Annotated in this window: 194 protein-coding genes and 7 pseudogenes (1 of these 201 running past the window's edge); 119 read left to right on the top strand and 82 right to left on the bottom strand. The window is 64.2% G+C overall.

The window, feature by feature from the left end; all coding sequences use genetic code 11:
* The 4 genes from DES41_RS30875 to DES41_RS30890 form a co-directional block, all read right to left on the bottom strand.
* Nucleotides 1-889: the 5' portion of an efflux RND transporter permease subunit gene (locus tag DES41_RS30875; RefSeq protein WP_114471469.1), read on the bottom strand. 2,312 nt of this gene lie to the left of the window's left edge; 889 of the gene's 3,201 nt are visible here — the first part of the coding sequence; its start codon is at nucleotides 887-889; its stop codon lies off the left edge, out of view.
* Nucleotides 890-901: 12 nt separating this feature from the next.
* Nucleotides 902-2,248 (bottom strand): efflux RND transporter periplasmic adaptor subunit, encoded by a 1,347-nt coding sequence (locus DES41_RS30880; RefSeq protein ID WP_114471642.1) that lies wholly within the window; start codon nucleotides 2,246-2,248, stop codon nucleotides 902-904.
* Between the two features lie 8 nt (nucleotides 2,249-2,256).
* Nucleotides 2,257-3,549 (bottom strand): TolC family protein, encoded by a 1,293-nt coding sequence (locus DES41_RS30885; RefSeq protein WP_114471470.1) that lies wholly within the window; start codon nucleotides 3,547-3,549, stop codon nucleotides 2,257-2,259.
* Nucleotides 3,550-3,641: 92 nt separating this feature from the next.
* Nucleotides 3,642-3,995 carry a heavy metal resistance regulator gene (locus DES41_RS30890; RefSeq protein ID WP_114471471.1) on the bottom strand — a complete coding sequence of 118 codons (354 nt, stop codon included), beginning with the start codon at nucleotides 3,993-3,995 and terminating at the stop codon, nucleotides 3,642-3,644.
* A 218-nt stretch (nucleotides 3,996-4,213) separates the two neighbouring features.
* Between DES41_RS30890 and DES41_RS30895 the strand changes: the two genes are divergently transcribed.
* The 4 genes from DES41_RS30895 to DES41_RS30910 all read left to right on the top strand — a co-directional run bounded on the left by DES41_RS30895 (nucleotide 4,214) and on the right by DES41_RS30910 (nucleotide 8,094).
* A complete protein-coding gene (locus DES41_RS30895) occupies nucleotides 4,214-4,891 on the top strand; it encodes a heavy metal response regulator transcription factor (RefSeq protein WP_114471472.1) in 678 nt (225 codons plus the stop codon).
* Entirely contained in the window at nucleotides 4,888-6,225 is a 1,338-nt protein-coding gene (locus tag DES41_RS30900; RefSeq protein WP_114471473.1) for a heavy metal sensor histidine kinase, read from the top strand. Before DES41_RS30895 ends, DES41_RS30900 begins: the two co-directional genes overlap by 4 nt.
* Before the next feature lie 98 nt (nucleotides 6,226-6,323).
* Nucleotides 6,324-6,692 carry a DUF4148 domain-containing protein gene (locus DES41_RS30905; RefSeq protein WP_114471474.1) on the top strand — a complete coding sequence of 123 codons (369 nt, stop codon included), beginning with the start codon at nucleotides 6,324-6,326 and terminating at the stop codon, nucleotides 6,690-6,692.
* Nucleotides 6,693-7,302: 610 nt separating this feature from the next.
* Nucleotides 7,303-8,094 carry a transporter gene (locus tag DES41_RS30910; RefSeq protein WP_114471475.1) on the top strand — a complete coding sequence of 264 codons (792 nt, stop codon included), beginning with the start codon at nucleotides 7,303-7,305 and terminating at the stop codon, nucleotides 8,092-8,094.
* Nucleotides 8,095-8,190: 96 nt separating this feature from the next.
* On the opposite strand, the gene DES41_RS30915 is transcribed toward DES41_RS30910, so the two are convergent.
* From DES41_RS30915 to DES41_RS30935, 5 genes are all read right to left on the bottom strand, one after another.
* Nucleotides 8,191-8,793 (bottom strand): cation efflux transmembrane domain-containing protein, encoded by a 603-nt coding sequence (locus DES41_RS30915; RefSeq protein ID WP_114471476.1) that lies wholly within the window; start codon nucleotides 8,791-8,793, stop codon nucleotides 8,191-8,193.
* A 27-nt stretch (nucleotides 8,794-8,820) separates the two neighbouring features.
* Nucleotides 8,821-9,282, bottom strand: coding sequence for a flagellar basal body rod protein FlgB (flgB, locus tag DES41_RS30920; protein WP_114471477.1), 462 nt, complete (start codon nucleotides 9,280-9,282; stop codon nucleotides 8,821-8,823).
* Between the two features lie 205 nt (nucleotides 9,283-9,487).
* Complete coding sequence (locus DES41_RS30925) at nucleotides 9,488-10,258, bottom strand: outer envelope protein (protein ID WP_114471643.1); 771 nt, start codon at nucleotides 10,256-10,258, stop codon at nucleotides 9,488-9,490.
* A gap of 100 nt (nucleotides 10,259-10,358) precedes the next feature.
* A complete protein-coding gene (locus DES41_RS30930) occupies nucleotides 10,359-11,033 on the bottom strand; it encodes a winged helix-turn-helix domain-containing protein (protein ID WP_114471478.1) in 675 nt (224 codons plus the stop codon).
* A 48-nt stretch (nucleotides 11,034-11,081) separates the two neighbouring features.
* Nucleotides 11,082-12,611 (bottom strand): SEL1-like repeat protein, encoded by a 1,530-nt coding sequence (locus tag DES41_RS30935; RefSeq protein WP_114471479.1) that lies wholly within the window; start codon nucleotides 12,609-12,611, stop codon nucleotides 11,082-11,084.
* A 355-nt stretch (nucleotides 12,612-12,966) separates the two neighbouring features.
* Between DES41_RS30935 and DES41_RS30940 the strand changes: the two genes are divergently transcribed.
* The 5 genes from DES41_RS30940 (at nucleotide 12,967) to DES41_RS30960 (ending at nucleotide 19,404) form a co-directional block, all read left to right on the top strand.
* Complete coding sequence (locus DES41_RS30940; protein ID WP_114471480.1) at nucleotides 12,967-14,043, top strand: porin; 1,077 nt, start codon at nucleotides 12,967-12,969, stop codon at nucleotides 14,041-14,043.
* A 331-nt stretch (nucleotides 14,044-14,374) separates the two neighbouring features.
* The gene (locus DES41_RS30945) at nucleotides 14,375-16,102 is read left to right on the top strand and encodes a phosphoethanolamine transferase (protein WP_114471481.1); all 1,728 of its coding nucleotides are present in this window, start codon (nucleotides 14,375-14,377) and stop codon (nucleotides 16,100-16,102) included.
* The gene (locus tag DES41_RS38070; protein WP_147282992.1) at nucleotides 16,099-16,695 is read left to right on the top strand and encodes a hypothetical protein; all 597 of its coding nucleotides are present in this window, start codon (nucleotides 16,099-16,101) and stop codon (nucleotides 16,693-16,695) included. Before DES41_RS30945 ends, DES41_RS38070 begins: the two co-directional genes overlap by 4 nt.
* Before the next feature lie 70 nt (nucleotides 16,696-16,765).
* Nucleotides 16,766-18,142, top strand: coding sequence for a sensor histidine kinase (locus DES41_RS30955; protein WP_170168336.1), 1,377 nt, complete (start codon nucleotides 16,766-16,768; stop codon nucleotides 18,140-18,142).
* Nucleotides 18,143-18,471: 329 nt separating this feature from the next.
* Complete coding sequence (locus DES41_RS30960; RefSeq protein ID WP_114471484.1) at nucleotides 18,472-19,404, top strand: lysylphosphatidylglycerol synthase transmembrane domain-containing protein; 933 nt, start codon at nucleotides 18,472-18,474, stop codon at nucleotides 19,402-19,404.
* 222 nt (nucleotides 19,405-19,626) lie between these two features.
* Here DES41_RS30960 and DES41_RS30965 read toward each other — a convergent pair whose 3' ends face one another.
* The gene (locus DES41_RS30965) at nucleotides 19,627-20,448 is read right to left on the bottom strand and encodes a hypothetical protein (protein ID WP_114471485.1); all 822 of its coding nucleotides are present in this window, start codon (nucleotides 20,446-20,448) and stop codon (nucleotides 19,627-19,629) included.
* 60 nt (nucleotides 20,449-20,508) lie between these two features.
* Nucleotides 20,509-21,366 (bottom strand): IclR family transcriptional regulator, encoded by an 858-nt coding sequence (locus DES41_RS30970; RefSeq protein ID WP_114471486.1) that lies wholly within the window; start codon nucleotides 21,364-21,366, stop codon nucleotides 20,509-20,511.
* Between the two features lie 112 nt (nucleotides 21,367-21,478).
* Here DES41_RS30970 and DES41_RS30975 point away from each other — a divergent pair, with 112 nt between their 5' ends.
* From DES41_RS30975 to DES41_RS30990, 4 genes are all read left to right on the top strand, one after another.
* On the top strand, nucleotides 21,479-22,777 hold the full coding sequence (locus DES41_RS30975) for a 3-isopropylmalate dehydratase large subunit (protein WP_114471644.1): 1,299 nt from the start codon (nucleotides 21,479-21,481) through the stop codon (nucleotides 22,775-22,777).
* Nucleotides 22,774-23,313 carry a LeuD/DmdB family oxidoreductase small subunit gene (locus DES41_RS30980; protein WP_114471487.1) on the top strand — a complete coding sequence of 180 codons (540 nt, stop codon included), beginning with the start codon at nucleotides 22,774-22,776 and terminating at the stop codon, nucleotides 23,311-23,313. The genes DES41_RS30975 and DES41_RS30980 overlap by 4 nt, the downstream gene beginning before the upstream one ends.
* A 62-nt stretch (nucleotides 23,314-23,375) precedes the next feature.
* Nucleotides 23,376-24,257, top strand: coding sequence for an isocitrate lyase/PEP mutase family protein (locus tag DES41_RS30985; RefSeq protein WP_114471488.1), 882 nt, complete (start codon nucleotides 23,376-23,378; stop codon nucleotides 24,255-24,257).
* Between the two features lie 64 nt (nucleotides 24,258-24,321).
* On the top strand, nucleotides 24,322-25,314 hold the full coding sequence (locus DES41_RS30990; RefSeq protein WP_170168337.1) for a Bug family tripartite tricarboxylate transporter substrate binding protein: 993 nt from the start codon (nucleotides 24,322-24,324) through the stop codon (nucleotides 25,312-25,314).
* A 139-nt stretch (nucleotides 25,315-25,453) separates the two neighbouring features.
* On the opposite strand, the gene DES41_RS30995 is transcribed toward DES41_RS30990, so the two are convergent.
* The 16 genes from DES41_RS30995 to DES41_RS31065 are packed head-to-tail and all read right to left on the bottom strand — an operon-like array spanning nucleotide 25,454 to nucleotide 40,127.
* The gene (locus DES41_RS30995) at nucleotides 25,454-26,605 is read right to left on the bottom strand and encodes an aminotransferase class V-fold PLP-dependent enzyme (RefSeq protein ID WP_114471490.1); all 1,152 of its coding nucleotides are present in this window, start codon (nucleotides 26,603-26,605) and stop codon (nucleotides 25,454-25,456) included.
* Nucleotides 26,606-26,645: 40 nt separating this feature from the next.
* Nucleotides 26,646-27,977 carry an NAD(P)/FAD-dependent oxidoreductase gene (locus DES41_RS31000; protein WP_114471491.1) on the bottom strand — a complete coding sequence of 444 codons (1,332 nt, stop codon included), beginning with the start codon at nucleotides 27,975-27,977 and terminating at the stop codon, nucleotides 26,646-26,648.
* Nucleotides 27,978-27,998: 21 nt separating this feature from the next.
* The gene (locus DES41_RS38075) at nucleotides 27,999-28,199 is read right to left on the bottom strand and encodes a hypothetical protein (protein WP_147282994.1); all 201 of its coding nucleotides are present in this window, start codon (nucleotides 28,197-28,199) and stop codon (nucleotides 27,999-28,001) included.
* Nucleotides 28,200-28,204: 5 nt separating this feature from the next.
* The gene (locus DES41_RS31005) at nucleotides 28,205-28,867 is read right to left on the bottom strand and encodes an amino acid ABC transporter permease (RefSeq protein ID WP_114471492.1); all 663 of its coding nucleotides are present in this window, start codon (nucleotides 28,865-28,867) and stop codon (nucleotides 28,205-28,207) included.
* Nucleotides 28,864-29,526 (bottom strand): amino acid ABC transporter permease, encoded by a 663-nt coding sequence (locus tag DES41_RS31010; protein ID WP_114471493.1) that lies wholly within the window; start codon nucleotides 29,524-29,526, stop codon nucleotides 28,864-28,866. Before DES41_RS31010 ends, DES41_RS31005 begins: the two co-directional genes overlap by 4 nt.
* 56 nt (nucleotides 29,527-29,582) lie before the next feature.
* Complete coding sequence (locus DES41_RS31015; protein WP_114471494.1) at nucleotides 29,583-30,455, bottom strand: transporter substrate-binding domain-containing protein; 873 nt, start codon at nucleotides 30,453-30,455, stop codon at nucleotides 29,583-29,585.
* A 41-nt stretch (nucleotides 30,456-30,496) separates the two neighbouring features.
* On the bottom strand, nucleotides 30,497-31,288 hold the full coding sequence (locus DES41_RS31020) for an amino acid ABC transporter ATP-binding protein (RefSeq protein ID WP_425466409.1): 792 nt from the start codon (nucleotides 31,286-31,288) through the stop codon (nucleotides 30,497-30,499).
* Nucleotides 31,289-31,296: 8 nt separating this feature from the next.
* On the bottom strand, nucleotides 31,297-32,073 hold the full coding sequence (locus tag DES41_RS31025; protein WP_114471495.1) for an amino acid ABC transporter ATP-binding protein: 777 nt from the start codon (nucleotides 32,071-32,073) through the stop codon (nucleotides 31,297-31,299).
* A 45-nt stretch (nucleotides 32,074-32,118) separates the two neighbouring features.
* On the bottom strand, nucleotides 32,119-32,760 hold the full coding sequence (locus tag DES41_RS31030; protein ID WP_114471496.1) for an amino acid ABC transporter permease: 642 nt from the start codon (nucleotides 32,758-32,760) through the stop codon (nucleotides 32,119-32,121).
* 7 nt (nucleotides 32,761-32,767) lie between these two features.
* Nucleotides 32,768-33,421 (bottom strand): amino acid ABC transporter permease, encoded by a 654-nt coding sequence (locus DES41_RS31035; protein WP_114471497.1) that lies wholly within the window; start codon nucleotides 33,419-33,421, stop codon nucleotides 32,768-32,770.
* A gap of 27 nt (nucleotides 33,422-33,448) precedes the next feature.
* Nucleotides 33,449-34,282 (bottom strand): transporter substrate-binding domain-containing protein, encoded by an 834-nt coding sequence (locus DES41_RS31040; RefSeq protein ID WP_114471498.1) that lies wholly within the window; start codon nucleotides 34,280-34,282, stop codon nucleotides 33,449-33,451.
* Between the two features lie 41 nt (nucleotides 34,283-34,323).
* Entirely contained in the window at nucleotides 34,324-35,328 is a 1,005-nt protein-coding gene (locus DES41_RS31045) for a glutamate cyclase domain-containing protein (protein ID WP_245965943.1), read from the bottom strand.
* Nucleotides 35,325-36,608, bottom strand: a complete 1,284-nt coding sequence (locus tag DES41_RS31050; RefSeq protein ID WP_114471499.1) for a PLP-dependent aminotransferase family protein — start codon at nucleotides 36,606-36,608, stop codon at nucleotides 35,325-35,327. Before DES41_RS31050 ends, DES41_RS31045 begins: the two co-directional genes overlap by 4 nt.
* 11 nt (nucleotides 36,609-36,619) lie before the next feature.
* The gene (locus DES41_RS31055) at nucleotides 36,620-37,699 is read right to left on the bottom strand and encodes a glutamate cyclase domain-containing protein (RefSeq protein ID WP_114471500.1); all 1,080 of its coding nucleotides are present in this window, start codon (nucleotides 37,697-37,699) and stop codon (nucleotides 36,620-36,622) included.
* Nucleotides 37,700-37,712: 13 nt separating this feature from the next.
* A complete protein-coding gene (locus DES41_RS31060) occupies nucleotides 37,713-39,209 on the bottom strand; it encodes an aldehyde dehydrogenase family protein (RefSeq protein WP_114471501.1) in 1,497 nt (498 codons plus the stop codon).
* A gap of 30 nt (nucleotides 39,210-39,239) precedes the next feature.
* Nucleotides 39,240-40,127, bottom strand: a complete 888-nt coding sequence (locus tag DES41_RS31065) for an NAD(P)-dependent oxidoreductase (protein ID WP_114471502.1) — start codon at nucleotides 40,125-40,127, stop codon at nucleotides 39,240-39,242.
* A 195-nt stretch (nucleotides 40,128-40,322) separates the two neighbouring features.
* Here DES41_RS31065 and DES41_RS31070 point away from each other — a divergent pair, with 195 nt between their 5' ends.
* Nucleotides 40,323-41,333, top strand: coding sequence for a LysR family transcriptional regulator (locus DES41_RS31070; protein WP_211333119.1), 1,011 nt, complete (start codon nucleotides 40,323-40,325; stop codon nucleotides 41,331-41,333).
* A 27-nt stretch (nucleotides 41,334-41,360) separates the two neighbouring features.
* On the opposite strand, the gene DES41_RS31075 is transcribed toward DES41_RS31070, so the two are convergent.
* Nucleotides 41,361-42,302: a LysR family transcriptional regulator gene (locus DES41_RS31075; RefSeq protein ID WP_114471503.1), complete on the bottom strand. Its 942-nt coding sequence runs from the start codon at nucleotides 42,300-42,302 to the stop codon at nucleotides 41,361-41,363.
* Between the two features lie 141 nt (nucleotides 42,303-42,443).
* Between DES41_RS31075 and DES41_RS31080 the strand changes: the two genes are divergently transcribed.
* The 5 genes from DES41_RS31080 (at nucleotide 42,444) to DES41_RS31100 (ending at nucleotide 50,208) form a co-directional block, all read left to right on the top strand.
* On the top strand, nucleotides 42,444-43,736 hold the full coding sequence (locus DES41_RS31080) for an aminotransferase class I/II-fold pyridoxal phosphate-dependent enzyme (protein ID WP_114471504.1): 1,293 nt from the start codon (nucleotides 42,444-42,446) through the stop codon (nucleotides 43,734-43,736).
* Nucleotides 43,733-44,734, top strand: a complete 1,002-nt coding sequence (locus tag DES41_RS31085; protein WP_114471505.1) for a glutamate cyclase domain-containing protein — start codon at nucleotides 43,733-43,735, stop codon at nucleotides 44,732-44,734. The genes DES41_RS31080 and DES41_RS31085 overlap by 4 nt, the downstream gene beginning before the upstream one ends.
* A 68-nt stretch (nucleotides 44,735-44,802) precedes the next feature.
* Nucleotides 44,803-45,717 carry a Bug family tripartite tricarboxylate transporter substrate binding protein gene (locus DES41_RS31090; RefSeq protein WP_245965944.1) on the top strand — a complete coding sequence of 305 codons (915 nt, stop codon included), beginning with the start codon at nucleotides 44,803-44,805 and terminating at the stop codon, nucleotides 45,715-45,717.
* Nucleotides 45,718-46,301: 584 nt separating this feature from the next.
* On the top strand, nucleotides 46,302-49,484 hold the full coding sequence (locus DES41_RS31095) for a TrlF family AAA-like ATPase (RefSeq protein ID WP_245965945.1): 3,183 nt from the start codon (nucleotides 46,302-46,304) through the stop codon (nucleotides 49,482-49,484).
* A 265-nt stretch (nucleotides 49,485-49,749) separates the two neighbouring features.
* A complete protein-coding gene (locus DES41_RS31100) occupies nucleotides 49,750-50,208 on the top strand; it encodes a hypothetical protein (RefSeq protein WP_147282995.1) in 459 nt (152 codons plus the stop codon).
* A gap of 540 nt (nucleotides 50,209-50,748) precedes the next feature.
* Here the strand turns inward: DES41_RS31100 and DES41_RS31105 are convergent.
* The 3 genes from DES41_RS31105 to DES41_RS39655 form a co-directional block, all read right to left on the bottom strand.
* The gene (locus DES41_RS31105; protein ID WP_114471509.1) at nucleotides 50,749-53,265 is read right to left on the bottom strand and encodes a heavy metal translocating P-type ATPase; all 2,517 of its coding nucleotides are present in this window, start codon (nucleotides 53,263-53,265) and stop codon (nucleotides 50,749-50,751) included.
* A 60-nt stretch (nucleotides 53,266-53,325) separates the two neighbouring features.
* On the bottom strand, nucleotides 53,326-53,889 hold the full coding sequence (locus tag DES41_RS31110; protein ID WP_114471510.1) for a mechanosensitive ion channel family protein: 564 nt from the start codon (nucleotides 53,887-53,889) through the stop codon (nucleotides 53,326-53,328).
* 106 nt (nucleotides 53,890-53,995) lie between these two features.
* Entirely contained in the window at nucleotides 53,996-54,271 is a 276-nt protein-coding gene (locus DES41_RS39655; protein WP_114471511.1) for a double zinc ribbon domain-containing protein, read from the bottom strand.
* Nucleotides 54,272-54,681: 410 nt separating this feature from the next.
* Between DES41_RS39655 and DES41_RS31120 the strand changes: the two genes are divergently transcribed.
* Nucleotides 54,682-54,981, top strand: coding sequence for a hypothetical protein (locus DES41_RS31120; RefSeq protein WP_114471512.1), 300 nt, complete (start codon nucleotides 54,682-54,684; stop codon nucleotides 54,979-54,981).
* A gap of 32 nt (nucleotides 54,982-55,013) precedes the next feature.
* Here DES41_RS31120 and DES41_RS31125 read toward each other — a convergent pair whose 3' ends face one another.
* From DES41_RS31125 to DES41_RS31140, 4 genes are all read right to left on the bottom strand, one after another.
* Complete coding sequence (locus tag DES41_RS31125) at nucleotides 55,014-55,733, bottom strand: hypothetical protein (RefSeq protein ID WP_245965946.1); 720 nt, start codon at nucleotides 55,731-55,733, stop codon at nucleotides 55,014-55,016.
* Nucleotides 55,733-57,250, bottom strand: a complete 1,518-nt coding sequence (locus DES41_RS31130; RefSeq protein WP_114471513.1) for an alkaline phosphatase — start codon at nucleotides 57,248-57,250, stop codon at nucleotides 55,733-55,735. The genes DES41_RS31125 and DES41_RS31130 overlap by 1 nt, the downstream gene beginning before the upstream one ends.
* A gap of 50 nt (nucleotides 57,251-57,300) precedes the next feature.
* Nucleotides 57,301-58,734 (bottom strand): alkaline phosphatase, encoded by a 1,434-nt coding sequence (locus DES41_RS31135; RefSeq protein ID WP_114471514.1) that lies wholly within the window; start codon nucleotides 58,732-58,734, stop codon nucleotides 57,301-57,303.
* Nucleotides 58,735-58,856: 122 nt separating this feature from the next.
* Nucleotides 58,857-59,912, bottom strand: coding sequence for a porin (locus DES41_RS31140; RefSeq protein ID WP_114471515.1), 1,056 nt, complete (start codon nucleotides 59,910-59,912; stop codon nucleotides 58,857-58,859).
* 422 nt (nucleotides 59,913-60,334) lie between these two features.
* Here DES41_RS31140 and DES41_RS31145 point away from each other — a divergent pair, with 422 nt between their 5' ends.
* The 5 genes from DES41_RS31145 (at nucleotide 60,335) to DES41_RS38565 (ending at nucleotide 63,727) form a co-directional block, all read left to right on the top strand.
* On the top strand, nucleotides 60,335-60,961 hold the full coding sequence (locus tag DES41_RS31145; protein WP_114471516.1) for a DsbA family protein: 627 nt from the start codon (nucleotides 60,335-60,337) through the stop codon (nucleotides 60,959-60,961).
* Between the two features lie 127 nt (nucleotides 60,962-61,088).
* On the top strand, nucleotides 61,089-61,418 hold the full coding sequence (locus tag DES41_RS38560; protein WP_170168338.1) for a CzcE family metal-binding protein: 330 nt from the start codon (nucleotides 61,089-61,091) through the stop codon (nucleotides 61,416-61,418).
* A 131-nt stretch (nucleotides 61,419-61,549) separates the two neighbouring features.
* Nucleotides 61,550-61,861 (top strand): hypothetical protein, encoded by a 312-nt coding sequence (locus tag DES41_RS31155; RefSeq protein WP_170168339.1) that lies wholly within the window; start codon nucleotides 61,550-61,552, stop codon nucleotides 61,859-61,861.
* Between the two features lie 923 nt (nucleotides 61,862-62,784).
* Nucleotides 62,785-63,165 carry an aldolase/citrate lyase family protein gene (locus tag DES41_RS31165; RefSeq protein ID WP_245965947.1) on the top strand — a complete coding sequence of 127 codons (381 nt, stop codon included), beginning with the start codon at nucleotides 62,785-62,787 and terminating at the stop codon, nucleotides 63,163-63,165.
* A 340-nt stretch (nucleotides 63,166-63,505) separates the two neighbouring features.
* Nucleotides 63,506-63,727 (top strand): hypothetical protein, encoded by a 222-nt coding sequence (locus DES41_RS38565; protein WP_170168340.1) that lies wholly within the window; start codon nucleotides 63,506-63,508, stop codon nucleotides 63,725-63,727.
* A 127-nt stretch (nucleotides 63,728-63,854) separates the two neighbouring features.
* Here DES41_RS38565 and DES41_RS31170 read toward each other — a convergent pair whose 3' ends face one another.
* Complete coding sequence (locus tag DES41_RS31170; RefSeq protein ID WP_114471521.1) at nucleotides 63,855-64,634, bottom strand: TerC family protein; 780 nt, start codon at nucleotides 64,632-64,634, stop codon at nucleotides 63,855-63,857.
* Nucleotides 64,635-64,826: 192 nt separating this feature from the next.
* Here DES41_RS31170 and DES41_RS31175 point away from each other — a divergent pair, with 192 nt between their 5' ends.
* The 9 genes and pseudogenes from DES41_RS31175 to DES41_RS31215 all read left to right on the top strand — a co-directional run bounded on the left by DES41_RS31175 (nucleotide 64,827) and on the right by DES41_RS31215 (nucleotide 70,350).
* Nucleotides 64,827-65,549, top strand: coding sequence for a hypothetical protein (locus tag DES41_RS31175; RefSeq protein ID WP_147282998.1), 723 nt, complete (start codon nucleotides 64,827-64,829; stop codon nucleotides 65,547-65,549).
* An 89-nt stretch (nucleotides 65,550-65,638) separates the two neighbouring features.
* Nucleotides 65,639-66,070 (top strand): HU family DNA-binding protein, encoded by a 432-nt coding sequence (locus DES41_RS31180; RefSeq protein ID WP_114471523.1) that lies wholly within the window; start codon nucleotides 65,639-65,641, stop codon nucleotides 66,068-66,070.
* 284 nt (nucleotides 66,071-66,354) lie between these two features.
* Nucleotides 66,355-66,624, top strand: coding sequence for a flagellar biosynthesis protein FliQ (gene fliQ, locus DES41_RS31185; RefSeq protein ID WP_114471524.1), 270 nt, complete (start codon nucleotides 66,355-66,357; stop codon nucleotides 66,622-66,624).
* Nucleotides 66,625-66,763: 139 nt separating this feature from the next.
* Nucleotides 66,764-67,132: a DUF4148 domain-containing protein gene (locus DES41_RS31190; protein ID WP_170168341.1), complete on the top strand. Its 369-nt coding sequence runs from the start codon at nucleotides 66,764-66,766 to the stop codon at nucleotides 67,130-67,132.
* Between the two features lie 177 nt (nucleotides 67,133-67,309).
* Nucleotides 67,310-67,834, top strand: a complete 525-nt coding sequence (locus DES41_RS31195) for an MgtC/SapB family protein (protein ID WP_114471526.1) — start codon at nucleotides 67,310-67,312, stop codon at nucleotides 67,832-67,834.
* Between the two features lie 133 nt (nucleotides 67,835-67,967).
* Nucleotides 67,968-68,087, top strand: a pseudogene (locus DES41_RS31200) (aldehyde dehydrogenase family protein); the annotation flags it as partial.
* Nucleotides 68,088-68,096: 9 nt separating this feature from the next.
* Complete coding sequence (locus DES41_RS31205; RefSeq protein WP_114471527.1) at nucleotides 68,097-68,330, top strand: aldehyde dehydrogenase family protein; 234 nt, start codon at nucleotides 68,097-68,099, stop codon at nucleotides 68,328-68,330.
* Nucleotides 68,331-68,545: 215 nt separating this feature from the next.
* Nucleotides 68,546-68,725, top strand: coding sequence for a TonB-dependent receptor (locus DES41_RS31210; protein WP_114471528.1), 180 nt, complete (start codon nucleotides 68,546-68,548; stop codon nucleotides 68,723-68,725).
* 503 nt (nucleotides 68,726-69,228) lie between these two features.
* The gene (locus DES41_RS31215) at nucleotides 69,229-70,350 is read left to right on the top strand and encodes a Gfo/Idh/MocA family protein (RefSeq protein WP_114471529.1); all 1,122 of its coding nucleotides are present in this window, start codon (nucleotides 69,229-69,231) and stop codon (nucleotides 70,348-70,350) included.
* Between the two features lie 33 nt (nucleotides 70,351-70,383).
* Here DES41_RS31215 and DES41_RS31220 read toward each other — a convergent pair whose 3' ends face one another.
* Nucleotides 70,384-71,379 carry a transposase gene (locus DES41_RS31220; RefSeq protein ID WP_114471530.1) on the bottom strand — a complete coding sequence of 332 codons (996 nt, stop codon included), beginning with the start codon at nucleotides 71,377-71,379 and terminating at the stop codon, nucleotides 70,384-70,386.
* Between the two features lie 330 nt (nucleotides 71,380-71,709).
* Here DES41_RS31220 and DES41_RS31225 point away from each other — a divergent pair, with 330 nt between their 5' ends.
* From DES41_RS31225 to DES41_RS31295, 15 genes are all read left to right on the top strand, one after another.
* The gene (locus tag DES41_RS31225; RefSeq protein WP_114471531.1) at nucleotides 71,710-72,621 is read left to right on the top strand and encodes a sugar phosphate isomerase/epimerase family protein; all 912 of its coding nucleotides are present in this window, start codon (nucleotides 71,710-71,712) and stop codon (nucleotides 72,619-72,621) included.
* Nucleotides 72,618-73,790 carry an aldose 1-epimerase family protein gene (locus tag DES41_RS31230; protein ID WP_114471532.1) on the top strand — a complete coding sequence of 391 codons (1,173 nt, stop codon included), beginning with the start codon at nucleotides 72,618-72,620 and terminating at the stop codon, nucleotides 73,788-73,790. Before DES41_RS31225 ends, DES41_RS31230 begins: the two co-directional genes overlap by 4 nt.
* Before the next feature lie 26 nt (nucleotides 73,791-73,816).
* Entirely contained in the window at nucleotides 73,817-74,866 is a 1,050-nt protein-coding gene (locus DES41_RS31235; protein ID WP_114471649.1) for a LacI family DNA-binding transcriptional regulator, read from the top strand.
* An 8-nt stretch (nucleotides 74,867-74,874) separates the two neighbouring features.
* Complete coding sequence (locus tag DES41_RS31240; protein ID WP_211333120.1) at nucleotides 74,875-75,636, top strand: SDR family NAD(P)-dependent oxidoreductase; 762 nt, start codon at nucleotides 74,875-74,877, stop codon at nucleotides 75,634-75,636.
* A 146-nt stretch (nucleotides 75,637-75,782) separates the two neighbouring features.
* Entirely contained in the window at nucleotides 75,783-77,030 is a 1,248-nt protein-coding gene (locus tag DES41_RS31245) for an ABC transporter substrate-binding protein (RefSeq protein ID WP_114471533.1), read from the top strand.
* Nucleotides 77,031-77,037: 7 nt separating this feature from the next.
* Nucleotides 77,038-77,994, top strand: a complete 957-nt coding sequence (locus DES41_RS31250) for a carbohydrate ABC transporter permease (protein WP_245965948.1) — start codon at nucleotides 77,038-77,040, stop codon at nucleotides 77,992-77,994.
* Nucleotides 77,994-78,824, top strand: coding sequence for a carbohydrate ABC transporter permease (locus tag DES41_RS31255; RefSeq protein WP_245965962.1), 831 nt, complete (start codon nucleotides 77,994-77,996; stop codon nucleotides 78,822-78,824). The genes DES41_RS31250 and DES41_RS31255 overlap by 1 nt, the downstream gene beginning before the upstream one ends.
* 24 nt (nucleotides 78,825-78,848) lie before the next feature.
* The gene (locus DES41_RS31260; protein WP_114471534.1) at nucleotides 78,849-80,027 is read left to right on the top strand and encodes an ABC transporter ATP-binding protein; all 1,179 of its coding nucleotides are present in this window, start codon (nucleotides 78,849-78,851) and stop codon (nucleotides 80,025-80,027) included.
* Between the two features lie 266 nt (nucleotides 80,028-80,293).
* Nucleotides 80,294-81,499: a CaiB/BaiF CoA transferase family protein gene (locus DES41_RS31265; RefSeq protein WP_114471535.1), complete on the top strand. Its 1,206-nt coding sequence runs from the start codon at nucleotides 80,294-80,296 to the stop codon at nucleotides 81,497-81,499.
* Nucleotides 81,496-82,647 (top strand): extracellular solute-binding protein, encoded by a 1,152-nt coding sequence (locus tag DES41_RS31270; protein WP_114471536.1) that lies wholly within the window; start codon nucleotides 81,496-81,498, stop codon nucleotides 82,645-82,647. The genes DES41_RS31265 and DES41_RS31270 overlap by 4 nt, the downstream gene beginning before the upstream one ends.
* A gap of 25 nt (nucleotides 82,648-82,672) precedes the next feature.
* The gene (locus tag DES41_RS31275) at nucleotides 82,673-83,440 is read left to right on the top strand and encodes an enoyl-CoA hydratase/isomerase family protein (RefSeq protein ID WP_114471537.1); all 768 of its coding nucleotides are present in this window, start codon (nucleotides 82,673-82,675) and stop codon (nucleotides 83,438-83,440) included.
* Nucleotide 83,441: 1 nt separating this feature from the next.
* The gene (locus DES41_RS31280; protein ID WP_114471538.1) at nucleotides 83,442-84,632 is read left to right on the top strand and encodes a fumarylacetoacetate hydrolase family protein; all 1,191 of its coding nucleotides are present in this window, start codon (nucleotides 83,442-83,444) and stop codon (nucleotides 84,630-84,632) included.
* A 32-nt stretch (nucleotides 84,633-84,664) separates the two neighbouring features.
* On the top strand, nucleotides 84,665-85,711 hold the full coding sequence (locus DES41_RS31285; RefSeq protein WP_114471539.1) for a LacI family DNA-binding transcriptional regulator: 1,047 nt from the start codon (nucleotides 84,665-84,667) through the stop codon (nucleotides 85,709-85,711).
* Between the two features lie 425 nt (nucleotides 85,712-86,136).
* Nucleotides 86,137-86,505 (top strand): DUF4148 domain-containing protein, encoded by a 369-nt coding sequence (locus DES41_RS31290; protein ID WP_170168342.1) that lies wholly within the window; start codon nucleotides 86,137-86,139, stop codon nucleotides 86,503-86,505.
* 106 nt (nucleotides 86,506-86,611) lie between these two features.
* Entirely contained in the window at nucleotides 86,612-86,872 is a 261-nt protein-coding gene (locus DES41_RS31295) for a hypothetical protein (protein WP_114471541.1), read from the top strand.
* A 255-nt stretch (nucleotides 86,873-87,127) separates the two neighbouring features.
* On the opposite strand, the gene DES41_RS38570 is transcribed toward DES41_RS31295, so the two are convergent.
* Both DES41_RS38570 and DES41_RS31300 read right to left on the bottom strand, forming a co-directional pair.
* Complete coding sequence (locus DES41_RS38570) at nucleotides 87,128-87,283, bottom strand: hypothetical protein (protein WP_170168343.1); 156 nt, start codon at nucleotides 87,281-87,283, stop codon at nucleotides 87,128-87,130.
* 24 nt (nucleotides 87,284-87,307) lie between these two features.
* Nucleotides 87,308-87,766, bottom strand: a complete 459-nt coding sequence (locus DES41_RS31300; protein WP_114471542.1) for a hypothetical protein — start codon at nucleotides 87,764-87,766, stop codon at nucleotides 87,308-87,310.
* A gap of 467 nt (nucleotides 87,767-88,233) precedes the next feature.
* On the opposite strand from DES41_RS31300, the gene DES41_RS31305 reads away from it, so the two are divergent.
* The 13 genes from DES41_RS31305 (at nucleotide 88,234) to DES41_RS31365 (ending at nucleotide 99,048) form a co-directional block, all read left to right on the top strand.
* The gene (locus DES41_RS31305; protein ID WP_114471543.1) at nucleotides 88,234-89,154 is read left to right on the top strand and encodes a ParA family protein; all 921 of its coding nucleotides are present in this window, start codon (nucleotides 88,234-88,236) and stop codon (nucleotides 89,152-89,154) included.
* A gap of 127 nt (nucleotides 89,155-89,281) precedes the next feature.
* Entirely contained in the window at nucleotides 89,282-91,075 is a 1,794-nt protein-coding gene (locus tag DES41_RS31310; RefSeq protein ID WP_114471544.1) for a hypothetical protein, read from the top strand.
* Nucleotides 91,072-91,725, top strand: coding sequence for an STY4526/YPO1902 family pathogenicity island replication protein (locus DES41_RS31315; RefSeq protein WP_114471545.1), 654 nt, complete (start codon nucleotides 91,072-91,074; stop codon nucleotides 91,723-91,725). The genes DES41_RS31310 and DES41_RS31315 overlap by 4 nt, the downstream gene beginning before the upstream one ends.
* 74 nt (nucleotides 91,726-91,799) lie before the next feature.
* On the top strand, nucleotides 91,800-92,258 hold the full coding sequence (locus DES41_RS31320; protein ID WP_114471546.1) for a hypothetical protein: 459 nt from the start codon (nucleotides 91,800-91,802) through the stop codon (nucleotides 92,256-92,258).
* Between the two features lie 22 nt (nucleotides 92,259-92,280).
* Nucleotides 92,281-93,903, top strand: a complete 1,623-nt coding sequence (locus tag DES41_RS31325; protein WP_147282999.1) for a hypothetical protein — start codon at nucleotides 92,281-92,283, stop codon at nucleotides 93,901-93,903.
* 59 nt (nucleotides 93,904-93,962) lie between these two features.
* Entirely contained in the window at nucleotides 93,963-94,568 is a 606-nt protein-coding gene (locus DES41_RS38085) for a hypothetical protein (RefSeq protein ID WP_147283000.1), read from the top strand.
* 8 nt (nucleotides 94,569-94,576) lie between these two features.
* Nucleotides 94,577-95,767 (top strand): PFL_4669 family integrating conjugative element protein, encoded by a 1,191-nt coding sequence (locus DES41_RS31335; protein ID WP_114471549.1) that lies wholly within the window; start codon nucleotides 94,577-94,579, stop codon nucleotides 95,765-95,767.
* Between the two features lie 221 nt (nucleotides 95,768-95,988).
* Nucleotides 95,989-96,339, top strand: coding sequence for a hypothetical protein (locus DES41_RS31340; RefSeq protein WP_114471550.1), 351 nt, complete (start codon nucleotides 95,989-95,991; stop codon nucleotides 96,337-96,339).
* 76 nt (nucleotides 96,340-96,415) lie between these two features.
* Nucleotides 96,416-96,814, top strand: a complete 399-nt coding sequence (locus tag DES41_RS31345) for a single-stranded DNA-binding protein (RefSeq protein ID WP_114471653.1) — start codon at nucleotides 96,416-96,418, stop codon at nucleotides 96,812-96,814.
* An 80-nt stretch (nucleotides 96,815-96,894) separates the two neighbouring features.
* Nucleotides 96,895-97,170: a hypothetical protein gene (locus tag DES41_RS31350; protein WP_114471551.1), complete on the top strand. Its 276-nt coding sequence runs from the start codon at nucleotides 96,895-96,897 to the stop codon at nucleotides 97,168-97,170.
* A 510-nt stretch (nucleotides 97,171-97,680) separates the two neighbouring features.
* The gene (locus DES41_RS31355; RefSeq protein WP_147283001.1) at nucleotides 97,681-98,061 is read left to right on the top strand and encodes a hypothetical protein; all 381 of its coding nucleotides are present in this window, start codon (nucleotides 97,681-97,683) and stop codon (nucleotides 98,059-98,061) included.
* Nucleotides 98,062-98,181: 120 nt separating this feature from the next.
* Nucleotides 98,182-98,538 carry a DUF4156 domain-containing protein gene (locus DES41_RS31360; protein ID WP_211333121.1) on the top strand — a complete coding sequence of 119 codons (357 nt, stop codon included), beginning with the start codon at nucleotides 98,182-98,184 and terminating at the stop codon, nucleotides 98,536-98,538.
* A 36-nt stretch (nucleotides 98,539-98,574) separates the two neighbouring features.
* On the top strand, nucleotides 98,575-99,048 hold the full coding sequence (locus DES41_RS31365) for a hypothetical protein (RefSeq protein WP_147283002.1): 474 nt from the start codon (nucleotides 98,575-98,577) through the stop codon (nucleotides 99,046-99,048).
* Between the two features lie 367 nt (nucleotides 99,049-99,415).
* Here DES41_RS31365 and mobH read toward each other — a convergent pair whose 3' ends face one another.
* From mobH to DES41_RS38090, 3 genes are all read right to left on the bottom strand, one after another.
* A complete protein-coding gene (gene mobH / locus DES41_RS31370) occupies nucleotides 99,416-102,025 on the bottom strand; it encodes a MobH family relaxase (RefSeq protein ID WP_484280511.1) in 2,610 nt (869 codons plus the stop codon).
* A complete protein-coding gene (locus tag DES41_RS31375; RefSeq protein ID WP_114471554.1) occupies nucleotides 101,952-102,608 on the bottom strand; it encodes a hypothetical protein in 657 nt (218 codons plus the stop codon). The genes mobH and DES41_RS31375 overlap by 74 nt, the downstream gene beginning before the upstream one ends.
* Nucleotides 102,609-103,436: 828 nt before the next feature.
* Nucleotides 103,437-103,916 (bottom strand): hypothetical protein, encoded by a 480-nt coding sequence (locus DES41_RS38090; RefSeq protein WP_147283003.1) that lies wholly within the window; start codon nucleotides 103,914-103,916, stop codon nucleotides 103,437-103,439.
* Between the two features lie 997 nt (nucleotides 103,917-104,913).
* Between DES41_RS38090 and pilL2 the strand changes: the two genes are divergently transcribed.
* From pilL2 to DES41_RS31480, 21 genes are all read left to right on the top strand, one after another.
* Complete coding sequence (gene pilL2 / locus DES41_RS31380) at nucleotides 104,914-105,399, top strand: PFGI-1 class ICE element type IV pilus protein PilL2 (protein WP_211333122.1); 486 nt, start codon at nucleotides 104,914-104,916, stop codon at nucleotides 105,397-105,399.
* A 7-nt stretch (nucleotides 105,400-105,406) separates the two neighbouring features.
* The gene (locus DES41_RS38915; RefSeq protein WP_211333123.1) at nucleotides 105,407-106,639 is read left to right on the top strand and encodes a hypothetical protein; all 1,233 of its coding nucleotides are present in this window, start codon (nucleotides 105,407-105,409) and stop codon (nucleotides 106,637-106,639) included.
* Nucleotide 106,640: 1 nt separating this feature from the next.
* Nucleotides 106,641-107,231, top strand: a complete 591-nt coding sequence (locus tag DES41_RS31390) for a hypothetical protein (RefSeq protein ID WP_114471556.1) — start codon at nucleotides 106,641-106,643, stop codon at nucleotides 107,229-107,231.
* 5 nt (nucleotides 107,232-107,236) lie between these two features.
* The gene (locus tag DES41_RS31395) at nucleotides 107,237-108,100 is read left to right on the top strand and encodes a transglycosylase SLT domain-containing protein (RefSeq protein WP_114471557.1); all 864 of its coding nucleotides are present in this window, start codon (nucleotides 107,237-107,239) and stop codon (nucleotides 108,098-108,100) included.
* On the top strand, nucleotides 108,075-108,695 hold the full coding sequence (locus tag DES41_RS31400; protein ID WP_170168345.1) for a DUF2859 domain-containing protein: 621 nt from the start codon (nucleotides 108,075-108,077) through the stop codon (nucleotides 108,693-108,695). The genes DES41_RS31395 and DES41_RS31400 overlap by 26 nt, the downstream gene beginning before the upstream one ends.
* Nucleotides 108,692-110,995, top strand: a complete 2,304-nt coding sequence (gene traD, locus DES41_RS31405) for a type IV conjugative transfer system coupling protein TraD (RefSeq protein ID WP_114471559.1) — start codon at nucleotides 108,692-108,694, stop codon at nucleotides 110,993-110,995. Before DES41_RS31400 ends, traD begins: the two co-directional genes overlap by 4 nt.
* The gene (locus DES41_RS31410; protein ID WP_114471560.1) at nucleotides 110,992-111,759 is read left to right on the top strand and encodes a TIGR03747 family integrating conjugative element membrane protein; all 768 of its coding nucleotides are present in this window, start codon (nucleotides 110,992-110,994) and stop codon (nucleotides 111,757-111,759) included. The genes traD and DES41_RS31410 overlap by 4 nt, the downstream gene beginning before the upstream one ends.
* 10 nt (nucleotides 111,760-111,769) lie before the next feature.
* The gene (locus DES41_RS31415) at nucleotides 111,770-112,144 is read left to right on the top strand and encodes an integrative conjugative element protein, RAQPRD family (protein WP_114471561.1); all 375 of its coding nucleotides are present in this window, start codon (nucleotides 111,770-111,772) and stop codon (nucleotides 112,142-112,144) included.
* Between the two features lie 14 nt (nucleotides 112,145-112,158).
* On the top strand, nucleotides 112,159-112,410 hold the full coding sequence (locus tag DES41_RS31420) for a DUF3262 family protein (RefSeq protein WP_170168346.1): 252 nt from the start codon (nucleotides 112,159-112,161) through the stop codon (nucleotides 112,408-112,410).
* Nucleotides 112,411-112,559: 149 nt separating this feature from the next.
* Complete coding sequence (locus DES41_RS31425) at nucleotides 112,560-112,997, top strand: DUF2976 domain-containing protein (protein WP_170168347.1); 438 nt, start codon at nucleotides 112,560-112,562, stop codon at nucleotides 112,995-112,997.
* Nucleotides 112,998-113,015: 18 nt separating this feature from the next.
* Nucleotides 113,016-113,525, top strand: a complete 510-nt coding sequence (locus tag DES41_RS31430) for a TIGR03750 family conjugal transfer protein (protein WP_114471564.1) — start codon at nucleotides 113,016-113,018, stop codon at nucleotides 113,523-113,525.
* Complete coding sequence (locus tag DES41_RS31435) at nucleotides 113,522-114,310, top strand: PFL_4703 family integrating conjugative element protein (protein WP_114471565.1); 789 nt, start codon at nucleotides 113,522-113,524, stop codon at nucleotides 114,308-114,310. The genes DES41_RS31430 and DES41_RS31435 overlap by 4 nt, the downstream gene beginning before the upstream one ends.
* Nucleotides 114,311-114,317: 7 nt before the next feature.
* The gene (locus DES41_RS31440) at nucleotides 114,318-115,439 is read left to right on the top strand and encodes a TIGR03749 family integrating conjugative element protein (RefSeq protein WP_114471566.1); all 1,122 of its coding nucleotides are present in this window, start codon (nucleotides 114,318-114,320) and stop codon (nucleotides 115,437-115,439) included.
* A gap of 28 nt (nucleotides 115,440-115,467) precedes the next feature.
* Nucleotides 115,468-117,165: a TIGR03752 family integrating conjugative element protein gene (locus tag DES41_RS31445; RefSeq protein ID WP_114471567.1), complete on the top strand. Its 1,698-nt coding sequence runs from the start codon at nucleotides 115,468-115,470 to the stop codon at nucleotides 117,163-117,165.
* On the top strand, nucleotides 117,152-117,712 hold the full coding sequence (locus tag DES41_RS31450; protein WP_114471568.1) for a TIGR03751 family conjugal transfer lipoprotein: 561 nt from the start codon (nucleotides 117,152-117,154) through the stop codon (nucleotides 117,710-117,712). The genes DES41_RS31445 and DES41_RS31450 overlap by 14 nt, the downstream gene beginning before the upstream one ends.
* 182 nt (nucleotides 117,713-117,894) lie before the next feature.
* Nucleotides 117,895-120,693, top strand: a complete 2,799-nt coding sequence (locus tag DES41_RS31455; RefSeq protein WP_245965949.1) for a conjugative transfer ATPase — start codon at nucleotides 117,895-117,897, stop codon at nucleotides 120,691-120,693.
* Nucleotides 120,686-121,150: a DUF1525 domain-containing protein gene (locus tag DES41_RS31460; protein WP_114471570.1), complete on the top strand. Its 465-nt coding sequence runs from the start codon at nucleotides 120,686-120,688 to the stop codon at nucleotides 121,148-121,150. The genes DES41_RS31455 and DES41_RS31460 overlap by 8 nt, the downstream gene beginning before the upstream one ends.
* Nucleotides 121,147-122,538, top strand: a complete 1,392-nt coding sequence (locus DES41_RS31465; RefSeq protein WP_147283005.1) for a TraU family protein — start codon at nucleotides 121,147-121,149, stop codon at nucleotides 122,536-122,538. The genes DES41_RS31460 and DES41_RS31465 overlap by 4 nt, the downstream gene beginning before the upstream one ends.
* A 13-nt stretch (nucleotides 122,539-122,551) precedes the next feature.
* Nucleotides 122,552-123,931, top strand: a complete 1,380-nt coding sequence (locus DES41_RS31470) for an integrating conjugative element protein (protein WP_114471572.1) — start codon at nucleotides 122,552-122,554, stop codon at nucleotides 123,929-123,931.
* A gap of 11 nt (nucleotides 123,932-123,942) precedes the next feature.
* Nucleotides 123,943-124,371 (top strand): hypothetical protein, encoded by a 429-nt coding sequence (locus DES41_RS31475; protein ID WP_147283006.1) that lies wholly within the window; start codon nucleotides 123,943-123,945, stop codon nucleotides 124,369-124,371.
* Between the two features lie 9 nt (nucleotides 124,372-124,380).
* Nucleotides 124,381-126,069: a conjugal transfer protein TraG N-terminal domain-containing protein gene (locus DES41_RS31480; RefSeq protein WP_114471574.1), complete on the top strand. Its 1,689-nt coding sequence runs from the start codon at nucleotides 124,381-124,383 to the stop codon at nucleotides 126,067-126,069.
* Nucleotides 126,070-126,071: 2 nt separating this feature from the next.
* On the opposite strand, the gene DES41_RS31485 is transcribed toward DES41_RS31480, so the two are convergent.
* The 3 genes and pseudogenes from DES41_RS31485 to DES41_RS39405 form a co-directional block, all read right to left on the bottom strand.
* Nucleotides 126,072-126,380, bottom strand: coding sequence for a hypothetical protein (locus tag DES41_RS31485; RefSeq protein WP_114471575.1), 309 nt, complete (start codon nucleotides 126,378-126,380; stop codon nucleotides 126,072-126,074).
* 135 nt (nucleotides 126,381-126,515) lie between these two features.
* The gene (locus DES41_RS39400) at nucleotides 126,516-126,794 is read right to left on the bottom strand and encodes an H-NS histone family protein (protein ID WP_114471576.1); all 279 of its coding nucleotides are present in this window, start codon (nucleotides 126,792-126,794) and stop codon (nucleotides 126,516-126,518) included.
* 220 nt (nucleotides 126,795-127,014) lie between these two features.
* Nucleotides 127,015-127,935: pseudogene (locus tag DES41_RS39405) on the bottom strand (tyrosine-type recombinase/integrase); the annotation flags it as partial.
* 315 nt (nucleotides 127,936-128,250) lie between these two features.
* Here DES41_RS39405 and DES41_RS31505 point away from each other — a divergent pair.
* From DES41_RS31505 to DES41_RS31515, 3 genes are read left to right on the top strand one after another with little or no spacing between them, the layout of a single operon-like run.
* The gene (locus DES41_RS31505) at nucleotides 128,251-128,967 is read left to right on the top strand and encodes a DsbC family protein (protein WP_245965964.1); all 717 of its coding nucleotides are present in this window, start codon (nucleotides 128,251-128,253) and stop codon (nucleotides 128,965-128,967) included.
* 19 nt (nucleotides 128,968-128,986) lie between these two features.
* Complete coding sequence (locus DES41_RS38100) at nucleotides 128,987-129,601, top strand: hypothetical protein (RefSeq protein ID WP_147283008.1); 615 nt, start codon at nucleotides 128,987-128,989, stop codon at nucleotides 129,599-129,601.
* Nucleotides 129,602-129,630: 29 nt separating this feature from the next.
* Entirely contained in the window at nucleotides 129,631-130,512 is an 882-nt protein-coding gene (locus DES41_RS31515; protein ID WP_245965951.1) for a hypothetical protein, read from the top strand.
* 56 nt (nucleotides 130,513-130,568) lie between these two features.
* On the opposite strand, the gene DES41_RS31520 is transcribed toward DES41_RS31515, so the two are convergent.
* From DES41_RS31520 to DES41_RS31615, 20 genes are all read right to left on the bottom strand, one after another.
* Entirely contained in the window at nucleotides 130,569-130,877 is a 309-nt protein-coding gene (locus DES41_RS31520) for an H-NS histone family protein (protein WP_245965952.1), read from the bottom strand.
* Between the two features lie 419 nt (nucleotides 130,878-131,296).
* Entirely contained in the window at nucleotides 131,297-131,941 is a 645-nt protein-coding gene (locus DES41_RS31525; protein WP_114471581.1) for a hypothetical protein, read from the bottom strand.
* Nucleotides 131,938-135,093, bottom strand: a complete 3,156-nt coding sequence (locus tag DES41_RS31530; RefSeq protein WP_211333124.1) for an HsdM family class I SAM-dependent methyltransferase — start codon at nucleotides 135,091-135,093, stop codon at nucleotides 131,938-131,940. Before DES41_RS31530 ends, DES41_RS31525 begins: the two co-directional genes overlap by 4 nt.
* A complete protein-coding gene (locus DES41_RS31535) occupies nucleotides 135,090-135,380 on the bottom strand; it encodes an XRE family transcriptional regulator (RefSeq protein WP_114471582.1) in 291 nt (96 codons plus the stop codon). Before DES41_RS31535 ends, DES41_RS31530 begins: the two co-directional genes overlap by 4 nt.
* Nucleotides 135,381-135,762: 382 nt before the next feature.
* Entirely contained in the window at nucleotides 135,763-138,177 is a 2,415-nt protein-coding gene (locus tag DES41_RS31540; protein ID WP_114471583.1) for a DEAD/DEAH box helicase family protein, read from the bottom strand.
* A gap of 100 nt (nucleotides 138,178-138,277) precedes the next feature.
* A complete protein-coding gene (locus DES41_RS31545) occupies nucleotides 138,278-138,913 on the bottom strand; it encodes a hypothetical protein (RefSeq protein WP_170168348.1) in 636 nt (211 codons plus the stop codon).
* Nucleotides 138,906-139,205 (bottom strand): hypothetical protein, encoded by a 300-nt coding sequence (locus DES41_RS31550; RefSeq protein ID WP_114471585.1) that lies wholly within the window; start codon nucleotides 139,203-139,205, stop codon nucleotides 138,906-138,908. The genes DES41_RS31545 and DES41_RS31550 overlap by 8 nt, the downstream gene beginning before the upstream one ends.
* Nucleotides 139,198-139,599, bottom strand: coding sequence for a hypothetical protein (locus DES41_RS31555; protein WP_114471586.1), 402 nt, complete (start codon nucleotides 139,597-139,599; stop codon nucleotides 139,198-139,200). The genes DES41_RS31550 and DES41_RS31555 overlap by 8 nt, the downstream gene beginning before the upstream one ends.
* A 289-nt stretch (nucleotides 139,600-139,888) precedes the next feature.
* The gene (locus DES41_RS31560) at nucleotides 139,889-140,167 is read right to left on the bottom strand and encodes a hypothetical protein (RefSeq protein ID WP_114471587.1); all 279 of its coding nucleotides are present in this window, start codon (nucleotides 140,165-140,167) and stop codon (nucleotides 139,889-139,891) included.
* Nucleotides 140,164-140,598 (bottom strand): hypothetical protein, encoded by a 435-nt coding sequence (locus DES41_RS31565; RefSeq protein WP_114471588.1) that lies wholly within the window; start codon nucleotides 140,596-140,598, stop codon nucleotides 140,164-140,166. The genes DES41_RS31560 and DES41_RS31565 overlap by 4 nt, the downstream gene beginning before the upstream one ends.
* A gap of 457 nt (nucleotides 140,599-141,055) precedes the next feature.
* Entirely contained in the window at nucleotides 141,056-141,181 is a 126-nt protein-coding gene (locus tag DES41_RS39660; RefSeq protein WP_281277248.1) for a hypothetical protein, read from the bottom strand.
* 99 nt (nucleotides 141,182-141,280) lie between these two features.
* Nucleotides 141,281-141,736: a hypothetical protein gene (locus DES41_RS38105; protein WP_147283009.1), complete on the bottom strand. Its 456-nt coding sequence runs from the start codon at nucleotides 141,734-141,736 to the stop codon at nucleotides 141,281-141,283.
* Nucleotides 141,737-141,970: 234 nt separating this feature from the next.
* Nucleotides 141,971-142,273: a hypothetical protein gene (locus DES41_RS31580; protein WP_114471591.1), complete on the bottom strand. Its 303-nt coding sequence runs from the start codon at nucleotides 142,271-142,273 to the stop codon at nucleotides 141,971-141,973.
* The gene (locus DES41_RS31585) at nucleotides 142,267-142,614 is read right to left on the bottom strand and encodes a hypothetical protein (protein ID WP_114471592.1); all 348 of its coding nucleotides are present in this window, start codon (nucleotides 142,612-142,614) and stop codon (nucleotides 142,267-142,269) included. Before DES41_RS31585 ends, DES41_RS31580 begins: the two co-directional genes overlap by 7 nt.
* A gap of 115 nt (nucleotides 142,615-142,729) precedes the next feature.
* Nucleotides 142,730-143,878, bottom strand: a complete 1,149-nt coding sequence (locus DES41_RS31590) for a DUF6094 domain-containing protein (protein ID WP_114471593.1) — start codon at nucleotides 143,876-143,878, stop codon at nucleotides 142,730-142,732.
* Between the two features lies 1 nt (nucleotide 143,879).
* The gene (locus DES41_RS31595) at nucleotides 143,880-144,191 is read right to left on the bottom strand and encodes a hypothetical protein (protein ID WP_114471594.1); all 312 of its coding nucleotides are present in this window, start codon (nucleotides 144,189-144,191) and stop codon (nucleotides 143,880-143,882) included.
* 510 nt (nucleotides 144,192-144,701) lie between these two features.
* Nucleotides 144,702-145,364: a DUF3275 family protein gene (locus DES41_RS31600; protein ID WP_114471595.1), complete on the bottom strand. Its 663-nt coding sequence runs from the start codon at nucleotides 145,362-145,364 to the stop codon at nucleotides 144,702-144,704.
* A gap of 452 nt (nucleotides 145,365-145,816) precedes the next feature.
* On the bottom strand, nucleotides 145,817-146,542 hold the full coding sequence (locus DES41_RS31605; protein WP_147283010.1) for a DUF3577 domain-containing protein: 726 nt from the start codon (nucleotides 146,540-146,542) through the stop codon (nucleotides 145,817-145,819).
* A 268-nt stretch (nucleotides 146,543-146,810) separates the two neighbouring features.
* The gene (locus DES41_RS31610) at nucleotides 146,811-147,338 is read right to left on the bottom strand and encodes a JAB domain-containing protein (protein ID WP_114471597.1); all 528 of its coding nucleotides are present in this window, start codon (nucleotides 147,336-147,338) and stop codon (nucleotides 146,811-146,813) included.
* Between the two features lie 234 nt (nucleotides 147,339-147,572).
* Nucleotides 147,573-147,851: a hypothetical protein gene (locus DES41_RS31615; protein ID WP_147283011.1), complete on the bottom strand. Its 279-nt coding sequence runs from the start codon at nucleotides 147,849-147,851 to the stop codon at nucleotides 147,573-147,575.
* Nucleotides 147,852-148,495: 644 nt separating this feature from the next.
* Here DES41_RS31615 and DES41_RS31620 point away from each other — a divergent pair.
* From DES41_RS31620 to DES41_RS38920, 3 genes are all read left to right on the top strand, one after another.
* On the top strand, nucleotides 148,496-148,807 hold the full coding sequence (locus DES41_RS31620; RefSeq protein WP_114471599.1) for a DUF4148 domain-containing protein: 312 nt from the start codon (nucleotides 148,496-148,498) through the stop codon (nucleotides 148,805-148,807).
* Between the two features lie 158 nt (nucleotides 148,808-148,965).
* On the top strand, nucleotides 148,966-149,250 hold the full coding sequence (locus DES41_RS31625) for a hypothetical protein (protein ID WP_114471600.1): 285 nt from the start codon (nucleotides 148,966-148,968) through the stop codon (nucleotides 149,248-149,250).
* Between the two features lie 340 nt (nucleotides 149,251-149,590).
* Complete coding sequence (locus tag DES41_RS38920) at nucleotides 149,591-150,022, top strand: BLUF domain-containing protein (protein WP_211333125.1); 432 nt, start codon at nucleotides 149,591-149,593, stop codon at nucleotides 150,020-150,022.
* Between the two features lie 666 nt (nucleotides 150,023-150,688).
* Here the strand turns inward: DES41_RS38920 and DES41_RS31635 are convergent.
* Together DES41_RS31635 and DES41_RS31640 are read right to left on the bottom strand one after the other, a co-directional pair.
* Nucleotides 150,689-151,051, bottom strand: coding sequence for a response regulator (locus DES41_RS31635; protein WP_114471601.1), 363 nt, complete (start codon nucleotides 151,049-151,051; stop codon nucleotides 150,689-150,691).
* Nucleotides 151,052-151,274: 223 nt separating this feature from the next.
* Nucleotides 151,275-151,496 carry a hypothetical protein gene (locus tag DES41_RS31640; RefSeq protein WP_114471602.1) on the bottom strand — a complete coding sequence of 74 codons (222 nt, stop codon included), beginning with the start codon at nucleotides 151,494-151,496 and terminating at the stop codon, nucleotides 151,275-151,277.
* 443 nt (nucleotides 151,497-151,939) lie between these two features.
* Here DES41_RS31640 and DES41_RS31645 point away from each other — a divergent pair, with 443 nt between their 5' ends.
* Together DES41_RS31645 and DES41_RS31650 are read left to right on the top strand one after the other, a co-directional pair.
* Nucleotides 151,940-152,413 (top strand): guanylate cyclase, encoded by a 474-nt coding sequence (locus DES41_RS31645; protein ID WP_114471603.1) that lies wholly within the window; start codon nucleotides 151,940-151,942, stop codon nucleotides 152,411-152,413.
* A 262-nt stretch (nucleotides 152,414-152,675) separates the two neighbouring features.
* Complete coding sequence (locus DES41_RS31650) at nucleotides 152,676-153,209, top strand: ankyrin repeat domain-containing protein (RefSeq protein WP_114471604.1); 534 nt, start codon at nucleotides 152,676-152,678, stop codon at nucleotides 153,207-153,209.
* Between the two features lie 101 nt (nucleotides 153,210-153,310).
* Here DES41_RS31650 and DES41_RS31655 read toward each other — a convergent pair whose 3' ends face one another.
* Nucleotides 153,311-153,532, bottom strand: a complete 222-nt coding sequence (locus tag DES41_RS31655) for a hypothetical protein (RefSeq protein ID WP_147283012.1) — start codon at nucleotides 153,530-153,532, stop codon at nucleotides 153,311-153,313.
* Nucleotides 153,533-154,170: 638 nt separating this feature from the next.
* A complete protein-coding gene (locus DES41_RS38110; RefSeq protein ID WP_147283013.1) occupies nucleotides 154,171-154,956 on the bottom strand; it encodes a hypothetical protein in 786 nt (261 codons plus the stop codon).
* 142 nt (nucleotides 154,957-155,098) lie between these two features.
* Between DES41_RS38110 and DES41_RS31665 the strand changes: the two genes are divergently transcribed.
* From DES41_RS31665 to DES41_RS39665, 10 genes are all read left to right on the top strand, one after another.
* Complete coding sequence (locus DES41_RS31665; protein WP_114471607.1) at nucleotides 155,099-155,401, top strand: hypothetical protein; 303 nt, start codon at nucleotides 155,099-155,101, stop codon at nucleotides 155,399-155,401.
* A gap of 179 nt (nucleotides 155,402-155,580) precedes the next feature.
* Nucleotides 155,581-155,844, top strand: a complete 264-nt coding sequence (locus DES41_RS31670) for a hypothetical protein (RefSeq protein WP_114471608.1) — start codon at nucleotides 155,581-155,583, stop codon at nucleotides 155,842-155,844.
* Between the two features lie 8 nt (nucleotides 155,845-155,852).
* Nucleotides 155,853-156,050, top strand: coding sequence for a hypothetical protein (locus DES41_RS31675; RefSeq protein ID WP_114471609.1), 198 nt, complete (start codon nucleotides 155,853-155,855; stop codon nucleotides 156,048-156,050).
* Nucleotides 156,051-156,305: 255 nt separating this feature from the next.
* Complete coding sequence (locus DES41_RS31680) at nucleotides 156,306-156,797, top strand: MarR family winged helix-turn-helix transcriptional regulator (RefSeq protein ID WP_114471610.1); 492 nt, start codon at nucleotides 156,306-156,308, stop codon at nucleotides 156,795-156,797.
* Between the two features lie 308 nt (nucleotides 156,798-157,105).
* Nucleotides 157,106-157,669, top strand: a complete 564-nt coding sequence (locus tag DES41_RS31685) for an AP2 domain-containing protein (protein ID WP_114471611.1) — start codon at nucleotides 157,106-157,108, stop codon at nucleotides 157,667-157,669.
* Nucleotides 157,670-158,000: 331 nt separating this feature from the next.
* Nucleotides 158,001-158,492 (top strand): hypothetical protein, encoded by a 492-nt coding sequence (locus DES41_RS31690; protein WP_147283014.1) that lies wholly within the window; start codon nucleotides 158,001-158,003, stop codon nucleotides 158,490-158,492.
* Complete coding sequence (locus DES41_RS31695; RefSeq protein WP_114471613.1) at nucleotides 158,489-158,794, top strand: hypothetical protein; 306 nt, start codon at nucleotides 158,489-158,491, stop codon at nucleotides 158,792-158,794. The genes DES41_RS31690 and DES41_RS31695 overlap by 4 nt, the downstream gene beginning before the upstream one ends.
* Nucleotides 158,795-158,939: 145 nt before the next feature.
* Nucleotides 158,940-159,140, top strand: coding sequence for a hypothetical protein (locus tag DES41_RS31700; protein WP_114471614.1), 201 nt, complete (start codon nucleotides 158,940-158,942; stop codon nucleotides 159,138-159,140).
* Complete coding sequence (locus DES41_RS31705; RefSeq protein WP_147283015.1) at nucleotides 159,109-159,321, top strand: hypothetical protein; 213 nt, start codon at nucleotides 159,109-159,111, stop codon at nucleotides 159,319-159,321. Before DES41_RS31700 ends, DES41_RS31705 begins: the two co-directional genes overlap by 32 nt.
* Nucleotides 159,314-159,439, top strand: coding sequence for a hypothetical protein (locus DES41_RS39665; protein WP_281277249.1), 126 nt, complete (start codon nucleotides 159,314-159,316; stop codon nucleotides 159,437-159,439). The genes DES41_RS31705 and DES41_RS39665 overlap by 8 nt, the downstream gene beginning before the upstream one ends.
* A 180-nt stretch (nucleotides 159,440-159,619) precedes the next feature.
* On the opposite strand, the gene DES41_RS31710 is transcribed toward DES41_RS39665, so the two are convergent.
* From DES41_RS31710 to DES41_RS31725, 4 genes and pseudogenes are all read right to left on the bottom strand, one after another.
* The gene (locus DES41_RS31710; RefSeq protein ID WP_114471616.1) at nucleotides 159,620-159,913 is read right to left on the bottom strand and encodes a type II toxin-antitoxin system RelE/ParE family toxin; all 294 of its coding nucleotides are present in this window, start codon (nucleotides 159,911-159,913) and stop codon (nucleotides 159,620-159,622) included.
* A 3-nt stretch (nucleotides 159,914-159,916) separates the two neighbouring features.
* Nucleotides 159,917-160,375 carry a hypothetical protein gene (locus tag DES41_RS31715; protein ID WP_114471617.1) on the bottom strand — a complete coding sequence of 153 codons (459 nt, stop codon included), beginning with the start codon at nucleotides 160,373-160,375 and terminating at the stop codon, nucleotides 159,917-159,919.
* A 223-nt stretch (nucleotides 160,376-160,598) separates the two neighbouring features.
* Complete coding sequence (locus DES41_RS31720; protein WP_147283019.1) at nucleotides 160,599-161,633, bottom strand: UPF0149 family protein; 1,035 nt, start codon at nucleotides 161,631-161,633, stop codon at nucleotides 160,599-160,601.
* Nucleotides 161,634-161,782: 149 nt separating this feature from the next.
* Nucleotides 161,783-162,373 (bottom strand): annotated as a pseudogene (locus DES41_RS31725) (DUF1016 N-terminal domain-containing protein); the annotation flags it as partial.
* A gap of 64 nt (nucleotides 162,374-162,437) precedes the next feature.
* On the opposite strand from DES41_RS31725, the gene DES41_RS38115 reads away from it, so the two are divergent.
* Both DES41_RS38115 and DES41_RS39670 read left to right on the top strand, forming a co-directional pair.
* Nucleotides 162,438-162,716, top strand: a complete 279-nt coding sequence (locus DES41_RS38115; protein WP_147283016.1) for a hypothetical protein — start codon at nucleotides 162,438-162,440, stop codon at nucleotides 162,714-162,716.
* Entirely contained in the window at nucleotides 162,604-163,074 is a 471-nt protein-coding gene (locus DES41_RS39670; protein WP_281277250.1) for a DUF6283 family protein, read from the top strand. Before DES41_RS38115 ends, DES41_RS39670 begins: the two co-directional genes overlap by 113 nt.
* Before the next feature lie 71 nt (nucleotides 163,075-163,145).
* On the opposite strand, the gene DES41_RS31735 is transcribed toward DES41_RS39670, so the two are convergent.
* From DES41_RS31735 to DES41_RS31745, 3 genes are all read right to left on the bottom strand, one after another.
* Nucleotides 163,146-163,469, bottom strand: a complete 324-nt coding sequence (locus tag DES41_RS31735) for a hypothetical protein (protein WP_245965954.1) — start codon at nucleotides 163,467-163,469, stop codon at nucleotides 163,146-163,148.
* Nucleotides 163,470-163,615: 146 nt separating this feature from the next.
* The gene (locus tag DES41_RS31740) at nucleotides 163,616-164,278 is read right to left on the bottom strand and encodes a YkgJ family cysteine cluster protein (protein WP_114471620.1); all 663 of its coding nucleotides are present in this window, start codon (nucleotides 164,276-164,278) and stop codon (nucleotides 163,616-163,618) included.
* The gene (locus DES41_RS31745; protein WP_114471621.1) at nucleotides 164,278-164,748 is read right to left on the bottom strand and encodes a hypothetical protein; all 471 of its coding nucleotides are present in this window, start codon (nucleotides 164,746-164,748) and stop codon (nucleotides 164,278-164,280) included. The genes DES41_RS31740 and DES41_RS31745 overlap by 1 nt, the downstream gene beginning before the upstream one ends.
* Nucleotides 164,749-165,015: 267 nt before the next feature.
* Between DES41_RS31745 and DES41_RS31750 the strand changes: the two genes are divergently transcribed.
* Nucleotides 165,016-166,188 carry an ATP-binding protein gene (locus tag DES41_RS31750; RefSeq protein WP_245965955.1) on the top strand — a complete coding sequence of 391 codons (1,173 nt, stop codon included), beginning with the start codon at nucleotides 165,016-165,018 and terminating at the stop codon, nucleotides 166,186-166,188.
* 822 nt (nucleotides 166,189-167,010) lie between these two features.
* Here DES41_RS31750 and DES41_RS31755 read toward each other — a convergent pair.
* The 5 genes from DES41_RS31755 to DES41_RS31775 all read right to left on the bottom strand — a co-directional run bounded on the left by DES41_RS31755 (nucleotide 167,011) and on the right by DES41_RS31775 (nucleotide 171,553).
* Complete coding sequence (locus DES41_RS31755; protein ID WP_114471623.1) at nucleotides 167,011-168,099, bottom strand: hypothetical protein; 1,089 nt, start codon at nucleotides 168,097-168,099, stop codon at nucleotides 167,011-167,013.
* A 283-nt stretch (nucleotides 168,100-168,382) separates the two neighbouring features.
* Nucleotides 168,383-168,679 carry a type II toxin-antitoxin system RelE/ParE family toxin gene (locus DES41_RS31760; protein WP_114471624.1) on the bottom strand — a complete coding sequence of 99 codons (297 nt, stop codon included), beginning with the start codon at nucleotides 168,677-168,679 and terminating at the stop codon, nucleotides 168,383-168,385.
* Complete coding sequence (locus DES41_RS31765; RefSeq protein ID WP_114471625.1) at nucleotides 168,667-168,939, bottom strand: CopG family ribbon-helix-helix protein; 273 nt, start codon at nucleotides 168,937-168,939, stop codon at nucleotides 168,667-168,669. The genes DES41_RS31760 and DES41_RS31765 overlap by 13 nt, the downstream gene beginning before the upstream one ends.
* 128 nt (nucleotides 168,940-169,067) lie before the next feature.
* Nucleotides 169,068-170,090, bottom strand: a complete 1,023-nt coding sequence (locus DES41_RS31770; protein ID WP_114471626.1) for a tyrosine-type recombinase/integrase — start codon at nucleotides 170,088-170,090, stop codon at nucleotides 169,068-169,070.
* A 164-nt stretch (nucleotides 170,091-170,254) separates the two neighbouring features.
* Complete coding sequence (locus DES41_RS31775; RefSeq protein WP_170168349.1) at nucleotides 170,255-171,553, bottom strand: replication initiation protein; 1,299 nt, start codon at nucleotides 171,551-171,553, stop codon at nucleotides 170,255-170,257.
* A gap of 729 nt (nucleotides 171,554-172,282) precedes the next feature.
* Between DES41_RS31775 and DES41_RS31780 the strand changes: the two genes are divergently transcribed.
* From DES41_RS31780 to DES41_RS31810, 7 genes and pseudogenes are all read left to right on the top strand, one after another.
* Complete coding sequence (locus DES41_RS31780) at nucleotides 172,283-173,512, top strand: AAA family ATPase (RefSeq protein WP_211333126.1); 1,230 nt, start codon at nucleotides 172,283-172,285, stop codon at nucleotides 173,510-173,512.
* Nucleotides 173,509-174,633, top strand: a complete 1,125-nt coding sequence (locus DES41_RS31785; protein ID WP_114471628.1) for a ParB/RepB/Spo0J family partition protein — start codon at nucleotides 173,509-173,511, stop codon at nucleotides 174,631-174,633. The genes DES41_RS31780 and DES41_RS31785 overlap by 4 nt, the downstream gene beginning before the upstream one ends.
* A gap of 2,211 nt (nucleotides 174,634-176,844) precedes the next feature.
* Nucleotides 176,845-178,860 (top strand): phage integrase family protein, encoded by a 2,016-nt coding sequence (locus tag DES41_RS31790; protein ID WP_245965956.1) that lies wholly within the window; start codon nucleotides 176,845-176,847, stop codon nucleotides 178,858-178,860.
* 163 nt (nucleotides 178,861-179,023) lie between these two features.
* Complete coding sequence (locus tag DES41_RS39675; protein WP_281277251.1) at nucleotides 179,024-179,149, top strand: hypothetical protein; 126 nt, start codon at nucleotides 179,024-179,026, stop codon at nucleotides 179,147-179,149.
* 3 nt (nucleotides 179,150-179,152) lie between these two features.
* Nucleotides 179,153-179,530 (top strand): site-specific integrase, encoded by a 378-nt coding sequence (locus DES41_RS31800; protein ID WP_114471630.1) that lies wholly within the window; start codon nucleotides 179,153-179,155, stop codon nucleotides 179,528-179,530.
* Nucleotides 179,531-179,659: 129 nt separating this feature from the next.
* A pseudogene (locus DES41_RS31805) lies at nucleotides 179,660-179,986 on the top strand (IS21 family transposase); the annotation flags it as partial.
* A gap of 253 nt (nucleotides 179,987-180,239) precedes the next feature.
* Nucleotides 180,240-181,841, top strand: coding sequence for an immunoglobulin domain-containing protein (locus DES41_RS31810; RefSeq protein WP_114471631.1), 1,602 nt, complete (start codon nucleotides 180,240-180,242; stop codon nucleotides 181,839-181,841).
* Between the two features lie 72 nt (nucleotides 181,842-181,913).
* On the opposite strand, the pseudogene DES41_RS39410 reads toward DES41_RS31810, so the two are convergent.
* Nucleotides 181,914-182,134, bottom strand: a pseudogene (locus DES41_RS39410) (ISKra4-like element ISBugl3 family transposase); the annotation flags it as partial.
* A 180-nt stretch (nucleotides 182,135-182,314) separates the two neighbouring features.
* On the opposite strand from DES41_RS39410, the gene DES41_RS31815 reads away from it, so the two are divergent.
* From DES41_RS31815 to DES41_RS39430, 8 genes and pseudogenes are all read left to right on the top strand, one after another.
* On the top strand, nucleotides 182,315-183,544 hold the full coding sequence (locus DES41_RS31815) for an MFS transporter (RefSeq protein WP_114471632.1): 1,230 nt from the start codon (nucleotides 182,315-182,317) through the stop codon (nucleotides 183,542-183,544).
* Nucleotides 183,541-184,287, top strand: a complete 747-nt coding sequence (locus tag DES41_RS31820) for an SDR family oxidoreductase (protein WP_114471633.1) — start codon at nucleotides 183,541-183,543, stop codon at nucleotides 184,285-184,287. Before DES41_RS31815 ends, DES41_RS31820 begins: the two co-directional genes overlap by 4 nt.
* A gap of 224 nt (nucleotides 184,288-184,511) precedes the next feature.
* A complete protein-coding gene (locus tag DES41_RS39680; protein ID WP_281277252.1) occupies nucleotides 184,512-184,928 on the top strand; it encodes an MHYT domain-containing protein in 417 nt (138 codons plus the stop codon).
* A gap of 20 nt (nucleotides 184,929-184,948) precedes the next feature.
* On the top strand, nucleotides 184,949-185,524 hold the full coding sequence (locus DES41_RS39685; RefSeq protein ID WP_281277254.1) for a diguanylate cyclase domain-containing protein: 576 nt from the start codon (nucleotides 184,949-184,951) through the stop codon (nucleotides 185,522-185,524).
* A pseudogene (locus tag DES41_RS39425) lies at nucleotides 185,410-186,143 on the top strand (putative bifunctional diguanylate cyclase/phosphodiesterase); the annotation flags it as partial. The gene DES41_RS39685 and the pseudogene DES41_RS39425, both read left to right, overlap by 115 nt.
* 539 nt (nucleotides 186,144-186,682) lie before the next feature.
* Nucleotides 186,683-187,519 (top strand): STAS domain-containing protein, encoded by an 837-nt coding sequence (locus tag DES41_RS31840; RefSeq protein WP_114471637.1) that lies wholly within the window; start codon nucleotides 186,683-186,685, stop codon nucleotides 187,517-187,519.
* A 34-nt stretch (nucleotides 187,520-187,553) separates the two neighbouring features.
* The gene (locus DES41_RS31845; protein WP_114471638.1) at nucleotides 187,554-187,907 is read left to right on the top strand and encodes an STAS domain-containing protein; all 354 of its coding nucleotides are present in this window, start codon (nucleotides 187,554-187,556) and stop codon (nucleotides 187,905-187,907) included.
* A pseudogene (locus DES41_RS39430) lies at nucleotides 187,894-188,054 on the top strand (anti-sigma regulatory factor); the annotation flags it as partial. The gene DES41_RS31845 and the pseudogene DES41_RS39430, both read left to right, overlap by 14 nt.

The raw sequence follows: 188,054 nt of genomic DNA on the forward strand, positions 1-188,054 counted from the left end.
GCATGAAGACCGTTCCGAGCACCACCTCCTTGCCGTTGTCGGTCGCAGCGCCCGTGCGCAGGTCCTTTCCGATTTCCACTTCCGCCACGTCACGCACGCGGATGGGCGTGCCGCCGTTGTTGGCCAGGACGATGTTGCGCAGATCCTCCAGGCCGCGGGCTTGGCCAGGTGCACGGATGAGGTACTGCTCGCCACGGCGTTCGATGTAGCCGGCGCCCACGTTGGCGTTGTTCCGCTCGACCGCTTTCACCACATCGGCCAGCGTGAGGCCGTAGGCAAGGAGTCGTTCGGGAATCGGCGCGATCTGGAACTGTCGCTCGAAACCGCCGATCGAGTTGATCTCGGTCACGCCTGGCACGTTGCGCAGCTGCGGCTTGATGATCCAATCCTGTATGACTCGCAGATCGGTCGCCGTGTAGGGCGTACCGTCTTCTTTCTTCGCGTTCTCTTCGGCTTCGACCGTCCAGAGGAAAATCTCACCAAGGCCGGTCGAAATCGGCCCTGTGACGGGCCGGATCCCGTCGGGCAACGAGCCCACTGCACCCTGCAGCCGTTCGTTGACCAACTGGCGCGCAAAGTAGACGTCGGTACCGTCCTTGAAGACGACGGTGATCTGCGACAGGCCGTAGCGCGACAGCGAACGGGTCTGCTGCAGTCCGGGCAGGCCGGCCATCACGGTCTCGATGGGGAACGTGACGCGCTGCTCGGTCTCCAGAGGCGAGTACCCCGGAGTTGCCGTGTTGATCTGAACTTGGACGTTGGTGATGTCGGGGACCGCGTCGATGGACAGGCGCTGATAGTTGTAGATCCCGAGCCCGATCAAGCCCAGTACCGCCAGCATGACCAGCCATCGTTGCTCGATGGCAAAGCGAATGATGCGTTCAAACATGAATGGCCGTCCTCAGTGCGTGTGCGTGGCAGAGCTCTTGCCCTGTTCGGATTTCAGGACGAAGCTGCCATCGGCGGCGTAGGGCTCGCCAGCCTGCAGGCCTTCCAGGATCTCGACGCGCTGGCCGTCGGAGCGGCCGACGCGAACGGGCTGCGCCTTGAAGCCGCCGTCAACCTTCACGAACACGGACGGCTTCTCTTCCACCGTTTGGATGGCTTCGGACGAGACCGTCACGGGGGAGGGCGTGCTTTGGTCGTTCGTCAGAACTTCCACCGTCACGAACAAGCCTGGCCGCCACGCACCTTGTGGGTTGCTGAGCACCACGCGCGCGGGGGCCGTGCGCGTTTGCGCACCGATCAATGAGCCCACGAACGAGATCGTGCCTTCCGCCGTGGCCTCTGACGTGCCGGCGCGAACGCGCACGCGTTCGCCGACGCGCACCCTGGCCAAGTCGCCCGCACCTACGCTCATCTCCGCCCACACCGTGGACAGATCAGAGAGCGTGAACACGCTGGTGTCTTCGCGCACGGCCTCGCCGATCGAGATGTGCTTCTCGACGACCATGCCATCGAACGGTGCACGGAGATCGACCCGACCCAGCGAACCCGTACCACCCGAAGCGCCCAGCGTCTGGAGTTTCTGGGAGGCGTTGGCAACGGCGATCTCGGCTTCGCGAAGTGCCTGACGTGCCTGCAGGACGTCCTGCTCAGGCGAGATCTTCTGCTCGAACAACGTGCGCTCGCGCTCGTACGTTGTCTGGGCCAGTTCGCGGCGCCGCTGGGCGCCCTGCAGTTCGGAGCGAAGCTCGGAGACACCAACGCTCGAAAGAACCGCCAGCACCTGGCCACGGCGCACTTGCTGACCCAGGTTGGCGCTGACGCTTTCCACGACGCCTGCGATCCGCGGCACCATGTGCGCCGTACGGTCTTCGTTGAAGCGAATCTCACCTGGCAGTTGCAGCGCGGTGCGGACGATGGCCGACCTGCTCGGCTCCACCTTGATCCCGGCAGCTTGGATTTGAGCGTCGGTCATGGCGACCTTTTCGGCTTCCTCCTTGTGCTCGCCGGACGCACCGCTTGCGGCGCCCTCGGGCTTGGCCGCAGCAGCCTTGGCCGGTGCACCTTCGCCCTTCGCGTCGGCAGCCTTGGGCGCATCCTTGTCGGAAGGGCCATGGCCGTGGCCGTCGTCTTCCGTTTGTGCAGCTTTCTGTTCGTGTCCGTGTCCGTCACCGGAACTGTGGCCTTTGCCGCCGCCGAGGATGAGGTAGGCGCCCGCCGCCCCGAGGGCGATGACGATCGCGATGGCGATGATGTTCTTGCGGCCCGGGTTGCCGGAGGACGTCTGAGATGGCTTGGTCATGGCGGAGATCAAGGTTGTGTGGAAGAGGTGCCAAGCACGCGAGCGACGTCGGCCACCGCACGGTGCGCATCGCCGAGTGAACGAAGGTACTGAGCGCGCGCCTGCAGCAGGGTGCGCTGGGCATCGAGGACGTCCAGGTACTGGAACTTGCCCAACTCGAAGCCGCGCGCTGCGGCATCGAAGGCGGTCTGGGCGGCAGGGAGGATCTCGCCCTGAACCGCGGTCACTTCCGTGGACGCGATCGTCAGACGTTGACGAGCGATCGACAGATCGGCCCGCAGGCGCAACTCGAGCGCGCGCGCATCGTCTTCCGATTTGTCGCGAAGGCGCAGCGCTTGCACGATGTTGCCGCGATTGGTGTCGAACACGGGGATGGGGATCGACACGCCCAGCGTGGCGATCGTGTTGCTGCCTTGACCATCTTGTCGCGCGCGCTGGAAGCCTGCGCTGATGGTCACGTCCGGGGTCCGCTTGGCCAGTTCCAGGTCGGCCAGGGCCGACAGCCTGCGCGTTTCGATGCGGGCTTGGCGCAGCGTGGCCGAGTCCTCGGCGCGAAGCTGCAGCGCTTCGATGGTTGGGAGAATGGGGAGGCTCAGCGCATCCCCGTTCAGCGCGTCGAAGGGGACGGTTGCCGTCGTGAGCGCACGCAGCTCCTGCAACTGCGTGCGCAGTTCGCCTTGCGCCTGAACCAGCTCCAGCCGGACGTTGGCTTCAGCGACCTTCGAGCGCGTTTCCTCCAGCGGCGACACCTTGCCGGCTTGAACCCGCCTCGAGGCGGCCAGACTGCCAGACTTGGCAATTTCTAGCGACGCTTCGGCCAACCGAACCCGTTCTTGTGACAGCAGGGCTGCGAGAAACGCCTGCGTGACGTCGGCCCTCAACTGGATCTCGCGCCCTTCTCGTTGCACGCGTGCACCGTCCAGGGCGCGCTCCGCCGCCGTGATTCGTGCCTGGCGCTTTCCGCCAAGCTCGATCGGTTGGCTCAGCGACGTCGAGACGGTGCGGTTGCGCGTGCGCAAGTCCTCCACGCCCATGTTCAGGGTCGGGTTCTGGTAGACGCCTGCCTGGGTCAATGCGCCTTCGGCCGCTTCGATCTCGCGGCGGGCCGCCGACAACGTCGGGTTGAACTCCAGCGCGGCCTGGATCGCGTCGTTCAGCGTGATCGAACGCGACGCAACCGCGACCGCAGGGGGGGCCTCTTGAGTTGGGGGGGCGACGGGGCTAACCGCCGGTTGAGCGAGCGCCGCAGCGCTTACCAAAGCCGTCAACGCGAACGCAAACGGCGCAAACATCCTGCACATCGAATTCTCCAGTCGAACAAACGAAAAAGGGAATCCGGCGCGTCCGCCAACCTGCCAGGGCGGCAGGCCTTATTGAAAGAGACGGCGCCGGCTTACGCGGCGCCGCGCCATTTCGGGCGGTCGATGTCCGGTAAAAGCTGAGATGGCAGCGCCACCTGAAGCGCAGAGGATTGGTATCCTGCGGGAGTCGAGGCCAACGCGGAGGTTGGCAAGGCGGGGAGATGGCCCAGCCAGGCGTGGCACGCGCTGCAGTCAGGATCGCTCAAGCCGGCCGCGTGGCTTTCGCCGCCGCCGTCCGAGGCATCGGGATGGACGTGGGCATGCGTGTGGTGACCGAAGTGCGCAACCGAAACGTCCGCTTCGTGCGCGCAGTACCCAGCTGCCGCGCTCCATGCCATGCGCAGCGGCATCAGCACCAGCAAGGTCAGCATGATCAAGCGCAGCAAGGGACGATCGAGACGGGCCAAAACTTTGAAGAGTAGGTCACAAGAGCCGTACCACAAAGTAAAGCTCGCTAGGGGGTATCCCTAGTGTGCAGGAGTGTAGGAATTTGAACCTCCGCATCGACCGACGTGGCGATTACTTTTTTGTCATAAAACCAGCCGCGTTCGAGATGACAAAAATATCATCTGGAACCAACCCACTGCGCCACCACAATTTAGCCATGCAGATTCTTATCATCGAAGACGAGGTCAAACTGGCGCAGTACCTGCAGAAGGGATTGCGAGAAGAAGGCTACTCGGTAGACATGGCTCACGACGGTGTGACCGGACTTGAAGCCGCGTCCCTCCACCGCTACGACCTGATCCTCCTGGACGGCATGCTGCCCGGCCTGGATGGGCTTGCCGTGTTGGCAGCTTTGCGCCAAAGCCAGCAGACCCCTGTCCTCATGCTCACTGCCCGCAGTGAAGTCGAAGATCGCGTGAAAGGATTGCGCACCGGAGCAGACGACTACCTCGTCAAACCCTTCGCCTTCTCGGAGCTGGTGGCTCGCATCCAGGTGCTGCTGCGACGCACCTCGCCGCCATCTGGCGAAACCACGGTTCTCAAACTTGCAGATTTGGAGGTGGACCTGATCCGCCGTCGCGTGTCGCGAGCCGGCCAGCGTCTGGAGCTGACCAACAAAGAGTTCAACTTGCTCACGCTGCTGTTGCGAAGGCAGGGGGCGGTGCTGTCGCGAACCGAGATCGCCGCGCAGATCTGGGGCATGAACTTCGACAGCGAAACGAACGTGGTCGAAGTGGCTGTACGGCGACTGCGGGGTAAGTTGGATTTGCCCTTCGATCAGCCGTTGCTCCACACGGTGCGCGGCATGGGCTACGTCCTTGAATTCCGCGGATGAAGTTGCATCGTACGCGCAGCCTGGGCGCGAGGCTGTCGCTGTGGTTGGCCGTGCAGTCCATGGTCGGTCTGGGCCTGGTGTGCGGGGCGCTCTACTTCGCCATGGACTGGACACTGGGCAAGCGGCAGCACGAAACCCTGGTTCAGAAGGAGCTTGCCGTCCGCGACCAGGTGACCCAGAACCTTGCAAAGCCCAATCCGGATGAGCTGACGCATCTTCTTGACGCCATGCTCGCCGGCCACGCGGACCTTGGCATCCGGCTGGAGGACGGTCGGAAGAACCTCATCTTCGAACACGCGCTGCCACCGGAAGCCAGCACGACTGGCGCGCATGCGCATGAGGTGGACATGGCCATCGAGGGCATGCCAGGTCCGCTGCGCATGTCCCTGCAGTTGGACACAGGGGCCGACGCTGCGTTGTTGCGAAGGGTTGCCTGGATGCTGTTCCTCGCCGCGGTCGGTGGCTCAGCGATGGTGTCCACGGGCGCGTTCTTCCTGGTTCGTTGGAACCTGCTGCCGTTGCACCAGCTGGTTGAGCAGACCCAACGCGTGACGGCCGACACGCTGGAAAGGCGGCTCGACGGGTCTGCACAGCCTGCCGAACTTCAGCCCTTGATCGCACAAATCAACGCGCTGCTGGATCGGCTTGCAGCGGCGTACACGCAGATGGAGGCCTTCAACGCGGACGTCGCGCACGAATTGAACACGCCATTGACGGTGCTCATCAGCAGCAGCGAACTGGCGCTGCGCAAGGCGCGCAGCTTAGCCGAACTGCAGGACGTGCTGGGCTCGAACCTGGAGGAGCTGGACCGGCTGGCACGCATCGTCGCGGACATGCTGTTCCTGTCTCGGGCGCATCGGGGCATCGGTGCACGTCGTGAGCCCGTCGCGAGCCTCGCCCAGATGGCGAGCGACGTGGTCGATTTTCACGAAGCGGCGATGCAGGAGGCCAACGTCTCGCTGCGTCTCAAGGGCGATGCTTCGGGGTCCGTCGATGCAGGGCTGTTGCAGCGTGCGCTGTCCAACCTTCTCAGCAACGCCACCCGCCATGCCAAGAGCGGGTCGAGCGTGGAACTGCGCATCCACAGGCGAAGTCCAGAGGCCGTCGAAATCACCGTCGAGAACGAAGGCGAAACGATCGACCCTGCCCACCTTCCGCGGCTGTTCGATCGCTTCTTTCGCGTCGATCCCGCGCGGACCCATGCCGACAGGAACCACGGCTTGGGCCTGGCGATCGTCGGTGCCATCGCCCACATGCACCAAGGCGGCACGCTCGCGGAATCCCGCGCGGGTCGCACGCGCATCGGTCTGTGGCTGGCCACGGCGGACTCCTGACGAAAACGTCATTTGGTTGACCGCAAACGCGAGGCTTGGTTTCCGACACTGCAGTCCTGCGCAGACGTTGCGCAGACAACGCAAGAAAGGAAATTTTCATGTCCCGCACCCGCATCGCCCTCCTGACCTTCGCTGGCCTGCTCGCCTTTGGCGCGCAAGCTCAGGCGGCGAACGATGCCCCGCTCACCCGCGAACAGGTTCGCGCCGAGTACTTCAAGGCCCGCGCGGAAGGCACTCTGCCGCCATCTGGCGAGGTCGGCTACGTCAACACCGTCGGCGCGTCGAAGAGCACGGTCACGCGCGCTGAAGTGCTTCGCGAACTGGCGGCCAGCGGTGCTGTGCAGACGGGGGAGGGCGCCGACCTCGGCTACGTGCATTCGACAGGCTCGGCGCGCAGCCGCGCTGAGGTCCACGCTGAAGCCGTTGAGGCGGTGCGCTCGGGCGTCCGAACGGGTGGCGAGCTGTAAGTGCGTCTGCGGCGATCGGCCGGACCGGCTGCCTTGGTCCGGCCTGGTGTCTCAAGGACCCCGAGCACCGGGCAGTTCCACTTGCGCAGACGCCCGGTCGTTCCGCGACCGCATGTGTATTTTCTTGTTGGCTCAACAGGGCGATGACTGCAGCCCGTTGCAGCGCGGGCGGTCGTGGTGACGTGTCAGGTCGCACTGCGCCTCGCGATCACCACTGAGAATGCCCTTCCTGAATCCAGGCACGCAGACGGTCGCGTGATGGATTGCCGAGCGCCTTGTGGTTGCCGAAATGCAGCGCCCGTTCGCGAGGTCATGCTCGATGGCCAGCGTCTGTTGCACCGATGGGAACTTGAGTACCTTTGGCGCCTAACCACGCGGTAGCCCCCAAGTTTGCTCCACGCCCGAAGCAAGATCTTGAGGGCGTTCTCTATCGGGTCACCACATTGGTAAATGGTCTCGGTGACTTGTTTGCCAAGTCGTGATGAGCGCGACTGCTTGGATTCGATCTTCGTAGGAACACATGAACTACTTTCAGGTAGTCCAAGTTTTTTGTCCGCATCTCCGCTGACAATTCCCACGTATCCCCAATCGACTGAAACAGGCACGATTCATGAATCGAAGCACCCGAAAACAGGTGGTTGTTGCCGCGATCGCGTTGGCCAGCGTCAGCGTTGCATTGGCGCAGGACGATGAGCCCATCAATCCCGACCGCCCGGGCATTGCCGACGGTAGCAAGGTGGTCGGACACGGCCGATTGCAGATCGAGGCGGGCGCGCAGAAGGAGTGGCGGCGCACGGGTGGCCTTTCCGATCAGCTGGTGATGGCGCCGCTGCTGTTGCGCGCCGGCATCGGCCCGCGCTGGGAGTTCCGCCTGGAGACGAATTCCTATGTCTTCGAGCGCTGGGGCGACGGTCGGCGCGAAGAAGGCGGTGCGCCTGTCTCGCTCGGGGGGAAGTATCAGATCACGAATCCGACGGACCGCACGTCGCCGTCTGTTGGTGTCATTGCCCGGCTCACGCCACCTTCGGGATCGGGCAACTTCCGCAGCCGCCGCACGACTGCCGACCTGCGGCTGGCGGCCGATTGGGATTTTGCGCCTAATTGGTCGCTCAACCCAAACTTCGGCGTCGCACGCGTCGAGGACGATGAGGGCCGAACTTTCTTTGCCCGCACCTTTGCGGCAACCGTTGGCTACAGCCCGACGTCGTCGCTGAACCTGTTCGTGGACGCAGGGCTGCAATCACCCGAAACCAGGGGCGGACGGGCCACGCTCATCGTGGATGCGGGGATCGCCTACTTGCTCACTCGCGACACTCAGCTGGACTTCAGCGTGGGCCGAGGAGTGCGGGGCAGCACGCCACCGCGGAGGTTCGTGTCGGCAGGCATCAGCACGAGGTTCTGACCCAGGGCGCATCTACGCGCCGGAACTGCTGCATAGCGCGCGCGCCGTTAGCGCTTGCGGGGATCTGGGGCGGGGCCGGAGTCCACGAGCATCCTCTCACAGAGCAGAACGGCCGACTTGCTGCCGGATCGCATCGAGCAGCGCTTTGAGCTCTGCGTAGGCAGCCCATACGCAGATGAGAAGGGCAAGCACCAGATCCGGTATGTTGTTTCCCAGGAAGAAGACCAAGGCTCCGGCGAGGACACCAGCGATGCTCATCTTGCAGGCCGCACGCTGTTTCGAGCGCGTGTGGTGGGACCAAAGCGAGATGCGCACGCACCATGCGTTGATGGCTAGAGCCGAGACCGACAAACCGACCATTGCCCATGCCACGGGCTGCGAGCCCTGTGCGAGACGGTTGCCCGAGTCGTAGGCCACAGCTGCCGCAAGCGCAAGCACGATCACGCCGTTGATCGCTGCGGCCACGCTCCCCCATCGCAGGCTGCGTGAGGCCGCGAGTTGGCGCAACTGCAACGACATGGCATGGGCGCAGCTGCACATCGCGTTGGCGAGCAGCGCGCTCGAGTCCGCGAGAAGCCCTCCCACAGCGAGCACGGCAGCAAGACCGGCGTTCAGAACGAAGACCTGCAGAAGTGCGCTGCGCCGTTCGGAGGCAGAAACCTCAAAAATGTCGTCGTTCGCGCTGCTCAGGCCAGCCATGCTCAAGAACGGGGTCAGGCAGTGTGCTCAACGGGGCGCCTTCATCGGATCACCTGCAGCGTCTTTGAACTCCTTGAGTTCGTCTTCGTACACCATCATGGCCAGCTGGTAGAGGATGGAGTTCTTGGCGATGCCTGCACGCTCGCGGTCCAGATCGACCGTGTTGTTGTCCAGGCTGGGCTGTGATGGATCGGTGTAGCCGGCCAGCTCCAACGTGCTCTTCGGCCTGGCGACCGACTCGGACGTGAAGTGCCGGTCGGAGCTAGCTTCCATCTTTGGCGCGATGGTCGAGTTCAGCGCCTGCCCCATAGCGTCTGCGAAGTTGAGATCTTTGGCCTGGTATCGCGGGGTGTCCGCGTTCGCGATATTGCCCGCCAGAAGCGCCTGGCGGCGTCCGCGCAGCAGCAGCGAGTCGCCGCGCCAGTCTTCCGATGCACCCAGACGGTCCGCGAGTGAACCGATCGGGAGGAACTTGTTGGAGGTCTGCATGGTGGGTCGCTCCAAGAGGGATGACGTGTCGGGAGGCCGCGATCGCGGTCAATCGGGGAGCAGGAAAAAGACAGTCACGAGGACTGCCGTCAGATAGGCAGCCGTCGACAGTGCTTGGCGCAAGCGCGTGCCGATCCTCCAGGAATGGCTTCGCATCGCAATTCCCTCCCGATACGCGGTGGTCATGGGTCGCCGGTCGTTCGGGTCAGAAGTGGAAGTCGGCGCGCAGCATCGGCGTCTTCGCCAGCGATCCCGGAACCGTCTTGGGGTTGCCGAACTTGTTGCGCCAGTACTGGTAGCCCACACCGAGGCGGAACGTCTTGGGGCCTGCGCCGATGTGCGGCGACATGTCGTACCAGATGGCTGCATCCAGGTTCGTCTCTGCCGACGTCGGGCCACCGAACTCGTTGCGGCCCTTGGAAGCGATCCAGTTCAAATAGCCTTCGAACGACAGGCCGCTGCCTCCAAGGGGGATGCCCCACGCAAGGTTAAGCATGGGGTGCACGTCGTAGGAGTAGCGCTTGTCGATCGTTCGTGGGCGGTTGCTTTCCCACAGCGCGTAGACGCCCACGTTCAGGAAGCCAGGAACGTCCATCGAGAACGTGGGTCCGACCACCAGCATGCGCTTGCGTGACCCGTAGCCGGGATCGTTCTTGGTGTTGACGTCGAACCCGGCGGTTGCGCCCACCGAACGAACGGGACCGAACGCCATCGACCGGCCAGATACCTTCCCCAGGTCGAGCGTGTGGCGATAGACCAGGTAGGCCTCCTGCGCGTTGCTGTCGTTTCCGTCGGACATCAGGAAGTCGGCATTGAAAAAGTTCGTGCCGTACTTGTAGCCACTGGTGTGGGTCAGGTTGACGATCGTCTTTTCGATGTCGCGTCCGTTGTAGGGCTCCGCAAACTTCGTCCCATAGCGAACGCCGATGGATGTGTCGCTCCACTCCGCTGCATGCGCACCCACAGAGCCGGCCATTGCGGCTGCCCCCGTCAGAACCACCGAAACGATGCTTTTCACTTGCGATCTCCTCAGTTATGGAGGCACGGCACGCGCAATGCGCGTGCCAGTGGTTGCCTCATCGTTGCTCTAGCACGTACCCAAGACCTCGGACGGTGTGCAGCAGCTTGTGGTCGAACGGATCGTCGAGCTTTCGGCGCAACCGTCGGATGGCCACGTCGATGACGTTCGTGGTCGCATCGAACTGCATGTTCCAGACGCGCTCAGAGATCGTCGCGCGCGAGATGATGTCCCCGGGCCGCTCCAGCAGCACCATCAGCAGAGAGAACTCCTTGCGGCTCAAGTCCAGTCGCTGGCCCGATCGCTCAGCACGCTTGCGCGCGAGATCGAGCACCAGGTCGGCAATCTGAAGGCGCGCGCCACTCCCCTCCGGCGAACATGCCCTGCGCACGTGCAACCCGACGCGGGCGATGAACTCGGACATGGCGATGGGCTTCACGAGATAGTCGTCTGCGCCGTTCTCCAGGCACGACACCTTCTCGTCCAGGCTGTCCAAGCCGCTCACCACGATCACAGGCATGTTCTTGACCTGTCGAATCGCCTTGAGCACCGAATACCCGTCCATTCCAGGAAGGCGCAGATCCAGAACCACGAGGCAGTAGTCCCGACCCAATGCAAGATCGCGTCCCTGCACGCCGTCCGAAGCAATCTCCACGCTAAAGCCACTCTGAACCAACCCTTGGCCAAGGTACTCGGCGAAAGGGCGCTGGTCATCCACGATCAAAACTCTCATCGATTCAGCAGGGTCCCGGCTCTCAGGTTCATGTCGTTCACCACGCCGTCAGTCGGCAAGCGCCATCTGCAAGGTCTGCCGTTGCTTCTGGGCCCATTTCGTTCCAACGCGAATCGCGTCGCGCTCCTGCGACGTCGCCGACGCGAAGAAGAGGTCGTCGTCCAGCTGCAGACGCTCGAACAACCGTCGCTGTTGCAGTGCCCGGGCACGCAGCGGCGCTTCGGTGACGCCGTGCTCGCCGCCAGTCGTTCCGAACATGGCGGCAGAGCGGTCAAGCCACTCCAACGCGATGTCAGAGACGGCGGGTACGGCGCGCGGCTCGGACAGCCGCATCTTCATGACGAACGGGTTCTTGTCCACGACGAGGCCCCACGTGCGTCTACCGCTCGCCGGGTTGACCGACAGCGCTTCCAGCTTGGTCAGCCCGAAATGGCGGGCCAAGCGAAGGCGCATGGCCAACACGGGGGACGATCGTTGGACTTCCAGAATGCCTTCTTCGGCCTGCGCGGCGTTGCCTTGCACGGGCAGCACCAGCGACTTCAGCATCAGCTTCGCGATGGCATCCCCTTTGCGCGAAGCCTTGAACAGCGACGCGAGCGCCTTCTCCATCGCGTCGATCTCGGTGGCCTCGCGCAGTTCAAGCGCACCGAGGCGACGCTCGGCTTCGGAGATGCCATGCTGCGCGGCCTTCTCCAGGCAGAAGCGGGCCATCAGCGGGTTCGCGACCGAGCCCCGATAGTCGGAGCAGATGCGGTAGAGGTGCAGCCAAGCGGCCGGAGTTCCTCCGTCTGCAGCGCGCAGCAACAGCGCGGCAGCTTTGCGCAGCTGAGGCGCGGCAGCCAGGCGCTCCGCGGGAAGATCCCCGCAGCGAATGCCAGCCAAGGCGCGGCCCAGCGCGTGGCATGCGTAGACATCTCCCGCGTTGGCAACCCGGTCCAGTGCTGTCTCGACGAGTCCGATGGAAAGACTGGTTAGGGGAAGTGCGTGTTGCTCGGCGTAGCGCACGACCTCCACCACCAACTGCAGCACGGGTTGGGGGAGGCTGTCGTAGGGTTCGCTCAGACCACCGAGGATTTGCACCGTGCGATCAAGTTGGCCTCGCTCCAGCGCGGCGCCTGCTGCTCTCAACACCACGTCAGGCACGCTCATTGGTTGCAACGCGCCGATCGCCTGGAGCACATCGGCGACGCTTGAAGCACGCTGATCCTTGCTGAGAAGAACGGCTTGCTGCGTGCCGTTGTGGCAGCGTTCGGCCAGTGCCTGAGCGGCATCTCGGTCGCCGTCTACCAGCTTCCACGCCGCAAGCTTCAGCCGCGCAGCATCGCTGTGCTCTGCTGCGATCTCCAGCATGTCCAGCTGATCGAACTCAAGGATCTCCTGCAGCTGCAGATGCTGCACCACGCAATCGGCGGCGGCGCGGCTGGCCTGCTGCTTCGCGGCTTGCAGATAGGACAAGCCCACGGGAACGTTGCGCACGAAGCCCGAGGTGCCGGCGAGGTACGACTCGCCCAACTTCAAGCGAGCGTCGGCATCGCCTTGTTTCGCAAGCAATCTGAGCTGAATATCCTGGCGCCGCATTCGATCCTTCCGGGCGGAGTCCGCCGATCACGTAAGGGAAGCGTCGTCCTGTGTAGCGCGACGCCGTGGCGCACATTTTCGAAACGCAAGACCTGCAAATCCTCGTCAGAGCGATGACATTTTTGATAGGTACGAGACAGCTTCAAGTTGAGTTATCGGGAGCAAGGGAGGGTCATTCCTTCGCTTGTTGGATTCAAGAAACGCTAATCATGAAGCTTCTTAACTTTTGACTTGCGTTGGCCCTTCCATTCGTTATCACGCGCGAATCGAGGGTGTCCTCAGTCCTAGGATTTGCCTCGATGTCAAACGACGGCATCGGATCAAACGTAATCAACTTCGAAGTCAAGGACCTCCCATGAAATCCAATCGCGTACTGGCTATCGCGCTCGCAGCGGCCACCGCCGGCGGCGCTTACGCTCAGTCCTCCGTGACGCTCTTCGGCGTTGTGGATGCCAACCTCCGCTACGTGAAGAACAGCGGCCTGGCCAGCAACTACGGCATGAGCAACAGCGGTCTGTCCTCCGGTCGCCTGGGCTTCCGCGGCGTCGAAGATCTGGGTGGCGGCCTGAAGGCTGGCTTCTGGCTCGAGTCCGACGTCAACGCCGACACCGGTACCTTCAGCTCCACCGGCAAGATGTTCCAGCGCCGCTCCACGGTCAGCCTGATGGGCAACTGGGGTGAGTTCCGCCTGGGTCGCGACTTCGCGCCTTCGTCGGTTCATTCGTTCAAGTACGACCCGTTCGGTGTGATCGGCATCGGCGGCCAGAACGTCACCAGCACCACGGCCCGCGGTCTGTCGAACTACTACCGCCATGACAACGCGGTGGGCTACTTCACGCCGAACTTCGGCGGCGTGCAAGCCGAGTTCATGTTTGCTCCGGACGAGCAAGCCGCCAACAACACGGGTCGCCACATGTCGGGCCGCCTGTCCTACGAGAACGGTCCGGTCAGCGCTTCGGTTTCCTACGGCGTCACGAACGTGGCCACCGCTGCCGGCACGCTGGGCAAGTTCAAGCAACTGGGTGTCGCGGGTTCGTACAACTTCGGCGTGGCACAACTCGTCGCAAGCGTCTACCGCGATGACCTGCCGTTCGGCACGTACGGCGCGACGACGGCATCGGCTCAGACGGCCGGTTCCGAAGACCGCTGGCTGATCGGCGTCAACGTTCCCGTGGGCAACCACCTGATCCGCGCGTCCTACGTGCGCACCAATGCACGCAAGGGTCCCGCCGCCTACAACGACAGCGACGCCAGCAAGATCGCCATCGGCTACGTGCACAACCTGTCCAAGCGCACGTCGCTGTACGGCACGGTCGCCCGCGTGAGCAACGACGGCGCAGCCAACTTCTCCATCGCTGGCGGCGCGCCCACGCCGGGCGGCTGGTCGGGCAACTCGACCGGCGCAGAAGTCGGTCTGAAGCACAGCTTCTGATCCAGGTGGTATCGCACTCCAGACCTTCTAGCGTGGCTTGAAGGGCTGGATTCGAAGGCTGGTCATCTCACGGTGGCCAGCCTTTTGTGCGTGCGTCGTCTCGCCAGGACGTGACTTCGCGACTTTCTCGATGACGGGAAGATGAAGAAATTGTCATCTCGCCGCCAGCAACGCAACGGGTTGGCTTTCAAGAATTTCCTATCCCTTTGAGGGACTGAGGAAACACCGTCATGCTCACTTCAGCGAGGCAATCGGCGAGCGCCGATTTGCCCGGACTCTCTGCGTCTGCCAAAGGCACTCGTACCCCGTCCCCCTGCAGCGCTATCGCGCGATGCTCTCGTCAGGCGGTCTTTGCCGATTCCGGTTCCTGGGGCGACGCGTGAACATTTTTCGGTCGCGAACGGGGTCTCGGCTCCCCGTGGTACGAGGTGCAGTCCTTAACCTGTTCGCAGCGCTTTGGCTTCTGGCCCTGCTGAATCAGCCTTTCTGGTCGGCGCTGTGGGAGTCGGTCGGCGGCTGGCACGCTTCGCGTGCAGGGTTCTTGATCACCTTGCCTGTGTTCGCCCTCGTTTGGGTGTGGACCGTGCTTGAGTTGCTGACTTGGGGCCGCGCAGCAAAGCCGGTGCTGTGCATCGTGATGGTGCTGTCCGCCGCGGTTGCCTTCTTCATGCACCGCTATGGCATCGCGTTCGACCGTGGCATGGTCGCCAACGTCATGGAAACCGATCCGGCCGAAGCTCGTGAGCTACTCAGTGCAGGCATGGTGTTGTGGATCCTTGGCCTTGGCGTGGTGCCAGCCTTGGTCATCGCGATGTGGCCACGCGCGCCTCAAGGGGTGGTCGGAACGCTGACGGAGAAAGTGGTCACGCTCGCCGGCCTGATCTTGGTGGTGGGGGCGATCTTGGTGTTTCAAAGCGGGTCTTACATCTCGCTGTTCCGCGCTCACCGTGACCTTCGACTGCAGTTCGTGCCGACCAACTACCTCTCAGCCGTCCAAGGCTATGCAAAGGTCAAGCTCAAGCCCAAGCGGGAGATCGAGCAGGTCTCGCTCGGCGCAACGCGTGTCGCGAGCGACCCCGCCACCCAGCGCCCCATGGTCCTTGTGTTGGTGGTGGGTGAGACGATGCGCGCTGCGAACCTGTCCGTGAATGGCTACGAGCGCGAGACGACACCGCTGCTGGCGGGGCGTAAGAGCCTCGTGAACTTCGGGCGCACCGGGTCGTGCGGGACGGCCACTGCGGTGTCGCTGCCTTGCATGTTCCTCGACGTGGGAAGGGGTGGCTACGAGGACGGCATGGCCTTCCGGCGCGAGAGCCTCCTGGATGTTTTGCAACGGGCCGGCATGGACGTCTGGTGGCTGAGCAACAACTCGGGGTGCAAAGGCGTCTGCGACCGAGTCCAGGTCGTGGATGTCCCTGCAACCTTGCCGGCAGGGGCGTGCGGCCCAGGCGGTTGCCAGGACAACGTCCTCATCGACGCTTTGAAGAAGCGACTGGAGAGCGTGCAGCGCGATACCGTGGTGGTGATGCACATGAAGGGTCAGCATGGCCCTGCGTACTACCTGCGCTACCCGCCCGAGTTCGAGCGCTATGGCCCTTCATGCCGCGATAACGCCCTTGACCGGTGCGGCCCGGAGCAAGTGGTGAACGCCTACGACAACGCCGTCTCGTACTCCGACTACATCCTGGACAAGACCATCGACGCATTGCAGAGCCAGGCCAATCGGCTCGACTCGTCGATGGTCTTCGTGTCCGACCACGGCGAGTCGCTGGGCGAGAAGGGCATGTTTCTGCATGGGATGCCCTACGACTTCGCGCCGACGGTTCAGAAGGAAGTCCCGTTCATGGCGTGGTTGCCACAAGCCACGCGGGACCGACTGCAGATCGACGCCGGCTGCCTGGCGTCGCGCAGGGATCAACTGTCGCACGACAACCTCTACCACTCGGTCTTGGGTTTGACTTCGACGCGAGCATCGACGTACCGCGACGATCTCGATGTCTTCGCGCCATGCCGAACCGGATCGGTCATCGCTGCCAATGCAAAAGGGGGAAAGCCATGAGCATTCGCAAAGCGTATCCAGCGCAGCCGCCTTCGGCGTCTGCGGGCGCAGGGCCGCAGCCAACGCGCCGCAAGCTGTTTCTCGTTGCACTTCCGTTCGTGCTGGCGGGATGCGCGACAAAGCCTCCGGTCGCGCGCGACCCCGAGGGTTCCTTTTGCTATCGGAGCAAGCTGGAGCACTACATCAAGGGTCCGTGCGTCACCGAGGGCGTGCCTAGTTTGCAAGAAGATGCGCTGGCCAAGGCGCTGCAGCCGCACCCCACGTTGCTGACGGTCTACGTCGTCAGGCAAAACATCGCAGACGGCCAAGACGTGGTCAACGTCACAGCCGACGGCACCGCCAGCATCCGCACGTTGCCCGACACCATGGCTCGCTTGCGGTTCAAGCCGGGCGCGCACACGCTCGCGTTCCAGTTCGAGGACCAGCAAGGCGTGGCGCAGATCGAGGGTCACGCGGGCGAGGTGAAGTTCGTGCGGCTGCGCGGTGCAGGCTTCGCTTGGGCCGTGCAGTACGAATGGTTGAACTCCACCGAGCAGGCCACCCGTGACAGTCTCCAGCGAACGCGGCTTGTTGCCGATGTGCTGGTGCCATGAAGCGCGGCGATGTGCGCGACGTGCCAGCGTCTCCCCGACCGCCGCGAGATTCCGTGGGATCCAAAGCGTCATGACGAGGGCGTTCCAAGGGACCTCCCGCTCGCGCAAGCCTTCACTGGAGCGGGAACTGATTCTCTGGACGTTTGGCTTGATCGCTGCTGCTTTTGCAGTCTTCTCCGCTGCGGCGTATCGGACGGGCCTGCACGAAGCGGACGAGTTACTCGACAGCCATCTCGCAAGTTCCGGCGCACTGATGGCCCTCGGAGGGTGGCCGATGCAAGATGCTGCTTCTTCGCTCCCGTCCATGCAAGGCTCAGCGCACGGGCATTTCGAGCGAACGCTGAGCGTCATCGTGCACAACGAGACTGGAAAGCCGGTATGGCGTGCCGGGCCGGCATCGGTGGGATCGCGCAACGTGGTCGATGGTTTCTCCACGATGGACCTGGGATCCGACAGCGGTGTTTGGCGGGTGTTTTCGCGCGAACGGCAGGATGGAAGTGGGCAAACCTTGTCCGTTCTCGTGAACCTGGACGAGAGGGACGATCTTGCTCGTGACATCGTCCTCGGAACGGTGTTGCCCGCGCTCTGGCTTCTCCCGGCGCTTGGTTTAGCCATTGCGTTGGCAGTTCGCCGTGTGCTTCGCCCGCTGCGTGGTTTGGGAGAAGGCGTGCGCGCGCTGGAGGGGCGCGCAACCGTCGCTGCACGGTTTCCTGGGCAGCGAGAGCTTCAACCGATCGTCGCGGCCGTCAAGTCGATGTCTGCGCGTCATCTCGCAACGATCGAGCGCGAGCGTCAGCTGGCCGACACCCTGGCCCATGAGCTTCGCACGCCACTCACATCGCTGCAGCTTCATGCAAGTGCACTCAAGGGTGATCTTGAGCCAGTCGATCGCGAAGCGGCGATTGCGCAGCTCGACAGGGACGCCAAACGGGCCAGCGAAACGGTTGCCGCGCTCGTGAGCTTGGCGAGGGGATTCGAGCAGCCGTGGAAGCCCGCCGAAGACGTGGTGGACCTGGCCTCTCTTGCCCGCGATGTCGTTGGCCGACACGCGTCCGCTGCAAGTCGATCGCAGCATTCGCTGACATTGGTGGCCCCACAGCGCTGCCTCGTTCGCGGTCATGCGGTCCTGCTGGACCTGGCCATTGCCAACCTCGTGACCAACGCTTTGGGACACACACCATTCGGAACGGCGGTCGAGGTCCACGTCTCGGAACAGCCGCCCATGGTTCAAGTCCGCGACAACGGCGCATCACGCAGAACGGTCGCTTCATCGGGGATCGACCTCATGGGGTTGGGCGTCGGGCACCGCATCGCGGAGCGGGTGGCCCAGGCGCACGATGGTCACTTCATGCCAAGCGGCCCGGACGCCTTTGGATGGCGGTCGTACACGATCACATTGAGCCGGCTGACTCAGGCCATGGCGCAGCTTCCTGCCGAGATCACCTAAAGCTCGCTGGGGCGGCGCGATGTTCCCCATGAATGCTGTCAGACCGTCAAGAGGCCAAGGTTGACTTCCAAACTCATGTTTCCCAGCATTGCTTCGGTCGCCGCATCTGCTCATCCAGATCACGCGCGGCCATCGCTTCCTCAGGTCCCTGTCGTCGTTCCAGTCCTCGACGAAGTCGAAGCCTCGCCGTTGCACGTCCATCGCGCTTGCGATGCGACTGCCGCTCTCTTGCGCGCGAAGGCGCAAGAGCGACTTTCGCTTTCACCCGTTTGCCCGGCACCGAGCCACGGACGGCACCACCTGAACGACGGCGCCGAGCTGGCTTGAGCATGGTCTGGCTACGCGTCGTCTTGGCGCCCGCGTTACTGCTTGGCGTGCTGTGGGTCGTTGATCTGGAGGGCGTGGGGCGCCAGCTCCGCGGCGCTGACCCTGGGTGGATAACCGTTGCGCTCGCGTTCTCGGTCGCCGCAAACTTCGTGTCGGCGTGGCGCTGGCGATCGCTGGTGCACTGGCTCGGGCACCGCGCCGCCCTAAGCCGGGTCTTCAGCTTGTACCTGCAAGGCATGGCGCTCTCGTCGCTCCTACCAGGCGCCATGGTGGGCGGTGACCTCTACCGTGCGGTCGGTTTGCGTCGTGACGGGGCGGGCACCTGGCCGGCCGGAGCATCGGTGCTGCTGGATCGGTTGAGCGGGCTGTGGATGCTGTGGGTGTTGTCGGCCGGTGCCGCAGCTTGGGCATGGACGAGCGGCGCGCAGGAGGCTTTGGTCAACGTGGGCATGGCTGGTCAGGGCAGATGGCTGCCTCTGGCCATGGCGCTGTTTCTTCTCGTGGTACCCATCACAATCATCTGCGCGGGGCGATGGCTGCCGAACCAGGGTAGGCTCTCCAAGCTCACCGGCCTGATGACTCGCCGAGGCATCACGGCCGAGTTCTGCCGCCAGGTGCTTGGCTCTGCCATCGTTCAGTTGCTTTCCGTGGCTGCGTTGGCATGCGGTGGGAAGGCGCTTGGCCTTGACGTGCCGTTCTGGGTTTACGTCGTCACGGCTGCACCGATCTTCCTGATGGCTGCGCTTCCCGTCAGTTTCGGTGGCTGGGGAACGCGGGAAGCCGCGGCCGTGGTGAGCTTGGCGCCATTCGGTGTGGCTGCACCCTCGGCCGTCGCCGTCGCGCTGCTCTACGGCATCGTGGCGCTGCCGCAAGCCATGGTCGGACTTGTGCTTCTCGTGATGCATCGGCGCAGGGAGCCATTCGGAAGTGCTTAGCGCAGTTGGCTTGAGACCTGTTGTGCCCGATATGGCGGTCAAGATCTGGCCCGAGCGGCGGACCGGGTCACGCAGTCGCTTTCGGCCGCATCGACAAGAGCGGTCAGGAAGTCGGCGTGCCAAGCCATGCCCAGATCGGACTCTGCGTTGATCCGTCCCGAACAGATGCCAAGGGACTCCCACGCAACCAAGGTGTGATCTGCGCTGCCCCGCGTGGAGCACTCAGGAAGTTTCGACGGGAAACTCGATGCCCATCGATCGCCCATGACGTTCGATCGCTTGGGCCATCTCCAAGCCAAAGCGCCAAAGGGTGATGATGGTGTCGTACATGTCACGCGCTTCCAGCCGGACGCGCTCGCCCAGCTGAAAGCTCCGCTCACGATCGACAAAGCGAAGCCCAAGCGAGGAGCGCTCGGTGGTCACCATTCCTGCCCGTTCGAACACTGTCTCCTCTCCGGAATCCAGCCCGCGCAGGACGAATTGCACGTGATGCAACGTGATCGTCAACGCGCCCTTGTCATCCACATCCATGGGCGAGGTCACCCCTAGGCGATGGACCACGCAAGTTCTGGCCTTGTTGATGCTGAGCAAATGTGGGTCGAAGCGCGTGGAAACACCGAACTGCCGGCGCAGCTTGTCCAGCTTTTGCGGGAAGTGCAGGCGGTGATTCGCTAAGGGAAGTTCGTGCAGCAGCCTCTGGATCTCCGCTTCGTTCTCTTCCGTTCGGACTGCCAATGGCAGCAGCTCGCAAACCTGCAAGCATTCGTCGAGGAACAATCCGGTTGCTTCGATCGCGTCGCGCAAAAAGCCGCGCAAGACCCAATCTTGCGCTTGCGCTCTGGCGTCCTCGTGCGCGAGTTGCGCCCCGTCCGCTGGGACGAACGTACCGAAGTCCCGTTGATCGGCAACCTGCTGCTCGGAAACGTGCGCGCATCCAACTTGCAAGACTTTGGCGACGTCGAGCTGGTGCTGCAACTGCCGAAAAAAGTTGGCCTGCAACGCTAGAAGATCGACATGGATGTGGACGACTGGACGTGGAGGCATGCTGACGTCACCCTTCCTTCTTCTCTGATTTTCTGATGGGAAACAGCGACATCGACACCCTCATCCCCGAGCGCGTCGGGGGGACTGGGGCGATGCTGTGGCTGCCGACGACAGCTGCGCACAGATGATTCGCACCTGCTTCTGGATCACCTTCGCAACCTGCGCGCGGCGGGCTGGACCGAGCCGACTCGAAATGGCGGCCACGCTGATGGCGGCCGTGGGATTCTCTGGCGGGAAAGCGACGCCGACCGCTGCCGTGCCGGGCGTCGCCGCGCTGTCCAGGAACGCGTATCCCTGCGCGCGCGTCTCGGCCACCGCCCGGTGCACGAATCCGGGCTCGAAGGTTCCGAACTTGGCATAGCGCGCATCGTTGCATTCGACGACCTGCGCCACCTCCAGTTCGGGCAGTGCGCTCAGGATCGCCAATCCGCCAGCGCCCACACCCATGGGGCGGCGGATACCCACGTCCAGGGTCAACGCTTTGATCGGGTAGTCGCCGAGCACGCGGCTGGTGCAAATGGACTCGACGCCGCGTCGCTCGCTGAGGTAGACGGTGTCCTGCGTCTCGTCTGCGATGGTCTGCATGGCTTGCTCGCACAGATCGGCCAAGCGGTAGCGCGGTTGTGCCAGCAGGCCCAGTTCGTACAGCAGCGGGCCCAGGTGGTACTTGCGCGTCAAAGCGTCGCGGACCACCAGCCCTTCCAGCTCCAAGCGCTGAAGCATGCGAAAGCAAGTGGACATCGGCAGTCCACTGACGTCGACGACATCGGCGATGCGCATGCCGCGCCGACCGCGCGAGGCCACCACGCGCAGCATGCCGACGACGCGTTCGATGCTTTGGGTGCCCGTACGGACACCGCCATCGGCGAGTCCTACTTCCGCTTGGGGGGACGCGCGTGGCTTTCGTTTAGTTTCCACAGTGTGGCAGTAACTCGGGTTGTACCTGAACGAGGTCTTTTCACCTTCCAATGTAATGGCCGGAACGACAAAGGATCAACAACCACATTGTGGAAGTTGAACGGAGATGCAGATGCCCCAAACGATGACGGAGAAGATCCTGGCGCGCGCCGCGCGCCAGGCCAGCGTGTCCCCCGGTCAAGAAGTCACGGCCAGGCCGGATTTCGTGATCACCTACGACTTTCCCGGTTACACCGACGTGTTCTTCAAGGAGACGCGCGAGGACTTCGGCGTGGAGAGGGTGTCCAGCCCCGAGCGCTTTGTGCTCTTCATCGATCACATGGTGCCGGCCACCGCGCCCAAGGAAGAAGAGCTGCACAAGATCACGCGCGCCTGGGGCAAGGAGCAGGGTGTGCCCGTGTACGAGCGAGAGGGCATCGGGCACCAGGTCTCGGCCGAGTTGGGCTACGCCACGCCAGGTGCCTTTGCCGTGCACTTTGACGGCCATGTGAGCCAGCTGGGGGCATTCGGTACGTTCGCCTTCGGCGCGCGCAAGGGCGTGGTGGAGGCTTTCGCCACCGAGAACATCACCATGACCGTCCCGGCCACCATCAAGGTGGAACTGACGGGAACGCTGCAGACCGGCGTGATGGCGCGCGACGTGTTCCACCACATGGTGCGCGTGATGGGGCCGGCTTCCTGCCGCTTCAAGGTGGTCGAGCTGTGTGGCCCCGTCATCGATGCCATGAGCATCGAGGGCCGACAGGTGCTGTGTGGCCAGGCCATGTTCCTGGGTGCCACCACCATGCTGATCGCGCCCGATTCCAAGACCATGGAGTACGTGAAGGGTCGCTCAAAGATCGAGCTGGACCCCGTCTACCCCGATGCTGACGCGGTGTACGAGCGCGTCGTGACCATCGACGTATCGTCGCTCGAACCCATCGTGGTGGTTCCGCCGAGCCCTGCCAACACACGCAACCTCACCGACTACACAGGCGTTGAGGTGCACACCGGCTACCTCGGCTCTTGCGCGAGCGGGCGGCTGGAGGACCTGCGCATAGCGGCGCAAGTGCTGCGGGGGCGGCACATCCAGCCCGGCTTCCAGCTACACGTGGTGCCCACGTCCAAGGCCATCATGGCGGCAGCCGCGCGCGAGGGCTTGATCGAAACGCTGGTGGAAGCAGGAGCGTTCATCAGCTCACCCAGTTGCGACTACTGTTTCGGACGCATCGCCACCATGAGCGATGGGCAACGAGCCGTCTCCACTGGCACGCTGAACACGCCCGGGCGCATGGGCAGCGTGGACTCGGAGATCTACATATGCAACGCGGCGGTGGTGGCTGCCTCTGCCTTGGAAGGGCGCATTGCCGATCCACGACCATACCTGGCGGACTCGAAAGCCCAGGCCGATGGCGCGGGAGTGGACGCATGAGCTTGCAGAATCTGCAGGGCCGCGTGGCCTGGGTCTTCGAGGAGGACGATTACGACATCGACCTGATCGTGGGCGTGCGAAACATCAAGATCACCGATGTCAAGGAATTGGCTGCGCTCGCCATGTCCGACTACGCATCAGATTTCGCCGCCACCGTGAGCAAGGGCGACTTGCTGATCGGCGGCGAAAACTTTGGATACGGCCACCCCCACTACCCGGCCATGCGTGCCATGCGGCATCTCGGCATTTCGGCCGTGATCGCGGAGTCTTTCTCGCCAGGTTTCTTCCGCGGCGAGATGAGCATGGGATTTCCGCTTGTGACTTGCCCGGGCATTCGCACCGCCGTGGCGCGCGGCGACGAGCTGACGGTGGATTGGTCCACCAGCGAGGTGACGAACTTGCGCTCCGGAAAGACGCTGGCGTTGCAGCCCTTCGCTGCGTCAGAGCGCGGGATGCTCGAGGCCGGTGGCCTCATCCCGTACCTCAAGCGACGCATGGCGCAATCCACGCATGCGGCGTCGCCTGCAGCCACCTGAATCCATCGCCAGCAGCGGTTCAAGGCACCGCTTGCGGCTGCACCATTCCTTGGAGACCTGCCATGACCTCTTTCCGCCAAGTTCTGCGTCAACGTGTCAACGACGGATCCACCCTTTGGTTCGGTGGTGCACAAGATGCGCTGTCGGCCCTGCTGGTCGATCAGTCGGACTTCGACGGCATTTTCAGCACCGGCTTTGGCATCTCGGCCTCGCTGCTCGGGCAGCCCGACATGGAGCTGTACACGTTGAGTGAGAACGTTGCCACCGTGAACCGCATGGCCAACGTGGTGAAGAAACCCATCTTCGTGGATGCCGACACCGGCTACGGCAGCGTTCTCAACATGGGAAGGACCGTGCGCGAGTTCGAAAAGGCCGGCGCCGCAGCGCTGCAGATCGAGGACCAAATCAGCCCCAAGCGCTGCCCGGCCGCGACGACCACCTCCACCTTGGTATCGGTCGAGGACGCACTATCGCGCATCAAGGCCGCGCTCGATGCACGGCATGACCCCAACCTGTTGATCGTGGCGCGCACGGACGCCATGGACCCGAACGAGGCACTGGATCGCGCAGCAAGCTATGCCGAAGCCGGCGCCGACCTCATCCAGCCCATCTCCCGAACGTTCAGTCGTTACGAGCAACTGGTCCAGCTTCGCGAGGTCAGCGGGCGCCGACTGTCGTTGCAGCTGATGGCCGGGACCTGGATGACCTCCCTCACACGCGCTCAGATCGAAGGCGTCGCGGCCTTTGCGTCCTATCCCATCGCAGGCCTGCTGACCACCGTGCATGCGGTGCAGGCCAACCTGGCCGAGCTGGCGCGACGCCGCTCCGGCGACTTCGCAAACCTGCCCTTCGAGCAGACGTCGATGGCGGCCTTCAAGGATTTGATCGGTTGGCATGCGTTGGAGGAGCAGCAAGCCAGATACGAAACCGGCCACTCGCACTGATCCCAGCCTCACGCCGCGCCACCCAGATTGCAGCGTTCCACCAGAAAAAAAGGAGACCGTCACCATGCTTACCAACAAACTTGTCGGCCGGCTCGCCATTGCGGGCGCCTTGATCCTGGGCCTGTCCTCGGCCACCGTGGCCCAGGTCAACTACCCCAGCAAACCGATCCGCCTGGTCGTGCCGTACCCGCCTGGTGGAGCCACGGATGTGGCAGCCCGGACCTTGCAACCGCGGCTTCAGGAAGAGCTTGGCCAGCCCATCATCGTGGAAAACCGGCCGGGTGCCGGCGGCAACATCGCCATGAACAACGTGGCCCAGAGTGCTCCGGATGGCTACTCTCTGGCCATGACCCTGACCGGCATGATGTCGATCAATCCCGTGATCTACAAAGCGGCTGGCTTCGAGGCCGCGGACTTCGTCCCCGTGGCGCGCGTGTCCCTGGCCCCTCTGATTTTGGTCGTGCCCGAGAAGTCCCCTTACAAAAACGTGAAAGAGCTTCTGGACGCGGGGAAGAAGGCCGGGAAGGGCGGTTTGGCCTACGGCTCGGCCGGCGCAGGTGGACTGTCTCACTTGGCCTCCGAGTCGGTCAACGCCCATGCCAACGGCAACTTCACGCACGTGCCATACAAAGGCGGTGCGCCTTTGGTGCAGGCACTGATGGCCAATGAAGTGACTTGGGGTTTGCTCGGCACGGGCGATGTGCGCAGCTTCATTCAATCGGGCAAGCTCAAGGCCATCGGCCAGCTACGCCAAGGCCGCTCGGAATTGTGGCAAGACATCCCAACGCTGACCGAGCAAGGGGTACCCGGCGGCGTGGACTTTGACGTGTGGTTCGGCGTGGTGGCCCCGGGCAAGACGCCAGCCCCCATCGTCAAGCTGCTGGGAGAAAAGATCGCCAAGATCACGGCAGAGCCTGCCTTCCGTCAGCGGCTGCTGGACCTTGGCGGCGTGGCACCTGCGACCGGCAACACGCCCGAGGCTTTCGCGAGCGTCCTCCAACGCGAGTTGGCTGTGCTGCCCAAGTCCGCCAAAGAGGCCGGCCTGCAGCTTGACTGAGGCTGAGTCGTGGGGGCGTCCAGCGCCAATGGTCAGGTGTCTGGAACGGCCGACCCCCAGGAGAGGTGCTTCGGCCAATCTCGCGCATGCAATGGATACGGGCTGGGAACTGCATCACGAGGATGCGACGGAGACTTCCCTATCGGGTTGGCGCGCAGGGAGACCTCAGCAGTGCAAGCAAGTTCGCAACATCTTCCGACGTGTTGAAGGCTCCGAACGATACGCGCACGCCGCCGCGTTCTGGCGACACGCGGACTCCGCTTTTGCTCAGGAAGAGAGTCCATGGTTCCACGGGAAGATCCATCACGTAGATGTGTGCGCGTTCGGCACGCTTTCGTGGACCGACGAGTCCGACGCCCAGGTCATCGAGCCCTTCGATGAGCCGGTCCCCCAAGCCAAGGACGTGCTCCTTCACGTTCGCGGGCCCAAGCTCATCAACCATCGTCACCGCTTCCATGAGCGCGTGGATGGCAAGCAGGTTCAAGTTGCCAAACTCGAACCTTCCTGCGTCGTTGCGCAACCTCGCATCGTCCGGACGCGCGACAAAGTCACTGGGCGGGTCGGCAAGGCTACTCATGCCGACGTACGCAGGCTGCATCTCCTGAAGATCGCCTCGAACGTAGAGCAATCCGACCCCTTGGGGAACGAACAAACCTTTGTGGCACCCTGCAGCCAGCACCGAAACGCCCATGCGCTTGACGTCGATCGGCACCACACCGACCGATTGCATCGCATCCACGACAAGATGGATGCCCCTATCTGTGCACAGCCTGCCGATGCTCTCGATGTCGTGCCGCTGCCCGGCATGAAAGGTCACGTGCGACAGCGAGATGACCTTCGTGGATGCATCCACATGCGGGGCGAACGTGGACCCGGAGGCGATCGCGTCGTCAGACAGCGAGACGAACTGCACCTCCACGCCCCTCTGTCGCTGGTGCAACCATGCGTAGGCGTTGTTGGGGTGGTCTCCCGCGAGCATGAGGACCTTGTCACCTGACTGCAGCGCAAGTGCGTTGGCAGCGATGTTCAAGCCCTCGGACGTGTTCTTCGTGAACGCAACTTCGTCGCGCTGTGCATTCAGCAAGGTGGCAACCATCTGCCTGGCATCGTGGACCCGTGCTGCCCACACCGGCTTTGGCCCCGCCTTCGTGTTCCCTTCATCCAGAAACCGCTCGATGGCGCGACGGACTCGGTTGGGAAGGGGCGTTTGGTGCGCGGAGTCCAGGTAGAGCGTGTGCTCCATCACTGGAAACTCGCTGCGGATCGACTCGAGTGCGGTTGTGTTCGGCATGCGCGTGCGGTGAGGAGGCGTGCTTCCGGGCTCTCAAGCTTCAGTGCAGCTTGATGCGGGAGCCGGTTGAGGGAGAAAGCGAACGGGCGAGCGTCTCAAGCAGCACCCGTCGCCAGCCATGCAGCGCAAGTTCATGCGACTTGTACATCGCCATGTACATGGACTTGGCGAAGATCCCTTCGACGAACATGTTCCGGCCGACCACGCCACCCATCAGGCTTCCGACCGTGCTGTACTCGCCGAGAGAAACGAGGGAGCCAAAGTCCCGGTACCGGTAACTCGGAAGTGCGGAGCCGCTGAGAAAGGCGGGAAGGTGCTTGGCGAGATGGTTCGCCTGCTGGTGCGCGGCTTGCGCGCGAGGTGGGACGAACCCCGATGCATCGGCCAACGGGCACGCGGCGCAATCCCCGATGGCGAAGATGCGTGGATCGCGCGTCGTCTGAAGCGTCGGCCCAACCGCCAACTGTCCCAGCCGGTTCGACTCCAAACCGTCGATCGCACGTAGAAAGCTGGGCGCACGGATCCCAGCTGCCCAAACGGTGATGTCCGCTCCCAGCTTCCTGCCATCTGCCAGCTCGACGTTGTCGCAGGCCACTGCGCTCACCTTCGCCGTCGTGAGCACATGGATGCCTTGCTTGGACAGCAGCTGATGGGCTGCCGCGGACAGTCGCGCGGGGAGCGCGGGCAGTATTCGATCCGAAGCTTCGACGAGACGCACGTCGATCGCCAAGTTCGCCCGCCGCTCGCCGCGATAGGCCCCGGCTTCCGTACCTGTGCGCATCAGTTCGGCGGCCAATTCAACCCCGGTTGCTCCAGCACCGATGATGCACACCCGCAGCGGCTGCAGGTCCCCGGTGCCTCGCAACGCTTGCGAGCGGAAGAAGGCGTTCATGAGCTTGCGGTTGAAGCGGTTGGCGTCGCCCAGCGATTCAAGCTTCAAAGCGTGTTCTCTGACACCAGGGGTCCCGAAGTCGTTGCTCTGACTTCCGACTGCCAGCACCAGGCTGTCGTAGCCGAAGGTGCGGGCGGGTGTGATCTGCTCGCCATCGACGTCAACGTAGGGTGCGACCGAGACCTCTCGTGCCTCTCGGTCGAGCCCGGTGACCTCCCCCATGCGGAACTGAAAGCCGTGATTGCGAGCATGCGCCAGGAAGCCGACTTCATGGCGGCCGACATCCATCGTCCCGGCTGCGATCTCATGAAGCTTGGGCTTCCAAAGATGGGTACGCGCCTTGTCGATGAGCGTCACGTCCAGATTGTCGCGATGGCCCAGCCGGGTGGCCAACTCCAATCCGGCGGCTCCTCCGCCGACGATGACCACACGGTGGTGGGTCCGCGCGCCTCTTGAGTCGGAAGAATGCGATGTAGACATGCCTGCTCCGCCGTCTTGCGGTCAGTTGTAGCCGAGCACCGCGACGTTCAAGAGCGCGGCCTCCCGCTCGCACGCAGGCGATTGAACCTTGCCGTAGATTCGGAACGGCTTCGAAGGCGTGCCGCGTTCGCTCGGGCGCGACTTGGCATGGGGAAATGCCGACGAAGGAACGGGGCGACTCTTCACGTCGGGGACGTGCACGTTAGGGATGTGAGTGTTCATGGCGTTCAACTCCGGAGCTTGCGTTCGAGGTGACTCGCGAGCAGCGTGAGGGGATAGCAGATCAGGAAGAAGACAAGCAGGACGCCGAGGTAGATGGTCACCGCATGCGGCTCCGGGCTCACGTACGCAAGGCGTTCGATCATCTGGCGCGCAGCACCGAGCAGGTCAGCAACCCCGACGACCGAAGTCAACGCGCTGGCTTGGATCAGCACCGTCAGCTGTCCGATGTAAGGCGGAAGGAAGCGTCGGATGGCCTGCGGCATCACCGCAAACGCAAGAGCTTGCAAGCGACCCAAGCCCAATGCGCGTGCTGCTTCGGTTTGGCGGGCCGAGATGGAGTTCAGTGCGCCGCGGGCCGTCTCGGCGATGTTGGCACCCCCCCAGACCGCCAAGCCAAGCACCGAGGCGGTGATAGGGCCCGTGGTGATGCCGACGTGTGGGAGTGCGAAGAACACAAAGAGCAGCGTGATCAGCGATGGCACGCCACGGAAGATGTCGATGTACAGGCGCGCAGCCACTTGGACCCACTTGGACGTGCTAGCCGACAGTCCACCGATGAGGATGCCGATGACCGTTGCCAGCAAGGTCGTGAGCAGAGAGACCCACAGGGTGATGTAGAGCCCGTTAAGCATGTGCAGCGCAACAGGAACGATCCAGTCTTGGTTCATTTCACGGCTCCCAGGCCCGGGACAGCCACCGCGCGTTCAAGGCGTCGCGAGGCCACGGAGATGATGTTGGAGATCACGAGATAGGCCAGCGCCGCGATGCCAAATACTTCGAAGACCTTGAAGGTGTCGGCCACCATGCGGTTGGCCACGTAGGTCAGCTCCTGATAGCCGACAGCGATCATGAAGGACGAAGAACGGAACTGCGTGATCGCCATCGTGGTTGCCGCGGGAATGGACGCCCGCGCACCCAGCGGCAGCGTGACGTCAAAGAAGGCCCGCGGAGCGGACATGCCCAACGCCCTTGCGGCGACCACCTCATTCGGATTCACCGCACCGTAGCCCGCGCGGAAGATCTCGGTGTGATACGCCGCGCCCCACAGGCCGAGGGCGAGCCAGGCCGTGTCGAACGGGGACAGCTTGATTCCCAGGTCCGGCAATGCAAAGTAGAGCATCACGACCTGGACAAGCAGCGGCGTGCAGCGGAACAGGTTGGCGTAGCAGGCCACAAGCTGGCTCAGCACCGGCACGCGAGCATGCCGGGCGGCGCCCAGAAGCATCCCTAGAAGCAGGCCCATGGAGATGCCGATGACGCTCACCAGGAGCGTTCTACCCAGGCCGCCGAGCAGAGGCCAGAGTTCGTTGAGAAGGGTGTTTGACATGGCAAGTCTTCGCTGCACCCGCAGTGCTTCTGTGCGCCTGCAGGTGCGTGAATGCGTTACTTCAAGCAGTCCAGTGCACCGCTCTTGCTGTAGTCCATCTTGGTGTCCGGCCCCGGAACGAGATGGCGGTACTTCGCAACGAACGTTGGATCCTTCACTTCCTGCGAGAAAGCTTTGTAGAAGGCGTCTTCAGAGCGCATCTGTTCCAAGACCGCGTTCACCCAGTCCAGCATCGCCTTGTTGCCTTTCTTCACCCCCACACCCTGCACCGCGGAAGCAGCCAGGGTGCCAACCACTTTGAAGTTCTTCTGCATCTGGGTGAAATTGAAGCCGTACACGTCGATGTAGGCGAAAGCGTCGGCACGCCCCTGCGTCAACATGGTCGAGCCCTCTGCTGCCGTCTGCACCGTGGTCAGCTGCGCCTGCGGGTAGCACTTTTGCAGCCAGGTCTGGTAGGTGCTGCCGGTGGGAGTGATCACCGTTTTCCCGGCGAGGTCGCCATAGTCCGAGACTTTGGAGTCCTTCGGCACGATCAGTTGCAGGTTGCTCACCCAGATGGGGTTCGAGTAGTCCAGTTGCTCGGCTCTAGCAGGCGTGTAGGCCAGAGAGGCAAGCAGCAGGTCGATCTTGCCGGCTTGAAGGAACGGGATCCGATTGCTGTCGTTGACGCACTGCGTACGCAAACCGTCGCCGGAGCCGAACGCAAACTCGGCGATGCGCTTGACCATCGTGTACTCGTACCCTGCTGGCTTGCCGTCGAAGCCCACGTAGCCAGCGGGAGGGTCGGTGCAGTTGATGCCAACGGTTAGGTACCCAGCGGCCTTGATCTCGGCCGGGATCGGAACGTCAACCTTCGAAGCTGCGGCGAAGGAAGACAGCGATGCGAGACCAAAAGCTGCGGCGACGGATGCGAATGCAATGCGGTTCATGGCGAGGGCCTTTGCGGGTTGTGAAAGTGGAGGCTGGAGCTTCAGTGCTTCTTCATGCGCGAGAGGAACTGCTTCGTTCGTTCGTGCTGCGGGTTGTCGAGGACCTCAGCGGGATGGCCTTGCTCGACGATGTTTCCTCCGGCCATCAGCACCACACGGTCGCCCACGTCGCGGGCGAAGCCCATCTCGTGGGTCACGACCAGCATCGTCATGCCGGACTTCGCGAGGTCTTTCATCACGGCCAGAACCTCGCCCACCAGTTCCGGATCCAATGCAGAAGTGGCTTCGTCGAACAGCATCACGTGCGGTTGCATCATCAGCGCCCTGGCAATCGCCACGCGCTGCTGTTGCCCGCCCGAAAGCTGGTCGGGGTAGTGGCTTTCTTTGTCGGCAAGACCCACCTTTCGCAAGTACTCCCTCGCACGCTCTTCGGACTTGGCCGGCGGCTCTTTGAGCACGCGGCGTGGCGCCAGGGTGAGGTTGCGCATCACCGTCAAATGCGGGAACAGGTAGTAGTGCTGAAACACCATCCCCACGCGCTGTCGAACCTGGTTCTCGTTCAGACTGCCGCCCAGAAGGTTCTCGCCCTCCAGGAAGATCTGCCCAGAGTCAATACGCTGCAGCAGGTTGGCGCAGCGCAGAAGGGAGCTTTTGCCACCGCCACTGGGACCGACGATGACAACGACTTCGCCACGCTTGACCGCAAGGTTGACGCCTTTGAGGACGACGTTGCTCCCGTATGCCAAGTGGATGTTGCGCAGCTCCAGGATTGGACGGTCGTGCGCGTCGAGTGCGCGTGGATTGCTCATGATGGCGTCCTCTACGAGTTTCATGGAGCACCTCAGGCTTGCAGGCTGTTGGATTGGAAGCGCCTCACGAACGCTTGGAAGCGCTCGGTCTTTGGGTTGGCAAAAAATTCCGCAGGAGGTCCGTCCTCGATGATGGCGCCCTGGTAAAAGAACAGCAGGCGGTCCGCAACGTCACGCGCAAATTGCATCTCGTGCGTCACGATGATCATCGTCATGCCTTCGGTGCTGAGATCGCGCAAGGTTTTAAGAACCTCCTCGACGAGTTCAGGATCCAGTGCCGAGGTGACCTCGTCGAAGAGCATGACCTTGGGTCGCATGGCCAGGGCCCTTGCGATGGCCACGCGCTGCTGTTGCCCCCCGGAGAGCTGTAACGGAAAGTGGTGGGCACGCTCCTGCAGGCCAACTTTCTCCAGCAAGGTCAGGGCGTGAGCGCGAGCCTCGGCTTTCGACTCACCGTTGACTTGCACTGGGCCCATCATCACGTTCTCGAGGGCGGTTTTGTGCGGGAACAGGTTGTAGTTCTGGAACACCATCCCTGCCTTGGTGCGCAGCTGCGCAATGGACCCTTCGCTTTGGCGGCGGCGACCAGGGCCGCTTGGCCCGCCGTCATACCCTACGGCGCTGCCATCGACAAGAATTTGTCCAGCCTGGAATTCCTCAAGGAAGTTGATGCATCGCAGGAGGGTGGATTTCCCGGAGCCGCTTGGGCCCACCAGCACGACGACTTCGCCTTCTTTGACATCGAAGGAAATGTCACGCAGGACCTGGTTCGCGCCGAAGCTTTTGGAGACACCTTTGACCTGGATCATGGTGCGACGTGGCGAGGTGGAATGGCTGAGGTTCATCGTCGGCCTTCAGTTCGTTTGGAACCGGCGCTGCAGGTAGCTTGCGCCGAGAGAAATGGGATAGCAGATGCAGAAATAGATGAGCATGACCGCGAAGAAGATCTCGAAAGCTGCAAGGGTGCGCTCCACGACTTCGCGGGACGCGTAGGTCAACTCCCAAACGCCGACGATCGATGCGTACGAGGTGCTTTTCACGGCAATCGATGCCGTGGTCACGAGGGGTGGCAGCGCGAGCCGCATGCCCAGTGGCAGCTGGATCTGCAGCAGGATCTGGCTCTTGCGCAGTCCGATGGCCATGCCCGCCTCGACGGTGGTCCTGGGAACGGCGGCGATGGCGCCTCTCACGATGTCGGCGACGAACGCCGCGAAGTACATGACCAGCGCGATGGTGGCGGCCACGTAGTTCGGCGCGTCGATGCCCATCCGCGGAAGCCCGAAGAAGGCGATGAAGATCAGCACGAGGACCGGAACGCCGCGCACGATGTACACGTAGACGGCAAGGACCGCCCTGACAAAGGATCCGCCGAGTGCGGCGAACACGCCCAGGAGCGTCCCAAGAAGAAAGCTGAACACCACGGTGGCGGCGGCGATCTCCAGAGTCACCACGGTGGCCCTGAGCAGGTAGTTGAGGTTGAGAAATGCGACGTCCATGGCGGTCTCAGCGACGCTTGCCTGCGGGGACCTCTAGCCAACGGAACAGACCGCTGGCGAGGGTTGTCAGGATGAGATAGAAGATGGCGACCACGATGAAAACCTCGTACGAAGCCGCGGTCCGCTCCATGATGAGCTTGCCGGTCAGCGTCAGATCGACGACACCGATGCCGGCCACCAAAGAGGTGTCTTTGATCAGCACCACGACCTGGTTGCCGATGGCAGGAACCACTTTGAGAACGGCTTGCGGAAGGACCACTCGAAAGAAAATTCCCACAGGCTTGAGGCCGATGGCCCGACCGGCGTCCCATTGCGTCTTGGGCACGGCGCTGACACCGCCCCTGAAAACTTCCGCCAGGTAGGCGGTGTGCTGCACGGCGATGGCAATGGCGCCGCAGTACAGGCCGTCCAGCCGCGATCCCAACAGCGGGGCGCCGTAGTAGACGACCAGGATGAGAAGGAACGTCGGGACGTTCCTCAGAAACTCGATGACCGCGTACGCGGGCATCCAGACCAGCCCTTTGCTAGAGATGCGTGCGAGGACAAGAAGCATGCCCAGCACCAACGCGGCAGGCAGGCACATTCCAACGAGTGCCAGCGTGACCAGGAAGCCGTCCACGAACTCGGGCAGCCATCCTGCAGCCGTGTTGAGCCAGTTCATTCCAATGTCCTCCTTAACGGCCGCAGGTCACTTCGGGTTGGCGTAGTACTTGGCGTTCAGCGCATCCTTGCCGAACCACTTCTTGTAGCTGGCGGCGTAGTCGTTGAACATCGAGCCCGAACGCATCTCGTTGACGTAGGTATCCAGGGCGAGCCACCACTTGAAGTCCCCCTGCTTCATGTAGATGGCGTTGTTTGTGACCGCGGTCATGCGCTCCTCCAGGATGCGCACGTCCTTGTTTTGGGAGGCGTACCACAGGGCGACCGGTTCATCGAGCTGCGCGGCATCCACACGGCCACCCTTGACGGCCGTGAACTGCGCACCGATCGAGTCCAGCGTCGTGGTTTTCGCCTTCCCGAAGAACTGCTTGGCGCGGTCGGCCTGCACGGGGGTCGATAGGATGGCCGTGGTGACCTTGTCGTTGTTCAGGTCCGCGAAGGTCTTGAACTTCGAGTCCGCCTTCACGATCACCACGATCGACGAGTCGATGTAGCCCCGGGTGAAGGCCACGCGTGCAACGCGGTCGGGCAGGATGGTGGCCACGTGGATGCCGAAGTCCACCTTGCCGCTGTTGACGTTCTCCCATCGCGCGGCCGAGCTTTGCTTGACGAACTCGATGTGCTTCGGATCATCGCTTCCGAACAGGCCCTTGGCGATCAGTTTGGCGACGTCGATGTCGAAACCGGCGAGTTCACCCTTTTCGTTCACGAAGCCGAACGGCGGGGATTCGCTGCTCACACCCACGACGACCTTGCCTCGCGCGAGGACCTCATCGAGCTTGGATTTCTCCTGCGCCACGGCAGCGTGCGAGAAAAGCACGCCTGCGAACAGCATGGCGGCGGCGGCAAGTAGTTTGCGCATATGGAACCTTGATCGGTTGGGGTTGGAAGGGGATTGATCGCTCAGTTGGGCTGCTTCAATGCTGGGCGCACGACCGTGCGCAGCATCTCGGCAAACGCAACGTGCGTTTCGAGAGGAAGGCCGTCCACGTTGGCATCGACGACGTTCTGGACCGAGTTGATGAGGCCGATGTCGACACCGCGGTTGAGCAGCTGGCGTTCCATCTCCGGCGTGTGCACGAGCCGGCCATCGCCTCGGCGTGCTGCCATCGCCGCAACGATGGCGTTGCAGCCCCAGTTGGAGCAGGCAGCGGCCACCAGCACGTCCGAGGACGTCACCGCTGCGATCGTTTCGCCGAACTTCACGTGCTGAGAGACGGCTGGCGTGATCGCGCCCATGCCAATCTCGTTGCCGCCGTCGCCAACTGCCACCGTTGGGATGCCACGCGCCTGGGCCTCTTCAAAGAGCAGATCGATGCGTGAACGGCCCATGCCGTAGTCGATGGCTCGCATGCTGTAGTACACCCCGTCGCGCGCCCGGCCGACGCGCTCGGTCGAGAAGAACAGCGCGGGCTGATGCCTGTCCAGCATCGCCTTGGCGTGCGACTTCGCGTCATCGTCCGAAGTCGTGAAAGGCAGCATCGACGCGATCGCCAGGCTGCCGTCCTTGGCAGCGATCTGCGCGAGGTCAAAGGGAAGAACCGTCAGTCCGGCACTGGTGAGGATCGCCTTCATGCCAGGCAACAGCGTCTCTTCGGCGATCAGGACGCAGTGCACACGCTTTGCGATGGCCAGGGCGCGGATCACGGCCGCGGCACCTGCGGGACCGTCGTTCTCGCCGATTTCGGGGGAGATCCAGGCGCGCGACACGGAGCCGGTGGTGATGAACACGGTGGAGCCATCTGGCACGGCGAGGAGGGCATCGGCTGCCGCACCTACGAGCGATCCGCCCTGGCGAAGGAAGGCCGCTTGGAAGAGGTGCTCGACGCCTCTGCCGCCAACGTCCAGGCTGACCAGCTTGTCGAGTCTGGCGTCGATGGCAGCGATGAGTTTCGGATCTGTGGTCACTTCGTGTCTCCCAGAATCAGCTTGGAGATCTCGGCGGGCAGATGGACGACGCGAGCCACGGCGTCGAACGACGTGACCATGGCGTCCACCACCTTGTCCATGCCGCCAAGACGGTCGATGGCGCCATGGGTGGGTTTGAGCCTGACGGACACGCGGGCGCCCGGTTGGCCGTGGGTGTTGACGGTCAGGATGCCGTGATCGCGAAGCAGCACGGCTCCCAGTGCCGACGTGATCTCGGCCGGTGTCACCGTTGCGCCGTCGGTGCTCTTGCCAGCGCGGCGAAAGACCTCCTTCATGGCCAAGTCCTCGTGGATCATGGGACCGAGGTCACTGACTTCGACCAGATCGGCGCCCATGCGCTCGCGAAGGGCCTTGCCCAGTGCTTGACCACTCCGTGCTTCGTCAAGCAGATCTCTGGGAGAGAAGCGCTGCAAGGAGCGCAGTGCGCTTGCTGCGATCGGAGCACGAGCCTCCATTCCATACTCGGAAGCCTTTGCGGAGACCCGGGTGACCAGCGTTGGGCGGCCGACCAAAAGGCCCGAGCGCGGGCCAGACAGACCTGCCTTGTCGCAGTTGGTGATGGCCAGGTCGCCGCCCAGCTTCAGGCTTTTCACGCCGCCACGGAGCACCGGGCGCATGCGAGCACCGTACGCCTCGTCCAGCAAGACAAGCGCCCCCTCGCGCTTGGCAAGTGCAGCGACGTCCATGGCCACGTGATCGTCCAGAAATTCGAGGCTGCTGGTGACGGTCGTGATCACGACAAGCCCCGGCTTCACATCGTCCACGAGCTTGGCCCAGTCCTTGTCGCCTTGCACCTCGTGAAGCGCCACGCCAGCGATGGCGCAACCGCGAACGACCGAAGCGTGAGAGCGACCGGCCGGCGGTACCACGGAGACGACGGCTTTGCCGCTCGCGAGTGCCGCGATCGAGGCGATGATGCCGGCGCTGGTGCGGTTCACCACGGCGACGCTGTCATCCGGAAGTCCGCCCATGTGCTCGATCGCGATGTCGCGCAGTGCATCGGCAAACAGGCCGGGGCCTACCCATTCCTCGCAGTGCGTGTTCAGGTCTTCCACCTTCAGCGGGAATTCCCGCTGATTTCCGGTGAACACGCCGATGGACTCGGGACCAAGGCGACGGACGCGGTCGGCGGCGATGTTCTGGCCGTTGCGCAAGCGCCGTGCCTCGTCGACGCTGGACTTGATGATCTCGCCCCGAGCAAAGCCGACCACCGGATCGAGCGTGTTGCCGAACGAGTCGGTTGCGTTGTTATCTGCCATGTGGTTTCCTTTCACCGGGCCTTGGCTGTGCGGATGGAGATGGATGCGACGGTTTTCAGGAGGGTCACGAAGGCCAGGTGGCCGACAAAGTCGATTCCGTCCACGACCATCGTCTGTTTGGACGTTGCCCCGTCCCGAGCCCCTGCGGCGACGGTGACGGCGATGAGTTGGTGCTCCGTGTCCTTGTCGTGCAGGAGTTCGGCGTCGCCGAGCAGAACGGCCAAAGCCGCTGCGACCGAACAGGCGCCCCAGTTGGAAACGGCTGCGCTCACCGTGACGTCCGTGGGCACGACCGTGACCACGCCGGAAGCGTGTCCGGCCTGGGATCGGCCCCGCAGCGGGAGCACGTCACGAATCGATTCCCGCACGGCACCGAACCCAACCTCGTTTCCGCCATCGCCGATGCCGATGGTGAGGATGCCGGCTTCTGCGGCGTGATATGCCAGCAGGTAAACATAGCCAACCGTCAGTGGGTCGCGACAGTCGCCGCGCACGCCATGGAAGTGCCCTTCCACGTTCGGACCGTCGCGCTCCACAAAGACCACGGCGCTGGGCTTGTACGTCTCGACAAGTTCGCGCGAGCGGGTCTGGCCTGCGTTCAGGCCGATGGGAAACGTCTCGACGCCGATCCGGTCGATGTGGACCGCCGGATGGTGCACGGCCCAGTCGGCCAGCTTTGCATTGATGAGTTCAACCGCGGCTGCCACGGGTGGCAAGTGGGCATCTTCCGTCACGAAGACGACCTTGGTCTGGAGTCCCTTGACGAGAGCCACGGCCAAGGCTGCGGCACCGACGGGCCCGTCCGTCTCGCCGAGGGGCAGGTTGGGGGCGACCCCAGCCCCCGTGGCGATGAACACGGTGTCGCCTGGCGAGACCTTGGCCTTCAGTGCAGCGGCTGCTGCCATGGACAGAGGTCCGCCGTGGTGCGCCCGACACACCTCGTACATCGGGACGACGATGCCGGGCGGCAGTCCACCGCGTAGCGGCCGAATCTCCAGGGTCATCAACCGGTCGATGCGGTTGCCCGACTCGACCTGCTCCGAGGTCAGCGTGCTGGTCCAGGCTGTTGCCGATGTCGATGAGGTGGTCACGTCTGTCTCGAAGTCAGATGCCGTAGGTCACGCTCTTGCGGCTGGTGTAGCTCTCGAGGGCGCCCTCGATCGAGTACTCCGCGCCGATGCCGCTTTGCTTGGCACCGCCGTACGACATGCCGGGAATCTGGCCACCGGCACGGTTGACCTGAATCCAGCCTGCATCAAGAGCCTCGGTGGCACGCATGGCGGCATTGATGTCGTTCGTGAACACGTAAGCAGCCAGGCCGTAGTGCGTGTCGTTGGCCATCGCCAGCACTTGGGCTTCGTCCTTCCATGGGATCGCCACCAGCACCGGACCGAAGACCTCTTCCTTGGCGACGCGCCAGGTGTTATCGACGCCGCTGAAGATGACCGGGGTCGGGAAGTAGCCCTTCGCATCGGCGGTGCTGGGCGGCAGCTTGCCCGTCTCGACCTTGGCGCCGGCATCGATGGCTTCCTTGATGAAACCGCAGACGGCGGTGTAGCGCTCGGCGTTGATGACGGCGCCGATGTCGCTGGTCTCGTCCAATGCGTCGCCAACCTTCAGTGCGTTGACCTTTTCGACCAGACGCGGCATGACCTTGGCCCAAACCGTTTCATGGATGAACAGGCGCGAGCCTGCCGTGCACGATTGGCCCTGGCGTGCGAAACGCATGGCCGCGATGATGTTGTTGACCGTGGTGTCGAGCTGGGTGTCGCCGGCCACGTCGGGGTAAACGATGCAGGGGCTCTTGCCGCCCAGTTCCAGCGTCAGGTGACCGATGCGGTCGGCGACGGCGTGCGCGACTTTTTGGCCGACTTCGTGGGAGCCTGTGAACGAGACCTTGGCCACGTCGGCGTGCTGGCTCAGCGGTGCACCGGCTGCCAGGCCTTCGCCGGTCACGACGTTGAAAACGCCAGGAGGGAAGATGTCGGCGGCCAGTTCGGCGATGCGGATGACCGCCAACGGAGCGTCTTCGGCGGGCTTGAGCACCAGGGTGTTACCCGTGCCAAGCGACATCCCGATCTTGACGGCGGCAAGCACCAGTGGCGAGTTCCACGGAATGATGGCACCGACCACGCCGAACGGCTCACGCGTGGTGTAGCTGAACAGCCCTGGGCCCAACGGAAGAGTTTCACCCTTCTGCTCGGCGATGACGCCGCCGTAGTACCGCAGCACCTCGGCGGTGCTCGCGACTTCTGGACGGCTTTGCGTGCGCAGGGCGTTGCCGGTCTCGGCGGCCAGGAGCCTGGCGATTTCCTCGGCGTGTGCAGTGATGCGGTTGCCGAACTCGATCAGCATGGCGCCGCGCTCGCGCGCTGCGCGCCGACGCCACTTCGGGAACGCAGCCTTGGCTGCTGCAACGGCTGCGTCGATGTCGCGTGCATCTGCTGCGCCGACGCTGGTGATGGTGTCCAGGCGGCATGGGTTGATGACGTCCAGGGTCTTGCCGCCGATGGGCTTGGACCATTCGCCGTTGATGAAGTTGCCGGAAAGACCGGCGGTCGGCAGCTTGACGTCGCCAAGGTGTTGGGTGGAATTGCTCACGTGTGACTCGCTGAAGGGTGGATGGAAGACTCAGGCAGCTGCTTGCAGGCGGACGCCCAGCAGTTCTTCGTAGAGTTCGCAGATGCTGGTGGAGTCCTTGCCACCAAGGCCCTTGGCGCGGGCGGCGTTGTAGGTTTGCTTGACCAGCTGGCCCAGTGGCATCGGGTAGCTGGAGAACTCGTCCAAGCACAGGCCGATGTCCTTGTGCATGAGGTCGATGGCGAAGAACGCGGGGCGCTCTTGCGTGAACAGGGTCTTGTGGAACCAGTCCAGCATCTTGCTGCCGGCCATGCCCGCCGACAAAACGTCGCACAGCACTTCCAGATTGCCGCCGGCCTTGACGCTGGCCGACAGGACTTCGCCGAGGGCCACGGTGTTGATGGCCACGATGAGGTTGTGGCTCAGCTTTGTCAGCTGGCCCGAGCCGATGGCACCGCAGTGGACGATGCGGCCGGCCAAGTGCTCCAGCACCGGTTTGACTTGGTCAAGCACGGCTGCTTCGCCGCCGACCATCAGCACGAGCTTGCCGTTGGTTGCGCCCGCGACGCCGCCGCTGACCGGTGAGTCGAGGAAGGCCACGCCCTTGTCGGCGGCTGCCTTGGCCAGCTCCTTCGTGGTCTCGGGATCGACCGTGCTGAAGTCAATCAGCACGGCGCCTTTGCGAACCGTGTGCAGCACGCCGTCGGGGCCGTTCACGGCAGCGCGCAGGATGCCCGGGGTGGGCAGGCTGAACATGACGGCATCTGCGCCTTCTGAGGCCGCCTTCGGGCTGGTTGCGGCGGCTGCACCTTTCGCAACGAGTTCCTTCACTGCGGCTTCGTTGGGATCGAAGACGGAGACCTTATAGCCTGCCGCGACCAGGCGCGCAGCCATCTGCGCCCCCATCTTGCCCACACCGATAAATGCAACGTTCTTCATAGCTGTCTAGCGCTCCTGTTTGGATGGGCCGGACTTTATGGAGATGAAGCGCGCGAGATAAGACCACCACTGCTTACGTGGAGCGTTAGAATTTCTTTCCTTTGGTGGTGCCCTGTCTTGGTGCCCTATGATTGGCTCGAGACTTGCATGCTACAGCTCTTCGCCCTTTTGTCAGAGGGAAAACCCTGAGATGCATTGCAGCATGAGCACGGTGTCACGCTTGCGTCGCGTAAGGTTTTCTATCGCCTCATGTTGAATCTCTCTCGACTGCATTTGCTAAGCGAACTTGCTGTGCTCGGCACCATCGCCAAAGTTGCGGAAGCCGTGAACCTCACACGACCCGCGGTCTCGCAGCAATTGGCCATCCTTGAGCAGGAGACCGGCACCGTCCTTTTCGAGCGCTCTGGAAGAGGCGTGCGGCTGACGATTGCGGGAGAGAACTTGGTGTCCCGTTCGGCCAAAGTCTTCGATCTTGTGAGCGAGATCGAGTCCGACCTTGCCTCTGCCAAAGGCGCGGTCGCGGGTGAGGTGCGCATCTCGGCTTTCGGCTCCGTGGCCACGACCTTCATCCCTGAGGTGTTCCGCGAACTGCTCCGCGAGCACCCGCAGCTTGACCTGCGTTTTGAGGAACTGGAGCCAGGCGAAAGCCTGAAAGCAGCCGCGGCGAAGCAAGTCGACCTTGCTCTCGTGGACGATTCCATCAGCGCCGAGGCGCTGTCAAGCATGCTGTACTTTCGGCCGGTCTACGAAGACCATTTCGCGGCCGTCCTGCCTGCGGACCATCGCCTGGCCGCCGAACCGGCCATCGGCATTTCAGAGCTTGCGTCCGAAAACTGGGCCATCAACCGCAATGCGCAGACTTACAAGGCGCAGATCGTCACGGCTTGCCACGAGGCGGGATTTTCGCCGCGCGTGGTTGCCAGTTGCAGGAACATGGCGGCGACCTTAGGGATGGTTCGAACCGGCTACGTCATCACGGTGTTGCCGGCGCTGGCGTTGCGAGGGGCCGCCACCGACCCGGCTTTCGCCGTGGTGCCGATCATGCCGCTCATGGTGCGACGCATCTTCGTCGCCATGGTGCAAGGTACCTATCGGCGGCCTGCCATCGCAGCGGTCCTTCGCGCTCTCGACGGCGTGGTTCCGCGGTTCGCAGACAGCCCCGACCTTGCCGCATCGTTGGCTCAAAGCCCGCGCAGGGCGGCGTAGCCGTTCGTCGCACCACGCAGGTGCGCGTCAGACGAGCTTCGCACGCTTTGGAGGCGCCGGAGGTTGGCTGGCAATGGCTTCGCGCAGCAAGGCGATGACCGCCCTGACGTTCGGTCGGCTCGACGTGCCTTTTGGGGTTGCCATGAGGATGTTGCGGGTCACGGGCGGCTCAAGAGGGGCAATGTGCAGCCCCGGGATGCGGCCAACTTCACGGAAACCGATGGCCGGAAGAACCGAAACCAGGCCGGCGTCCCGGATGAGCGCCAGGGTCGCAAGCATGTTGCGGCAGCTGCTGATTTCGCGTGGTGTGAAGCCTGCGGAGTAGCAGGCGCGCAGCAAGGCGGCTCGGTAGGCGGGAGCCCCTTTGTTGATGGTCCATCTGTCCAGAGACAGCTCCTGCAACGCAACCTTCTTCTTTCGCTTCAACGCCACCGGATGCTGCGCCGACGTGACGGCCACGAAGTGGTCCACGCCCAGCAGCTGCAATTCGACGGAAGACGCGTAGGGTTCCACTTCGGCCCACTCGTCGATGATGGCGATGTCCACCTTTCGGCTGACCACGGCCTTCAAGCCCCCGGCCGATTCGATTTCCTCGATGGACAGCTCCAGGCTGGGATGACGTGCAGCGGCTTCCTTGAAGACAGAGGCCATCAAGCCGGCGGCGATGGACCCGAACGCGGAAATCCGCACCTCACCGGCCACGTCGGCGCCTGCGGCCTCCATTTCGGACTGGATGTTGTCCGCCAGATCGAGCAGTTCGTTCGCCCTGTTTGCCAGACGCTCGCCCGCAGGCGTGAGCGAAATTCCTCTGCCTCCGCGCTCAAACAGGCGCGACTTGGACTCGGTCTCCAGCAACGCCAACTGCGCCGAAACGGCCGGACGGGTCAAGCCCTGCGACTCGGCGACCGCGGAAATGGTGCCCAGGACAGAAAGCTCGCGCAGAAGGTGCAAACGCCACAAATTCAGCATGGTGCGAGCGTAGGAAAAAGTTGCTCTGGCGTCAATTTTCCTGGTCTTTTCTTCTGACGCACGAATCCCTACAGTCACGCAACTTTCACCATTTTCGGCGACCAGGTAGCGCTACCGCACCCGTTGAACGCCTGCAAATCCATGTTCTCTCAAGCCCCGAGCAGCCCGTCGCAACCCGTTGACCGTTTTGGCAATCCCATCGACGCTTCGGTTGGCTATGCCCGCGGGGACATCATCCGCTCCAGCGTTCAAGAGGCGATGCGACTACGCCAGGGACAGCGCCTGGCCACTGCGCGCGTGCTCGCAAAGGGCCCAGAGTCCATCGCCGTCTTCACAGGAAACCAGCGCGACTTCCCCATCCGGCCCGATGACCTTGCGGGGCTGTGCGAAGAATGGGTCGGCCCCGGCATCATCGCCAACGAACTCAACGCCGTGGCCATCGAGCACATGGGCGGCCGAAGTGGTGACCAGGTTGCGGTATTCAACCGGACGAGCGCCGGCATCATTGCCACCATTGCCGGGCTGAGCGATGGCCGTCCCGTGGTGTCGTTCGTCCCCCGCGGTGGTCGCTCCCATGCGTCGGTCATTCGCGGTTGCGGAATCTGCGGCTCCAAGCTGATCGAGATCGACAACCTCCAAGACCTCCATTCGGCTGTTGGCAAAAGCGAGACCGCGCTCGTGGTCATCACCACCGTGACGAGCAGCCTGGAAAGCCTTGACGCGCACGACATTGAACGAGCGGTCGAGGTGGCACAGCGCTCCGGTGCGATCGCTTTCCTGGACGATGCCTACGGCGCCCGTATTCGGCCTGTGCTCCACGGTGGACGGAAAGGACTCGAGTTCGGCGCGGACCTGTCCATCACCAACTGCGACAAAGCCGGTCTGTCTGGCCCGCGCGCTGGCGTTCTGGTTGGGCGTCCTGCCGCGGTCACGCGTGCACAAGCCAAAGGCGCCGAGTTCGGCATGGAAGCACGCGCTCCCATCGTGGTCGGTGCGCTGCGTTCGCTGCAACGCTACAGCCCCGGAATGCTTCTCGAAGAAGCACGCGCGGGCAAGGAGCTGTCCGAAGCGCTGGCCGCGAAGTTGGGGCCACGAGTGGCGCGGAGCGACCTCGGTCCTGTCGTGGATGAGAACGACGTGCTGGCCATGCTTCTCGAGCGATCCGGCGCACCATCGACGTCAGTTGTTCCTGCCGAAGCCGCTGCGGCCTTGGGCATGGTGCTGCTTCGGGATCACGGCATCTTGACCACGAACACCCACGGCCAGCCCGGTGCGCGCGTATCGCTGCGGTTCAAGCCGACCCTCGATGCTTTGCCACGCATGGGCGGCGTGCCGGCCGTGGTCGATGCAGTGCTGGAGTCATTGGCCACGTTGGCACCGTCCATCGGCGATGCCGACGAAGTAGCCGAGCTGATCCTGGGAGCTTCGCAATGACCGCGTCTCAGCGCTTTGCCCCGGTCGATGACCGTCTGGATCGGGTCGTCAACGTGGACATCGGTGGGCGCGGTGTGGAGCATTTGTTCGCCGCCGCAAGGGAACGCCAGGGTGGATCTCTTGTAGGCGCTGCTGCTGACCGGCTTGTCGGATTGGCTCCTGGGTCCACGGTTCTTTTGACAACCGGTTCCGTCTCCCGAGCCTGGATTTCGCAACGGGTGGGTGAGAACGACGGGCCTGCTGGGACCGCCATCGTGGCGCGCGCGCTTGCGCTCGGCGTGAAAGCGCACTGCGTGCTGCTGTGCGAAGAGCCGCTTGTCGAGCCGCACGCCGCGATCCTGCGCGCCGCTGGCCTATCCGTTCTACCCCACGATGAGGCGAGGCACGCCAGTCGCGACGGCTCACTTGCCGCCGTCTCCATCGAACCATTTCCGGTGACGGACGGCGAAGCACCCGAAGCTGCGCAACGCCTTCTCGAAACGTTCGAACCTGCGTTGATGTTTTCCGCCGAGCGGGTTGGCCGCGCGAGTGACGGCGTCTACTACAGCATGCGCGGCATCGACTACGGCATGGGCCGCGCGCGAGTGGACCACGCCTTCGACGAAGCTCTCCGTCGGAGCATCCCAACGGTCTGCGTGGGCGACGGCGGAAATGAAATTGGCATGGGCGTGATCGCCGATGCGGTACGTCAGCACGTGAAGTTTGGCGAGCGAATTTGTGCGGTGACGGGCACGGATGTGCTGGTCACGGCCGCTTGTTCGAACTGGGGCTGCTCTGCCATCGTGGCGGCAATGGCTCTTCGGCTCGGAAATCCCAAACTGCTGAACACCCCCGACTTGGAGCGCTTCCTGCTTCAACGCGGCGTGGAGGTCGGACTGATCAACTCGGTCGCAAACGTCATCGACCCGAACGTTGACGGCATCGACTTGGAGACGCACATCGCGCTCGTGACGCTGCTCAAAGCCATCGCAGCGCCCCATCTGTACAAACCTAGTTGAAAGGTCTTACCGTGTTCCAACCAAATCTTTGCGCACTGCTGGCAGCAATGTTTGCCGTTGCGCCTGCGATGGCCAACGACGTCAGCTGGCCCAGTCGCCCCATTAAGCTGGTCGTCGGCTTTCCTCCCGGAGGCGCCGCAGACGTTGTTGCCCGTAGCGTGGGAGAGCAGCTGTCTCGTGAACTCGGCCAACCAGTGGTGATCGACAACCGGGCGGGCGCAGCAACCACCATCGCGTCCACGTTCGTCGCGCGGTCGGAGCCGGACGGATACACGCTGTACATCGGCAGCATGAACCTCCATGGTCTGGACAAGATCCTGTACCCGTCGATCTCCTACGATGGCAACCGCGACTTCACGCCGATTTCGCGCTGGGTCGCCTCGCCGATGATCGTGGTCGTAGGCAAGGACTCGCCGTTCAAGTCGCTTGGCGACCTCGCTGCCGCAGCAAAGGTGAAGCCAGATGACATCAACTACGCGTCCGCCGGCAACGGGACGACGACCCACCAGGCGCCGGTTTATTTCCAGCAAGCCACAGGCATCAAGCTGTTCCACGTCCCGTACAAAGGGGGTAGCCCAGCCATCACGGCCATGCTGACCGGCGACACCCAGGTCTCGTTCGCCACCCCTCCGACGGTGCTGCCGCACATCAAAGCAGGGACCTTGAAGGCGTTGGCGGTGACCTCCAGCGAGCGGTCACCGCTCTTTCCGGAGATTCCATCGGCCGTCGAGTCCGGCGTCAAGGGTTACGACTACCGGTTCTGGTACGGGCTGTACGGTCCGGCGAAGCTGCCCGAAGCGATCGTGAACAAGCTTTTCGCGGCAAGCACCAAAGCCCTGGCGGACCCGAAAGTGAAGGCAAGCCTCGAAAGGCAAGGCATGGAAGTTCTCCCCTCCAGTTCGGTTTCGGAGTTTCGGTCTCTGATCGCCAAAGACGGTCCCAAAACCGCGGAGTTCGGCAAGTTGATCGGATCGCTCGAGTAGGTGTTGGCGACGCTCGATCAACGGAGACATGCAGGTCCTGCGCTCGCCGCCCGCACCCTGCGACGACTGCCCATTGGGATGACGTTTCGATCCTGGAGCGGTTGACTGTTTGGGGTTAAGACCGTGCGCGAACGCCGGCCCAGCGACATCGGCGCATCTCTGAGGAGTAGCCTTCATGGAGCAGCGATGTCGATGAAATCTACGCCGCCAGCAGGTCATGGGCAGCGCGTCACGGGCACGCCTTCCCGCGGATGACGCGAGTGGACCGGCGTGCGGCATGTCGAGCAGGAGGCGCGGCGAGCAGATGTGCGTGCCCGGCGCCCGGTGCCCGTGTCGCCCGCATCTTGGAAAGGCTTCTTTCTGTCCGGTCCAGGTGGCGGTCGCGCGATGGTGTGAGGCGACCGATCTCGCTCCGGGAGCGCTGGGTCTTCCGCCTGAACCGAGCCACAACCGGGCACGCTCCCTAGTAGCTGCACTGGTGTCACCGTTCTGCACCATCTCAAAGTCGGCTGGTTTGACCTTGGCGCCTCAAGTTCTGTCCTGCCAACGCACCGGATGGGGGAGCCCATAAGGATCTGTGGAAAATGCTCGCGCCGTTGAGCCGGAAAGCTGCCCGCAACGAAGGCCAGCCCAGCGGACATTTCCACCGCTTGAGAAGGAGCCGCCTCTGGCGAGCCAGTATGGCCATGAACTCGCTTGGATCGACCTGGAAGAAATGGGACCTGCACGTTCACACACCGGAGTCCCTGGTGCACAACTACCCAGGCGAAAAAGAGGCCGCATGGGAGGCCTTTCTTGCTGATCTGGAAGCACTCCCCCCAGAGTTCAAGGTTCTGGGCATCAACGACTACGTCTTTGTCGATGGCTACGCCCGCATCCTCGACGAACGCAAGCGCGGCCGGCTTGCAAACATCGACCTCGTCCTGCCCGTTGTCGAGCTTCGGGTGGACAAGTTCGGCGGCGTCCTTGAAAAGGGCGAGGACGGCTATGTGCCATCGGCTTGGAGCCGGATCAACCTGCACGTCGTGTTCGACCAAGTCGATCCCCAGCTCATCCGCGACCAGTTTCTTTCCGCCATCACCCCGCGCTATACGCTCGTAGCGGGATCGTCGCAGGGGCACTGGGGTGGCGTCGTGACCCGCGACAACCTGATCGACCTGGGCCGCCGGATCATCGAGTCGCTGCCCGAGGCGCAACGTGGCTCTGCACCGCCTCCACTAAGAGCGGGCTTCAACAACCTCAACGTGTCCTTGGCGGACGTCAAGAAGGCGCTGGACAACCCCCATTTCGCAGGGCGTGCACTGATCGCACTCGGCAAGAGCGAGTGGGGCGCGATGCGCTGGAACGACAACAACATCGCCGACAAGAAGACCGTGATCAACGAGGCCGACCTCGTGTTCACCGCGTCAGCCAACCCTGGCGAGTACGCCCGCGCCCGCGAGGCGCTGAAGTCGGCCCTGGTGAACGCCAAGCTGTTGGATTGTTCGGACGCGCACGCGCTCAGTGGATCGAAAACCAAGGACCGGGTCGGCAACTGCTTCACCTGGATCAAGTCCGACGCGACCTTCCAGGGGCTTCTGCAGGCGGTCCACGAGTTCGACGACCGGGTCTTCGTGGGAGACGTGCCCCCAAAGGTACGCAAAGTCGAGCAAGCGAAGACGAAGTTCATCCGGTCGCTGCGCGTGACCAAGAAGTCGGACTCGACGCTTGCGGAGCCATGGTTCGACGCGGACGTGCCTTTGAACCCCGACTTGGTCGCCATCATCGGCAACAAGGGTAGCGGCAAGAGCGCGATCGCCGACATCGTCGCGCTGGTCGGGAACACGCGGCACCACCTGAAGTTCTCCTTCCTCAAGGACACCCGATTCCGCAAGCCCAAGACGAAGTTCGCGCAGCACTTCGTCGGCGAACTCACGTGGCTCGATGGCAACAAGGCAGAGCGATCTCTGGACGAGGATCCCGACCCGTCCGGCATCGAACGGGTCAAGTACCTGCCGCAGAGCTACGTGGAGGATCTGTGCAACGAACTCGGCGATGGCGGATCAGCCACCTTCGACGCCGAGCTGCGCAAGATCATCTACTCGCACGTGCCAGAGCCCGACCGGCTCGACAAGCGGTCCATGAACGAACTGCTTGACTTCAAGGTCGCCGAGATCGAGAGCCGGCGCAACGCCATCAAGGGCCTCATCGCCAAGGTCAATGCCACCATTCTGGACGCCGACCGGCGTTCCACCCCGCAGTTCAAACGTGAGCTTGAGGAGCGGGTGGCCGGCAAGGAGGCGGAGCTGGCTGCACTTGACGCAGCCAAGCCGGAGCCGGTGACCGATCCAAGCGCGTCAGACGAGACCCTCGCCGAGGCCAAAGAACAGGCGCAGCGTGTCGATGCTCTGGAGGTCGAGCTGCGAAGCCTGGAAACCGAAGAGGTGTCGCTGCGAGAGCGACGGGCCGCCGCGGTCAAGAAGCAGGCGATTGCCAAGCGCGTTTCTCAGGCGCTGGCCAATCACAAGAAGGTCCATGAGGCATTCATCGCGGAACTGGAGACCCTGCTCGTCGAGCTGGAGGACAACATTCCTGCTGCAGCTCTCGCATCGCTGCAAATCGCAACCGGTCCGATCGACGACGCCATCGCCCAAGCCAACGCGACGATTGAGGCCGTGGACACGGCGCTCGCGGAGCAAGGGGAAACGGGCCTGCAATCCCGTCGGGCTGTCGCAGCCGGCGCGCTCGAAGACGCAAAAGGGAAGCTTGGCGAGCCGCAACGCCTCTTCGTCCTGTACAAGGAGGATCTGGCCAACTGGGAGCGAAATCGTGCGGACATCGTCGGCGACCTGGCCAAGGCCGGCAGCATCGTTCAGCTGAAGGCGGAGATCGAATCGCTAGCGACTCTGCCGAGCATCCTGGACGCGGCGCGCGCCGAGCGTGCGTCGCTCGCGGCCCAGGCCCACGGACAGATCCAGGCCATGGTGGACGAGTACCGGCGCCTGTACCAGCCGGTGCAGAGTTTCGTCGCGTCGGAAGAGCAAAAGGAAATGAACCTGCCGCTCAGCTTCGAGGTTCGGATCGAGGAGTCCACCTTCGCAACGAAGCTGCTGCAGCAGCTCAACCTGCGTGCCCGCGGATCGTTCATGGGCGTGGACGACAGCGCCGCAACCTTGCGCAGATTGCTTCAAGAGGCAAGCTTCGCCAACGCAGAGGGCGCGGTGGCCTTCGCAGAGTCGGTCGAAGATCTGCTGCGCTTCGACCGGCGCGAGGGGCAGGGCGGTCGTGCCAACCCTATCGAGGACCAAATCGCGACCGCACGCGGAGCCACGGCCCAGCATCTTCTGGATTTCCTCTACGCGTTCGACTACCTGTCGCCGCGCTACTCGCTCACGTACGACGGCCAGGACATCGGGCAGCTGTCTCCGGGAGAACGTGGCTTACTGCTGCTCGTTTTCTACCTGCTCGTCGACAAGGACGACATTCCGATCGTCATCGACCAGCCTGAGGAGAACCTGGACAACCAGACGATCTACAAAGTCCTCGTGCGCTGCATCAAGCGGGCCAAGGAGCGAAGGCAAGTCATCATGGTCACCCACAACCCCAACCTCGCCGTGGTGTGCGACGCCGAGCAAATCGTCTACGCGTCTTGCGACAAGTCAGGTAGCCGTTTCACCTACGAGGCCGGCGCGATCGAAAACCCAAGCATTCGCGAAAAGGTGGTGCAGATCCTTGAGGGAACAGAGCCGGCGTTCAAGAACCGCCAATTCAAGTACAGACTGTCTTGAGAACGCATTGGGCGGTGTGGAAGTGCGGGATTGTTAGCCGTTCAGGATGTTCGGCTTCCTGCGGCGCATTTCGGCAACCGATGAGAAGCTGGCCCATCAGAATGGCAGATGAGCGCTCCGCATCTCTAGCATTTCGACACCTAAGACGAACAAGGCGAGTCGGCGCAGTGACGGTTGCGGCGATCTCTACGGGCAGCGCGGATTGGTCAGTGCGGTTGCGCATAATGGCCAGCCGTCCAACCGCCTGCCTGTCGATTCTGCACCGATGCCCGTTGAGAAACCCACGGCCCACCGATCAAAGCCGTTCGACGACGGCATGCCGCGGTCGGATCCTCAAGCCATCCCACCCGGCAAGGAGTACAACCTGGCCTTGCATTTCAACAAGAGGCGGCCAGGCATCGCTGCCTTCTCTTGGGTTGCCGTCTGGCGGGCCAGTAGCGTGCAAGCGTCGAGGGCGTTTCCGTTGGATGCCCATGGCTTCGACGAGGCGTTGCAAGGGGCGGCGACGACGATCATGCTTGAAACCGGCACCGCAGTTCCCGAAGATGAGCTTGAGATCGCTGGCTACAAAGAGCGCCGTGTGAAGGAGTACCTGCGCCTTCTGGCTTTGCGACAGGCCACCGCGATGGCTGCCACGCCGCCGAAATCAGCAGAGGAAGAGGCGTTCGTTCAGGAACTGAGTTATCGCGGCACCTACGAAGGTTGGCCTTTTCCGTGGCCCTGATCGGTGGGGTGGGCGTGATCGACAGCCCCGAACGTCGCACGAGCGCCCCACCCCGGTTCCTGATCCTTCACCTTGTTGTTCAACGTCACTCATGAACTGCCCGCAGTTGTACTTTCACGCCCCTGGAGCCTCGGATGTCGATGTTGCGCGCGGCCTGGCTGCTGCATCGTTGTTCCTTCGGCGCGCGGGCGTAAGCGTCGCGGATGCGTTTTCAGGAGACCATGCGCGTGCAGCGTGGGGAGAGAGCGGGCTTGCGCCGTTGCACGAGCCGACCCTTGCAGAGATGACGGCAGCCGAAACGCTAGATGGGGCACTTGAAGCGGCTCTTGCAGCTTGCTATCGCGGCCGGCCCGCGTCGCTGGACGCGGAGCTGCGCATGGCAGACGGTGCGACCTAGCTGCACGAAGCTTGGCTCCGTCATGTGCCCGGCGGCTGGTCAAAGCCGGGGCTTCACCCTTGCCACTCCTGCAAGCGATAGTTCGCCAGTATGCGCGGCGTTCCGTGGCGCGGACGCTGATCGGCCGCGCCTTTCCGACCGGATCAAGTGCCTCGTGCGTCCTTGTAAGCAAGCAGCCTCAGTGCGTTGAAGACCACGAGCAACGTCGATCCTTCATGCACCGCCACCGCGGCACCGATGCCCAGGCCCATGATCGTGGCAGGCACCAGCACAGCCACGATGCCCAAACTCACGAACACGTTCTGACGGATCACCGAGCGCGTGTGCCGGCTCAGACCGACCGCGAACGGAAGGCGCCGAAGATCGTCGGCCATGAGCGCGACATCGGCGGTTTCCAGGGCCACGTCGGAGCCGGCCGCACCCATGGCGATGCCGACGGTCGCGTTCGCCATGGCCGGCGCGTCGTTCACCCCGTCGCCCACCATCGCCACCTTGGTCTCGCTGCGCAGCTTGCGGATCGATTCGACCTTGTCTTCGGGCATGAGGTCGCCCCAGGCCTCATCGAGGCCAACCTGGCCAGCCACCGCATCGGCGACCTTCTGGTGGTCCCCTGAGATCATGATCATGCGGGTGATGCCCAACTCGCGCAGCTCTTTCAGAGTCTCGGGAGCACCGGGGCGGGGCGTGTCCAGCAGGCCGATGGCTCCAAGGTCGCGGGTGCCTTGCCTGACCACCATCGTGGTACGGCCTTGGTCACGCAAGCGCGCAATCGCTTCCGTGGCGGAGGAGCCGAGCGGTGCGACGCCTTCGGTGCCGAACATCTCCGCCTTGCCAATCCACACCGTGTCGCCGTTCAGCTTCGCGGTCACGCCGCGCCCGATCAAGTTCTCGAGGCCGGTGGCCTCGGGGATGGTCTTGCCGGTCAATCTCTCGCGGCCATCGCGTGCGATCGCTGCGGCCAGCGGGTGATCGCTGAGGGACTCGACGGCCACGGCGACCGACAGCAGCTCGTCTTCGCTGACGCCTGCTGCCGGGAGCACGTCCGTGATGCGTGGACGGCCTTCCGTCAGCGTGCCGGTCTTGTCGAACGCCATCGCGTTCAGCGAGCCCAGCTCTTCCAGCGGCGCGCCGCCCTTGATGAGCACCCCGCTGCGAGCAGCTCTGGCGATGCCCGACAGCACAGCGCTCGGAGTGGCAATGGCCAGCGCGCAGGGGCTTGCTGCGACCAACACGGCCATCGCGCGGTAGAAGCTGTCGCGGAACGGCTCGTCAATCACCACCCAAGCAAACAGCAGGATGAAGGCCAGGCCGAGGACTGCTGGCACGAAGATCCGCTCGAACTTGTCGGTGAAACGTTGCGTCGGGGACTTGCGCGTCTCGGCCTCGCTGACCATCTTGACCACGCGCGCCAAGGTGGAATCCGAAGCACGTCGTGTCACCTCGATCTCGATCGCGCTGGCTCCGTTGATCGTGCCCGAGAACACGCGAGAAGCTGCTTCGATGGCGTCAGGGCGGGCGCGCGCCGCGGCGGCGTCCTTGACTGGGCGCTTGTCCACCGGCATGCTCTCTCCGGTCACAGGAGCCTGGTTGATGCTGGTGTTGCCAGAGGTCAGGAACCCGTCGGCTGCGAGGCGCTCGTTCGGCTTGACCAAGACCACGTCACCGACTTCCAGTTGCTCGACAGGGATCTCCGTCGTCTGCCCGTCCCTTCGGACCGTGGCGGTCTCCGGGGCCAGTTCAGCGAGCGCCTCGATGGCGCGCTTGGCGCGACCCATCGCGTAGCTTTCCAACGCGTGCCCAAGGCTGAAGAGGAACAGCAACAACGCGCCTTCGGCCCAAGAGCCCAGCGCCGCGGCACCGGCTGCGGCCACCAGCATCAGCGTGTCGATCTCGAACCGCTTGAGACGGATGTTGTCGATCGCTTCGCGCAGCGTGTAGAAGCCACCGAAGAAGTAGGCGGCCACGTAGCACGCCATCGGCAGCCAGGTCGGCGCGCCCGTGAAGAACTTCTCCGCAGCAGCGCCGATCGCCAGCAAAGCGCCGCAGATGAGCGCGAACACCATCTCGGTGTTCTGCCCAAAGATGCCGCCGTGTTCGTGATCGTGCCCCCCGGCCTTGCTTGCGCCATGGTCGTGCTTGTGGTCGTGGTCCTTGTGCTCTGCGTGGTCGTGGCCGGTCGTGTCGTGATCGTGCGGAGCTGCCTGGCTCTTCCCTGCGGTCGGTGTGACGCCCAACCCCTTCAACGCGGAAAGGATGTCGGCCTCCGACGTGCGCTGACGGTCGAACTCCACCTGCACCGCGCCGGACGCGCTTGCACCGGCTTCGAGGACTCCGGGCAAGGTGCGCAGATGATCGGTGACGGTCTGAGCGCGACGCTGATGGGTCAGGCCATCGAACTGGCGCTGCAAATGTCCGAACTGCTTGCTGATCGACGCACCTGCAGCGCTCGCAAGTTCACGGATGCGAGCGAGTGGAACCACTTCCGGGTCGTAATGGATGCACAGCTGCGCAGGATCTGTTCCGGCAGCTGCGCGAACGTGCACTTGGCCAACGCCGTCACGCCCCTGAAGTTCCTGGACAAGCCGGTGCACGCACGCATCGGCGGTGTTCGGCAACTCGGGCAAGAGAATCGGTATGTCTAGGCGCAGCTTGTTGGTCATGGTTTTTTCCGTTGCTGAAGATGGACACGACTTCTGATGAAGACGGTGGTCGCCGCCGCTTCATCGCCAGCGCCGAAGCACGCGCTGGAAAAACAGACTGTTCGGAAGCTGGAGCATGGCACCCGAGGACTCCGGGTCGGCGTCCTGAAGCGTGGTGTAGACGAGGTTGATGTCCACCACGCGGCCCTTGTACCCTGGTTTGTCGCCAGTTTCCAGCAGTTCCACCAGGTCACCCATTCGGAACGCTCCGGTGAGGAAAATGAGCAGCGTGCAGAACAGGTTGGAGAGCACGCTCCAAGCTGCGAAGAAGGCAACCGCGCCGACGGTCACGAAGCCGGTGAAGGCCGTCCATAGCACCGGTCCGGAGACGCCCAATCGTTGCAGTGCCCAAAAAAAGGCGGCGGCGCCGATCGCGACGTTGATCGCGCGGCGCGGCAAAAGGACGACCGGGGCAGGGAGCCCATATTTGGCTGCGAGGCGCAGCGTCAAGCGCCTGACCAAGCGCATGGCCAGCAACGCGATCAACGCGATGGCAGCGATCTGGCCAAACAGGGTGACCGTGTCCAGCCATTGGTCGGCCCAGGGCGGAAGCTGGGTATGGATGCTTCGAAGCGTCTCGATCATGGGCCAGGCGCACGATGCGAAGGACGCCCATGCGAAGCGTCGGCGCGCTCCAGATCGGGTTCAGCGCGCGTTCCCATGCAGCCTCGTGCCTCCGCCATCGCGACGCTCAGCTCGCCTGGTTGCCACATTGACCGCAGAACTTGGCGTTCATGGCCAGATTCGTGCCGCATTGCGTGCAAGCGCGAGGAGCGAGCGACACGCCGCAGTTCTGGCAGAACCGGGCGCCCGTGGCGTTCATGGCCCGGCACGAAGGGCACGCAGCACCGGCTGGGGCGGACGATGCCGGCACGCCTGCGTCGTACACAGGACCTCCGTGTCCCCGGTTGTAGCCATGATGGCCACCATGGTGGCCCCCACCCAGCAGCGACTTCAACAGACCCATGTTCAGTTCTCCTTGCAGCGAACCGGCAGACCCCAGAGATGATCGGCCGAATTGCAAACGACGGTGGCATCGAGCTTCAGCGCTGTGGCAGTGCCGAGCTGGCGGCGACAGCCGCAAGCCTTGGTCAGACGATCTCTGGTGGTGTCCTAGCCTGACCCCGTTGGAGCAAGTCTAGAGATCGAACTCGCTTGAAATCCGTCGTGGCGATGACGCTTTTGTCATCTAGGAGTGGGGATGCGAGGGTTGCCATGACGCCAGTGTTGCGATATTGGAAACGTTCCTTTGCCGCGTGGCCGCTTTTTCGGCAAGGCATGGAAGCCTAAAGTTCATCCCACACCGAGAGCCAACGCTCGCAGTGACACCAAGGCCTTCAGCCTGCCCCTTCAGCTACCTCGTCAAAAGGAAACATCATGACTTTCAAGACCCTCGCTTCCATCGCTCTTGCCGCCGCCAGCCTCGCCGGCTTCCAGGCCAGTGCTGCCGACATGTCGAACGTCGAAGCATCACGCGGCGAGCACCTTCGCCACACCCACCAGTCGGTGGTCGCCGCACCTGCTGCCACGACCGTCGCTGCGAACGATTTCCTGCAGGAAGCCGAACGGGGCGAATACCTGCGCAGCGTCGGCTCCAGCCAGGCTCATCAGGCAGCTCGCCACCTCGCAGCTTCCGATGCGATGTCGCCTGCCGAAGCAACCCGCGGGTCGCTCTGACAGGATCGGTCGCCTTTGGGCGTCGATAGCCTTCAGTCCAGCAGGTCGGAATAGTCGCCGCGTGGATAGTTGGCCACCTCGGTCCAAGGCATGACGGCCGGCATCGTCTGTGCCGTTGCTGTCATTCTCTGAAACGACAAGCCGTGCGCATCGCGGTGTTCGATCCGGCGGGCGTACTGGCCGGCAACGTCCCAGTCGACCTCGGTTGTGCGTTCTGCGGTCTTCACCCGATAGCGTTGCACGCCCTTGTGGGGTGAATTCAGTGCATCCATGCGCTGCAGCGCTTTCGGGTCGATGAGCCAGTAGGCTGCTTCCCATGATCCGCCGTACCCCACGTTGCCGCGGTGGGCGCGCTCCACGTCGATCACGCGGTGCTGCTCCCGCAGCACGATGCTGACGTCAACATCACCCTTTGCGTCTCGGCTTACCAGCATGGGAGCACCCTGTGCTTCGTCGTGCGCATGACCGGCGTGCGGGCCGGCGGTGCGCTTGTGACCATGTTCGCGATCGGCGATCAACGCCTGGGGCAACTGCCGCTCGATCCAGACCTGGTTGCCTCCACGGAACATGCGGTCGGTGTGCTTGCTGTCGCGTTGCACACCGTCCTGTCCGATGGAGCGGCTTTCGTACTGCAGCAGCAGGTGAAGGCTCGGGGCTGGCCCCGAGCCTTCACCTGGGCCTTGGGCCCAAGCATGCTGCAGCACACCCGTGGCGGTGGCCAGTGCTGCCACCAGGAGGGTGCGCTTGTGCATCACAGGCCTGCTGCTTCCTTGACCTTGTGGAACACCCGTGTGTTGTCCATGGTGCCCTTGAAGATCTTCGCTCCGGCACCGCCAGCGTAGAGCATCACGTCGCCGCCACCGTGCGTTTCAGCCCCCGGTGTGCCGAGGTTGACACCCACCTCTTGCAGAAAGTTGTCCTGCGCGGTGTCCACGTTGGTCAAGTCTTGGCGATCGGTCGAGCGGGCTGGAGCAACCCACGGCTTGTTGCCGTCCTCGGAGTTGACCTGGCTCCCCGCGCTGGCAGTGGGACGACCGCCGTTTCCGAACACCAGCGTGGTGTACGGCTTGCCGTCGGCAGCCGCGGACAGTTGGCCGGTCTGGTAGTCCACGACCTTGCCAAGGATCGGGTTGTTGATCTTCGGGTAGCCGTTGAACGCCATCGCATGGTCGTGGTCGGCGGTCACCACGATCAGGGTGTTGGCGAGACCGGGATCCTTGCGCTCCATGTACGCCAGCGTCTGCTCGATGGCCTGGTCCAGAGCGAGCGTGTCTTCGAGCGCGCGTTTGGCGTTGCTGCCATGCAGCGCGTGGTCGATGCGACCGCCTTCGACCATCAGGAAGAAGCCCTTGCTGTTGCGGCTCAACACGTCCAGCGCCTTGGTGGTCATCTGGCTCAGGCTCGGCTGATCCACGTTCTGGTTGACGCGGTCGAGTTCGTAGGCCATTTCGCTCTGGGCGAACAGACCGAGCAGTCGATCCGCGCGCGTGGCGTCCAGACCCGCGAGCTGGGTCCCACTCGTGACGTAGCTGTAGCCGGCGCTCTGCATCAGCGTCACCAGGTTCACGCCGTCGGTGCGTCGGCTGCTCGGATTCACGTCGGGGGTGAGGTAGTTGCGCAGACCTCCACCCATCAGCACGTCGATGCCATTGCCCAGTGCCGCGTTGTAGTTCGGATGGCCAGGCGTCGCCTGCTCCGCGATGGTGTTGTACGCGTTGCGGTTGCAGACGTGCGCGTACGTTGCCGCGGGCGTGGCGTGGCCCACGCGGGTGGTGGAAACAGCACCGACGGAGCGGCCCATCGCTTTGGACAGTTCCAGCAGCGTCACTGCGGGTTGGCCGTTGCCCTGTGGGCACGCGCTGTTCTCGCCGCTGATGTACTGGGTGCCGTTCGCGCGGTACGCGGAGGTCTCGGCCGACATGGAGATGACTTCGTTGTTCATCTTGACGCCGGTCATGTACGCAGCCATCGACGGTGCGCTGTCGGTGGTCTGGCCGTCACGCGAGAAGGTCTTGACACGTGCTGCGGTGCCAAGCGTTTGCATCGCCAGCTTCGCGCGCTCGCTGCTGGCCAGCGACCCAGGGGCCGCTGCCAGCTGCTTCTCGCCCTTGTAGATACGGGCCGACGTGACGGTGACGGGGCCCATGCCATCGCCCAGAAAGAAGATGACGTTCTTGGCTTCGCCGGCAGCGTGTGCCATGGTGCCGACCCCAGCGAGGGCGCAGCCCAGTGCGAGGGCAATCGAGGATTTGCGGTTGTTCAGGTTCATGGTGCGTTCCTGTGATGACGAATCGGATTGGTGATGGCCGGTGCGGCGGCTCACAGGCCGATTGCCTTGCGCAAGAGGCCGTAGACCTCGTCGTTCTTCATGGTCCCGGTGAAGTTCTCGGCGCCCATGCCCTGCGCGCCAAGGAACACGTCGGCACCGCCGTGGGTTTCGCCCGACATCGGGATGACAGCCTCTTGCAGGTAGTCCGGGCTTTCGAGCGCCGAAGCGTCGATGGGGCCACGGGTGGCCAGGCGGCGCGGGCCGTTGCCGAAGCCAAGGATCGTGTACGGATTGCCGTCCACGTCCGTGGATTCGCTGCCGTCCACGTAGTTCTTCACCACGCCAAGCACGCCGGGCTTGCCCGCCTCGGTTTTGCCGGTGCGCTGTGCGTAGCCGTTCATCTGCAGCGTGTGGTCGTGATCGGCCGTGACGACGATGAGGGTGTTCTTCAGGCCCGGATCGACGGCTTCCATCTTGGTCAACGCCAGCGCGATCGCCTGGTCGAACGCCACCGTGTCTTGCAAGGCGCGCCGCGCATTGGTGGCGTGCAGAGCGTGGTCGATGCGACCGCCTTCGACCATCAGGAAGAAGCCCTTCTTCTTGGCCGACAGCGCGTCGATCGCTTTGCCGGTCATCTCGGCGAGGCTGGGTTCGCGACTTGGGTCGCGGTCCAGGTCATAAGCCATGTGGCTGCCCGTGAACAGGCCCGCGATCTTGCTGCCGTCGGTGGGCAGGCGATCGAACTCGGTCTTGTTGGCGGCATAGCTGTACTTCGCGGTCTTCAGCTCGGCGACGAGGTCGCGGCCGTCGTTGCGCACGCCGCCAGTGACCGTCCGGGGCAGGAAGTAGTTGCGCCCGCCGCCCAAAATGACGTCGATGCCGCTGCCCAGCTTGGCGTTGAAGCCGGCTCCGCCAGGAACGAGTTGCGCCGCGATGGTGTTCTCTGCATCGCGGTGGCACACGTGCGCGTAGGTGGCGGCCGGCGTGGCGTGCGTGATGCGTGCGGTCGAGACGACGCCCGTGCTGTAGTTGGCTGCCAGCATCTGCTCCAGGATGGTCTCCACCGGAGTTCCGTTGCCAGTGGTCGGGCAGGTGCTGTCGAAGTTGGTGTGGTAAGGGGCGCCGCTGGGGTCGTTCGGTCGCGTCTCCGTGGACATGGAGATGACCTCGTTGTTCATCTTCACGCCGGTCGTGTAAGCCGCCATCGACGGCGCGCTGTCGGTGACTTGGCCGTCTGCCGAGTACGTGTGCACGAAGGCCGTCTCAGGCAAGCGGTCCATCGCCAACTCGCCGTCTTCGCCCACCGAGTAGATGCGGGCGGCGGTTTGAGTGGTGATGCCCATGCCGTCTCCGACGAACAGAAGCACGTTCTTCTTCGGCACGGCCACGGGCGTTTCGGTCTTTGGGCTGCCGCCGTCCCCGCCGCAGGCGACCAACGCCACACAAAGGCTCAACATCACCGGGTGACGCAGTTTCATTTTCATACGCTATCTCCCAAAAAAATGCCCTGGCTTCGAGGCCAGGGCGAACTCCACTCATGAAAAAGTCGCGAAAGCACAGGCTGGGACTGGCGGCAAACGACGCCGGACAGTCCAGCCACAACGGGTTAGAAGGTGTGACGAAGGCCGACCGAGTAGCCGGTCGCGCTGTCGCCTGCGGTGAACGTCGGGCTGGCCAGCGCGGACGAGGAGGTCGCGAAGCCACGGGCGGCGTTGTTCTCGTTGCTGATGCGCGCGACCATGCCGTACAGAGCCGTGCGCTTGGACAGCTTGTGGATGTAGCCAATGGCCAGCTTGTCCGTGTCCGCGTCGGCCACGTTCTTGGTGTTGAAGCGCGTCCATGCCACACGGACTTCACCTGCTGCGCCGACGGGGGCGGAAGCGCCCAGCGTCCAGGCATCCACGCGACGACCGGCCCCACGCTCGGAAGCCAGCAGCAGCATCGGCTTGATCATGCCGAAGTCGTAGGAAGCGCCCAGGTTATAAGCCTTGTAGGTCGTCTCCACGGTGTCGGTGCCTCCGCTGATCTCGCCGTAGCCCAGGCCCAAGTCCAGCTTGCCGGCCTGGTAGCCGACGCGGCCCGTGATCGCGTTGCCGCGATCACGGTTGGGATCGTTGCTCGCACGCTCGCCAAACGAGTACTGCAGTTGGCCGTGGAAGCCGCTGAAGTTCGGGCTGATCCAGGAGATGATGTTGTTCGAGCGCTTCGGATGGCTGCCTTCGGCCGTGCCGACGGCGCCCGTGGCGCTGCCCAGGATGTTGTTCAAGCCGTTGCCAGCCACGCCGATGTCGCCGAACGGATCGAACGCTTCGATGTTCAAGTACGAGGCCAGCTTGTCACGGCCGAGGCGGACTTCACCGAAGTTGCCCATCAGGCTGACGGTGGACCGACGGTCGAAGCGGTAGCTGGAACCGCCGTTGTCCACGCCCACGCTACCTTCCAGCCAGAAGCCGGCTTTCAGGCCTCCGCCCAGATCCTCGGTGCCGCGAAAGCCCAGGCGGCTGCTCGAGAGTTCGCCGTTGGACATGCCCGTGTTGCTGGCGGTGTCGTTGGACAGGCGGGTGATGGAGGCATCCAGAACACCGAACAGCGTGACGCTGCTTTGAGCGGATGCAGCAGCAGCGCCAGTGAGTGCTGCGATGGCAAGGAGTACGTGCTTCATATAGGTTCGTTACTTCGTGAATGAAGAAGGCTAGGTTCCCGGTCGCCACGTCCATGCATGGTCAGTTTGAGAACCAGCTCCTCGTCGAGGGGCCACGAAGAATTTGACCCAGCGCCTGTGACAGGACGGGGTCGACAACGAACCAGGCACGTGATCGGCCAAGTTGGTGCAACTATCTAACTTCTATATGTCTGCAGAATGGCATCAAGTATTGGTTTTCAGACAGGTGCATGTTTGTTTCAGCCTGTCGCGGCCGCTTTTTCGTTTGTGACGCCAAAGGGAATTTCCAATGAGTCCAATGGGTTACGTAAGAATTGCGATCAACCAGCCGTAGGTGGACGTTCTGTCTATGGCGCGCGCGCAACACTTTCTCAAACCTAGGAAATCCCTAATCCCTTATGAATCGAACATCAATTAATTGGATGGCCATCGTTCTTGGCATCGCAGCCCTTGGGATCGGCGCCTGGCTTCAGCATCGCGGCAGCGTGACGCCCATAGCAAGCCTCGACAACCAACTGCAGGAACGCTTGCTCCGAGACGATGCTCCGACAGTCGGTGTGCCGAGCGCACGTGTCACGATCGTTGAGTTCTTCGATCCTGCGTGCGAGGGCTGTCGCGCGTTCCACCCGTACGTCAAGCAGATCCTGGCCGCGCAGCCGGCCGACGTCCGGCTGGTGCTTCGTTACGCGCCGTTTCACCAGGGATCGGAGGAAGCGGTGGCGATCCTCGAAGCCGCGCGTGCCCAGGGACGTTTTGAGCCAGTGCTGGAGGCCCTGCTCGAAGGCCAACCGCAATGGGCAGATCATCAGCGGCCCGATGTGTCGCGAGCATGGGTTCTGGCGGAAGGCGCTGGCCTCGATGTCGCGCGTGCACGGAGCGACCTGTCCAAGCTTGGAGTGGATGCGACGCTGAAGCAAGACGTTGCGGATCTCAATGCCCTTGGCGTGCACAAGACGCCGAGCTTCTACGTCAACGGGACGTTCCTGGAAGCCGTCAGTCCGCAAGCGCTCTCCGATCTGGTTCAAGCCAAGCTTCAGCAACAAAAGTGAACTCAGGAATGACAGTTTCGTAAGCATCCTGCCAGTCGATCCACGGTTTGGCTTCTTAGAGTTGTGCCAGTGGGCTCGTGCCGATCCCACGGTGCCCAAAGGGCATCCAACCTTCTATGGAGCACTTATGAAGAAGAACCTGTTCATAGGCGTGGCTGCCGTCCTTCTGGCCACCTCTTACGCAAGTGCATCGACATTTCCGAACGGCGACTCCTACTTCGGTAGCCAGATGCCGGTTGCCCAGTCGTACCGCGTGATCGATCTTTCCCAAGACAAGTGGGCGACGGTCGACTGTGGCGAGACCGTCACTTTCGTGAACAAGGGGCAGCAGTTCTCGTTCAAGTTCGACTCGGTTCGCCATTCGCGCGTGGCCATCTCGAGTTTCGCGCCTGCTGGCTTCGACACGAGTGGCAAGGTCGTGTACATCCACATGGGCGAGTACGACATCCGCGGCTGATCAGCTACCCCAGGGGGCCGCAACGGCCCCACTTTCCGGCTGCCGCCTGGTGCGGCAGCCTCTTTTTTGGGCGGATCCCTTCGAATGAGTGAGGGTTGCGGTTCGCGGTTTCAGTCTTCTCGAGCGTAGTCTTGTCCTCCATGGCGTCGTATCCTAAGCCGCCGAGCTTCGACGATCTGGCTCACCCTGGCCGGCCGTACTGGATGGTGGTCGAACATCGGGTGCAGGCATGGGCATGCGAGGTGTTGCAGCACTTGGCGATGCTGGAGCGCACAGGAGCGCTCATGTGCAACGATCCGCAAGTGCGCGGCTACTTGACCGCCATCCTTGATGGAACATGCGCCAGGGTTTCCAAGACGAAGTGGCTCTTCTGCTTGGAAGGGCTCGATGAGATGTGCCAAGTGCCATCGCAGGACGAGGGTGGACCCGGCGCCGGGGTGTGAGCCCAGGAGGTACGAACCCCAATGAAGCCTGCACAAGCTCAAGTCGTTTGCGGATCAGATTTGAAGGATGGATGTGACAAAGGAATCGAACGGTCAAGCTGCTGCGGCAAAGGGCGCCGTGGTCGGCGCAGCTGGAGGTGGTCTCATAGGCGCCGTCGCTGCGGGGGCTGCGGTGGGTGGCATGGCAGGACCTTTGGGCGCATCGATAGGCGCTTTGGAAGGTGCGGTGGTGGGGGCCATCGCAGGGACGCTCTGGGCCAATACGTCGCCAACTGCCGAAGACGCGTATTGGCGTGAGCACTACACCGAACGCCCTTACGCAGCCGGCGCGAACTTCGACGACTATGGTCCAGCGTTCTCGTATGGGGTGACCGCTTACCGACAGCTTCCAAGCCGAGCGTTCGAAGAGATCGAGCAGGAACTTGGCCGCGGTTGGAGTGCCGCGCGCGGCCGATCGACGTTGGACTGGAACAGCGCCCGTTTGGCCGCTCGCGATGCGTGGCTGCGTTTGGATTCGTTGTCGAGATCGGAGTCTGTGACCGACGAAGTGCGCACTCGATAGCTGGATCATCTTCTTGCCCGTATGCTGGCCGTTGGAAGCCTTGCAGCGAGCGCCGCGCTGAGCGGCTTGCGTTGTAGCTGCTCTTGCAGGCGCGGGAATGGGTAGGGGCGTTGACACGCATACCGTCATCCCCGTCATGGCCTTTTTGGAATTCAGCTAGGCCTGCACGGCGCCGTTGATGCCCATGGACTTCGCCTAGCGGCGATCCGTCTTCGCCGCGCAGGCTCCGAGCCGGTGACTCTTACGAAGAATGAGGGAGCATCGGACAGTCTGATGACGTGTCAGAAGTAGGTGCGCACCGCGCCAATCACGCGCAGGCGTGAGCGGTTTCAGACCGGTTCGCGCGGCAATGCATGCGGGCATGGGCCCGTACTTCGGTCGCGCCAACATCGACATCGCCACGCTGGCAATGGTCGAGACAGCGCAGGCCATGGAAAACCTGGAGGACATCGTGTCCGTGCCTGGGCTCGATGGCATCTACATCGGACCGGCCGACTTGTCGATTGGACTGGCCCTGGGCTTGCCCGGACCTGAACTGCATCCGGAGCTGGCCGCAGCCATGGAACGTGTCCGCGATGCCTGCGAGCGTCATGGCAAGGTCGCGGCCGTCCACCAGGTACCCGGGATCGCACCGAGTGCGTTAGGCGCTCAAGGACTTGGGTTCGTCACCAGCGGCTCGGACGTGGAGTTCCTGCGTACGGGCGCTGTCCGGGCCGTGCAGGTGGCTCGGCCTGAAGCGTAGAGCTGAACGAAACCTTGCAGCGACATGCAACCTTCATCGCTTGCCGAGCTGGCGCCAGGTCTCCTAGCAGGGCCACTAGTGTTCATGGCTGTCCCGTCGCTGGTTTGGATCTGAGCTTGCCCGCGTCGGACCGTTGGCCCCGTTGTCGCGCTGGCTTTAGCAGCTCATCGATCGTCCTCGGTGCCGGCGGCTTCGCAAGCTCGCCCAAGGGATTGATCGCATCGAGCGACAGAAGAATTTGGACAAGCGATCTGCTGCCAACCGCGCCCGTGCGCTCGAACCGTTTGATGCTTGACTCGGGTACGCCGCTCATTTCAGGAAGCTGTGCACGCATGTATCCATGCAAAAGCCTCACACGCTTGCTTCGATCGCCAAGCTGGCTCAGGATGGTTTTGGGCGAGAGCAAGGCGAGTGTCATCACCGCGAACTCAAAGTTCCGAAATGCGGATTGCAGCGTGGCATCGCGCTACAGCTGCAAAACCCCGTCGGGCGCGCCACACGCGCGCTCATCGCCATTTTAATGGGGCATATGTGGTCTGCAAATGCACGAATTTGCCATTAGCAGATCACAGGAGGCCCGCAACACATGGCGGGGTGACACCGTTCCGAGCTGCCAGTCGCTTTCGGGGCCTTTCAAGTCGTAAGACGGCTCTGCCCGTCGCCCCGCGGTCCACCGTTGGCCCCCGACATCAAGCGCGACGCTGCTTCGCGCGCCGCGACAGCATGTTCAGCGCCTCGACCAACGTAGAGAACGCCATCGCTGCATAGATGTAGCCTTTCGGCACCTCGACACCAAAGCCGTTGGCAATCAGCACGGCGCCAATCATGAGCAAGAAGCCAAGGGCCAGCATCACGACCGTGGGATTGCGGTTGATGAAGTTGGCCAGAGGCTCGGCCGCGACCAGCATCACGGTCACCGCTACGAGCACGGCGATCACCATGACCGCGACGTTATCGGTCATGCCAACGGCAGTCAGGATCGAGTCCACCGAGAACACCACGTCCAGCAGGATGATCTGAACGATCACAGAGGAGAACGAGATCGCCGCAGGGCTGCGCGTCTCAAAGACGCCACCCACAGGTTCGGGATCGACTGCGTGGTGAATTTCTTTGGTCGCCTTCCAAATGAGGAAGAGGCCCCCGGCGATCAGGATCAGGTCCTTCCACGAGAACTCGGTCTCAAAGCTCGGACTTCCGTTCGGTCCGGCCGGTCCGGTCCGACCCAAGTCAAAGACCGGCGCCGTCAGCCCCACGATCCACGCGATCATGGTCAGGAGAAGCAAGCGCATTCCCAACGCGAGACCAATCCCAAGCCGCCGGGCTTTGTTGCGCTGCTCAGGCGGGAGCTTGTTCGACAGGATGGAGATGAAGATGAGGTTGTCGATGCCGAGCACGACCTCCATGACGACAAGGGTCACGAGGGCGGCCCAGGCCGTCGGGTTGGCGAGCAGAGCTTGAATACTTTCCATGGTGCACCCATGTAGCGTGATGGCTCGGGATGATCGTCATCTTGAGTGACTGCAGTGCAAAAGCCCTTGCATTGCGACATCAATCACCGTGCGCATTCGCCCGCAGAGCGGTGTCGGAAGCATCGTTCGTACCGTAGCAAAGCGCGAGAAGCGTCTGCTCCGGTGCCTGGTCGGCCTCCTGGAAGACTTGAATTGGCCGCTCCGTCTGCCTGCCAGCCGTTTTCCGCGGCAAGCACCAAATTCACCACCTTACGCCTTTCATCTACGATAGATGACCTGAATCTGACGCGAAACCGCGATTTATTGATGAACCTCGACACTTTGCAAAGCATTCAACGCGCCGGCACTGCCCTGCATGAGGCTCAGACCATGCTTGCCGAAGAGGTGAAGCGTCAAGCAGCACAGGTCACCGATGTGCTGACCGCAGATCCGTTCAACATCGAATCCGATTCGCAATTCGAATCCTGGAAAGCTGTGGCACGCATGGCGCAGTCCCTTGCGGCCATGGAAGAGCAAATGAAGAAGGTCTACTACGCCGCAGCTGACTTGCTCGGCGGAAAACGCCTGGCCCAACCTCAGCTGCTGGCGCTGGCTGGCCAATCGAACCACGACGTGATCGATGAGCCGCCGGTCACTGCGGTGAAGAAGGCAAGAAGAACCAAGCAACAGTCCCTGGCAACGTCAGCGGGTGCGCAGTCGACCACCACGCGAAAACTCAAGGGCAACGCAGCCGATGCGCTTGAGTTTTTAAGAACTCGACTTGATTCCGAGAAGTTCGTTCGCGTGACGCACCATGAAATCGTGGAGGGCGCATCCATTGCTCTCGGCTCAGTTGGATTCGCGATCTCCTCGCTGAAGACCAAGGGCTTCATCGCGGAAGGCGACAAAGGCCACTACCGCTTGCTCAAGGCATGAGCGGAGCTTTCAGTGCCGTGAGCGGCCGAGGCGGCCTGGCCGCTTGTTCCTAGAATTTGGATGCGCAATCGGCGCATGCTTATCCAAGGATGAATCTGAACGTGGCAAAGGCGAGCAACAAGTCCAGCGACGCAACCGTTTCGAGTACCGTGTCAAAGAAGGTTCCTGCGGCCAAGAAGGCGAGCGCTCCCGCACCAGGGCCGCTGAAGCCAATCAAGACAGCGTTCAACAAGTCCACGCTGCAAGCCCACCTCGCCGAACTGTCGGGAGCAGAGCCAAAGAGCGTGAAGGCCATCCTGGCCGCACTCGAGGCCACCATGCTCGCCTCGGTCCACAAGAAGGGCTTGGGGGAGTTCACGTTGCCCGGCCTGTTGAAGGTCACGGCGGTGGCCATCGAGGCCAAGAAGAAGCGCCGCGGCATCGACCCGTTCACGAAAGTCGAGCGCGAGTTCGCTGCGAAGCCGGCAACCGTTCGTGTGAAAGTCCGCTCGCTCAAAAAGCTGAAAGACGCGGCACTTTGATCTTTGGAGAAGGCTCGCTTCGAAGCGCCTTCGCCACACTTCAGAGCTGAATGTCACCCTCCTGAAAGGGAGGTGTCATTCAAGAGGGCTGTTTGGTTCTTGTAATGAAAACTGGCCGGATTTCCTGGTCGGTAATTCCTTTTCTCAACGAACTCTAAGCTTAGAGTTCGTTCGATGAAGAACGACGCGTTCACACGAACCAGGCTTTCGCCGTCGCAGGCTCTTCGCCAACTTGCGGGCATCGGAACACTGGCGCAGGTGGTGAATCAAACGGGCAACAGGTCATGACCCCCGAGTTCGTGATGACGTTGGGCCAGGATGCGCTTGCACTGATGCTGCTGGTCTCGGCACCTCTGCTGGCGATCATCCTCGTCATCGGATTGGTGGTCAGCATCTTCCAGGCGCTCACCCAAATCAACGAAGCCACGTTGTCCTTCGTGCCGAAGTTGGTGGCCGCGATCGTCGTGCTGGCGATGGCTGGCCCTTGGATGCTCTCGACACTGGTGGATTACATCCGACGGACGATCGAGATGATTCCTGCCCTTGTGCAGTGATGGGGACTGCCGAGCCTGGATGTATGCGCGGTGCTCGGATATGACAAATTCGTCATCTGTGCGTTTGCAAAAGGCCGGTTTTGTTTTCGATAGTTGGGTCATGCGCGGATCCCGTGCAGCAACTCACGAAAGGAAACCCATGTCTCGTACCCGTATCGCCATGTTGGCCATCGCAAGCCTGATCACCCTCGGCACCCAAGCCCAAGCGGCCAACGAACAGCCGCTGACGCGCGAGCAGGTCCGTGCCGAGTTCGTCAAGGCCCGCAGCGAAGGGGCCCTGCCACCGTCGGGCGAGAACGGGAGCATTTCTCAGGTTAGCAGCACGCCGAGCAAGCTGAGCCGCGCAGAGGTGTTGCGCGAATTGGCAGCACGCGGTCCATTCATCGACGGTGAAGTGGGCGATCCCGACGTGCTGCGCAATGCCAAGAGCTTGCGCGCACGGGCGGAAGTCCACGCAGAAGCCGTTGCGTTGGTGCGTTCGGGCGCGCGACTCGGCGGCGAACAGTGATCGAAGCCGTTCGCAGGAGTCGATGCCTGATCGCCGCCACGAGCGCGGTGCGCGAGGCTCCTGCGAGCGTTCGATTCTCCGTTTGCATCCATCCGCTTCCGGGTGGTTCTGAGAACGCATGGCCTGTCTCCCGCGATCCCCTGGTCGCGCGCGGATCGCTCACACAGAGGAAGACACGTGGACATCTGGACCCGGATCGCCAGCACGGTCGCTGCTGAGTTCGCCGATTTGCGCAGCGTCGAGGAAGCCACGCAGATCCTTGTCCGACTCGCGCTGGCCGGGTTGTTGGGCGCGCTTCTTGGCATCGAGCGCGAGAGCAAAGGAAAGGCCGCTGGCATCCGCACGCACATGCTCGTGGCGATGGGCTCTGCGATGTTCGTGCTGGTGTCGGAGCTGATCGTGATGGCCCCTGCGGACATGAGCCGCGTTCTCCAGGGCGTCATTGCCGGCGTGGGGTTCCTGGGTGCCGGGACCATCTTGAAGGGAAGTGCGGAGGCGCAGGTCAAAGGCCTGACGACGGCAGCGGGCATCTGGATGACCGCAGGCATTGGGGTGGCAGCAGGTCTGGGCGAAGAGTCCGCCGCCATCCTTTCAACCGTCTTCACGTTGATCATTCTGACCCTGCTTCCCATCCTCACTGGGTCGATGGAGCGCGCCGCTCCGACGAGCCAGCTGCGCGAGCGGGACGAAGACGAGCGCTAGTTGGTTCCGCTTGCTGCAGAACTCGGGGCGAGCAGAGGCAGTTCGCGGAAGAGACACGTCGCGCCTACGGGGACACGATCCCTTGAAGGACCTGGAGTTCACCATCGACTGCATCGAGCAGATTGGTCGGGCCGAGACCGTTGGCAACGGCGTGGTGGAACGCGTGCCGGTGGGTGTCGTGGCCGCGATCACGCCTTGGAATTTCCCGCTGCACCAGATCGTGGCCAAGGTCGCGGGCGCGGTGGCAGCAGGCTGAGCCGTCGTGTTCAAATCCAGCGAGATGGCACCGGGCGTTGCGCTTGCATTCGCAGAGACCGGGACCGTGCCGCGCGTGGCACGTCAACTGGGCACGGGCCATGTGGTGATCAACGGTGCCGCGCAGAACCTGGCAACGCCGTTCGGTGGTTGGGGCCAGTCCGGCTTCGGCCGCGAGAACGGCCGCTTCGGCATCGAGGAGTGCTTGCAGTATCGGTCTCTGCACGGCCTGGTTGGCTGACTGCAGAACGCCATTGCGGCAGCGTCGTGCGCGGCGCTGCCGGGTTCGTCCATCGAACGCAACGAGGCTCACAACAGCCGGACCGCGAAGACCCGCATTTGCAGTCGCTTGAAGACGAGCGTTGCGACCGGGGCCGTTCCGGAGAACCTGCGCGCACGCTGCGGGCGACATCAACAATCGCACCACGGTGTGAGGCAGCGTGGGCTACTCCGAGCATGCCGAGCTGGACGCGCCTCGGCATCGGCACGCGTTACGCCACTAAGGTTTCCGGCAAGCCTGTCACGCTGCGCGCCAACCTGCAAAACGCGTTCGACCGCGCATGTCGGATCACAAGCACCTACGCGACCGTCGGTGCGCCGCGAATGCTGATGCTGTCGGCGTCGGTCGACTTCTAGACGTTCGAATCTTGGCAGGTGCTGCCCGCCATGGGGGCCTTCCCGTGCTCCCGGTTCATTCGCGCCCAGCCGCAGGCCAAGGCGCTCTGCTGAGCCGCCTCAAATACCTCGGCGGTACCGCGCGAGTAGATCCCCGCGGCTTGCTATCACGAATGGATCTCGACATCACTTCGTAGCTGCTCGGCGGTCTATGGAAACCCCGGAAAGCGACTGCCAGTGCTGGCGGCCGAGCCGAACGCGTCGGCGAAACGCGGTACGCCCGCTTCCGCATTGCCACCTTCGCCTGGCCTTCTTCCTCACTCCGCGACTGCAAGGGACACCGCCAGGCAAGGCGACGATCGCACTGGGGGTTACTCCTTCGCCGCGACGCCGAAAGCAGACGAATCCTTGGGGCTCGCGCGGAACCTCAAAACACCTCATTTCCGTTGCTTGGCCGGCCATGCGGTGTCCCTTACTCTCCCTGTCCAAGGCAGAACGCACTGCCCATGTGAAGGAGACAAGCCATGACCAGCCATCCCGCGGCCGAACCCTCGGCCCACGAGGGCTTCGTGCCCGACGCACCGATCCGCTGCCGCGACTTCCGCATCGGTGCCATCGGCGCCGGCTTCATCATGGCCGACGTGCACCTCGCGGCCTACCGCGAGGCCGGCTTTCCGGTCGTGGCGATCGCCTCGCGCACACCGGCCAAGGCCGCGCAGGTAGCGCAGCGCCACGAGATCCCCACCGTGCACGAGACGCCCGAGGCGCTGATCAGCGACCCGCAGGTGCAGATCGTCGACATCGCCTACCCGCCCGACCAGCAGCCTGCGCTGATCCGCCTGGCGCTCGCACAGCCGCATGTGAAGGGCGTGCTCGCGCAAAAGCCGCTGGCGCTCGATCTGGAGACCGCGCGTGCGCTGGCCGAGGAGGCGCAGCGCGCCGGCAAGCCGCTGTCGGTCAACCAGAACATGCGCTTCGACCAGTCCATGCGCGTGCTCAAGCAGCTGCTGGACCGTGGCGAACTCGGCGCGCCCGTACTGGCCAGCATCGAGATGCGCGCCATCCCGCACTGGCAGGAGTTCCTGAAGGACTACGGCCGGCTCACGCTGGCCAACATGGGAGTGCACCACCTGGACGTGCTGCGCTTCCTGTTCGGCGAGCCCGAGGACATCTACACGGCCGCCCGGCCCGATCCGCGCACCGGCTTCGCGCACGAAGACGGCATCTGCTGCTCCACGCTGCGCTTTCGCAGCGGCCTCCTGGCGCTGAGCCTGGAAGACGTCTGGACCGGCCCGCACGGCGATGGCTTCGACGCCGGCATCTTCATCAAGTGGCGCGTCGAAGGCACCGAAGGCGTGGCCGAGGGCACGATCGGCTGGCCCGACTACCCCGATGGCAGCCCCAGCACCCTGCGCTACAGCTCGCGCCTGACCACCGGCGGCCAGTGGCGCGAGCCGCGCTGGACCACGCGCTGGTTCCCGCAGGCCTTCGCCGGCGTCATGGAGCAGCTGCAATGGGCCCTGTCCAGCGGCAAGCCGCCGCTGCTGGACGTGGCCGACAACGTCAAGACCATGGCCCTGGTCGAGGCCGGCTACCGCTCGCTGCAGCAAAAGCGCGCCGTGCCGCTCAGCGAGTTCGGCATCTGATCCCCACACCCACAACAGCAACTGTCTTGAAAGTCAAGCCAAATGAAGCGCCGAATTGAATGGCTGGCCGCTCTTTGCCATGGCATTGAGGATGGTCAGCAGCTTGCGCGCACAAGCGGTGATGGCCAGCTTCTTGGGCTTGCCAGCGGGCAGCAATCGCTCGTAGAACGCTTTGATGACCGGGTTGAAGCGCGTGGCCACCAGGGCGGCCATGAACAGCACCTTGCGCACGGTAGGTCGCCCGCCGAAGATTGTTCGCTTGCCGCGCATGGCACCCGAGTCACGGTTGATCGGGGCCAGTCCGACCAGGGCGCTGACCTCGCGCCCGCTCAACTTTCCCAGCTCAGGCACCTCCGCCAGCAAGGTGCTGATCGTGGCCTGCCCGACGCCCTTGACCTCACCGAGCAGCTTGGCAAGCTGCGCGTGATGCGCCCCAATGAGCGCCTGGATGTCCTTGTCCAGGCGGGCGATCTCGCGCTCCAGCGCCTTCAAGATCGTGCGCATGCTGCGCAGCATGCGCTGGTCCGGCCCGCTGGCGCGCTGCTGCTCGGCGATGTGCATGGCCTGCAGCTGGCGCCTGCGCGTGAGCAGCGCCTGCAGGCGACGCTGGGTCTCGTCGGGAAGCGGCTTGATGAGCTTGTGCAGGTCCTCGCGTTGCACCAACGTCTGACCCATGTGCGCCAGCACACGGGCATCGAGCCGGTCGGTCTTGGCCAGCTGGCCCATGGCGCGAGCGAAGTCGCGCGACTGTCGCGGGTTGACGATCACCACCGGGTGGCCGGCCAACTGCAGCGCGCAGGCCACATCCATCTCCAGTCCTCCGGTGGCCTCCAGCACGATCAGGGCGATCGTGTGCCCCTGCTCGCGCAGGGTGGCCAGGTGCGCCAGCAACGCGGCGTGGCCAGCCGCGTCGTTGGTCGGCGCAAGCGCTGCGGCGCCATCGCTGAAGGCCACCTCCAGCGAGGCTTTGGCCACATCCACGCCGATGGTCAGCGCGGTCTCGTTCGGTCGGTTCGGCAGGCTCGTCATCGCCCCTCCTTTTACATGCGAAGTGAAGTGTTCCTACAACTGTTCGGGCTGATCCCAAGCGGCAAGGGGCGTGCACCAAATGCTGGTGTGCGGGCTTGCCGGCGAACCGGCCAGCCCCTGGAGACAACGGGTTGCACGCCCCTGCCTAACCGACCACGCGGGGGCCAGGCTGTGGACATGTGGACGATGCGCTGGCGCGCACCGGTGGCCGCCGTGGACAACTCCTTCGAGTTGCCCACCGCGGCCACCTTCGACCACATGCCCACAGCCTTCTACCACCACGTTCATTCCCCTTCAAACCACTGAAGCCGAAGATAAAAGGAGACACACATGATCCAGGTCGGCATCTTCAGCGGCTACTTCCCCTACGCGCTGGAGGAATCCGCCAGGCGCATCAAGGCGCATGGCTTCAACACCGTGCAGCTGGACCTCGCGTTCAAGGACATGGACTTCAGCACGCCTGCGGCCATCACCGCGGCCAAGTGCCGCCAGGTGCGCGACACCTTCCGTCGGCACGACCTGCCGGTCAGCTGCATCTCGGCCTACACCAACATCGTGCACCCGGACGCCGACGAGCGCCGCCGCCGCAACGACTACCTCAAGGCCGTGCTGCGCCATGCGCGCGACTGCGGCTCGCCCTACGTGATCACCGAGACCGGCACCTTCAACCGCGACAGCGACTGGTCCGCGCACCCGGACAACAAGACCGAGCGCGTCTACGCCGACTGCGTGCAGGTGGTGCGCGAGCTGGCGCGCGAGGCGCATGAACACGGCGCCATGCTGCTGGTCGAGACCTATGTGAACAACGTGATCGGCTCGGTCGAGGAGACGCTGCGCCTGTTCGCCGACGTCGACCATCCCGGCCTGGGCCTGCTGATGGACCCGACCAACTACTTCGAGGCGCACAACATCGACCAGATGGACAGCGTGCTGAACCAGATGTTCGACGCGCTCGGCGACCGCATCCGCATCGCGCACGCCAAGGACGTCAAGCGCGCCAGCGGCAGCGACAAGAGCGAGAAGTTCGCCGACATCGACGCGTCCGAGGCGCACCAGTTCCGCGGCGTGGGCGAGATCGAGCTGCCGGCCCCGGGCCTGGGCGCGCTGAACTACCGGCTCTACCTGCAGCGGCTGGCGCGCCTGCATCCCAACATCCCCATCATCATCGAGCACCTGGACGAGTCCGACGTGGCGCGCGCCAAGCGCTTCCTCGATGGGCAATTGCTGGAGGTGGGTGCGTGACGCAGCTGCACGGACGCCAGATGGACCGGCGCGCACTGCGCGCGCATGCCGGCCAGCTGGCCCAGTTCGCCGGCGTGCGCCTGGTCACGCTGGGCGACGGCGTGGAGCGCGGCATCCGCTGCCTGCAGTTCCGCACCGGCGCCGGCCTGTCCTTCGACGTGCTGGTGGACCGGGCCATGGACATCGGCGCCTGCGAGTACCGCGGCGCGGCCATCGGCTGGCAGTCGCCCACGGGCTTTCGCCACCCGGGCCTGCACGAGAACGCGGACGAAGGCGGCCTGTCGTGGCTGCGCTCGTTCTCGGGCCTGCTCGTCACCTGCGGGCTGGACCACACGCTGTTCATGGACAGCGATCCGGCCGGCCATTACCACTACACACCGCGCAAGACGGTGGACAGCAGCCTGCACGGCCGCATCGCCAACACCCCGGCGCGGCTGACCGGCTACGGCGAGCGCTGGGAAGGCGACGAATGCATCCTGTGGTGCGAAGGCGTGGTCCAGCAGTCCACTGTGTTCGGCGAAGACCTGCACCTGGTGCGCCGCATCGAGGCCCGTGTGGGCGCGCGCGAGTTCACGCTGCACGACCGCGTGCTGAACCATGGCTTCTACCGCACGCCGCACATGTTCTGCTACCACATCAACGTCGGCCACCCGGTGCTGGACGAGGGCAGCCGCTACATCGCGCCGGTGCGCCACACGCCCTGGGCCGCGCATGCCGAACAGCTGCGGCGCCAGGGCGTGGGCTACCGCACCCAGGCCGGCCCGAAGAACGACTTCCATGAGCAGGTCTACGAGCACGCCATGGCCAGCGATGCGCAAGGGCGCATCCCGGTCGGCCTGGTCAACCCGGGCTTCGACGGCGGCCGCGGCATCGGCCTCATGGTGGAGGTGCGCCAGGACGAGTTCCCGTGCCAGTTCCAGTGGCAGAACTACCAGGCCGGCCAGTACGCGATGGGCATCGAGCCCAGCACCCACCATGTGCTGGGCAAGCCCTTCGCGCGCGAGCGCGGCGAACTGATCTGGCTGGAGCATGGCGAGGAGCGCCAGTACCACACGCGCTTCGCCGTGCTGGACGGGCGCACGGAGCTGGACGCCTTCGCGCAGCGCGTGCGCGGCATCTGCGCCCAGCCCGAGGCCGAGTACCCGGACATTACCGGCCGCTGGGACTGAGCGTGCTGCATGGCATCCTGGGCGCCATGCCGCCCGCATCCACCCTCCCGCCGTCCCGCTCGCGCCTGGAAGACGTGGCGCGCGCCGCCGGTGTCTCCAAGGCCACGGTCGACCGTGTGCTGCACGCGCGCAAGGGCGTGCGCTCGGCCACTGTGCAGCGCGTCGTCAAGGCCGCCGCGCAGCTGCACTACCTGCCCGACGACAACCTGCACCGCATCATCCGGCCGCGGCCCATGGAACTCGTGTTCCTGGTGCCGGCCGGCACCAACCAGTTCATCCAGATGCTGGGCGACTACGTGGGCCTGGTCGAGAAGCAGCTCGAACCCTTCAACGTGCGCTGCCGCCGCGTCGCCATCGAGGGCTTCGACCCCAAGGGCCTGGCCGCCGCGTTGCTGCGCCATGGCCGGCGCTGCGACGGCATCGCCTTCGTGCCACTCGAGCATGCGCGCGTGCGCGCCGCCGTGGACCAGCTGGCCGATGCCGGCGTGCACGTGCTGACGCTGCTGTCCGACCTGGCCGACGCGCGCCGCGCCGCCTATGTGGGCGTGGACAACCGCGCCGCGGGCCGCACCGCCGGCTACCTGCTGGGCCGCATGCTCGGTAAGACGCGCGGCAAGGTCGGCCTCATCGCGGGCAGCCTGGCCTACCGCGGCCACGAGGAGCGCGAGGCCGGCTTCCTGCAGGTGCTGGCCGAGCGCTTCCCGCAGCTGGAAGTGGTTGGCCTGCGCGAAGGCCACGACGACGTGGAGCAGAACTACCGCCAGGCCAGCCAGCTGCTGCAGCAGCACCGCGAGCTCGTGGGCCTGTACAACATCGGCGGCGCGGCCGAGGGCATCGGCCGTGCGCTCAAGGAGCTGGGCCTGGCGCAGCAGCTGGTCTTCATCGGCCACGAGATCACGCCCGGCACGCGCGCGCTGCTGGCCGACGGCACGCTGGACGCCGTGGTCACGCAGAACCCGCAGACCGAAATCATGAACTGCGTGCGCGTGTTCGCGAACCTGCGCGCCGGGCGCGACGCGCTGGCCGGCGTTGAGCCGGTGCGCGCCGGCATCGCCGTCTGCGAGAACCTTCCCTGAGACACCCCATGGACATGACAGACAAGAGAGTGCTCGTGACCGGCGCGGCCGGCGGGCTGGGCCAGGCCATCTGCTGGGCCTTCGCACGCGCCGGTGCCCAGGTGCTGGCACTGGACCACGACGCGGCCAAGGGCCTGGCGCTGGTCGCACAGGGGGAGGGCGAGTCGCCCGCCGTGCGTGCGCGGCTGCGCTTCGTGCAGGCCGACCTGGCCGACCTGCCGGCGCTGTCGGCCCGGCTGGCCGCGCTGTTCGACGAGATCGGCGGCATCGAGGTGCTCGTCAACAACGCCGCGATCTACCCGTCGCGCCCGGTCGAGGAATTCAGCATCGACGACCACCGCCGCGTGCAGGCGGTCAACGTCGACGCGCCCCTGGCCTGCGTGCAGGCCGCGCTGCCGCACATGAAGCGCCAGGGCTTCGGCCGCATCCTCAACGTGACCAGCATCACGCTGTACGGCGGCTGGCCGCTGCTGCTGCCTTATGTCACCTCCAAGGGCGCGCTGCAGGGCATGACACGCGCGCTGGCGCGCGAACTCGGGCCGCACGGCATCACCGTCAACGCGGTCTCGCCGGGCGCCTTCCCGACCGACGCCGAGAAGATCCACCCCGACCCCGAAGGCTATGCCCGCTTCGTGCTGCAGCACCAGTCCGTGCAGCGCCGCGGTAGCCCCGAGGACATCGCCAACGCCATGCTGTTCCTGGCCTCCGACGCCAGTGGCTTCATCACCGGCCAGACGCTCAATGTCGACGGCGGCTGGGTGATGCAGTAGCACCAACCACCCCAGCCTAGGGAAATCCCGTGTGCAGCAGCGGCTCCGGCTTTCGTACAGTTCGGCATGTTAGCGCTAATAGTTAGCGCTAAACAGACGTGACACCACCTCAACGGTCGGGGCCGGAGCCTCTGGAGACAACACGCATGAAACCAAACCTTTCCACTGGCCGCCGCGCGGCCCTCGTTCTCGGTGTGCTGTGCACCGCCCTGTCGGCCCAGGCACAGCAGGCCAGCCCTGCCGGCAAGCAGGTCGTGACCTTCGCCGCGGCCAGCTTCGCCGAGCCCGGCCGCGGCGACAAGATGCGCGCCTGGATCGGCAGGTTCAACCAGAGCCAGGACCAGGTCGAGATCCAGCCGGTCACGGTCCCGTTCTCGTCCTTCGCCAGCACCATCTTCACGCAGATGGGCGGCAACGCCGGACCCGACCTGGTGCGCTTCGACCTGCCCGAGTTCTATGCCGCGGTCGACGCCAAGCGCCTGGCCCCCATCGGCGACGTGATCGCCGATGGCGCCTTTCCGCTGACCGGCCCCGACCAGTACATGAAGGTGGGCGGCCAGCGCTACGGCGTGGTGTTCGAGGTCAGCAACTACTCCATGGTCTACAACAAGGCCTTGCTGAAGGGCGCCCCGCCGGCCAACTTCGACGAATTCCTGGCCGCCGCCAAGGGTGCCACCGGCGCCGGCAACTTCGGCTACGCCTACCGCGCCACCATGGCCGAGCGCGGCGGCTTCTGGTATGACCTGTGCAACTACGTCTATGGCTTCGGCGGCCGCTGGTCCGACGCGCAGGGCAACCCCACGATCAACAGCCCCAAGGTCATCGAGGGTGTGGCCGCCTACAAGAAGGTCTACGACGCCAGCGTGATCCCCAAGGGCGCCGACGCCGCCACCTACCGGCGCATGTTCGCCGAGGGCAAGATCGCCATGCAGATCGACAACGGCGGCGTGGCCGCCAACCTGGCCACGCAGGCCAAGGGCTTCGAGGTCGGCGCCGCAGCCTCGCCGTTCCCTACGCGGGCCCAGGGCATGATCCTCGCGCCCATCAGCATCAACGCCAACAGCAAGAATAAGGCGGCCGCGGGCACGTTCCTCAAGTGGATGCTGACGCCCGAGGCGCAGCGCGAGCTGCAGCTGATCCACGGTGCCTCCAGCGTGGCCATCGCCGTGCCACGCACGGACGAAGAGGTCGCCAAGTGGCCCTGGATCACGGTCTACGACCAGCAGACCGCCAACGCCGTGCCGGCCCTGCCGCAGGGCCTGGAGGTCAAGGCGCCGGAGATCCAGACCATCGTGATCGAGCAGGTGATCCGCGTGCTGCAGGGCGGCGTGGACCCGGCCAAGGCCATGAACGACGCGCAGCAGACCGTGCTGACGCGCGTGCTCAAGCGCTGAGGTGGCCGTGTCGACCGACGCCATGCTGTCACCGCCCGCGGCCACGCCGCGCGCGCAACCGGTGCGCCGACCCGCGCGGCTGGACGGGCACCCGCTGACCGCCTACGCACTGGTGCTGCCGGCCACGCTGTACCTGCTGGTGTTCCAGGGCTACCCGCTGCTGCGCGAGCTGGTGCTGAGCTTCACCCAGACCTCGCTGCTGACGGCTTCGCAGAGCGAATGGGTGGGCCTGCGCAACTACGCCGACCTCTGGTCCGACCCGGACTTCCACCGCGTGATCCTGACCACGCTGCTGTACACCGTGGTCTGCGTGCTGTCGGCCATCGGCTTCGGCCTGGCGGCAGCACTGCTGCTCGACGCACCGTTCCGCGGCCGCGGCATCGCGCGCGCCCTGGTCACCATCCCCTGGGCCGCGCCGCCGGTCGCGGTGGCGCTGATCTTCATCTGGATCTACAACGCCCAGTACGGCGTGTTCGGCCACACGCTGCGGGCCTTCGGCATCGCCGCCGGCGGCGAGAACTGGCTCGACAACATGCAGCTGGCCATGCCGGCCGTGCTGCTGACCACAGTCTGGCAGATCTTCCCGTTCGCCTCGGTGGTGCTGCTGGCCGCGCTGCAGGGCGTCTCGTCCGAGCTGCGCGAGGCCGCCGTCATGGACGGCGCCGACCGGCTCAGCGTGTTCAAGGCCGTGGTCTGGCCCACCATCCGGCCCTCGGTCGCGCTGCTGGCGCTGTTCTCCACGATCTGGTCGCTGCGCCGCTTCGACCTGATCTGGCTGCTCACGCAGGGCGGCCCCGTGGGCTCCACCAACACGCTGGTGATCGACCTGTACCGCCGCGCCTTCGTCAACCACCAGCTCGGCCAGGCCGCGGCCGTGGGCATGGTGGGCGTGGCCATCGCACTCGTCGTCACGCTGGTGTACTTCCGCCACCAGGCGCGTGCCGAGAAGGCGGGGGCGTGCTGATGCCGATCTCCATGACGCGCCATTCGCTGCGCATGCTGGCAGTGCTGGTGCTGCTGGGCGTCGCCGCATTCCCGATCTACTGGATGCTGGTGACCTCGCTGACGCCCACGCAGGCCCTGTTCGCCGACCGGCCGCAGCTGCTGCCCTCGCTGGCGCAGCTGCCGGTGTACGCCAGCGTGTTCTCGCTCAAGCCCGTGGGCACCTGGCTGTTCAACAGCTTCTGCGTGGCGGTGGGCACCACGGTGCTGAGCATCGCGCTGGCGGTGTTCCCGGCCTACGCGCTGTCGCGCTTTCGTTTCGGCGGCAAGGGCGCCATCGGCTTCGGCCTGTTCGCCACCCAGATGCTGCCCGAGGCCATGCTGATCGTGCCGCTGTACGCGATCTTTGCGCAGATGTCGCTGCTGAACACGCTGTCGGGCCTGATCCTGGCCAACACCGCGTTCACGGTGCCCGTCATCACCTGGATCTTGAAGGGCGCCATTGACGGCGTGCCGATCGAGGTCGAGGAGGCGGCCCGCGTGGACGGCTGCTCGCGCATCGGCATCGTGCTCTCGGTGGTCGTGCCGCTGATCGCGCCCACGTTGGCCGCTGCCGCCGTGATCTCTTTCTTCCACGGCTGGAACGAGTACGTGTTCGCCCAGACGCTGGTCACCGAGGACCGGCTGCACACCGCATCGGTCGGCCTGGCCAGTTTCATCGGCGAGCTCAGCACGCCGCTGGACGCCGTGATGGCCGTGGGCGTGATGTACACGCTGCCGGCCGTTTTCTTCTACCTGATCGTGCAGCGCCACGTCGTCTCCGGCATGACCGCCGGCAGCGTCAAGGGCTGAGCGTCTTCAACCCACAGACCGACCATGGCTTCCATCCAGCTGCAGGACATCACCAAGAACTTCGCCGACAAGCATGTCGTCAAGGGCGTCTCCATCGACGTGCCCGATGGCGAATTCCTCGTGCTGCTCGGCCCTTCCGGTTGCGGCAAGTCGACGCTGCTGCGCATGCTCGCGGGTCTGGAGAGCATCAGCGGCGGCGAGATCCGCATCGCCGACCGCCGCGTCGACGAGTTGCCGCCGACCGAGCGCGACATCGCCTTCGTGTTCCAGTCCTATGCGCTGTACCCGCACATGACGGTGCGGCGCAACATCGCCTTCCCGCTGATCATGCGCCAGCACCGCTGGTGGTTCCACATCCCGCTGTTGGGCGGCATGGCCAAGCGCCGCATCGAGCGCTCGCCCGAGGTGGCGCAGCTGGTGGAACGCACGGCGCGCACGCTGGCGCTGACGGACTGGCTCGACAAGTACCCGCGCACGCTGTCTGGCGGCCAGCGCCAGCGCGTGGCGCTGGGGCGCGCCATGGTGCGCCAGCCCCAGGTGTTTTTGATGGACGAGCCGCTCTCCAACCTGGACGCCAAGCTGCGCACCAGCATGCGCGCGGAGATCGCCAAGCTGCACCAGCGCGTGGGCGGCACCTTCGTCTACGTCACGCACGACCAGGTCGAGGCCATGACCATGGGCACGCGCATCGCGCTGCTCAAGGACGGCGTGGTCCAGCAGTTCGGCACGCCGCGCGCGATCTATGAGGCGCCCGCGAACACCTATGTGGCGCGCTTCATCGGCACGCCGCCCATGAACCTGCTGCAAGCCGCCATGGGCGCGGACGCCGCCACGGTGCAGATCGCCGGCCACCGCCTCGCGCTGCCGGCCGCATTGCAGGGCCTGGCCGGGCCGCAGGCGCCGGTGGTTCTGGGCATCCGTCCGAACGCGCTGTCGCTGCAGCGCAGCGGCACCGGCCTGGCCGGGCGCGTGGCGCTGGTCGAGCACGTCGGCGCCGAGTCGCTCGTGGCCGTGGCGCTGGACCAGGCCCGCACGCTGCACGACGAGGAGGGCGCGGCCAGCGCCGACCTCATGGTCACCGTGCCGGGCTACACCGACCTGGCCGTCGGCGACACCGTCAGCGTGGGCGTGGACGCCGCGCAGGCCGTGCTGTTCGACGCCACCACCGGCCGCAACCTCGCCACCGCGCAGCCCGCGCACTGAACCTAGATTCGGCAGCTGACCGCTCGCAGCCTTCAGGAACACCGCATGAACACTGGATTCGGAGTCTTCGCTCACGCTCACCTGCCGGGTGAGCACGCTATGCACCCGCCGGCACCGCGCTCGCCGCGCCATGCCGCGTTGCTCCTCCTTGCGCACAGGAGTGCGCCGCGTCGTCGCGCCTTGCCTGGCACGCCGATCACGGCGCCCTCGGGCGCATCCAACTGCCGAATCTAGGTTGAACCCTTTCCCTCCAACACCACCACACCATGCAGACTTCCTCCACGATCCTCGGCGGCTACCGGGTCCTCGACTGTTCCATCGCCATGGCCGGCCCGTTTGCGGCGCAGCGGCTCGGCGACCTGGGCGCCGACGTCATCAAGGTCGAGCCCGTCACCGGAGAATGGCAGCGCCATGTGTCAGCCGGCGGCGCGCGCGGCCAGCGCATCAACGTGTCCTTCCTCTCGCTGAACCGCAACAAGCGCAGCCTGGCCGTGGACCTCAAGAGCGACGCAGGCCGCGACGCGCTGTACGAACTCGTGCGCACGGCCGACGTGTTCCTGCAGAACTACCGGCCCGGCGTGGCCGAGCGCCTGGGCGTGGACTACGCCACGCTGTCGGCGATCAACCCGAAACTGGTCTACATCTCCATGTCGGGCTACGGCGAGGACGGCCCCTACAAGTCCTGGCCCGGCCAGGACCTGCTGCTGCAGGCCATGAGCGGCGCCATGCTGTCCACCGGCCGCGAGGGCGAGCCGCCCACGCCAGCCGGCCAGTACCTGGTCGACGCGGTGACGGCCTCCACCGCGTTCGAGGCGGTGCTGGCCGCGCTGCTGCACCGCGAGCGCACGGGCGAGGGCCAGCTCGTGCAGGTCAACATGCTGGACGCCATCGTCGCGCTGCAGATGCAGGAGCTGTCGGTCTACAGCGTGGCCGGCAAGCCGCAGCAGCGCAGCGCCGAGCCGCATGCCCATGTCTACATCCGCGCGCCCTATGGCGTGTTCGCCACGCAGGACGGCTTCCTCGCGCTGGCCTTCCCCAAGATGGCCGCGCTGGCCCAGGCACTGGACGCGCCGGTGCTGGCCGGCTTCGACGACGAGCGCGACACCTTCGCGCGCCGCGACGAGATCTTCGCGCTCACACGCGAGCGGCTGTGCACGCGCAGCACCGCGGCCTGGCTGGAGATCTTCCGCGCGGCCGACATCTGGGCCGGCCCGGTCTACGGCTACGCCGATGTCATGAACGACCCGCAGATCCGCCACAACGGCACCTTCGTCGAGTACGAGCACCCGACCGAGGGCCGTGTCAAGACGCCGGGCTTCCCGATCCGCTTCAGCCGCACGCCGTCGAAGGTCGAGCGCGGCGCGCCCGTGACCGGCCAGCACACGCGCGAGATCCTGTCCGAGCTGGGCTGGGCGCCCGAGCGCATCGACACCTTGCTGGCCGCCAAGGTGATCGGGGAAGAGACGCTGTGAGCCCGCGCTACCGTGGCCTGACCTGGGACCATCCGCGCGGCTATGTGGCGCTCGAGCGCGCGGCCGAGCGTGCGCGCGCCGAGGGCCTGGACCTGCACTGGGAGCGCCAGCCGCTGGAGGGCTTCGAGTCGCACCCGATCGAGGACCTGGCCGAGCGCTACGACCTGATCGTGCTGGACCATCCGCACATCGGCGACGCCGTGGCCGGCCAGTGCCTGCAGCCGCTGGAGTCCTTGTTCGGCGCCGAGGCGCTGGCGCGCTGGCGCGCGCAGAGCATCGGCCGCAGCTTCGACAGCTACCACTACGCCGGCGTGCACTGGGCCCTGCCGCTGGACGCCGCCACCCAGGTGGCCGTGGCCCGCGCCGACCGGCTGGCCGCGGCGCTGCCGCGTGACTGGCGCGAGGTGCTGGCGCTGGCGCGGCGCCAGCCGGTCTGCCTCTCGCTGGCCGGCCCGCATGCGGCGCTCACGCTGTTCAGCATGGCGGCCGCCCATGGCGATGCCCCCGCTGCGCAGGATCCCGGCCAGCTGTTCGCCGGCCCCGGTGCCGAGGCCGCCTACGCGCTGCTGGCGGAACTGCATGCCCTGGCCTACGCCGGCTGGGCCGGGCTGAACCCGATCGGCATCCTCGCGGCCATGGCCGGCAATGGCGATGGCGGTGGCGCGGCCGTCTACTGCCCGCTGGTCTACGGCTACGTCAACTACTCGGTGGCCGCGCCGGGCCGCGCGCCACTGCACTTCGCCGATGTGCCGGCCGGCCCGCAAGGCCTGGGCTCCACGCTGGGCGGCACCGGCCTGGCCGTGAGCCGTCGCGCGCGCGTCGACGCTGCGCTGCGCCAGCACCTGGAACAGCTGTTGAGCCCGGCGCTGCAGGAGGGCTTCATCCCGTTCGCCGACGGCCAGCCCAGCGCGCGCAGCGCCTGGGCCGACCCGCGCGTCAACACGGCCTGGAACGGCTTCTTCGCGCAGACCCAGGCCACGCTGGAGGCCGCCATCGTGCGGCCGCGCCATCCGGGCTACATCCCGTTCCAGACCGAGGCCTCGGCCCTGGTGCGCAGCGCACTGGCCGAACGCTGGGGCGCCGCCACCGCGCTCGCGCGGCTGCAGGACCTGTACACGCGCCACCGGCCCGCCGGCAGCGAAGTCTGATTCCGACACCTTCACATCCAAGCACATGCAACACATCCTGTTCGAGGTCCGCGAGCACGTCGCCACCCTCACGCTGAACCGCCCCGAGAAGCTCAACGCCGTCACACCGGCCATGGCCGATGCGCTGGTCGCCCATGTCGAGGACTGCAACACCCGCGCCGACGTGCGCGCCGTGGTGCTGACCGGCGCCGGCGAGAAGGCCTTCTGCGCCGGCAGCGACATCGCCGAGCTGGACGGCTACGCCTCGCCCTGGGAATTCCGCAACCGGCCCGACTACTGCGACGCGATTCGCGCGCTGCGCAAGCCCGTGGTCTGCGCCATCAACGGCTACGCGCTGGGCGGCGGGCTGGAGACGGCCATGTCCTGCGACATCCGCATCGCCGCCGAGCACGCGCGCCTGGGCGCGCCCGAGGTCAAGCTGGGCTGGATCGGCGGCGGCGGCATGTCGTACATGCTGGCGCACAGCATCGGCGCCTCCAACGCGGCGCTGATGCTGATGCAGGGCGACCCCATCACGGCCCAGCAGGCCCTGCAATGGGGCCTGGTCAGCGAACTCGTGCCGGCCGGCGAACTGCTGGCGCGGGCCCAGGCCATCGCCGCAGCCATCGCCAGCCGCCCGCCCATCGCCGTGGAGACGGCCAAGGCCAACCTGCGCGCGGCCTACGCCATGCCGCTGGAGACCGCGATCCAGTACGAGCGCGACCTGCAGACCGTGTGCTTCGGCACGGCCGACGCGGCCGAGGGCCGCCAGGCCTTCAAGGAGCGGCGTGCCGCCTCCTTCCAGGGGCGTTGAGATGCAGGAACGCATGCAAGCGGCGGCCACGCTGCCCGTCGATGCGCCGCGCGCGCTGCTGGTCGGCCGCGTCTGGGTGCCCGGCCCGGGTGGCGGCCCCACGCTCGTCACGGTGCGCGACGGCGCGCTGGTCGACCTCTCGGCGCTGGCGCCGACCATGGCCGCGCTGTGCGCCCGCGAGGACGCGGTGGCCGCCGTGCGCGCCGCCGACGGCCCGTCGCTGGGCCGGCTCGACGACTGGCTGGCCAGCACGGCAGCGCACGGCCCCGATCCGGCCCAGCGGCACCTGCTCGCGCCGAACGACCTGCAGGTCGTAAAGGCCGCCGGCGTGACCTTCGCGGCCAGCATGGTCGAGCGCGTGATCGAAGAGCAGGCCCGTGGCGACGCCAGCCGGGCCGAAGCCATCCGGCGCCAGGTCGTGGCCGTGGTCGGCGACAACCTGTCCGGCATCCGGCCCGGCTCGGCCGAGGCGCAGCAGCTCAAGGAAGTGCTGCTGGCCCAGGGCCTGTGGTCGCAGTACCTGGAGGTGGGCATCGGGCCCGACGCCGAGGTCTTCACCAAGGCCGCGCCGCTGGCCTCGGTCGGCACCGGCGTGCCGGTGGGCCTGCACCCGGGCTCGTCGTGGAACAACCCGGAGCCCGAGATCGTGCTGGTGGTCGACCCGCAGGGCCGCACCGTGGGCGCCGCGCTCGGCAACGACGTGAACCTGCGCGACTTCGAAGGCCGCAGCGCGCTGCTCCTGGGCAAGGCCAAGGACAACAACGGCGCCTGCGCGATCGGCCCCTTCATCCGGCTGTTCGACGCCGACTTCGGCATCGCCGATGTGCGCCAGGCCGTGGTCCAGCTGCGCGTGGAGGGCGAGGACGGTTTCGTGCTGGAAGGCTCCAGCTCCATGGCGCGCATCAGCCGCGACCCGCTGGAACTGGTGCGCCACGCCATGGGCCCGCACCACCAGTACCCGGACGGCATGCTGCTGTTCTGCGGCACCATGTTCGCGCCCACGCAGGACCGCGGCGCGCCGGGCGCCGGCTTCACGCACCACGAGGGCGACCGCGTGGCGATCCGCGCCGAGCGGCTCGGCAGCCTGGTCAACCGCGTCGGCCGCAGCGACCGCATCCCGCCCTGGATCTTCGGCATCGGCGCGCTGATGCAGAACCTGGCCGCGCGCGGGCTGCTGGCGCCGCGGTCCTGAGCGGGGCGTTGGCGGCAGAATCGCGGCCACCCATGGAAGAAGAAACGAAACGGCGTGCGCGGCGGCGCCCCGGCACCGCCGCGGTGACGATGGCCGACGTGGCCCAGGTGGCCGGCGTGTCGGCGCAGACGGTCTCGCGCGTGCTGCGCGATCCGGCCGGTTGCACGCCCGAGACGCGCGAACGGGTCGAAGCCGCCATCCGCAGCACGCGCTACGTGCAGAACCTGGCGGCCAGCCACCTGGCGTCCAACCGCAGCATGACGGTGGCGGCCGTGATCCCGCAGATCGCGGCCTCGGTGTTCGCCGAGACGCTGCAGGGCCTGTCCAACGTGCTGCTGCAGGCCGGCTACCAGGTCATCATCGGCCACAGCGACTACAGCCACGAGCGCGAGGAAGACGTGGTGCGCAGCCTGCTCGGCCGGCGGCCCGATGCCTTCTTCCTGGTCGGCACGCGGCACACCGACGCCGTGCGCGAGATGCTGCAGCGCGCCGCGATCCCGGTCGTCGAGACCTGGGCCTGGACGCGCAAGCCCATCGACCAGCTGGTCGGCTTCTCCAACCACGAGGCGATCGCCGCGGCCGTGGCCTACGTGCAGCGCCGCGGCTATGCGCGGCCGGTGTTCGTCGCCGCAGCGCGGCCGGGCGACGACCGGGCGCGCGAGCGGCTGGAGGGCTATGTGTCCGGCATGGCGCGGCACTACGCGGGCCAGCCCGCCCGCACCGTGGTGATGGAGGACCTGCCCTACACCATGGGCAGCGGCCGTGTGCTGCTGGACGCCGCGCGCACGCAGTTTCCGGACAGCGACGTACTGCTGTTCTCCAGTGACCTGCTGGCCTCCGGCGCGCTGCTGGCCTGCCAGCGCCAGGGCATCGCCGTGCCGCGCCAGCTGGCCATCGTCGGCTTCGGCGACTACGAGGTCGGGCGCGAACTCAATCCCGGGCTGACCACGGTGGCTGTGCCCACGGTGCGCATGGGCGAGGAGGCCGCGCGCATGCTGGTGCAGCGGCTGCGCGGCGAGCCGGTGGCGGCACGCCGGCGCGATCTTGGCTTCGAGCTGATCGAGCGCGGCAGCGCCTGAGCCCTCTCTATGCCTTCTCTTCGTTGATGATAGTGAGGTAGCCGCGACCCATCTTGAGATGGTGCATGCGCTATGGATTGGCCCCATCAGAATTCGGGTGGCATCGGCTTTGACATCGGCGCGCTGATGCGGCGCCTAACGGAACGCGACTTGCTTTGACGCGACCGGCTTGGCGGCAGAATCCCGTAACCCATGACGGAAGAGGCCATACGTGGCAGCAGACGCCGCCAAAGAGCCGGCTTGGTGGCATGCCCACGTGTCGGTTCAGACTGTCTCGTGCGTACGTCGCAGTTCCGATTGACTTACATTTCAACGCGCTGAGGTAACAAAAACGTCATCTTTCGGTCCGCGAACGCGAGGTTTCCCTTCCGAAACTAGCAGCCATGCGCAGATGTTGCGCAGGCTCTAAACGAAAGGAACCTCACATGTCCCGCAATCGCTTCACCTTCATCGCTCTGGCCGCTCTGATGGCGATCGGTGCCCAAGCCCAGGCTTCCTCCAAGGCGCCGTTGACGCGCGAGCAGGTCCGCGCCGAATACCTGCAGGCACGCGCCGAAGGCCGCCTGTCGCCGACCGGCGAAGTCGGCTACGTGTCCCAGGTGAGCAAGTCCAAGAGTTCTGTCACCCGCGCCGAAGTGCAGCGCGATCTGGCCGTCAACGGCCCGCAGATCATGGGCGAAGGCTCGGACGTGGGCAACAGCCGGGCTGCTTTGAGCGTGCGCAGTCGTGCCGATGTGCATGCCGAAGCCGCGCAGGCTGTGCGCGAAGGCACGATGGGCGGCGGCAAGCTTTGATGAACTGTGTGTGGGCGCTTCGCGGCCTTCGGCATTGCCTTGGTCGCGAACGCGTTGAAGCTACTGATCGTCGCATGAACGCCATCCATCCCGAGGATCGACCCGCATGAAAGCAGTGAAGCAAGCCTCCCATTGGATCGCCAGTAGACCAGAAGCGGACGGCTCTATCGTCGTCGCCGACTTGATCATTGCATTGGAATCGAAGCAGCCCTTCGAGGTGCATCGCCTCTCTGGGCTCGACGACGAACACTTCGCGCTGACCTTGGGTATCCTGGAAGACTGGCGATCGGTAAAGCGGCAGGCCGGCAAAAGCAAGCTGTTGGATTTGGCGCTGCAACTGAGAGCGCTGAAGGCCACCACGGGCTGAGCCGTTCAGCGACGACCGCCGACTTGCTGTGTTGGAACAGACTTTGATGCACGTCACCCGACAGACAGTGGTGGGCGCCAACTCATTTGTGGACGGAACCTTTCGCAGCTCTCGAATCTCGTCGCATCGACCGGAGCGATGCAAGTTCAAGCGATAAAGGTTATGTGAAGGAAAGTGGTGATTCCCTTTGCCAAATGAGAAAGGCCCTGTGCGGAATGCACAGGGCCTTTCGAGGCTGACTTCAATCAAAACGCTTCAAGAGCGCACTTCGCCCCAAATCTGCTTTGAGATTTCATCCATTTCTTTGTCAGCCCGTCTAAGGGCCAACATTGCTTGAAAAACCAATCCGGCAGGGACCGACATCACGATCAGTCCGAGCACCACGCGTAGAAAGACACTCATTTCTTCCATGGCCGCTCCCTTCTAAGTCGGATTCTAGTCAACCTTGCCCAATTCGATCAGCATCTTGCGCGCCCTTTCGACGCGCCGCCAAGCTGCCCAGTTGATGGACATCCATATGACTACCGCAAGGAAGAACATGAGCACATCCATCGTTGCCCTAAGTGTCCCAGATAGCCCAATTGAATGGACCAACCAAGTGTAAGCAGAGAAGCTGGTGACTGCCATTGGCATTCCCGTCTTCTCGTAGACGTGCCCGATTCGTTCCATTCGTTCCAGTTCGGTCTTGAGCTCTCGCTTGCCGAGCAAAAGGTAATTTCGGATCTCCTTGCGCTGAGCGAATGAAAGCGGGGAAGACGGATCGTTGACGAGCTGCTCCAGCCCTTCGATCGGAATGACGCGGTACTTGGCCTTCAGGCCTTGCTCGCGGTCTTTGCGTGCTCTGGAGGCTTCGGCTGCCAGGGCGTGCAGGTTGGGTTCTTGTTGGTGTGACATGCATCGATGCTCCTAGTTGGGCGCGAACACGCCACCGGTCCCAGCGGAACGATGAGACGCCCGCGCGGGTTGGATGACTGGCTTGGCCAGCTCTTGGAAAGCTGACGTCCGGATCTCAAAGCCTGATCCGGTTCTGTCGGGCACATGGGCCACGAACTTGCGTCGATCGTATCCGCTGGAGACGGCGCCAATCCAATGGCCCTATATCACGTTGCGCTTTCGTGTCGCTTGCATGGCTTGCAACGAGTGGTCACTCGGCAGCTGAATCGCTGAAATGCAACGCGAAACGCGCGAGATCTCACTGCTACCTTACACGACATACATTCTCTAAATTTATTTGCACTTCTCGTCATCAGAGTGGCGGATAAATAGGAGAAGGGTTAATGCTGCCGCTATGAAAGTGGTGTAGCAAAGCCGGCAGTGCAGGACTCCGTGATTGAGAGTTTTCCAATCAGCGGAGTTACACAATGCTTACGTTTACAGTGGTCGCGCCAAAGGGCGGTGTGGGTAAAACGACACTCACTGCGAACCTGGGAGGTCTTCTCAGGGACTTTGGCTTTCGAGTGCTCCTGATTGACGCGGACGTGCAGCCGTCGCTTTCGAAGTACTTCGAGCTTGGCCACATTGCCTCGTACGGCGTGACAAAGCTCGTCTCCGAAGGCTTTCTCACCCGGGACTGCATCTCGACGGTGCGTCTGCCGTTCGGTGAGGGCGGCTTCAAGGGCGTGGCCGAGCTGGACCCGATGCCGGACATTGACATCGTCCTGTCCGATACGCGCGAGGGCAAGCTGCAGGACTGGCTTGGCCAGCGGCTCGACCGGCTGGTGCGCATCTCCATGGCGCTGAACCAGCAGGCCGTGGCTAGCGCCTACGACTTCACCATCATCGACACGCAGGGCGCGCTGGGCCACCTGCAGGACGCGGCAGTCAATGCCGCAGACATCCTGATCTCGCCGGTCACACCGGACGTACTCTCCGCGCGCGAGTTCATCGATGGCACGCGGCACCTGATCAAGCGGCACGAGGAAGCCGCCAACATGGGTTTCAAGGTGCCAGCCATGCGGGCGGTCATCAATCGCACGGAGAACACGCGCGACAGCCGTGAGATGTCCAGCCTCATCCGAGAGGGCTACCTGCAGATGCGCGGGCGGGTCAGCACGGTGCAGACCGCCATTCACAGCGCGGTGGCATTCCGAAAGGCGGCCACGGCCCGGGTTCCTGTGCATTGGATCGACCCGCAGCGTGCAGCCGACGCGATGCACATGCTGCTGTGGGAGCTGATCCCCTCGCTGCAGGGTGTCTACGCACCGAACCACCGTAACCACGGCGTCCCGGCTCCTGTGTTTGCCGAGGCGGTCATGGAGTCGTCCGGCATCGGGCTGCAATGAGGGCCATGCCATGCGTACTCCTGAAACCCTCACTGCGACGCAGCGAGAGGCACGGCTCCGTGCCCTCGACCCCGGTAGCTGGCCAGGCGCGGACCAGGCCGTTGCCCATCCTTCCCACGAGAACTCCATGAACTCCAGCCTGGACAGGGCCCGCGCGTCATTGATGTCGACGCTGAACGAGCGGCCGAGTGCCTCGGCGCATCTCGATCCGCGGATGGAAATCGACGGCGCGGTCACGATTTTGTCGATCGACGACATCGACTTCTACGAGCACAACCCGCGCGTTTCACGAAACCCCAAGTACGCGGAGCTGCGCCAGTCGATTGCAGCCGATGGGATCACCAACATTTTGACGGTCACGCGCCGGCCGGGCGGAACGAGGTACTTCCCGTACGGAGGTGGCAACACGCGCCTGGCGATCGCGAAGGAACTGCACGCCGATGGCGACAGCCGCTTCGCGCAGCTGCGTGTCGCCATCAAGGCCTGGAAGAGCGAATTCGACGTGGTCGCGGCGCACCTGGTAGAGAACGAGAACAGGGGTGATACCTCGTTCTGGGAAAAGGCGCTGGGGGTGCAGTCGTTCAAGGAGGAGTTCGAGAAAGAACACCCCGAGCAGTCACTGATCGGGAGCGAACTGCACCGCGAGCTCAACAAGCGCGGGATGAACTTCGGCGTCAGGATGATCCAGAACTTCATGTTCGCGATCGAGTTCTTGCGGCCGATCGGTCCGTGGCTGCGCGCGTTCGAGGTCAACGTGACGCTGCGGCCCCGGCTGTCCGGATTCCTGGATGTCGCGGGGCGGTTCGACAAGAGCGACGAAGCTGCTCAGGTGGTCTTCGCGTACCTGGAAGCTTCCGCATCCGGCCTGCGCGAGCTCGAGGAGCGCAACCGACTTCGGGATCCGTCCGAGCATGTGCCAGTTGAACTGGAGGCGGCACGCGTCGTACGCGACCTCGCACAAGCCTTGGCGGACCTCCTGGGGCTCGAGCGCTCCGGTTTCGAGCGCATGGGGGAAGCCATCGCGGCCGACCCACGGCTGCAAAGCAGCGACCTGCTCGCCCTGCGTCCGCCTGCGAGCGTCTCCACATCCTCTTCCACAGCAAGCGCACGCCAGGAGGCCTTTAGGGCGCTGGCGGAGCCTGTGGTAGCGCCGGCGGGCGCGGCCGACAACCTGCAGCCAGTTCCGCCAACGCCCAGCCCCACTGTCCAGAGGCCGCTGAGCCCGATGGCCGGCGTTGTCGCGGGGACGCAAGCGAGGCACCCGTCAGAACTGCAGCATGTGCATCCAGGTCGCGCCGGAGATGTCGTCTCCGAATCCCAAGGCGCCCATCCGGCGGCCGAGCAGGCAGTTTCTGTGCGCCGTGCGCGCATGCGTGATCAGATGGTGCAGGCCATCACCGAAGTTAACGGCGTGGTGCCAATTCACGACTTCATGCTGGCCATCGACAGCATGCCGTTCGGCTTCTTTGCAGACATCCCGGAGAACCTCGCGCGCATCGGTGATCTGGACGTGTCGAGCCAGATGGAGCGCCGCGGCATGCTGTGGCACTTTCTGGCGTCCATGTCTGGCCAGCTGCATGAACAGCACTGGCGAGCGGTCGCTGACGATCCCTTGATCCAGGCGACGCGCTGGGCGCGAGAGCGCACGCAAGGCGCGATGGCGTTCGCGCGGGTGCTTGGGGAGAGCATTTATGCCGCTTGCGGCCTGGTCGATCGCGAGCAGGGGGTGTTCGAGCTGCACATCCCCGCCAACGTCCTCTGGACGCTGCTGAGCGATCCTGAGCTGGGGGCCTCGCTATCCCGCGTGATTGAGCTGCGCCGTTCGCTGCAGCAGCTGGAGCCCGACAGCCACATGCTGCGGGGTGTCCAGCTTCGATTCAACCCAATGTCCGAGACCCCGCCTGGAAGGAGCACGCCATGATCACCGTTCAACTTCAAGAGAACGGCTTCGTCAATCTGGCGCTGCAGTCCGTCATCCAGCAGATCGAAACGGAGGAGGGGCTGGACCTCTTGCTGCGCCAAGGGTGCCCGGCGAGCCTGCTGGACGACCTTCGCCAGCGCAAAGCCCGCGACCTGCTCGAAGTGGCTGGCCGGCTGCGCACGACGTACGTCCTGCTATCCATCAAGGAGATCGTAGGAGAGTTGCATCGCCTGGACCGGATCCGCGAAGACCAGGAGCTGTACGAGTACTTCATCATCCACGGTGCCAACCGGAACATGGTTTGCGAGATGTGGAAGCGGTCCCATGACGAGGTCGCCTCCATGCGCAAAGCCTTGCTGCCCGGTGGCGGCGCCAGCCCTGGGCGGACCCCGCTGCCCAAGGACCCCGCGGTCCGTGAAGCGATCCACCAGGCATGGGCCGAGATCTGCACGCAGCATCCAGATGCTACGTATCGCAGACTGTTGTACCAGCTTCACCAGCGCTTCATGGCGCACAGCATCGACACCCTCGTCTCGACGCTGGAAGAGTTCAAGGAGAAGGACAAACCGCGCGGCCGCCGGTCTGCATCGGTGACCGCACCCGAACCGCGCGAGCTGCAAGGCATCACCGGGCTGGTGCAGCGGAAATGAGGCTGGACTCCACGAATCGCAGACCTCGGCAACGGGCCCCAATACTCCGAGAGCCACCCCCCCCTGCTGTCGGCGTGGATGGTGATGAAGCACTGCGCGAAGAAGCGCGCTTCCTGCACTGGTTTGGACAGGAAACGATCGCCTTCAACCGCGGCTACGTCGAGATCACGGGCAACGTGGTGTCGGCGCTGTGGCTGTCGTACGTGCTCGAACGCATGTCCGTGGAGCTAAGCGCCGAGCGGGCGCATCTGCAGGACGAGGGCTACCGGTTTCACATGACCGGAGCCGACTGCGAAGCCGCGACGGGCATTACGCGAGCACAGCAGGCGGGATGCAGGCGTCAACTTGAAGATCTGGGTCTGCTGCAGGTCGACGGGGTGCGCGGCAAGACCGGCAGCTACACCGTGAACTTGAGTCGGTTGCGCGAGATCATGACCGACCAGTCCAAGCCGCTCCTGGCCGCCTTGCAGCAAGCGCGGGCTTGCCAGGGCAGCCCTGGCGCAAGCGCTGAAGGCGGCACACGCGATGCCTAAGCAGGCATCCAGCGCTGTGGCCTTGGCCACCATCCGCGGCGAATCTAGTCCCGCGGATCCGAAACTGACGATCTCGATGGAGAGCGAGCTGGTGCTCCAGCACCTCAATGCCCGGGGCTTCGTTCCCTTCCATCCAACGCTTGCACAACATCTCGGCCACAAAGCTGCGCTGTTCCTCGGCTTGTGCCTGTACTGGTCGCGGCATGCCGCCAAGAACAACCCGCAGCGACAAGGGTGGTTCTACCTGTCCTCGCACGAGATCGCGCAGGCGACTTCGCTGTCGAGGCGCGAGCAGGACACGGTGAGGGATGCCCTTGGGACGGCGGGTCTCCTGGAGCAGCAGCTCGTCGGCAGGCCAGCCAGGATGCACTATCGCCTGAATCTGCGCCATCTGGCGAACCGCCTCGAGGTCATCGATGCGGGAACGGCGACCGTGGAGACGGCCTGGGCCTGGTTCCAGAAGAGCGTCAGCTTCTACCGCCCCTTAGGTGATCTGGCTGGAAGTGCCGCCGGCGGGCTGTTCCTGTCGTTCGTTCTTCGGCGCCAGCGCAAGGCCCTTCTCGCTGGCCACAGCGCTGATGTGATGCGCGTCGAGCCTGCTGAGGTCGAGCGCGTGCTGTGCTTGTCGCCGAAGGTGCAGCGCAGCGTTCGCCAACGGCTGATGCAACTGGGGATCCTGACGCTGCCGACGAACGCAGCCTCCATGGTGCATCTCAACATCCAGGCAATCCTTGCCTGCGTGCGCGGCCAAGGCGTCGCGAAGCTGCGCAGCGTGCCTGAGAAGACTGCGAAGGGGATCGAGCCCCAGCAGCGGAGCCTCGGTCTGATCGTGCAGCCGAGCCTGCTCATTGAATGCGAGCCAGGTGCCCGACCACAGGCAGGCCAGTTCAACGGCTTGGCGTTGCTCCGTACGGCAATGTTCGACACCTACCGCCGTGGACATGAAGTTGCTGATTTCCAGCAACTTCACTATCCGTCGGCGGCAGCGTCCCAAGGGGCTGTGACGGTAGGTGCAACAGTGGTCTCTCCTCTGAGCGACCCTGCCCAAAGCGCCATGCTTGCGGCTGCGCCAGGTGCCCAAACCGCCAAACTTGTGCCGGTCCAAAGTGCCCAAAGCGCCAAACTTAGGGTGCCCAAACCGCCAAGCTATATACAAACAGGTTCTACAAACACTACGACAACAAACCTGCGCAGCCAGGATGCGGCCCGCGCAACGCAGGAGGGTTGTCGTCGTCGTTCAGTTGAGCCGGTCCAGCAAGCACCGTGCGCCGATCAGCTCGACGGCCTGATCTTCCCGGGACGGCTCCCGGTGGGTGTCATCGATGGGCTGCGCTCAGCACTGTCGCAGGCACCCGTCGAATTGCGGCAGCGTCTGCTCGACGAGCTCCAAGGGCAACTGCGGATTCCGACCAAGACGATCCACAACCCTGTCGCTTGGATGTTGGGGTTGATCCGCGCGTGTGCTGCCGGAGCCTTTCTTTCCTTCGCTGATCAGGTTGCCAAGGAGCGGCAGGACCGTTGCGTCAGCGCTCAGGTCGAGCCAGGCCCCACAACGCCTCTGGTCAGGAGCCCTGAAGTCCGCGAGGAAGCTCGTAGAAAGCTCCAGGCGCTGCGCCTTGAGTTCAAGCAGAAGGTGGGTCGCTGATGTCGCCTCGTGTTCTTGACGAACGTGCAGGTGGGGTGAAATCCCCCTCACTGGCTGACGTGGATCAAAACGATCCACGTGGCAATCATTGCCATGTGGATCGAAATGAGCCACGCAGCATTCCCGAAGCGGTGTCGAGCCTCTCGCCGACGGAGCAGGTTTGTTCGAGGGAGCTCGATGTCGACGGCCGGGATCTGTTCATCCACCTCCTCCTGAGCCTGCGCCACTTTGCCGATGCCGCTGTTCTCTGGGTGCTGCTCAAGGAACGGGCTGACGTCAAGGAGTTCACCACCACATCCATGTTGATGTCGCATGTGCAGCTCAGCGGCGTCCTTGATCGGAATGCTGCAAAGCGCTCGTTCAAGAGTCTGCAGGAGCAGAGCCTCATTCATGTGCGCATCCACCGCAAGACCGCAACGCTGGTCAAAGTCGACCGCGCAGCAGTGCTGCAGCTCCTTCGGCGGCCTCTGGACGGCCGCTTGCCCGGCCTCAGCGCGAAGCTGTTTCCGTTTCTAGATGCATGGTCAGAAGAGCGAGGGCGTTGTTCCTCAGGGATCCCGTCGAGCTGGCCAGACGTTGATGCTTCCCCTCGTGGCCTAGAGCCCGTCCGCAGTTCCTCCGCATCTGAGCCTCAGGGCGGTGCGACCCCACCTCCACTCAACTAGGAGACTCCATGGCTACCGCATCCACCAAGAAGGCCGTCGTGAAGACCGCCGCTGTCCCAGCTCAACAGCCGGTCGCTGCAGCACCGATCGACGCCGCGCCGCGCGCGCCGGCGCTGATCGGCGGCCCGCTGCCCTCGGCCTTCCTGACGGAGCCGAACTCGCCGTTCCCGGACGGCTACTCCATCGCCCGCGAGCGCGAGCTGCTGGGGCCGCACATCGCGGAAGGCCTGGAGGACAAGCCTTTCGGTGCTCTGTATGACCGCTACATCGAGCTGCTCGACCGGGAGGACCGCGTCCAGACGCTGAAGGCGGAGTACGAGCGGAACATGGGTGCCGACCATGAAGCATCGCGCGAGGAGGCGATCGGCATGCGCCAAATGGGTCGCCTGGTCGACGACACCGTCGACCAGATGGAGGTGCACACGCTGGAGGCCTATCGGCTTTTCCTGGGCCGCCGGCGCGAACCCGGGACGAACGCTGCGCCAATCATCGGCGGCAAAAGGATGGGCGCCGTGCTGCGCTCGCTCTGGCTGCTCACCGGCCGGGACAACCCGTACGCGGACTGGTCTCTGATCCGGCACGAACACGCCATGAAGGAAGTCCACGCGAAGCTGCAGAAGGCCATCGCTGACGCGCAGGCGCTGCTCGCCGCGCAGCAGAAGTGGGGCATGACCTTGTCGGTCCTGCGCTCGGAACAGCCCAAGGTCCTGAACCTGGGTTTCCGCTCGCCTTACGGGTATGCCGTGATGCAGCTGGTGGGCCTGTACGACTTCTTCATCCGGTTGATGAAGACGCTCGAGCGCAAGTCGTTACGTACGGACGATGTGGTGCGCCAGTCGATCTCCGATGTCAATCGCACGATCCGCCGCGTTTGGTACGAGACCGCCAGGTTCGACCGCTGGCTGTCTCGGGAGGAGATCAAGGATCTGTGCCGCAGCGACTTCGCCGAGGGCATTGGCGAGGATGCCGCCAAGCGTGCCCAGTTCGCGCTGGAGGTGTTTGGCGCCGTCCCCAGCGACGTGTTCGGCTGCGTCCTGAAACCGACGCACTCCCGCCGACACCTGCGCGAATCGCCCGAGGAGCGCAAGTTCCTGGCGCACATGCGCCTGCAACTGGCCCGCGCTGAGGCAGCGGAGGAGGAGGGCGACGCTGGCGGCAGCGGTCCCGCGGGTACGGCTGGCGCAGGAGGTTCGTCGTGACGCTGGAGCAGTTGACATCGCATCGCGCTGGGGCCAATGCGTCTGCGGGTGCGGGTGTGGTCGTGAACCTGGCGCAGGAGCGAGCGAGCAGAGGTGTACCAGCCGTTCCTGTGCGAGGCTGTGTCAACGTGGCTGTCTGGGCGGCAGATACGGTGGCAGGCCGACGGTGTCAAGACGCGGTTGACACAAAGGGCCTTAAGGGTAGGGGGACGCTGATCGAGTTGCGCCACTACGTTGACAAGCTCGCCGGGATCGAGCGCGAGATGGTCGATCTCAGCACGTTGTCCAAGCTGGCCCGCACGCCGGTCTACCTGATGGTCCACCGCCGCGGATCGACGGGGTATGCGTTCCTGCGGTGGCGCGAGTCTGGCGCATCCAAGCGGCACCTGTCGCTGGAGCAGATCCGCAAGCTGGTCGAGGGCTGGCCCACGGAGTCCCGCGCGTGGGTCGAAGCCATGTCGCAGAACGCCTTGAGCCTCAACGAGGCGCACCTGCATGCCCGCGATGCGCTCAAGAAGATCCGGGTTGACGTTCTCGCGCGCGAACAGCACGTGCTGCCACGCGTGGTCTGAGACATCCACGATTTCTCTGGCGATGGTGTGTGGTGCCGCACCGGAGCCTTTCATCCCCAGCACCAAGGAGAGCAACATGCAGAACCTGTTCATCGGCAAAGGCAACCTGGCCAAGTCGCCCGAGGGCCAGCACATCCGGCGCAAGGACGACTCCGGCGACTTCTTCGTGGCCACCATGCGTGTGATGTTCGGCCGGTATGCCCGGGACAGCGAGGGCAACATCGAGCAGGTCGGCGGCTTCTGGCGCGAGGTCGAGATCTATGGCCCCAAGGCGCAGGACGTCTGCAAGCACCTGCGCAAGGGCGCCCGGGTTCTCGTCATCGGCGAAGAGCGTGAATTTATCGGCAAGGACGATGACGGCAACGAGGTCGAGGTCATCAAAGTGGTAGCCGAGGACGTCGCGCTTGTCCTGACCCGTGTCGAGGAGATCCGCTTTGCGCCGGCCCGCCAGCGCGAGGAGGAGATGGCCGACTGACCTGGTCAGGGCTGACAAAGAAATTCCCGAACTACCTTGTGGTGCCAGTGTGCCGACAGTACCTGCACAAGGAGATTCGAATGCCAGCATCGAACAGCGCATCGACGCCCGAGAGCGTCAGCGCAGCTGCCATCAAGGAAGATGCGCTCGCCAAGGTCCTGCAGCACGGACCAGAGACCCTGGAGGTTCTGACGCGCGTCACCGGATGGGGCGAGAAGGAAACCCAGCGCACGCTGCTCGCCCTGATCGCAGGCGGGCGCGCCAAGTGCACCAACATCAATGGCCGCCGGATGTTCACCGCCAGGCCGCTGGGGGCATTGACGACCGGTCGGCCAATGCATGTGACGGGCTCATGAAACCCGAAATGTGCATATTCACCCGAGGCCTATTGCAGTGGAGTCATTCTGGCCGAGTAAGCTCATGGCGCTGGGCTTGTTGCCCCCTGTCCACTAGGAAGTGTGGGCTGAAGAAGACCAGATCTCTCCCGCTCGCCCGGAGCGAAACCCGGGCACTAAATTTTCCATTGCTGGCCTTACCCGCGCGCAGCGTTGCGAGGCACTTCATGCCAGGCTCTGACTTCGGCGGAGCTGGTGCCGCAGGGCGTGGCACCGGATGTATCGATGGTTGGCGATCGATGCCCTTCCTGCTAGATTCCAATGGTGCTTGCTCTGCGGAGCACTCGCAGTCGCTCAGCCTTTGGAAGCGGCATACCGGTCCCCAAGATCGGCAAGGCAGTCATCGTTCATTAACCCTCTGGGAACCACTTCCCAGATGGGCAGTGGTCTCCCAATGTTCTGGAGATCACCATGCAACAGTCCTCTTCCTCGAAGAGCGATGCCAGCGGCTTCAACCCGCGTGGCGTCGACATGCAACACCTGCACCAGGTGTTCGAGCGCGTGCACGACGTCGTTGTGGCCCGCATCGTCATCGCGCAGTTCGATGCGAATCCGCGGCTCAAGGACGCCTTCCCGGGCGTGCACTTGAAGGCGCTGGAGACCATCAAGCGTGCGCACATCCGATACGCCAAGGCTCATCGCGCTGGCGTGCGGTTCGCAGCTGTCACGCAGGCCTGCCGCGGCATCGCGTCGTGGATCGCACTGTGTGTTCGTGGGTGCCTCGCATCGGTGCGTGCCGCCCATCAACGCCGGCGTTTCGTCGCGAGCGTGCGTGCGCAGGTGCGGATCCCTCGGGTCGCGCACAACCAGGACGCGCAGGCCGAAGCGCGTCATCTGCGCCGCGTAGCCTGAGGAAAACCGCGGGGGCGGGGCTGGACGGTAGTCCAGCCCTGCGCTCTGCATCAACAGGCCGTGTTCATCCAAGCGCTCCGGTCGAGCGCTTCGTAGAGTTCGAACCAACCAGGAGAAACCGTGAACATCTTGAAAGCTTCGTACCCGATCGCCGCCGTCGCCTTGCTAGCCCTGACGGCGTGCTCGGCCGTACCCGTGACCCAGGGCGGCGCTGCCGTAGAGCTGATCTCGGCCAGGCCGACGGGCTGCAAGGCGCTCGGTGAGGTAATCGGCAGCCAGGGCAACGTGTTCAGCGGCGACTTCACGTCCAACGAGAACTTGATGGTCGGCGCGCGCAACGACCTGCGCAACAAGGCCGCGGCCATGGGCGGCAACGTCGTCGCGATGCAGAACACGCTGAACGCAACGCATCCGTATAGCACGGGCAACGTGAGCACCACGATCGTAGGCAACGTCTACGCCTGTCCGGCGAAGTGACCAGGCGGTTCAAGCAGCAATTCCAAGGAGGTTTCCATGACGAGCACTCAGTTTTCCAGCGGCGGACCCCGGCACACGCCGTGGCCAGGCACTCCCGAAAAAAACTCTCCACTTGTGGCGAAGCTGCCGCTGTGGGACGTCATGGTGTTCGACCGCCAGAGCCGTGCCGAGCATGTCTCGCAGGTCCGGGCGCTCGAGGCCGATGAGGCCGAGGCGCTGGCTCGGCACGAAGCCGCCGAGGATCACCCCGCTGGTCACTTCTACGTCAAGGCCGTGGGGCTGTCGACCCGTCCAATGCTGTGGAGCGTATGGCTGCGTGGCCGCCGCGGGCTGCGGGAGGCGCTTCCTGCCGATGAGCCGTTGCTACTCGGTCGCGTGGTCGCGGCGGACGTGCCACGCGCGCGAGCTGCTGCATTGGTTGCGTTCGCTGGGCCAGGTCCGAGCGAGCCAGGCGGCAAGCCGTGGCGCTGGCTTCAACGCGGAGATCACTTCATCGTGACCCAGTGCTGACAACCCATGCCCGGCCGGCCGTCGCAGCGTTTGGACACCTCGGCCGTCGACGGCTTATCACGGCACGGGCCTGAGGCGCGTAAGCGCTTGTGACGGCCAGGAGGGATTTCGAAGATGGTGAGCATTGGTCGCAGAAGTCGTGCGTTTAGGCAAAGAAACAACGAAATCTGCGAAATAACTTAACGTAATGTATGTCGCATAAAGTGAGTTTTGCTTAAAAAAGAGGCTTCACGCCCCTGCAAATTCCACTTCATCGACGCGTCCGGACCGGCTGTCCAAGACTCCCCGATGCACGGGGCCGACTCTATGGCATGGCAACGCCCAGTGTCAACCAAGGGGCTTTCGCATTCCGCAGCATCGCGCTGCATCACGCCACGCGCAGAGCCGGGTTGCTCGGCGGCACCGGCTGCACCCAGTTGCCAGGCTCGCACAGCACGACCGCTGCCAGCTTGCCGACCACGGCATCGCCACGGCCGTGCACCGTGAACTTGATGATGTTGGTGCGGTTCGGTCCGGCCATGTGCCAGCCCGCACGGATCACGTCCTTTTGCACCTGCATGGCGATCTCGTCGGATGGGCCGTCCGCGCCCACGCAGCTCTCGGCGAACAGCTTGAAGATCAGCGGCGAAACCAGCGCCATGCCTTGCGGCACGAAGTGCACGACCGCGCCGCTCTCGTTGTACTTGATCGAGCGGTCGACGAGTGATGTCTGCACCCAGCGCATGAACTCCAGCGCAGCATCAGAGGCTTTCGGCTGCTTGCCAGCGCCGTTGGGGATCATCGGCAGATTGGGCCTGAGCAGCACGGCCTGCGGCATCGACTCGCTGGCTTCGGCGCGCTGGGGCTCCTGCCTAGTGCCAGCGGTGCGCTCTTGATCAGCGACAGCGCTGCTGAACATGCCGCCTGGTCGAAGCAATAGGCCAGCGCCGTCGTCCGCTGCACCATCGCGGCCGAAGGTGAGCGTCGGGTTGAAGGTCTCAGCGGTGCTCGGCTGCTCCTGCGGTGGTGGCTCGACGGCCTCTGGCTCGTCGATGATGGAGCTGCGGGCCAGCTGCCTGTCCTTCTTGGCGCGCCCGCTGCGCTGATCCTCAGCGGCGTCGTCCGGATCGAGAAATTCGTCGACGCCGAACTCGCCGAAGATCGGCTCGCGGGGCATTGGCACCGCGTGTTCTTGGCGGGCAGCTGCTGGTGCGTGCTCTACCTGGTCACTGGAGGATGCGGGCGCTGCCGGTGCCGGTGCCAAGGTGTTCCCGCTGTTCTTGGCGCCTGCCGCTCTTGGCTTGTTGAATGCAGGGGCCTTGTGCAGCGGGTCGTTGCGATTCGCGGGCTTGCTGGCTTGAGCAACTGCTGCAGCTTCTGGCGAGTTGGATACCACTGGCGCAGCCTTGCGCGTGCCGGCCTCTGCAACAGTTTCCTCTCGCTGCTCCATGGACGGTTGAGGCATCCCGCCCTCCCGCATCGCGACGCCGCTCAGTGGCGCAAGCGTGGCAGAGCGTGCGGATGTCCCAGATGTCGCAGGTCCGCCGTCGGAGGCGAGTGCTGCAGCTTCGTCCTTCGCCCCGCGCTTGGCCAACACCTCGATGCGGCCACGCATGGCCGGTGGGTAGTGCTCCGGATCCGCGTAGAACTTGGACAGCGGAAAGCGCAGAACGCTCAGGCTGTGGGCATAGCCCGTGGGCGCGCCCTCACCCTGCGCAGATGCGCCATCCTCGCCTTCCCCGTGCACCGTCACGTACCAGATGGCCTGCCCCGACTGCGGGTTGGCCACCAGGCAGCCGTATTCCTGCCACGTGTCGAAGAGCCGGTCGTTCTTGTCATCGCCTGGAACAGCTTCGTCCGGTGCATTGGCCTTGATCCAGCCGCGGGTGGCATCCGCGAGCCGTTTCGCGACGAACCAGATGGAGTCCTCGAACACCCATGCGGCAGCGCCCGAACGGTTGAGCGGCAGCTCCGTTCCCTTGCGCAGCATGTCCTGCACGGCTTGCATCAGCAGATCCACCAAGGGTACCGCTGTGGCAGTGGCGAACCGCGCGCGGCTGCCGTGCTGCAGCGCGCGCCGCGTCGAGGCCTTGTCCGCCTCGCGCACGATCCTGGCCACGAGGCTGTCCTTGTCCTCGCCAGAGAGGTAGCGCTGCAGGGCTTCAAATGCCGCAGGTTGGCGCGCGAGGAATGCCAAGGCCGTGGCCGACGCGATGTGCGGCAGCAGCAGCATGGCCAGGCGCGAGTGCGCGCGGTAGTCGCGCAGCGACTTGGGCGTGAACTCCACCAGGTACTCCGCGCCCGTCTTGCCGGCGGCGACCTGGTTCAGCGACCCGGACATGGGTTGCCAGCGCACGCCATCGGCCATGCCCACGGTGCGCCAGGACACCATGAGGTCGGACATGGGCTTGGCGATGTCGTGCAGCAGCGCGCTGTAGAAGACGACGAGGGTCCATTCGTCGCGCTGCGCGTCGATGATCTCGATCGGTGCACCTTCAGGGAGTAACCGGCCACCCCGCCAGGCCAGCGCGGCCAGCAGCATCTCAATGGTGTGCGCCAGGAGGCCGCCTGCGTGCGCGTGGTGGTGCGCCTCGGACGCTGGCAGCAGTTGCACAAACTCAGCGTAGCGGTGGATGGCGCTTAGGCAGTCGCGCTGCCAGACCGGCTGCGCCAAGCGCGTTCTGCGCCAGATTTCGCGCAAGGCCTTGTCTGCCTGGACCACCTGCAGCAGCTCTTGGGCAGGCAGGACGCACAGCCACCCTGGTGCAGCACCCTGCACGCGAATCGGTGTGGCGGAGACAGGCTCAGGCGAGGGCGCGGGGCCGACCGCTGTTGCAGACTTGTGCGGCTGCGCGGGCAGTCCAAGCCACCTGCGCCAGTTGGCGCGCAGGATCTGTGCGAGGTGCGGCAGTACCGACGCTGCCTCAGTGGTCGGCCTGGCCATCGCTGGCACGGCCAGGCCGCGGCGCACGTGGTACTTGCGGCACGTGCGGTACATGTGGCGCCTGTGGCATGGGCGCAGGGCCGGGCCCTGTGTCGGTGGAGTTCTCTGGCGCCGGGCCGCCCATCAGCAGGTCATGGATGGCCTGCAGGTGTGCTGGATCGGCTTCCTCTTTGGTGATCACCATGAGGCACTCCTCGCCTTCGCGGTCGTCGGAGATCGGCAGGATGTCGAGGAATCCGAGCCAGGAGATCTCCAGCGGGTTCCAGACGATGCGCTTTTCGAACAGCGGGCCCCAGTAGGCGATCGTGCGCACGAAATCGAGCTGCAGCAGGTCCTCGACGATGGCCGCCTTGAGCTCGCGCAGCGCCTGCGGCGTGAGCGTCGTCCCGGCTTCGGGCTTGGGCGTCTCGATGGCGAAGCGCATCAGCGCATCGCGCATCGCGATGGCCTGGTTCGACTCAATGTGAAGGTGTTCCTCCAGTCCGTCGTAGCGGCCCAACCAGCTGAGCACCGTACCGGCCCATTCGCTCAGACCCAGCTGTTGCAGCTGCATGACGATCGCGTACGGTGCGTGCGTTTGGTCCAGCGTGGAGCGCCCGAAGCGGGGGTACTCGTTGTTGGAAGGAAGAGGTTCCATCTGAGCTCCCAGTCTTGGGACGGGCGTGGTGGTCATCGTCAGCGCACTCTAGTCGGAGCCTGTGTAACGGTCTTGCGCATTCCGCGGATACATCGCGCGGGGATTTCGCTTGATGCGAGCCACCGTTTCTGGTAGTTGGCTGGTGAAGTGCTTGATCAACTTTGCACCTGAAGACCTCAGACGGGTTAGCCAATAAAGTAGCCTCGTTTTCCTTGTCAAGGTGAGGGCCGTCGAATAGATTCAAGAATATGGCGCGGCTCTATTTTGAGCGCGTGATTGCTGGAGGGTTGCTTTCTATTTTTGAGAATCCAGGCCGTTAGTCGAAGCTATCGCATTTAGCTAAATTTCGAAATTTTTACCGAATGGTTGGAAAATCTTCGTGTAAGCCGTCTTGCGGCTATATGCCTGTTAGGCGGCTATAAGCTCTTAGCGGGATCTATATAAGACTTCGGTCAATAGAAGAAGCGAGTGGGACGTCAGGCGGAAAGAAATTCGCCCGGCGACGGTTGATGGATTTTCTCCCAATGTCAAGTCTTCTCCATGCAACGGCGCTCCGACTATTCTTGGACGTGGTCATTCGTATGCCTCTATTGGTAAATCTTCAACCAAAAGACGAATGCCTGGCCTCTCTTTCGCAAGAATAGCGCCGCGGCTTTCATGCATGACGTTACAGCCGGAAACGGCATCGACGACCAGCTAGACCGCGTTGTGATTGAATTTTAACTTCAAGATCAGCGCGGCTAGTGAGATTCTCCATGCCAGCATCGGTGGCACATCGATTCTGGAGTTCGCAAGCAATAGTCACTGTACTCGACGCCAGTTCTCGCTTCAATCTAGCGGAATCGCCGACTGGGCATCTGGCCGAGCTTTCTCCTCCCTTTTTAGCTGCTGAGATTCTTTCTCTGTAACCCACTTTGCAATCAATGCAACTACAAAGGCAGCTATAAATACGGCAATAGCTAATTTCACCTTCTCGTATGGACCAAAAAAGAAGAGTGCTCCCGCCAGATGGCCGGCGAATCCCGCTGCCTCGTCTACCCAAATAGCACAAAAACCTGCAACTCTGAGTAAATTGTTTTTACGTTTACGCCATGTGAGGAGGAAAATATAAAGAATGATAAGGGCGACTGAGGCAGTTATGTAAATGGCAGTCCTGGGGTCCAGTGCGGAACTACCGACTGTGGAAATTTCGATTCGAAAGTAGGAGCCGAAAAGTCCCAGTTGGGAAAGTCCCAAGGTACCCCATAGAGTGATCCATACCAACGCTTTTAGAATCGTCTGAACTAGTGCTGAACGAAACGCGCTCATGGGGTGGGCCTAACAATGGTCGTCAATTGAAAAAAGATAATCATCGGCTCTGAATTTCCAAAACTACCATCTAACTTTCAAAAGATGGGTTGCAGCCTAACGGCTGTGCGAGTAGTGCGTATCCACCACTTCAAACGAGTTAGTCAAGACCTTCTCATCTGAGGTTAGACACTGGTGTGCAGCGAATTTCCAAACGGGCGCGACTCAGTTGTCCGCCAAAACTCCACTTCCTGCGCCGTGAGAGGAGTCGTGGTCGCCTTCAGCAGTCAAATGTAGTGCAGTAACTTGTTGTGCGAGACAAGTTGAATGAAGGTTTTCAGTACATCTACGCATGCCGCTGTTTGCACACTGATGCGATGCGATGCGATGCGTGTGCTAGGTGCTTGGCGTTTTACGGTCTTTTGAGATCACGCGTTTCGCGGTCGGCGCGCCCCCGGCGGCGACCGCGCCTTTGACACCTGTAGTTCTCCCGTAGGGACTGCCCTTGCCCGTAGAGCCCTTGCGCCGTCGACGAGCGTCGAGGAGACGGCGCGCCCTTTGGGTTGGGCCATTAACCCCGTAGAGCGCCCTTCCCCGTCCGCCGCCCGGCCCCCCGGGCGGCCCGCCCTTTCGGCGTTCCGCATCTCTCGTTGCATCGCCGCAGTCCGTCGCGAGCGGATACCGATCCACTGCCCTCTTGTCAAGCGAGAACCGCCTCGCACGTTGCCGCAGGTTTCGCGTTGAGCTCCGGCCTTTGGACAAGAACACTGCGGGCACTGTCGGCGCCTCGGTGCCACCTTGGCCCGGCTGGTTCGCATCGATCCGGCCGGGCCCCTTTCTTCACCGCATGGAGAACTTGGGAATGGCACGAGCAAGCAGCACTTGGCAAGACCACGGTCCAGGTCCGTGGCGAGCCCATCTGTGCAACCTGACGCTGCTGGTCTGTGGCGCAGCGGCGTGGCAGGCTGCCGCAGCGCAGGTGTCTGTAGCCGCGGCTCGATCGGGAGGCGACGAGCTCGTGCTGGGTCGCTACACGACCTCTCTCGCTCGGCCGCCGTCCGAGCTCGCGCAGCCGCTCGACGTGGTGGTGGCCATCACGTTCCCCCGGTCAACCGTTGCCACCGTCGGTGAAGCCGTCCAGCACGCGCTACTGCGTAGCGGGTACAGGCTCGAGCAGAGCGGGCTCGCAGAGCCTGCGCAGAGCTTCTTGCGGCTGCCGCTTCCCGAGTCGCAACGCCAGGTCGGGCCGTACAGGCTTCAGGCTGTGCTGGACCTGCTGGTCGGATCGGCGTGGCACTGGCATGCCGATCACGCGCAGCGACGGGTCTGGTTCACCGGCGCACTGACGCCGACCGCTTCAGCCGCTGAAGAGGCGCCGCAGGTCCAACGCGGCATTTCGGATGTGACTGCTTCAACTGCATCCGTTGAGCCTGAACAAGCCAGAGAGCAAGCGCGGACCTTCCCTGTTGCACCTCCAGCTGCCGCTGGTCAACCCATCGAGTGAGGCATCGATGAACCAAGACCAGATGGCCCAGGACGCCCAGCGCATCGAGGACGAGCGCCTGCGCGTGCAGGAAGAGGAAGAGCGGCTGCGTCGCGAAAAGGAAGAGCTGCTGAGCCAGGAAGGCTCTGCTGCTCGTGGACAAGGCGCTCAGCGGCGTGGTGTTGGCCAAGGCGGAAAAAATGCAGGTGCGGCAGGTGCGGCAGGTGCGGCAGGTGCGGCAGGTGCGGCAGGTGCGGCAGGTGCGGCAGGTGCGGCAGGTGCGGCGGGTGCGGCAGGGGCGATCCCTGCTGGGCCGACGGGGCACCGGGCGCGATTCGGCTTCTCTGCCGCTGGCAAAGGGTTTGGCTCGACTTCCACGCCGGCCGCGTCGGGCGCCCGGTTCCATGGCTCCTCCGGCTCTTCCGGTGGTGGCAGTGGCAAGGCGGCGGGCATCGGAGTGCTGGTCGTGGTCGTTGCAGCTGCGGCCATCTACTTCGGCACCTCGGGCAAGGTCGATCCCAAGCAGGTCACCCAGGTCGCCGCGCAGTGGCTCAACGGTAGCCCTGACCGTGGGGCCGCCGAACCGCATGATGAAGTTGCACGCGCGCAGGACCGTGGACCAGCGCCAGCAAGTGCGGGCTCCGATATCCCTGCCGAGCCGAAGCTGCCATCCGTCGAGCCCACGGTCGCCACGCCGACTTCGGATGCACCTGCAGACGTGACGCAGGAGCCTGGAGCAGGCCAAACGGACCACGCTTCCGCGGACTCAGAGGGCACTCCCGCTGCTTCGGACCCCTCGCATGGGCTGACGCCCATCGCGATGCGCGATGCTGCAAGCCCGGAGATCATGGCGAAGCTGGCGGCCATCGAGTCCCGACTGGATCTGATCCAGGCCCAGATGTCGGGCTCCGCGAGCTTGGCAACTTCGGCTCAGCGGCAGCAAATCCCTGCACGCCCGCGGCCATCGACGCCCGCCGTCAGGGCACGCACGAGCTCCGGTGATCTGGCGGCGGCCGCCAAGCCAACGCCGGCGGCCGAAGCCCGATCCCGCGCCGGCCAGCTGCTGGCCGTGGACGTGTGGGGCGGCGTTCCCTCCGTAGTGGTCGGTACCGGCGACTCCGCTGACCGGCGCACACGCGTGCTGCGGCCTGGCGACTCGCACAACGGCGTGTCGCTGTTGCATGCGGATCCCGTGACCGGGCAAGCCACGTTCAGCGCGGCCGGCACCACGTTCACGATGAACGTCAAGGAAGGTGGTTGAGATGGCCCGAGTCCATGCACGGCCACGCACCTTCCCGCTCGTGGTCGCCGCGACCTTGGCGCTCATGTCCGGTAGTCCCTGGGCACAGACCAGGGAAACCCGAACACAGATCGAGTCTGCCCAGACGCAGGGCGCACGGGAAGCCGCTCTCAAGCTTTCCGACAGCGAGCGCATGGTCGCTGAGATGTGGGGCTTGGATTACGGGGAGATGCTGCGCGCCAAGGTCCTGATGCAGGGGCCGCGCAGCGCGTTCTCGATCCCCAACATGTCCCCGGTCGAGGTCCTCGGCATCCACGCGCGCAGCGAGGCCGAGCGGCAGAAGTACGCCGATAAGTTCGCACACGCCGTTTTCGAGGACGTCAAGCGCACCTTGGCCTTCGGGCAGGCGTACCAGACTGCCATGGAGCGGCTGGCGGGCGGCACACCGATGGTGTCGTACGCGGGCGCATCGGGTGTCGTCGCGCCGACTGGCTCGGCGGACATCGGCAATGTCCCGCGCAGCCTGGTGACCGAACCAGGCGCCACGGGGCCGTCTTCGCGGGCACGCTTCGCTACGCCGCAGACCTCCTCCCCGGTGCAGCGCACTCGCTGAGAACGATGACCAGCGCGACCACTCCCCCCTTCGTCCACCGGCGTGCGGCACTGCGCGCTGGCGTGCTGCCGCTGCTGGCATGTGCCGCGCTGCCGGCGATGGCCAACACCGCGCTGCGCCCGTTGAGCTACCTCCACTTTCTGCGCCCAGCCCCGCCGGCATCGAGCGCGGCCAGCCCGCTCAGCGTTCCACAAAGCGCTCCACCCAGCGGCCAGTCCGTTCACCTCTACCCGCCGCACGAGACCCGCAGGCTGGAGCCCGTTGAGCCAGCCAGATCGCGGGTGCAGCCCGCGCCGCAAGATCAGAAGCCGCTCGCGCCGGGCAAACCAGGTGCCTCGCTGGGCCGACCGCCAGCGGCATTCGAGCGGACGGCCGCACGGCACGGTATCTCTGCGTGGCTCATGTACGGCATCGCCCTGCAGGAATCGCAGCTCACGATTGGCCGCACGGCCCTGCCCTACCCCTGGACCCTGAACGTGGGTGGCCGGCCCGAGCGGCACCGGGATGCGCAAGCCGCACGCGCCGCTCTGCGGCGTTACCTGCGCGCGGGCCTCACGAACGTGGACTGTGGCCCGATGCAGGTGAACTGGCGTTGGCACCAGGACAGGTTGCAGACCGTCGAGCGCGCGCTGGACCCGTACATCAACCTGGATGTGGGGGCCCAGCTGCTGGCCGATCTGCGTCGCACCCACGGGGATTGGCGCCTGGCGATCCAGCTCTACCACGCAGGCAATCTGAACACGGCCGAGCGTCGCGGGCGCGCTCAGCGCTACCTGGCGTCTGTGGAACGGCGCCTGCAGCGACATGGGCACACGCTCGCCGCCGCCATCGCCGAGCAGTCCGATGGCCCGGGAGCTCGACGTGTTTGATGCGCGTCCGTCCCTGACCATCCCGCGGCTTGCGGGTTGCCTGCCCGTGCTGTTTGCCGGCGTCGCCCACGCCGCACCGGTGGAGGCTGTGTTCGACAGCGGCCGATCGATACCGATCCAGCCGTACCTGGCCGTTCCCGGCAGCGTGCCTGAGGCATCCACCGGATGGGACGGTGGCGCGGCCTCGGACGGCGCAAAGCCCGGGGCCTTCCCTGTCACCAGCTCACTGAAGCGTGGCGTGCTGCCACACGAAGTGCCCGTGTTCGATCGCAGCTTGCTGACGCAGGCCCTGGTGGTCACTGGAACGGACCGGCACTCGATGGCTTGGCTGCTGTTGCACCGTGCTCGGCTGGCTGCCATCGATGCAAAGGTCGTCGTGGTTCAGGCGCATGCACCCCAGTACCTGGCCCTTGCCCGCTCGATGCTGCCTGGGCTGCCCATCGTGCTGCGCAATAGCAGCTGGATCGAAGACCGGTTGCGCGCTGCGGGCGCCGACGTGTACCCGCTGCTGATCGGCACGGACGGCGTGGCCCGGCAGATCTTGCCGATGGATGACCCGGGTTTTGTCCCGGTCGCCGCCGGAGGTCAGCAATGAGCGCGCATTCCGTCCTGGAAGCCAAGCTGCGCCCGCCCATCGAGCTGTGGAGCGCGGCGGTGGCCTTCGGCATCGCGTTCCTGGCGGTCTGCGCGCCGTGGGCGCTCATGATGCCGCCAGCTCTGGGTTGGGTAGCTGCGGTTCTGGCCGCAGGCTTTGGCTGGCGTCGGCTGCGCCAGGCCCTGGAAGTCGTTCGCTACCAGCGCGGGCTCAAGTTCAACAAGATCACGCGGGTAGCGCCCTCGCGGCTCCCTGTCGACCGCAGCCAGCACCTCTACCTGGGCGACGGCTTCGAGTGGACACCGCAGCACACGCAGCGCAAGCTGGATGCGGAGCGCAAGGATGCCGAGCCGTTCGTGCGCCCTTCCGGTCTGGAGAAGCGGCTGTCCGCGGTCGGCACGCGGCTGATGGCGTCCGTCGAGGCGGACATCGGCACGGCACAGAACCTGGGCACCGCCCTGCCCTTGCGGGCCCGCTGCCTGCGCAGCTTGACCAGCGCTGGCGGCGCTCTTAACCCGCTGTACCCCAACATCGACCTGGGCGGCTCGCCCGTCCTGCACGGCGTCGGCGCGCTGCAGGAGAAGCCGATCGCGCTTCGGCAGTCGGTCCGGGCCGGCCATTTGCTGGTCAAAGGGACCACGCGGGTCGGCAAGACCCGGCTGCTGGAGCTACTGGCGACGCAAGATATCCATGCCGGGCAAGTCGTCATCGTGATCGACCCGAAGGGCGACGCGGACCTGATGCTGCGCCTATACGCAGAAGCCCGCCGGGCCGGCCGAGAGGACCAGTTCTACCTGTTCCACCTCGGGTTCCCGGAGATCTCCGCACGCTACAACGGCATCGGTAACTTCGCGCGCATCACCGAGGTCGCCGCGCGTGCCACGAATGCCCTGCCGTCCTCTGGCAACAGCGCCGCGTTCAAAGAATTTAGCTGGCGCTTCACCAACATCGTGGCGCAGGCCCAGGTGGCCCTGGGCCGCATCCCTACCTATTCCACGCTGCTGCGTGACGTCACGGACGTGGAGCCGCTCTTCATGGAGTACGCCCACATGGTGTTTCGCACCTGCGCGGCGCAGGGCCAGTTCACGGACTTTGCGCAGCGCCTGGCGGCCATCGAGGCCCAGGTCATGGCCAAGAAGATCGCCGTGGACCGCCCGATCCAGACGCGCACGCCCGATGTGGTGGCCATGATCCACTGGATCAAGGAGTCGCGCCACGTGGACAGCGTGCTGCACGGGCTGGTCGGCGCGGTCTCGTACGACCGTTCCTTCTACGAAAAGATCATCGCCTCGCTCGGGCCGTTCCTGGAAAAGCTCACCAGCGGCGCCGTCGGCAAGCTGATCTCGCCAGACTACTTCGATCCGGACGACGAGCGACCGGTCTTCGACTGGATGTCCGTGATCCGCCAGGGCGGCATCGTGTACGTGGGCCTGGATGCCCTGTCCGACTCGGTCGTGTCCTCCGCCGTCGGCAACTCCATGCTGGCCGATCTGGTGAGCGTGGGCGGCAAGCTCTACAAGACCGGCCTGGATCCGCACCGCGAGGACGGCAAGGTGGTGCTGCCAACGGTCTGCTGCCACTTCGATGAGGTCAACGAGATCGCTGGGCCCGAGTTCGTGCCCATGGTGAACAAGCTGGGCGGCTCGGGCTTTCGGATCTCGGCGTACACCCAGTCCTTGTTCGACTTCGAGGCCAAGGTCGGCGACAAGGCCAAGGCCGCGCAGATCCTGGACAACTTCAACCACCTGGTCATGCTGCGCGTGCGCAGCATCGCGACGGCCAACCTGCTGGCCGAGCAGGTGCCGCAGGTGAACGTCGTGCACCTGACGCCCATGTCCGGCGTGACCGACACCGCGGCCCAGGGCACCGGCGTGGACTTCACGTCCCGCAACGACGACATCGTCACCACGACCAAGGTGCCGCTGATCGAGGCGGCGGACATCCTGCAGCTCCCGCAGGGCCACGCCTTCGCGCTGCTGGAAGGCAACCGGCGCTTCAAGATCCGCATCCCGCTAGCGGACTCGACCAACGATCCGTTCGTGCCCGCGTCCATGCGCAAGGTGGCGATCGAGATGAAGAAGCGCTACCGCACCAGTGAGCACTGGGCGGCGAGCGAGGACTGGCTAAGTGCCCATCCGCTCGGCGGCGCGGCCACAGGCCTGATCGCCACCGACTTGGCCACCGCAGACGTGTTTGCCGATGAGCCGGGTGCAGGGGGCGTGGCGCCCGCAGAGCGCGATGACCAGAGCGTGCTCTCGCATGGGGCAGTCCTTGGCAACGTACTGGGGCACCACGCATGAACGCTCCTCCCCAGCGTGGCCCCGTGCGGCCTGAGACCCGAGGGCCCGTGATGCTGGTCTTCGAGGTCTCGATCGGCCTCGTGATGGTGGCCGTGTTCGCCTGGTTCACGGGCGTGGCCATCGAGGTGGTCGGCATCTACAGCTTCTGGAAGGATGAAGGCGAGGCCCACGCGCAGCGCATCGTCCAGCAGGACCTGGAGTACATCGCCGCGGCGCCGAGCAGCCTGCTGGTGGAGGACACGGTGGCGTTCTCCCACGAGGTCGTGCGCCGCGTGGCGCAGCCGTATGTAGCCCTCGGCATCGTGCGCTGGTACCAGCGGCACAACGGGCCGGCGCAGCAGCAGATCGACCGTTCCACCGGTACCGGCCAGCAAGCCCTTACCCGCGGCCTGCACAACGGCACCGTCTATGCCAGCCGGACCATGAGCCGGATCGCGCTGATCTCGATGTTCGTCGCGCAGGACGTGCTGCTGCGCATGTCGATCGCCATCTTCGCGCTGCCGGCCTTTGCGCTTGCTTGCCTGCTGGGCGCGGTGGACGGCCTGGTGCGGCGAGACCTGCGCCGCTGGGGCGGCGGGCGGGAGTCCAGTTTCATCTACCACCACGCGAAGAGGTACACGGTCTGGTCGCTCACGGGCGGCTTCGGTCTGTACCTGGCTTGGCCCTTCGGCGGGTTCAACCCCGCCTTGATGGTCCTGGTGTTCACGGTGCTCGTGGCGGCCACGCTGTCTACCACGCTGGCCGCCTTCAAGAAGTACGTCTGAAAGGCATCCCATGCGAGATTGCTCTCAACCCACCGCTCAATCCTCTGCCCAGTCCTTCCACATCTCCGCGCTGCGCAATCTCACCGATGCGTCGTTGGGGTTCGCGATCCTAGCCGCAGCTGCGGCCTTCGTCCCGACCGGTGCGCATGCCGCTGACGAAGAGCTCGAACGCGAGCAGCTGGCCCGGATCGCCCACGAGATTGCCCAGCTCGAGGTGATGGTCGCAGCTGCGGCGCAGACCAAGCCGACAGGTCAGCGGGTGCGGTTTCGGTACGAATGGCTGCAGCGAGACCTGCTGCTCGTGCGCGAAGGCATCACGCAGCACACGGACGCACCGCGGCAGCCGCGGCCGGTGCCGCCGCTGCGCGGCGACTACCGCCAGTAGCGCGCAGCCCAGCCATGCATCCCCAGGTCATGTTGCACGCCCTCTCCAACGCCTTCGCCGCCGGCTCCGGTGTTGCGCCCGCCACGATGAAGTTCGTGATCGTGTCGATCTGCGCCGCGGTGGTTCTGCTGGTCGCGCTGTGGCTGGTCAATCGCATCGTGGCGGACTACCGCGCGAACGACATCGAGGCCCACGAGGCGGCGCACTCCCTTGCCAGCGTCGCGCTTCCAGTCGTCGTGCTGCTGGTGCTGCTGGCCTGGCTGTGAGGCACCCAGTGTTGCCGATGTTCCGCCTCCAGCGTCCTGACCTTGAACAGTACCCGGTCCCTGCGCGGGTACTGCGGCGCCGACCCCTTGGGGTCGGAGCCCATTCGTCTCGCAGGCTTTCTGACCTCAAGCACCACACGGAGTTTCCGATGCAACCCAAGTTCGAACCCCTGGTCGCCGTCGCGCGACGCGCCCGAGATCGCCTGCGCGCGCTGAAGAGCTTGCCTATCGCAAGCACAGCAGGCACTGCAGGAGCGGCCGCCCTGGCCACCCTGATGAGCCAGCCGGCCTTGGCGGCCTTGCCGACCATTGCGACGCCGGCGACCGGCGTGGGCGGCGCGGCTGTGCAGCAAGGCGACTGGATCGGCACGATCGGTGCAATCTTCGTGGCCGTCGTCGCGATCATCGTGCTGGTCCTGTGCGCATGGTTCTTCCTGCAGGGGATCATGGGCCTGATCACCAAGTGGAAGGACTACTCCAACGGCCGGGCCCAGATCGGCGACCTGAAGGAGTACTTCGTGATGGTGATCCTGTCGTCGGTGGTCGTCGTGCTGCTGGGCGGCTACGCGGTCTCCACGATGAGCTGATCGCGGACGGGCACGAGCATGAGCGACAGGCTTCTCGACGACGATGGCGACGGCCGTGTGCCGTTGACGGACAGGGTCAACTCAGAGCCGGCCATCCTGCACGGGATGACCGCCAGTGAGGCGAGCTGGCTGGGAGGCTTGTCGCTGTTCCTCTACACGTTGGGGACCGGCATGGTCATCTACGCGAGTGGCCTGTGGCAGCTCCTCCTGGCGCCGCTCATCGCCACCATCGGCACGCTGTGGTTCGGCTCGATGTGGCTGCAGAAGATCAAGCGCGACCGGCCGGACGGCTACTACGGCCATGCACTGCAGCTGTGGCTGTCGCGCCATGGATTGAGCCACGCGCGGTTCATTCGCCACGCCGGCTACTGGAGCATCGGACGTACCGACACGCTGTCGCTGCGGGCCTCGCTGACGCCGGGGTCGGAACCGTCGCCGGCGCCGTCACCTGCACCAGCCGCGCCGGGGCCGTTACCGGCCTTGGCGCGCACCGCCCTGCTCGCAAATGAACTGGAGCAAGGCGCATGAGCAACTACCTCAACGCCCTGGCCGCTGAGCGCCGTCTGAACACTACGCTGAAGTGGGTCATCGGCGGTGTTGGCCTGCTGGGCGCCTTCGGCACCTACATGGCCTACCAGGTCCCCAAGAACCTCAACGTGCACCTGCTGCCCAGCGTAGCGGTCAGCAGCACGGTGCAGGTGCAGGAAGGCGAGTCGCTGGTGCCTGCGGCGAACGTCTACGCCTTCGCGTACTACGTCTGGCAGCAGGTCAACCGCTGGTCCTCGGACGGTGCCACCGACTACGGCGCGCAGATCTTCCGCGTGCAGAACTACGTCACCCCACGCTGCATCGCGCAGCTGACAGGGGACCTGCAGGCCCGCCAGAAGGCCGGCGAGCTGCGTCAGCGCACTCGGCACATGAGCGAGATCCCGGGCCTGGGTTTTCAGGCCAATCGCGTGATCGCCGACGACGCCGGCATGGCCTGGAACGTGTTCCTGGACATGCAGATCCAGGAGACCTACCGCGGCCAAGCGGTCAAAGACGTGTTCATCCGCTACCCGATCCGGGTTGTGCGCTTCGACGTCGACCGCGAGCGCAATCCCTGGCAGCTTGCGGTGGACTGCTATGGCACCGAGCGGCCGGCGCGGCTGGACGAGGCGCAGATGCGGGTGGCGCACATCCCCAAGCCTGGCGAGCCACCGGCCAGCCCCAATGCGCCTGAGCTGCCTGGACGCGTGGAGCCTACGGCGCTGCCGCCGGCGACGGCCATGCCGAGTCCTCCAGGCGCCGAGGCGTCCACTCCACTTCCCTGAGCACGTCATGCACCACCTCTCTCCCCTCTTCCCGCGCGGCCGTACTGCGGTTCGGCGTGCCAGCCTGGTCTCGGTGGCCTGTCTTGGCCTGCTTCAGCTGGCGGGCCCGAGCGTTGCCCAGCAGGTCCAGGACTTGGACATTCGCAGCGTGCCGCCGGACATGCTGCAGGCTTCCGACGCACCGTCCGGTGCCGGACAGCGCAATGGCCCCGTGGATCTGGGCGAGACATTGCCCGCGGGCCGTGCTGATGCGGCGGGTGGAGGCACCGCACCCAGTGCTGGTGGTCTGCTCCCTGCCCAGCGCGCTGCGTTGGCGGCGCAAGTGGGCGAACCCAGCGGGAAGGGCCAGGCTCGCCCCACGGTACGCCGGGCAGCGCGCACCGCGACGGACGTGGAGCGCGCGGTGTTCCGCAGCGAGCCGGTCCAGGTCAACCTACATGTGGGCCAGGAGAGGCTCATCACGCTGCCTGCCCCGGCGGCGCTGAGCGTCCCGGCGGACATCGAACACGTGGCGCGCATCGAGATCATCGGGCCCACGCTCTACGTGACGGCGCTGACGCCATTCCACCGGATCCGCATCGTCGCCGAACTCATCGACACTGGCCAGCAGGTCCCGATGGACTTCGTGGCCGTGGCGGTGCCAACCGGGGCTGAAGGCAAAGGGCAGCTGGTCGAACTGGAAGTCTCCGTGATGGTGCCGGGTGGGCAGGCGGGCGCGGACGCCAGTGCCGCAGTGGACAAGGACACCACGCCGGAGCAGCCCGCCGTCGACATGGTCCAGCTGACCCGCCACGCGGCCCGCCAGCTCTACGCGCCGCGCCGCCTGGCCTGGGCAACGCCGGGCGTGAACCAGGTGGAGGTCTCCACCGCTCCGGTTCCGGCCCTCATCCGCGGCGTGAACGCCGAGATCGCACCGCTCGGACAGTGGAAGTCCGGGCCGTTGTTCGTCACTGCCGTGCGCGTGACCAACCGCAGCAAGTTCCCGTTGGAGATTCCCCTGGAGCAGCTGCGCGGGCGCTGGCTCGCCGCGACGTCGCAGCACGGGCGCGTCGGTGCAGCGGGATCGGACACCGACACCACCGCCGTGTACCTCGTGTGCGATCGGGCTTTCGAGGCCTGTCTGCAGTAGCGCTGCTGCAAGGAACGAGGAATTCACCATGGCCACCACGCAGAACAAGCTGATTCCGGTGCTCGGGCTCGTCGCCGTCGCGATCGTAGGCACCGTCGCCTGGAAGAGTGCCACCAAGCCGGCCAGGACCGAGGCAGGGCCCGTCATGACGTCCGTGCCTCAGGCCGAGCTGCCGCCCACCAAGGGCGCGGACCGGGACACGCCGCAGGAGACGTTGCAGACCGTGATCGCGAGCAACCGCGAACTGCGTGAATCAACCGAGCAGGTCCTCAAGGAGAACAAGGCCCTGCGCCTCGAGCTGGAGGACGAGCGGCGCAGGCGTCCACCTCCGCCGCAACAGCGCATGATGACGATCGGGCCGGACGGGATCGCTGTGCCTGCAGCTGGCGGCCGTTCCAACGGAACGCCTGCACCCAGCAATACGGCAGGCGCATCGCCATCCGATCCAGCGTCATCAGGGACCTCCGACAGCACGGCTGATCGTGGCGTCGTGGACGTCTTCAGCCAGGCGTTCGACCGCGCGTCGGCCGCTGCGGGCAAAGTCCTCGACGATCAGCCAGGCGTCTTCAACTTCGGCGGAGCCCGAGCACCCGGCAGCACGGGCGGTCCTACGGGATCGGCCGGGCCTGTCGGGATCCATGGCGTGCCGGGGTCAGGCGGTACCGCCGGCCAAGGCACGAATGCCGGCCAAGAGCAGCCCTGGTCGACACCGGCCGAGGGCGTCGTCGCGTACAAGGTCATCCCTCCGATGGGCTACGCCTTGCAGCAGACCCAGCCGGCAGGCCCGAACAAGGTAGCCACCGGCAGCTACGTGCGCACCACGACGCCGACGGCGTCTGCTACCCCGGCGCCGAACGGTGCGGCTACGCGCGCCGCCGGGGCGGCGAATGCCGCACAGGCCAAGGCTGAGCCGGTCCCTTACTTCACCATCCCGGAGAACGCCACGCTGGCCGGCGTGGTCTCCATGACGAGCCTGATCGGGCGGGTGCCCATCGATGGCCGGGTGACCGACCCGATGCAGTGGAAAGCGGTCGTCGGCCGCGACAACTTGGCCGCGAACGGCTTTGAGCTGCCGGACGACCTGGCCGGCATGATCGTCTCGGGCATCGCGATCGGCGACATGGCGCTGTCCTGCACCGAGGGCAAGGTCCGTTCCATCACCTTCGTGTTCAACGACGGGACGATCAACACGGTCTCCGCGCGGCGGGGTGGCGCGGGTGCAGGAGGTGCCGGCGGTGCGGCTCGCGCCGCGACCCCGGTTAGTGGCGGCACCGGCGGCTTCGCTGGCGCCGGCGACCTGGGCTTCATCAGCGACCTGCGCGGCAACCCGTGCGTGTCCGGGAAGTTCGTGACGAACGCGCCCGCCTACCTCACCGACATCGTCGGCATGAAGACTTTGGAAGTGGCCGGCCAGGCCTATGCCGACGCACAGCGTACGGTGACCCAGAGCGGCATGTTCGGCGCCACGAGCTCCACGATCACCGGCTCGGTCGGCAGCTACGCCCTGGGCCAGGCCGTCGCGGGTGCGTCCGACGAGGTGAGCAAGTGGCTCATGGCCCGGCTCAAGAGCAGCTTCGATGCAGTGGTCACGCCGTCTGGCCAGCGACTTGTGGTCCACCTGGACAGCGAGATCCGGATCGACAAGCAACCCCAGGGCCGCCGGCTGGTTCACCGCCAGCAGAGCGCGGCTCTGAACGCCCGAGGAGCCCACCATGGCCTGGAATGACGTGTTCTGCCAACTACCTCCGCACCGGCCCCTGCTGCGGCCTCCGTCCTTGCCCCGCGCGGGAGGCGCCATCTTGCTGTCGTTGTCGCTGACGGCGCTGCTCACGGGCTGTTCGGTCAGCGGGCCGCGTGAGTCTCCGATCAATGCGGTCACGAAGGGCAGCCCGACCGTGGTTCAGATCTACCGTGGCCAGGGCGCCACTGTTGTGAGCGGCGATGCCGCTGGCGGCACAGCCGTGGAGAAAACAGCCCGTGATCGCCTGCTGGAGCGCTCGGCCCCGCGGCCGGTCGGCGATGGGGATGCCGATACCCAGCGGTACTGGTCGGCGCTGGAGCCGATGCGCAATCGGTTTGCGCGTGTGCCCAACCCCGACCTCGTAATGGTGGTGTTTCCGCACCTGTCGCGCGGCAAGTACCCCGTGCCCGGCTACGTCACGGTCTTCCCGATGTACGAGCAGGCGGACCTGTACGCCTTGCCGGGCGAGCTGGAGGGCGAGCTCGTGCGATGGCAGCCGCCTGTGCCGCCCACCGCGGGAGCTGCCCGATGAAGCTTCTGAGCGCTTTGGGGATCAACAGGCTGCTCCCAACGACCAATGGAGCTGCTCCGGCGCCCAAAGCGCCCGCGGCGGACGCTCTGGTGCCGGGGCCGAAGGGCCCGCAGCCACCGGCAGTGTCGGATACCGCCAAACCCCGCAAGCCGGGGGTGTCGCCGGTGGGCCAACGCCGCGCCATGGCGCTGCGCCCACCGTCTTTCACGGACCTGCTGCCCTACGTGGCCTACAGCCCCACGCAGCGGATCTTCGAGCTCAAGGACGGTCAAAGCCTTGGCGTGCTTTTCGAGCTGGGCAGCATTCCGACTGAAGCCAGGACGCCGGCCGACCTGGCCCAGTACTGCGACCGCATCACGGCCGTGCTGCAGGCCGTGCCCGAGTCGAGCAGCTCGCCCTGGATCGTGCAGTTCTTCGTGAACGACGACCACGATCTGGACCACCTGGCCGACCGTTGGCTGGACTACGTGGCCGAGGTCCACCGGCACGAGCCGGCGCGCCGCGACGCCGTGCTGGCCTCCGATCTGACTCAGTCGGTCCTCCAGGACATCCGGGCGCACTTGCGCCAGGTCGCACAGCCGGAGGGGCTCTTCTTCGATGCGGAAGTGACCGATCAGCCTTGGTGCGGCCAGATCCGGCGCGTGCGCTGCTGCATCTACAAGCGCTTCGAGACCGCCGTGGCCGAGGATCCACGGCCCGCACACGCGCAGCTGGAGACCATGGCAGTGACCATGGAGGCGACGCTGGCCGAGGCTGGCGTTCGCGTGCGCCGCGGCACCGGCAAGGATCTGTACGAGTGGCTGCTGCCGTTCTTCAATCGCGCGGTGCCCTGGGCGCAGGATGCGACCGACATGTTGCGCGTGGCGCCGTACCCGGACGACTTGCAGCCGAGCAATGACGGAGATGGCGACGGCAATGGCGACGGCAATGGCGCTCCCATCCTCGGCATGGACCTGTCCGAGATGCTCAGCTTCTCGGAGCCCTACAGCGATCCGGAGTCCGGCACCTTCGCGTTCGATGGCAAGCCGGTGCGGGTCATGACGCTGCAGGGCCTGCACCGCCAGCCCCAAGTCGGGCACCTGACGGCCGAACTGCTCAGCGGCGGCAAGTTCTTCGCGCGCTTCGACCGCATGCCGCCCGGCACCATGTTGTCGTTCTCGATCACGGTGCGGCCGCAGTATCTGCTGGAGCGCCACATCGAGCAGATGGCCCATGCATCGCGCGCCCAGACGGCCGCGGCCGCGGAGACCCACGGCGAGTGCCTCCGGGTGCTGGACCGCATGCAGAAGGGCGACAAGCTGCTGCCGCTGCTGCTGACCCTGTACGTCAGCGGCAACGATGCTGCGGAGCTGGAGAACCGGGTGTCCAGCATCAACGCTCTGCTGGTGCCGACCGGCCTGCGCTTCATCGAGCCGCGCCAGGATCTTGTGCCGCTGGACACCTTCATGCGCGGGCTGCCGTTCAACTACGACGCAGCCTTCGACGAGCGGCTGCTGCGCAGGTCGCGGCTGACCTTCGCGTCCCACATCGCTGCGCTGCTGCCGCTGTACGGCCGCACGCGGGGCACCCCGCACCCGGGCATGTGGTTCTGGAACCGCGGGGGCGAGCCGGTCTGGATCGATCCGCTCAACGCCCGGGACCGCAAGAAGAACGCGCACATGGTGGTGCTGGGCCCGACCGGGGCCGGCAAGTCGGCGACGCTGAACTACCTGTGCATGTCGGTGGCGGCGATCCACCGCCCGCGGCTGGTGATCGTGGACGCCGGCAAGTCCTTCGCCTTGTTGCTGGAGTACTTCAAGGCCAAGGGGCTCAGCACCCACTTCGTGAACCTGAGCGGCTCGTCCACAGTGTCCCTCCCGCCCTTCGTGCATGGCCTCAAGCTGCTGGACGATCCGCTGGTGATGGAGGCCTTCCGTGCCATGGAAGCAGGCGGCGAGATCCCGAGCTCGGTGCCGCAGGCCATCGATGCGGCGTTGGAGAGCGCCGGCGCCGCCGAAGAGTCTGACGACTCCGACCAGGAGGATGAGGAGGACGAGAAGCGCGACATCCTGGGCGAGATGCTGGTGGCCGCAATCATGATGATCACTGGCGGCGAGCGGCGCGAGGAAGATCGCATGTCCCGCGCCGACCGCTACCTGATCACCCGCGCGCTGATCAAGGCGTCCATACGGACCCGCCACGAGGGGCGGCCGCATCCGCTGACCCAGGACGTGGCCTACGAGCTCATGGGCATGCAGACCGACGCGAGCCTGTCGCCTGGTCGGCGCGAGCGGGCCGAGGAGATGGGGCAGTCCATGATGTCGTTCACGCAGGGCCTGCGCGGCACGCTCTTCAACCGCGTGGGCGGCGACTGGCCTGACGTCGACGTCACCTTGGTCGAGATGGGCACGCTGACCCGCGATGGCTACAGCGACGCGCTGGCCGTGGCCTACACCTCGCTGATTGATGCGGTGCAGTCCCGCGGCGAGGCCTGCCAGCACGAGGGCCGCCCGCTGGTCATGCTGACCGACGAGTCCCACATCATCACCACCAGCGAGTTGCTGGGGCCCAAGGTGGCCAAGGGCACCAAGATGTGGCGGAAATTGAACATGTGGTTCTGGATGGGCACGCAGAACCTGCAGGACTTCCCCGAGTCGATGGGCCGGGTGCTGTCCATGTGCGAGTTCTGGATGCTGCTGACCATGGACAAGAGCGAGATCGACCAGGTCGCCCGCTTCAAGACCCTCACACTCGAGCAACGCCAGCTGATCGAGTCGGCGCGCAAGGCCAAGCACCAGTACACCGAGGGGGTGCTGACGACGGCCTCGGGGCAGTTCCTGTTCCGTAACGTGCCCCCTGCCCTCCCGCTGGCCCTGGCCATGACCGAAGGCGATGAGAAGGCCCACCGACGCCGGCTGATGGAGCAGCACCAGTGCTCGGAGCTGCAGGCGGCCATGCTGGTGGCCGAGGAGATCTCACGCAACCGGGGGATCCATGTCTGACCGTCTCCTCTGCACCCGGCGCCGGGTGGTTCTCTGCTTCGCGCTCGCCGCATTTCTGGGCACAGCGGCCCATGCGCAGACGTCCGGCTCCGATGTGCAGACCGTCGAGGTGTTCGTGAACTCGGCCATGGTGGTGACTGCGCCGCAGGCACCGTCGTACCGTGTGACCGTTCATCGGATGGACCAGCTGGACATGGCGACCCAGGCCATTGACCAGCTCATCCCGCGTGGCGGCGAGGAGGTGGCGCGCCGTTGGGTGGCAGCCAACGAAGCGCGGATCAAGCGGCAGGTCCAGCCTGCCGCGATCGCCACTGCCAACGCGATCGGGCTGGCCAACCACTATCGCCTGGACCGCCTGCCCGCCGTGGTGATCAACCGGCGCACCGTGGTCTACGGGGTGCTGGACGTCAGCACGGCCTTGCAGCACTACCAGGCCTCGCGCCGGAGGCTGCCGTGAGGCGCGCGCCTCGCGTTGGCAGCTCTGGGTCGGGCGTGCCCGGCCTGCTCGGAAGCGCTGCACTGGCCGCCGCGTTGGCATTGGGCGCGTCGCCCGCGCGCGCCCAGTTCAGCACCACCAACACCGGCGCGATCATGTCCGCGACCATTGCCGGCTTGCCGAGCTGCCTGGCTTACCGGGTCACGGGCGTGTGTTTCTGGCTGCGCTGCACGATCTTCGGCTGTTCGGTGAAGACTTCCATCAAGGTGTCCCACTACGTGCCCGACGTGGTGGTCAGCACCTACGGCGCGCCAGAGCAGCACCCGTGGGCGGATGTGGGCGTGCCGGTTGCGGCGGCCATGACCGGCCTGGGGTCGAGCCTGATGGGCTCGCTGCTGGACTCCTCCGCAGGCACCGCGCGCGAGGACAAGGAGGTCGTGACCTTCAAAAGCACGGATGCACTGGGCAACCCGGTGGGCGCAATCATGGGCGGGAACACGACGTTCGAGTTCCCTGACACCCAGGAACTGATGATGTTCCCGTCGGTCGAGCTGCCCCGCATCATGCAGATGTGGGCCTCCGTGCCGGTCGACCTCGCCAACGGGATGATCGAAGGCGCGCGGGCTACGGCCATGAACCCGTCGACGCTGCTGGGCGAGCTAGGAAACCTGCCCGGGCAGATCAGCGGCATGTTCGATTCGCTGTCCAGCTTCGGCTCGATGTCGTCCACGATGCCCGAGGGCGCCGATACCTATGGTGGCGGCGGCGGAGGGAGTGGTGGAGGCAGTGGCGGAGGTGGCCAGGACGGTGGCGGCGCGTCGAGCACCCCGTTCAGCCAGATGATGGACAGCATGAACGACGGCCTGGCCGCCGGCGGCGCGGGGACCTCGGAGTACCTGTGTCCAGGTGGCTCGGGCATGTTGTCGATCCAGTACCACTCTGAGCTGGACTCGCTGTTCTGGCGCGGCAAGATCCCACTCGAGCTGCTGTACCCGGGCAGCTGGATCCCGGGCATCGGTGAGGTCGGCAACAGCCTGATCAACACCTGGGGCGGTGGCTACCCGCGCATGGGCGAGCTGGTGCAGTCCCACCCGCGCAAGGCCTCTGCCGTGCTGGCCCACCGCACCGGCTCCATCATCCGGCAGCAGGCCCAGCCGCACATCTACAAGCGCCTGCGGGCCAAGGGCGGCAACTACCGGTACTTCGCGACCATGGCCGACCCGAAGTGGCAGGCCGTGCACCCGATTCCCGAGCCCACCTGCATGACCTTCGGCGCGAACGACGCGCTGAGCGTCGGCTCGTGGGGCGACTACAAGACCTCCGGCAACGACGGCTACGTCTGGAACCTGTGGCACCGCTACGAGTGCTGCAGCAAGGCTGCCGAGATCTTCCTGTTCTCTGTGCCCTGACCTCGAGGCTCCCATGCGCACAAACCGATCCTGCCCACTGGCTGCCCGGCGTTCCGGCTGCGCCCTTGCCGCCGCGGTCCTCTTCCTCGGCTTGGCCGCGGCGCCGGCGGTCTACGCCCAGCCCGTGTCGAACTCCTCGCTGTACTACCGCCTGGGTGGCGGCTCGCCCATGGGCGGGGCCGTCAACCGCGGGCAGACTTCGCTACGGCTCGGGCTCGCCTCGCGCATGAACTACAGCTGTGGCAAGTTCGACGTGGGCCTGTCCTGGTCCAACGTGATGAACGGCCTTGGAAACCTGGGAGCGACCATCAACGGAGCGATCCAGGCCGGCATCGCTGCCCTGCCCCTGTACATCCTGCAGCGCGCCCAGCCCGGGCTGTACCAGCTGTTCCAGAACTTCTCGCAGAAGGCAGATCTCCTGGTGGCCTCCTCGCTCAAGAGCTGCGAGGAGATGGAGTCGATGATCAAGAGCGGCCAGGATCCGTATGAGGACTACGTGCGCATGGCCAAGGGCGATGCCTGGAAGATCTCGGCCAACGCCAGCGGCGATGTGGTACAGGCGAAGTACGACATGAATCGCAACGAGCAGGCGCAGCGGCGCGGTCTGGACTGGGTCTTCCAGCAGCGCGCTGGCGGCGTCGGCTTGTCACCGATCCAGCCCATCCGAGATCTGTCCGTGGCTGGCTTCAATGCCACGCTGAACCTGCCCACCACCGCATCAGCCACGACGAACCACCGCAATGGTGCCAACGCCGAAACACGGCTCGTTCGTGCGTTCCGCTCGCCGGAGGAGCTCGCCACCTGGACCACCGAAGTTCTGGGCGACAAGTCCATCTACCTGTGCACGCAGGATGCGTCGTGTCCGAACCCAACGACCACGGGCACCGCGACCGGCCTGGGCCCGAAGTTCGAGAAGGAGCTCCAGGAGATCTCGCCTGTGCTGCAAGGGGTTATTGCCGGCACCGAGAACATCTCCAAGGTGAAGGACATCGGCACGGCAGGCTTCGGCGTGAGCCCGCAGCTGGTGGAGTCCATGCGCGAGCTGCCGGCGAGCTCGCGTGGCATTGCCGTCAGCCGCGTGGCGCAAGAACTGGCGATGCACCGGGTCGTGGACAAGGCTCTTGTGGCCCGTTCCGTGCTGGTCACCGGGCTCTCACTGCCCGAGGCGACGAAGGCCGGCGAGATGCAAGCCGACGTGCAGCGCCAGGTCGACCGGCTCACGCAGTACGTGAACGACCTGATGTTTGAGTTCCGGATCCGCAAGGAGATGACCTCGGACACGGCGCTGGCCATCATGGGCGACCAGTTCTACCGCGACAGCCAGGCTGCACGCGTGCGCGATGGGCGCACCGCGGAGCGGCAGCCGTTGGTGGATGGTCGGGTGGCACCGTGAGGATCGGGTCTATGAAGCGGGAACCCGACCGGACCAATCCGCTGGAGGGCCGGCCACAGGCTCCGCGCCGCGGCAGGCGATGGGGCAGGTGGGGACGTTGGGCCGCCTGGTTCGCCCTGGCGGCCCTCATCGGCCTCGTTTGCGTCGCCGTGGAAGTGGTGGTGCTTCAACAGCCCATCGATGGCCTGGAGAGCGCTGTCGAGACCGCTCGTCGCTGGAGAAGGATCGGCGTGGTGCTGCAGACCTTAGGTGCAGGGGTGGTGCTCTGGCGCTGGCCGGCGATCGCGCGGTGGTGTGGGCGTCGAGGCATTGTTCGGCAGGACGAGGTGCCTGTCTTGCAGGCGGCGCGTACGAAGGTGGCCGTTCTTCTGGCGGCTTACCTGGTCCTCGCGGGTGTCGGGCCCGCCGAGCTGCTCCGACAGCTTGGACAGATCTTCTAGGAGAAGGCGATGGAGCTCGACAGCTACTTGGAGATCTTCACCACGATGTACGGCTGGGCCTTCGCCAACATCATCGGCGAGGTGCTCACCGGAACCGGCCTGGCCGCCCTGCCCTTCGGCCTGATCGTCTTCAGCGTTTGGCGGGACGCGAAGGAGTCCGCCTCCGGTGGCGCGGGCGCCCAGGAGCTGGTCGATGCGGTGCTGACGCGCATCTTCATCGCGATGTTCGTGTACATGACCTGCTTTGCAGTGACGCCCTACACCTCGCTGGTCAGCATCAACCTGCGGTACACGCCGCAGGCCTCCCTCAACGAGCCGAACCCGGTCACCGGATCGCTGAACACTGGCACGGGGTCTACCTTCGACAACGCGCTGCGCGACGCGCGCGATGGCAGCATGAGCGCCTCGGGTGGACTGTCGGAGGTGCCTGCCTGGTGGTTCACCGTGATGGCCATCAGCTCGGGCATCAACAACGCGGTGCGCAGCGGCCTGAGCAGCGCGCGCAGCGACGTGCGCATGGTGGAGGACATGGCGCGCACGGCGACGATCGAGGATCCGCAGCTGCTTGAGCAGATCCAGCGCTTCTACAGCGAGTGCTTCATCCCGGCACGCAGCCGCTATCTGCGCACGCAGCGATCGACGCTCAGCGCGAACGCGTTGGGCATCCTTGCCGAGAGCAACGCCGACTACGGCCCGACAGATGTGGATTGGATGGGCAGCCAGCTCTTCCGCACCGAAGCCGGATTCTACGGGACCATGCGCTCGTACAACCCCGTGCCGGGCTTCGTCGTGGTACCGAGCCGGGACACCGACTACATCGCCGGCGGCGCGCCGGGCACGCCGGAGGCCGACTACGTGAATCCCGACTGGGGTCGGCCGACCTGCCTGGAGTGGTGGCTGGATGGAACGAACGGCGTCCGCACCCGCATGGTGAACCACGCCTCGAGCTGGCAGCGGCTGTACCAGAACGTGCAGTCGGCGATGAGCTGGAGCAGCACGGACCGGGCGGCCGACAGCGTGGCCATGCTCGCGCAGCAGCGCGCCAATCCGCAATTCCTGGACGCTTCGCGGATCATGGGCAACGACTACGACGGGATCACGAACCTGGTGCGTGGCATCGGCGGCGCCATCAGCACCTTCGGCGTGGGCAAGAAGCTCCTGGACGCGACCATCGAGTTCGTGCCGATGGTCAACGCCCTGCCAATGGTCCAGGCCATGCTGCTCATGGGCATGTACATGTTCCTGCCCATGATCGTGCTGCTCAGCGGCTACGACCTCAAGGTCATGCTGCTGGGCGGGCTGGCGATCTTCACGGTGAAGTTCTGGTCGGTGATGTGGTTCATCGCGCAGTGGCTCGATGCGCGGCTCATCCAGGCCATGTACCCGGGGTTGAACGGCAACATGCTCATGCAGGAGATCCAGGCCGTGCTGTCCGGCGGCGAAGCGCAAGGCTACAAGCGGATGATCCTGAATCTGGTGCTGATGAGCCTGTTCGTCGGTTTGCCGATGCTGTGGAGCGCGATGATGACCTGGGTCGGATTCGGAGTTGGGCGCAGCATCGAAGGTCTGTCGAGAGGCTCGGCAGCAGCCGCCAGCGCTGGAACTGGATCTAGCTCTTCGCGGACAGCAGCGAATGTCGGTCGCAGCGCTGGTAGAGCATTCGGTAGCGGACTACGAGGCGGTCGAGGAAATCCGTGAAGCTAAATTAGGCCGTGGTTGTAGTCGTCCAACTCTTTCCCGGTCAGTGGGGAGACGACCTCCCCATGGGCGTCGTAGGTCAGATCCCCACGAACCTCGAACGCGTCGGCCTCTTCAACTGCGTCATCTCTCAGCTCCGAATCTCGCTTGGTGCCGATGCCGCCAAGCAAGGCGATTGGCAGCCCGAACAGTCCAGCTTTGAACAGCCCGGGGCCATGCCGCAGCAGAGAGCCGCCCACGCGCAGCCCAAACTTGACGCTTTCGCGCGCAAGCCTTTCAGCGTACGGAACTGGCTTCTTGGTCGGCTTCATGGCAATCCACGGAGATGGCAATGGCACTGCGGGAATGCAGCACCTGTGCTTCTACCGAAGTTTCGTGTCGCACGCCAGCGTTGATACAGCTGGTCACGACGGCCCCGAAGGCGCCAGAACGGCTCAGCAGTGGCTCTACGTTTGGATCAGGAAGGCCTCACGGTCCTTGCCCTGGATCCATCTGGGCGGCTTGCCTTTGCCGGACCACGTCGCTCCGGTCTGCGCGTCGTAGTACTTGGCTGGAGCCTTTTTCTTGGGCTCTTGCCATGGGAAGACTTCTTGGGCCGTAAACCCGAACTCGGCGATTTGGGCGCGGATAGCGGCCAGCGCGGTGGCTGCCTCCACTTTGCGAACCTTGGCGATCTGCTCGTCCAGGTTCTTCTTTTGCTCCATCAGTTCGCGATACGACGACATGCTCAGACTGCGCAGGTAAAACCGCTGAGCTTACATGTTGGCCACTGGGGTGGGGCAGCTCGGTTCCGCAAGCTGCCAGCACCTCGGCCTCAGCAGGTGCTTGGAGCAGGGGACGAACGCTGCCTGCGGTGCAGGGAGCATCCCGTTCGTGGCGGTAGTGTCGGCCGCGAGGATGGTGCCGCTCGATCAGCTCGCACAGCACGCTCATGCGGGTTCGGATGTAGACCGTGGTCGTGCTGAGCGTGCTGTGCCCCAGGAGGGTCTGCAAGGACCGCAGGTTCATGCCGCGGTCCTTCAGGTGGGTCGCGAACGCATGGCGCAGCACGTGCGGCGTCACGAGCGCGAGGCTGGCGGTCTCCGCGTGCTTGCGCACGAGCTGGCGCAGATGGGAGTAGCGCATGCTCATCAAAGAAGTGGGGTGCACGAACACGGCATCGGTCTCCTGCTCGCCCTTCGCCCTCGCCAGAAGGACGTCTCTTCCCCTGCGCAGGTACTCCTCGAGCCAGTACCCGGCGTGCTCGCCGTAGATCACCAGGCGCTCGCGCGCGCCCTTGCCGGTCACGGCGATGGCGCATTCCGCACGTTGGAGCTGGTGCAGTCTGAGCCCCACCAGCTCATCGGCCCGCAAGCCTGTTGCATAGAGCAGCTCGAGCACCGCGCGATCGCGCAGTCCGAGGGCCGTTGCCGTGTTTGGCGCCGACAGAAGGCGCTCAACCTGCGACTCCGTCGGCGCGTAGGGCTTCGATAGTGGCGGCGTGCGCATGGACGCAAGCCTCGACGTGATGTCGGTTTCGACCAGCTGCTCGTTCAACGCCCATCGGTACAACCGCTTCAACATCCAACGGCGGCTCGCCATCGTTGAGGCGGCAGCGCTGGTGAACTTGGACAGGTACTTGCGCAGATCGTCCTCGCTCGCATGGCGCCAAGTGCGCGCGCGCTCGCGCGATAGCCAGTGGGCCAGCTCGGTGACCAGGCGCTGCAGCTTGACGAGCGTCGATGCAGCCAGGCCCTCGCACTGGGCGGCATACAAGAAATCCTGCAGGTGTGTGTCGAGCAGAGCGCCGCGAGCTGCTTGCGTTGGCGCCCGGAACAAGTTGCCCAGCACGGAATGGCCGCGGCCGCGCGGCTTGGAAATTGACATCTCCCTCCCACCAGTTGCATCAAGGGGGTGGACGTGTCAAGCGTTAAACGCCATCTACGTCCAGACGTTTGATTGATGCACACGGTCGCCGCGTCTTCTAGATTACTTCTACGGCAATCGAACTGCAACACCGACAAAAGCGGGCGCATCATGACCAAGAAGCCATCGACAGCAAAACGAAATAGTTCACATTTACTCCGATGGGGAGTCGGTGCTTTCAGCACTGTGTCAGCGAAGTCCGCTATGCACTTTGGAGCACAGCGGTCGGCGATAGCCAGGTCTTTGCTGCAAGGGCTAGCAGGCGTTTTGGCCCTGATGCTGAGCACTGGTGCGGTCTCCGAGCCGATTCCCAAGGCTCAGGCAGAGCGGCTGCGGCAATCGATTGCCGCGTTGAGCCAGGGCAAGGTGGCCGCCGAAGACGTGTCGCGCACACCGATACCGGGGATTTTTCAGGTATTTTCAGACGGCGAGATCTTCTACGTCGATTCGACCGGTCGCTACAGTTTCGTGGGCGGCTCCATGATCGACATGCAGCAACAGCGCGATCTCACGGCCACCGAGCTCGATCGCGTCCATGCGATCCCGTTCGATCGGCTGCCCCTGCAGCTGGCCATCAAAGAGGTGCGGGGCAACGGCACGCGCAACCTGGCGGTGTTCGAGGACCCCAACTGTCCTATCTGCAAGGTCTTCACGAAGTTCCTGGACCAGATCGACGACGTGACCATCTACCGTTTCATGTACCCCGTCATCGCGCCGCAGTCCGAAGCCTTGGCGCAGAGCGCATGGTGCGCGCGGGACCGCGCTGTTGCGTGGCGCGACGTCATGGCGGGCGCCCGCAACGGGCAGGCGCCTGGAACCGGGGCAGCATCTTGCGACACGAGCGGCTTGGCGGCGATCGTGCAGTTTGGTGAGGCGAACCGGATCAACAACACCCCGACCGTGATCCTCGGCGGCGGCAAGCGGCTCGTAGGTGCGACGCCGCCTGAATTGTTCATGCAGGAACTGGAACAGGGCGGTCGTCGCCCGAACTAGACACGGAGATCCAACGCTCATGCGAACCAGCTACCGACGGCCGTCCCTGCGCGGTGCACAGATGCGCGCTGTCCTTACCGCCGCGAGCCTGCTGACGGCTGCCGCCGGTCCCACCTGGGCACAACAGCCGGCGCTGCAATGGCAACCGATGCGAGAGGCTGCATTCAGTGCACCCAGGGCACGCCCGACGGCTTCGCCGCAGGAGCACGCTGTTCTGCAGCGGCTGTGGGCGAAGGAGCTTGCTGGCGCTCGTGAGATGGGGCCCGGGGTTCCGTACCCGAGTGCAGCCCTCCTGGGAACGGCCCAGGCCGCAGGGCAGCACTTCGTCTTCACGATCTACGCAAGAGCGGGATACGAGCCGTGCGAGCCCGCACTGAATGGCGCCTCGGTGGAGTACAGCCACTGGGTGTGTCCCTTGCGCGTTGCCCGACTGCAGGACGCGCAAGACCAAGTGTTGGCGGTTCGTGACGTCCCCGGCTACTGCATGCTGTGGGGAGACAGCAAGGATGCCCCGCGCGCGCAGAACCGCGTCGAGTTCGCCTACGACACCAAAGCGGCGACTCTCCACCTGCGTACCGTCGAGCACGGCAAGGTGGTGCCGCAATGCAGCCGAAGCGTTCGGCTCGCTGGGTAGTCATGCCCGCGCGATCACTGCGGATGGCAATGCTGGCAATGCTGTTGCCGCTCATGGCCTGGGCTGTGACCGTGACGGCCGAGCAGATCATGGCGGCGGTCCGCGCCGCCCCCAATGCGACGCAATGGCTGCGCGACAACGCAGCCGCGGTTGCCAACCTGGCGATCCGGGTGGAAAGCAGCGGCAACACGGAGGCCTATAACGGCTCCTGTTGCTACGGCGTCCTGCAGATGAATCAGACCAACATCCAGGCCTATACCAACCTGACGCCGGAGCAGTACCGGCAGTCCAGCCTGCAAACACAGGTCGACGCCTGGGTCAGGTTGACAGTGGACGCTCTGAGGGCCAGGGCACCCCGGACGCTCGCCGGCATGGGAACGTTCGACGGTCGCGCCGCAGATGCCCATCTGGTGCTGGCCTGCGTACAGCTCGGAATCGGGAATTGCCAGCGGATGATCAACAGCGGCAGCTGCAGCGGGTTCGCTGATTCCAACGGCACAACGATCTGCTCGATGGCAGACCGCCTGGCCGGCGTGACACCGAATCCGGGGACCGGGCCCATTCCGCCGAACCCGGGGACTCCCGGGAACGGCACGGGCGGCGGGACGGTGAGCGCTCCCGTGCCGGTCTACGTGCCAAGCTGCATTCAGGACGGCTATGGCGGCTGCGTGTCCATCACGCAGGCGATCGACCAGGGCTTCGCGCAGGGATCAGGCGCATCCATGACCGACATGAAGCGCCTGATCTACGCGATCGTTGCAACCTCGATGGCCCTGGTCCTGCTGTCGTCGAGTCGCAAGACCTGGCGGCTGTTCAGCAAGGGACGCATTCCTGCGGCCAGCCTGCTGGTGAGCTGGAAGGGCGCGGCCGTGGCGATGACTGTGCTGCTGGTGATCCTCACGATGCTCTGAGCATCGACCGAGCGCCTGCGATGGGCCGCGCCTAGACGCTCCCCGCGCGAGGCGCCTTAGACCGCCAGGGTTTGCGGATTGACGCCGCTCTCCACAGCGGCCACGTACCAGCCGGGACGCTTGCCCACGCCTGTCCAGGTCTTGCCAGTGGCGGGGTCCTTGTACTTCGCCACGTTGGCCGCCTTGGCGCCAGGCGCAGCTTTGACCTTGGCCGCCCTGCCCTTGCCTTTGGTTCCACCAAAGAGATCGTCTGGCGTGAGGCCATAGACCGCAATGGCCTCTCGAATGCGGCCGATCACGTCCCTGACTTCTTGCTCTTTGAGCGCCTCGGCTTTCGATTGCAGCTCAGCGATCTGCTTCTGCATTTCGGCATAGGTCGATGGAGTGGAAGTCTGGGCTTTAGCTCTTGGCATGGCGTGCGCATGTGGTGGGAATGACCTGCATATTAGCTGGCTCAGTGAAACGCAACAAATTTGAATTCAAACAAGCGCTCACTCAAGCGGCACGACCTCGGCGTCGAAGTGGCACAAACGAACTCGGCAATCACTCCCCCGACATCCCGTGACCCCACTTTGACGCCACGGATAACAGAAGATACTCAGCACTCAACAGCGCTTGCACGTGTGCCTTGAGGTCAGCCAACTGGGCTGGCGGAGGCGTGGCCTCGAATGTGAGGCGGGTTTCTTGTTGACAGAAGATTCAATTGCGAAATGGGGGAGCCTACTTCAGCAGGGGCTTGTGCATGAAGCGTAGTCTCAAGGGCTGAGTGAGCGGCGGGCTTCGCTCAACTGTGGCGCTTGAGCCCCACAAACTCCAGCATCAAATGATGGCAGATGAAGTCTTGGGCATACGGCTTTCCAGCGGGGGGCGTCCGGACGTGATAGGAAATTCGGTGCGCACGCGCGGATGAAGGGCCACCCACCGGGTGGAGCATGCATCCCAATTTCTTGCCGATGCCGTCTAGTGCATCCGACGTGTTTCCGCTCAGCAAGTAGCCAAGCATGGCCGCTGATCCGGTGAAAGGCGCGTAGCGGCAGGTTAGGAACTGCTGCCTGATGTCGTCCAGGTACTCCGAGATCCTTCCGGCGGTCTCTAGTACCTTCGCCTCCAAGGGCCACATCAATCGTTCGTCTGACCGAAGTACAAACGCGATGTCGTACTGGGGCGGCTGCGCTGGCGGCGCCGCCATGGTCTCGTGTTCATAAGCGCCATGTTGAACTCGAAAGGGTTCATCGCCCGTCATCGCATCGTTGATGCGGGCTTCTAGCCGCTGGGTGATGCTGCGTTCCAGGTCGCGGGTGTCAATAGTCGGCGGTGATGCCCGCATGTCGTCATAAGCAGTCCAGACGAGTGCCAGGAGCCTGTCTGCGGGTGCCTGCATCCATGCCCTTGCTAAGGCGATGAACGCCGGGTCTGCAGAGATCGTCATTGGATGACTCGTGCAGTATCGTCTTGCTGCTGCATTCGAAATAGATCCAACGAAGCCTCGTCCGCGTCGTTCAAGGCTGTGGACCTTGTCCAATAACGATGCACGTTGGGTTTGACGATGATGATGATCGGAACGCCATGGCTGGCGTCATACAGGCGTACCACCCGCTTGGTATAGATTCCCAGTCGGTCCCCGGTGTCTTTCCCGTCCTGTAGATCTAGTCGTTCTAGTTCGTTTAGAAGCGCTAGGGTGGTCATCTTCCGCGACACGACGGAAGGGACGGATGAACGGCCGAGTTCGATGGACACCATCTGATACGGTAGCGGTTTGTCGTCCGGAGTGCAAAAAACGGTCGCGCTTACGGCCTTGTCTGCTCCAAAACCCGCCTTAAGCACACGCATGAAGTAGGTGCAGTAGTCGTGGAGGTTGGTATCTGACGGCGCTGGCTCGTCTGTACGCTGGTCGCTGACCTTTGTGCGCCCCTTCTTCTCTTGAAACTCCGCGAGCGCCAACTCGCAAAGATCCTCGACCAGCACCTGCTCCGCGTCCTTCAGCGCAAACGCCCGGTACACAGCCTCATCGATGTCCTCATAATTCTTGGCCTCCTCGGTTTGCCGCGGCAGTGGGTAGGGGATCGGAATATCCAGCAGTTCGTTTTTTAGTGCCGCGGGGCGATAGGCAGCAATTCGTCCGCTGGTGAGCTTGAGGAAGTAAACGGCCAGCAGGCTGTTTACGGTGAGGCAGGCGGCTTCAAGGAAAGCTTTAGGGCCATGGATAGAGACGTAGTTGTCATTAAATACGGCCGCCGCTTGGTTGTTCGATTGAGCCAGCCGGGACTGGAATCTGGCATGTCCCTTCTGCAGGCCCTTCTTGAGAATGAGTTGGGGCCATTCGAAAGCAGCGAAGTTGGTGGAGTCCTTGGAATGCACGCGAAGATTGCGTGCTGGAACCAGCCGGTCGGTGTCCAAGTGCATCAACGAACCGTCGGGAAATGTGGTTTGGTCGAAGAACGGCCGTCCATCCAAGTCAGGCTGAGGCCGGGTTCGGTCACCGTAGATGAAGCCTTGCCGCGTGAGCACCTCGATCGACTCGCCAGGATTGGAAATGGTTGGGTATTCAACCAAACGCTTGATTAGGGCGCGGTCGCGAGGTGACCCCCACATGAGCAATGTCCAGATGAGCGGGTCATTCAGGGCTTCATGGACACTCAAGGTACGGCAGTCCTGAGGTTCTACCACAATGGTGAACTCGTCGGTCAGCGGCTTAAGCCGTTTCGGACTGACGTACGAGATCCGGTCATTCCATGCGGGCCCGCCTGGAGACAGGACTACGATGCATGAAGGCGAAACGGACGTCTTGGTCGTGTGTGACTTGCGCTTGAATACGTCGAATCGAAGCGCTGCAAGATTCACCACCTGCTCGACGCGATGAGTCTGGAACAACTGCTTCCGAAACTCGCAGGACTTGACACTCGTGTTAAACAAGAATGCGCTTGCCGACTGAATCATAGCCACGCGCCCCGTTGGCTTCAAAAGGTGCGCTGCTTTGGCTAGGAAGAGTCCCCCGATGTCCTTGTTCGCGACCGTCCAGCTTCGCTCGTCGGCATGGGCCCACGCTCTCGCAAGTGGGGTCACGAGATCCTCGCCCCATGGTGCATTGCCAACCACGAGGTCATAGCCTTGTGCGCCTGTCCTCGTATTGATGGCTGGGCTATCCTCCGCAAAGAAGTCGCTGCACAGCAATCGTCGATTGCGCATGTTTGGAAATACAACTTGCGTCCAGTAGTGGCGCGGTTCGATCTCGTCGCACATCGCTAGATAGAGGCTGAAACAAGCGACACGCACGGCGTGTGGGTCGATATCCACCCCAATCAGGTTTCGCTCCAACAGTCTGCGCAGCAACTCGGCTCGCACCGCTTGACCTGGATTGGCCTGTCTCCAGCGATGTACCAAGCGCTGGAAAACCTTGACCAAGAAGATCCCAGACCCGCACGAGGGATCCAGCACCTTGAGATCCCATTCCAACCCGTCCCAGGGCAGCACTTTGTCCAAAACGAAGTCGACCAGATGCGGCGGCGTATAGAACACACCGCCGTCGGCTGCGCGTTCATCGACGAAGGTCTCGTAGATGCTACTGATGAACTCCAACGGAATGACGTCGAATGAGTACTTCGGCCAGAGGCAATGCTGGCCTGACGGCATGTCGACATTGCCCCGAATGAAATCGGCCAACAACGACAGATGTCTCTTGTTGACAATGCGCTTTTCTGCGGCCCAGCCTTTTGCGCGGGCTTGCGGCGTATCCCCCTTCCCAGGGAAGAGGTCGCCATTGAAGCGTTCATTGAGCCATTCGAACAATGCGTAGGCGTCCGTGTAGCTAGAAAGAATACTGTCGAAGCCTGCATGGGGCTTGCTCAGCACGCCTTCTGCATGAAGTCGTGCGAGTTTGGACGCTGTTAGGGCAGGATTGCCATCCACGTCTTTCCGGTCAAACAGGAACTGGACAAAAATGATCCGGGCAAGCAGATCGTGGCAAACATCGTCGTCGCTCAAGCCGATCTCTGCGAGGAGCTGCCTGACGTGCCTCAGGTTCCCCAGCAACAACTGATCGGCGCGGCCATCCCTATCAAAACGCCTGGCATGATTGGAGAAAAACACACCAGATACCAGATTGATCCAATGTAAGGACTGCGCCGCAAATCGCTCAATCGCCAAAGTCTGTAATCCGGCGACCTCGTCCGCAGTCATGGTATGGACTATCCGGTCCGAGGGCTTCTGGCCGGAGACTGGAGCTTCGCAGCATGTCCACACGCGAACAAGGCTAGGTTCGACTGTGATCAATGCCGGACAATGAGAGAAGTTCCAAGCCAACCGGTGAAGTTCACTGAGCGTGGCATCCGAGGCCGGTTGCGAGAACTCAACCACGACCGCAATGGGCGGTTCAGTGCTGACAGCGCTCGGCACGGCGGCGAGAACACCGATACGACACCCTTGGCCTTCAGCTTCGCCAGTCAGAGCACGGCCTACTTTCTCTTGCACCAAAGCCGCAAACTTCGCCGCGCCAGCGCCGTCCGGTCGCAAAACCTGCTCAGGGTGGTTCCAGCCTAAACTTTCGTGGAGCCAGTCCAGAGTGAAAACAGGCTGCCTGATCACGATTGCAGCTCCAACTGTTCTTGCTTGTCGCCACCGAAGCGGCCAGGCCTGGCCGCGCCCCTTGGCTTCTTGGGCGTCCGCTCAATTCTTGCCAGCACGTCATCGAAGCCGATGCCGCGCCCCTTCAACTCTGAAAGCAGCCTGGCAATAACAGCCAAATGGGTCGGTACCCTGCCGACACCGGCGTAGTTCGACACGGAGTTCTTGTTCATCCCTATGAGTTCTGCAAATGCGCGTACGCTGAGCCCAGCCAAGGCCAGCTCAACAAGGAAGGCATCGTAGGTCATTCAGCTATAGTCCTGCAGCAAGATACACATTATTTTATGTCTGAAGACACACAAAATAGTGTGCAACTCCCCACTTATCCTTTCTTCGTCCGTATTGAAAGCGTGTGAGCCGGTGCGCGCAGTGGCGCCACGGCTCGCGCTCGGCTGAGCCCGTGCGTGTCCGCCCCCTTTCTGAAGGCGCAGTAGCTCTATTGGTCGGCGGCGACGGGAGCCTTTCAACTGCTAAAGCAGGACGTCGAAATGGCCGGCCAAGCCTCTTCGTACACACTGGGGACGGGCAATGTGAGACGGCGCGCGGTCAGCCCGAGGCAGCCAAGAAGTGCCGCCAAGAAGAAGACCCCTGCCCCGGCAAAGCCAGGACAGGGGGTCAAAGAGGCCTTGATCAGACCTTCGCCAGCAGCTCCTTAGCCAGCGCAACTTCCAGGCTGTCACCCTGGGACTCGTTCAGCGCATCCAGCCCGGATTCCGGCATCTCACCGGACGTGGACTGCGACACCGCGATCTTCTGCCCCATGAGGCGCAGGCAGTCCATCTGCGAGGTGCCCTGATAGCCCAGGAAGAATACCCTCACAGGTTTCCTCTGGCCGATCCGCCAACTGCGCCGCGCGGCTTGCAGCACGGTGTAGACGTTGAAGCCCGACTGCATGAACACGATGGTCGGAAACTCCAGCATGTCCAGGCCGGTCTTGACCAGCTCGGGGTTGCATACCACCACATCGACACCGCGCTCCACCTGCTCGGCGAGCCAGTCCTCGCGCTTCGATGCATCCACGGTCGCTCGCAGGATCGCGGTCTTGAGACTTTGGACCTCGAGCTGGTGGCGCAGCCTGGCCGTCGTGTCCCGGGTACCCGAGTAGATCGAGTAGACCAGCACACGACGGCCTGCCGCCTTCTCCTGCTTGCACAGGTCGATGAGCCAGCGCTCCTTTGGCATCAGATCAGCATCGCCGAACACCGCCGGCTGCAGGTGCAGGAGCGAACGTGTGCGCGGATGCCGCACCGTCTCGTCCCTGAAACTGCAGTCTGGCCAGGCCAGCAGCACGTTCATCACTACACCCAGCAGAGTGCTGTCCTTCATGGCCAGCGCCTGCTTGAGGATGCGCACCAGGTTGCCCGCCATGCGATGGTAGGCCGAGGCTTGCTCCTCGGTCATGGCGACGGGCTGGAACACCTCGTCGTACGGTGGCAGGGCCTTCGCATCGATCTCCCGCAGCTTCAGGAACACGGTGATGGGCAGGACGTAGCGCAGAATGCCCACGGGTCCGAACCCTGGTGCCTTGCTCGTGCGTACGGTGAGGCTCTTGCCCTTCGCTGTCCGGTGGGAGCCGGACGACGTCTCCTTGTAGATGTCCTTGAGCACGCCGTGGGCGCGCATGAAGGACATCGCGGCCGATGCGAACGAACCGCGGTCGTTGGGCTTGAAACCGTCGGCCACCATGACCGAAGGGTTGATCCGCCAGAGCAGATGGAAGAGATCGTCGGCGTAGCCCCCCATGAGCGTGCCGGTCAGCAGCAGCGTCTTGCGACACTGGCTGGCCAACACGCCCATGGCCTGGCCCTGGGCCGAACCCTCGTTCTTGTACTCGTGGCCCTCGTCGACAACCAGCAGGCCGAAGTGCTTCCGTGGCAGATAGCGTTTCACGAACTCCGTGGCCTGGTAGCCGCCCTGCCCGATCGAGAACTCGAAGCTGGCCATCGCGCGCTCCAGCCTACGGGCCTGCCGGTCGTTGAAGACCAGCCCACCGTTCTCGTCCATGAGGTTGATGAACTCGTAGACGTTGTCTTCCAGCATGCTGCCCAGCAGCGACTCGCCGAACATGTCGAGAAGACGCTTGGACGCGGCCGGCCCGATGGTCGGCAACTGCTGCATGGCGTCTCCCACGAGCTCGCGCATGGACTGCTTGGCTGTGCCGGGGCGCATCAGTGTCCACAGCGGGCTGCGGCAGGTCTTCGACGGGCACAGGGCCCGGCGATCGCTCAGCACTGCATTGGCCATCTCGACAGAGAGCCATGAGGCATGCCCCTCGGCGTCCGGGCGCTCCAGCGGCTTCATGCACTGCGGGCAGCAGGCAACTGTCCAGGTCTGCCCATCGGCGCGCAGCCGGCGATTCACATACGCTGGTTTCCAATGGAAACCCATCCGCATCCTCACGCGGCCGAGCACGTAGAACTCGGGCTGCGTGGTCTTCAGGCCCAGCGCACTGCGCACCAGGAGCAGCTTGCGCAGCGTGTCGGGGCCGTTGAGCACCCAGACCTTGGCGTTGGGCACCGTCTCCAGGATCTCGCGGCGCCACTTGTAGACCAGGTGCGGCGGGCTGACGACCAGGGTGCGCGGATGCTGCTGCGACACGATGGTCGCGGCGCAGATCGCCATCATGGTCTTGCCCGTGCCCATCTCCGCATTCAGGACTGCGGCGGGCTCGCCATGATCCAGAAGCAACTTGCACAGCGCCTGCACCGCCTCGGCCTGGGCCGCGAAGGGCCGGCGCTTGAGCGACTGCATGGCGGCCTGGCGGCTCTGCCACGCGGGCGTGAGCTGCTCGACCGTCGGCAGGTAGACGGGGGGATTGCTCTCCCGAATCTGGGCCAGCATGCTGGGCCCGAAGGCCCGCATGAAGTCGCCCAGGGCGATCGTCTCGCCCACGACGTTGTCGATGATGTCGGCCACCTCGGTGCCGTCGGCGGCGGAGGCTTGCGCCTCAGATGGGCCGTCCTGGGCCGCGAGGGCGTCGCCGGCACCAGTGCCGGCGGCGCTGTCCGCGGCCGCTACTTCTTCCAAGTTGTCCGTGCTGTTCATGGTTTCTCTCCTTCTCGGGGTTGAAATGGAGGGAACCGCGCCCCCGTGGGGACGTGATCCCCACGGGGTTGAGATAAAAGTGCTGGCGTTGCCGGCTGCCTCAGATGACGAATAGTTTGCGTTTGACCTGCTCGCTGACGAAGCGCAGGAAGTGGTCGGTGATGCTCACGCGCATGGCGTCTACGTTGCCGATCGCTGGGTACATAGACCCGTCCAGACGCTCGTGGGCGTTCTTCTCCAGGCACCAGGCCTGCACGTCGGCTTTCCAGGGAGCTGCCAACGCGACCGGCGAGAGCTGCAAGGTGAGCTCCCAGGCCTTGGCCAGCAGCCCATCCAGGCGCCGGTCAGCGCAAGCGCTGGCCGGGCTGTCGTTGACGGTCCGATGCATCGCCCAGCCGATCCGGTTGGCCCGGTCCAGCTCGACGAGCGCCTTGTCGTACATCCAGACCTGCGTGAGCGGCCCGAACAGGTTCTGGCGCGGCAGCCGGCCGGAGAACTTGGTCAGCCGGTCAGCGTTGCCGACCTCGACCGCATGGCGTGCACCGTCGGTGCCGACCAGGTGGAAGCGGCGGACACCGCCCTCCTTGTGGCCGATCTGCAGCGCAGCCTCGAACTGCATGATGGAACCGTCGCGACCATAGGCGGAGAGGAACTTGAGCGTGCCGGCGCTGTCGCGCAGGCAGGCATCGGCGAACACCTCCGGAAACTCCGCGACGAAGAACATCGGCTCAGACATGCTGGACCTCCGCACCTTGGCTGTCCTCGGTGTCGTCCTCGCGGACCATCACCCAGGCACTGACCCAGCAGCCGTCATCCGTCGCTGCCACGATCGCGTCCTCGTCGACCTCGATGTCGTTGTCCGACGGAATGGCGTAGGTGGACCTTGCCGCCTCGATCTGGCTCTTGTACCGGAGCCGATCGTCGCGCAGCATGTCCAGATGGCATGCGAGCTCTCGGACCGCCGCGGCCAGGTCGCCCCGCTCCCAGCTGTCAACGACCTGTACGGCCAGGCGTTCGATCTCAGACATGGGCCACCTCCAGCGCACGCTCACCCCAGGCCTCTTCGCGACAGGTGTCGTCGATCGGTCCCAGGGCATCGCTGTAGTGCAGCCGGATCTGGCCCAGGATCCATGGCAGCTTGGACAAGGCGAGCGCGTGGCGCACCCGCAGCTGTTGCTCGTGCAGCGCTTCGCAGGTGAAGACCGAGACCAGAAGGTCGAAGTCCCCTACTCGCGCAGCGTCGCCGTCATCGTGAACAGGTCCGCTGCCGTCGATGCGCAGCAGGACCGTTGCCCGTGTCACCAAGGTGTTCGCCCGGGTTTCCGAGCGCGCTGTCGTGATCGCCAGAAAGCGATCGCCTCCAAGGTTGAGGAAACTCTCGGCTTGCCAGCCGTTGCTGGCTTGTGTGAGCTGGATGTACAAGATCTTCTCCTGTGCAAGCGCGAGACGTCCCCTGCGGGGACGGAGCCCCGCGCGGGTGGTTGGAATGGCACCGAGGTGCCGCGAAGCCCAGCCAGGTGTGGCCGGCGCGCTGTGAGGGCTGAGCGCGCCCAGAAACCGCTGTGATGCAGATGAACGGTTTCCCGATGCCGCCGGCGCGCCCTTGCGGGCGGCCAGCTGCAGCGGGAAGCCGTCGCTTCCAGGTTGGAGAGATCGGACCGCCGCGGCGCGAGGCGCCACGACAGTCCGTACGTGTGAGCTTTCGGAGCTGCTACCCCTCGGCCGGGCCAGGCAGCGCAACATCGAGCGCGTACTGCGCATCCAGCTTGGCCTTGACCTCCTGCGCCACGCCGATCCACGCCTTCCCGTTCAGGAAGTCGCTGTCGAACTTGGCTGGATCCGCAGTCGCCATGGCTTCGGCGTAGTTCCGGATCGCCTCGATCACGAAGACCTGGACCAGGCCGCCATAGCGGCTGTAGTTCATCAGGTCGGACACGAATTCCTCGTTCGACATGCGCCGGGGCATCTCGAGCTCGTCCGCGTCGTTCACGCCGCCACCTCGGAGGAGCTGGCCGCCGCTACTGCAGCGGTGTCCGTGGCCACCGCGTCGGAGGTCTCGGCGGTAGGCTGAGCCGCGTTGGCTTCACGGTCCTCTTCCTCGTAGTGCTTGCGCACCTGGAAGAGGATGCTTTCCATCTGGGCCATCGCCGTGTCGTGCTGAGTTTGGATGGCCTTCGATGTCGCGCGCGTAGGATTGAGCGACAGGACGGTCTTCTGAAAATCTCCGCCCTTCGAGCCGAAGCCCATCCGGTGTGTCCTGAAGCTGCCCTCGATCTTGCTGACCGTCGCATAGGTCCTCACGGTACCGTTGCTGTCGCGGCGCGTGCGAATGGAAAGCTCGCGGTTGTGCTCGAGCTTCGTGACCGACTCAGCGACCCAGTTGCCGTCGCGCTTGGTGAGACGGTGAGTGAACGTCGTCATGTTGAACTCCAAGTTGCGCGGGTTGCCGCCTTGCGGGCGGGCCCGCAAGGGTGGTGAAGAAGGCACCGAGGTGCCGCAATGCCCTGCCACGAAGTGGCCGGCGCGCTCGAAGGGCTGAGCGCGCACTGGAAACCGTGTGATTGGTGGACGGTTTCCCGCTGGACCCGTACCCAGGTGCAGCGGGAAGCCGTCGCTTCCCAGTTGAGAAATGGATCAGTCGACGGGCTTGGGCCCTGGCGGCCCCCGCGGGGTCAACGCCAGCGATCCGACCGAGGACGGTCCCTACGCGATCTGGGGCGCGTCATGGTCGCCATCGAGATCGACGCGCGACCAGGAGGACTCCCCGTTCAAGCGCAAGGCCTGCTGGTGGTAGGCGCTCCCCGCCGCCGCTGCGGATATGACGTGGAGTACTGCGTGCTCATCCGTTGGATGCGATGGCCAGCCCTCGGCCGGAGGGTCAGGCAGGTTCGGGCTCGTCAATGCGCTGGATCTCCAGCACGCCGTTGGCGTTGAAGAGGCCCCAGCCCTCGCGAACTGCCTGTGCGTTGTCAAAGTCGTCGAACGAGATGACGGTCTTGGTCATGGTCTTCCTTGGTTGAACAGGGTCGACCGGTCCCGCGGGCTTGGAAGACCCTGGGGTTGCGTTAATGACGATGCCCCGATCTGGGGGCGGTCGGAGCTACTAGCGCGTGAGCCTCATCAGCAAGATGTCATCGACCACGTCGCGTGCGATGGCTTTCGCCTTCGCCACGGACGGAATCTCCCGCACATCTCTTACGAGCCATCCGCATTCGGACAGCATCACAAGTGCGGCCTCCATGGCAGCGGCGAGTTCCAGCTCCTTGGCGAGGCCGATGGCCTCGTCGGTCAGGTCCTGCACGAGCGGTGTCACGTCGTCGTCCAACATCGAGCGCTGGCCTTCGGTGATGAGCCTGTGCACCTTGCGGAGCAAGACGATCATGTCGGCCCGTGTTGGGGCTGCGACCGTGTCGGGTGCGGTGCTCGAGCAGTTGTCGCACGAGGCCTTCCCGTGCGGGATGATGGCGAGGCACTGCTTGCAGTTCGGCGCCAGTACGCTGGCGTCGTTCGTGAGCCCTGTCGGCCTGCGCTGCCCGACTGTGGAAGTTTGCTCGATCATGGATGTGCTCCTGTGATCTGCAAGGCTTCGCCCCGACGGGGCTTGGCCCCGCATGGGTTGATGAAAGGCGGCACCGAGGTGCCGATGTGCCCAGCCACACGTGGCCGGCGCGCTTGCAGGGCTGAGCGCGCCTGGAAACCGCTTGAAGTCGGTTGACGGTTTCCCGCTGGGCCCTGCAGATGCGCAGGTGGCCCAGCGGGAAGCCGTCGCTTCCCAAGGTTGTGGATCAGGAGATCAGTACTCGGATGGCAGCAGCACCGTCGTCACGCTGCGGTCCCACTCCGTGATCACGTAGATCTTCAGGTCCTGATCGACCTGGTAGGCCGAGACCAGACGGTCTTCACCTTTCAGTGCCCGGTCGTTCAAGGCCTTGTCGCTCGCGCAGACATCGCCCCAGTCGCCCGAGCCGTGCCGCTTGAGGTACGGGGCCGGGTTCATGCGGCCCGCCATGACAAGGTCCCAGATGCCGCTGGTGACGACGAGGTCGCCGAGCGGGAACTTGACGCCCTCCAGGGGGATGGCCGTGATGCTCAGCATGGCTGGGCTCCTTGACCGTCCTCCGACGCGGTCCGCAGGGCATTGGCACGCGACGCGGGCAGCAAGTTCACCTGGCCGGTGAGGCCGGGCAACACGATCTCGACCAGCGGCTCCCCGAGCTTGGCCTCCACCTCGGCGCGCAGCGCCTTCGTGAGCAGCAGGTCTTCTCCTTCGAACTCGAAGTAGAAGAACGGTTGGCCGGCCAGGCGCGCAATGCCGGCCGATTCGTCCTTGAGCGCCGACAAGGCCAGCTCGACGAGCTCCGGATCGACCTGCGGTGCCTTCGCCGGTGCCGGACTGACGTTGGCGCCGCTGTCGGCACCTGGATGGACTGACTTCATGGTTTCTCCTTCGATGGTTCGAGGGAGCCATCCCCAGAAGGATGTGCATCCCTCCGGGGTGGTTGAAGTGCTGGCCAGCGTGCGCTGGAGCACTGGCGGTCGCCCGATCTCGCGATCAGGTGATCTTCACGATCTGGCCCAGCCGGTAGTCCGGCGTGAACTCGATCGCATTGATGACCGGGACGAACCGGTCGAGCATCGTGACGGTGTGGGTGACTTCGCCCTTCTCGTCAACGTCCGTGGCGACGGTGCGCTGCTTGCGCTTGTAGGTGTCGCCCTTGAGCAGGAACACGCGGCCGTCCTCGGACTCGAAGCGCCCTGTGATCTGGCCCGCGGCCAAGGCCAAGGCCATGTGCCATGGGGTCATCTCGCGCAGCGGCGGCCGGCAGGCCCCTGTCGTTTGGCGAAAGTGCGTCGCAAAGGCCTGCCACAGCAGGTGACCCCGGTAGCGCTGCAGCTCGTCGCCGAGCTGCTCCGCATCAATGCGCACCGCGTGGAACGTGAACTCCTGGTCGGCAACGCTTGGCACCAGGTACGGTGCGTCTGTCCATTCCTCGGGCAGCACGGCAGCGCCGTCGACCGAGGCCTGGGCACGCGCGAGCATGTCCTGCACGGCCTTGCTCGGGTTTCCTGCCTTGCGGCGGCGACCGACCACGACGCACTGCCTGAAGCGCTGCTCGGGGGCCATGAAGACCCGCACGTCCTGGTAGTTGCGGGCCAGATGGCTGCGCATCTCGTCGTCCAGCGCATAGTGCGGAACGATGAAGACCAGGATGCCGCCGTTGGCGAGCAACGGCGTGGACTTGAACAGGAACGTGCGTTCGAGGCGCTCCGCCTTCTCTGCGTCGGCATCGCCGGCCTTGCCATTGGCCTGGTCAGCGACACCGAAACCGTACGGCGGGCTCAGGAACAGCAGGCCGATGGATCGGGCCTTGATGACGACGTCATGGAAATCCGCGTGGATCACGCGGCCCAGCACCTGCTTAGCGTGCCAGGCACGCTCCCTGTCGAACTCGACGCCCAGGGCCTCGATGTCGATGGTGCGGCTGGCAGGCTCATCGTCGGCTGTGCCGGCTGTGTGAAGCAGGCCGTGCCGCACATCTGCCAGCGCGGTGCCCTCCCCGCAGCACGGGTCGAGCAGCCTGAACGGGCCTGGGCCTGTACAGCGCAGCATGCCGATGACGCGTTCCAGCGTGACCTCGTCGGTCGGGTAGTACCCTGCCTTGACGAAGTTCTGCGCCAGGCGCGCGAACATGAGCGCCATCTCAGGCCTCCTGCTTCAGGACCTGGAGCTCGGCGCCGAAGACCAACGGTGCGTTCTCGGGGCTGGATGGACCGTTCTGCTTGACCCACCATTCCGGAGGATCCAGCGGATAGGCCAGCACACCCAGGTAGCCGCAGTCGATGGCATAGCCGACGACCTTGGCGGCGCCGATGCGGTTGACCCGCACGTAGATGGTCTGGCCGATGGCCGGCACCGGGTCCTTGCCGGACCACTTGGGCAGGTCGCTGCGTTCCATGTCGGTGGTGTGCGCGGGCACGTCCTTCAGACGGATGAGCGTGGTGGGAGTCAACATGTCAAACCTCCTTCAATGGCGGACGGGAGGCCACCTGGACAGGTGACTTCCTGTCCAGGTTGATGAAACGACGGGTTCAAGGTAATGCCTCACCGCGGGTGCGGCGGGTGCGCTTTCAAGGCTGAGCACACCGAGAAGTCCAAGGGTGAATGAACGGATGGACTTCCACAGCGACCGGCCAGTACGGCTGGACGCTGTGGGAGCCCATCGGGCTCGGGCTTTGATGGAGGTGTTTGACGCTACCCCTGGCTACCAGGTCAAGCTCGCGTGGACGCGAGCCCTGCCTGGCATGCCGGCCACCGATGCGGGGTCCAGGTGGCCTAGGAAAGGCGCGGGAGTCGCACGGAGGTCTGGCTCTGGCCACCATACCCTCGACCGCAAAGGCCGCGGCGCATCAGGTCGCCGCCACCCCGGCTGTGACAAGCCCCGCGTGGCGGGCTGTTCCATGCGGCCACCGTCAGGGCGTCAGCTGCATGGAACAACCCGCGCGCGGGTTGTTCGGGACCATCGCTATGCGACGGCCTCAACAGGATGGAAGGTCTGCTCCATCGGTTTGAAGGTGTAGTCCAGCTTGCCCAGCAGCTCGGCCTGCTTGCGGAAGGTGAGTCGGTCCACGGTCGGGTCGAGCTTGACGGGCTCGCGGCCTTGGATGCGTGCCCAGAGCTCTTCGCCGAACAGTGCACCCAGCTCGTCGCCTGGCGTCGGCGCAGTCTCGAGTTTTGAGGCAGATGGCTTGCCACCCTTGGGCTTGCCGATGCTCTTGAGCTTGGCCTTCAGGGCCGCGATGCTGACACCGTCGGATGCTTGCGCTTCCTCGGGCTCGGGGGCCGGTGCTTCGGCGGCCGCGGGGACGCGCAGAGGCTTGCGCTCGTCGATCGGATCCGGCTCGGACTGCTCCGGCATGTCTTCCAGGTCGCTGGCTTCCTGGATCTGCAGGTCGTGCAGCCGGGCGCGCAGCTCGGTGACGCCGCGGCCGAAGGCAACGTACTGGGCCAGGAAGATCTCCGAGACCCAGACCGTGGCCCGGTACTCGCCCTCGTCGAAGGCGTCCAGCAGCTGGTCCTTGACCTTGAATTCACCGATCTCGGTGCTCAGGTCCGCGACGGCGAAGGGCCCGTTGCGGCTTTGACGGATCTTGCGGACCCGCAGCGTCGTGTTCTCGATCTTGATCATGGTGTGCTCCGTTTGAAGAAATGGGAGCACCTCCGCGACGGGATGCGTGATCCCGTGGGGAAAGAGGAAGAAGCCGCGCCGAGGACCGGCGACGACAAAGGAAGGGGAAATAAGGTTGCGCCCAACCAGCCACCGGCTGGTCGGGAGCACTCGGCTCTGATGATCCGACAGGTGTCCGACCTGCCAGGTGCTGGGCGCCATAACGAGGTGTGCATCAGCGGAGTGGCGCCGCTACTTTTGCCCCAGTCTTTCGACGTTCACCTCTCAGGGGCTGAGGTGCTTCACCGGCAAGCCGGCCTCTGGTTGTTCAAGTGGTACCAGCAAACACTCGGAGAGCGTGCGAAGGATAGCGGAACTGCGCCTCCTTCGGTAGTAGCCATTGGCTACTTATGTGCATTCTCGAAATGAAACACCCCCGAGCCGCAGAGCGACTCGAGGGTGTTCAGGCTTCGTCAGTTGCGAGCGTACCGGTCGGACCGCGTGTCGCCACGTTGGTCACGGCCCTGATGCTGCCGTTCTTCACGACGATCACTGCCGCGCTCACCACCACGACTGCGCTGACCTTGACCCCGGTCGCCAGCATGGTGCTGGCCTTGGGGGCGCTGGTTCGCAGGCTCGCGGCGTTGCGGCGGCTCGGCAGGATTGGCTTCCTGCGGCTGGTCGGTGTCGGTGTTGCCACCATCACCTGCGTCGCCAGGCTCAGCGCCGGCGTCGTCCACACCACCAGCATCGCCCTCCTCCGGCTCCTCGCGCTTGTAGACGAGCTCACCGTCCACTTTGGCGGAGGTGATCAGGAGCAGACGCGCCTTGATCAAGGACGCGGTCTCCATCTCGTCGCTACGCTGTCCATTGCGGCCATCGCGCTTGCGGCGCTCGTACGTGTGGACATAGAGGTCTGCGGCCCTGAACGCCACGATGACCTTCCGTTCGGCATTGACCGCTTCTTCCAGGTCGGAGATGACCTGGATCGCGTCCTCGCCCACTACCTTCAGATCGAAGTAGGTGTACTGCGGTGAATCAGAACTGCCCCGCAGCGCGTTGATGGCGCAACTGAGGAACGGTTCGGCGCGCCGGCCGCCACTGCGGTTGTTGGTCTCGACCCAGCGCACGCGGTTGAGATAGCCGATGCCGCTCGCATGCAGGTTGAAAAACTGCTTATCTTGGGTGTCGTTCGCCATGATGATGATCTCCAAAAGAAGGACAGGAGATCGGCGCACCCATGCCGCAACCCAGAGGGTCGGACAGGGAGACTGATCTTCCCCGTCCGGGTTGCAAGGATGGAAATGTTCTGGACCTGGCCTTGGGGGCCGAGCCGTGCGCTTTTCAAGAACCGAAGCGCCTCTGTGGTGCCTTGCGGCAGTACACGGAGCGCAATCTAGTGGGTTGATGCTGGAACGTCAAACGCAGTTGACACCGGCTCTCGCACCCACAGGATCGCAACGCCTTCTAGATCAGCCCCATCTCTGCCATGCTTCGCACTGTCGTGCTGATCACGATCAGGTGGTCAAGAACACGGCAGTCCACCAGCTTCAAGGCGGCCTGCAGCTGCGACGTCAGGTGCTCGTCGGCCTTGGACGGTTCGGCCGTGCCCGAAGGGTGGTTGTGGAACAGGATGCATGCGCTCGAGTTGTGGAGCATGGCGTGCTTCACGACCTCGCGCGGATACACGACGGCTTGCGACACGGAGCCTCGAAAGAGCTCCTCGACAGCGATCACGGCATGCTGACAGTTGAGGAACACGACGCCGAAGACTTCGTGCTCCAACGTGCCCAGCTTGACGCGCAGGTACTCCTTCACCGTGGACGGTCCGTCGAGGACAGGGGTGTGCGTCAGGCGGGCTTCAAGGACCTGCTGCGCTGCTTGCAAGATCTCCGCGGGGCGCACCGTGCGGTACACGCCGCTCACGTCGCGCACGGACAGGCCGCGCTCGCGCTGATGGCCGAACCGCGAGCGGGTTGCGTTGAAGGATGACATGAATTCTCCTGCTGGTGGCGGCAGGACCCCTGACGGGATCTGGCCCGCCAGGGTTTGAATGAACGGTGGTGACCAATGCCGATGCACCGAGACGAAGAGGAATAGCTGTCGGTGCACCGCGCTTGAGCCTTCGATGCGAAACTCACGTGATGCCACGCAAGTTCACGCTGATCGAAGGCTCAGGCGGCAAGGCCGATCTGTCGCATGTGCTCGAAGAGATGGATGCGCGCGACGCTATTGAGCGCCTGCGTGCGATGGCGAGACAGCGCAAAGCTGCAGCAAACTCTGTTCTCGCAGTCGTTGCACAAGCGCCGTCGGAAGGCCGGCCAGCAGATCCGGCCGGGCAAAGCACGACCGGACCAGCCTGACCATCGAGCAGACTTCGCCAGGGGCGACTTCTGCACGCAGCGTTTCCAGACGGTCGAAGTCCGCTTCCTCCGCGGTGTTGATCCAGTCGTTGAACTCCACATGGAACAGCTTGCGCTGCTCTTCGTTCCAGGGTTGCATCTGCATGGTGTTCTCCAAGAAGTTGAAGGCACCGACGCCCATCGGGGCGTGGGAGCCCCATGGGGTTGAAAGAACGCAGGTCATGCCCCCGGGACGGGATGCAGGATCCCGCGCGGGTTGAGGGTGAGATTGCCTGGACCGGTCGCCCGGTCACGCGCGCTTGCAAGGCTGAACGCGCCTGAAACCATCGTGGTTTGGATGGATGGTTTCCCGCAGCGCCCGGATCTCCCAGACGCTGCGGGAAGCCATCGGCTTGCCTGGTGCAAGACAGCCTCGCACGCCCATCCCTCGAAGGGTGACGGCCGAGGCCTGGCGGCGCAGCTTCACTTCTTCAGCAGCGGCTGTCAAACGCAGTTGACACGCCGCTGTCGCTAAGCACGCGCAGCTGCGCACAGAGGTAGCCCAGGAGCCCTGCACGCCTGCGCTTGAACGTCGCCGCGTGCGCGGCGACGGCTCGCCAAGCCTTGCTCGATTGTTCCGCGAGCGGAAACGATGCATTGACCCGGCGCTGGTTTTTCTTCCGGCTGCCGAGTTTCACAATTCAAACCATCGATGAGACGCAAGAAAAACGACTCACCGAGACGCAGCAGACATGGTGTCCGCAGCGCCGTTTGAGACCTTGCATCCATCCACATTTTTAGGAGTCCATCATGAACAAGTTCATCGCATCCGCCCTGATCGCCGCCGCCGGTTTCGCCGCAGCTCCCAGCTTCGCTGGCGACAACATCAGCGGTGAAGTCGGCTACGTGCCCCAAGTGTCCAGCACTGCCAGCGGCCTGACCCGCGAAGCTGTTCGCGCCGACTACCTGCAAGCCGAACGCAACGGCACGCTGCCTGAGTACGGCGAAGGTGCCGACACTGGTGCCGTGGCCCAAGCCAAGAGCACGCTGACGCGTGATGCAGTGCGCGCTGAGGCCATCTACGCCGCACAGCATGGTCAACAGATCGGCGGCGAAGTCTGATCGGCCTCGAGCGTTTATGAAGAGCCGCCTTCGGGCGGCTCTTTGTCTTTGGGCGAGACCGCCGAGACAGCCTGCTGCGGCGTGCAGAGCGGGACGCCGCTGTGCGGCTGCACAGCTGTGGCTTGGCATCCATAGGGTGCCAATGCACAATCTCGCTCATGACCAACGCGCGAGACGACTTCGACCAGCGCCGCCGATACGTCGGCTGGGCCCTCATGCTGCTTGGAACGATCGCCGCGGTGTCCGGCGCGCGCTACGTTGTTGGCTTCGAGCCATTGCCGGTCGCGGCCTCGCCCGACAACATCCTCATGTTTCTGGACTTCAACCGCTACTTCGGCGTCTGGCCAGGGATGATCGGGATCGTGTCTGGCGTCGGTTTTCTCGTGATCGGTTTGCTGGTGTTGAAGGGCCTCGTCCGACCCTTGCCGGCCAACGAGCAATAGGCTCTCTAGGCTCTCCTGTCGCCGCCGGGCTGACACGGAATCTACAGGTCGACAGGCGAGACCTCAGGGCCGCACGGCAATCACGCTGCGAGCAGTTTGGATTCGACGGCAACGACTGATTCTTGATGTCCGTGTGGTGGCTCGATGGTCCAGCAGACGTCTTGCTCGGGTAACGCCTTGAAATACCTCTTTCGGTATTGCGCGCGCTCTCCTACAGACCTGCGCCACTTGGTTTTTGATACTCGCTCTTTGGCCGCTTTGCGCGGTCGCCTGATATGGCCATTAACCGTGCGATGCAAGTGCAGCCGTCGTACTTGGCCTAAACCTTGGAAATGTGAACATGGTCGCCTTGAGCGGGATCGCCTATGTCAGCAGCGCCGTGGGGGAGCAGTCCGAAGAAGCGCTCGAGGATCTTCTTCTGGATGCCCGCCAGTTCAACCATGAAGTCGGCGTGACCGGCGTTCTGCTCCACGACGAGGGCAATTTCTTTCAGTACTTCGAGGGGCCAGTCGACGGCGTTCGGGAGGTTTACAACCGGATCCTGAAAGCCACGCGACACCGCGGCATCTTCGAGCTGTTCGGAGGAACTGTCGTTCGGCGGCATTTTTCCGACTGGGTCATGGGCTTTGCCCGGGCTCCCCATTCGCAGATCCTGAAGCTGTCACAAGCGCAGTGGAAGAGCGTCGCGGCGACGCTGCCGCAGGGCAAGCAGGCGCCGGCGGGCGTGGCGTTGTTGGCGGACCACTGGAGAGCCATCGCCAGGATGGCCTGACGGGTTTGCCTCCGTCGCGGCGCAACTTGTCCCTAAGGCCGGTGGACAACTCTGTTGGCAACCGGATGAGCATCCGCCGAGAGCGTTGCTGGGCGCGGGCTACGCCACGATGCTCAACGAATGGGCAGTGCGCCTGAGACGCATCCTGCGCCGCGTGTCGGCCGCTTCAGGCCCCCTTGCGCAAGCGCTGCAGGCTGGCCAGGCCTGTTGCAAAGGCCGTCGCAAGGTCGAGATATCCACCAATGGATGGATGAATGCAGTCCGGGCTCGACCGCCCTGCGCTACAACGATGGGTTGACGCCACCCGCAGCGAGCCTGTGCGGGATAGTTGACCCCTGTCGGCATCCACTGTTCAAGAACGTTCGCCTGTGTCTGCCAGCCACCCGATGACCATTGAGGGCCTGGGTACCTCCGCCTCTCTTGCCTGGTGCCAAGCTTCAGCACTCGACTCCGAGCATCTCGCCGTGGAATTGGAGGCGCCTGCACTTTTGCTCAGGAGCGTCTCGCAGCAGATGCTCCGCGGTTCACTGCCAGTTCAATATCGAGGCGCGCGCCTGGTGCTCACGCGCTTCACGATTTTCAACCAGAGCGACCGCGAACGTCTGGTGTTTCGCGCTGCACATCAGCCCGCATAGCAACGCAGCGGTCCTGGGAAAATCGAAACAGTCAAGCCTTGCTGACCAGCGCGTCCAATAACGCGTCGAGTTCGGTCAATTTGTCGAAGACGTTATCGACTTTCAGCGCTCTGCAACACTCACAGACTTCCGAGGTCGCATGGTTGGTCACGACATACAGGCGTTGAGAACTGTCCCGCTCGCTGAAGGCTCGTGCAACGCCGATGCCCGAGCCAATCCGCAGCTGCAGATCCACGACAGCAACGTCCCATTCGATGCGAGCCATGGCTTCGATGGCCGCCTCTTCGGTCTCGGCAATCCCGACGATCTGTGCGCCGGCGACTTCCTCAAGCATTGCCGTCATCTGCCGCCGGATCAGCGGGTCGTCTTCTACGAGAAATGTGCGGTACGGCATGCAGCCTGTCCAGGCGCGATGGGGGAAGTTCTACGGATCGAAACTCTCTGCAGGTGGGCGTCACGCGGGTCGCTGTCCCGTGTCGTCCTTGTTCCAGTCGAGTGACTATGGCACCGCGCACGCCGGCCGATGCTGTCGGCCCTTCTTCGTCAGGGTGCTTTCGACGCTGCAGTTGTCTTTGCGAACGAGTGGCATAGCATTTCCGCGAAGCGGGGCGCCGAGATCAGATTGGCTGCTCCTCCACCCGTATGCCGTCAATGCTGAAGCCAAAGTCCTTGAGCTTTCGAAGCTGGGACCGATGACGCGCGCCTCCACGACGCGGGCGAACGGCGAGCGATGAAACTTGAACGAGTAGCGCCGCCGCAAACTCTTCCAGCGTGGGCATGCGCTCCTGCGCGATCTCTGCCTCAAGCTGCAGACCGTCGGTGTGGACAGCCGTTGCCACCCACCGCTCCACCTGAGGGGATGTCACGCCCAAGCAGAGGCCTGCTTGAACTCGGCCTGGAGAGTCACCTCGGGCGATTGAACGTCGGGCTCCGGTAGCTTGGAAGTGACAGGCTGCAGATCACGGCCAGCTTGGACAATGCTGCCGAGCGTTTGTGAACTGCGGGCGTCTATGCCGGGTACGGCTCCGTCCCCTGCAGCCGGTTGAACTTTGAATGGCCAGTCGCGCATATAAGCCCCCTGTTCCCCTCTCAATGCGATTCAGGCTGCAGGGCAGCCAGCGTGAACGACCGTGTAGAAGCGTTGTTTTGGGCCGTAGAGCTGAGCATACAGGGCTGCCGCGACAGACGCCTACACTCTCGCATCTTCCGTTGAAGCGCCAAGGGCGACAGATTCTTCCGTTGGGAAGACTGCAATGTGGAAGCGGCTTCAAGGGAGAAGGTGATGTATGGCTTCTTGAAGGAGCTCGAGAACGTCTTGGGCAAGCAGGGGGTGGACGAAGCGCTCGGCATGCTCAACCGGCGCGTCGAGTGCAGGTTCACAGCGATTTTTGAGCTGCTGGATGACCGGCTGTTCAACAAGCACTTCTACGACAGGCTCGGCCAGCCGCGTGCCGCGTTTCTGGAGTCGGTCCCTTGGGTCGATAGCTTTTGCCAGATTGCGGTGCGCGAGGGCAAGCTTTCCTCTCCTGACACCGCAGCGGATGACCGGCTGGATTACAGCCCATATCAGGGCATCGTCACCTCCTACCATGCCGTGCCGATCATGGACGAGGCGCTGCAGCGGGTCTGGGGCACCCTGTGTCACTTTGACGTCGTGCAGACAGACCTGACGGACCCCCAGTTCCAGGAGCTGCGCATGTCAGCGTATCTGCTGCTTCCATACCTGCGAGCCGAGGCTCGTCGCAGCGACGGCTGAAAGTCTGCAGGCCGTTGCTTGTCGGTGCAGGTGCAGGAGTTGCGCTGCCAGCAGCTGATGGTCCCCCTTGCCGCGGGCTGGCCGGTATTCCGCGAGCGGTCCGCACGTACTCGGCGATGTGATGCTGCGTGCCGTAGAAGCCGGTGCGTGGTGGGCGCAAAACAGCACACTAGCGCTTGTCCGACACGCTCCTGCCTGGTCCGTGGGCACAATTTCGTCCGCAGAACACGGATGTTGAAGTCGCTCATTTCACGGAACCACGATGTCGGAAACCAGCCCGAGCTCTGACGCTGCAAAGCAAGAATTCATTGCCTTCGCTCAGGAGGTGTTTCAGCTGGCCAGGACGGGCGATGCGAAGATGCTTGCCAGCTTGCTTCAGAAGGGTTTGCCGCCCGACATGAGCAACCATAAGGGCGACACCTTGCTGATGCTGGCGGCTTACCACGGGCACCTTGAAGCGACCAAGGTCCTGTTGGAGGCCGGTGCCAAACCGGACCGCTACAACGACATGGCCCAGACTCCTCTTGGTGCTTGCGTCTACAAGGGCTATCTTCCGATCGTCCAAGCTTTGCTGTCTCACGGTGCCGATCCGACTCTTGCGCCGCCAGGGGGCAAGACGCCGTTGATGTTCGCCGCGATGTTCAATCGTGTTGAGATCCTGGACCTGCTTCTGGCACAGCATGTCGATGTTGCTGTGAAGAGCACCGAAGGACTCACCGCGCTGGAGCTCGCTCGGCAGATGGGGGCCTGCGATACCGCTGCTGTGCTGCAGGCCCGGCTCACGGAGGCCGGTTAGCGCGGTCTCCCGAGCTTGACGCTGGACCGCCTACCGCGCAAAGCGCTGCTACCGTTGGCGGCCAAGGCTGGCCATCGACGCGTATCAGTCATGTTGGTCGTCTAAGGCAAGGGCTTGCCCTGCGCATGGTGTGCGATGGCCACTCGCCCTTTGCCGGTGATCGCGCGGATGTCTGCCGCAGAGTCCCGCCCCGGAACGTCAGATGCCACGATGCTGGCTTCGATCAGCCCTGCGGCCTTCAACACGCGGACGCACTGCAAAGCACGCTCATCCGTTACACGGAACGGAAGTTGCACGTACTCGATCGACAGGAGGTAGTCCATGGGCATGGCTGCGATTTTGCGCGAGCGGTGCGATCGAGCTTTGCCAGGATATCCCTTGTCTTGGGAGCCGCTCCGTCGAGCGATTGTTCGACGCCGCGTCCCCCGGAACTGATTCTGGGAGCACGAGACAATCGAAGATGTCGTCACCACCATCATTCTGATGTTGGAAGAGGCACGGGACGGCTTAGAGGAGGCGTCTCGCAAACGTTGAGGAACCTTGAAAGCGGCGACTGCGCGCAGCGCGGAATGCAGCGCCTACTCGGCGTGGGGTTGGTCGAAAAGCCGCGGGTCACCGCCGGCGAAACGGCGTCGATGCCCTCCTCTTCGATTGCGACGTTCAACGGCACTCCGGGCGAGCGCCCCTGCTATGAGATGACCAGATGCGACATAGTCGCTGCTGAACTTAGGCCACCGCAGATGCTGAAGTCCTGCGGCACACCCGGACCGAACTAGTAGCGGGCCCACAGGTTGAAGTTGTGGCGCGGCGCGATGAAGGTGCAGAGCTGCGCCTTCTCGTCGTCCGTGCCCTCCAGCGTGTTGATCCACCGAATCCTGACCCACAGGAAATGAACACTGACCCGACTCAGTGAACGGTTTACGGCTAGGAATGGCTTTGCATATGATCTGGCCGTTCCGGACTAGCGTTTTCCTTGGCCAAAGCCCAAGTCCTGTGCGGAAAGCCCGTACTGCCGGATTGCGCCCTTGATCCACTCCAGCGCCTGTGCAGACTCATGTTCGCGCACAACCTGTGCCTTGCGCTTGAGCTCCTCAATCTGGGCGATGAGCTTGGGGTACACCGGCCATTCGTAGGCTTCAAAGCCGACCGTAGCTGGCAGGTGCTGCACGGAAGGCGCGTGGTCATGCGGCGCCTTGGTGTTCAACTCCTGACGCCTTGGTGAGGTGCTTCGCGATGCGATGGCCACGCGACTCGTCACGCTCTTCTCGACAGGTTGTGGCTTCAAGGCCACCGGGGCCGTGGCGCGCCGTCGCGTCTTGCGCGGCTTGGGCGGTACCGGTACCGACACCTGATCGGCCGCGGGAGCGGTGGCGGGCTCGTTTGCGAGCACCGTTGGCTCAGCGATGCCCGCCGGCGCCTCAACCGGTTGGACGTCGGTCGACTTGGCTTCTAGAGGTGCTGCGTCTAGCGGAATGACCTTCGGTTCGGTCACCGCCGCTGTGTCTGTGGTCGTGGCTGCGGGTTCCGCAGCGACGAGATGAATCCGGGCCGGCCTCCCGGCCGCCGCGGTCAGCGCGTCAGGAGAGGCGGTTGCGACGTGCTCGGCAGCATTCGTTGACGCCCGGCGGTGCCGGACCGTCACGACGGTCGCTGCTGCGGTCTGTGGTGGTTGCGCAATCGGCTCAAACAATGCTTCAGCTGCGAGCCGCGCTTCGCGCTGCTTCTTCAATTTCTCGGTTTCGATCATGGTTCTGCTGGCTGCGGACCTCACGTGATATGGCCAGCTGGTCCGACTGCTTTCCCTGGCAAACCGAAATCGTATCGCCTTCTAGGCGAGGGGACCCAGGGCCCGCCTGTCCTCCATCGGTTTCGCGCGCGAGAATCGACACATGGCCTCGATCACGGTGACCCTGAACACGGAGGAGCTCGACACCCAGATCGAGCTCTGGCGCGCGACCGTAGACATGAAGATCCCCATCTCCGATCACCTCAAGCTGCACTTCATCGCCAAGCGACGGGAGATCCTGACCGGGCTGCTGGAAACAGGCAGGCACTACGACGCTTTGCTTGCCCTGATGGAGCCTGTAGAGGCGGACAAAGAACGCTTCGCCGAAACTCGCCGCAAGGTCCAAGAGTTCCGACGCTGGGCCGCTGACGGCCTGCATGACCTGAACGAGTTGGCCAAGAGCTGATTGCAAAGGGTCATCCAGCGCCAGCTCGGGCGGACACGGTCGGCCGCGCTGCGCTCTGCCATGGTGTCCCTTTCCGGGCAACATCGAGCCTTTCTGAGGCTGGCTGGTGAGCACGACGACAATGTGTCGCCTGCTCAAGCTTGAAAGCGGAGCCGGCATCCTGCACTCGAGGCCTGCCCATGCAAGAAGTCGAAACCCTGTCGTCGGTCCTGTGGTGGACGCTCCCGCTCGCCTTGCTTTGCGCGGCGGGATGCTTCGTCAAGGGCCTGGAACACGCTTGGAGCCGTGCCGCACTGCACCGTACCCGCAGCGTGAGCTTTCGGGATCGGCAGCTTGCGGAATTCCTTGCACAAGTGAAGCCGCCCCCCTACGGGCTGTACGCGGTCTGCTGGCTCGCCGCCGTCGTGCTGTTGGTGGTGGCGGCTTTCATGCTCCGCCAGTGAGTTCGACGATGGACATTGACCTCGACACCGCCTTGCAGGCTGCCGTCAACATCCTGCGCGACGCCGCGGAATCGGGCTGCATGCCTTCTGGCGAGCCGCTGCCTGGCCGTGCGGCCGAACTGCATCGTGAGGCCGCTCGGCATCTTGACGAGTTGCGGCGTGAGATCGCCGTGCTGGCCCAGCTGCGGCAAACGCCGCGCGACTGATCAGCGGCGGCGTCGATGGTGGTCGATGGAGGCGCGCTGATTGGTCGCCTCGTACGGCCGGCGCTAGACACGCTTCTTCAAGAGTGCAGATGGCCGTTCCCGCCAGGCCCTGCCCTGTTCACGCTGCGGAGACCGACGCGTCCTGTTTGCCTGTTCCCTGCCCAACCAAACGGCGCGGCGTTGCGCCGACGGGCACGTCGCCGTCTCAGCAGCAGCAAGTCGCTACAGTTCGGCGCGAAATCGTATGGCGGAACCATGAAGCTGGATCAGAAGTATCTTGCGCTACTTGAGGAGGCGCAGCGTCGAAGGGTGTCCGATGTGGAGAGCATTCGACTGTGTTTTCAGACGCTCTCGCTCGCAGCGAGCATCGACCGCGGCTGCGCTGCATTGCTCGAGCCGCATGGCCTATCCGAGGGGCGCTTCGTCCTGCTGGCTTTGCTCGACGCCTCAACGTATGGAGTGGCACCCAAGGCGCTGGCAGAGCAGGCAGGCGTGACGCGTGGAACCGTTTCGGGACTGCTTGATGGCCTTGAGCGCGAAGAGCTGATCGAACGCAGGGCAGATGCCAACGACCGGCGTGCCCGGCGCGTTCAGCTCACGCCCAAGGGAAGACGCGTCGCCAAGACCGTGGTCGAACAGCATGGCCGCTGGACTGCTGGTCTGTCCGCCAACTTGTCGGCAAGCGAGCGCAGCCAGTTGACTGCGCTGCTGGAGAAGGTCGCTGGAAACCTTGGAAGCGCCACGTGATGATCGGGGTGGTCTGAGGGCTAGCGGCCTTGCTGGTTCCTGTGAGCCCACGGCTGACGACTCCGACGTCGGGCCATCTCCAAGGCGGTGACCCAGCCCGACTTGCTCTTCCACTCGATGCAGAATGGCCCGATGAACCCAGTTCAGCAGATTCCCTTGCGGCCGCACAACGAGCCCCGTGGACGGTTCTGCAACACGGTCCAACGTGAAGCTGCGAAACGTGGAGCGCGAGCGGTCGACGGATTGGAGCTCGGTGCCGCTGTCCACTGCCCATTTGAGGTGGTCGACTTTTCGTGCTGCGCGCGTCCATGACCAAGGTTGTCAAAGCGGCTTTGCCGGAGTTCCCGCCTCCCACCGGCGTGAACGTGCTGCCGCCGCGGCCCGCGCCGCTGCTATCGAAGGACACAACCAACATGCATCTTGCCCGCAGCGGCGGGGCTTGGCTCGTTCGTTATCCCTCATACCACCCATGGGCCGGCAAGTACGAGACCTTCTCGGACAGCGTCTACGGCTCAGCCGAGAAGGCCAAGGAGGTTGCGCGCAATCGACGGGATCAAGCTTTCGCGGAGGCTGGCACCCCGGTGCACCTGCGCATACGCGGCCCGCGAAGCGATGGGCGAACGCAACTTCCGGGTGTCAGCCTCAGCCTGAACCGCGGTGACCCCACGCTGTGGACTTCATGGCGCTGGATGGCTCACTGGGTCACTGATCGGCAGGTACGTCGCAGCTTCGGTATCAAGCTCCATGGATTCGACCGGGCACTTTTCCAGGCGGTGGCGCTCCGCGAAGCGATGACCGGCGTTCTACTAGATGCCGACGCTGTGGAGGCCGCGCGTGCCATGCAGTTCGGCCCACCACCAACGCGAAGCTGACCAGTGCAGCTAGATGCAAGCCTGGGTTCTCCAACCGAACGCAACGCCACGTCCAAAGCCGGTCCAAGAACGCGCAGAAGAGGTCAATTGCAACCATCGAGCTGAAGATGGTTTCGCGATAAAGTTCGCACAGCTTTTTCCGGTTGAAGAGTATCGGGGAGCGTGTTGAGATCGCGCCTGCACGAGCGCGGGCTGAGCGTGCACGTGGACGGACCGCCGGAGCGAGTCGTGAACAGCCTCGTCAGAAGGAGCTGGCCATGGACATCATGCGCACGTTCTGGCGTGTCTCCCCGCTGAACGAGCAGCGTTGGACCACCATCTACTGAACACCATGACCAAGCAAACAGAACGGGTCCTTACCGACGAGGAGATCGTCGATGCCGTCGAGGCGGCCTTCCCTGGCGCCTCTGGCGAGTGGACTGGAAATGACATCGAGCGTGCGCGCGTCATCGAGCACGCTGTGCTCGCAAAGCTCGGTGCCGAGAAGGCTGTCAGTGAAGCTCCCGGGCCGGTTGTTCGGGTGCCGCCAGGCTGGGCCATCATCAAGACCATCAACGGCGTGTCGTTGACCGCCCCCGACGGCACCAAATGGAGCTACGGCCGAGGCATCCCAAGCGATGGGGGCGCAGCCCATCAGATTCGCGAGTTTCTGCTGTCGGTCGCAGCAGCCGCAACACCGGGCGGCCCGGCCGCTCCCGCGTTCGTGTATAGCGGTCAGGCCTGGAATGAGATCGGAATGGTGCTGGAGAACTATGCCTTCGGAACCGCGTTCTACGCGACCGTACCACCGGCGGAGCAGCCCCATGGAAAGGACGCGGCATGAGCGACGGCATTTTTCGACCAACCCACGAGCCAGCTAGGCTGCTTTACGACGCCTTCCAAGCTGAGGCGAAGCTGCGCAAGCAGCGCGAAGTCGGAAACTGGATCGAGAAGGAACGGCTGGCCGTCTGGACGGCAGCGCGCGACTATGCCCAACAGCACGACCGACCGGTCCCGACGCTGGAGCAGATCAAAGCTAAGGAGCAGCTCGCTCTCGGACACACCGACTACGGCGCCAAGTGGGCCTACGGCGTGGCCGAACTGCTGCGCGCAACCCCTTCTGTCAAAGGAAAGGAGGGCGCGTGATGGCGGTCAAGCGACATTGCCCTCGATGCGCAAGGGTGCGTCTGGATAACAGCCCGCGTAGCTACGTTTGGTGGCGGGTCAAAGGGCTTGGCCTGATGTGCTGGGCCTGCTGGGACAAGCTGCGCGCAACCTATGGAGAAACGCCATGAGCAAGAACACCAAGAGCATTCCCATGAAACACGAGGGCTACCTTGTCATTGCCCGCGGCGGCTCGATGTACTTCGGCCTCGATGACCTGGAAGAAGCGATGAAATACTGCGAAGACGGCGCAGAGCCGGTCAAGCTTTTCGCCGAGGAGCCGGAGCTGCGCGCCCATGAAAAAGCGCAGGGTGAGGACGATGCCTGAGCCGGCTTACCTCTACCGCGCAGTGCGCACCATGGGCGGGACGAATATTGTGCAGCGCCAGCGGGTGGACTGGTTTGCCTGGGAGCTGCACGAAGCGGGGTTTTCGACGATCAACGCGGCAGAGGCCCGGGCAGACGAACTCAACAAAATGGCCCAGCCCGCAAAAGGCGCACATGTCTGACCAGGCTCACAGCACGCTGTCGTTGCGCGAGACCCGGTACATGCTCGTTCGGCCAGGAGATGGACCCGGAGACGAGCGGCTGCTTGACGAGACGGCCTACAACGCGGCCGACCTGTAGAGCCGTCGCAGCACGACCAACGATGACCGAGTGGAAACGGCAGAATATTTTTGCTGTGCTGGGGCGTCTGTGGAAAAGTGAACCGACAGAGCGCCTTTGGGTTTGCAAACGATTTAAGAATGCAGCGGCTGCGTTCCACGTAACCTTTGATTGCTCATCGTGCCTCGACGACGTGCGCCGTCAAACACGCTCCTGCGCGGCATGCTTGACTCTCAGCACCTGCACGACTGGCTCGCCACCCGCGTCGATGATCCGATAGTAGGCAAGGTAGTTCTCGTGCAGCACCAGTACGCGAACTCCAGGAGGCACAGCCATATCGAGCGGCCTGCCGAGTTCCGGATGGTCGGAGAGCACCTTGACCCTGCTGCGCAGTTCGGCGCCGAAGCGGCGGGCTTGCAACTTGTCGTCTCGGGCAATGTATCGCCGGATACTGGCCAAGTCCTCGTTGGCCAGTGGGCGCCATTCAACGCGCACGCGTCATGCCTTGCCTGCGACACCGGACTCCGGACCCGCGTCGTCCGGCTCTTCGTCGAACTGCCGAAGGACCTCTTGCGTGGAAAGGCTGGGCCGCGGGTCGTTGATCGCTGCCAGCAAGTCCGCCGCCAGACGCTTTTGATCGGCCGCCGCCTTGTGCGCAGCCCGCATGGTCACCTTCTGCGCCTCACGGTTGGTGACCTCCTTCTGCTCGGGATCCCACTGCGCAAACTCCATCTTGGCCGTGCGAATGCCGATCTCTTTGAGAACCAACATGGCAGAGGTTGGAGACCCAAAGCGACGCGGCTCTGAACTACGCGCTTTGGCCAGCACAACCGGCTCCGACCCCGCGCGCGTGGCGATCTTCATGAAGAAGCCACTGCCTTGCGCTGTTAACGTCACGCCAGTGACGCCCCCAGCACGGACGGTGGCTTTGAACTGGTCGAGGGTCAAGCTTTGCACGATGGCTCCAATTTAGGCGAGATTGTGCGCGCCCTTTAGAAATCCTGCAAACGCTTTTCTAAACTCATGCGCCCACGCAGGGGGCCGAATCCGTAGCATTTAAGCCGCGGCTTCAGGCATTGACGCACTGGTCGCGCCGATCGGCCTTGCCCGGCAGGACTGATGCGGTGCTGGTGAAGGGGCATTGAGAGGCCAAGGCCGCCGGCTATGTGATGTCCAGCTGTCAGTGCAGGTGTGCCGCGGCTCCGCAGCACTTCTTGAACTTGTTTCCACCGCCGCAGGGGCAGGGCTCGTTGCGCCCCACTTTGCGGCCCATGCGTTGTGCATGCTCGCGCTCAGCCACGGCCTGCCTAGGTGGAAGCCAGAACGCGTGGATGTGCGCGAGGCTATCTTCAATCTGCTCAGCCAGCGCCGCACGCTGCGCGGGTGTGCGGGTCAGTTCGTCCTGGTCGGCTGAAAAATCGTCTTCGCCCAACAATCCGATGGGCTGGTACCAGCGCTGGCCGCCCGGGTCGTCCAGCAGCTCCTGCCACGCTGCACGACTCAGCTCGACCGCTTGAATGAAACCGTGCGCCCACGTCTCTGCGTCATCGAGCTCCCCGTCGTCACCGTACCGAGTAGAGGACCAGCAGGGTTCGATGATGGGAGGATTCTGCTCATAGCCTGCCACGATACTGTTGAAGTGGCGCATCAACAGGCCTAGCCAGTGGTTGGCCTCGTCCAGGCTTTCTGCTGGCGGCAACGGGCCCTCTGCCTGCCCCCACACTTTGGGTAACCAGCGGCTGGGCATCACGGTCTGCGGGCCAATCGCCAAGGCGTGCATGAAGCCGTCGAGCATGTCCAGGGTCATGCTCTCTTCGGCATCAAGCCCGAGCAGGAACCCATCGAGATCGTCCAGCTCCTCATTGCTGAGCGGCAGCATCATGTCGCGCACGCCGCTCGGTGACGAAGGAGACTGCGCTCGCGCCTGTGCCAGCTTTTGCAGCAGCGCAGGCTCATCCTGCTCGGCCGCCTGTTGGGCGCTGGTCACAAAGTCGTGAACACCTTCGATCTCGAGCGCTGCCAATGCAGCTTCGAGCGCGGCGGTGTCTGTATCGAAGGATTCATCCCATACGGTGGAGGTGCCCAACTCGTCTTCGACTTCGAGCGTCCAGTTACTTTCGGGGCTGCGGTAGATGTGGATGCGCAGCGTGTGTCCGTCCGCGCTGTGCGTTCGCTCCAGTGGCGAGTGGATGAGGGTGATGTCGTCGTCGTGCATGGGGTTCCGGGTCTACTGTGTCGCGTGTCTCGAGCAGATCAGGTCGGGTGGCGCCGACCCAGTGCATTTCTCGCCCGACCTCAGCACCCCGATCAGCCTACTCAGGGGTGACCCGACTGGTTTGGCGCATGTGACCGCTGCTTGATTCTCTACGGATCGCGTCGACTTTTTCCGAACACGGCTTGGATGCCGAAGCCTGTTGCTGCCACCGCTGCGTGCGATGCCATTCTGAGAATGCGCGGGTGGGGACGTTTGCGCTGGATCCGAACTTCGTCCGGGATATTTCTCCGTTCATGCTCGATGAGCGAGGTCGGATTCGGGTCGTTCCAGCAAGCACACTCGCGTCGACCTCGCCCGATGAGCGCCTGATCTTCGGCGTGCGCCACGGGGTCTTGCTCTACGTCCAGCTCGTACCAGTTGGATTGCGGCTCGCCGCCCAGGAACTCCAGGATGTAGGGGGCACGGATGAAGTCGCGCGGATCAGGTGCAGCCTGCTGTGTGATGAGCGCCGTGGCTTCGGCCTTGACGCCGTCCTTGTCCTGGCTCGAGAGGAGGCGTTGGTAGTACAGCGTGCTGATCTGACGGTCGAGGGCCGCCACACTCCAGGTCTGGCTGACAGCATCGCGCGCATACCACTTCCCGGCATCAGGGTCCTGTACGCGCGTGAGCAGCCGAAAGTGGGTCCAACTCAATTCACGACTTGGCAAGTCGCGAATCTCGGCCTCCTTGATCGTCAGGAAGAACTGCCGGAACGCATTGGGATGACAGCCACATGATGGTCATGCGCTCGATCACAATGAGGCCATGTGCGACGTCCATCTCGTGGAAACCTCTCGACTGACTTGCCAAGTGAAGGCAGGGACAGCGTGCTGCTATTGCGGTGAGAAGATCGCTGGTGAAGGTGTCGTGATCGAAGGTCATCTGGACGACGGATCACCAGGTCTTCACCGGTTCGCGTACCACGAGGACTGTGCATGGGACATGGAACACGACCTCGAAGAGATCGACGAGCATCACGGCTGTTTCAGCTACGGCACCCCGTTCGAGGTCGTCCGCCAAGCAACCGAAAGCCGGCATCGATGACATCCTGGAAGCTCAAGCGCACGGCCCATGCGACAAGTGCCCGTGGCGGGTGGACGTGGATCCGCACGACATTCCGGACGGCTACTGCGAGACCAAGCATCAGGCGCTGGCTGACACCATCGCCGAGCCTGGCGTCCTGCCTGAGCCGGGTGCGCCCCTGCGCGCCATGGCGTGTCACGAAATTGATGATGCGCATTGCGTTGGCTGGGTCAACCACCAACTTGGCGCCGGCAACAACATCGCATTGCGTCTTCGCATGATGTCTTGCTCCAACGTGGACAAGCTTCGGCTGCGCGGGGAGCAGCACCCTTCGTTCGAAGCCACGCTACCGGGCAAGCCGGTCGAATCTGTGCCGTAGCGCTGCCGGCGCAGGCGGCTGGCCGGGGCTTGTGGGCTATGGCCCGCCTCTCGGCAAGAAGCGCGGCAGGCCTATGACCAGGTCAGGAGATCCATGGGGACGGTCACCCCATAGTGCTGCTGCATCGCTTCAACGAAGAGCTGCCAGGACGCTTGATCCGCAGGCTTGTGCGTGCACATCAGGCATTCGCCCTCCCCTGCCAGTTGCGCCGTTGCTGTCCGATGGACATCGATGCCAAAGCGCTTGCTGAAGCGGCCGATGCACGAGCCATCGGGTCCGTTGACCCACACGGTACCGCGCGTCGGGTCGGCGCAGATCTCGTGTGTTGGTTCCGTGTCCATCATGGATTCATTCTGGCAGGTGGCCGTCGCGCCGTCGGTGTGCTTGTTGGTCATTGCCAAGGCATCAAGGAATTGGAACCGATGGGTCGGAACACCTCGCGCATCGATGTCGCCATTCTGGCGGATGGCAAGCGCCAGGTGCGCGTGAGCGCATCACATTTCACTGGCTCTACTCGCGTGCCATGAACGGCACGCCGGAGTCATTGCCGTGTGGTCGAAGGCGGCGCGGTAGGAAAGAACTCCCGGATGTCCGCGAGCGGCGACGCGACCTGGGCCATCAGGTACAGCGTCTTCAACTGATCGCTGTTCGCGTAGGGAACGGGAACAGCCTGGCCCGTAATCAGCTTGCACAGAAGCTCATCGTCGTCCAGGTTGAGCAGCAGCCGACATGCCATGGGGCGCGCCTCATAGATGCTGCAAGCGTCGTCGACCAGGAACGGGCACGGCGAAGGCTCGGTTCGCGCGCTGATGGTCTGCACCTCGGAAATCGCCTGCTGCATGTCCTGCAGCAGACACTGCAGATGGACCGCCTTGTCCGGCTGTGCTGGCTTGACGCCGACGTGGCGGCCGATCGCGGCCGCCTCCACCGCGGAGATGGTCACCGAGATGTGGCAGCAGTGCGCGCAGCCCTTGCGACAGGCTGCGACCTTCTCGATGGGCTTGGCCCATGCCGAAGCCGCACGCTGTAGCCATAGCACCCGCTGCGAGGCAGTCGAGGCCTTCTGTGCAGCTCTCACGAGCTGCTCGGCGTCTCGATTTGGCTGAACCGTCCGGGCTTTGCGGTGCGCGCGCTCCACCGCGATGGGCAGACGCTCCTGCACTTCGTGCGGGAGCTCGGACACATCAACGTCGTCTGCGGTCATCAAAGCGCTGCGGTCGATGCCGGTCGGGCACAGGCCTGGACGCTTCCCAGCCCGGGGCCATCAGCGTTGGCCATCTGTGGGGCCGGCAGGGATGCTGCAAGAAAGCTCGCAGGTGCAAACGCGTCCATCGTGGTGTCGGTCAGCACCCAGAAGACGAGGGGACTACCCACCACCTGGAACGGCTCGCCTTCGTATTGCACCCCAAGCGCGTCATCGGGCACGATGCCATGCGGCACGCGCGGATCGTCGCCCAGCCACATGCGGGCGCGCACATCGATGCGACGGCCGTCCTCGAGCTTGATCCAGCAGTGCGGCACGACTCTGCCGACACCCTCGATGACAAGTCGTCCGGTCATCGGGGTGTGGGAGATGCCATCGCGCTGCAGGAGGTTGGAGATGACGCGCGTCATCCCGTCGCACTCCAGGCGAAGTGCATCGAGGGACGCAAGCCAGCGGGACTCTTCCTGCATGTGGCCATTGTCCCCGAGGCAGCGATGCCGCGATGCCGCGGCTGATGTGCTCGCCAGTGGAGGCGGCCGACGTGCCCCTGCAGGCAGCACCACTCGGAATTGAGGCGGACCATGCGCGAGAACATAGCCGGCGTCGAAGGTTTTGCCGACCACTTGCTACCCCTCCTGCGACAGTCCGGTCGTCGACCAGGCAAGCTGGGACGTTGGCCCTTTACAGCAATTTATTGAAATCAGATAATTATCGGAATTCAATAAAAAGGGATAGAAATGACGTTCCACCGGCCAGAACTAGCAACAGAGATGGCGGAACAGCTACTGCGGCCTAAGGGGTTGAGCAAGAAGGTGCGCTCCGGTCTCTTCCTAGGTGGCCTACGCCGGACCGGCAAGACAACGTTTCTGAGAAGCGACCTGATCCCCGAACTCGAGGCCCAGGGTGCCATCGTGGTCTATGTCGACCTGTGGAGCAATGCCGCTGCCAAGCCGAGCGACCTGCTGCTGGGCGCCGTGCGCAGGACGCTGGCGGACCTGCAGCGTGCCGACTCCAAGGCGGTCCGAATGCTGAAACGTCTCAAGGGGCTGGATCTCGGAGCGGCAGGCTTCAAATTCGGCTTCAGCCTGACCGAACTCGGTAAAGATGAAGGTAACACCCTGGCTGGGGCCTTTTCTGAACTCGTGAACCTGGCCAAAACAGACGTTGTCGTGATCATCGACGAGGTTCAGCACGCATTGGGCTCGGATGACGGAGACAGCATGTTGCTAGCCCTCAAGGCGGCCCGCGATGAAATCAACCTCACGCCGGACACGCCCGGGTATTTCTTGTTTATCGGAACCGGCTCACATCGTGCGCGGGTTCGCGAGCTCACGATCAAGGGCAAGCAGGCCTTCAACGGAGCGATGTCGGAGGATTTTCCGGTGCTGGGGATCGACTTCGTAGTTTGGTTGCTGAAGGAAGCCGATCTCGGTGCACGCACGCCCACCGCAGATACCGCGTTCGAATGCTTCACTCGATTGGGCCGCCGGCCAGAGGAGCTCATGAAGGCGCTGTCCGCGCTGCAGAATGCTCCGAACTTCGTCGATGCGGACCAAGATTTGCGCGCCATCACGGAAGGGGTGCGGCAGTCCGCTGCCGGCGTGGACTTGGCGAGGCTGGATGATTTGGGACCATTGGCCCTTGCCGTCTTTGGCTACGTGTGCGAGCAAGGCGGCCAAGGCGTGAAGAAGCTGTTCTCCGCAGCTACGCTCGAGGAGTATGGTGCCGAGATAGGCCGGCCGGTGGCTCCAGAAGAAGTTCAGAAGGTCGCCAACCTGCTGGTCGATTCCAACATCCTCGCCCGCGATGGGCACGGAATCTACGGCGTCAGTGACCCCTTCGTAGCCGATGCCTATCGCAGCCGATCGGACATGCTTAAAACCCTTGAAGGCCCGGATGCGCGAACGTAGGTCGCCGGATGCCCACGGCGCCGAGCCGTGCCAACCAGTTGCCGCAACGCAGGTCAGCGGCTGCCGCTGTAGATGAAAGCTTCGGAAGGATCTCGCTGCGCTCTTGCCAATCTAACGCTTTTGGCGACGACGGTGGCTGACTTTCGCATCGGCGCCGACATGCGCGGGAACTCCAAATTAGCCACAAAGGCGAACGGACCGCATGCGGTCCGTTGAATGTGGGAAGCCGAGTGGAACAATCGTCCAACGAACCGCATAGGGCAGCACTCTCGACTCGATGAGAATGTAGCCCGCTTAATAGTTCTTGACAAGAGCCCTTGGGTCATAACTCGTGTTAGAGCCGGCTGGGTCGCGCTTTACACGCGGTACCCATGCCCTTGCGACACAGCGCTAGCGCTGACCCTTTCAGGCCTCGGAGGGGAGCCGTGGTTGACGCGGCAGTACGAACAGGCAGGGCTGCTCACCAAAGTAATTTTGCAACCCGGACCGGAGTGAGTGCTAACCGGGGCAGCGATAGCGGCCCAGAACACCAAGCGCCAGGCTGACCAAGACAGCGCCAACGCAGGGAATCGCCGTGCTGAACGAGGGAGCTGTCATCCCCACAGAAGACCAAGCAAGGCTCTTTGAGCCCTACTGGCGCCAGGACAACGAGGCCCATGGGGACCGAGCCTCGGCCTGTTCATCGCGGAGCAGATTGCGAAAGCACATGGCGGGGAGATGAGGGTCGCATCCTCCGAAGACGGCGGGACGATGTTCCTCGCGTTGTTGAGGCGTGACGGCGTCGTGTCCTTCGCTGAGTAAGCTGCGGTTCAGCTTGGCGGCTCAGAAGCCGTAGCGCCGATCGGCCCAGTTGCGAAGCACGCGGTAGTCGTGCTCGGGCAGCACGATCAGGCCACCTTCGGCGGCTTCGAGTACGCGCTCGCCGGCGCCGTCATGCACACGGTTGCCGTGCAGCATGTAGAAGTACCAACCGAACGGGACCCCCACGCGCCGGTCGATCGTCTGCAGCTTGCTGAACAGCCCATACACATCGCCGCTGCGGGCGTTCACTTCGGCCAGCTTCTTGCTGAAGGTCCAAAGCGGCACCACGCTGAGATAGCGCGTGCGTGAGCTCGGATCGGTCCATTCGCTGAACTGGAGCAACCAGTGCTCGCAGAACCTCGCTCCCGATCGGCCGGCGCTGCTTGCGCGCCAGTCTTCGAACAGGCGCCGGGTCCTGCTGCGAAAGCGCTCGAACCCGGGATCGAGGTCGGCATGCGATTGCGTCTTCTTGGACCCATCTCCCATCGTGACCACGTACTCGCGTGCCCGAAGGTTGGCGCGCTGCTGCTCTTCCAGCTGTTCCGCCAGGTCGACGAACTTGGCCACATCGACAACACGGCGCAGCTCGTAGTGCACGCTGATGGGCGCTCGCTCGTCCTCGCCGACGGCCTCACCTTCCGCGACATCGACCAGGTCGCGTAGCGTGCGCGGTTCGTCGAAGTAGCGCCCGCGGAACAGCGCGCAGTGCACGCGGTCGTCGCACAGATCGATGTCGATCTGCAGGAAGTTCGCCTGGTCCTCCCCTCCCCGATCGCAAGCCAGGTGCAAGCGTGTGATGTCGCAGCGACTGAGGCGGTAGCCCTGCTGAGACAGCCGCGCATAGGTCACCTTTGCGTTGCCGTCATCGACGCGCAACTGTACCTCAAGCCATGCTTCATGATCGTCGTGCTCAACCGATCCGTCTGGACGCACAACCTTGCGACGCTGCATGTAGATGCTGCCGTCGCCGCCGCGCGTTGCGCGCAAGGTGGCACCCTCCAGAGCCGGAAAGCGAGCCAGCGTCTGCACAAGCTGCGCATGCCGCAGGTCTGGCCGGCACTTTGCGACCGACTCCTCGAGTCCGGGCAGGATCAAGCTGTATTCGTTCATCGTTCTCTTTTGCCGACTGGGTGTCGAAAAGTCCAGAGTGGTTGGTTCAGGTGGTCCACATCGCGCGCGAAGGCTAGCTACGTTGGCATCAATCTTCGAGCGGAGGGCTTTGTCGTCGACGCGCGAGCCGGGTCCATCTAGGGGCTACCGATGGGGCCTCAGGAGCACGACGCGCGCGCCCCGGCCCAATCGCCATCACCGCACTTGGCGCCGGTTCGCTGAGTGAGCGCTAACCGGGGCGGTGCGTGGAGGCCAATCCCTCGACGTTCAACCTGCACCAGCATCAGTACCCCGCTTCCTTCTGATGTTTGAACGCCAGGACGTACACGGCGCTTTTGGACGCGTCATGCCGGTACAGGGCCACGTAGCCCGAGTCACCGAACTGGATCACAAGTTCACGAAGCAACTCGGGGGTCTGCGGCAGCGGCCGGCCTATGTCAGGGGTGTGCTCCAGCAGTTGGAATTGCTGGGCGATGGTCTGGCCGGCCCGCCTGGCCGCGTCGGGCGCCTTGGCCGCCAGGAATCGCCTACACCGCTCCAAGCCTCCCGCCGCCCCCTCCGTGACGATCACTTGTGGCATTCAGGCGCCGGCCCTTCCTTGTCGGTGCCCCAGGTGCCAAGCCAGGCGCGCGTCTCCTCGACGGTCAGATGCCGGCCGGTGGCCTGGTACTCCTCCCACGAGGCTTGCGCTTCCTGAGCGAAGGCCTCGCGCTGCTCTTCGCGCGTCACGTACTGCTCGATGGCTTCGAGCATGATCCAGTGCGCCGAACGGCGCCGCAGCCCGGCCAGGTGCTGCACGCGGCTTTTCAGCGCGTCATCGATCTTGAGGGACGTCGCCATGGTGGTCCTTATCACTAGGTAATACCTGGTGATACTTTAGCCGTTGAAGTCCTGCCCGTCCATCTACGCAGCCGCTCGCCCTGCGGTTACGCCTGGTCCTGATCCAACACCGCGGCGCCAGCCAGCGCTTAGACAACGTCCCACGCAGCGGAGAACACGACGCGGTGGTACCGGGCTATCTCGGCGACCTCCACCCCGAGCCAGGCGGCCACGACCGCATCTGCCTGGCCTCGCCGCAGCTGGCGAAGTGCGAACGTGTGCCTCAGCCGGAAGGAGCCGCCCTTCTCCAGGGATGGATCGAGGCCTGATCCTCGCATCACGAGCTTGATGGCGTCGTACTGCGCCACGTGGCTTTTCCATGGCTTGCCAGTCCGGGTGGACGGCAGGAGGTGCTGTCCAGGAATGCCCTCATGGATGCGAACCTGAAGCCAGTACTGAAGGAGCTGGCCAGCCCACGGCGCAATCGGTGTCTCGCGTGCACCCCCTGCCCTGCCGGGTGCCACCCGAACCTTCCAAGGAACATCTTTCGTGCGGCCGCCGGCGACAACGACGTCACCGACCTGCGCCGCTCGCACTTCGCCGGGCGTGAGCCCTGCACCCAGCATGAGCGCGACCGCCGTCCTGTTGCGCAGCTCCTGCCAGGTCTGAACCGCAGGGCGTGCTTGCCTTGGACGCGCCGCGGAAAGATAGGTGACAAGCAGAGCCGCATCTCCCGCCGAGAGGTATTGCGGGAGGGGATCTTTGTCGGCTGCATTGGCATACCGCCACCTCTCCTGGTCTTGAAGAACCTGCTCTGCGACGGACTCATATGGACGACTTTCGCTTCTTGCGAGGTGAGCAAGTACTTTCTCGACCAAGTCGAGCAGGCGCCACACATAGCGCGGCGACAGTGCTTCAGATGCGTCGTGCAAGGAAGGCTTCGTCGCGAACTGGCGAACGTCCTCCCGAGTCACGGCGGGCAAGCGAATCGGAGGCTCCTGCCCAACGCACCATCGGCAGAACGTTTGCCACATCTTGCGATAGAGGTCTAAGGATGCAGCAGTCACCTTGTCGCCAGCTGTCTGCTTCGATGTAAGCCAACTGTTAAAGGCCCAGTCGAACTCAGCAAGCAAGCCGGAAGGGGGCAGCGAAGTTTCGAACAGGTCAGCCATAAACGAAGTAACAGCAGGCGAAAATATCAGAAAACAGCAAGCTTACAGGAGGAATACGTCTGGCTGTTACTTCGTTTCTGGGCGCTGCACTGCCGGCTGGGCACGGCCACCGCCCTTCTACCCAGGCATCAGATCTTCCCGAGCGCTGGCCACGCAGCGCCGCCCTACTCTCCCTCCGGACCGAGTTCCGTCGCAATCTCCAGAAGCTGCTCAGCCGTCGGCTTGTCCCAACCCACCCCGAACGTTGCTTCCCCAAAGAATTTCAGCATCTCGTGGCGCACCATAGGATGCTGCCAACCACTTGTACTCAGCCGCTTGATGATCGAGGGGTGAGCATCGCGTCCACGCAAAGCTTCTAGCAACTGGACAACAAGCTCCTGCTGCTGCGGTACTGACAGTTCGGCGATCGCCGAAGCACAACGCTCGTTGGCGCGACGCGTCCACTCCAGCTGCCAGCGAGCCCGCCTCGCAGCTTGCTGATCGCGAGAAACATGCGCAGTTTTCTCCTGCGTTTGCGAATCTGACGTGGGTTCCGCAGTCCGGCCCACCGCGTTCTGCAAAAGCACCTTTAGGTATCGCAGAGGATCTCGAAGCTGCTCAGGGAAAGCACTTGCCACCCTCCGCTCCACGGCGTCCAAAGCAGGTCGTACAGCCGCATCACCGAACTCCGCGAGCAGAGGCTCCAGTGCGTCTTCTCCAATGCCCAGAACATGCGCGCGTTGGACAAGTTCAACGTCAACGGGTTGAGGTGGCCGTCCCAAAGCGAGTGAAGCCTGCTTCTTCACTCCGATGAGAAACTGGATCTCGTCCACGAACCGACCTTGCTTGTGCTCCACAAGCTCGATCTCAAGATCCGTGATCGCGGTGACTTCGGCAATGGCTGGCTTGAGCGTGTCGCGCTTGAATATCCGGTACTCGAGTCGATCAGACTTTTCGCTGGTTGGATTTCCGCTTAGTACTGGATACCACCAGCGCCAGGGCTGACGGGAAGTCCGGCCGACGTTCCGGTAACGAGTGCAGATTTCATAGAGCACGACGCCAGCATGCGTCCGTAGCTGACTGAGCACGTCTAGCCGCAGACGAGCAAAGACCGTCGGGTCTAGTAGCTCCTGCTTCAAGTTGACCGCATAAGACCATTCAACCCAGACCTGCCCGCGCTCCTTGCTGACCTTGGCATGCGCCAACAAACCACTGACGTTCCAAGCAGCTCCTTCACCAACAGTCGGCGACTGCCACTCCACCGTCGTAGACACCATGGCACGCAAGTGCTTCTTTATCAAGCCATGGTCGTTGCTGTCGAAGTCCAGGCCCTTGACGATGCTGTCGAGTGGCGCCTTGAAGACATCATGCTCCAGGCCTTGTTCCTGCGCCTGGTAAAGAAGCACGTTGTAGCTCTTTCGGGCTAGGGTGGTGATTCTGGTCGACTTTGGAACGATGGCCAGCGTGTTGACAGCTTTGCGCACCAGCTGTCCTTCGGCTCCGGCGACCGGACGGCCAACACGCACGCGCTTCGGTGCCGTCGGTTCGCTCGCTGTTCGCACGGGTCCATTAGTCATCGCTGTACTGTAAGCGATACGTGAAATGTCGAACTCACGTCAAAACGGCAAGCGCAACTCCCGAAAACTCTCACGTGAGATTCGCGACTTCGGGCAGTAGACCTAACTTTCGCGGAGAGTTTTCGGGATTTCGCTTGCTAGTCGGACCCAGGTCCAGCTAAAGGAGCCAGCTCAGAACACTGTAGAAGCTTCTTACGAGCAGCAGATGCACCATTCCCGGCCCTTGGAGCCCGCTCGTTTCCTGAAAACCCTCACGTCAAGCGAGCAGCCAGCGGCGCAAGGCCATCCCGAAGACTCTCCACTAGAAGGGGCGCATCTTCGGCAGGCGAAGTCCCGAAACCACTCACGTAGCCCCCTGCGCGGTCGCCGCTGGGACCCGTATCCCTTCACACCTGGTCCTGCTTGATCTCCAAACCGTCCTGATCACTCTCCAGAATCCGCAGTAACGCATTGATTTTAAACAGAAAAAGTCAGCGTAAAGGTATTAAAGGAGTTCAAGGGCTTAGAAAACTCCAAAAGTGGCAGGGAGTTTTGTAAGTCAGCAGAGACAACAACTCCCGCATGTTTGACGCTTTTCGAGAAGACGTGACGAAAACTGTAAAACCCCCGCTAAACTCCGGCTCAGAGGAGTTTCGCATGACATCTACACCGCTTCCCCAGCTCAAACCAATCACTCTGGCTGACATTTCCAACCAGGCGGATAGGGCAATCGCGATGATGGCTCAGATCCGTAGTGCCATGCTCGCGCCGACAGCACGTAAGGTTGCACCGCTCTACAGCTTGTCGCAGCTGGCCGGCATGGTTGGAGTAGAGAAGGGCTCGATCTCCCACCGATTGACCAAAGGAGATCTCCCAGCCGGAAAGCTGAACGCTTCTGGTAGCCGCCGGGAGTTCACCCTCGCTGAAAGCCGGGAGTGGATTCGTGAGTACCGGCGAGACCGGCTTCGACCAGAGGGCTGCGAAGCTGTAACGATTTCGATCGGCAACTTCAAGGGCGGGGTGTCGAAGACAACTACCGCCGTAACGCTTGCCCAGGGCCTTTCTCTACTGGGCTACAAAGTGCTTGTGGTCGACACTGACCCCCAAGGCTCTTTGACCACACTGTTCGGAATTCTTCCTGATACGGAAGTTGAAGAGCACGACACCATTCTTCCGTTGTGCCTCGGGAAAGAAACCTCCATTCGCTATGCGATCCGACCCACGTACTGGGACGGTATCGACCTTGTAGCAGCGGCTCCTCTTCTCTTCGGTGCTGAGTTCGCGCTTCCTGCCCGTCAAACTCAGGAGCCGGGGTTTGAGTTCTGGCGCGTACTGGATCTTGGTATCGACGACGTCCGCGCGGACTATGACGTTGTCATCATCGACACCCCACCAGCGCTGTCGTACACAACGATCAATGCTTTCGTTGCTTCGGACGGGATCATCATGCCCCTGCCCCCGAACGCGTTGGACTTTGCCTCCGCCTCGCAGTTCTGGAACCTGTTCTCGGATCTTGCCGGTGAGCTTTTGACCAGACGGGGAATGGACAAGCAATTCGACTTCATCCACATCTTGCTCGCGCGCGTGGACTCGGCTGATGCAGCCAGTACGGTGATTCGGCAGTGGATTGGGCAGACGTACGCAGAGAAGGTGCTTCCTGTTGAGATCCCTAAGACCGCTGTTACTGGCGTTGCTAGTGCGGAGTTCGGGACTGTCTATGACGTTTCGCGCTACGACGGAAGCGCTCGAACATTCAAGCGCGCTCGAGACGCCTACGACAGTTTTGTCGGCCACATTGAAGGCTCCATCAGGGCTGTTTGGGCCCGCCAGGCAGGGGTGTTGAACGGTTCAACACCTGTTCCCCAAACTAAGGAGACGCGTCGATGAGTAAGAAGCTTGCCGCCAAAGCTAGCCTGATTCAGCTTCCGCCGAGTCTGCCCTCTACGCCGGCAGCCGGACCCGATGCCGCGCGCGCCCTGTCCTCCTCGCAAGCCGACCAAGTGGCGGCCCATGCGGTTGCACCGAAGGCCGATGCAGCATTGCCTTCCCCTGCCGCACCCACAGTGGCGCGCTCAGAGGCTCGAGCCAAGACGGCGCCCGGAACGATGGCTGTTTTCATGGCAACCCAGTCTGCCGCCGTTAGAGAGGCTGATGACTTACGGCAGAAGTTGAAGGACTTCGAGGGTGCACTGGTCGTGCGTGCCCTTGACCCGCGGCGCATCAAACCTTCCAGGTACGCGAACCGTCATGAAGACGCCTTCGCTGATAAGGAGTTCATAGAACTGCGCAACGAGATATCGGCGGCTGGGACGAACGTGCAGCCGATCTGCGTACGCCCTGTCTCGCCTGATTCCGGCGCGGGCTTCGATTTCGAGATCGTGTTCGGCCACCGACGCCACCGAGCTTGCCTCGATCTCGGCTTGCTCGTGCAAGCCCTGATCGTCGAGCTGACAGACGTCAAACTGTTCGAGGCCATGGAGCGGGAGAACCGCGGCAGGAAGAACCTTAGCGCGTGGGAGCAGGGCATGATGTACCGGCAAGCACTCGACCTTGGTTTGTACCCGTCGCAACGCAAGATGTCAGAAGCGCTCGGGGTCGACTTGGCACTGATTTCGAAGGGCGTGGCCCTTGCGCGATTGCCAGAAGCAGTGGTGGCCGCGTTTGGCTCTCCTTTGAATGTGCAGTTCCGATGGGCTCAGCCACTTAGCGAAGCACTACAGCGTGACCCTGACGGACTGGTCGCGCGAGCAAAGGAAATCGCGGCATCAAACGAGCCTATGCTAGGCAAAGCAGTGCTCGACAAACTGCTGATGATGGAGAAGCCGTTGAACGGTTCAACACCTATCGTCGAGCGGCGTGTCGGCAAGGCTGGGCGTGGCGCGCTGCTGCGTAGGAGCGCTGATGGGCAAGTGGTTCTGACCTTCGATCCTGGCGTACTTACCGCGAAGCGAGAGGCTGCGATGATCGCGTGGTTGAGAGACAGTTTCTCCGATGTGGAACAGGAATAGAAGCGAGAGTTGAAGCTGAATAACGATGGGGTGTTGAACGGTTCAACACCCTTTTTTTTGGGCGATCTGTATGTTGTGGTCTGCAGGCTCTACCCCGAGCGATGTGGGGGATCCCCCTTGGGTAGCTACAACGTTTGCGCGCCAAGCGTCGGCTTAGGAAGCGAGGCGAGCAAGGGTGTTGAACGGTTCAACACCCCCCGAAATTTCTGCATAGCTCTGACAAAGAGTCGGACTTGATCCCACAATGCGGCGGGAAAAAACCTGCCGGACTTCAACAATTAGGCGCACTCCCTCTGTCTCCTTGCTCGCCGCGGACGCATTTCGAGTGGGGTGTTGAACCGTTCAACACCCCTCTTGTTGCTGCCCAGTTTCTTGCCAGTGCTTCCACTCTCATTCCAAATCGACACGCATGGATGAACGGCGTTGCCGTGACTAGAGTCGATCGATCGGCGAAGTTGCCCCCAGTGTTGGATGTCTTGCCGGGAAGGGTGTTGAACGGTTCAACACACGCCTGCAACGAGTCGGCGAAGAACCAAATGCAAGCGGGTCGAAGGAATCTGCGGTCAATTCTTCTCAGAAGGTGCCAGACCAAGGCAGCCAGATCTCCAGACGAACGCAGCAATTCAGGACACCGCGCTAGACCGGATCCGGAGTCATAGCCCGGCGTGTGTCGAGCCATAGCGTAAGGACGTCGCACCGGCTCGGCCACGAAAGTGGATCTCCATGCGCAGACGCCCCACTGTGTCGTGAGGGCTCAGCTCCTCTCGCTGTGTTGACTGTTAACAGGCAATAGCGACGGACTGTGAAAACCGTCGCCTCGTGAGCGGCTTGATGTGTCGCACCAATGAACGCATGGAAGCCTGCGTCCTGCATCTCGGACAAGCTTGTCGGCGTTCTGACGTATCTGGCTGGCCAAGTCCAAGGTGTCTTTGGACGAGTGTTGAACGGTTCAACACCGAGTTCGACGCTCGAAGAAAGTTTTGTGGCGCGAGGGCTATTCCTAACGTTGGCACTGCCGTCCACGACCTTGGAAGGGCAGTTCATTTCTTCCTCCGTTGGCCGCAGGAATGCCGGCACTGGAGCGAGTGAGACGCGAGCACTCGAGGGCTGGATGTCGCTGACGTCACCCATCCAGCGGAGAGGCTGTTCCTCGGATGGTCTCACCCGAACGCCACCCGGACGCAGGACACTGAATGGACTTTAGCCTGCATGCCCAGCCAATATTGGGTGCGCCACTTGAGCATCCACAGATGCAAGCTCGGCCAGTGTGGGGCACGAGGCTTACACAACTAGTGCAGACGAAGACCAGCGGACATCGCCCGCCTCACTCAGACCGCAAGGGAAGCTGAACCGTTCAGCACCTCCTGCTAGGCTTGTGAGATCTGGTCCAACCGCCATTCATATCCAAAGCTGTTGGCTGCTTCTGGCGCCTCGCCATGTACATGGTGAGAGCTCGTGTCGCTAAGGGCGTGCCGCAACAAGCGCAGACGTTCTCCTGGCCAGGTCTCATCCGCGGGTGGTCAAGCCGCCTGCTCCCGTCCGGTCTACTTCTGCGCGAGGCCGAGAGCTGCCGCGAGGGAAATGGTTGGCGCTTGCGACAGGCTCAAGCGGTCGTTCAGAACGCTGACGCTATGTCTTCGGTGGCGATCTCACCACGACCCTGGTGTCCAACAACTGGATCGATAGGACGGACGCGGTCGGCCACCTTGATGGGGACGCTGGGTGCCGCTATCCGGCGTTGCCGGAAGCAGGAGAGGCGCTGCCTACAACGGCCCCTATGGCCGCTTTCATGAGGCCCCAAGGGGTAGGGCAGGGGAGGGCGCCATTTGCCCTTGGCGGCCCGACAAAGTCCTCTGGAGCGAGCCGCGCAGTGAGGGGACTAGACCCCTTGTCCTGATCCGGGTTCCAACTACCCAAAGCACCTGTCGTGCCCGTAGTCGGCGCCATTGCATCGGTGAATCTTGAGCTACACACATACGTTGATAACTTATATTATCAACATTATCAAAATAGGTGTCGTAAACTATCCGTTCTGAACCGAGGCTCCGAGGGGGTGACGTAAGTGCTTGCTACTGTTCAAGAATTTGCTTGCGGCTGCAAATGCGTTCATGGAGCGCTTGGGCGTCGCTGCGACCATGGTCGTGGTGACAGGGCAGGGCAGTGGCGCAGAGCGCTGGGCTGTCCGCTGGCCACCGCGCGGGGAGGTGTGCGGTGACCATCGACGCTCGCGCGCGAAAGCTGGGCATCGCCCACTTCGCCTTCATCCGCGCGCTCGTGCAGGGCGTGGACATGCGCCACGCCTGGGACCGCTACCTGCAGGTCGAAGGCCCAGCGACCGACCTGAGGCTGGTGAAAGGCACTATCGGTTGGATCCGCGATGCGTTCGCCGCGGCCGCGCGGCGCGAGGCTCGACACGGCACGGCGCGGCTCGTGCTGATGGACGTGAGCCAGATCCCGGACACCGGGCCTGCGGTGCCCTCGTTGGAGGACTTCGCGGCCGAGCGCGGGCTGGAGGATTTCTCAGAAGCCGAGCAGATCGAGGCCTTCGAAGCGGAGTTCGGCAACGCCAGTGCGCACCAGGGGCGCCGGGCTAAGCTCATCGCGCGGCAGCTGGACGCGCTGCGCTGGCTCGAGCAGCTGGCGGCCCAGCCGCCGCGGGCGGGCGATGCCGTGGCGTCCTGGCTGAACCCGAGCGTGGCATTGCGGCTGGAGGCGGTGGGGATCTTCACGTTGCACCAGTTGGTCGAGCGCATCAATGGGGTAGGGCGCAACTGGACCGCGTCGATTCGCGGCGTGGGCATCGCCAAGGCCGCCCGCGTGCAGCAGTGGTTGACCGAGCACCGGGAGTCGCTCGGCCTGGCCATCGGCACCCACGTGGCCTTGGCGCGTGCGAAGGTGTTTCGCCATGAGCTGCAGAAGGTGGTCGAGCCGGCCACCGATGTGCGGCCGCTGGAGAAGTTGCTGGTGCCCGCCGAGCTCGATGGGCGGGCCGGCCAGTACCGTCGGCCGCAGGCCCAGTGCCTCATGGCGGCGCGCAACGACTACGAGGCCATCCTGGCCTGGCTGCGCTCGAAGACCGCTGCCACGCCGGCGCAGCAGGAACGGGCCAAGGCCCGGCGCCGCGGGCGCGACCTGGGCGTGGCCGCAGAGCTGGACTGGATGCAGACGCTCTCGCACACGCAGCGGGCCTACCGCAAGGAGGCCGAGCGCTTCTTGCTATGGGCGGTGGTCGAGCGAAGGAAGCCGTTGTCGTCGATGACCACGGAGGATTGCGTGGCCTACCGCGACTTCCTGGCGGATCCGCTGCCACGGTCACGTTGGTGTGGGCAGCGCAACCGCGAGCGTTGGTCACCGCTGTGGCGGCCCTTCGAGGGACCGTTGTCTGCGTCGGCGCAGCACCAGGCGCTGACGATCCTCAAGAGCCTTTACGCCTACTGGGTCGACAAGAACTACCTGATGGGCAACCCGTGGACTGGCATCGCTGTGCCGCGCTCGGCCCAGCCGCGCATGAACCCGGGACGGAGTTTCTCGATGGCACAGTGGCAGTTCATCGGCGAGCAGGCGCAGAGGCAGCCAGACCGCTCGACGGCGCAGCGTCTGAAATTTGCCTTGTCGCTGCTCTACGCCACGGGGCTGCGGCTGTCTGAAGCGGTGGCGGCCAAGGTGGACGATCTGCAGTGGGTGGAGTACCCACCGGACAGCGAGGACGACGAGCACGTGGAGGGCTGGCTGCTCAATGTGGTGGGCAAGGGGCAGCGGCTGCGCCAGGTGCCCGTGCCGGTGGATGTGATCGGGCTGTTGGCAGACTACCTCATCGCGCGGGGCCTCGATCCGGATCCGGAGGCGCGGGTCAACCAGGGCGCGTACCTGCTGGGCAAGGCGGCCGACCTCGGTGAGGTAGCTCCCTCACTGCAGACCCGGCACGGCGCCGACCCGAAGCAGGGGATCGCCACCAACACGCTGTACGACCAGCTCAAGCGGTTCTTGGGCGAGTGCGGCCGCGTACTGGACTCGCTGGGGGATGCCAAGGGGGCTGAGCGGCTGACCCGAGCCAGCACGCACTGGCTGCGGCATACCCATGCGTCGCATGCGATCGCGCGTGGTGTGCGTGTCGAGGTGGCTAAGGAGATTCTGGGACACGCGTCGCTGGCGACGACCACGATCTACGTGACGACCGAGGAAAAGCGGCGCATGAAGGCAATGGCAAAGTTCTGGGGAAAGTCATGACCTGATCGAACACCGCGAGCCGTGGCCCCGCAGCATGGCCTGTCAGCTTGCTGTCCGGCCGTTTGCACGCAGTGGCGCCTCGTCGCGCTCACTCCGTCCAAGATTGGGGATCTGGAAGATCGGATGTCGAATCCATGCGCTGCAAGGGCAGAAGCTGCGGCAGGTGCCGGTGCCCGTTGACGTGGTCGGGCGGCTGGCGGACTACTTGATCGCGCGAGGCCTGGACTGCGACCCGGAGGCTGGGGTCAACCAAGGTGCCTACCTGCTGGGCAAGGCGGCTGACATGTAGGCGGTGGCGCCCTCGGTGCAGAAGCGGCATGGCGACGATCCCAAGCAGGGGATCACGGCCAACACGCTGTACGACCAGCTCAAGCGGTTCTTCGAGGAATGCGGGCGCGTGTTGGACTCGCTGGACGATGCGAAGGGCGCTGATCGGCTGCGTAGGGCCAGCACGCACTGGCTGCGGCACACCCATGCATCGCACGCGATCGCGCGAGGCATCCGTGTTGAGATCGAGAAGGAGATCCTGGGGCACGCGTCGCTGGCGACTACCGTCTACGTGTCCACCGAGGAAAAGCGGCGCATGAAGGCGATGGCAAAGCTTTGGGCCAAGTCCTGGCATTCATGCCGGCCTAGCAGCTGCCTTGGCATCTGCATCTGGCAGCGGTAGCCGAAGCGCTGGCCGACGGACCCACCCATGTCCGACCTAATACGGTGCTGCATTGGATGGACCATTAGGCGCCCCGCCATCCAAGCCTGCGGACCGACGTCGATGGGTACTTTGGCGAGCCAGCTTTTCCTCATCGCCTCGCCCGACCGCTACGAACCACGCGCCAACGACACCGTGCTCGACTTCGCCCGCTACTACGGTACCTCGGTGCTTGCTGCCCGCCCACGAACCCCCAGGGATAAGGCCACCGCCGAGTCTTCAGTGCAAGTCGTCACCCGTTGGGTGCTGGCCCGGCTGCGCCACCATCGCTTCGACACCGTCGCCCAGGTCGATGCAGCCATCACCGAACTGCTATCGAGCGTGAACGACCGGCCGTTCCAGAAGCTGCCCGGCAGCCGCGCCAGCGTGTTCGCCGAACTGGATGCGCCGACACTGATGTCGCTGCCGCGCCAACCCGTACCCAAGTGTGCAGGTGCAGGCGAGCGGCGTTGAGTACTCCGGCACTGCGAGCGCGCAGACGGGCGCAGACGGAAAGTTCACCCTCGGCGTGCGGCCGAACTCGCGCGCGGTGCTGCAGGCATCCCTCAACGGCAGGGTCAGCCCGCTCAGACCGATTGCACGAACTGCCGTGGACTTCGTCGAGGTCGCGTGTTTGACCTTGCCGAGAACGCCGACGACCCCTGGGACGGGCAGTCCATCAGACGCTGGCATGGCACCTGTAGTCGTGCGCGATCCGGAACCACAGCAGGTAGTCGAGGAACAGTCAGCCGTGTTCCGCGCGTATGCCATGGGCAGCCCCGTTCTGGAGTACTTATGGCAACGCAACGGTGCGGATGTGGCCAATGGGGACGGGCGCCACCACATCGTCAGCACTGGTGGCAGCTCTATGCTTTTCGTGGATCGTGCCGCACTTCAAGACAATGTGGCTGTTTACAGTGTGAAGGTCAGCAACCGCCTCGGCAGCGCGACCAGTCAATCTGCGGTGCTCAACGTGCGTACCGAGGGTCGAGCGCCCTTCGTTCTTGCGGGACCTGACCCAGTGTCGTTGGTCGCCGGGCAGCGCGCGAGCTTTGCAGTGGTTGCGGGCGGATCGCCCACGCTTCAGTACCAATGGTTGCGCGATGGTGTTGAGATCGCTGGCGCCCAAGGCACCCAGTACACCACGCAGGCACTTTCCCCTGCAGATGACGGTTCCTCGTACGCCGTCCGTGTGGCCAACCCGTACGGACAGACGACCAGTCCCGCAGCGTTGGTTCGCGTCTCTCAAACGGCCACCGCTCCCACACTGGTGCGAGAGCCGCAGGAAACCGCCGTGTACGTCGGTTCCAGCGCCACATTCAGCGTCGTTGCACAAGGTACAGGACCTTTGCGGTATCAATGGCAGCGCGACGGTTCCGACATTGCGGGAGCCAACATGCCAGATCTGACGCTGCATGATGCTGTTCTCGGGGACAACGGGTCCACAGTACGGGTCGTGGTTCGCAATGATGCAGGGACGGTGACGAGTCGTCCTGCCAGGTTGACCGTGGCCGCAGCGCCCAACGACGCGTTCGAGTCACGGATCGTGGACTTGCTTGACGCTTGGAGTGGTCTGAACCTCGCCATCGGCGCCTCTTTTGGCCAGCTCGACGCACAGCTGAACGTGACGGCGGAGGCTTGCCAGTCTGGGATCGGTTCCGTTCACGTCGATGGAACGCCCTTGGTCGCTGGTCGGCGAGTTGCTGCGGGGAGCCGGGTGGTCGAGGCGTCCTTCGATTCCTGGACCACGCCATTCGGTATTTGGTTGAGCGGCAAGGCGCGCACGACCGCTCAGTTCGCTGCGCAGTCCGACCTCAACGTCTCACTGGCCGGCACGCTGAGCGCCCTGCGCGTGAGCCTTGGCGGCGCGCCGCACGAGCAGCCGATACTCGACAGCACTGCAGCTGGGAACTTTGAAGCCATCGACATCGGCTCGGCAGTTGCCGGCACGACGACGAGGCAGCGTGAGCTCAGGCGAGCAGGGCAGGGCGCAAGTTTGATCAACAATCTGACGGGCCGTACGATTCAGGTCCTTGGCGGCGCCTGGGTGGTCTCCAATGAAGATACCGGCCAGCAGCGCGAGAGCCCAGTTCGCCAATCCGTGCGGTACCACCAGGTGCGGCTGGCAACGGATGGGGCGGAGTATGTTCTGGAAGGCGAGTTCGTTCTGGACTTCACAGGTTCTCAGGCCCCCGCATCCGGTGAGGTGACCGTGACAAGTGCGGGACGAATCGTCGCATTGGCGAGGCGAAGTTTGGCGGGGCGGGGTCTTTGGGTCCTTGAGAGGCGTTGACGGCCCCCACGTCACGGTAGTGTCAGGCTATGCATGCTGGTTCGGAGTGAATGTGTTCTGGGCGAGCGCCTTTCAACATCGTTGCAGCACAGGCGTCCGGAAATGAGGGAACCATGCTTCGAAGTGCTGCTCAAGCTTTCCGTCGTGCATCTCCACCTCGTCTGCAGCAGACAATGGCCACCGTACATTGACCAGCGCATCTGCTGACGCTTCGACATCCTTCGATTGACGACGAGATCCATGACCGACTCGGCAGACGCGGACACGATGCGTCGCCCGGCCATCCGAGCGCGTTGGCATAGGCGTTGGCAGGCGTGGTCCAGTTGCATTTCACGGTCGTGGTGTTCCGGTGCTGACCACAGTGCGGGGCGCCAGGTGCCTACGCGGCATGCAAAAACGTGCGGCCATCCATGAGACTTGTGCATGCTCGCGCCGAGGCCTGCGGTTAGAGTCACGGCCGGAGAAATCGCCGCATGCCCTGTTCAACCGCACCACCGAAGCCGCCGAGCATCGGCGCGTGGCTGGTCTGCTGCCTGGGCCTGTCGCAACTCATCGCCTGGGGCGCGATGCATTACCTGACCGCGGTGTTCGCCCAGCCGATCACAGTCGAGCAAGGCTGGAGTGCGGCCTGGGTGCAGGGCGGCTTTTCGCTAGCACTGTTGATAATGGCTGCCAGTTCCAGCGCGGTCGGCCGCTGGATCGACGCCCATGGCGGGCGCGGCGCCATGATGGCCGGTTGCTGGGCCGGGGCGCTGGGTTGCGCGCTGCTGGCCAGCGCCCAGCACCTGGCCGTGTACTACCTGAGCTGGGTGCTGCTGGGCCTGGGCATGCGGCTGGCGCTATATGACGCGGCCTTCGCCGCGCTGGCTGTCGTGGGCGGTCCGGCTGCCAAGCGCGCGATGTCGCAGATCACGCTGTTTGGCGGTTTCGCCTCCACGCTGTTCTGGCCGCTGGGCCAGGCACTCGCAGACGCAGTGGGCTGGCGCGGCGCCTTGTGGGTCTATGCGCTGCTATTGCTGCTGGGCTCGGCCCTGCACCTGGCGATCCCGCGGCACACACACCGCAGCCCCGTGGCCGGCATGGTGCCGGTGCATGCCCCGTCCGTTCCGAAGGTGCGGAGCACGGCGCCGGCCGACACCTGGCTTTACGGCCTTGTCGCGGTGCTGGTGCTGGCCATGCAGACCGGCGTGGCGGCGCATTTCCTCGCGCTCCTCGTCGGTTTGGGCTGGGACACGAAGACAGCGGTCTCGCTGTCCATGCTGCTGGGCGTGGGCCAGTTCTGCGGCCGTGCCTGGGTGGTGGCCTGGGGCCACCGCATCGACGCCATCCGCCTGAACCTGCTGCCCTGCACCCTGCTGGCCGGCGCATATGCGATGGCGCTGTTGATCGGCACCTCGCTGGCCGGGGCTGGGGCCTTTGCGTTCCTTTATGGGGCGGGCAACGGCATCGCCACCATCACCCGCGGCGCGATGCCGTTGCTCCTGTTCGACACCGCGCATTACGGGCGCATCGTCGGCGCCATCTTGCGGCCTGCCTTCGTGCTGGCCGCTGCTGCGCCGGTGGCCGTGGCGTTGGCGCTGCAGCGCCTGGGCCATGCCGGTACGCTCGGCCTGGGCCTGGCGATCTGCGCCGTGCTGCTGGCCGCACCCGTCGCCCTGGTGCTTCGGCACCCGCCACCCACTGCAAGGAGGACCATCCCATGAACGACCCAGGCACTGTGCTCATCACCGGCGGGAGCCGCGGCATCGGAGCTGCGACTGCGCGGCTGGCCGCGGCCGCCGGCCATGCCGTCTGCATCACTTACGCCACGCAGCAGCGGCCGGCCGACGCGTTGGTAGCCGAGATCGTGGCGGCAGGCGGCCGAGCGGCCTGCCTGCAGGCCAATGTGGGCGACCCGCAGGTTGCGGAGACCCTGCTGGACCGACTACCGACTGCGCTGCCGCCGCTGTACGGCCTCGTCAATAACGCTGGCATCACCGGTCCGCTGGGCGGCTTCGCGCAGGCTTCGCGCTCCACACTGGAGCAGGTGCTAGATGTCAATGTGCTGGGCACCATGCTGCTCACCCAGCAGGCGGTGCGACGCTGGTGCGCGGCGGGGCGCGCTGGCGTGGTCGTCAATGTGTCGTCCATCGCCGCGACGCTCGGTGCACCGGGCGAGTACGTGCACTATGCAGCTTCCAAGGCGGCTGTTGAAGCGTTCACGGTGGGCCTGGCCAAGGAACTGGCAGAGCAGGGCATCCGCATCAATGCCGTGTCGCCCGGCACCACCCTGACCGACATCCACGCCGCAGCCGGCGAACCGGGGCGCCCTCAGCGTGTGGCAGCGCGCATTCCGATGCGCCGACCGGGCGAGGCGCCCGAGATCGCCGAGGCCATCTTATGGCTGTTGTCGGACAAGGCTTCCTACGTGACCGGCAGCGTGCTGAAGGTAGCCGGCGGCTTGTAGTTTTGCCACGTGCGAAACCTGGTCGACCTCGGTTCTTGACGTGGTCGGTCGGCCTGACCGGCCGGCGCGGCATAGCACCGCCCCGATTCAAGTCGGCTTACTTATTCAGGAGATGCACACCTGCTGTGTCTTGCGCCTGTCCTCACGTGACGCGGCAGCAACCCGACGCAAGACGCAAACTGCCGCGCGGAGTTGCATGTGCTCAAATCCCCGACCATGGCATCGTGGAGCTGACACCTGGAATCCATTGGGACTGGCTGCTGGTCGCGGCCTCTGCGGCCATCGCCGTGCTGGCGTCCGCCGTGGCGCTGGTGATCTTTTTCGCACTGCGCGGCTACCGCGGCGTGGCAGCGCGCCACCGCCAGGTGCTGGCCGCGCTGGTCATGGGCGCGGCGATTTGCGGCATGCAGTACACCGGCATGGCCGCGGCAGCATTCTCGGCCGACAGCGTCTGCCTAAGCGCCGGCCAGCTGCGCGGCGACAGCGTCGGCGTGGTGGTCACCGTGGCGGCCACCATGCTCCTGAGCCTGGCCATGTTCACCTCGCTGCTGGACGCCCGGCATGCAGGGCAAGACCGAGCGGCTGGCGGTGTCGCTCAAGGCAGCCAGAACTGCAGGAGATCGCCTTCCGCGATGCGCTGACTGGCCTACCCAACCGGCTGCTGCTCGGCGAGCGCGTGGCCTCCGCCGTAGAACTCTGTCGGCGTGAAAACACCAGCCTGGCGCTGCTGTTCATCGACCTGGACGGCTTCAAGCCCGTCAACGACTCCTTCGGGCACCGCGTCGGCGACGCCGTGCTGCAGGAGGTGGGGCGCCGCTTGGCGGCGGAGCTGCGCGCCTGCGACACGGTGGCGCGCGTGGGCGGCGACGAGTTCGTGCTGCTGCTGGAGGGCGTCAGCGATTCGGCCGCCGTCGCGCAGGCCGCGCAGCGGCTCATCGACGTGGTCAGCGCGCCGATGGAGCAGTGCGGGCACGAGGTGCGGCTGTCGTGCTCCATCGGCGTCGCGCTGTTTCCCTCAGATGGGCCCCGACGCCGAAGGTGCGCGAGCAGATCGAGCTGCAGCGCGACCTGCGGCTGGCGCTGGAGCGCGGCGAGCTTGCGCTGCACTACCAGCCCAAGGTCAGCGCCGGGCGCGAGGTCGTCACGGGCGTGGAGGCGCTGGTGCGCTGGCAGCATCCCACGCGTGGCATGCTGGGCCCGGCGCTGTTCATCCCCGTGGCAGAGCGCTTCGGGCTGATTTCCGCGGTCGGCAACTGGGGCATCGAAGAGGCCTGCCGCCAGATCGCGGCATGGCAGGAGCAGGGCCTGCGGCTGCGCGTGGCCGTCAACCTGTGGGTGCACAGTTGCGCCAGAACGCCTTCGTGCGGCGGGTGGCGGCCACCATCGCGCAGGCCGGCATCGACCCCCGGCAACTCACTTTCGAGATCACCGAATCGGTCGCGATGGAGGACGCAAAGGGCACGCTCAAGGCCTTCGAGGCGCTGTGCGCCATTGGGGTGCACTTGTCCATCGACGATTTCGGCACGGGCTACTCAAGCCTTTCCTACCTTCGCCAGCTGCAGGTGGGCGAACTCAAGATCGACCGCTCCTTCGTGCAGGACCTGGAGTGCAGCGCCGACGCGCGTGCCATCGTCCAGGCCGTGATCCGGCTGGCCCATGCGCTGGGCCTCAAGGTGGTGGCCGAGGGCGTGGATACGCAAGCGCAGCAGCAGGTGCTGACGCGCCTACAGTGCGACGAGCTGCAGGGTTACCTGTTCGCCCGGCCCATGCCCGCCGAGCGCGTCGCCGAGTGGGCTGAGGGAAAGCACTCGTCCAGCCAAGTCCCGTTTGCGCCGTCGAGCTACAGACCGCCCTGACTTAGACGCCGACCGCTTTCAGATGGGGCTCTAACGGATACGGGGCCGCTAGCTGCTAAGAATGTCGCCGACCGCAAGATTCGACGGGTGCGCGAAGCACAGCTTCAACATGCTTTGGTCACTCCTCTCCACACCTATGCCGACGATTTGAAGGCGGTCGTTGAGGCCATGTGTTCTGACCACCGCCGTCTGACCAAGGACAGCAAATCCATCAAGCACCTGGGCCTCGACAATGTCCACCCCAGCACTTCCAACGGCTCTTATCCGAGCAATTCGCACTGTAAACGTCATGTTGCTCCCTGTCGAGCAAGAGTGATGGGGGAGGTCGGACCGCCGAGGCGATGGACCGTCCATCATTGGCCAAATAGACCTCCATCCTACAAAAACCACGCGCAAGTGTGGCACCGCTGTCGCAAGATTGTGCGAGAACGGAGCTCCTGTCGTGCTCGGTGGTCATCTTCCTCGTGCGAACTGCGCGATCCGAGGGACGTAGACTTGTGTGTCGTCCGCGCCGCGGACCAACAAGAGCAAGGACTCCGATGGCTTCCCACGACCAGACCCTGATTGCCGTGCTTCAAGAGGAACGCGGTGCGCTGTTGAACGCGTGGTCATCTGCGACGCACGGTCCAGGCGCGAACTCCGCCACTCGAGAGGAGGCCGACGCGCTGTTGGATTCACTGCTGCGAGCCCTGCAGAGCGATGCGCCCGACGACCTGCGGGCCGAGGGCTGGTCCCATGCGCGCCATCTGCTCGACACGCTGTCGGCATCGCGCGCGGCCCAGGGCCAGAGCGCGGGCGACACCAGCGCCTTCGTGCTGGCGCTTAAGCAGCCAATCTTTGCGGCGCTGCAGCAACGCCTGGGCCAGGACAGCCAGACGCTGCTGCAGGCCGTGGTCAGCGTGACCACCAAGCTCGATGCGATGGCGCAATGGACGGCCACGGCGTTCCAGCGCACGCGTGAGGAACTGATCAGCCGCCAGCAGCAGGAGCTGCTGGAGCTGTCCACACCTGTCATCAAGCTCTGGGAGGGCGTGCTGGCCGTGCCCATGATCGGCACGCTGGATTCCAGCCGCACGCAGATGGTCATGGAGGCACTGCTGCAGAGGATCGTCGACACCGAGTCTGAGCTGGCCATCATCGATATCACCGGCGTGCCGACCGTGGACACGCTGGTCGCACAGCATCTGCTCAAGACCGTCACCGCGATCCGCCTGATGGGCGCGGACTGCATCATCAGCGGCGTGCGTCCGCAGATCGCGCAGACCATCGTGCACCTGGGCGTGGATCTGCAGGGCGTGACCACCAAGGCTAGCTTGGCGGCCGCGCTGGCGCTAGCACTCAAGCGCGGCGGCTATGTCGTGACCAAGACCGCCTGAGAAACCGGCGAAGTACCGCATCCCGATCTTGCAGATGGGCAGCGCGCTGCTCGTCACCATCCAGGTCGACATGGAAGACCAGACCGCGCTGCAGCTGCAGGACGACCTGGCCGCCAAGATTGAGACCAGCGGCGCCAACGGCGTCCTGATCGACATCTCGGCGCTGGAGATCGTCGACTCCTTCGTCGGCCGCATGCTGGCTTCGATCTCGGGCATCGCGCGCGTGCTGGACGCCACCACCGTCGTGGTGGGCATGCAGCCGGCTGTGGCCATCACCCTGGTGGAACTGGGCCTGTCGCTGCACGGCGTGAAGACGGCGCTCAACGTCAAGCGCGGCATGCTGCTGCTCGAGCAGAGTCGGCAGGGAGAAGCGCTTGAACCCGACTGACAGCAGCGGGCAGCTTGCGCTGCGTGCGGAAGCCGATATCGTGGCTAGTCGACAGCTGGTGCGCAAGCTGACGCAGCAGCTGGGCTTCTCGCTGGTCGACCAGACCAAGATGATCACGGCCGCCAGCGAACTCTCGCGCAACACCGT

Origin of the sequence: Pseudorhodoferax soli (assembly GCF_003337555.1) — a bacterium.
GTDB classification, from domain to species: domain Bacteria; phylum Pseudomonadota; class Gammaproteobacteria; order Burkholderiales; family Burkholderiaceae_C; genus Pseudorhodoferax; species Pseudorhodoferax soli.

What these genes read in the sequence shown, in the direction of transcription:
- DES41_RS38090 (WP_147283003.1), bottom strand. Translation starts at nt 103,916, where the DNA reads ATGAGCGCGTTTCGTTCAGCACTAGTTCAGACGATTCTAAAAGCGTTG.
- DES41_RS30955 (WP_170168336.1), top strand. Translation starts at nt 16,766, where the DNA reads ATGACGAGGGCGTTCCAAGGGACCTCCCGCTCGCGCAAGCCTTCACTG.
- DES41_RS31420 (WP_170168346.1), top strand. Translation starts at nt 112,159, where the DNA reads ATGCATCCCCAGGTCATGTTGCACGCCCTCTCCAACGCCTTCGCCGCC.
- DES41_RS30975 (WP_114471644.1), top strand. Translation starts at nt 21,479, where the DNA reads ATGCCCCAAACGATGACGGAGAAGATCCTGGCGCGCGCCGCGCGCCAG.
- DES41_RS31190 (WP_170168341.1), top strand. Translation starts at nt 66,764, where the DNA reads ATGTCTCGTACCCGTATCGCCATGTTGGCCATCGCAAGCCTGATCACC.
- DES41_RS30895 (WP_114471472.1), top strand. Translation starts at nt 4,214, where the DNA reads ATGCAGATTCTTATCATCGAAGACGAGGTCAAACTGGCGCAGTACCTG.
- DES41_RS31695 (WP_114471613.1), top strand. Translation starts at nt 158,489, where the DNA reads ATGAGCGACGGCATTTTTCGACCAACCCACGAGCCAGCTAGGCTGCTT.
- DES41_RS31505 (WP_245965964.1), top strand. Translation starts at nt 128,251, where the DNA reads ATGCTGAGCACTGGTGCGGTCTCCGAGCCGATTCCCAAGGCTCAGGCA.
- DES41_RS38110 (WP_147283013.1), bottom strand. Translation starts at nt 154,956, where the DNA reads ATGATCGAAACCGAGAAATTGAAGAAGCAGCGCGAAGCGCGGCTCGCA.
- traD (WP_114471559.1), top strand. Translation starts at nt 108,692, where the DNA reads ATGAGCGCGCATTCCGTCCTGGAAGCCAAGCTGCGCCCGCCCATCGAG.
- DES41_RS31225 (WP_114471531.1), top strand. Translation starts at nt 71,710, where the DNA reads ATGATCCAGGTCGGCATCTTCAGCGGCTACTTCCCCTACGCGCTGGAG.
- DES41_RS30885 (WP_114471470.1), bottom strand. Translation starts at nt 3,549, where the DNA reads ATGTGCAGGATGTTTGCGCCGTTTGCGTTCGCGTTGACGGCTTTGGTA.
- DES41_RS31260 (WP_114471534.1), top strand. Translation starts at nt 78,849, where the DNA reads ATGGCTTCCATCCAGCTGCAGGACATCACCAAGAACTTCGCCGACAAG.
- DES41_RS31040 (WP_114471498.1), bottom strand. Translation starts at nt 34,282, where the DNA reads ATGCGCAAACTACTTGCCGCCGCCGCCATGCTGTTCGCAGGCGTGCTT.
- DES41_RS31020 (WP_425466409.1), bottom strand. Translation starts at nt 31,288, where the DNA reads ATGAAACTCGTAGAGGACGCCATCATGAGCAATCCACGCGCACTCGAC.
- DES41_RS31050 (WP_114471499.1), bottom strand. Translation starts at nt 36,608, where the DNA reads ATGGCAGATAACAACGCAACCGACTCGTTCGGCAACACGCTCGATCCG.
- DES41_RS31350 (WP_114471551.1), top strand. Translation starts at nt 96,895, where the DNA reads ATGCCAGCATCGAACAGCGCATCGACGCCCGAGAGCGTCAGCGCAGCT.
- DES41_RS31315 (WP_114471545.1), top strand. Translation starts at nt 91,072, where the DNA reads ATGATCACCGTTCAACTTCAAGAGAACGGCTTCGTCAATCTGGCGCTG.
- DES41_RS31135 (WP_114471514.1), bottom strand. Translation starts at nt 58,734, where the DNA reads ATGAAAATGAAACTGCGTCACCCGGTGATGTTGAGCCTTTGTGTGGCG.
- DES41_RS31480 (WP_114471574.1), top strand. Translation starts at nt 124,381, where the DNA reads ATGGAGCTCGACAGCTACTTGGAGATCTTCACCACGATGTACGGCTGG.
- DES41_RS31000 (WP_114471491.1), bottom strand. Translation starts at nt 27,977, where the DNA reads ATGTCTACATCGCATTCTTCCGACTCAAGAGGCGCGCGGACCCACCAC.
- DES41_RS31475 (WP_147283006.1), top strand. Translation starts at nt 123,943, where the DNA reads ATGAAGCGGGAACCCGACCGGACCAATCCGCTGGAGGGCCGGCCACAG.
- DES41_RS31300 (WP_114471542.1), bottom strand. Translation starts at nt 87,766, where the DNA reads ATGTCACACCAACAAGAACCCAACCTGCACGCCCTGGCAGCCGAAGCC.
- DES41_RS30990 (WP_170168337.1), top strand. Translation starts at nt 24,322, where the DNA reads ATGCTTACCAACAAACTTGTCGGCCGGCTCGCCATTGCGGGCGCCTTG.
- DES41_RS30880 (WP_114471642.1), bottom strand. Translation starts at nt 2,248, where the DNA reads ATGACCAAGCCATCTCAGACGTCCTCCGGCAACCCGGGCCGCAAGAAC.
- DES41_RS31125 (WP_245965946.1), bottom strand. Translation starts at nt 55,733, where the DNA reads ATGCACAAGCGCACCCTCCTGGTGGCAGCACTGGCCACCGCCACGGGT.
- DES41_RS31375 (WP_114471554.1), bottom strand. Translation starts at nt 102,608, where the DNA reads ATGGAACCTCTTCCTTCCAACAACGAGTACCCCCGCTTCGGGCGCTCC.
- DES41_RS31785 (WP_114471628.1), top strand. Translation starts at nt 173,509, where the DNA reads ATGAGTAAGAAGCTTGCCGCCAAAGCTAGCCTGATTCAGCTTCCGCCG.
- fliQ (WP_114471524.1), top strand. Translation starts at nt 66,355, where the DNA reads ATGACCCCCGAGTTCGTGATGACGTTGGGCCAGGATGCGCTTGCACTG.
- DES41_RS38570 (WP_170168343.1), bottom strand. Translation starts at nt 87,283, where the DNA reads ATGGAAGAAATGAGTGTCTTTCTACGCGTGGTGCTCGGACTGATCGTG.
- DES41_RS31770 (WP_114471626.1), bottom strand. Translation starts at nt 170,090, where the DNA reads ATGGCTGACCTGTTCGAAACTTCGCTGCCCCCTTCCGGCTTGCTTGCT.
- DES41_RS31005 (WP_114471492.1), bottom strand. Translation starts at nt 28,867, where the DNA reads ATGAACCAAGACTGGATCGTTCCTGTTGCGCTGCACATGCTTAACGGG.
- DES41_RS31765 (WP_114471625.1), bottom strand. Translation starts at nt 168,939, where the DNA reads ATGGCGACGTCCCTCAAGATCGATGACGCGCTGAAAAGCCGCGTGCAG.
- DES41_RS31595 (WP_114471594.1), bottom strand. Translation starts at nt 144,191, where the DNA reads ATGTTGACTCCCACCACGCTCATCCGTCTGAAGGACGTGCCCGCGCAC.
- DES41_RS31395 (WP_114471557.1), top strand. Translation starts at nt 107,237, where the DNA reads ATGACCAGCGCGACCACTCCCCCCTTCGTCCACCGGCGTGCGGCACTG.
- DES41_RS31390 (WP_114471556.1), top strand. Translation starts at nt 106,641, where the DNA reads ATGGCCCGAGTCCATGCACGGCCACGCACCTTCCCGCTCGTGGTCGCC.
- DES41_RS31065 (WP_114471502.1), bottom strand. Translation starts at nt 40,127, where the DNA reads ATGAAGAACGTTGCATTTATCGGTGTGGGCAAGATGGGGGCGCAGATG.
- DES41_RS31025 (WP_114471495.1), bottom strand. Translation starts at nt 32,073, where the DNA reads ATGATCCAGGTCAAAGGTGTCTCCAAAAGCTTCGGCGCGAACCAGGTC.
- DES41_RS31365 (WP_147283002.1), top strand. Translation starts at nt 98,575, where the DNA reads ATGACGAGCACTCAGTTTTCCAGCGGCGGACCCCGGCACACGCCGTGG.
- DES41_RS31435 (WP_114471565.1), top strand. Translation starts at nt 113,522, where the DNA reads ATGAGCAACTACCTCAACGCCCTGGCCGCTGAGCGCCGTCTGAACACT.
- DES41_RS31760 (WP_114471624.1), bottom strand. Translation starts at nt 168,679, where the DNA reads ATGCCACAAGTGATCGTCACGGAGGGGGCGGCGGGAGGCTTGGAGCGG.
- DES41_RS31440 (WP_114471566.1), top strand. Translation starts at nt 114,318, where the DNA reads ATGCACCACCTCTCTCCCCTCTTCCCGCGCGGCCGTACTGCGGTTCGG.
- DES41_RS30930 (WP_114471478.1), bottom strand. Translation starts at nt 11,033, where the DNA reads ATGAGAGTTTTGATCGTGGATGACCAGCGCCCTTTCGCCGAGTACCTT.
- DES41_RS31105 (WP_114471509.1), bottom strand. Translation starts at nt 53,265, where the DNA reads ATGACCAACAAGCTGCGCCTAGACATACCGATTCTCTTGCCCGAGTTG.
- DES41_RS31430 (WP_114471564.1), top strand. Translation starts at nt 113,016, where the DNA reads ATGAGCGACAGGCTTCTCGACGACGATGGCGACGGCCGTGTGCCGTTG.
- DES41_RS31675 (WP_114471609.1), top strand. Translation starts at nt 155,853, where the DNA reads ATGGACATTGACCTCGACACCGCCTTGCAGGCTGCCGTCAACATCCTG.
- DES41_RS31590 (WP_114471593.1), bottom strand. Translation starts at nt 143,878, where the DNA reads ATGGCGCTCATGTTCGCGCGCCTGGCGCAGAACTTCGTCAAGGCAGGG.
- DES41_RS31650 (WP_114471604.1), top strand. Translation starts at nt 152,676, where the DNA reads ATGTCGGAAACCAGCCCGAGCTCTGACGCTGCAAAGCAAGAATTCATT.
- DES41_RS30915 (WP_114471476.1), bottom strand. Translation starts at nt 8,793, where the DNA reads ATGGCTGGCCTGAGCAGCGCGAACGACGACATTTTTGAGGTTTCTGCC.
- DES41_RS31685 (WP_114471611.1), top strand. Translation starts at nt 157,106, where the DNA reads ATGACCAAGGTTGTCAAAGCGGCTTTGCCGGAGTTCCCGCCTCCCACC.
- DES41_RS31845 (WP_114471638.1), top strand. Translation starts at nt 187,554, where the DNA reads ATGGGCAGCGCGCTGCTCGTCACCATCCAGGTCGACATGGAAGACCAG.
- DES41_RS30980 (WP_114471487.1), top strand. Translation starts at nt 22,774, where the DNA reads ATGAGCTTGCAGAATCTGCAGGGCCGCGTGGCCTGGGTCTTCGAGGAG.
- DES41_RS39665 (WP_281277249.1), top strand. Translation starts at nt 159,314, where the DNA reads ATGTCTGACCAGGCTCACAGCACGCTGTCGTTGCGCGAGACCCGGTAC.
- DES41_RS31210 (WP_114471528.1), top strand. Translation starts at nt 68,546, where the DNA reads ATGCCGAGCTGGACGCGCCTCGGCATCGGCACGCGTTACGCCACTAAG.
- DES41_RS30935 (WP_114471479.1), bottom strand. Translation starts at nt 12,611, where the DNA reads ATGCGGCGCCAGGATATTCAGCTCAGATTGCTTGCGAAACAAGGCGAT.
- DES41_RS31075 (WP_114471503.1), bottom strand. Translation starts at nt 42,302, where the DNA reads ATGCTGAATTTGTGGCGTTTGCACCTTCTGCGCGAGCTTTCTGTCCTG.
- DES41_RS31245 (WP_114471533.1), top strand. Translation starts at nt 75,783, where the DNA reads ATGAAACCAAACCTTTCCACTGGCCGCCGCGCGGCCCTCGTTCTCGGT.
- DES41_RS31455 (WP_245965949.1), top strand. Translation starts at nt 117,895, where the DNA reads ATGGCGCTGCGCCCACCGTCTTTCACGGACCTGCTGCCCTACGTGGCC.
- DES41_RS31355 (WP_147283001.1), top strand. Translation starts at nt 97,681, where the DNA reads ATGCAACACCTGCACCAGGTGTTCGAGCGCGTGCACGACGTCGTTGTG.
- DES41_RS31610 (WP_114471597.1), bottom strand. Translation starts at nt 147,338, where the DNA reads ATGTCATCCTTCAACGCAACCCGCTCGCGGTTCGGCCATCAGCGCGAG.
- DES41_RS31655 (WP_147283012.1), bottom strand. Translation starts at nt 153,532, where the DNA reads ATGGACTACCTCCTGTCGATCGAGTACGTGCAACTTCCGTTCCGTGTA.
- DES41_RS38920 (WP_211333125.1), top strand. Translation starts at nt 149,591, where the DNA reads ATGGTCGCCTTGAGCGGGATCGCCTATGTCAGCAGCGCCGTGGGGGAG.
- DES41_RS31540 (WP_114471583.1), bottom strand. Translation starts at nt 138,177, where the DNA reads ATGAACAGCACGGACAACTTGGAAGAAGTAGCGGCCGCGGACAGCGCC.
- DES41_RS31310 (WP_114471544.1), top strand. Translation starts at nt 89,282, where the DNA reads ATGAACTCCAGCCTGGACAGGGCCCGCGCGTCATTGATGTCGACGCTG.
- DES41_RS30960 (WP_114471484.1), top strand. Translation starts at nt 18,472, where the DNA reads ATGGTCTGGCTACGCGTCGTCTTGGCGCCCGCGTTACTGCTTGGCGTG.
- DES41_RS31665 (WP_114471607.1), top strand. Translation starts at nt 155,099, where the DNA reads ATGGCCTCGATCACGGTGACCCTGAACACGGAGGAGCTCGACACCCAG.
- DES41_RS31100 (WP_147282995.1), top strand. Translation starts at nt 49,750, where the DNA reads ATGCCCGTTGAGAAACCCACGGCCCACCGATCAAAGCCGTTCGACGAC.
- DES41_RS31680 (WP_114471610.1), top strand. Translation starts at nt 156,306, where the DNA reads ATGAAGCTGGATCAGAAGTATCTTGCGCTACTTGAGGAGGCGCAGCGT.
- DES41_RS31600 (WP_114471595.1), bottom strand. Translation starts at nt 145,364, where the DNA reads ATGATCAAGATCGAGAACACGACGCTGCGGGTCCGCAAGATCCGTCAA.
- DES41_RS31015 (WP_114471494.1), bottom strand. Translation starts at nt 30,455, where the DNA reads ATGAACCGCATTGCATTCGCATCCGTCGCCGCAGCTTTTGGTCTCGCA.
- DES41_RS31620 (WP_114471599.1), top strand. Translation starts at nt 148,496, where the DNA reads ATGAACAAGTTCATCGCATCCGCCCTGATCGCCGCCGCCGGTTTCGCC.
- DES41_RS38075 (WP_147282994.1), bottom strand. Translation starts at nt 28,199, where the DNA reads ATGAACACTCACATCCCTAACGTGCACGTCCCCGACGTGAAGAGTCGC.
- DES41_RS31030 (WP_114471496.1), bottom strand. Translation starts at nt 32,760, where the DNA reads ATGGACGTCGCATTTCTCAACCTCAACTACCTGCTCAGGGCCACCGTG.
- DES41_RS31580 (WP_114471591.1), bottom strand. Translation starts at nt 142,273, where the DNA reads ATGCTGAGCATCACGGCCATCCCCCTGGAGGGCGTCAAGTTCCCGCTC.
- DES41_RS31400 (WP_170168345.1), top strand. Translation starts at nt 108,075, where the DNA reads ATGGCCCGGGAGCTCGACGTGTTTGATGCGCGTCCGTCCCTGACCATC.
- DES41_RS31275 (WP_114471537.1), top strand. Translation starts at nt 82,673, where the DNA reads ATGCAACACATCCTGTTCGAGGTCCGCGAGCACGTCGCCACCCTCACG.
- DES41_RS31295 (WP_114471541.1), top strand. Translation starts at nt 86,612, where the DNA reads ATGAAAGCAGTGAAGCAAGCCTCCCATTGGATCGCCAGTAGACCAGAA.
- DES41_RS31840 (WP_114471637.1), top strand. Translation starts at nt 186,683, where the DNA reads ATGGCTTCCCACGACCAGACCCTGATTGCCGTGCTTCAAGAGGAACGC.
- DES41_RS31120 (WP_114471512.1), top strand. Translation starts at nt 54,682, where the DNA reads ATGACTTTCAAGACCCTCGCTTCCATCGCTCTTGCCGCCGCCAGCCTC.
- DES41_RS31235 (WP_114471649.1), top strand. Translation starts at nt 73,817, where the DNA reads ATGCCGCCCGCATCCACCCTCCCGCCGTCCCGCTCGCGCCTGGAAGAC.
- DES41_RS31255 (WP_245965962.1), top strand. Translation starts at nt 77,994, where the DNA reads ATGCCGATCTCCATGACGCGCCATTCGCTGCGCATGCTGGCAGTGCTG.
- DES41_RS31735 (WP_245965954.1), bottom strand. Translation starts at nt 163,469, where the DNA reads ATGACCAACAAGCACACCGACGGCGCGACGGCCACCTGCCAGAATGAA.
- flgB (WP_114471477.1), bottom strand. Translation starts at nt 9,282, where the DNA reads ATGCAGACCTCCAACAAGTTCCTCCCGATCGGTTCACTCGCGGACCGT.
- DES41_RS31305 (WP_114471543.1), top strand. Translation starts at nt 88,234, where the DNA reads ATGCTTACGTTTACAGTGGTCGCGCCAAAGGGCGGTGTGGGTAAAACG.
- DES41_RS31165 (WP_245965947.1), top strand. Translation starts at nt 62,785, where the DNA reads ATGGGCCCGTACTTCGGTCGCGCCAACATCGACATCGCCACGCTGGCA.
- DES41_RS31515 (WP_245965951.1), top strand. Translation starts at nt 129,631, where the DNA reads ATGCTGGCAATGCTGTTGCCGCTCATGGCCTGGGCTGTGACCGTGACG.
- DES41_RS31550 (WP_114471585.1), bottom strand. Translation starts at nt 139,205, where the DNA reads ATGTCTGAGATCGAACGCCTGGCCGTACAGGTCGTTGACAGCTGGGAG.
- mobH (WP_484280511.1), bottom strand. Translation starts at nt 102,025, where the DNA reads ATGTACCGCACGTGCCGCAAGTACCACGTGCGCCGCGGCCTGGCCGTG.
- DES41_RS31745 (WP_114471621.1), bottom strand. Translation starts at nt 164,748, where the DNA reads ATGCAGGAAGAGTCCCGCTGGCTTGCGTCCCTCGATGCACTTCGCCTG.
- DES41_RS31645 (WP_114471603.1), top strand. Translation starts at nt 151,940, where the DNA reads ATGTATGGCTTCTTGAAGGAGCTCGAGAACGTCTTGGGCAAGCAGGGG.
- DES41_RS31140 (WP_114471515.1), bottom strand. Translation starts at nt 59,912, where the DNA reads ATGAAGCACGTACTCCTTGCCATCGCAGCACTCACTGGCGCTGCTGCT.
- DES41_RS31690 (WP_147283014.1), top strand. Translation starts at nt 158,001, where the DNA reads ATGACCAAGCAAACAGAACGGGTCCTTACCGACGAGGAGATCGTCGAT.
- DES41_RS31035 (WP_114471497.1), bottom strand. Translation starts at nt 33,421, where the DNA reads ATGAACTGGCTCAACACGGCTGCAGGATGGCTGCCCGAGTTCGTGGAC.
- DES41_RS31605 (WP_147283010.1), bottom strand. Translation starts at nt 146,542, where the DNA reads ATGGCGAACGACACCCAAGATAAGCAGTTTTTCAACCTGCATGCGAGC.
- DES41_RS38070 (WP_147282992.1), top strand. Translation starts at nt 16,099, where the DNA reads ATGAGCATTCGCAAAGCGTATCCAGCGCAGCCGCCTTCGGCGTCTGCG.
- DES41_RS31240 (WP_211333120.1), top strand. Translation starts at nt 74,875, where the DNA reads ATGGACATGACAGACAAGAGAGTGCTCGTGACCGGCGCGGCCGGCGGG.
- DES41_RS31565 (WP_114471588.1), bottom strand. Translation starts at nt 140,598, where the DNA reads ATGACGACGTTCACTCACCGTCTCACCAAGCGCGACGGCAACTGGGTC.
- DES41_RS39655 (WP_114471511.1), bottom strand. Translation starts at nt 54,271, where the DNA reads ATGGGTCTGTTGAAGTCGCTGCTGGGTGGGGGCCACCATGGTGGCCAT.
- DES41_RS38100 (WP_147283008.1), top strand. Translation starts at nt 128,987, where the DNA reads ATGCGAACCAGCTACCGACGGCCGTCCCTGCGCGGTGCACAGATGCGC.
- DES41_RS31180 (WP_114471523.1), top strand. Translation starts at nt 65,639, where the DNA reads ATGAATCTGAACGTGGCAAAGGCGAGCAACAAGTCCAGCGACGCAACC.
- DES41_RS31615 (WP_147283011.1), bottom strand. Translation starts at nt 147,851, where the DNA reads ATGCAGATGCAACCCTGGAACGAAGAGCAGCGCAAGCTGTTCCATGTG.
- DES41_RS31285 (WP_114471539.1), top strand. Translation starts at nt 84,665, where the DNA reads ATGGAAGAAGAAACGAAACGGCGTGCGCGGCGGCGCCCCGGCACCGCC.
- DES41_RS30940 (WP_114471480.1), top strand. Translation starts at nt 12,967, where the DNA reads ATGAAATCCAATCGCGTACTGGCTATCGCGCTCGCAGCGGCCACCGCC.
- DES41_RS31080 (WP_114471504.1), top strand. Translation starts at nt 42,444, where the DNA reads ATGTTCTCTCAAGCCCCGAGCAGCCCGTCGCAACCCGTTGACCGTTTT.
- DES41_RS31780 (WP_211333126.1), top strand. Translation starts at nt 172,283, where the DNA reads ATGACATCTACACCGCTTCCCCAGCTCAAACCAATCACTCTGGCTGAC.
- DES41_RS31535 (WP_114471582.1), bottom strand. Translation starts at nt 135,380, where the DNA reads ATGACCTACGATGCCTTCCTTGTTGAGCTGGCCTTGGCTGGGCTCAGC.
- DES41_RS30985 (WP_114471488.1), top strand. Translation starts at nt 23,376, where the DNA reads ATGACCTCTTTCCGCCAAGTTCTGCGTCAACGTGTCAACGACGGATCC.
- DES41_RS30925 (WP_114471643.1), bottom strand. Translation starts at nt 10,258, where the DNA reads ATGGCCGGCTCTGTGGGTGCGCATGCAGCGGAGTGGAGCGACACATCC.
- DES41_RS31670 (WP_114471608.1), top strand. Translation starts at nt 155,581, where the DNA reads ATGCAAGAAGTCGAAACCCTGTCGTCGGTCCTGTGGTGGACGCTCCCG.
- DES41_RS31095 (WP_245965945.1), top strand. Translation starts at nt 46,302, where the DNA reads ATGCTCGCGCCGTTGAGCCGGAAAGCTGCCCGCAACGAAGGCCAGCCC.
- DES41_RS38915 (WP_211333123.1), top strand. Translation starts at nt 105,407, where the DNA reads ATGAACCAAGACCAGATGGCCCAGGACGCCCAGCGCATCGAGGACGAG.
- DES41_RS30905 (WP_114471474.1), top strand. Translation starts at nt 6,324, where the DNA reads ATGTCCCGCACCCGCATCGCCCTCCTGACCTTCGCTGGCCTGCTCGCC.
- DES41_RS30965 (WP_114471485.1), bottom strand. Translation starts at nt 20,448, where the DNA reads ATGCCTCCACGTCCAGTCGTCCACATCCATGTCGATCTTCTAGCGTTG.
- DES41_RS38565 (WP_170168340.1), top strand. Translation starts at nt 63,506, where the DNA reads ATGCAAAAGCCTCACACGCTTGCTTCGATCGCCAAGCTGGCTCAGGAT.
- DES41_RS31085 (WP_114471505.1), top strand. Translation starts at nt 43,733, where the DNA reads ATGACCGCGTCTCAGCGCTTTGCCCCGGTCGATGACCGTCTGGATCGG.
- DES41_RS39400 (WP_114471576.1), bottom strand. Translation starts at nt 126,794, where the DNA reads ATGTCGTCGTATCGCGAACTGATGGAGCAAAAGAAGAACCTGGACGAG.
- DES41_RS31220 (WP_114471530.1), bottom strand. Translation starts at nt 71,379, where the DNA reads ATGACGAGCCTGCCGAACCGACCGAACGAGACCGCGCTGACCATCGGC.
- DES41_RS31345 (WP_114471653.1), top strand. Translation starts at nt 96,416, where the DNA reads ATGCAGAACCTGTTCATCGGCAAAGGCAACCTGGCCAAGTCGCCCGAG.
- DES41_RS31145 (WP_114471516.1), top strand. Translation starts at nt 60,335, where the DNA reads ATGGCCATCGTTCTTGGCATCGCAGCCCTTGGGATCGGCGCCTGGCTT.
- DES41_RS38560 (WP_170168338.1), top strand. Translation starts at nt 61,089, where the DNA reads ATGAAGAAGAACCTGTTCATAGGCGTGGCTGCCGTCCTTCTGGCCACC.
- DES41_RS31090 (WP_245965944.1), top strand. Translation starts at nt 44,803, where the DNA reads ATGGCCAACGACGTCAGCTGGCCCAGTCGCCCCATTAAGCTGGTCGTC.
- DES41_RS31280 (WP_114471538.1), top strand. Translation starts at nt 83,442, where the DNA reads ATGCAGGAACGCATGCAAGCGGCGGCCACGCTGCCCGTCGATGCGCCG.
- DES41_RS31450 (WP_114471568.1), top strand. Translation starts at nt 117,152, where the DNA reads ATGGCCTGGAATGACGTGTTCTGCCAACTACCTCCGCACCGGCCCCTG.
- DES41_RS38115 (WP_147283016.1), top strand. Translation starts at nt 162,438, where the DNA reads ATGTGCGACGTCCATCTCGTGGAAACCTCTCGACTGACTTGCCAAGTG.
- DES41_RS31625 (WP_114471600.1), top strand. Translation starts at nt 148,966, where the DNA reads ATGACCAACGCGCGAGACGACTTCGACCAGCGCCGCCGATACGTCGGC.
- DES41_RS30900 (WP_114471473.1), top strand. Translation starts at nt 4,888, where the DNA reads ATGAAGTTGCATCGTACGCGCAGCCTGGGCGCGAGGCTGTCGCTGTGG.
- DES41_RS31740 (WP_114471620.1), bottom strand. Translation starts at nt 164,278, where the DNA reads ATGACCGCAGACGACGTTGATGTGTCCGAGCTCCCGCACGAAGTGCAG.
- DES41_RS31425 (WP_170168347.1), top strand. Translation starts at nt 112,560, where the DNA reads ATGCAACCCAAGTTCGAACCCCTGGTCGCCGTCGCGCGACGCGCCCGA.
- DES41_RS31585 (WP_114471592.1), bottom strand. Translation starts at nt 142,614, where the DNA reads ATGAAGTCAGTCCATCCAGGTGCCGACAGCGGCGCCAACGTCAGTCCG.
- DES41_RS31720 (WP_147283019.1), bottom strand. Translation starts at nt 161,633, where the DNA reads ATGCACGACGACGACATCACCCTCATCCACTCGCCACTGGAGCGAACG.
- DES41_RS31460 (WP_114471570.1), top strand. Translation starts at nt 120,686, where the DNA reads ATGTCTGACCGTCTCCTCTGCACCCGGCGCCGGGTGGTTCTCTGCTTC.
- DES41_RS31290 (WP_170168342.1), top strand. Translation starts at nt 86,137, where the DNA reads ATGTCCCGCAATCGCTTCACCTTCATCGCTCTGGCCGCTCTGATGGCG.
- DES41_RS31265 (WP_114471535.1), top strand. Translation starts at nt 80,294, where the DNA reads ATGCAGACTTCCTCCACGATCCTCGGCGGCTACCGGGTCCTCGACTGT.
- DES41_RS31815 (WP_114471632.1), top strand. Translation starts at nt 182,315, where the DNA reads ATGCCCTGTTCAACCGCACCACCGAAGCCGCCGAGCATCGGCGCGTGG.
- DES41_RS31750 (WP_245965955.1), top strand. Translation starts at nt 165,016, where the DNA reads ATGACGTTCCACCGGCCAGAACTAGCAACAGAGATGGCGGAACAGCTA.
- DES41_RS31810 (WP_114471631.1), top strand. Translation starts at nt 180,240, where the DNA reads ATGGCACCTGTAGTCGTGCGCGATCCGGAACCACAGCAGGTAGTCGAG.
- DES41_RS31415 (WP_114471561.1), top strand. Translation starts at nt 111,770, where the DNA reads ATGCGAGATTGCTCTCAACCCACCGCTCAATCCTCTGCCCAGTCCTTC.
- DES41_RS31525 (WP_114471581.1), bottom strand. Translation starts at nt 131,941, where the DNA reads ATGACGATCTCTGCAGACCCGGCGTTCATCGCCTTAGCAAGGGCATGG.
- DES41_RS31520 (WP_245965952.1), bottom strand. Translation starts at nt 130,877, where the DNA reads ATGCAGAAGCAGATCGCTGAGCTGCAATCGAAAGCCGAGGCGCTCAAA.
- DES41_RS31010 (WP_114471493.1), bottom strand. Translation starts at nt 29,526, where the DNA reads ATGTCAAACACCCTTCTCAACGAACTCTGGCCTCTGCTCGGCGGCCTG.
- DES41_RS31410 (WP_114471560.1), top strand. Translation starts at nt 110,992, where the DNA reads ATGAACGCTCCTCCCCAGCGTGGCCCCGTGCGGCCTGAGACCCGAGGG.
- DES41_RS31485 (WP_114471575.1), bottom strand. Translation starts at nt 126,380, where the DNA reads ATGAAGCCGACCAAGAAGCCAGTTCCGTACGCTGAAAGGCTTGCGCGC.
- DES41_RS38105 (WP_147283009.1), bottom strand. Translation starts at nt 141,736, where the DNA reads ATGATCGAGCAAACTTCCACAGTCGGGCAGCGCAGGCCGACAGGGCTC.
- DES41_RS30910 (WP_114471475.1), top strand. Translation starts at nt 7,303, where the DNA reads ATGAATCGAAGCACCCGAAAACAGGTGGTTGTTGCCGCGATCGCGTTG.
- DES41_RS31470 (WP_114471572.1), top strand. Translation starts at nt 122,552, where the DNA reads ATGCGCACAAACCGATCCTGCCCACTGGCTGCCCGGCGTTCCGGCTGC.
- DES41_RS31130 (WP_114471513.1), bottom strand. Translation starts at nt 57,250, where the DNA reads ATGAACCTGAACAACCGCAAATCCTCGATTGCCCTCGCACTGGGCTGC.
- DES41_RS31445 (WP_114471567.1), top strand. Translation starts at nt 115,468, where the DNA reads ATGGCCACCACGCAGAACAAGCTGATTCCGGTGCTCGGGCTCGTCGCC.
- DES41_RS31820 (WP_114471633.1), top strand. Translation starts at nt 183,541, where the DNA reads ATGAACGACCCAGGCACTGTGCTCATCACCGGCGGGAGCCGCGGCATC.
- DES41_RS31215 (WP_114471529.1), top strand. Translation starts at nt 69,229, where the DNA reads ATGACCAGCCATCCCGCGGCCGAACCCTCGGCCCACGAGGGCTTCGTG.
- DES41_RS39660 (WP_281277248.1), bottom strand. Translation starts at nt 141,181, where the DNA reads ATGACCAAGACCGTCATCTCGTTCGACGACTTTGACAACGCACAGGCA.
- DES41_RS31755 (WP_114471623.1), bottom strand. Translation starts at nt 168,099, where the DNA reads ATGAACGAATACAGCTTGATCCTGCCCGGACTCGAGGAGTCGGTCGCA.
- DES41_RS31335 (WP_114471549.1), top strand. Translation starts at nt 94,577, where the DNA reads ATGGCTACCGCATCCACCAAGAAGGCCGTCGTGAAGACCGCCGCTGTC.
- DES41_RS31700 (WP_114471614.1), top strand. Translation starts at nt 158,940, where the DNA reads ATGAGCAAGAACACCAAGAGCATTCCCATGAAACACGAGGGCTACCTT.
- DES41_RS30995 (WP_114471490.1), bottom strand. Translation starts at nt 26,605, where the DNA reads ATGCCGAACACAACCGCACTCGAGTCGATCCGCAGCGAGTTTCCAGTG.
- DES41_RS31705 (WP_147283015.1), top strand. Translation starts at nt 159,109, where the DNA reads ATGAAAAAGCGCAGGGTGAGGACGATGCCTGAGCCGGCTTACCTCTAC.
- DES41_RS31635 (WP_114471601.1), bottom strand. Translation starts at nt 151,051, where the DNA reads ATGCCGTACCGCACATTTCTCGTAGAAGACGACCCGCTGATCCGGCGG.
- DES41_RS30945 (WP_114471481.1), top strand. Translation starts at nt 14,375, where the DNA reads ATGCTCTCGTCAGGCGGTCTTTGCCGATTCCGGTTCCTGGGGCGACGC.
- DES41_RS31110 (WP_114471510.1), bottom strand. Translation starts at nt 53,889, where the DNA reads ATGATCGAGACGCTTCGAAGCATCCATACCCAGCTTCCGCCCTGGGCC.
- DES41_RS31545 (WP_170168348.1), bottom strand. Translation starts at nt 138,913, where the DNA reads ATGTCTGAGCCGATGTTCTTCGTCGCGGAGTTTCCGGAGGTGTTCGCC.
- DES41_RS31170 (WP_114471521.1), bottom strand. Translation starts at nt 64,634, where the DNA reads ATGGAAAGTATTCAAGCTCTGCTCGCCAACCCGACGGCCTGGGCCGCC.